The organism is Bacillus sp. UNC437CL72CviS29 (assembly GCF_000482345.1).
Lineage (GTDB): Bacteria > Bacillota > Bacilli > Bacillales > Bacillaceae_G > Bacillus_A > Bacillus_A arachidis.
The window spans coordinates 1-230,686 of record NZ_AXVB01000005.1 but is presented as its reverse complement, the minus strand read 5'-3'; the positions used below and the strand labels follow the sequence as shown (position 1 = coordinate 230,686).

The 230,686-nt window shown below is 33.6% G+C and carries 218 protein-coding genes, 16 pseudogenes, 3 riboswitches and 3 other annotated features (1 of these 240 cut by a window edge); of the genes and pseudogenes, 95 read left to right on the top strand and 139 right to left on the bottom strand.

Annotated features, from left to right (window positions below; genetic code table 11):
- Positions 1-318, top strand: the 3' portion of a protein-coding gene (locus tag M014_RS0106380) for a YhcN/YlaJ family sporulation lipoprotein (protein ID WP_026590973.1). The gene continues 279 nt to the left of window position 1, outside the view; the window shows 318 of its 597 coding nt (coding positions 280-597); its start codon lies beyond the left edge, outside the window; the stop codon is at positions 316-318.
- A gap of 222 nt (positions 319-540) precedes the next feature.
- Here the strand turns inward: M014_RS0106380 and M014_RS0106370 are convergent, their stop codons facing one another.
- A complete protein-coding gene (locus tag M014_RS0106370) occupies positions 541-945 on the bottom strand; it encodes a hypothetical protein (RefSeq protein ID WP_026590972.1) in 405 nt (134 codons plus the stop codon).
- A 232-nt stretch (positions 946-1,177) separates the two neighbouring features.
- Here M014_RS0106370 and M014_RS0106365 point away from each other — a divergent pair, with 232 nt between their 5' ends.
- The 7 genes from M014_RS0106365 (at position 1,178) to M014_RS0106335 (ending at position 7,691) form a co-directional block, all read left to right on the top strand.
- Positions 1,178-2,347, top strand: a complete 1,170-nt coding sequence (locus M014_RS0106365; RefSeq protein WP_026590971.1) for a ParM/StbA family protein — start codon at positions 1,178-1,180, stop codon at positions 2,345-2,347.
- Between the two features lie 11 nt (positions 2,348-2,358).
- On the top strand, positions 2,359-2,694 hold the full coding sequence (locus M014_RS0106360) for a hypothetical protein (protein ID WP_026590970.1): 336 nt from the start codon (positions 2,359-2,361) through the stop codon (positions 2,692-2,694).
- Positions 2,695-3,019: 325 nt separating this feature from the next.
- Positions 3,020-3,868: a HesA/MoeB/ThiF family protein gene (locus M014_RS0106355; protein WP_026590969.1), complete on the top strand. Its 849-nt coding sequence runs from the start codon at positions 3,020-3,022 to the stop codon at positions 3,866-3,868.
- Between the two features lie 12 nt (positions 3,869-3,880).
- Positions 3,881-4,747 (top strand): HesA/MoeB/ThiF family protein, encoded by an 867-nt coding sequence (locus tag M014_RS0106350; RefSeq protein ID WP_026590968.1) that lies wholly within the window; start codon positions 3,881-3,883, stop codon positions 4,745-4,747.
- A 15-nt stretch (positions 4,748-4,762) separates the two neighbouring features.
- Positions 4,763-5,200 carry a DUF441 family protein gene (locus tag M014_RS0106345; RefSeq protein ID WP_026590967.1) on the top strand — a complete coding sequence of 146 codons (438 nt, stop codon included), beginning with the start codon at positions 4,763-4,765 and terminating at the stop codon, positions 5,198-5,200.
- 14 nt (positions 5,201-5,214) lie between these two features.
- Positions 5,215-6,279, top strand: a complete 1,065-nt coding sequence (locus M014_RS0106340) for an alpha/beta fold hydrolase (protein ID WP_026590966.1) — start codon at positions 5,215-5,217, stop codon at positions 6,277-6,279.
- A complete protein-coding gene (locus M014_RS0106335; RefSeq protein WP_026590965.1) occupies positions 6,276-7,691 on the top strand; it encodes a homocitrate synthase/isopropylmalate synthase family protein in 1,416 nt (471 codons plus the stop codon). The genes M014_RS0106340 and M014_RS0106335 overlap by 4 nt, the downstream gene beginning before the upstream one ends.
- Positions 7,692-8,209: 518 nt before the next feature.
- Here M014_RS0106335 and M014_RS0106330 read toward each other — a convergent pair.
- Positions 8,210-9,235 carry a GH25 family lysozyme gene (locus tag M014_RS0106330; protein WP_026590964.1) on the bottom strand — a complete coding sequence of 342 codons (1,026 nt, stop codon included), beginning with the start codon at positions 9,233-9,235 and terminating at the stop codon, positions 8,210-8,212.
- 124 nt (positions 9,236-9,359) lie between these two features.
- On the opposite strand from M014_RS0106330, the pseudogene M014_RS26515 reads away from it, so the two are divergent.
- Positions 9,360-9,902: pseudogene (locus tag M014_RS26515) on the top strand (transposase); the annotation flags it as partial.
- 164 nt (positions 9,903-10,066) lie between these two features.
- Here M014_RS26515 and M014_RS26510 read toward each other — a convergent pair.
- Positions 10,067-11,002 carry an SMP-30/gluconolactonase/LRE family protein gene (locus tag M014_RS26510; protein WP_051588551.1) on the bottom strand — a complete coding sequence of 312 codons (936 nt, stop codon included), beginning with the start codon at positions 11,000-11,002 and terminating at the stop codon, positions 10,067-10,069.
- 128 nt (positions 11,003-11,130) lie between these two features.
- Positions 11,131-11,387: a binding site (T-box leader), on the top strand.
- Positions 11,388-11,472: 85 nt separating this feature from the next.
- Between M014_RS26510 and lysS the strand changes: the two genes are divergently transcribed.
- On the top strand, positions 11,473-13,032 hold the full coding sequence (gene lysS / locus M014_RS0106315; RefSeq protein WP_026590962.1) for a lysine--tRNA ligase: 1,560 nt from the start codon (positions 11,473-11,475) through the stop codon (positions 13,030-13,032).
- Positions 13,033-13,120: 88 nt separating this feature from the next.
- Here the strand turns inward: lysS and M014_RS0106310 are convergent, their stop codons facing one another.
- From M014_RS0106310 to M014_RS0106300, 3 genes are all read right to left on the bottom strand, one after another.
- Positions 13,121-13,726, bottom strand: coding sequence for a response regulator transcription factor (locus tag M014_RS0106310; protein ID WP_026590961.1), 606 nt, complete (start codon positions 13,724-13,726; stop codon positions 13,121-13,123).
- 34 nt (positions 13,727-13,760) lie between these two features.
- A complete protein-coding gene (locus M014_RS0106305) occupies positions 13,761-14,879 on the bottom strand; it encodes a sensor histidine kinase (RefSeq protein WP_026590960.1) in 1,119 nt (372 codons plus the stop codon).
- A gap of 124 nt (positions 14,880-15,003) precedes the next feature.
- The gene (locus M014_RS0106300) at positions 15,004-16,146 is read right to left on the bottom strand and encodes a DUF418 domain-containing protein (protein WP_026590959.1); all 1,143 of its coding nucleotides are present in this window, start codon (positions 16,144-16,146) and stop codon (positions 15,004-15,006) included.
- Between the two features lie 485 nt (positions 16,147-16,631).
- On the opposite strand from M014_RS0106300, the gene M014_RS0106295 reads away from it, so the two are divergent.
- The 12 genes from M014_RS0106295 to M014_RS0106240 all read left to right on the top strand — a co-directional run bounded on the left by M014_RS0106295 (position 16,632) and on the right by M014_RS0106240 (position 30,364).
- A complete protein-coding gene (locus M014_RS0106295) occupies positions 16,632-17,657 on the top strand; it encodes a homoserine dehydrogenase (protein ID WP_026590958.1) in 1,026 nt (341 codons plus the stop codon).
- A gap of 153 nt (positions 17,658-17,810) precedes the next feature.
- Entirely contained in the window at positions 17,811-18,530 is a 720-nt protein-coding gene (locus M014_RS0106290) for an MBL fold metallo-hydrolase (RefSeq protein ID WP_026590957.1), read from the top strand.
- 99 nt (positions 18,531-18,629) lie between these two features.
- Positions 18,630-18,738: riboswitch (TPP riboswitch) on the top strand.
- Positions 18,739-18,868: 130 nt separating this feature from the next.
- Complete coding sequence (tenA, locus tag M014_RS0106285; protein WP_026590956.1) at positions 18,869-19,558, top strand: thiaminase II; 690 nt, start codon at positions 18,869-18,871, stop codon at positions 19,556-19,558.
- 260 nt (positions 19,559-19,818) lie between these two features.
- Positions 19,819-21,351: an alpha/beta hydrolase gene (locus tag M014_RS0106280; protein ID WP_026590955.1), complete on the top strand. Its 1,533-nt coding sequence runs from the start codon at positions 19,819-19,821 to the stop codon at positions 21,349-21,351.
- Between the two features lie 361 nt (positions 21,352-21,712).
- The gene (locus M014_RS0106275; protein WP_026590954.1) at positions 21,713-22,480 is read left to right on the top strand and encodes a DUF3959 family protein; all 768 of its coding nucleotides are present in this window, start codon (positions 21,713-21,715) and stop codon (positions 22,478-22,480) included.
- Between the two features lie 183 nt (positions 22,481-22,663).
- Positions 22,664-22,928, top strand: a binding site (T-box leader).
- Between the two features lie 81 nt (positions 22,929-23,009).
- Positions 23,010-24,200: a tryptophan synthase subunit beta gene (gene trpB / locus M014_RS0106270; RefSeq protein ID WP_026590953.1), complete on the top strand. Its 1,191-nt coding sequence runs from the start codon at positions 23,010-23,012 to the stop codon at positions 24,198-24,200.
- A 256-nt stretch (positions 24,201-24,456) separates the two neighbouring features.
- On the top strand, positions 24,457-24,873 hold the full coding sequence (locus M014_RS0106265) for a DUF3995 domain-containing protein (RefSeq protein WP_026590952.1): 417 nt from the start codon (positions 24,457-24,459) through the stop codon (positions 24,871-24,873).
- Between the two features lie 69 nt (positions 24,874-24,942).
- A complete protein-coding gene (locus tag M014_RS0106260; protein ID WP_026590951.1) occupies positions 24,943-25,974 on the top strand; it encodes a DUF1835 domain-containing protein in 1,032 nt (343 codons plus the stop codon).
- A gap of 363 nt (positions 25,975-26,337) precedes the next feature.
- Positions 26,338-26,754, top strand: coding sequence for a hypothetical protein (locus M014_RS0106255; protein WP_026590950.1), 417 nt, complete (start codon positions 26,338-26,340; stop codon positions 26,752-26,754).
- A 206-nt stretch (positions 26,755-26,960) separates the two neighbouring features.
- Positions 26,961-28,196 (top strand): cytochrome P450 family protein, encoded by a 1,236-nt coding sequence (locus tag M014_RS0106250; RefSeq protein WP_026590949.1) that lies wholly within the window; start codon positions 26,961-26,963, stop codon positions 28,194-28,196.
- A 274-nt stretch (positions 28,197-28,470) separates the two neighbouring features.
- Positions 28,471-29,742 carry an MFS transporter gene (locus tag M014_RS0106245; RefSeq protein WP_026590948.1) on the top strand — a complete coding sequence of 424 codons (1,272 nt, stop codon included), beginning with the start codon at positions 28,471-28,473 and terminating at the stop codon, positions 29,740-29,742.
- A complete protein-coding gene (locus M014_RS0106240; RefSeq protein ID WP_026590947.1) occupies positions 29,732-30,364 on the top strand; it encodes a Vat family streptogramin A O-acetyltransferase in 633 nt (210 codons plus the stop codon). The genes M014_RS0106245 and M014_RS0106240 overlap by 11 nt, the downstream gene beginning before the upstream one ends.
- Before the next feature lie 35 nt (positions 30,365-30,399).
- Here the strand turns inward: M014_RS0106240 and M014_RS0106235 are convergent, their stop codons facing one another.
- Complete coding sequence (locus M014_RS0106235) at positions 30,400-30,816, bottom strand: hypothetical protein (protein WP_026590946.1); 417 nt, start codon at positions 30,814-30,816, stop codon at positions 30,400-30,402.
- 189 nt (positions 30,817-31,005) lie between these two features.
- Here M014_RS0106235 and M014_RS27965 point away from each other — a divergent pair, with 189 nt between their 5' ends.
- Entirely contained in the window at positions 31,006-31,161 is a 156-nt protein-coding gene (locus M014_RS27965) for a DUF1540 domain-containing protein (RefSeq protein ID WP_081810977.1), read from the top strand.
- 97 nt (positions 31,162-31,258) lie between these two features.
- Here M014_RS27965 and M014_RS0106225 read toward each other — a convergent pair whose 3' ends face one another.
- On the bottom strand, positions 31,259-31,756 hold the full coding sequence (locus M014_RS0106225) for a PadR family transcriptional regulator (RefSeq protein WP_026590945.1): 498 nt from the start codon (positions 31,754-31,756) through the stop codon (positions 31,259-31,261).
- 141 nt (positions 31,757-31,897) lie between these two features.
- Here M014_RS0106225 and M014_RS0106220 point away from each other — a divergent pair, with 141 nt between their 5' ends.
- From M014_RS0106220 to M014_RS0106210, 3 genes are all read left to right on the top strand, one after another.
- Positions 31,898-33,109, top strand: coding sequence for a cytochrome P450 (locus tag M014_RS0106220; protein WP_026590944.1), 1,212 nt, complete (start codon positions 31,898-31,900; stop codon positions 33,107-33,109).
- A gap of 338 nt (positions 33,110-33,447) precedes the next feature.
- Positions 33,448-34,308: a Cof-type HAD-IIB family hydrolase gene (locus tag M014_RS0106215; RefSeq protein ID WP_026590943.1), complete on the top strand. Its 861-nt coding sequence runs from the start codon at positions 33,448-33,450 to the stop codon at positions 34,306-34,308.
- A 329-nt stretch (positions 34,309-34,637) separates the two neighbouring features.
- Positions 34,638-36,419 carry a PAS domain-containing sensor histidine kinase gene (locus M014_RS0106210; RefSeq protein ID WP_026590942.1) on the top strand — a complete coding sequence of 594 codons (1,782 nt, stop codon included), beginning with the start codon at positions 34,638-34,640 and terminating at the stop codon, positions 36,417-36,419.
- Positions 36,420-36,492: 73 nt separating this feature from the next.
- Here the strand turns inward: M014_RS0106210 and M014_RS0106205 are convergent, their stop codons facing one another.
- A complete protein-coding gene (locus M014_RS0106205) occupies positions 36,493-37,173 on the bottom strand; it encodes an aspartate/glutamate racemase family protein (RefSeq protein ID WP_026590941.1) in 681 nt (226 codons plus the stop codon).
- Between the two features lie 157 nt (positions 37,174-37,330).
- Positions 37,331-37,446: riboswitch (SAM riboswitch) on the top strand.
- 137 nt (positions 37,447-37,583) lie between these two features.
- Between M014_RS0106205 and M014_RS0106200 the strand changes: the two genes are divergently transcribed.
- The 4 genes from M014_RS0106200 to M014_RS27960 all read left to right on the top strand — a co-directional run bounded on the left by M014_RS0106200 (position 37,584) and on the right by M014_RS27960 (position 40,924).
- Positions 37,584-38,132 carry an ECF-type riboflavin transporter substrate-binding protein gene (locus M014_RS0106200; RefSeq protein ID WP_026590940.1) on the top strand — a complete coding sequence of 183 codons (549 nt, stop codon included), beginning with the start codon at positions 37,584-37,586 and terminating at the stop codon, positions 38,130-38,132.
- 10 nt (positions 38,133-38,142) lie between these two features.
- Entirely contained in the window at positions 38,143-39,843 is a 1,701-nt protein-coding gene (locus M014_RS0106195; RefSeq protein ID WP_026590939.1) for an ABC transporter ATP-binding protein, read from the top strand.
- A complete protein-coding gene (locus M014_RS0106190) occupies positions 39,836-40,663 on the top strand; it encodes an energy-coupling factor transporter transmembrane component T family protein (RefSeq protein ID WP_035414641.1) in 828 nt (275 codons plus the stop codon). Before M014_RS0106195 ends, M014_RS0106190 begins: the two co-directional genes overlap by 8 nt.
- Positions 40,664-40,825: 162 nt before the next feature.
- Positions 40,826-40,924 carry a YjcZ family sporulation protein gene (locus tag M014_RS27960; RefSeq protein ID WP_016115012.1) on the top strand — a complete coding sequence of 33 codons (99 nt, stop codon included), beginning with the start codon at positions 40,826-40,828 and terminating at the stop codon, positions 40,922-40,924.
- Between the two features lie 243 nt (positions 40,925-41,167).
- Here the strand turns inward: M014_RS27960 and M014_RS0106180 are convergent, their stop codons facing one another.
- Entirely contained in the window at positions 41,168-41,479 is a 312-nt protein-coding gene (locus M014_RS0106180; RefSeq protein ID WP_026590937.1) for a hypothetical protein, read from the bottom strand.
- 676 nt (positions 41,480-42,155) lie between these two features.
- Here M014_RS0106180 and M014_RS0106175 point away from each other — a divergent pair.
- Positions 42,156-42,950 (top strand): alpha/beta fold hydrolase, encoded by a 795-nt coding sequence (locus tag M014_RS0106175; protein ID WP_026590936.1) that lies wholly within the window; start codon positions 42,156-42,158, stop codon positions 42,948-42,950.
- A gap of 633 nt (positions 42,951-43,583) precedes the next feature.
- Here the strand turns inward: M014_RS0106175 and M014_RS0106165 are convergent.
- Positions 43,584-44,861: a sensor histidine kinase gene (locus M014_RS0106165; protein WP_026590935.1), complete on the bottom strand. Its 1,278-nt coding sequence runs from the start codon at positions 44,859-44,861 to the stop codon at positions 43,584-43,586.
- A 100-nt stretch (positions 44,862-44,961) separates the two neighbouring features.
- Entirely contained in the window at positions 44,962-45,849 is an 888-nt protein-coding gene (locus M014_RS0106160) for a serine/threonine protein kinase (protein WP_026590934.1), read from the bottom strand.
- Positions 45,850-45,963: 114 nt separating this feature from the next.
- Here M014_RS0106160 and M014_RS0106155 point away from each other — a divergent pair, with 114 nt between their 5' ends.
- The 5 genes from M014_RS0106155 to M014_RS0106135 all read left to right on the top strand — a co-directional run bounded on the left by M014_RS0106155 (position 45,964) and on the right by M014_RS0106135 (position 49,973).
- Positions 45,964-46,482 (top strand): GrpB family protein, encoded by a 519-nt coding sequence (locus M014_RS0106155; RefSeq protein ID WP_026590933.1) that lies wholly within the window; start codon positions 45,964-45,966, stop codon positions 46,480-46,482.
- 140 nt (positions 46,483-46,622) lie between these two features.
- Positions 46,623-47,153: a hypothetical protein gene (locus tag M014_RS0106150; protein ID WP_026590932.1), complete on the top strand. Its 531-nt coding sequence runs from the start codon at positions 46,623-46,625 to the stop codon at positions 47,151-47,153.
- A gap of 12 nt (positions 47,154-47,165) precedes the next feature.
- Positions 47,166-47,840: a response regulator transcription factor gene (locus M014_RS0106145; protein ID WP_026590931.1), complete on the top strand. Its 675-nt coding sequence runs from the start codon at positions 47,166-47,168 to the stop codon at positions 47,838-47,840.
- Entirely contained in the window at positions 47,837-49,264 is a 1,428-nt protein-coding gene (locus M014_RS0106140) for a HAMP domain-containing sensor histidine kinase (RefSeq protein WP_026590930.1), read from the top strand. The genes M014_RS0106145 and M014_RS0106140 overlap by 4 nt, the downstream gene beginning before the upstream one ends.
- 109 nt (positions 49,265-49,373) lie before the next feature.
- Positions 49,374-49,973: an undecaprenyl-diphosphatase gene (locus tag M014_RS0106135; protein ID WP_026590929.1), complete on the top strand. Its 600-nt coding sequence runs from the start codon at positions 49,374-49,376 to the stop codon at positions 49,971-49,973.
- Positions 49,974-50,213: 240 nt separating this feature from the next.
- On the opposite strand, the gene M014_RS0106130 is transcribed toward M014_RS0106135, so the two are convergent.
- Both M014_RS0106130 and M014_RS29550 read right to left on the bottom strand, forming a co-directional pair.
- Positions 50,214-50,546 carry a hypothetical protein gene (locus M014_RS0106130; RefSeq protein ID WP_026590928.1) on the bottom strand — a complete coding sequence of 111 codons (333 nt, stop codon included), beginning with the start codon at positions 50,544-50,546 and terminating at the stop codon, positions 50,214-50,216.
- A gap of 348 nt (positions 50,547-50,894) precedes the next feature.
- Complete coding sequence (locus tag M014_RS29550) at positions 50,895-51,050, bottom strand: hypothetical protein (protein ID WP_170833632.1); 156 nt, start codon at positions 51,048-51,050, stop codon at positions 50,895-50,897.
- A 165-nt stretch (positions 51,051-51,215) separates the two neighbouring features.
- Here M014_RS29550 and M014_RS30305 point away from each other — a divergent pair, with 165 nt between their 5' ends.
- Positions 51,216-51,344 carry a hypothetical protein gene (locus M014_RS30305; protein ID WP_255260056.1) on the top strand — a complete coding sequence of 43 codons (129 nt, stop codon included), beginning with the start codon at positions 51,216-51,218 and terminating at the stop codon, positions 51,342-51,344.
- A gap of 239 nt (positions 51,345-51,583) precedes the next feature.
- Positions 51,584-52,450, top strand: a complete 867-nt coding sequence (speD, locus tag M014_RS0106115) for an adenosylmethionine decarboxylase (RefSeq protein ID WP_026590927.1) — start codon at positions 51,584-51,586, stop codon at positions 52,448-52,450.
- Positions 52,451-52,586: 136 nt separating this feature from the next.
- Here speD and M014_RS0106110 read toward each other — a convergent pair whose 3' ends face one another.
- Complete coding sequence (locus tag M014_RS0106110) at positions 52,587-53,024, bottom strand: cell wall hydrolase (protein WP_026590926.1); 438 nt, start codon at positions 53,022-53,024, stop codon at positions 52,587-52,589.
- Positions 53,025-53,403: 379 nt separating this feature from the next.
- On the opposite strand from M014_RS0106110, the pseudogene M014_RS27955 reads away from it, so the two are divergent.
- The 4 genes and pseudogenes from M014_RS27955 to M014_RS0106100 all read left to right on the top strand — a co-directional run.
- Positions 53,404-53,517 (top strand): annotated as a pseudogene (locus M014_RS27955) (TetR/AcrR family transcriptional regulator); the annotation flags it as partial.
- Between the two features lie 46 nt (positions 53,518-53,563).
- Positions 53,564-54,271 (top strand): DNA alkylation repair protein, encoded by a 708-nt coding sequence (locus tag M014_RS0106105; RefSeq protein ID WP_026590925.1) that lies wholly within the window; start codon positions 53,564-53,566, stop codon positions 54,269-54,271.
- A 63-nt stretch (positions 54,272-54,334) separates the two neighbouring features.
- Positions 54,335-54,493, top strand: a pseudogene (locus M014_RS29950) (IS4 family transposase); the annotation flags it as partial.
- 341 nt (positions 54,494-54,834) lie between these two features.
- Positions 54,835-55,551 carry a YrrS family protein gene (locus M014_RS0106100; RefSeq protein ID WP_026590924.1) on the top strand — a complete coding sequence of 239 codons (717 nt, stop codon included), beginning with the start codon at positions 54,835-54,837 and terminating at the stop codon, positions 55,549-55,551.
- Between the two features lie 96 nt (positions 55,552-55,647).
- Here the strand turns inward: M014_RS0106100 and M014_RS0106095 are convergent, their stop codons facing one another.
- Positions 55,648-56,181 carry a GNAT family N-acetyltransferase gene (locus tag M014_RS0106095; protein WP_026590923.1) on the bottom strand — a complete coding sequence of 178 codons (534 nt, stop codon included), beginning with the start codon at positions 56,179-56,181 and terminating at the stop codon, positions 55,648-55,650.
- A 286-nt stretch (positions 56,182-56,467) separates the two neighbouring features.
- On the opposite strand from M014_RS0106095, the gene M014_RS0106090 reads away from it, so the two are divergent.
- Entirely contained in the window at positions 56,468-56,974 is a 507-nt protein-coding gene (locus tag M014_RS0106090) for a DUF3189 family protein (RefSeq protein WP_026590922.1), read from the top strand.
- Between the two features lie 34 nt (positions 56,975-57,008).
- Here M014_RS0106090 and M014_RS0106085 read toward each other — a convergent pair whose 3' ends face one another.
- A complete protein-coding gene (locus tag M014_RS0106085) occupies positions 57,009-57,719 on the bottom strand; it encodes a hypothetical protein (RefSeq protein WP_170833640.1) in 711 nt (236 codons plus the stop codon).
- Between the two features lie 565 nt (positions 57,720-58,284).
- Between M014_RS0106085 and M014_RS0106075 the strand changes: the two genes are divergently transcribed.
- From M014_RS0106075 to M014_RS0106065, 3 genes are all read left to right on the top strand, one after another.
- Positions 58,285-59,490 carry an MFS transporter gene (locus tag M014_RS0106075; protein WP_026590920.1) on the top strand — a complete coding sequence of 402 codons (1,206 nt, stop codon included), beginning with the start codon at positions 58,285-58,287 and terminating at the stop codon, positions 59,488-59,490.
- A 203-nt stretch (positions 59,491-59,693) separates the two neighbouring features.
- Positions 59,694-60,572, top strand: coding sequence for a glycerophosphodiester phosphodiesterase (locus M014_RS0106070; protein WP_026590919.1), 879 nt, complete (start codon positions 59,694-59,696; stop codon positions 60,570-60,572).
- A 279-nt stretch (positions 60,573-60,851) separates the two neighbouring features.
- Positions 60,852-61,706, top strand: a complete 855-nt coding sequence (locus M014_RS0106065; RefSeq protein ID WP_026590918.1) for an alpha/beta fold hydrolase — start codon at positions 60,852-60,854, stop codon at positions 61,704-61,706.
- A 273-nt stretch (positions 61,707-61,979) separates the two neighbouring features.
- On the opposite strand, the gene M014_RS0106060 is transcribed toward M014_RS0106065, so the two are convergent.
- On the bottom strand, positions 61,980-62,447 hold the full coding sequence (locus tag M014_RS0106060; protein WP_026590917.1) for a DUF2306 domain-containing protein: 468 nt from the start codon (positions 62,445-62,447) through the stop codon (positions 61,980-61,982).
- Between the two features lie 273 nt (positions 62,448-62,720).
- On the opposite strand from M014_RS0106060, the gene M014_RS0106055 reads away from it, so the two are divergent.
- Positions 62,721-63,245, top strand: a complete 525-nt coding sequence (locus M014_RS0106055) for a GrpB family protein (RefSeq protein ID WP_026590916.1) — start codon at positions 62,721-62,723, stop codon at positions 63,243-63,245.
- Positions 63,246-63,509: 264 nt separating this feature from the next.
- On the opposite strand, the gene M014_RS0106050 is transcribed toward M014_RS0106055, so the two are convergent.
- Positions 63,510-64,961, bottom strand: coding sequence for an aminotransferase-like domain-containing protein (locus M014_RS0106050; protein ID WP_026590915.1), 1,452 nt, complete (start codon positions 64,959-64,961; stop codon positions 63,510-63,512).
- A 157-nt stretch (positions 64,962-65,118) separates the two neighbouring features.
- On the opposite strand from M014_RS0106050, the gene M014_RS0106045 reads away from it, so the two are divergent.
- The 15 genes and pseudogenes from M014_RS0106045 (at position 65,119) to M014_RS0105980 (ending at position 76,136) form a co-directional block, all read left to right on the top strand.
- Complete coding sequence (locus M014_RS0106045) at positions 65,119-66,051, top strand: DMT family transporter (protein ID WP_026590914.1); 933 nt, start codon at positions 65,119-65,121, stop codon at positions 66,049-66,051.
- A 156-nt stretch (positions 66,052-66,207) separates the two neighbouring features.
- A complete protein-coding gene (locus tag M014_RS0106040; protein WP_026590913.1) occupies positions 66,208-66,669 on the top strand; it encodes a GNAT family N-acetyltransferase in 462 nt (153 codons plus the stop codon).
- Positions 66,670-66,698: 29 nt separating this feature from the next.
- Positions 66,699-67,031 (top strand): divalent cation tolerance protein CutA, encoded by a 333-nt coding sequence (gene cutA, locus M014_RS0106035; protein ID WP_026590912.1) that lies wholly within the window; start codon positions 66,699-66,701, stop codon positions 67,029-67,031.
- Positions 67,032-67,095: 64 nt separating this feature from the next.
- The gene (locus tag M014_RS0106030; RefSeq protein WP_026590911.1) at positions 67,096-67,542 is read left to right on the top strand and encodes an NUDIX domain-containing protein; all 447 of its coding nucleotides are present in this window, start codon (positions 67,096-67,098) and stop codon (positions 67,540-67,542) included.
- 408 nt (positions 67,543-67,950) lie between these two features.
- On the top strand, positions 67,951-68,262 hold the full coding sequence (locus M014_RS0106025; RefSeq protein WP_035414637.1) for a heterocycloanthracin/sonorensin family bacteriocin: 312 nt from the start codon (positions 67,951-67,953) through the stop codon (positions 68,260-68,262).
- Between the two features lie 222 nt (positions 68,263-68,484).
- Positions 68,485-68,604 (top strand): annotated as a pseudogene (locus M014_RS29945) (GNAT family N-acetyltransferase); the annotation flags it as partial.
- Positions 68,605-68,677: 73 nt separating this feature from the next.
- Positions 68,678-69,089: pseudogene (locus M014_RS26500) on the top strand (NUDIX domain-containing protein).
- A 403-nt stretch (positions 69,090-69,492) separates the two neighbouring features.
- Complete coding sequence (locus M014_RS26495; RefSeq protein ID WP_081810976.1) at positions 69,493-69,714, top strand: heterocycloanthracin/sonorensin family bacteriocin; 222 nt, start codon at positions 69,493-69,495, stop codon at positions 69,712-69,714.
- A gap of 167 nt (positions 69,715-69,881) precedes the next feature.
- The gene (locus tag M014_RS0106010) at positions 69,882-70,904 is read left to right on the top strand and encodes a serine hydrolase domain-containing protein (RefSeq protein WP_026590909.1); all 1,023 of its coding nucleotides are present in this window, start codon (positions 69,882-69,884) and stop codon (positions 70,902-70,904) included.
- Positions 70,905-70,957: 53 nt separating this feature from the next.
- A complete protein-coding gene (locus tag M014_RS29545; RefSeq protein ID WP_026590908.1) occupies positions 70,958-71,101 on the top strand; it encodes a hypothetical protein in 144 nt (47 codons plus the stop codon).
- 304 nt (positions 71,102-71,405) lie between these two features.
- Positions 71,406-72,614, top strand: a complete 1,209-nt coding sequence (locus M014_RS0106000; RefSeq protein WP_026590907.1) for an L-lactate MFS transporter — start codon at positions 71,406-71,408, stop codon at positions 72,612-72,614.
- A gap of 539 nt (positions 72,615-73,153) precedes the next feature.
- A complete protein-coding gene (locus M014_RS0105995) occupies positions 73,154-73,591 on the top strand; it encodes an NUDIX hydrolase (RefSeq protein ID WP_026590906.1) in 438 nt (145 codons plus the stop codon).
- 183 nt (positions 73,592-73,774) lie between these two features.
- Entirely contained in the window at positions 73,775-74,233 is a 459-nt protein-coding gene (locus tag M014_RS0105990; RefSeq protein ID WP_026590905.1) for a hypothetical protein, read from the top strand.
- Between the two features lie 221 nt (positions 74,234-74,454).
- The gene (locus M014_RS0105985) at positions 74,455-74,937 is read left to right on the top strand and encodes a hypothetical protein (RefSeq protein WP_231503909.1); all 483 of its coding nucleotides are present in this window, start codon (positions 74,455-74,457) and stop codon (positions 74,935-74,937) included.
- A gap of 422 nt (positions 74,938-75,359) precedes the next feature.
- Entirely contained in the window at positions 75,360-76,136 is a 777-nt protein-coding gene (locus M014_RS0105980) for a Cof-type HAD-IIB family hydrolase (protein WP_026590903.1), read from the top strand.
- Positions 76,137-76,553: 417 nt separating this feature from the next.
- On the opposite strand, the gene M014_RS0105970 is transcribed toward M014_RS0105980, so the two are convergent.
- Positions 76,554-77,936 (bottom strand): erythromycin esterase family protein, encoded by a 1,383-nt coding sequence (locus M014_RS0105970; RefSeq protein WP_026590902.1) that lies wholly within the window; start codon positions 77,934-77,936, stop codon positions 76,554-76,556.
- 377 nt (positions 77,937-78,313) lie between these two features.
- Between M014_RS0105970 and M014_RS26490 the strand changes: the two genes are divergently transcribed.
- A complete protein-coding gene (locus M014_RS26490) occupies positions 78,314-78,841 on the top strand; it encodes an LAGLIDADG family homing endonuclease (protein ID WP_081810975.1) in 528 nt (175 codons plus the stop codon).
- Between the two features lie 708 nt (positions 78,842-79,549).
- On the opposite strand, the gene M014_RS0105960 is transcribed toward M014_RS26490, so the two are convergent.
- From M014_RS0105960 to M014_RS0105950, 3 genes are all read right to left on the bottom strand, one after another.
- Positions 79,550-80,365 carry a YwqG family protein gene (locus tag M014_RS0105960; RefSeq protein ID WP_026590901.1) on the bottom strand — a complete coding sequence of 272 codons (816 nt, stop codon included), beginning with the start codon at positions 80,363-80,365 and terminating at the stop codon, positions 79,550-79,552.
- Between the two features lie 306 nt (positions 80,366-80,671).
- Positions 80,672-81,064, bottom strand: a complete 393-nt coding sequence (locus M014_RS0105955) for a YxiJ-like family protein (RefSeq protein ID WP_026590900.1) — start codon at positions 81,062-81,064, stop codon at positions 80,672-80,674.
- An 18-nt stretch (positions 81,065-81,082) separates the two neighbouring features.
- Positions 81,083-81,934, bottom strand: coding sequence for a patatin-like phospholipase family protein (locus M014_RS0105950; RefSeq protein ID WP_026590899.1), 852 nt, complete (start codon positions 81,932-81,934; stop codon positions 81,083-81,085).
- 191 nt (positions 81,935-82,125) lie between these two features.
- Here M014_RS0105950 and M014_RS0105945 point away from each other — a divergent pair, with 191 nt between their 5' ends.
- Positions 82,126-82,503 (top strand): PH domain-containing protein, encoded by a 378-nt coding sequence (locus M014_RS0105945; protein WP_026590898.1) that lies wholly within the window; start codon positions 82,126-82,128, stop codon positions 82,501-82,503.
- 138 nt (positions 82,504-82,641) lie between these two features.
- Here M014_RS0105945 and M014_RS0105940 read toward each other — a convergent pair whose 3' ends face one another.
- From M014_RS0105940 to M014_RS0105890, 11 genes are all read right to left on the bottom strand, one after another.
- The gene (locus tag M014_RS0105940; protein WP_081810974.1) at positions 82,642-83,184 is read right to left on the bottom strand and encodes a GNAT family N-acetyltransferase; all 543 of its coding nucleotides are present in this window, start codon (positions 83,182-83,184) and stop codon (positions 82,642-82,644) included.
- Positions 83,124-83,645, bottom strand: a complete 522-nt coding sequence (locus M014_RS0105935) for a YfiT family bacillithiol transferase (RefSeq protein WP_026590896.1) — start codon at positions 83,643-83,645, stop codon at positions 83,124-83,126. Before M014_RS0105935 ends, M014_RS0105940 begins: the two co-directional genes overlap by 61 nt.
- A gap of 32 nt (positions 83,646-83,677) precedes the next feature.
- Positions 83,678-84,187: a GNAT family N-acetyltransferase gene (locus tag M014_RS0105930; RefSeq protein WP_026590895.1), complete on the bottom strand. Its 510-nt coding sequence runs from the start codon at positions 84,185-84,187 to the stop codon at positions 83,678-83,680.
- 90 nt (positions 84,188-84,277) lie between these two features.
- Positions 84,278-85,600 (bottom strand): FAD-dependent monooxygenase, encoded by a 1,323-nt coding sequence (locus tag M014_RS0105925; protein ID WP_026590894.1) that lies wholly within the window; start codon positions 85,598-85,600, stop codon positions 84,278-84,280.
- Positions 85,601-85,873: 273 nt separating this feature from the next.
- Positions 85,874-86,653 carry an undecaprenyl-diphosphate phosphatase gene (locus tag M014_RS0105920; protein ID WP_026590893.1) on the bottom strand — a complete coding sequence of 260 codons (780 nt, stop codon included), beginning with the start codon at positions 86,651-86,653 and terminating at the stop codon, positions 85,874-85,876.
- Between the two features lie 137 nt (positions 86,654-86,790).
- Positions 86,791-87,402: a DUF4352 domain-containing protein gene (locus tag M014_RS0105915; RefSeq protein WP_026590892.1), complete on the bottom strand. Its 612-nt coding sequence runs from the start codon at positions 87,400-87,402 to the stop codon at positions 86,791-86,793.
- Between the two features lie 176 nt (positions 87,403-87,578).
- On the bottom strand, positions 87,579-87,953 hold the full coding sequence (locus M014_RS0105910) for a nucleotide excision repair endonuclease (RefSeq protein WP_026590891.1): 375 nt from the start codon (positions 87,951-87,953) through the stop codon (positions 87,579-87,581).
- A 92-nt stretch (positions 87,954-88,045) separates the two neighbouring features.
- Positions 88,046-88,609: a GNAT family N-acetyltransferase gene (locus M014_RS0105905; RefSeq protein ID WP_026590890.1), complete on the bottom strand. Its 564-nt coding sequence runs from the start codon at positions 88,607-88,609 to the stop codon at positions 88,046-88,048.
- Positions 88,610-88,771: 162 nt separating this feature from the next.
- Positions 88,772-89,887: an NAD(P)/FAD-dependent oxidoreductase gene (locus tag M014_RS0105900; RefSeq protein ID WP_026590889.1), complete on the bottom strand. Its 1,116-nt coding sequence runs from the start codon at positions 89,885-89,887 to the stop codon at positions 88,772-88,774.
- A 93-nt stretch (positions 89,888-89,980) separates the two neighbouring features.
- Positions 89,981-90,631: a YdeI/OmpD-associated family protein gene (locus M014_RS0105895; protein ID WP_026590888.1), complete on the bottom strand. Its 651-nt coding sequence runs from the start codon at positions 90,629-90,631 to the stop codon at positions 89,981-89,983.
- Positions 90,632-90,761: 130 nt separating this feature from the next.
- Entirely contained in the window at positions 90,762-91,553 is a 792-nt protein-coding gene (locus M014_RS0105890) for an arylamine N-acetyltransferase family protein (RefSeq protein ID WP_026590887.1), read from the bottom strand.
- Positions 91,554-92,095: 542 nt separating this feature from the next.
- Between M014_RS0105890 and secY the strand changes: the two genes are divergently transcribed.
- On the top strand, positions 92,096-93,400 hold the full coding sequence (secY, locus tag M014_RS0105885; protein ID WP_026590886.1) for a preprotein translocase subunit SecY: 1,305 nt from the start codon (positions 92,096-92,098) through the stop codon (positions 93,398-93,400).
- A 155-nt stretch (positions 93,401-93,555) separates the two neighbouring features.
- On the opposite strand, the gene M014_RS0105880 is transcribed toward secY, so the two are convergent.
- The 4 genes from M014_RS0105880 to M014_RS0105860 all read right to left on the bottom strand — a co-directional run bounded on the left by M014_RS0105880 (position 93,556) and on the right by M014_RS0105860 (position 96,951).
- Positions 93,556-94,266: a class I SAM-dependent methyltransferase gene (locus M014_RS0105880; RefSeq protein WP_026590885.1), complete on the bottom strand. Its 711-nt coding sequence runs from the start codon at positions 94,264-94,266 to the stop codon at positions 93,556-93,558.
- A gap of 354 nt (positions 94,267-94,620) precedes the next feature.
- Positions 94,621-95,079, bottom strand: coding sequence for a GNAT family N-acetyltransferase (locus M014_RS0105875; protein WP_026590884.1), 459 nt, complete (start codon positions 95,077-95,079; stop codon positions 94,621-94,623).
- A 208-nt stretch (positions 95,080-95,287) separates the two neighbouring features.
- Positions 95,288-95,815 carry a cysteine hydrolase family protein gene (locus M014_RS0105865; RefSeq protein WP_026590883.1) on the bottom strand — a complete coding sequence of 176 codons (528 nt, stop codon included), beginning with the start codon at positions 95,813-95,815 and terminating at the stop codon, positions 95,288-95,290.
- 212 nt (positions 95,816-96,027) lie between these two features.
- A complete protein-coding gene (locus M014_RS0105860; protein WP_026590882.1) occupies positions 96,028-96,951 on the bottom strand; it encodes a DMT family transporter in 924 nt (307 codons plus the stop codon).
- Positions 96,952-97,099: 148 nt separating this feature from the next.
- Here M014_RS0105860 and pdxR point away from each other — a divergent pair, with 148 nt between their 5' ends.
- Entirely contained in the window at positions 97,100-98,536 is a 1,437-nt protein-coding gene (pdxR, locus tag M014_RS0105855) for a MocR-like pyridoxine biosynthesis transcription factor PdxR (RefSeq protein WP_026590881.1), read from the top strand.
- Positions 98,537-98,565: 29 nt separating this feature from the next.
- Here pdxR and M014_RS0105850 read toward each other — a convergent pair whose 3' ends face one another.
- From M014_RS0105850 to M014_RS0105820, 6 genes are all read right to left on the bottom strand, one after another.
- Positions 98,566-99,063 carry a DUF421 domain-containing protein gene (locus tag M014_RS0105850; RefSeq protein WP_026590880.1) on the bottom strand — a complete coding sequence of 166 codons (498 nt, stop codon included), beginning with the start codon at positions 99,061-99,063 and terminating at the stop codon, positions 98,566-98,568.
- 250 nt (positions 99,064-99,313) lie between these two features.
- Positions 99,314-99,868, bottom strand: a complete 555-nt coding sequence (locus M014_RS0105845; protein ID WP_026590879.1) for an undecaprenyl-diphosphatase — start codon at positions 99,866-99,868, stop codon at positions 99,314-99,316.
- 354 nt (positions 99,869-100,222) lie between these two features.
- Complete coding sequence (locus tag M014_RS0105835) at positions 100,223-100,675, bottom strand: CHRD domain-containing protein (RefSeq protein WP_155924320.1); 453 nt, start codon at positions 100,673-100,675, stop codon at positions 100,223-100,225.
- Positions 100,676-100,829: 154 nt separating this feature from the next.
- Positions 100,830-101,708, bottom strand: a complete 879-nt coding sequence (locus M014_RS0105830; RefSeq protein WP_026590877.1) for an SDR family oxidoreductase — start codon at positions 101,706-101,708, stop codon at positions 100,830-100,832.
- A gap of 10 nt (positions 101,709-101,718) precedes the next feature.
- Positions 101,719-102,066: a hypothetical protein gene (locus M014_RS0105825; RefSeq protein ID WP_026590876.1), complete on the bottom strand. Its 348-nt coding sequence runs from the start codon at positions 102,064-102,066 to the stop codon at positions 101,719-101,721.
- Between the two features lie 22 nt (positions 102,067-102,088).
- Positions 102,089-103,462: an aminotransferase-like domain-containing protein gene (locus tag M014_RS0105820; RefSeq protein WP_026590875.1), complete on the bottom strand. Its 1,374-nt coding sequence runs from the start codon at positions 103,460-103,462 to the stop codon at positions 102,089-102,091.
- 121 nt (positions 103,463-103,583) lie between these two features.
- Between M014_RS0105820 and M014_RS30590 the strand changes: the two are divergent.
- Together M014_RS30590 and M014_RS0105815 are read left to right on the top strand one after the other, a co-directional pair.
- Positions 103,584-103,684 (top strand): annotated as a pseudogene (locus tag M014_RS30590) (EamA family transporter); the annotation flags it as partial.
- 180 nt (positions 103,685-103,864) lie between these two features.
- Positions 103,865-105,550 (top strand): M3 family oligoendopeptidase, encoded by a 1,686-nt coding sequence (locus M014_RS0105815; protein ID WP_026590874.1) that lies wholly within the window; start codon positions 103,865-103,867, stop codon positions 105,548-105,550.
- Between the two features lie 622 nt (positions 105,551-106,172).
- Here the strand turns inward: M014_RS0105815 and M014_RS0105805 are convergent.
- The 5 genes and pseudogenes from M014_RS0105805 to M014_RS30585 all read right to left on the bottom strand — a co-directional run.
- Positions 106,173-106,670 carry an SRPBCC family protein gene (locus tag M014_RS0105805; RefSeq protein ID WP_026590873.1) on the bottom strand — a complete coding sequence of 166 codons (498 nt, stop codon included), beginning with the start codon at positions 106,668-106,670 and terminating at the stop codon, positions 106,173-106,175.
- 51 nt (positions 106,671-106,721) lie between these two features.
- Positions 106,722-107,573: a GNAT family N-acetyltransferase gene (locus tag M014_RS0105800; RefSeq protein ID WP_026590872.1), complete on the bottom strand. Its 852-nt coding sequence runs from the start codon at positions 107,571-107,573 to the stop codon at positions 106,722-106,724.
- A gap of 26 nt (positions 107,574-107,599) precedes the next feature.
- Entirely contained in the window at positions 107,600-108,235 is a 636-nt protein-coding gene (locus M014_RS0105795; protein ID WP_026590871.1) for an SDR family oxidoreductase, read from the bottom strand.
- Between the two features lie 46 nt (positions 108,236-108,281).
- The gene (mtnN, locus tag M014_RS0105790; RefSeq protein WP_026590870.1) at positions 108,282-108,989 is read right to left on the bottom strand and encodes a 5'-methylthioadenosine/S-adenosylhomocysteine nucleosidase; all 708 of its coding nucleotides are present in this window, start codon (positions 108,987-108,989) and stop codon (positions 108,282-108,284) included.
- Positions 108,990-109,013: 24 nt separating this feature from the next.
- Positions 109,014-109,145: pseudogene (locus M014_RS30585) on the bottom strand (DUF3885 domain-containing protein); the annotation flags it as partial.
- A gap of 276 nt (positions 109,146-109,421) precedes the next feature.
- Here M014_RS30585 and M014_RS0105775 point away from each other — a divergent pair.
- The gene (locus M014_RS0105775; RefSeq protein WP_026590869.1) at positions 109,422-110,117 is read left to right on the top strand and encodes a response regulator transcription factor; all 696 of its coding nucleotides are present in this window, start codon (positions 109,422-109,424) and stop codon (positions 110,115-110,117) included.
- Positions 110,107-111,264 carry a sensor histidine kinase gene (locus M014_RS0105770; protein ID WP_026590868.1) on the top strand — a complete coding sequence of 386 codons (1,158 nt, stop codon included), beginning with the start codon at positions 110,107-110,109 and terminating at the stop codon, positions 111,262-111,264. The genes M014_RS0105775 and M014_RS0105770 overlap by 11 nt, the downstream gene beginning before the upstream one ends.
- An 82-nt stretch (positions 111,265-111,346) precedes the next feature.
- Here the strand turns inward: M014_RS0105770 and M014_RS26480 are convergent, their stop codons facing one another.
- The 4 genes from M014_RS26480 to M014_RS0105750 form a co-directional block, all read right to left on the bottom strand.
- Complete coding sequence (locus M014_RS26480; protein WP_081810972.1) at positions 111,347-112,744, bottom strand: MFS transporter; 1,398 nt, start codon at positions 112,742-112,744, stop codon at positions 111,347-111,349.
- 12 nt (positions 112,745-112,756) lie between these two features.
- A complete protein-coding gene (locus M014_RS0105760) occupies positions 112,757-113,365 on the bottom strand; it encodes a TetR/AcrR family transcriptional regulator (protein WP_026590867.1) in 609 nt (202 codons plus the stop codon).
- A gap of 109 nt (positions 113,366-113,474) precedes the next feature.
- Positions 113,475-113,732, bottom strand: coding sequence for a hypothetical protein (locus tag M014_RS27935; RefSeq protein WP_081810971.1), 258 nt, complete (start codon positions 113,730-113,732; stop codon positions 113,475-113,477).
- Positions 113,733-113,808: 76 nt separating this feature from the next.
- On the bottom strand, positions 113,809-116,643 hold the full coding sequence (locus M014_RS0105750) for a DEAD/DEAH box helicase (RefSeq protein WP_026590866.1): 2,835 nt from the start codon (positions 116,641-116,643) through the stop codon (positions 113,809-113,811).
- Positions 116,644-116,958: 315 nt separating this feature from the next.
- On the opposite strand from M014_RS0105750, the gene M014_RS0105745 reads away from it, so the two are divergent.
- Positions 116,959-117,420 (top strand): VOC family protein, encoded by a 462-nt coding sequence (locus tag M014_RS0105745; RefSeq protein WP_026590865.1) that lies wholly within the window; start codon positions 116,959-116,961, stop codon positions 117,418-117,420.
- A gap of 468 nt (positions 117,421-117,888) precedes the next feature.
- On the opposite strand, the gene M014_RS0105740 is transcribed toward M014_RS0105745, so the two are convergent.
- The 3 genes and pseudogenes from M014_RS0105740 to M014_RS0105735 form a co-directional block, all read right to left on the bottom strand.
- The gene (locus tag M014_RS0105740; RefSeq protein ID WP_231503907.1) at positions 117,889-118,182 is read right to left on the bottom strand and encodes a hypothetical protein; all 294 of its coding nucleotides are present in this window, start codon (positions 118,180-118,182) and stop codon (positions 117,889-117,891) included.
- A gap of 84 nt (positions 118,183-118,266) precedes the next feature.
- A pseudogene (locus tag M014_RS30430) lies at positions 118,267-118,605 on the bottom strand (DUF3967 domain-containing protein); the annotation flags it as partial.
- Positions 118,606-119,010: 405 nt separating this feature from the next.
- Positions 119,011-119,298 (bottom strand): hypothetical protein, encoded by a 288-nt coding sequence (locus tag M014_RS0105735; protein ID WP_026590863.1) that lies wholly within the window; start codon positions 119,296-119,298, stop codon positions 119,011-119,013.
- A 182-nt stretch (positions 119,299-119,480) separates the two neighbouring features.
- Between M014_RS0105735 and M014_RS0105730 the strand changes: the two genes are divergently transcribed.
- The 3 genes from M014_RS0105730 (at position 119,481) to M014_RS0105720 (ending at position 121,318) form a co-directional block, all read left to right on the top strand.
- Positions 119,481-119,930 carry a GNAT family N-acetyltransferase gene (locus M014_RS0105730; protein ID WP_026590862.1) on the top strand — a complete coding sequence of 150 codons (450 nt, stop codon included), beginning with the start codon at positions 119,481-119,483 and terminating at the stop codon, positions 119,928-119,930.
- A 122-nt stretch (positions 119,931-120,052) separates the two neighbouring features.
- Entirely contained in the window at positions 120,053-120,370 is a 318-nt protein-coding gene (locus tag M014_RS0105725) for a hypothetical protein (RefSeq protein WP_026590861.1), read from the top strand.
- Positions 120,371-121,018: 648 nt separating this feature from the next.
- A complete protein-coding gene (locus M014_RS0105720; RefSeq protein ID WP_026590860.1) occupies positions 121,019-121,318 on the top strand; it encodes a hypothetical protein in 300 nt (99 codons plus the stop codon).
- Positions 121,319-121,580: 262 nt separating this feature from the next.
- Here the strand turns inward: M014_RS0105720 and M014_RS0105715 are convergent, their stop codons facing one another.
- The 3 genes from M014_RS0105715 to M014_RS0105705 all read right to left on the bottom strand — a co-directional run bounded on the left by M014_RS0105715 (position 121,581) and on the right by M014_RS0105705 (position 126,259).
- The gene (locus M014_RS0105715; RefSeq protein WP_026590859.1) at positions 121,581-123,059 is read right to left on the bottom strand and encodes an Lsa family ABC-F type ribosomal protection protein; all 1,479 of its coding nucleotides are present in this window, start codon (positions 123,057-123,059) and stop codon (positions 121,581-121,583) included.
- A gap of 965 nt (positions 123,060-124,024) precedes the next feature.
- On the bottom strand, positions 124,025-124,540 hold the full coding sequence (locus tag M014_RS0105710) for a DinB family protein (protein WP_026590858.1): 516 nt from the start codon (positions 124,538-124,540) through the stop codon (positions 124,025-124,027).
- A gap of 345 nt (positions 124,541-124,885) precedes the next feature.
- A complete protein-coding gene (locus M014_RS0105705; protein ID WP_026590857.1) occupies positions 124,886-126,259 on the bottom strand; it encodes a short-chain fatty acid transporter in 1,374 nt (457 codons plus the stop codon).
- 391 nt (positions 126,260-126,650) lie between these two features.
- Here M014_RS0105705 and M014_RS0105695 point away from each other — a divergent pair, with 391 nt between their 5' ends.
- Positions 126,651-127,664, top strand: coding sequence for a D-alanyl-D-alanine carboxypeptidase family protein (locus M014_RS0105695; protein ID WP_026590856.1), 1,014 nt, complete (start codon positions 126,651-126,653; stop codon positions 127,662-127,664).
- Positions 127,665-127,722: 58 nt separating this feature from the next.
- On the opposite strand, the gene M014_RS0105685 is transcribed toward M014_RS0105695, so the two are convergent.
- The 12 genes and pseudogenes from M014_RS0105685 to M014_RS0105630 form a co-directional block, all read right to left on the bottom strand.
- Positions 127,723-128,496, bottom strand: coding sequence for a glycosyltransferase (locus M014_RS0105685; protein ID WP_026590855.1), 774 nt, complete (start codon positions 128,494-128,496; stop codon positions 127,723-127,725).
- A 636-nt stretch (positions 128,497-129,132) separates the two neighbouring features.
- On the bottom strand, positions 129,133-130,458 hold the full coding sequence (locus M014_RS0105675; RefSeq protein ID WP_026590853.1) for an alpha-glucosidase/alpha-galactosidase: 1,326 nt from the start codon (positions 130,456-130,458) through the stop codon (positions 129,133-129,135).
- A 162-nt stretch (positions 130,459-130,620) separates the two neighbouring features.
- Positions 130,621-132,384 (bottom strand): glycoside hydrolase family 36 protein, encoded by a 1,764-nt coding sequence (locus M014_RS0105670; RefSeq protein WP_026590852.1) that lies wholly within the window; start codon positions 132,382-132,384, stop codon positions 130,621-130,623.
- Positions 132,385-132,421: 37 nt separating this feature from the next.
- A complete protein-coding gene (locus M014_RS0105665; RefSeq protein WP_026590851.1) occupies positions 132,422-133,024 on the bottom strand; it encodes a YesL family protein in 603 nt (200 codons plus the stop codon).
- Positions 133,025-133,072: 48 nt separating this feature from the next.
- Positions 133,073-133,900 (bottom strand): carbohydrate ABC transporter permease, encoded by an 828-nt coding sequence (locus M014_RS0105660; protein WP_026590850.1) that lies wholly within the window; start codon positions 133,898-133,900, stop codon positions 133,073-133,075.
- A gap of 15 nt (positions 133,901-133,915) precedes the next feature.
- Entirely contained in the window at positions 133,916-134,875 is a 960-nt protein-coding gene (locus tag M014_RS0105655; protein ID WP_081810970.1) for a carbohydrate ABC transporter permease, read from the bottom strand.
- Positions 134,876-134,901: 26 nt separating this feature from the next.
- Entirely contained in the window at positions 134,902-136,152 is a 1,251-nt protein-coding gene (locus M014_RS0105650; protein ID WP_026590848.1) for an ABC transporter substrate-binding protein, read from the bottom strand.
- Positions 136,153-136,255: 103 nt separating this feature from the next.
- Complete coding sequence (locus M014_RS0105645) at positions 136,256-137,284, bottom strand: LacI family DNA-binding transcriptional regulator (RefSeq protein WP_026590847.1); 1,029 nt, start codon at positions 137,282-137,284, stop codon at positions 136,256-136,258.
- An 888-nt stretch (positions 137,285-138,172) separates the two neighbouring features.
- Positions 138,173-138,491, bottom strand: a pseudogene (locus M014_RS27920) (DDE-type integrase/transposase/recombinase); the annotation flags it as partial.
- Positions 138,490-139,119, bottom strand: coding sequence for a Type 1 glutamine amidotransferase-like domain-containing protein (locus M014_RS0105640; RefSeq protein ID WP_026590846.1), 630 nt, complete (start codon positions 139,117-139,119; stop codon positions 138,490-138,492). The gene M014_RS0105640 and the pseudogene M014_RS27920, both read right to left, overlap by 2 nt.
- A 90-nt stretch (positions 139,120-139,209) precedes the next feature.
- The gene (locus tag M014_RS26475; RefSeq protein WP_090689374.1) at positions 139,210-139,398 is read right to left on the bottom strand and encodes a hypothetical protein; all 189 of its coding nucleotides are present in this window, start codon (positions 139,396-139,398) and stop codon (positions 139,210-139,212) included.
- 11 nt (positions 139,399-139,409) lie between these two features.
- On the bottom strand, positions 139,410-140,030 hold the full coding sequence (locus M014_RS0105630; RefSeq protein WP_026590845.1) for a flavin reductase family protein: 621 nt from the start codon (positions 140,028-140,030) through the stop codon (positions 139,410-139,412).
- 94 nt (positions 140,031-140,124) lie between these two features.
- Between M014_RS0105630 and M014_RS0105625 the strand changes: the two genes are divergently transcribed.
- Positions 140,125-140,802 carry an ArsR/SmtB family transcription factor gene (locus M014_RS0105625; protein WP_026590844.1) on the top strand — a complete coding sequence of 226 codons (678 nt, stop codon included), beginning with the start codon at positions 140,125-140,127 and terminating at the stop codon, positions 140,800-140,802.
- A gap of 392 nt (positions 140,803-141,194) precedes the next feature.
- On the opposite strand, the gene M014_RS26470 is transcribed toward M014_RS0105625, so the two are convergent.
- From M014_RS26470 to M014_RS0105580, 9 genes are all read right to left on the bottom strand, one after another.
- Complete coding sequence (locus M014_RS26470; protein WP_197030394.1) at positions 141,195-141,599, bottom strand: hypothetical protein; 405 nt, start codon at positions 141,597-141,599, stop codon at positions 141,195-141,197.
- A 167-nt stretch (positions 141,600-141,766) separates the two neighbouring features.
- Entirely contained in the window at positions 141,767-143,707 is a 1,941-nt protein-coding gene (locus M014_RS0105615; RefSeq protein ID WP_026590843.1) for an AMP-binding protein, read from the bottom strand.
- 48 nt (positions 143,708-143,755) lie between these two features.
- Positions 143,756-145,297: an acyl-CoA carboxylase subunit beta gene (locus M014_RS0105610; protein WP_026590842.1), complete on the bottom strand. Its 1,542-nt coding sequence runs from the start codon at positions 145,295-145,297 to the stop codon at positions 143,756-143,758.
- Between the two features lie 2 nt (positions 145,298-145,299).
- Positions 145,300-146,088 (bottom strand): enoyl-CoA hydratase, encoded by a 789-nt coding sequence (locus M014_RS0105605; RefSeq protein WP_026590841.1) that lies wholly within the window; start codon positions 146,086-146,088, stop codon positions 145,300-145,302.
- A 4-nt stretch (positions 146,089-146,092) separates the two neighbouring features.
- Positions 146,093-147,004, bottom strand: a complete 912-nt coding sequence (locus M014_RS0105600) for a hydroxymethylglutaryl-CoA lyase (protein WP_026590840.1) — start codon at positions 147,002-147,004, stop codon at positions 146,093-146,095.
- Positions 147,005-147,026: 22 nt separating this feature from the next.
- Positions 147,027-147,242 carry an acetyl-CoA carboxylase biotin carboxyl carrier protein subunit gene (locus M014_RS0105595; protein WP_026590839.1) on the bottom strand — a complete coding sequence of 72 codons (216 nt, stop codon included), beginning with the start codon at positions 147,240-147,242 and terminating at the stop codon, positions 147,027-147,029.
- 27 nt (positions 147,243-147,269) lie between these two features.
- Entirely contained in the window at positions 147,270-148,607 is a 1,338-nt protein-coding gene (locus M014_RS0105590; protein WP_026590838.1) for an acetyl-CoA carboxylase biotin carboxylase subunit, read from the bottom strand.
- A gap of 15 nt (positions 148,608-148,622) precedes the next feature.
- Complete coding sequence (locus M014_RS0105585) at positions 148,623-149,768, bottom strand: acyl-CoA dehydrogenase (RefSeq protein WP_026590837.1); 1,146 nt, start codon at positions 149,766-149,768, stop codon at positions 148,623-148,625.
- Between the two features lie 216 nt (positions 149,769-149,984).
- Positions 149,985-150,953 (bottom strand): YbgA family protein, encoded by a 969-nt coding sequence (locus M014_RS0105580; RefSeq protein WP_026590836.1) that lies wholly within the window; start codon positions 150,951-150,953, stop codon positions 149,985-149,987.
- A gap of 404 nt (positions 150,954-151,357) precedes the next feature.
- Between M014_RS0105580 and M014_RS30580 the strand changes: the two are divergent.
- A pseudogene (locus tag M014_RS30580) lies at positions 151,358-152,032 on the top strand (pre-toxin TG domain-containing protein); the annotation flags it as partial.
- 408 nt (positions 152,033-152,440) lie between these two features.
- Here M014_RS30580 and M014_RS0105565 read toward each other — a convergent pair.
- The 6 genes and pseudogenes from M014_RS0105565 to M014_RS0105540 all read right to left on the bottom strand — a co-directional run bounded on the left by M014_RS0105565 (position 152,441) and on the right by M014_RS0105540 (position 157,653).
- Entirely contained in the window at positions 152,441-153,097 is a 657-nt protein-coding gene (locus tag M014_RS0105565) for a TetR/AcrR family transcriptional regulator (protein ID WP_026590835.1), read from the bottom strand.
- A 24-nt stretch (positions 153,098-153,121) separates the two neighbouring features.
- Positions 153,122-154,141, bottom strand: a complete 1,020-nt coding sequence (locus tag M014_RS0105560) for an ABC transporter permease (RefSeq protein WP_026590834.1) — start codon at positions 154,139-154,141, stop codon at positions 153,122-153,124.
- Positions 154,138-154,863 (bottom strand): ABC transporter ATP-binding protein, encoded by a 726-nt coding sequence (locus tag M014_RS0105555; RefSeq protein ID WP_026590833.1) that lies wholly within the window; start codon positions 154,861-154,863, stop codon positions 154,138-154,140. The genes M014_RS0105560 and M014_RS0105555 overlap by 4 nt, the downstream gene beginning before the upstream one ends.
- Positions 154,864-155,066: 203 nt before the next feature.
- The gene (locus M014_RS0105550; RefSeq protein WP_026590832.1) at positions 155,067-155,318 is read right to left on the bottom strand and encodes a hypothetical protein; all 252 of its coding nucleotides are present in this window, start codon (positions 155,316-155,318) and stop codon (positions 155,067-155,069) included.
- A 369-nt stretch (positions 155,319-155,687) separates the two neighbouring features.
- A pseudogene (locus M014_RS30575) lies at positions 155,688-155,879 on the bottom strand (metallophosphoesterase); the annotation flags it as partial.
- 307 nt (positions 155,880-156,186) lie between these two features.
- On the bottom strand, positions 156,187-157,653 hold the full coding sequence (locus M014_RS0105540) for an aminoacyl-histidine dipeptidase (protein ID WP_026590831.1): 1,467 nt from the start codon (positions 157,651-157,653) through the stop codon (positions 156,187-156,189).
- 187 nt (positions 157,654-157,840) lie between these two features.
- Here M014_RS0105540 and M014_RS0105535 point away from each other — a divergent pair, with 187 nt between their 5' ends.
- Entirely contained in the window at positions 157,841-158,227 is a 387-nt protein-coding gene (locus tag M014_RS0105535) for a GNAT family N-acetyltransferase (RefSeq protein ID WP_231503905.1), read from the top strand.
- 15 nt (positions 158,228-158,242) lie between these two features.
- Here the strand turns inward: M014_RS0105535 and spoIISB are convergent, their stop codons facing one another.
- The 6 genes from spoIISB to M014_RS0105505 form a co-directional block, all read right to left on the bottom strand.
- Complete coding sequence (gene spoIISB / locus M014_RS0105530) at positions 158,243-158,416, bottom strand: stage II sporulation protein SB (RefSeq protein WP_026590829.1); 174 nt, start codon at positions 158,414-158,416, stop codon at positions 158,243-158,245.
- 76 nt (positions 158,417-158,492) lie between these two features.
- The gene (locus M014_RS0105525; protein WP_026590828.1) at positions 158,493-158,621 is read right to left on the bottom strand and encodes a hypothetical protein; all 129 of its coding nucleotides are present in this window, start codon (positions 158,619-158,621) and stop codon (positions 158,493-158,495) included.
- Positions 158,622-158,742: 121 nt separating this feature from the next.
- Positions 158,743-159,483, bottom strand: a complete 741-nt coding sequence (locus M014_RS0105520) for a type II toxin-antitoxin system SpoIISA family toxin (RefSeq protein ID WP_026590827.1) — start codon at positions 159,481-159,483, stop codon at positions 158,743-158,745.
- A 197-nt stretch (positions 159,484-159,680) separates the two neighbouring features.
- The gene (gene gpmA, locus M014_RS0105515; protein ID WP_026590826.1) at positions 159,681-160,415 is read right to left on the bottom strand and encodes a 2,3-diphosphoglycerate-dependent phosphoglycerate mutase; all 735 of its coding nucleotides are present in this window, start codon (positions 160,413-160,415) and stop codon (positions 159,681-159,683) included.
- A gap of 177 nt (positions 160,416-160,592) precedes the next feature.
- Positions 160,593-161,069, bottom strand: a complete 477-nt coding sequence (locus M014_RS0105510; protein WP_026590825.1) for a MarR family winged helix-turn-helix transcriptional regulator — start codon at positions 161,067-161,069, stop codon at positions 160,593-160,595.
- A 171-nt stretch (positions 161,070-161,240) separates the two neighbouring features.
- Entirely contained in the window at positions 161,241-162,551 is a 1,311-nt protein-coding gene (locus M014_RS0105505) for a DEAD/DEAH box helicase (protein WP_026590824.1), read from the bottom strand.
- A gap of 499 nt (positions 162,552-163,050) precedes the next feature.
- On the opposite strand from M014_RS0105505, the gene M014_RS0105500 reads away from it, so the two are divergent.
- Positions 163,051-163,380: a YkvA family protein gene (locus M014_RS0105500; protein ID WP_026590823.1), complete on the top strand. Its 330-nt coding sequence runs from the start codon at positions 163,051-163,053 to the stop codon at positions 163,378-163,380.
- Positions 163,381-163,418: 38 nt separating this feature from the next.
- Here the strand turns inward: M014_RS0105500 and M014_RS26455 are convergent.
- The 6 genes and pseudogenes from M014_RS26455 to M014_RS0105465 all read right to left on the bottom strand — a co-directional run.
- Positions 163,419-164,354, bottom strand: a pseudogene (locus tag M014_RS26455) (aminotransferase class V-fold PLP-dependent enzyme); the annotation flags it as partial.
- 399 nt (positions 164,355-164,753) lie between these two features.
- Positions 164,754-165,899, bottom strand: coding sequence for a DUF6688 domain-containing protein (locus M014_RS0105485; protein ID WP_231503904.1), 1,146 nt, complete (start codon positions 165,897-165,899; stop codon positions 164,754-164,756).
- A gap of 319 nt (positions 165,900-166,218) precedes the next feature.
- Complete coding sequence (locus M014_RS0105480) at positions 166,219-167,052, bottom strand: DUF3974 domain-containing protein (protein ID WP_026590821.1); 834 nt, start codon at positions 167,050-167,052, stop codon at positions 166,219-166,221.
- 24 nt (positions 167,053-167,076) lie between these two features.
- The gene (locus M014_RS0105475) at positions 167,077-168,186 is read right to left on the bottom strand and encodes a toxic anion resistance protein (protein ID WP_026590820.1); all 1,110 of its coding nucleotides are present in this window, start codon (positions 168,184-168,186) and stop codon (positions 167,077-167,079) included.
- Between the two features lie 214 nt (positions 168,187-168,400).
- Positions 168,401-169,837 (bottom strand): class I adenylate-forming enzyme family protein, encoded by a 1,437-nt coding sequence (locus M014_RS0105470; protein WP_026590819.1) that lies wholly within the window; start codon positions 169,835-169,837, stop codon positions 168,401-168,403.
- A gap of 38 nt (positions 169,838-169,875) precedes the next feature.
- On the bottom strand, positions 169,876-170,457 hold the full coding sequence (locus M014_RS0105465) for an O-methyltransferase (RefSeq protein ID WP_051588548.1): 582 nt from the start codon (positions 170,455-170,457) through the stop codon (positions 169,876-169,878).
- Positions 170,458-170,771: 314 nt separating this feature from the next.
- Here M014_RS0105465 and M014_RS29535 point away from each other — a divergent pair, with 314 nt between their 5' ends.
- Positions 170,772-170,930 carry a hypothetical protein gene (locus tag M014_RS29535; protein ID WP_026590817.1) on the top strand — a complete coding sequence of 53 codons (159 nt, stop codon included), beginning with the start codon at positions 170,772-170,774 and terminating at the stop codon, positions 170,928-170,930.
- A 54-nt stretch (positions 170,931-170,984) separates the two neighbouring features.
- Here the strand turns inward: M014_RS29535 and M014_RS0105455 are convergent, their stop codons facing one another.
- The 5 genes from M014_RS0105455 to M014_RS0105435 form a co-directional block, all read right to left on the bottom strand.
- Complete coding sequence (locus M014_RS0105455; protein WP_026590816.1) at positions 170,985-171,854, bottom strand: sigma-70 family RNA polymerase sigma factor; 870 nt, start codon at positions 171,852-171,854, stop codon at positions 170,985-170,987.
- A gap of 17 nt (positions 171,855-171,871) precedes the next feature.
- Positions 171,872-173,155 (bottom strand): protoporphyrinogen/coproporphyrinogen oxidase, encoded by a 1,284-nt coding sequence (locus M014_RS0105450; RefSeq protein ID WP_026590815.1) that lies wholly within the window; start codon positions 173,153-173,155, stop codon positions 171,872-171,874.
- A 139-nt stretch (positions 173,156-173,294) separates the two neighbouring features.
- Positions 173,295-174,935, bottom strand: coding sequence for a family 14 glycosylhydrolase (locus M014_RS0105445; protein WP_026590814.1), 1,641 nt, complete (start codon positions 174,933-174,935; stop codon positions 173,295-173,297).
- A 234-nt stretch (positions 174,936-175,169) separates the two neighbouring features.
- On the bottom strand, positions 175,170-175,673 hold the full coding sequence (locus tag M014_RS0105440; RefSeq protein ID WP_026590813.1) for a GNAT family N-acetyltransferase: 504 nt from the start codon (positions 175,671-175,673) through the stop codon (positions 175,170-175,172).
- A 242-nt stretch (positions 175,674-175,915) separates the two neighbouring features.
- Positions 175,916-176,224 (bottom strand): luciferase domain-containing protein, encoded by a 309-nt coding sequence (locus M014_RS0105435; RefSeq protein ID WP_026590812.1) that lies wholly within the window; start codon positions 176,222-176,224, stop codon positions 175,916-175,918.
- Between the two features lie 272 nt (positions 176,225-176,496).
- Here M014_RS0105435 and M014_RS0105430 point away from each other — a divergent pair, with 272 nt between their 5' ends.
- Positions 176,497-177,138, top strand: a complete 642-nt coding sequence (locus tag M014_RS0105430) for a cupin domain-containing protein (RefSeq protein ID WP_026590811.1) — start codon at positions 176,497-176,499, stop codon at positions 177,136-177,138.
- Positions 177,139-177,451: 313 nt separating this feature from the next.
- The gene (locus M014_RS29530; RefSeq protein WP_170833629.1) at positions 177,452-177,619 is read left to right on the top strand and encodes a hypothetical protein; all 168 of its coding nucleotides are present in this window, start codon (positions 177,452-177,454) and stop codon (positions 177,617-177,619) included.
- Positions 177,620-177,738: 119 nt separating this feature from the next.
- On the opposite strand, the gene M014_RS0105425 is transcribed toward M014_RS29530, so the two are convergent.
- The 5 genes from M014_RS0105425 to M014_RS0105405 form a co-directional block, all read right to left on the bottom strand.
- Positions 177,739-178,623: a GNAT family N-acetyltransferase gene (locus M014_RS0105425; protein ID WP_026590810.1), complete on the bottom strand. Its 885-nt coding sequence runs from the start codon at positions 178,621-178,623 to the stop codon at positions 177,739-177,741.
- A gap of 442 nt (positions 178,624-179,065) precedes the next feature.
- The gene (locus M014_RS0105420) at positions 179,066-180,262 is read right to left on the bottom strand and encodes an MFS transporter (protein WP_026590809.1); all 1,197 of its coding nucleotides are present in this window, start codon (positions 180,260-180,262) and stop codon (positions 179,066-179,068) included.
- A 149-nt stretch (positions 180,263-180,411) separates the two neighbouring features.
- A complete protein-coding gene (locus tag M014_RS0105415) occupies positions 180,412-180,828 on the bottom strand; it encodes a MarR family winged helix-turn-helix transcriptional regulator (RefSeq protein ID WP_026590808.1) in 417 nt (138 codons plus the stop codon).
- A 158-nt stretch (positions 180,829-180,986) separates the two neighbouring features.
- Positions 180,987-181,592, bottom strand: a complete 606-nt coding sequence (locus M014_RS0105410) for a PRK06770 family protein (RefSeq protein ID WP_026590807.1) — start codon at positions 181,590-181,592, stop codon at positions 180,987-180,989.
- Positions 181,593-182,065: 473 nt separating this feature from the next.
- Positions 182,066-182,968 carry a CPBP family intramembrane glutamic endopeptidase gene (locus M014_RS0105405; protein ID WP_026590806.1) on the bottom strand — a complete coding sequence of 301 codons (903 nt, stop codon included), beginning with the start codon at positions 182,966-182,968 and terminating at the stop codon, positions 182,066-182,068.
- A gap of 445 nt (positions 182,969-183,413) precedes the next feature.
- Here M014_RS0105405 and cspD point away from each other — a divergent pair, with 445 nt between their 5' ends.
- Together cspD and M014_RS0105395 are read left to right on the top strand one after the other, a co-directional pair.
- The gene (cspD, locus tag M014_RS0105400) at positions 183,414-183,617 is read left to right on the top strand and encodes a cold-shock protein CspD (protein ID WP_026590805.1); all 204 of its coding nucleotides are present in this window, start codon (positions 183,414-183,416) and stop codon (positions 183,615-183,617) included.
- Positions 183,618-183,705: 88 nt separating this feature from the next.
- Positions 183,706-183,891: a cold-shock protein gene (locus M014_RS0105395; protein ID WP_000286200.1), complete on the top strand. Its 186-nt coding sequence runs from the start codon at positions 183,706-183,708 to the stop codon at positions 183,889-183,891.
- An 82-nt stretch (positions 183,892-183,973) separates the two neighbouring features.
- Here the strand turns inward: M014_RS0105395 and M014_RS0105390 are convergent, their stop codons facing one another.
- The 5 genes from M014_RS0105390 to M014_RS0105370 form a co-directional block, all read right to left on the bottom strand.
- Positions 183,974-184,528, bottom strand: coding sequence for a GNAT family N-acetyltransferase (locus M014_RS0105390; protein ID WP_026590804.1), 555 nt, complete (start codon positions 184,526-184,528; stop codon positions 183,974-183,976).
- 484 nt (positions 184,529-185,012) lie between these two features.
- Entirely contained in the window at positions 185,013-186,413 is a 1,401-nt protein-coding gene (locus M014_RS0105385) for a protoporphyrinogen oxidase (RefSeq protein ID WP_026590803.1), read from the bottom strand.
- A 351-nt stretch (positions 186,414-186,764) separates the two neighbouring features.
- On the bottom strand, positions 186,765-186,914 hold the full coding sequence (locus M014_RS0105380; RefSeq protein ID WP_026590802.1) for an aspartyl-phosphate phosphatase Spo0E family protein: 150 nt from the start codon (positions 186,912-186,914) through the stop codon (positions 186,765-186,767).
- Positions 186,915-187,182: 268 nt separating this feature from the next.
- On the bottom strand, positions 187,183-187,692 hold the full coding sequence (locus tag M014_RS0105375) for a GNAT family N-acetyltransferase (protein ID WP_026590801.1): 510 nt from the start codon (positions 187,690-187,692) through the stop codon (positions 187,183-187,185).
- 69 nt (positions 187,693-187,761) lie between these two features.
- Complete coding sequence (locus tag M014_RS0105370; protein WP_026590800.1) at positions 187,762-188,013, bottom strand: cold shock domain-containing protein; 252 nt, start codon at positions 188,011-188,013, stop codon at positions 187,762-187,764.
- Between the two features lie 177 nt (positions 188,014-188,190).
- Between M014_RS0105370 and M014_RS0105365 the strand changes: the two genes are divergently transcribed.
- On the top strand, positions 188,191-188,766 hold the full coding sequence (locus M014_RS0105365; protein WP_026590799.1) for a histidine phosphatase family protein: 576 nt from the start codon (positions 188,191-188,193) through the stop codon (positions 188,764-188,766).
- An 83-nt stretch (positions 188,767-188,849) separates the two neighbouring features.
- On the opposite strand, the gene M014_RS0105360 is transcribed toward M014_RS0105365, so the two are convergent.
- The 3 genes and pseudogenes from M014_RS0105360 to M014_RS27900 all read right to left on the bottom strand — a co-directional run.
- Positions 188,850-189,323 carry a GNAT family N-acetyltransferase gene (locus tag M014_RS0105360; RefSeq protein ID WP_051588557.1) on the bottom strand — a complete coding sequence of 158 codons (474 nt, stop codon included), beginning with the start codon at positions 189,321-189,323 and terminating at the stop codon, positions 188,850-188,852.
- Between the two features lie 143 nt (positions 189,324-189,466).
- A pseudogene (locus M014_RS30425) lies at positions 189,467-189,634 on the bottom strand (histidine phosphatase family protein); the annotation flags it as partial.
- 86 nt (positions 189,635-189,720) lie between these two features.
- Positions 189,721-189,867 (bottom strand): annotated as a pseudogene (locus M014_RS27900) (EamA family transporter); the annotation flags it as partial.
- Positions 189,868-190,444: 577 nt separating this feature from the next.
- Here M014_RS27900 and M014_RS26450 point away from each other — a divergent pair.
- The 3 genes from M014_RS26450 to M014_RS0105340 all read left to right on the top strand — a co-directional run bounded on the left by M014_RS26450 (position 190,445) and on the right by M014_RS0105340 (position 194,368).
- On the top strand, positions 190,445-191,701 hold the full coding sequence (locus tag M014_RS26450) for a serine hydrolase domain-containing protein (protein WP_051588547.1): 1,257 nt from the start codon (positions 190,445-190,447) through the stop codon (positions 191,699-191,701).
- Positions 191,702-191,851: 150 nt separating this feature from the next.
- Positions 191,852-192,589 carry a ZIP family metal transporter gene (locus M014_RS0105345; RefSeq protein ID WP_026590797.1) on the top strand — a complete coding sequence of 246 codons (738 nt, stop codon included), beginning with the start codon at positions 191,852-191,854 and terminating at the stop codon, positions 192,587-192,589.
- A 78-nt stretch (positions 192,590-192,667) separates the two neighbouring features.
- Positions 192,668-194,368, top strand: coding sequence for a pyruvate oxidase (locus M014_RS0105340; protein ID WP_026590796.1), 1,701 nt, complete (start codon positions 192,668-192,670; stop codon positions 194,366-194,368).
- A gap of 179 nt (positions 194,369-194,547) precedes the next feature.
- On the opposite strand, the gene M014_RS0105330 is transcribed toward M014_RS0105340, so the two are convergent.
- The 7 genes from M014_RS0105330 to M014_RS26445 all read right to left on the bottom strand — a co-directional run bounded on the left by M014_RS0105330 (position 194,548) and on the right by M014_RS26445 (position 202,857).
- Positions 194,548-196,428, bottom strand: coding sequence for an ABC transporter permease (locus tag M014_RS0105330; RefSeq protein ID WP_026590795.1), 1,881 nt, complete (start codon positions 196,426-196,428; stop codon positions 194,548-194,550).
- A gap of 11 nt (positions 196,429-196,439) precedes the next feature.
- A complete protein-coding gene (locus M014_RS0105325; RefSeq protein WP_026590794.1) occupies positions 196,440-197,207 on the bottom strand; it encodes an ABC transporter ATP-binding protein in 768 nt (255 codons plus the stop codon).
- Positions 197,208-197,498: 291 nt separating this feature from the next.
- Positions 197,499-199,424 carry a threonine--tRNA ligase gene (gene thrS / locus M014_RS0105320; RefSeq protein WP_026590793.1) on the bottom strand — a complete coding sequence of 642 codons (1,926 nt, stop codon included), beginning with the start codon at positions 199,422-199,424 and terminating at the stop codon, positions 197,499-197,501.
- Positions 199,425-199,652: 228 nt separating this feature from the next.
- Positions 199,653-199,880 (bottom strand) — a binding site (T-box leader).
- Positions 199,881-200,011: 131 nt separating this feature from the next.
- Positions 200,012-200,719 (bottom strand): 23S rRNA pseudouridine(2604) synthase RluF, encoded by a 708-nt coding sequence (gene rluF, locus M014_RS0105315; RefSeq protein WP_017149579.1) that lies wholly within the window; start codon positions 200,717-200,719, stop codon positions 200,012-200,014.
- A 283-nt stretch (positions 200,720-201,002) separates the two neighbouring features.
- Positions 201,003-201,623, bottom strand: a complete 621-nt coding sequence (locus M014_RS0105310) for a DUF4937 domain-containing protein (RefSeq protein WP_026590792.1) — start codon at positions 201,621-201,623, stop codon at positions 201,003-201,005.
- A 66-nt stretch (positions 201,624-201,689) separates the two neighbouring features.
- Positions 201,690-202,505, bottom strand: coding sequence for a nucleotidyltransferase (locus tag M014_RS0105305; RefSeq protein WP_026590791.1), 816 nt, complete (start codon positions 202,503-202,505; stop codon positions 201,690-201,692).
- Between the two features lie 169 nt (positions 202,506-202,674).
- Complete coding sequence (locus M014_RS26445; protein ID WP_081810968.1) at positions 202,675-202,857, bottom strand: hypothetical protein; 183 nt, start codon at positions 202,855-202,857, stop codon at positions 202,675-202,677.
- A 266-nt stretch (positions 202,858-203,123) separates the two neighbouring features.
- On the opposite strand from M014_RS26445, the gene M014_RS0105295 reads away from it, so the two are divergent.
- Complete coding sequence (locus M014_RS0105295) at positions 203,124-203,708, top strand: hypothetical protein (RefSeq protein WP_026590790.1); 585 nt, start codon at positions 203,124-203,126, stop codon at positions 203,706-203,708.
- Positions 203,709-203,978: 270 nt separating this feature from the next.
- Positions 203,979-204,101, top strand: a riboswitch (glycine riboswitch).
- Positions 204,102-204,207: 106 nt separating this feature from the next.
- On the top strand, positions 204,208-205,575 hold the full coding sequence (locus tag M014_RS0105290; RefSeq protein WP_026590789.1) for an alanine/glycine:cation symporter family protein: 1,368 nt from the start codon (positions 204,208-204,210) through the stop codon (positions 205,573-205,575).
- Between the two features lie 90 nt (positions 205,576-205,665).
- Here the strand turns inward: M014_RS0105290 and M014_RS0105285 are convergent, their stop codons facing one another.
- Both M014_RS0105285 and M014_RS0105280 read right to left on the bottom strand, forming a co-directional pair.
- Positions 205,666-206,595 carry an MBL fold metallo-hydrolase gene (locus M014_RS0105285; RefSeq protein ID WP_026590788.1) on the bottom strand — a complete coding sequence of 310 codons (930 nt, stop codon included), beginning with the start codon at positions 206,593-206,595 and terminating at the stop codon, positions 205,666-205,668.
- 40 nt (positions 206,596-206,635) lie between these two features.
- Positions 206,636-207,400, bottom strand: coding sequence for a DUF3891 family protein (locus M014_RS0105280; RefSeq protein WP_026590787.1), 765 nt, complete (start codon positions 207,398-207,400; stop codon positions 206,636-206,638).
- A 237-nt stretch (positions 207,401-207,637) separates the two neighbouring features.
- Between M014_RS0105280 and M014_RS0105275 the strand changes: the two genes are divergently transcribed.
- On the top strand, positions 207,638-207,910 hold the full coding sequence (locus M014_RS0105275) for an HU family DNA-binding protein (RefSeq protein ID WP_026590786.1): 273 nt from the start codon (positions 207,638-207,640) through the stop codon (positions 207,908-207,910).
- A gap of 195 nt (positions 207,911-208,105) precedes the next feature.
- On the opposite strand, the pseudogene M014_RS30570 reads toward M014_RS0105275, so the two are convergent.
- A pseudogene (locus M014_RS30570) lies at positions 208,106-208,320 on the bottom strand (hypothetical protein); the annotation flags it as partial.
- Between M014_RS30570 and M014_RS27895 the strand changes: the two are divergent.
- A pseudogene (locus tag M014_RS27895) lies at positions 208,302-208,574 on the top strand (tyrosine-type recombinase/integrase); the annotation flags it as partial. The pseudogenes M014_RS30570 and M014_RS27895 sit on opposite strands and share 19 nt — an antisense overlap.
- Before the next feature lie 59 nt (positions 208,575-208,633).
- Here M014_RS27895 and M014_RS0105270 read toward each other — a convergent pair.
- The 4 genes from M014_RS0105270 to M014_RS0105255 all read right to left on the bottom strand — a co-directional run bounded on the left by M014_RS0105270 (position 208,634) and on the right by M014_RS0105255 (position 213,576).
- On the bottom strand, positions 208,634-211,723 hold the full coding sequence (locus tag M014_RS0105270) for an AAA family ATPase (protein WP_026590785.1): 3,090 nt from the start codon (positions 211,721-211,723) through the stop codon (positions 208,634-208,636).
- Entirely contained in the window at positions 211,720-212,877 is a 1,158-nt protein-coding gene (locus M014_RS0105265; protein ID WP_026590784.1) for an exonuclease SbcCD subunit D, read from the bottom strand. Before M014_RS0105265 ends, M014_RS0105270 begins: the two co-directional genes overlap by 4 nt.
- Positions 212,878-212,898: 21 nt before the next feature.
- Positions 212,899-213,138: a DUF2584 family protein gene (locus M014_RS0105260; RefSeq protein WP_026590783.1), complete on the bottom strand. Its 240-nt coding sequence runs from the start codon at positions 213,136-213,138 to the stop codon at positions 212,899-212,901.
- Between the two features lie 180 nt (positions 213,139-213,318).
- Complete coding sequence (locus tag M014_RS0105255; protein WP_026590782.1) at positions 213,319-213,576, bottom strand: hypothetical protein; 258 nt, start codon at positions 213,574-213,576, stop codon at positions 213,319-213,321.
- Between the two features lie 446 nt (positions 213,577-214,022).
- On the opposite strand from M014_RS0105255, the gene M014_RS0105250 reads away from it, so the two are divergent.
- Both M014_RS0105250 and M014_RS0105245 read left to right on the top strand, forming a co-directional pair.
- Positions 214,023-215,075 (top strand): enoyl-CoA hydratase/isomerase family protein, encoded by a 1,053-nt coding sequence (locus M014_RS0105250; protein WP_026590781.1) that lies wholly within the window; start codon positions 214,023-214,025, stop codon positions 215,073-215,075.
- Positions 215,076-215,275: 200 nt separating this feature from the next.
- Positions 215,276-215,908, top strand: coding sequence for a LysE family translocator (locus M014_RS0105245; protein ID WP_026590780.1), 633 nt, complete (start codon positions 215,276-215,278; stop codon positions 215,906-215,908).
- 80 nt (positions 215,909-215,988) lie between these two features.
- On the opposite strand, the gene M014_RS0105240 is transcribed toward M014_RS0105245, so the two are convergent.
- From M014_RS0105240 to mmgD, 7 genes are all read right to left on the bottom strand, one after another.
- Positions 215,989-217,449 carry a CoA-acylating methylmalonate-semialdehyde dehydrogenase gene (locus tag M014_RS0105240; protein ID WP_026590779.1) on the bottom strand — a complete coding sequence of 487 codons (1,461 nt, stop codon included), beginning with the start codon at positions 217,447-217,449 and terminating at the stop codon, positions 215,989-215,991.
- A gap of 44 nt (positions 217,450-217,493) precedes the next feature.
- Complete coding sequence (locus tag M014_RS0105235; RefSeq protein WP_026590778.1) at positions 217,494-218,384, bottom strand: NAD(P)-dependent oxidoreductase; 891 nt, start codon at positions 218,382-218,384, stop codon at positions 217,494-217,496.
- Between the two features lie 16 nt (positions 218,385-218,400).
- On the bottom strand, positions 218,401-220,110 hold the full coding sequence (locus M014_RS0105230; protein ID WP_026590777.1) for an acyl-CoA dehydrogenase family protein: 1,710 nt from the start codon (positions 220,108-220,110) through the stop codon (positions 218,401-218,403).
- A 140-nt stretch (positions 220,111-220,250) separates the two neighbouring features.
- Positions 220,251-222,011, bottom strand: coding sequence for a sigma-54-dependent Fis family transcriptional regulator (locus tag M014_RS0105225; protein ID WP_026590776.1), 1,761 nt, complete (start codon positions 222,009-222,011; stop codon positions 220,251-220,253).
- 107 nt (positions 222,012-222,118) lie between these two features.
- Positions 222,119-223,027 carry a methylisocitrate lyase gene (gene prpB / locus M014_RS0105220; protein ID WP_026590775.1) on the bottom strand — a complete coding sequence of 303 codons (909 nt, stop codon included), beginning with the start codon at positions 223,025-223,027 and terminating at the stop codon, positions 222,119-222,121.
- A gap of 16 nt (positions 223,028-223,043) precedes the next feature.
- A complete protein-coding gene (prpD, locus tag M014_RS0105215; protein ID WP_026590774.1) occupies positions 223,044-224,480 on the bottom strand; it encodes a 2-methylcitrate dehydratase in 1,437 nt (478 codons plus the stop codon).
- A 98-nt stretch (positions 224,481-224,578) separates the two neighbouring features.
- Positions 224,579-225,697 carry a citrate synthase gene (mmgD, locus tag M014_RS0105210; protein WP_035414621.1) on the bottom strand — a complete coding sequence of 373 codons (1,119 nt, stop codon included), beginning with the start codon at positions 225,695-225,697 and terminating at the stop codon, positions 224,579-224,581.
- 677 nt (positions 225,698-226,374) lie between these two features.
- Here mmgD and M014_RS0105205 point away from each other — a divergent pair.
- On the top strand, positions 226,375-226,653 hold the full coding sequence (locus M014_RS0105205) for a hypothetical protein (RefSeq protein ID WP_026590772.1): 279 nt from the start codon (positions 226,375-226,377) through the stop codon (positions 226,651-226,653).
- 95 nt (positions 226,654-226,748) lie between these two features.
- Here the strand turns inward: M014_RS0105205 and M014_RS0105200 are convergent, their stop codons facing one another.
- Positions 226,749-229,229: a transglycosylase domain-containing protein gene (locus M014_RS0105200; protein ID WP_026590771.1), complete on the bottom strand. Its 2,481-nt coding sequence runs from the start codon at positions 229,227-229,229 to the stop codon at positions 226,749-226,751.
- Positions 229,230-230,174: 945 nt separating this feature from the next.
- Positions 230,175-230,686: RNA-guided endonuclease TnpB family protein (locus M014_RS26440; RefSeq protein WP_155924319.1), on the bottom strand; the 512-nt coding region annotated here is incomplete at its 5' end.

Below are 230,686 nucleotides of genomic sequence, written 5' to 3'. Positions count from 1 at the left end.
GAGTCCATCAAATATTCTGTAGCTGAAAGCTTAAAACATGATCCAAATGGTGCAAATGCAGTTGTTGTGGCTGATATTGATACGTATGAACGATTAAAGCAAATGGGGAATCAAATTAAGCGTGGAAATACTGGCGAAGGAATTCTTGAAGAACTTGCTGCAATTGTTGGACGTGTTATGCCACAAGTACCAAATGATTTGATAGAAAATAAGGAAACAAATCCGATTAAAGCTAATGATAAACAATTACCGAAGGATGAAGAAAATGAATTAAGAAAAGAACAAGAGGATCAATCGAATAATCATCTGAAAAGGTAAGAAACACCCCGTGTTATAGGAACACGGGGTGTTTTTGTTGATTGTTAATATTCAGCTTATTGAAAGCGGAATATATGATGTAATAATATTTAAGAGGGGGATAGTTGCAATTATGAAAAAGAAAATCGTATCTATAGTTTATAGTCATAGTCTTTGCTTAAGCTTAATCGTTGGCTGTGAACAAAAGAAAGAAGAAAAAACGCCTTATCTTTTTATTTACATTTATTGATATCGTTTTGAAACAATAAATTCTACTAGTGGAATAACAATGAATGAAGAACAAAGTGCAATAAATAAAGGGAGATTTTGAATATTATCAAGTGAATATAAGGTCGAAAATCCTTCTGAATAAATCAATAAAATAAACATAATAATGACTAATACAAAATATCCAATTTTGAAACTTTTATATGTAATTTGTTGTCCCATTTCATCTTGACTTTCTTTTGAAACGCCGTTTGGATCGCCCCATGTAATATGATTGATTAAATAACTAAGTATTAAAGAAGCTCCCCAAATCGTCCCTCCTAAAATCGCTCCCTCAGTTATATATTTATATGTACCATGTATGAATAGCCCAAGCAATGATAGTACAGAAATTAGAAAAATAAACTTCTTCTGATTCAATATAGTCCCTCCTTACTCACTAACTGTAAAAAACTCTTTACAAATTAATAATATAAAATTGGTAGAGGATAATGTCAAATACATTTTACACAAAGATGGAATTTATGGTGATTCTTCATATTGTAATTTAGTAATGTATTAGAAGCTAAAAAAGATTTCACTCTAATTTGAATGTAAAAGTTAATGTTCGCATATATTTGGAAGGGATGTCAGATAAAATCAGGGGGTATATATGTCCACACTGTTAAAAGCTGGTGCAGATGCTGGAAATAACGGATTGAAACTAATGGTGAAAGGGCAACAGCCGATTTATATTCCAAGTATTTATTCACTATATATTGGGGAGCCTACAGGTTTATTAGACGAAGAGGATGTACCGATTTCTGAAATTGAAAAACATATTGATGTAACAATTTGTTCCCCATCCCTTATGTTAAACAACGTGCGTTATATTGTGGGGCAGAAAGTGATTAATGATCAGCTAAAAGGAACAGAGATTGAGAAAAAATCTGATAAATCTACAGATGAATTAATGGTATTAACGATTTTATCAGGTTTAGCAATTAGTGCTATGCGTCATAGTCCCAAATTGGATCATATTAATATTCGTTACGATTTATCAGTTGCTCTTCCGATGCAAATTATTACACAAGAAATTGCATCGGAAAACGCTAACCGTTATATGGGAAATCATAAAGTTATTTTTCATTATCCGAACGGAAGAGATGTAACGGTAAATGTCTCCATTGAGTTTTGCAAATGTTTACCTGAAGGTGCATCTGGTACTTGGGGGATTATATACGATGAAGATGGAAATGTCTTAAAACATAAAGTGGAAGGTGAAAAAAGTTCAACGACTGAGATAGATTTCGTTGACAAAACATTATTATCATTTGATATAGGAGCGGGGACAACCGAAGAAGTCGTTTCGTTTGGAGTGAATTTTAGACCGCAATTAAGTAAAGGGCTGTCATACGGTGTGAAAGAAACCTTATTACAAATAATTACGAGATGGAATCGGAAGTATCCAACAAAAACAATAGATAGTATTACAGAGTTCAATCAAATTTATTTATATGAGAAACACCCAAGGCATGCACTATTAGTAGCAGAATCCCAACAAGCACTTCTAGGCTTAGCTGCACGGGTTGCGACAGATATTATTAATAAAATTGATGATATGAAAGATGATCCATATGTATTTATCTATGGTGGAGGCGCGGTTATCATTAAAAATAGTTTGGAACTTATTTTAAAACAAAAAGGCCGTTTAAAAAATGTGATATTTGTAGATAATCCTCTTTTTACAAATGCACGCGGATTACTAGTTTATACATGTTCACCGCGATATAGAGAACATAAACAAAAAGAATTAGGATTTACAAACTTAACAATTAGTTAGCTGGTGTGAGTATGCGGTGTAAGAGGTATAAATGTGGCGATCGGGTAAAAGTATATTTAAATAAATCTGTATCTCCTGAGATGCTAGCTTGGATTAATAAGCAATCTGATATAACGAGATTTTTTTTATATGGCGCCGAGCAATTGTTTAAACAAGTAGGAGATATTGATGTATCTAAAACTTTACCAAGTGATCATGTTTTTTTTACGTATGTTGAACCTACTTCTATGTTTAAAATCGAAGTAAATCCTTTAAGAAACGTAATCAGGAGAAAGAACAAAAATACCGAATGTGTAGAAAATACACCTTGGGAGTCAATTAATGAGTTGGATTGTCCATACTTTTAAAGTAAATCAAAATAGATTGCCCACCACTTTACATATGAAATTAGTGGTGGGCTTTTTTGTTGATTACAGTTTTGAACAATAAGGGGGGTATAGCAACGATCCATTCTTTTGGGGTCACTAAAAATAGCCACAATCTGTTTTAGAAAAGATTGTGGCTATTTTTAATCTAATTTGCAACTTTTAATCGGAATAAGGGGTGAAAATTTTTAATTTTTTTTACAAATAACTCACAAAAGTAACATATTTTTATCTTACTTTATATATAAGGATTATTTGGTAAGTATTATTACTCAAAATAGTTACTACATATAAGGGAGACTACAAAATGGATATGGATTCATATTATTGGGAAATGGTCAAGAAGAATATTGGTGTATATTCTGAACAGGAACAAGAATGTCTTCGAAATAAGAAGGTCATTATTTTTGGATTAGGTGGGGTAGGAGGATATGAAGCAATTCTCTTCTCTCGGATGGGGGTTGGACATATTACTGGTGTTGATCCAGATGAATTTGAAGTCTCTAATATTAACAGACAAATGTTAGCGCTTTCTAGTGTTGTAGGTGAACCAAAAGCAAAAGTTGCAGAACAGGTAGTGAAAGATATACATCCCTATATATCAACAAACTTCTTACAAACAAAAGTAGATGAAGATAATGTAACCGAACTTATAAAAGGGCACGATATTGTAGTAGAAGCTGTTGATGATATGCCTTCAAGAGTTATTATTCATAGAACTGCTAGAGAATTAGGTATACCAAGTGTAGGGATGTCAGGTAGTCCTCCTACAAGAGGGTTTGTTTCTACATTCTTCCCAACAGGAGTTCCTTATGAAGAAGCATTGAATGTATCAATTGTAGGACATAAATTAACAAATCCAGAATTAAGACAACAAGTTGCGGATATAAAGAAAAGTCGTGCTTGGTATTCTGTAGAAAAAGGGGCACCAAAAAAGTGGGCACAAGATTTTTGTGATGGAAAAGTGGGATGGATCATTACACCAATGCGTGCTCATCTATTATCCCTATTTAGTTTTCATGAAGCAATACAAGTATTAACTGGTCGTGAACCTCTAGCTAGAGCCCCTAAAGGAATTGTTATTGATATGGATAGTCATATCCCTGTTCAAGTAAAAGAAGCCCCAAAGGATGGTTGGGATTATAAAACGCTGTAGGAGGAAAATAATATGTTAACCAAAAATAAAGATACGCAAAAGATGTATGAAGAAAGTTTCACGCGAAATATTGGTGTTATTTCTGTAGAAGAGCAAGAAAAATTAAAAAATGCTCGCGTTACTGTAGTTGGAGCAGGGGGGGTAGGAGGAATTACACTCATCCAACTGGCAAGAATGGGCGTAAGTTCTCTACATGTAATTGACCAAGATGTATTTGAAACAAGCAATATCAATCGACAAATGCTAAGTTCTATTAGTAGATTAGGAAAATCTAAAGCAGACGTCGCTTTAGAAGTTTTAAAGGACATTAATCCCTTATTACAAGTAGACGTAACAAAAGAATTTGTTACCGAAGAGAATGCGTTAGAGCTTCTGAAAAATACAGATCTCATTATAGATGCAACTGATAATTTAGTAGCGAGAGTCATTATCCATCGTACAGCCAGGATATTAGGGATTCCTTCTATATGGATTGCAGTTACACCTCCTTTTAGAGGTGGCGTGATGTCTTTAACTCCTGACTCTGTGCCCTATGAAATTGCATTAGGATATCCATCTTATCAGCAAGAGCTAACACCAGAAATGAAAAATATAATTCATGAATTAAAAGATGGACGTGCTCTTCATTCTGTCAAGCATGGTGCGGATGAGAAATGGGCAAATAGTTACGTACAAAAAGATCTTCCATGGACTGTACTGTCTCCTGTTGCAAATATTGTAGGTATTCTAGCAAGCTTTGAAGCATTTAAATTTATAATAAATCGAGAAGATTTAAAACCTGTCATAAGTCCAAATCTAATACAAATTAATCTTTCCAATCAAAATATGGTACATGTATCTGCACCTGAAAATGATAGTTGGGATTATACAACATTATAGATGAGGTAAGAGAATATGCTTCCTTTTTTGTTACTTGGAATTATTGTTATACTTTCTCTGCTTGTAAAGGATTATGTGCTAGCTGGTGTAGCTTGTTTATTAGGCGTTTTACTTGCTGTTGGACAAAGAACTTTATTACATCTTATTCAACAATATTCTTTTCCAATTGGTATTTTCTTTCTCATGCTCTTCCTTTTAGTGCCAATTACATCTGGAAAGATTACAAGTGAAAGCGTAATAAAATTAATTACTTCTCCTATCGGCTTAGGTTCCATTCTAGCAGGTTTTACTGTGTCATACATAGGAGGAAAAGGAGTAGGAGTTTTAACTATGAACCCTACGATTTTGTTAGGTGTCTTAGTAGGGACTCTTGTTGCCGTATTATTTACAAAAGGGTTACCGGCAGGATTAATTATTGCTGCTGGAATAATAGCTATCGTTTCTATGAAATGAAAGGAACATTCTAAATGAAGATAAAATGGACACATATTAGTTTAGTAGGTTTATTTTTGATAATTCTTATGTCGGGTTGCTCTAATAGTACAGAAACTTCTCAAAACGCTCAAACTTCTAAAGTGGTAAAAGAAAAATTAGAAATTCAGCAAGGAGAAGAAAAATTACATTTACTTCATAAAAACTTAAATAATAAAAAACAGTATACATCCGATGAAGTAATCTTATTTTTAGAACCATTTAGTGTACCGACTGCTCAAGCATTTGATGTACCAAAATATTCGTGGATGGATGAGTATGCTAGAAAAGGGTATGATACTTGGGCTATGGATTTCAGAGGGTTTGGTCATTCTTCTCACCCTCAAGAAATGTCAGAACCTCCTTCCAAAAATCGCCCGGTTATTCATTTGAATGATGCGACAAAGGATCTAGAAACAGTCGTAACTTGGATCAAAAAGAAGAGAAATGTGAAAAAAATTCATATCGTTGGATGGTCATATGGAGGCGTTGTTGCTGGTAATTATGCGATAACCCATCCTCAAGACATTAATAAAATCATTCTATACGGATATATGCATGGATTCGAGCTACCTATGATGACAAAACCTCTTGAAAATCCATTACAACCTAATCAATTTAATCCTGAGGCATCAGCCTATCAAATGGTGGACTTTGATAAAGGAATGCATCATTGGCATATGATGATGGGAAATAAAAAAATCGTTACAAATGAAGCGATGGATGCCGTAAAACAAGTATTTATCAATTCGGATCCTATGAGTGAGAAAAACAATCAAATGATCCGTCGACCAGTTGGTCCACTAGAAGATTTATATTCTATTTGGAATAATCGTCCTTTATATGATGTATCTAAGATTACTGCTCCAGTACTTGTCATTTATGGAGAAGATGATCTATTTGCAGATCGAAATATGATGTCAAAATTAACAGGCGCAAAACAAAAAAAAGAAGTTGTCATCCCTGATGCAACACACTGGGCTGTTTATGAAAAAAATCATTCCATCCTATTTGAACAAGTATTAAACTTTATAGAAATGAAAGAAGGAAAAAAGAAATGAACAAGCACATAACAATATTAGATGCAACTTTACGTGAAGGGGAACAACAATGTGGTGTTCGTTTTTCTAAGGAAGACAAAATTACACTACTTCATATGTTGGAAAATTTCGGAGTACCCCTTATTGAGGTTGGACATCCAGGCATTTCTAAAGAAGAAGAAGAAATTTGCAGAGAAGTTGCCGCCTCTGCAAAGCAAGCTGACATATTGATGCATGCTCGTGCGAAAAAAGAAGAAGTTCATGCGGTTTATCGTGCTGGGGCTGATTGGGTAGGAATTTGGGCGTCTATTAATCCTATTTCTTTACAAACAAAGTATACGAATCGATCAAAAGATTACGTTGTAAATCAAGTGAAACAAGCGATTGAAGAGGCTAAATCTTTAGGAATGAAAATCCGATTTACGATTGAAGATGCCTCACGAACCGCATGGGAGGATATCTGCCACCTTGGAGAAGTTGCTTATGAAGCTGGAGCAAATCGAATTAGTTTAGCAGACACTGTAGGAATTTGGGAGCCGAGTCATTGTGCGGAAATCGTGAAAAAGGCTGTTGAGGCATTCCCTTGTGAAATTGAAGTTCATCTTCATAATGATTTAGGGCTAGCAATGGCAAATGCTCTTGCTGCTATTGATGCCGGAGCATCTGTCATTGACGCGACTTTGTGTGGAATAGGTGAACGGGCCGGGATTGTTGATTTACTAAATTTATCAGTATTGTTATCTCAAAAATATAATCAATACTTTCAACTAAAAATGATTCCCGAATTAACTCAATCTCTTCAATTGGCAACGGGTTGTAAGGTAGATCATTGGAGACCGATTATTGGAAAAAATGTATTTACCCATACCGCACCATATCATAAAAAAGCTGTTAAGCAAAATTCTTCTGCCTATGAAGGTGTTCAACCTGAAATGATAGGAAGAGTACGGAGGATGCAACAAAAAAACATAGAAAGAAAAGGACCTCAGCTTTCAAAGTCTTTTCGAATTAGTAAACCATTTGTAAAGGGAGCATCTGAACTTTTATACCATCGCGATGGTCCAGGAGAACGTTGGGTACAGATGGATTATAGAACTGATGAACGTGCTTCATTTTATGTCATACAACGTGTATTTTATGACAACCATATGGATGAGAACTTAGCGGGACATGTAGATACTCACGCACATCATTGTGATAGTGCTTTTATTTTCTGGGGGAATAGAGTAGATGGTACAGGTCTTATATGTGAAGTGGAAATTGAAGAAGAATTACAAATCATTGAGAGTCCTGCATCTGTTTTTATTCCAGCAGGGTTAAAACATAGGTACAAGTACCTTTCAGGTACAGGAACGTATACAAACATTGTACTAGCGCCTAATTATAACTCTAGTTTGTTAGAGGAAAACTCGTCAAAAGCATTCGTATATTGATTAAATATAGGACAGTTTTTTTATCTGTTACTGTTATGATGATGTTTTAGTAAACCATCTGACTGATAAGAATATAAACAGTCTCAATGTTCTTTATGTAAAAAAATAAAAACAGATCGTATTCAATATGTTCTTTGAATGCTATCTGTTTTTTTAATGGCTCCAAAAAGAAAGAATTGTTGCCGTACCCTATTGCTATCAAGTTAAGAAACATATTGTTCTTCAATACGAAAAAATGAGGATACCTCAAAATAATAGCTTGATGGACATGCGGCGATCCCCTAATAAACTATCCTAATAGTCCAGAAAGAATAAACTCTTTATGGGTAATTGAGCATCTTATTAAGGGAGCAAAAAATAATTGGATTTCAAGGTTAGAATCTATTTTTTATGACAGATGAATTATCAAGAGAAAATCTAGAAACTGATATCTTAGCAGAAGAAGGTGTAGAGTAAAAAGGAGAGAGGCAGCTGAGATGCACGTATCTCAGTTGCCCCTAGTAGAGGTTGTCCACTATTTAACAATCGGGACATGCAGAAAGTAATTGATAATCGATATAGCTAGGGTCATAGTAAATGAATTGGTTTCCACCTAAGTTTAGCCATCCATTTTGTTCGTAATATACTTTATAAGCTTCGTTATGATGTAATGTTCGAATCACATTGCCACTCATAGAAGGTTGATCTCGTAAATTTACATTATCGCCTGTAATTGTAGCAATCCCTATATAGTTACAGTAACAAATATAACTAGGATCATAAAAAACAAATTCATTCCCACCTAAGTTTAACCATCCATGTTGTTCGTAAAATACTTTATAGGACTCATTACGATGCAATGTTCCAATGACATTGCCACTCATAGAAGGTTGATCTCGTAAATTCACATTATCACCTGCGATAGTAGCAATTCCTATATAGGAGCTATTAGGTCCATTGTTGTTATTATTTCCGTTATCCAAATCCACATAGGATATATTGCAATCGACATTGCTATTAATGCCTTGTACACTTCCGGTATCTGTGTATTGCCAAATATCACATTCCATTCCTGCCCCTCTTGGATTATAACGTGCAACCCACAATAAAGTATCTTGTAAGCGTGAAACGTTTAGACTATTTTGAAAGAAATATAGATTGCTGTAAACGCCGGTATTTATATACCCTGCATTTTTCAATTCTGTTAAAAATGCATTCACAGCATCTGTTAATGTATCCGGATCTAAATTTGCATCATTAACTTCTACATCGACAAATACAGGTGCAGTTAATGTTACGCTCTGTAAATTTTTAATGAAGAAAGCAGCCTCTTGTCTTGCATCATTAACAGAGATTGCCCGAAAAAAGTGATAAGCTCCTGTAAGGATGCCAACACTATTTGCACCATTGATATTGTATTGAAAGGTTGGATCGACAAAATTGGTGCCTTGCTCAGAACCTTCTGTTACCTTTGCAATCATAAAGTTTACTTGATTTGGATTATTCTTTACTTCGTTCCAATCAATATTTCCCTCATGGTGACTCACATCAATTCCAAATGGCATGATATAACACTCCTAATTTGTTTATTTAATTTTTTGAGGTATTATACTACTTTATATTCTCAGTCTATTAAATTGTTAATGGATGTGTATGGGTACTTATACCTTTTCTACTATTTGGGGTGATGTTTCAGACATGTTGTCCACTGTATATCCTGGTTCCGGTGGAAGTGGAAAAGCGTCTGATGTAAAGATCCAATTAGAATATGATTTATTAAGTGGCCAATTTCTGCATGTTCAGATTGCGCCTGGTAAACAAAACGATGTGAACTATGGAAGAGAAATTCAATCAACAGTAGATTTACAAGATCTATGTATTCGAGATTTAGGCTATTTTAGTTTATCTGATTTTGATGCTATCCAACAAAAGGGAACTTATTATCTTTCAAGATTAAAAATGAATACAAAGCTTTATCAAAAGAATGTAACCGCTATGTATTTTAAAAATGGCGTTTTAAAAAAGAACTCTCAATTTTTCAACATAGCTCTAGAAGAAATCATGCAACAATTACAACCCGGTGAATTATATGAGATTCTACTAGCTTATGTTGGTCGAGATTATAAATTTCCTGTCCGTGTTGTTATTTATAAACTAACGGCCGAATAAAAAGAACAACGCTTTAAAGCTCGAGCCTATAAAGAAAAAAAGAAACGTATTACCTATAGGGAATGAACAAAGAAGTTACAAGAAATTGTACCCTATAAAGGTTATCGTATTTGTTTTGAATTGAATGTACTTTCCATTACACATGATGTTGTATGATAATGATTTTTACTTTTATATGGAGTTCTTTCCATTCCTTATATGTATTCTTAAGTATATTTATCATCATTTCAGTGGGGAAATTTACTTCTATTGTCTGTTACTCGATTCATTTTTTTCTGTGATTTCTTATGATTAAACTGATAAGTAGGACAGCCTTTCACCTGTGTTTTTATTCGGAATACGCCACCAGCATATGGGTACACTTCTAATTGATTTGGATTCATTCTTGTTCGGGCAGTAGTAATGTATAATTCTGTTAAGTTAGATCCTCCAAATGTACATGAAGTTACATTGAGTGCTGGAACTGGCACTGTTAAAATCTTTTCACCAGTCATTGGATTCCATCTTGTGATTTTAGCGCCGCCCCAATGTGCAATCCATAAACAACCTTCTTCATCAATTGTCATACCATCAGGTAATCCTTCGTCATTAGGAATCCTAATGATATCAATTGGGTTACTAATTGTTCCAGTGTGTATATCATAATCAAAACGAGTGACTTTTTTAGTAGGCGTGTCAATGAAGTAAAGATACCGATGGTCAGGTGACCAAGCTAAGCCGTTGGATGTATTTACATTATTTAATTGCTTTTTTACGCTAAAATCAGTATCTAAGAAATATAAAGAACCTGCTGTATTGACTCCATATAAATCGGTAGTGCCCGACCAAAATCGTCCGGCAGGATCACACTTTCCATCATTAAAGCGATTTTCCAGCAGATGAGGTTCTGGGTCATGAATGTGCTTCAGTTCCTCTGTTTCAAGATTAAGAGAATGAAAACCCTGCTTCATTGCTAATATCATCCCACCGGATGTATCTGAAACGACACACCCGATTTGTTGGTCAAATAAAATTTCGCGATTACTATTTGTAGCCGGGTTATATATAAATAACTTTTTTTCGAGAATATCAACCCAGTATAGTAGTTGTTTCTGTTCATCCCAACAAGGGCCTTCTCCTAAACTTGCTCGTGCATCGACAACTAATTCTAATTTTTCTAACAATGTATTTTTCTCCTTTCCAAAAAGCTAACCTATATAAATTCGTTGAAAGGGGGCATACACCCTTTGTCTCAGAAAAATTTGACAATAAAAGTGTAGTAAATTATTATATGTAAAAATAACTTATAACAAAAATAGCAATGAAGAGAAGAGTAGTTAAGAATGATTGCATACAGAGAACTCCGGTAGCTGAGAAGGAGGAGTAAGAATCTTAATGAAAAAAGACTTGGAGCTTCGCAAGGAACTAATTAATTTAGGGATGATGCGGCGGGTTCTCCCGTTATAGAGATAGGGTATAAGCGAATTGAGCCGTACCTGAAGAGATTAATATGGTGACATATTAATAAACTGAGGTGGTACCACGAAGTAAACAACTCTCGTCCTCAAGATGAATAATCTTGGGGGTGGGAGTTTTTTTATTTTGAAAAAGAAGGTAGAAAATAAATATTAAATTTCATAGGGGTGAATTGTACATGCATTGGGCTTATCAAATAGCACATGAACTGATTCGAAAACATCCAAATAAAGAAACATTTGTATGCGCATCTGGAATTAGTCCTTCCGGTTCTGTTCATATAGGTAATTTTCGAGAAATCATTACGACTTACTTTGTTGTAAAAGCACTTCAAGATTTAGGAAAAAAGACACGATTTATATTTTCATGGGATGATTATGACCGGTTTAGAAAAGTTCCGAAAAACATTGATCCATCATTTAAGAAGTATATAGGTATGCCATACTGTGATATTCCAGATCCATATGGTTGTCATAAATCGTATGCAGAGCATTTTGAAAAAGAATTTGAAAAATCGTTGGAGGCTTTTGGAATTGAAGTAGAGTTTATTTATCAACATGAAGAATATAGAACTGGGAGATATAATCAACATATACTACACTCATTAAAAAGAAGAAAAGAAATCTACGATATATTAATGAAATTTAAAACGAGCGAATCGTCCGAAGATGAGCGAGAAACTTTTTATCCAATTACACTATATTGTAAGCAATGCTGCAAAGATTCAACAAAAATAACAAATTTTGATGAAACATTGGAAACAATCCAATATGAATGTGAGTGTGGGAATCGCAATGTATTATCAATAATGCAAACGAGTCATATAAAATTAAATTGGAAAATTGATTGGCCGATGAGATGGATGATGGAAGATGTGATTTTTGAACCAGGAGGTAGAGATCATTCAGCTGAAACAGGTAGTTATAATGTTTCGAAGGAGATAGTTAGAAAAATCTTTCATTATGAGGCACCAGATTATGTTGCCTATGATTTTATCGGAATAAAAGGTGACAATCAAAAAATGTCTAGTTCTGCTGGGAATATAATTACTCCAAGTGAGTTATTGAATGTGTATGTGCCAGAAGTCATTCTATTTATGTTTTCAAAATACAAACCAAATGCTACATTCCATATTGGTATGGATGAGGATGTACTTCGCAATTATACAGAGTATGAAAGGTACACGGAATGTTATCAAAATAAAATGTTAAATAATGAAGATTTATGTGGTGCATTGAAGCTTTCAAGAACGAATACTGAAAAAGCTAGACTACCAAAGTTTAATCAAGTAGCAGGTATCTTACCATTAGTGAATTTTGATAATCAAATTTTACAGGCAGTATTAGCAAAAACGGATGAAGACTATAACTTGATTGACATCATGAAAATAAGTAACCGTGCAAAACACTGGATTCGAAATTTACAGCCTCAAAAAATGATTGAAGTGAACCAAGAGAAAGATTGGGATTTTTACGAATCATTAGAAGACATACAGAAAAAATGGGTCTTGGAAGCTTGTGAAATGGTTCGTACAAATGCAAATAATCCAAATTTAATGGAACATATTTATGCAATTTGTCAGAATGAAAATAAAAAGGTAATGAAAGAGAATCAAAAATTACTTTTTAAAATCATTTATAGACTTGTTCTCAATCAACCGAGTGGTCCGCGAATTCCGCTACTTATACATGTAATTGGCGCAGGAAAGATGGTGTCATTATTAGATTTTCAAGACTAAGTAGAATGGAAAATAAATAGATTACAGTTAAAAAATGAAAGTGGAAAAGGGATGTAATAGCATCCCTTTTTCTACACCGCATCTTACATCATATCCAACCTTTTTCATCAGCAATACGAATGGCTTGAAATCTTGATTCAGCTTCAAGTTTTTGAATGGAGGATGATAAATAATTTCTAACCGTTCCGTTTGTTAAATACAATGTTTTACCGATTTCTCTCGTTGTCATTCCAGTTTTAACCATACGGAGTATTTCTGCTTCACGGTCAGTTAGTGGGTTATCTTCTTTTAAAAACAGCGTAGCAGCTAGATCTGTACTTACTATACGTTCACCATTCATTACTTTATGAATCGCTTCAATAAGAAATTCAATTGGTTCGTCCTTTAGTAAATATGCTTCCACTTTTGCGTCCATCGCTTTTTGTAAGTATCCTGGACGAGCAAAAGTTGTAACAATCATTATTTTACAGGGATGTCCAATAGTTCTTAATTTTTCTGCGATTTCAAGTCCAGTAATGTCGGGGATCTCGATATCGAGAAGACACACATCGGGTCGATGTTTTGTAATAATGTTCCAAGCATCTAGCCCATTTGAAACATCTGCAATCACTTCAATGTCATCTTCTAGTTTTAATAGAGAAACGAGGGCTCCGCGAAGCATCTTTTGATCTTCCGCAATTACGATACGAATCATTTTACTGCCGCCTTTCTTGTATCGTTTTACAAGACTAATTTGATTTTACTAGGTTTGTTGAAATAGGTATCTTTAAAATTATCGTTGTGCCGTTGTTTCTTAATGTATGTATATCTACTGTGCCATGTATCATCTTCATTCGTTCCCGAATTGATTGAACTCCAAATCCAAGTGAATCATGTTGAAAGCCAATCCCATCATCGTGTATTTTTATTTGAAACCATTTTGTATCCATTTTTTGAACGATTGTACAATGGTTTGCTTGGCTATGCCTTAGAATATTTGTAATAGCCTCTCTTATAGAGAGGGCAACCATTGTTTCCGCAACATTTGTCAGCAAAGGTGCGTTTCCGGTTGCATGAATTGTGAATTGGATACTGGCTGTTCGTAATAACTCACGTAGGTGATTTAATTCACTTTCAATTGATATATATTTCATATCAGTAACAAGTTCACGTACTTGTTTTAATGCAAAACGTGATGTGTCTAAAATATCATTTAATTCCTGTTTCGCCTGTGTTGTGTCCTTTTCTATTAATCGTATTGTCAGTTCACTTTTCAGTTTAATCATTGTTAATGTTTGTCCGAGTGTATCATGAAGGTCTCTGGCAATGCGGTGTCTTTCTTCTTCTTGGATATATCTTTCAATTTGAGAGTTTGCGGCGCTTAGCTCTTTTTGTAAAGATTTTGCTTTTTCCCGGACGTGGATGACAAATGGCTGTATAAGTTGAAGAATAAAGACAAGAAGAAAAGAAGTTTTTAATATGGAAAAAGGCTGACCAAAGGTATACCAACTAACTAGAAAAAACATCATTGCGATACCTGCTGTACCGATGCCGATATACAATTTAGATTGGGCTCTTCCTAATAAATTCCCGATGACAAAACCATACAAAAGTAGCCGTGATTCGATGAATATTGCAAGTAGTGCAAATAATACGCAGCTAAATAAACTAGAAAAGAGAAGGCGCCAATCTCTATACCACAATGCGAAGTAAAAAGACAACAAAACGAGCAGTAAAAGAACAATTTTTAAGAATAAGTTAATGGTTGTTTCTGCTCGAATTACATTGTAAATCAAAAGGACAATAAAAATAATATCTAAGTATAAGTACTTTTCAATTTGATCGTGGGGATAAATTTTTTTAAACATTTTACTACCCTCCTACTAAGATGGAATAAGACTTTATAATAAGTTCTATTTCATGGTAAAGTACACAAAATCTTAAAAAGAGCGATTCTTAGTGAGAATGGTGAAATCCCACTAAGAATCATTTTTACTTAATGAAACCAGATGTGTATCTTCGTGCGGCCTCCATTGGACCAAATTTAAATCTTGCTAGCCAAAATGTTGCGAAATACATTTCAAAGAAGCAGATACAAAGCCAAATAAAGACAATCGATAATGAGTTCATTTTCCCGCCAAGGCTAAAGCCCCAACCGTAAAAGAGAATGGAAGAAAGAATATTTTGAAGAACATAACAGCTAAGAGACATTTTCCCTACATTTTCAAGGTGCTGCCATAACCAAAAGTGTTCAAATCTTTCTATCATTTTAGCAATCAATGCAATATACAAAATAGAAAGGAAAGGTGCAAATAAATAGCGAGTTGGTAAATCAAAGATACCGCCTGGAATAAAGATTAACAGATTGAGAGGGACACCAATCATAATGCCGATATTAAGCATTTTTGTACGAATTCTTTTCCCGTTTTCATCAGGGGAGAAGGCGCCAGCGCGCATAAGACGTATTCCTAATAGGAAAAGGACAATATTCATTGGGATAACAAAAATTACTTCTAGTCGATTTGCGATAAAGTTTGTTAGGCGATAATGGATTTGTTCAAACCAAGTTCCATCACTATAAAGGGTTATAATTTCATTAGCGTTACCTAGCGAAATGTTACTTCCTATGAATTTTAAATACATAAATATAGCAAGAATGAAAAGCATAGCAGCCCCGTGAAAGATACCTAACATTTTCATAGCTCGATTAATCCATTTGTCACCAAGTTTAATAATAAAAGCAACAATTATTGCGGTTATGCCGTAACTCATTAAAATATCATATTCCATAACCAAGGTGAAATGAATGAAACCTTCTAATAAAAGTACAAAAGAAGTCCATAGGTAAACGCCAGGCCATGTATTGCCTTTGCGTAAAGATTGTTGGTATTTGAGTTCAAGTCCTATACCAAACATAATTGTTAATAAACCGAGAAGTTTTCCGTTCACAAAAAATAGAACGAGTAGACGAATGAAATCATTAACTGACATCCACCAAATTGCATGATCAAACGTAAAGATATAAGAAACATCCCCTAGATATGCAAAAATCCAAATGTTTGTACCAAGTGTTCCTAATACAGCAAAGCCCCTTAATATATCAAGCAAACGAATTCTTTTGTTGTTATTACTCATTATTTTCCTCTTTTCTTATGATTTTGTCATTATTGTATCTTTAAAAAGGAATATTTTGTATGCACTGGTGTCAGTTAAAGCAAATGACACCTGTCATATAGGAAAAGAAATGAAGTATTAAAATAGTCATGCAATGATTTCTTAAAAATAAGTAAGAAAAAATATGGTAGTATATGTTTACGTAGAGGTTATAAGAAAGAAATGAAAAAATGGTTAAAAAATCGTAACAAGCCTAAGTGCCTGTTCTTCCTCTGAAGAAAATAAACGGCCTACGAACGGCATGGTAATGATTGGGGACGAACAATTTACTTTACCTGTTTTTGAACGTTACAAAGATTTACCAAAATAACTGGATCCATATTTATATTGAAATGTAACAGCTCCTTCAAATTCTTTTGAGGGAGCTTTACTTCGTGAATCACAGCGTACTTTCAGAGTATAATGAAGTTAACTTTAAAAATAGCATAATAGCCTGAGGTGATAATATGAGGATAAATATAGTGATATCTGGATATGGAACTGTTGGAAAAGAGTTTGTAAGATTAGTATTTGAGAAAGCTTCATATATAAAAGAGATGTACAGCATAGAACTTGTTTGTACTGGAGTTATTGGAAGTACAGTCAATCTCTATAACGTCAACGGTTTACATATAAAAGAATTATTAACGTATGGTACAGGTTCTTATGCGTTGGGGAAATATCTCAGCCGCTATCCACTTGATAATAGTGAAAAAATTCCTGTTGGTCATGTATTAATAGAATCAACACCAACTAATTTTCAAACTGGTGAACCTGGAAGAACGTATATCGAAACAGCGATTGAAAACCATATGGATGTAGTAGCTATTTCGAAAGGAGCACTTGTTACCGCGTGGAAAGAAATAAAGGAAAAAGCAACACAAGCAAACGCAAGCATTCGTTACAGTGGGGCAACTGCAGCTGCACTCCCCACGTTAGATATTGGACAATTTAGTTTAGCTGGATGTCAAATTGAGAGTATAGAAGGTATTTTAAATGGGACGACAAATTATATTCTTACAAAGATGTACGAAGAAGATATAACATTTGAGGAAGCATTGTATCAAGCTCAGCAAAAAGGAATCGCTGAAACAAACTCATCATTAGACATAAGTGGAATGGATAGTGCTTGTAAACTCTTATTATTGGCAAATAGTCTGCTGCAAGCAGAGTGTTCATTAAATTCTATATCTATAAAAGGAATAGAGAGCATTACGAAACAAGATATACTGAAAGCAAAAGAACAAGGTAAATCTTTGAAACTAATTGGATCGGTATATAAAGATCATTCAGGAAATCTGAAACTTGAAGTATGCCCGCGTGAAATAGAGAAAGGACATCCATTGGCTTATGTAAATGGAACGGAAAAAGGAATTACTTTTCATACTGATACGATGGGGAAAGTTACTTCAATCGGGGGAGCCTCGAGTCCAAGAGGAGCAGCAGCGGCAGCTCTGAAAGACTTAATTAATTTGTATCGAAAAGATGTGTGATGAAAAAATCTAGTTTTAGATTAAAATACATTGACAAATAAATATTTTTATGTTATTATTAATTATTTAACACTTGATTTAAAAACCTTAGCGTGATACATTTTAGTAAGTAAAATAACTTCACTAATTTATGTACCGAGGGGGACTTGTAATATGAAAATAGAAAACGGTCTAGCTGTGTTGAAATTAAAAATTCAAGAATTCGAATTAAATCCAACATTACTTTGGGATGGAAAAAAAGCTATATTAGTCGATACTGGTATGCCGGGCCAATTAGAAGCGATTTGCGATACGATGATTGGTATTGGAGTGCCTTTTGAACAATTACAAGCAGTGATTTTAACCCATCAAGATATAGACCATATTGGAAGTCTTCCTGAATTACAGCAGAAAGCAGATCATTTTATTGAAGTGTACGCCCATGAATTGGACAAACCTTACATTGAAGGACAGCTGCCCCTTATTAAAGGAGATCCAAATAAAATGAGTGAAGAGAAATGGGCGGCACTTCCAGATGTTGTGCAAGCACTATATAAAAATCCGCCGACAGCTAAAGTAAATTGGACATTAGAAGATGGACAAAGACTACCATTTTTAGAGGGTATCGAAGTGATTCATACTCCAGGACATACTCCAGGACATATCAGTTTATATAGTGAAAAATATAAAACATTAATTGTGGGTGACGCGATGGTATGCGTTGATGGAAACTTAAAAGGACCTGTTTCGCACACAACGCCAGACATGAAAAAAGCTACAGAATCACTTAGAAGATTTTTAGAATTTGATATAGAGACGGTAATTTGTTATCACGGTGGTATTTGTAATTCAAATGTGAAGGAGCAGATTGAGAGATTAGTAGAAGATAGATAACATTTGTGCACTTATATATTATAAGTGTTAAATTTATGAATCATATTTGATAGTATTCCAGAATATGTTATGATAAATATCGAGTTAAATAGTTTATATGTAATCCACTAGGGGTGCCTCTATATAGGCTGAGATCAAAAATATATTTTTGAGACCCTTAGGACCTGATCTGGGTAATACTAGCGTAGGGAAGTGGAAGTGACAGAAGAGGATATTTATTAAAATATTGATGATGTCCAAACCACTTTCTTTACGCGTGTAAAGAAAGTTTTTTTATTTTGTACATCTATTTGAAGTAGGTGCAAGTTTTAATCAAAACGTTTATGGGAGGGTTTATCATGTCATTTTCACAGTTATTACGTAAAGAAGTTAATCCGATTTGGGAAGCAAGTTTTAATCATCCGTTTGTTACAAAACTAGGAGATGGAACATTAGATGTAGCTAGTTTCCGCTATTATGTTCTGCAAGATTCATATTATCTAAGTCATTTCGCAAGAGTCCAATCGTTAGGAGCAGCGAAAGCTATTGAATTAGAAACAACGGCTCGTATGGCACACCATGCACAAAATACATATCAGGCTGAATTATCACTACATGAGAATTTTGCGAAAAAACTAGGTATTACGGCGGAAGAAAAAGAATCATTCGTTCCTGCTCCAACTGCTTATGCATATACATCACATATGTATCGTGCTGCATATGAAGGACATTTAGGGGATATTATCGCAGCAATTTTGCCGTGCTATTGGCTTTATTATGAAATTGGTGAACGTTTAAAAGAATGTCAACCTAAAGAACCGATTTATCAAGAATGGATTTCCGCATATGGCTCTGACTGGTTCCGTACTTTAGTAGAAGAGCAAATTGCTAGATTAGATGCGATTGCGGAAACAGTAACAGAAGCTGATCGTAAGCGAATGAAACAACACTTTGTAATTAGCAGTCAATATGAATATTCATTTTGGGAGATGGCTTACACATTAGAAAAGTGGCCAGTGGAAGAACAAGTAGAAGATGTAGGTGTATAAGGAAAAGATAGATGCAAGGGTATAGAAAATGACTAACTTAGTTTAGTCATTTTTTTGTATGGATTTATCCATGTAATCAATTAATTTTAGTAATTAATTGATTACATATTATAAAAAAATTACATAATAAAAAAGAGGTGGAAGGTAGTTTATATTGAATGTTAGGGAGGAGAGATTATTAATCTCTTTAACACTTTTTATTTCCTTACAATACTAAATGTTGTATTAAAAAAATTTAATTTTGAAAGGAGTCAATAAATATGAGAATGAGAAAACGAATAGGGAATAAGTTTTTACTCGTTAGTACAATTTGTATGATAAGTGTTCCTTTTGTTTCACATGCTGAGGAAGAAATTTCACCTACAAATTTCGCTATTTCTTCAAGTCTATATGAGGGGGGGAATACAGATGTATTGAAAACAAGCTTTTATCCCAATACATATAATAATCCGTTCAACCATCCATTCATCTCAATGTTAAAAGAGTCAAACTCAAATATGAAAGAAATAGACAATGCGGATGATGAAAATCCTGTTATATCTACTACTCTTAAATTTATCCGTTATATGCATACTGAAAATTATAAATCTGCATTTGATTTAACTTCTCGCTCTTTACAGAAGATAATATCTGAAGAATGGCTGGAGAGTTATTGGAAGGGACTCCCGGTACAATTACAAGCAGGTTCTTTTATTGGCATTGGAGAGGTAAAACAAAAAGAGACAAATTCCGTTCATACAAATGTAGAGATTGGATTGGTTTTTGAAAAATTTACTGTGCCTTTACTAATTAAATTAGATCCATCTGGAAAAATAGATGAATTTCAACTTAGTATGTCGTATCGTACTGTTGCAGAGCGACCATCATATAGTAAGTCGGAATCATTTGTTGAAAAAGAAGTAGTAGTCGGAAGTGGCGCGTTTCCATTACCAGGGACATTGTCTGTTCCAAAGGGAGAGGGGCCGTTCCCAGCGGTAATTCTTGTTCAAGGATCTGGAGCAAGCGATCAGGATGAAACTGCGTTTGCTTTAAAACCATTTCGCGATTTAGCTGAAGGTCTTGCTTCGAAGGGAATTGCTGTTCTTCGTTATAATAAAAGAACATATGAACATGGATTGAAGACACAATTTAGTCCTTTTTATACAGTTGATAAAGAGACAACGGATGATGCACTTCTTGCAACTCGTTTTCTTCAAAATGAATCTATGATAGATAAGAATCAAATTTATATTCTTGGCCATAGTCAAGGTGGAATGATGGTTCCAAAAATGATCGAAAAAGACCAAAATCAAAATATTGCTGGAGCAATTGTGATGGGAGGACCCGCTCGTACGATCCAAGATGTTGTTTTGGATCAGCTTGAGTATCTTTTTTCTATTGGAGGAATGAAACCTGAAGAATATAAATTTTACAAATCGCAATTTGAATTATTAAATGATCCTAATTTTTCTAGCAAAAACCCTCCAAAAGATTTTTATTTAGGATCACCAGTATTTTGGGATTCTATCCGTAAAACTAAAGCAGCAGAAATGTCCAAAGAACAAAAGACACCTCTTCTTATTATTCAAGGAGAAAGAGACTATCAAGTTCAATCAAAAATCGAAATTCCTCTTTGGAAAGAACAATTAAAAGAACGAGATAACGTAGATTATCGACTGTATCCGAAGTTAAATCACTTCTTTACAGAAGGTGATGGGGAATTAAGTAGACCGGATGAATATTATAGTCCTGCCAATATCCCTGAGTATGTTATTAATGATATCGCTACTTGGGTGCAAGAAAGATCGAAATAAGAATAGGGACAGTATCATTTAATTACGATTTTCTACATGTAAGATAAAATCATTTTTAAAATACCAACTTTTGGATAGGAAAAGAACAAGAAGTAGTACAAAAGGCTAATTTGAAAATCCCGCTAATTTACAAATAGCGGGATTTGTCATTTCTTTATACAAATCTAGATCTCTATTGTCAAGTATAGCCTTGTTTTTTTGTTTACTTTTTAGTACTAGTAGGATTAAGATGTTTTTTAGGAATGTTATTATTTGCATGCATATACACGATAATTTGGTGGAAGTGAGAAACATGCTAAAAAACAAGAAAATTTGCTTAGTAATATAGAAGAAAGATAGAAAAAAGAAAGGGATGAGAGTTTTGAAGAAACTTGATGTGCTTTTAATGGTACTCAGCTTCCTGTTCCCAATTGCAGGTATTATGAAAAAAATTCCTCTTGAATTGTCATTTTATTTAGGAGGACTGTTGTTTTTCACGAGCTTTGGAAGCTATTATGCAAAACGAATGTATTCACGAATATGTAGTTGGCTCGCTTACACTATATTTATCACATTCTTGCTCTCAATTTGGAACCAATACGTAACAACTAGCTCGTTACTAGCAAACGCAAAAATCGCTGCATGTATTGCGGTAATTCCACTTATACTCCGATTCCGTACCTATGCAATTACTTTAGGATTACTGACATTATGGGGTGGTTTATTGTGGGATATAAAACAAACCCAATCATTAGCTGTTCTTGGACGTGTTCTGAACTTATTAACTTCAGAACGACTGTATCTACTCTTACTAGTAGTCGGATTTATACTTGGTGGGTTGTTTGCCAACATGCTAAAGCGTGGTAGTATCAATGAAAAACAAGAAACAACAAATCTATTCAAACAAAAAAAGAAACGAATTAAACCGAATTTTAAAATTCGCATTCCGAGTTTACCAAGATTGAAGGTGAAGATACCAAAGTTCAGTAGAAAATCTTCTAACCCAAAAGAAACACGTACGTATGAACCAAATCGTGAAGAAAGAGTGCCAATGTATCATACAACGCAAACGGAGCATCAACATCATGAAATAGAAACAACGCAAGGTCAAACAAGAATGGAACGAAGAAGAAATCGTTATAATGCGTAGAGGAGATTCCTAGACAAATATTTAAAAACGCAATGCCCTATTTTATGATGAAAGGGTACTGCGTTTTTTTAATTACGTATATTAGATATTCCTTCTAGATTCTGATGGAAAAAGAGATTGAATTTTCAAATTTTATTGACAAAACATAAACAATCGGATAATATCATATTTAAATTTAAATAATAAAAATCGTTGACTAAGAAAAGTACGTTTAATTGATGCGTTACAGAGAGCTGGAGATGGTGCGATCCAGTACGATAGATTATACTGAATGGGCTTAGGAGAGGTACGCTGAAACGTTAGGAGTATGCGACCCGGGTTCCGCCGTTATAAGGATGAGGATATCGAATTTGTTTTTCCGTATCCAAAAACGAGAGGGTTCTTAGTCTATGTGACAAAGAATCAAAAGAGGTGGCACCACGGTATAATCGTATATATCGCCCTCTACATGCTTTAATGCATGTAGGGGGTTTTTTGCGTTCACACGCTTTTTTTATTCAACAATTAATAACTAAAGGGAGGAAGTAACATGAATTTATTACATGCGGAAAATGGATATTTTGGAAAATTCGGAGGTAGTTTTGTACCAGAACAACTACAAGAGGCTTTAATTCATCTAGAGGATGCATTTAATCAATATAAAGATGATCCAGAGTTTATAAAAGAATATGAATACTATCTCAAAGAATATGTAGGGCGGCCTAATCCACTTTACTATGCAAAGCGTTTGAGTGAAGAAATTGGTGGTGCAAAAATCTATTTGAAAAGAGAAGATCTTAATCATACTGGAGCACATAAAATTAACAATGTATTAGGACAAATTTTACTCGCAAAGAGAATGGGAGCAAAACGTATCATTGCAGAGACTGGAGCGGGACAGCATGGAGTGGCTACAGCTACTGCATGCGCTATGTTCGGAATAGATTGCATGATTTATATGGGAGGAATGGATACAGGACGTCAACAATTAAATGTATTTCGTATGGAATTATTAGGGGCAAAGGTAATTGCTGTACAAGAAGGGGGACGCACTCTGAAAGAAGCAGTAGATGCGGCGCTTGAAGATTACGCTCAAAACTATGAAAGTACATTTTATTTATTAGGTTCTGCACTGGGACCACATCCGTATCCAACAATTGTTCGTCATTTCCAAGCTGTAATTGGAAGAGAAGCAAGAGCACAGCACATTGAAAAAGAACAACGTCTACCTGATTATTTGGTTGCTTGTGTAGGTGGTGGAAGTAATGCGATTGGTTTATTTGCCACATTTTATAATGATAAAGAAGTAAATATGGTAGGTGTTGAACCAGGTGGTAAAGGGATTGAAACAGGTATGCATGCAGCACCACTTACAGCAGGAGAGCCTGGTATTATCCATGGATTTAAGTGTTATATGATGAAAGACGAGAATGGAGAAATTGCAGATGCACACTCCATTGCCGCGGGATTGGACTATCAAGGTGTTGGACCAGAGCATAGTTATTATAAAGAAACAGGTCGTGCAGAATATGTAGCAATTAATGATAACGAAGCGATAGAAGCGTTTCATAAATTGTCTCGTGTAGAAGGTATTATTCCTGCATTAGAAAGTTCCCATGCAGTGGCGTATGCAATGAAATTAGCAGCAACTTTACGAAACGATCAAAGTATTATTGTTAATTTATCGGGACGCGGTGATAAAGATGTACAACAAGTGTTTGAAATGAATAATCGAAAATAAATGTATGTCGAAGGATTTAAAAAGCGATTTTCGGTTCAGTTTTGGGCAGAAAATCGCTTTTCTATGTGTTTTTTTCTTGTGAATTTAGCATACTTACATTTATCCCGCATTAACGAGCATTTGGTTCAACTAATAATTAAGGCCCCTCTCTGATTAAAGTTTCACTTTATTGTACGGTTTTAAAATAGGTTGCTAAGTATTATTTTATTTAATATTCTTAAGTGGGGTAGAGAATACATTGTTGGAGGTGTTAATATTGCTTATTATCATCGCTATATCAGCATGTCTTTTAATGTGTATTAGTATATTGCATGTTTACTGGGCATTTGGCGGAAAATGGGGGATAAATGCAGTGATTCCAACTGAGTCAGGAGAAAAAACTTTCACTCCTGGAATGGGTATGACATTATTAGTTGCGCTCTTATTAAGCATTGCAGCTTTATTTTTACTATGGGAGATAGAAATAATTCCTTCATTTATCCCTCAAATGATCATTCGAAGTGGTTCTTGGATTTGTATGTTGGTGTTTGGATTAAGAGTGGTTGGAGAATTTAATTATTTTGGCATCTTTAAAAAGAAAAAAGATACGTATTTTGCTAAAATGGACAGCATGTTGTTTATTCCACTATGTGCTTTTTTATCTTTTTCATTCTTTTTAGCTATTATTTCATAAAAAAACAAAGAGGTTATTTTATATATGTTACACTAAACATTATAGCATTTTATGAATAGAGGGAAATAAATGATAGAAACAATAGAAAAAATAAAAAAAGTCGTCAATGAAATGCAAGAAGATGAAGCGAAAGAGTTACTTCAAGGTATTTTAGTGCAATTAGATTTGTTAAAAAATAATTACAACGAAGACTCATTTACATATTTAACGAGCATTCCGAACGAATTGATAGATAATAAATTGCATAAGAAAAATATATCCGAGAGCACGCACATTCATATTACTTTTGGGGAATCTAGTGCAGGTTGTTTAAAGTACATGTTAAAGAAAAAGAAATTGCAGCAAGAGTATGTTATTTCATTTTCAGAGTTTTTTTCGATTGGTCCAATCAATCAGCTGGAGACAATCGCTGGACAACATTTGAGACAGCAATGGTTATCGAAAAACTTAAATTTAGAAGATTTATATTTTGAAGAAGAATATTTACCAAAGTTTATTCAATCATTAAAAGAACTACAGTCTATTCCAAGGGATACGCCAATTACGATTTGGAGTGGAGAGAATGCAAATGAACATGTTGGACTATGTTTTGCAATTGTTCATTTGAGAAATAAGAAAAATATTCGAATCATTAATACAGCAGAGGCTCATAAAGAGTTGTTTCAAAAAGAGAATGAAATTTATGGGATTCACGGGACGAGTGCGTTAACGCCCGAGCAGCTAGCAACAATTTATGAGACGTATGAGAATGGTACAGTACTTACTGAAAAATCGCGACAACAATTTGAACAAGAATGGCAGCGGTTTTCTGAAACGAAAAATTTATTACGAATTTGGGAAAATCATAAAGTTTCATCTGTGCAAGAAACTTACTTCGATTCTTTTATCATTGAATGTGCAAAGAACCTGGAGAGAGAAAGAGCAGAAGAACAATTTTATAAATCAGCGAGGCTTATTGGAGAAGTTCTTGGTCAGATAGAACAGTCAGTTGGCGATGTTTTTCTTGAATATCGTTTGCGTACGTTAATTAAACAAGGTGTATTCGAAATGGAAGGGACTTTGGAAGCGATGCGCTATTATAGTGTTCGGTTAAAAAAGTGACAAACATTAGGTGCTGTTTCGAATGTAGTGTAGGTAATGTATACTGGTTAATTAATAGTAAAAAAGTGCTTATGTCATGTCACATAGGCACTTTTTTTGTATACAGAAGTTTTTATATTAGATATCGTATTGACGTTTGAATTTAAAAATCTCTGTGCTTTATAAAAAGTTTAATCAAAGCTCATTTCGACCTCTTTGATTTAAGAGATAAAGTTTTACATCTTTTTTACTTCAAGAAGAGAAGAGTGGTTGATTGAATCCTTAAATCTCTCCGCGTTATTTTGGGCTACATAAATAAGCTACATATAAAAGCAATCCAACATATGTTGGATAAAGTAATAAATCATAGGAGGTGATTTTGTTATGTATAATCAACAAACTTATTTTCCATATGTAGATTATAATCAAACAACATACTATAATCCGCAAATTTCTGGCTATGAAACATCTGATGAAATGAGGGATGTGGAACTTGAGGAATATCGACCTGATGATGCAGAAGATGCACCCACGTCACAACCACCATCTCAAGCTCCTTCTGTACCATCAACGTTCGCTGCTCCTGCACAAAGCGGTAATATAAAATCATGGATGTGTAATTGTTTAGGGAGATGGGGATACTTACGTTTACACCGACCAGGTCCGTTTGGAAGAGATTTATGGTTTTTCCCAACTGAGGTAAGAAGAAATGGAGTATCAGGTTACACATGGCGAGCTGGTCGTCGCCAAAAAGTTAGTTATCGATATCAACAAATTAGTAATTTCATGTGCTTTGCTTAGCAAAAAATAAACTAAGAAAAAAGAATTTTAGCAGGCGAGAGGAAAATACTTTCTTCTTGCCTGCTTTTTTTGAAAATGCCATTATTTAATTGTTTTTCAATATATAAAGTAAGATCATAACAAAAAATTTACAATTTTCTTATTTTTGTTAAGTTATAATTTATATTGAATTGATTTTTACAAATACATGAAAGTGGGGGAGTGCAATGTCTTTAAAAAACAAGGTTGGTAGAAAAATAGAAGATGGTATTCATTTAGCTTCTGCAGATTTTAAAGAAGATGCTTATGAGATTTATAAAGAATCACGTAAATTACAACCTATTTTATTCGTATGTAAGAGTGAATTGTGGACAGAATGGCTTATTACAAGATATGAAGATGCATTACCACTTTTAAAGGATTCTCGCTTGAAAAAAAATCCCGAAAATGTATTTTCTCAAGAGGGGTTAAAACCATTTCATTCTCTTGAGAATAGTGACTATTTAACGAAGCATATGTTAAATTCAGATTCACCTGATCATAGTCGTTTGCGAGCACTTGTTCAAAAAGCGTTTACTCCTAAAATGATTTCACAATTAGATGAACGTATTCAGAATATCGCAGATACTTTATTAGACCGAGTAGAACATACAAATTCTCTGAACCTTGTGAATGATTATGCATTCCCATTACCTATCAATGTAATTAGTGAAATGCTCGGTATTCCAAAAGAAGATCAAGAAAAGTTTAGAGTGTGGTCACATGAGGTAATTGCTTCACCTGAAACGCCAGAAGAAATAAAGGATAATGAAATGAAATTATCTGAATTTATTACATATCTTCAATATTTGGTTGATGTGAAAAGAAAAGAGCCGAAAGAAGACTTAGTTAGTGCATTAATTCAAGCTGAAAGTGAAGGAAGTAAGTTAAGCGCACCAGAGCTTTATTCAATGATTATGTTACTTATTGTAGCCGGGCATGAAACAACTGTGAATCTAATTACAAATACTGTATTAGCTTTACTAGAGAATACAGATCAACTACAGTTATTAAAAGAAAAGCCAGAGTTTATTGATTCAGCAATTGAAGAAGGATTACGTTATTATTCTCCAGTTGAAATTACGACGGCACGTTGGGCATCTGAACCTTTTGTAATTCATGATCAAAAGATTCAAAAGGGGGATATGGTAATCATTTCACTAGCATCAGCAAATCGTGATGAGAATGTCTTTATGAATCCGGACGTATTTGATATTACGAGGGAAAATAACCGCCACATTGCATTTGGACATGGAAGTCATTTTTGTTTAGGAGCACCGCTTGCTCGTTTAGAAGCAAAAATTGCAATTGCTACATTGCTAAAACGTATGCCTAATATACAAATAAAAGGTGAGCGAGAAAAAATTAAGTGGCAGGGGAATTATTTAATGCGATCTTTAGAGGAATTACCATTATCTTTCTAGAATAGGTATTTGTGACATGCATATATTTTAAATTGTTCACATAGAGTATGTATGTGTAATTTTAAATCGAAACGGAAGGGTGAAGACATCCCAATGATCAACTAATTCTATTTTTCAAGAAATCTTCGTTAAAAAACGAAATATTCTTCTGAATAGGATTAGTATGTACATTTTTATATGTAAAAGGGATGTATTTTCGCGCTGCGAATAGACCTGTCTTTTATAATATGATTGTGCTGCCTCCTATTTAGAATGTGGAATAGGAGGCTTTTTTATGTCAATGGATGTAGAAACAAAACAAAAGGCTAGTGTATCTGTAGTATTAAAAAATCGATTTGTGCAAGCAATTATTGCTTCAGCATTATTTCTCCAGATAGGAATTTGGATCCGAAACTTTGCGGTACTGCTGTATGTAATGGATATGACGAATGGTGATGCATTTGCTATTTCAATGATTTCAGTTGCAGAATTTGCACCAATTTTCATTTTTTCATTTATAGGAGGCACATTCGCGGATAGGTGGAAACCAAAAAGAACGATGATTTGGTGCGAAGCTTTAAGTTCTTTATCAGTATTTGCAGTATTGCTTACGCTGATCTTTGGAAGTTGGAAAGTTGTATTTTTCGTCACACTTATCTCTGCAATTCTTTCGCAATTTTCACAGCCTTCAGGTATGAAATTATTTAAACAACATCTATCTACAGAAGAAGTACAGTTGGCTATGTCATTATATCAAACCATTTTTGCGATTTTCATGGTATTAGGTCCTATACTTGGAACGTTTATATTTCAAGCCTTCGGAATTTACACTTCTATTATTGTGACAGGTATTGCTTTTTTATTTGCGGCTTTAGTTTTGTTATTTCTGCCAAAAGATGTTGAAGAACAAGAAGAAAAGAAAAAAATGAGTTTGCTGCAAGAAATGGTGGATGGAATTAAATATGTAAAAGCAAAGAAAGCATTAACATTACTCGGTATTTGTTTTATGGCAGCAGGATTAGGGATTGGGCTGATTCAGCCACTCGGTATTTTTATCGTGACAGAACAATTAGATCTATCAAAAGAAAGCTTACAATGGCTATTAACTGTAAATGGTGCTGGAATGATTATTGGCGGAGCTTTAGCGATGGTATTTGCGAAAAATATTGCGCCGCAAAAGATGTTAATTTTAGGAATGTTAGCACAGGCAATTGGCATCGGTATCATTGGGTTTTCTACAAATTTATGGATCACACTTATCGCTCAGTTTTTCAGTGGTTTAGCTCTTCCTTGTATCCAAATTGGGATAAACACACTTATTATTCAAAATTCGGATACAGACTTTATTGGACGGGTAAATGGAATTTTGAGTCCTTTATTTACAGGTTCAATGGTATTAACGATGAGCATTGCTGGTTCATTAAAAGAAGTATTTTCACTAAGTACAATGTATGAAGGAACAGCATTACTATTTATTATTGGTTCATTATTTATTTTACCAATATATAATTTGAAACCAGTAGTAGGAACTTCAAATGAGGAGGGTGTCGTCCAACATGAATCCTAATCCGAATGTGAAATATCCTATCGAAAGTAACAAGAGTGTTCATTTTATTAAAAATACAATAACAAAACCAAATATTATTGTTGGAGATTATTCTTATTATGATTCGAAAAACGGGGAAACATTTGAAGATCAAGTGCTATATCATTATGAAATTTTTGGAGACCAATTGGTTATGGGGAAATTTTGCTGCATAGCACCCGGTGTTACATTTATAATGAATGGCGCAAATCATAGAATGGATGGATTTTCAGCGTATCCATTTAATATTTTCGGTCATGGATGGGAAAGATTCACACCGGAACTTTCTGACTTACCATTTAAAGGAGATATGGTTATTGGAAATGATGTATGGATTGGTATGGATGCGACAATTATGCCTGGAGTGAAGATAGGGGACGGAGCAATTATTGCTACAAAATCTGTTGTCACTAAAGATATTCCACCGTACACAATTGTCGGTGGCAATCCTGCCGTTGAAATTAAAAAGAGATTTTCAGACGAAATCATAAATGGACTATTAGAAATAAAGTGGTGGCACTTGGATATAAAAATTATTTCTGAAAATATTAATGCGATTGTAAGTGGGGATATGGAAGCGTTGAAAAAATTATTAGACGCTTAAGTGTGAAAAATATGCAAAAAAGGAGGGCTCCATGATTAAAGATGAGTCCTCCTTTTTTCATTCATTTTATCAATTTTATAAACAAAACCACCATCACACCATAAGTCGTAACAAAATGTTTCTGGTTTAGATAGAAGGGTTTGGGAGCGCTCAACCCACCTTAAAATATCTGTATTCGTTGAATTTGCAGCACTTTGTAAGATATTTTGAAGTGATTCTATATTATATGTATTTCCGCTAGTCCGAATAGCATCTCCAACTAATAGATATAAACAATGAAGAAAAAAAACTTGGTTGGGGCAATTTGTATCACTTGCAATATTCAGTATCATTTCCGCGACATTAGTGATATTGCATACCGATAAGTCCCAGTCTTGTTCAGGGAAAATAGCATCTTCGGTATAAGCCCATTCAATAATTTCTTTCGTTGTTGGATTCCACGGATCTTTCATTATGCAATCTCCTTTATCATTTATAAAATAATAAATCAATTATATAACAGAAAAAAAGTTTGAGGAAAATGTTTCTCTTGTCTAATTCTACATGATCATTCTTAAGCGTAGTATCAATACAAATAAAAAATAGAAGTATCATACCTCTCAAATTTGTTAATGATAAAAGAATAAGGAGGTGTGATACTTATGGCACAAGATGTTTTATGTGAAGTAAACAACTGTCAATTTTGGGGTAACGGAAACAAATGTAATGCAGAGGCAATTTATGTAGTGAGCCATAAAGGTAACAAAGCATCTACAACGGAAGAAACTGATTGCAAAACCTTCATTCCTGAAGCTTAAATAATAAGGGGTAACCGCAGGTGGTTGCCCTTTTAATAATTATAGTATTGATAATAAATTTCATTTTCATTCACTGTATTTTCTTTTTTGTAGTTTTCTATATTTTTTTCATGAGAGAAGTAATCCAAGCTAGTTCATGCTCAATGCGTGATTTACTTTGCTGTACGACTTCCGAAATAAAAAGTGATGTTTCAGATAAAGATTGAATAGATGTTAATTGTGTATATAGCACATTTTGACGAGTCGTTAAAACTTCTTTTCGAGCTTCGTAATCCAGCTTCTCAAACAATGCAACACGTACAAGAAATTCAGCATCATTAGAAGCTAGTTTCTCTGGAAACTCTCGCATCATTTCATAAAAGATTTCTTCACCCGTTTGAGTTAAGGCATAAATGTTACGGTTTGGTTTACCTATTTGTTGATGGACCTTTTTTGTAATTGCTCCCATATCTTCAAAACGCCGAAGAGCCGGATAGAGCATGTTATGATTGAGTTCAAAATTTTCTCCAAGACGATTTTGAATGTTTTTCTTTATTTCATAACCATACTTTGGTCCAGAAGTTAATTCTGCGAGTAGTAAAATATCAACATACATATGTATCCCCCCTAATTTTTTCTCAAGTTTTTATCCGTAAATATCTCCTTTATATATGTTAAAATAACATATGTTAGTCTGTACATCTTTGAACTGCCTACCTATTACTTTTTATTTTAATAGAAAAGGGAGGAAAGAACTATGAATTCGCCTGAAAATGTAATTTTGGTTCATGAAATTTCAAAGCTTAAAACAAAAGAAAAGCTGTGGAATCCTTATGAGTGGTATAAGCATATGAGAGAAAATCATCCGGTCTATTATGATGCGGAGCAAGATGTATGGAATGTCTTTTTATATGATGATGTGAACCGTGTTTTATCTGATTATCGCCTATTTTCAAGCAGAAGAGATCGTCGTCAATTTTCCATTCCTCCTTTAGAAACAAGAGTAAATTTAAATTCTTCTGATCCTCCAGAGCATCGAAACATTCGATCAATTGTTTCAAAAGCATTTACCCCAAGAAGTCTTCAGCAGTGGAAACCACGGATACAAGCAATTGCAAATGAACTTGTGCAAGATATGAATCATTTTGATGAAATCGATATTGTAGAGCAGTTTGCTGCACCTCTACCTGTAACTGTTATTTCTGATTTATTAGGTGTTCCAACAACAGACAGAAAACAAATTAAGATGTGGTCAGATATTTTGTTCATGCCATATAGCAAAGAGAAGTTTAGCAATTTAGATACACAGAAAGAAGTCACTTTACATGAATTTAAAGCTTATCTTCTCCCAATTGTTCAAGAGAAACGGTACCATTTGAAAGAAGATATTATTTCAGACCTGATCAGAGCAGAGTATGAAGGAGAAAGATTGACTGACGAGGAAATTGTTACATTTTCATTAGGACTATTAGCCGCGGGGAATGAAACCACTACAAACCTTATTATTAATAGCTTTTATTGCTTTTTAGTAGATGCACCTGGGGTATATAAAGAGTTAGGCGAAAGTCCAGAGCTGATTCCTAAAGCGATAGAAGAGGTACTACGTTATCGTTTCCCAGTTACATTAGCCCGTACTATAACAGAAGATACAACAATATTTGGACCAAAAATGAAAAAAGGACAAATGATTGTTACGTGGATAAGTGCTGCCAACTTAGATGAGAATAAATTTCCGCAAGCAGATCGCTTTGATTTACATCGATCTGGAAATGAAAAACATTTAACATTTGGCAAAGGACCACACTTTTGTTTAGGGGCACCACTCGCTCGTTTAGAAGCTGAAGTTGCATTAACTACGTTTATTAGCAATTTTAAAAAGCTAGAGCTTTCACCATCCTTTCATTTAGCGAACTGTGTATTAGAGAATGAACAAACGTTAAAACAACTTCCTATTCTTTTGAAGGAATAAAGCGTATTAAAAAATGAAAACCCCTATTTTATGTAGGTGTTTTCATTTTTTTAATATGTTTTTTATAATATCTAAGATATTTTCAAACGAATTTAAAAATATCTCTTGACATGAAACGCTTTTCATAAATTATAACTAAGTTGGGTTTGACAAAGTAAATATGGAAACGATACCTGATTTATCTGTTTATCCTACTATTTACGAACAAGAAGCCATCCGATTTCAGTGGAAGGAAATAGAGGAATCAACTGCCCATATAATCCTGATTCGTGAAGGCTACTAATTAGTGGTTTCACTTTATATGAGCATGTTTATTTATAGAAAGTGGTGACGAAACAATGAAATTAATTGCGATTGATTTAGATGGAACTCTTCTTTCAAGAAATAAAATGATTAGTAAAGAAAATGCAGAAGCGATTCAAAAATGTCAGGAGCAGAGGCATGTGATAGCGATTTGTACAGGACGTTCTATTGTCGATATTGAACGACTTTTACTGGAAGCGAATTTACAGTGTCCAATTATTGCAGAAAACGGAGCTCTTATTTATACGAATCAAAAAATGATGAAAAGATATCCAATTCAAAATAAACAAGCCTTTGAAATTGTCGAGTATCTTGAACAAAATCGTATGTATTATCAACTGTATACAGATCGAGGTGTATACGTTCCGGCGTATGGTGAAGAAAGTGTAAATCATGAAATAGAATGGATAAAAAGATCAAATAAAGATATGGATCAGCAAGAGCTTGAGGTCATCGCAGCACTGTATCTTGAACATACAGCATTTCATATCACAGAAAGCTGTAAATCAATATTAGCAGAAGAGATTTATGTGCATAAGCTTTTACCATTTTCCTATAACATAGAGAAATTACAAAAATTAAAAAGGCATTTTCAACATAATACAGAGCTAGCAATTACTGCTTCATATTGGCATAATTTAGAGATTAACCATCGTGACGCTCAAAAGGGTAATGGTTTATATACTTTAGCTGAACATCTTAATATTCCGGTAGAGAATACCGTTGCGATAGGCGATGGTCTTAACGATATTTCAATGATGGAAAAAGCACATATGTCTATCGCGATGGGAAATGCAGTAGACGAAATTAAAAAGATTTGTCACTATGAAACACGATCGAATGAAGAACATGGTGTTGCACATGCTCTTTATCAATATGTCATAGAAAAAAAGTAAAAAAGAATCCACAAAGGATTCTTTTTTACTTTTATTAGGGGTAAGGTATTCTATGAGATTCATAGAAGCCTTATTACAGCTCATTATATAGAATATATTGGTAGTATTGTATATATTTTTAAATTATTTTGTGAATAATTTGTGAATTTTTTAATTCTATTACACGTATGGAAAGGCAGTTATATACCATTTTGAACACTTTTTAATTGAAAAATAAAATTTATTTGAATAATTATGCTCTTGCTATATACCTATGAGAACATTATTCGTATAATGGAGAAGCGTGATTAAAAATTGGTATTAAATTTACATATAGAGGTGGAAAGAGAATGAATGCTCGGCTATTGGAACTCATTGATGTAAACACAATAGAAACCATGGCAGAACAATTTTATAAATTAACAAACATTTCACATCAACTTCTTGATCAAAATATGGCATGTGTTTTTTCATTTGGTATGAATCGAGAAGAAAATAAACAACTTACAAAGATTGAAATTCCGTTTTTTTTACATGAGCAACATCTTGGTTCATTTGTTGCCTGTTCAATAAAAAATGACATTCTTACTTGTCAAAAATACTTCGAAATGCTTTCAAAACTCATTGTAGATAGTGCAATGAATAAACTTCAAAACCAAACAAAAAATATACATTTACTTTCTCAAAAAGAAGAACAGCTACACACAATCTTACAAAATATGCCCATTATGGTTGATGCTCTTGATAAAAATGGAAAATTTATATTATGGAACCGGGAATGTGAGCTCGTAACAGGTTATGCTGCAGAAGAAATCGTTGGGAATCCAAAAGCGCTTGAACTGCTATACCCTGATGAAAGTTATCGCAAGCAAATGCAAAAGAAATTTTCGGTTCGTGGAAAAAGTTTTCGAGATTGGGAAATGAATTTAACATGCAAAAATGGAGAAATAAAAACAATCATGTGGTCAAATATTTCAGAACAGTTCCCAGTACCTGGCTATAGCTATTGGGCAGTTGGAGTTGATATTACTCATCGAAAAGGAATTGAAGAGCAATTAAAGCAACAAACATCTGAACTAGAGCTTATTTTCAAAGCATTACCTGATTTGTGCTTTTTAACCGAGGCTGATGGAACAATTATAGATTATAAAGCCGGTTCGCCAGCTAAGTTTTACGTACCGGCAGAATCTTTTATGGGGAAAAAGTTTTATGAGGTCTTGCCTTCACCCGTTGCACAGCAATTTCGTGAAGCAATTCACCAAGTGCAGCATAAAGAATCAACTGTTATTGTTGAATACCCACTCACACTTAAGGGCAGTATTAGTTTCTTTGAAGCTAGATGTTTACCATTGTTAAAAGATAAGGTCATGATTATTGTCCGTGATATTACGGAACGTAAAAAGACTGAAGAGTTATTGAATAAATCAGATACACTTGCGGCAATTGGACAATTAGCTGCAGGGGTAGCCCATGAAGTCCGAAATCCATTGACTGTGATTAAAGGATTTATTCAATTATTTCAAATTAATCAAGCAGACCAAGATAAATATTTTGAACTTATGCTATCAGAAATTGAAAGAATTGAAGCTATACTTCATGAGTTTTTATCGATTGCAAAAACTGATGTTATTCCAACTGAAAAGAAGAATCTCTGTTTCATATTAAAAAATGTCGTTTCGTTAATCAATACGAAGGCAATCATGACAAATATTCAAATTAATCTTCATATAGAATCAAAAGAATTAATCATTGATTGTTGTGAAAATCAATTAAAACAAGTCTTTATTAATATTTTACAAAACTCAATTGAAGCAATGCCAGATGGAGGAGAAATATCTATTTACGTGAAAAAATCAGAGCGTGAGGAGGTTATTATTAATATAGTTGATGAGGGCTTAGGAATTCCTGAAGAAAGAATAAAAAGACTTGGTGAACCTTTTTATAGTACGAAAGAAAAAGGAACTGGCATTGGGCTAATGCTCAGTTATAAAATTATTGAAAGTCATCAAGGAAGAATTAGCATAATGAGTGAGGTAGGAGTAGGAACATCAGTTACAATTTATTTACCTATGTTTCAAAGTGAGCAGGTTACTTCTCATTCAGCGATGCCATCTATAACAAAGGCTTTGTAATCGAGATTAATTTCCATTGACGGTAAAGAAAAGAGGTCATCTTATCACCCTATAAGATAGCCTCTTTTCTTTGTTATCCAGCGAATTGTACTGCAGTTTTAGCATGTAAAAAAGCAGTATCAAATACAGGAATAGAAAGATCTTTTTGTGAAATGAGTAACGGAATTTCAGTACAACCTAATAAAATTCCTTCTGCACCATTTTCAATAAGTTTTTGAATGATTTGTAAGAAACGTACTTTGGACTGCTTTGAAATAATTCCTTTACTTAATTCATAGAGAATGACATTATGAATGAAATTTCGGTCATCTTCTTTCGGAATCATTGTTTCAATTCCATAATTAGCTAATCTTGTTTTATAAAATTCCTGTTCCATTGTTTGTTTTGTTCCAAGTAAACCAATTCGTTTCACATCGTGTTCAACAATTTCTTCAGCACTTACATCACCAATGTGGAGAAGGGGAATAGAGATTGCTTGTTCTACTTCTTCCGCAAATTGATGTACTGTATTTGAGCACATAAGTATACAATCTGCACCAGAATTCTCTATTTTTTTTGCTACTTGAACGAGTTGTTTTTGCACTTCTTCATATTGTTGATTTTGTAATAAATTCGTCACTTCGCCAAAATCCATGCTATAAAGGACAAGCTTTGCATTTTGATTATACTGAGATAGAGTTAGTGTATTAATATGTTTATAATAAAGAGACGTTGATTCCCAGCTTAATCCACCAATTAATCCGATTATTTTCATGTCAAATCCCTCCCGTAAACATGCTTTATTTAACTTATTATTCCATAATTCCGATAAGAATACAATGTTTTAATTGTTTATTTTTCGAAAAATAAAAATAGTAGGAAAAGTGTTGGGATTAATTTGCGTTAATGCAATAATACAAGTTACAAACGAATACTTATCTAGAGAGGTGGAGGGAACGGCCCGATGAAACCTCAGCAACCCTTATTTACTACAAAATAGGAAGGTGCTAATTCCGCAAAGGACATATTGTCTTTTGAAAGATAAGAGGATCATATATTCATATGCAAATGGCCTCTTATAGCAGAGGTCATTTTTTATTGGGAAGAAAGGAAGTGAAGGCTCATAATTCAATGTTTTTTTACATAGGACTAATAGAAACTCACTAAAATGAGAGGAGAATTCATATGAACAAATTATCTACAAAATTAGTCGTAGCAATTGGAATCGGTTCTGCAATATATGGTGTATTAGGTCTATGGGGATTTTCAATTGCACCAAACACATTTATCAAGCCTGCTTTGGCTATATTAACAATATTTGGTGCGATTTTCGGGCCATTTGCAGGACTTTTGATTGGTCTTATCGGTCATACGGTGACAGATACCATCGCTGGATGGGGAGTATGGTGGGGATGGGTACTTAGCTCAGGTATTATTGGATTTACGATGGGACTTGTACAAAAACGAGCAAGTTTCAGTGTGAAAAATGGAATATTTCGTAATAGAGATATTTCATATTTTGCTATAACAGGTTTAATTGGGATTGTCGTTGCAATGATATTTGCTGGTGCTTTTGATATTATCATTATGGGTGAACCTTTGGATAAAATTGTTATTCAAGTACTTGGTGCAACGATTGCAGATATCCTTGTATTCTTAATTCTAGGTTTACCAATCACACTGGGATTAGCGAAAGCAAATAAAAAACATACACATTTGAAGATTGAAAAGTAGGGAGATTATTATGAAGCCGATTATTTCCTTTGAACAATTTACATTTCAATATAAACAAGTGACAGAACCTACTTTAAAGGATGTTACATTCCGTATTTACCCAGGCGAAAAAGTATTGATTGCCGGTCGAAGTGGATCAGGAAAGTCAACATTGGCCCATTGTATAAATGGGCTTATCCCTTTTTCATATGAGGGATCAAGTACTGGGAACATTTCAATATGTGGTAAGGATCCGCGAAAAGGCAGTATTTTTGAACAAAGCAAGCATGTAGGAACTATTTTACAAGATCAAGATTCTCAGTTTATTGGTTTAACCGTAGGAGAAGATGTTGCTTTTTCATTAGAAAACGATTGTGTAGAACAGGAGAAGATGAAGGCCGTTGTTATGGACTCACTACAGAAAGTACAGATGCATACGTTTCATTCACGAAGCCCACATGAATTATCTGGTGGTCAAAAACAAACTGTTTCTCTTGCAGGACTGTTAACAACACATGCTGACATATTACTATTTGATGAGCCATTAGCAAACTTAGACCCCATGAGTAGTTTGAAAACAGTAGAACTTATACGAAAGGTGCATCAACAATTTAATAAAACAGTTGTTATTATTGAGCATAGAATAGAAGAAATACTAAAGTTAGACCTTGATAAAATCATATTAATAGAAGAAGGAAAAATTGTAGCAATTGATTCGCCAGAAAAAATTTTACAAACAAACATGCTACAAAAAATAGGGTTAAGAGAGCCTGTATATATTGAAGCGTTAAAAAATATAAAAATGAATACTTTAAATGAAGAATTATATCCAATTGAAACGCTAGATCATGAGAAAGTGAATAAAGCGATCAAGCAATGGATGTTACATTCTACTATGTCTAAAAAACAACCTAAAAAAGAAATCTTATGCGAAATAGAAAATATATCATTTTCATATTCGCACAAAGATTTTACATTAAGGGACATATCACTCTCTATACAAAGAGGAGAAATTGTAGCGTTATTAGGCCATAATGGTGCAGGTAAATCTACATTTGCACATACATTAACGGGAATGAACAAAACGAAGAAAGGAGAGATTGTATTTGATAATGAAAATATAAGTTCATGGTCTATCCGAAAGCGTGGAGAAGTGATCTCCTATGTCATGCAAAATCCTAATCACATGATTACACAATCTACTGTTTGGGATGAAGTTGCTTTCTCATTAAAATTAAAGAAAGTTTCTAGCGCAGAAATAAATAAACGAGTGGAAGAGGTATTGCGAATTTGTGGATTATATCCATTTCGAAATTGGCCAATTCAAGCGTTAAGTTACGGACAAAAAAAGAGGCTTACTATTGCATCGGTTTTAACAAGAGATCCGAAGCTTATCATCTTAGACGAGCCAACAGCAGGACAAGATTATTTTCATTATCAACAATTTATGTCCTGTATAAGTCTATTAGCGATACAAGGAATATCATTCATCTTTATTACACATGATATGAACCTAGCTTTAGAATATGCAGACCGTGCAGTTGTCCTCGATAAAGGGAAAATACTTGCTGATGGTACTGTTTCAAATGTATTAACAAATAGCGAAGTATTACAACAATCTAATTTAGGGGAAAGTTCGCTAATAACATTAGTAAAATTGAGTAAAGTCCCTTATCCAGAAGTTTTTGTACAAATGTATATGGAGGCAAAAAGGAGGGGAGATTATGAATAAATCAGATTTATTTTATATAGATAATTATACATATTTTCATCGTATGGACGGCGCAATTAAATTGTTGTTATTTATAATTTGGATGACTCTTACATTTATATTTTTTGATTTTCGTATTTTATTATGCTTGTTTTTCATTGGTTGTTTAGGGTTAGTGATTGCTAAAATCCCTTTTAAAAAAATTGTAATTATATTTAGTGTTATTTTCACATTTAGTATGCTAAATTCATTGATGATTTTATTGATTACACCAACCCATGGATCTGAGTTAACTGGTACAAGTACAGCATTTTTGTATATTGGATATGCTACTATCACGTTTGAAACACTCTTTTATGCTCTTACGCTCTCATTAAAGTATTTTACATTATTACCATTTACACTTATTTTCATATACACAACGCATCCAAGCGAGTTCGCTAGCAGTCTATATAAAATTGGATTACCGTATAAGATTGCCTACGCGATAAATATCGCGCTTCGCTACATACCGAATATACAAGCGGAATACCAATTGATTAAGCACGCTCAAGAAGCAAGAGGTGTACCATTTGAAAGAGGAGAAGCGGATTTTTGGGAACGTATTAAAAACCGGATACTCATCTTTTGGCCACTTGTTACTCACTCTTTAGAGCGAATTGATACTGTTTCAAATGCAATGGATTTACGCGGATTCGGAAAAAAAGAGAAACGAACATGGTATTTTACAACAAAAGCAAAACAAGAGGATTATATAGGATTCATTATCGGCATTATCATTTTAGTATTTGCCATTTACCTAAAGTTTAATATTTTTAAAGGGTTTTGGTATCCACTTTAAGTTTCTCGATGTTATACAGATAAAATTTAGGCACTCGCGAAGTGTCTTTTTAAATTTAGCCAAGACATGCTCAAAAATCATATAAAAACATACTGTATAATACGAACCCGTTAATAAACAATCAATTTATTCATTAGTTTTATACTAAAAGGAGGAGAAAACATGAGTTTCGGTGGTTCTTGTGGTTTTGGTGGAGGTTTTGCATTATTAGTTGTGCTATTTATTTTATTAATTATTGTTGGATGCAGCTGCTGGGGTTGAGGGTATTAAAAACTATCCATTTATTTAATCATTCGTCACAGAATTATGTAATTAGAAAAACTATTAAAGGTACTTTTTAGTATCAATACGAGATTCAATCCGAAAAAGGAGCTATCATGCTCCTTTTTATATTGAAATTTTACCGAAATAACAAAGTGAACCTTCAAAAAAATTGTTGAATTTACATACTTTTTCATTGTAAATATTTGTGATTAAAAGGCGAGTTTTTATTATTCACGATAGTTATTGGTTTTGATTCCCTGGTTTCTTTTGACTGTTAGGCATAATTTCATCGGCAAACTCTACATTTGTCAAATTTACTTTGGATGGAATAAATGTTTTTGTCGTATTTTGAACACCTTGGAATAAACGTTGAATAGGGTTCATCATATTTGAATTACGTGTTGCTACTACACTAAAAACTGTTCCTAATCCTAGTAAAGAGAACCAAATCCAGCTTCTATTGTTATTCCGTCTATTTCTAAATAATTTAAACATTTGCTGAGTTCTTCTTCCAGAATTGAATAGTGACATCAAGAAGTTAAGAGTATTCATTTTTTACCCCCTGTAAAAATAATTAGGAAAAAGAAACACTAAGTTTAATTCCATATGATTTATGTTGCAATATTTTATAGAAATTTATGATGCTAATGTATGCTAATATTTCTTAATTCTTTTTTCCTAAAAACCCTAAGTGTACTTGCAGGCTCCCTCATTCCAAAGGAAAACATGTACAGGTCAATTGGGTTTTTAGGATTTAAAGTTCATTTGTTTACATAATGTTTTTTAATCAATGAGATGAAGTATATTGAAAATGAGTTGAAAAGGAATGATATTCATTTTCTATGTCATTTATAGAACAAAATGCATTGTAATTTATTCTAAATAGTTGCCGGAATAGAAAAAAAGAAGTGCCACATAATAACAGAAATGAGTGAAGAGACACATCGTCAAGTGTACTACACTACACAAGGTTATTTATTGCATAACATATCATCTGTTTTTTAAACTAAATAAAAAGAAAAACTTGAGAAGCGACTAAATTCATTTTTTAAACGAGAATCGGCTTTAACGTTATCAGGAACGTATAACAAAATAATATTGACGCTTATAGCTAACAAATGGAAATACTCATGTACTAAAATGAATTTTAGTATGCATTATTTTTAGAGATATCTTTTTCTAGAAAAAGAGTTGGAAATGATTTTAGATTGTTGAGGTGATTACATATATGCCAATGTTGAATGTGGACGGTAGTAGTCTGTATTATATCGTTAAGGGAAAAGGGGTTCCTATTGTTTTTATTCATCCTCCTGTACTTACTTGTGTGAATTTTGAGTATCAAATAGAGGAATTATCTCGAAATTTTAAGGTGATTGCTTTTGATATTAGAGGGCACGGAAGAAGTCAGTATTCAGAACAACCGATTACCTATCCACTGATTGCTGAAGACATTAGATGTTTGTTGGATCATTTGGAAATTAAGAAAGCATTTGTATGTGGATATTCGACTGGAAGCTCTATCGCATTAGAATTTTTATTGGCTTTTGCTGAAAAAGTGTTAGGGGCTATTCTAATTGGGGGAATGTCAGAAGTGAGGGATGGGTATCTAAAGAATAAGATTTCACTTGGCATGAAACTGGCAAAAGCGGGGGCAGTTTCATTTTTAGCATGGTCTATTTCATGGAGTAACTCAAATACACATAAATTGTTCATACAGATGTTTAAAGAAGCGCGAAAAGGGAATGCCAAAAATATCTGGCAGTATTATCGTTATAGTTTGCATTATAATTGTACGAATCAGCTTAGAAATATTCAGCATCCGGTTTTATTGGTGTATGGTAAGAAGGATAAAGTATTTTATAGTCATGCCAAATTATTGCATGAAAAATTGCCATGTAATGAATTAAAATTCATTGATCACGTAAAGCATCAAATTCCTACAAAAGCAGCGAAGTGCCTAAATGAAATGATTCAGCAGTTTGCTTTTATTCATACTGATATGAATCTTTTTATTTATCCATAAAAAAACATATTGATTTCGAAGTTATATGTGTTTATTGCTCCAAAGATTTAATGAGAAAGGAGCTACCATGCTCCTTTTTATAATTGATATGTTAAAGAGTAGGGATCATTCAAGAGTTATTTTTCCTAAATATGTTGAATTATTTTTGTATACTGGTGATTGATACTGATTGAGTCTTTTGAATGTAAAACCTAATCAGTACATATGTGAGTAGTGATACAACTATGTTAGGTAATAAAAAATGGAGTAAAGAAGGAATATCTACAAGATGGGGATAGTCAAGACCTTTTACAGGGATGAAAAACTGCTATCTTAATGGATCTTTTGGAAAAAATTTGATTGAGCGTGAAATTCCATCCAAAATGAAGTCAAATAGGTAGTAGAGCATCGATTTTATTTTTTGAAAAGCATATGCTTATACAAAGCCAGAGAATGCTGTTGTTAAAAAGATAAGGATTATTGGAACAAAACTTTCAAATAAACCGTAAGAAAACCAGTGATATACACCAAAATAAATTGAGGAAACAGTAAGGCTCATCTGAAAAATGAATCCCTCGAACATTGTATATCCCATCAAAAACCAATATGTCTCCTTTATAGAGTCAAAAATAAAAAGGAGCATAGGAGCCCCTTTTAAATCAACATGTTAGTGTTTTTAGTAATCTCATTACTTTGTGGAAATGTAATCGTTAAAGTGGTTCCTTTATTAACAACACTATTTATATCTAAAGTACCATTCATCGTTTCAATAATTTTCAATGCAACCATCGTACCTAAACCTGTTCCTTTTGTTTTTGTACTAAAATAAGGTTCCCCAAATCGGTTGATTTGCTCTTGTGTCATACCAATTCCACTATCTTTAATGACAATAGTAATTTTGTTTTCACAAACAGATGATTTGACACTTAGTTTTCCGCCGTTTGGCATCGCTTCTATACTGTTCTTTATTAAGTTTAAAAAGCATTGCTGAAAATGTTGTGTATTCCCGGTGATGGAACCTGTTTCTAATTTCTCAGAAACATTTATAGAATTCATATTACATAATGGCATCATCATACTTATTACTCTTTTTAATTCTTGATCTATTACAATGTTATCAATTTTTTGTGATGCCGGCTTAGCAAATGTTAAGTAGTCATCAATGATAACCTGCGCGCGGTTTAGTTCTCCAAGAATATGTTCAATATATTGTTCGCGCGATTCTTGTGATAAATTTGGAGTTTTAAGGAGTTGAGTAAAGCCTTTTACTACGGTAAGAGGATTTCTTACTTCATGTGAAATACTCGCAGCAAGTTGACTCACAATCTCCATCTTCTCCATTTTTACTAGTTTTGACCGCATAATAACGGCATCTCTTAAAACTTCATTTATATACACAACAAATAACATGATAATAGGAGGCAGTATAATAAAATAAGCGATATATAATTTTGTAATTGGGAAATCCGATAAAACTACAGCGATAAAGGTTGTAAGTAAAGCAAGGAAAAAAGGTAAAATCATTGATATAATAAGCTTTTTTCTTCTGCTTAATTGATTGAATTTAGAAGAATAATAGGCAGTAAAAATAAGCATGGTAATATAAACAATAACTGTTAAAAAGTTAACACCGTAAAAAACAAACCGAATCAATAGCATGATAGATAATAAAGCAATTCCAACTGGTAAACCGCCATAAAGTGTACCTATTAAAAATGGGATTTGTCTCAAATCATGAACACAATTTTCATCGATGTATATAGGGAATTTCATGCATAAAATTAATGGTACACTAGTGCAAATAACAATAAGTGTTTTTTTGTATTTTTTGAAAAATATTCTATTATTATATAGAAAGTAAAAAACAAAGACGCTAATTAAAATGTAAAGCAAATTATTTAATACGTTTTGATTGATATATATAAAATCCATCTAGCATGCCTCATTATTGTAGTTTTCGATACTATAAGTTATTATACAGAAAAAACATAACTTCTTCATGTATTAATTATTTTACTACAATGAAGGAGGATTACTTTTTCATACTCATTTTGTTACGCGCAAATTCCCATTCTAAATAAAACTCTTCAACTGATGTATAGCGTTGATTTCTATTTTTGTCTACCGCACGCGATACTACGTCATACAATTCTTTTCCTGCTTCCCATTTAGCGAAAGTGTGATTGCGTCCGCCTCCTAATAACACAAAAGCGGTTGCCCCCATATTAAATACATTTGTTTTCTCATCAATTACTGCGCCAAGCTCGAATTCCTCTGGTGACATAAATCGTGATGATCCCCAAAGTCTTCCCATTGTATTGATATAGGGTTTCTTTTTATATAAGTCGATATCACAAATTTTTATTTTGTTTGTTTTAAAATCATATAAAATACTTCCGTCATAAAAATCTATTGCTACATAGTTTTTTCTTTCAACATGTACATGGAAAGAAAAAATATGATCGAGTGAAGTAAGACGCTCTTCAATTGATAATTGTTTATAGCGATAAAATGGAGAATTTGGATCACTGTAATTTGTTGGTGTTGGAAATGAACAATGTGAATGAAGGCATTCCCCGTTAAACCAATTAAAGATTGCTACATAACCATTCTGCACTTCAAAATGGTCTATCAATTCAACTAAATAGTTATGTTTTAACTCTTCATAAAGTAACATAGCTTGTTTAAGAGTTACTATTGCATCTGCTGGATTACCTGCATAATTCATTGTTTTTGCTCCAGCAAATTTAACAAGCATCTTCTTTCCATTTTTTTCGATACCAAAGCAAATATTCCCTGAATCTTGTTGATCAAAGACTGCAAATATTTTTCCAAGACTGGCAAGCCAATTGAAGTCGTGTTGCTCTTTTAATTGAAAAGTGACATCATTTAAATGAATTGTAATCGGAATTCCGTTCATTTTGCACCTCGTATTCTATATAATTAGATTAAATATTATTATATTCAAGAAAGATAATGAAAAAACCTGTTTTACTTAGTTAGAAGGCTAAGTAATTCAAATGGAAGGTGAAAAATGGATAAACAAATAACCATTGAACCATATAATATAAATTGGCATAAGGAATTTGTAGAAGAGAAAAAGAAATTTGTTGCACTACTAAAAAAAGAAATTATAGCAATCGAACATATTGGAAGTACGTCAATAAAAGGTTTAGATGCTAAACCCATCATTGATATGATGATAGGTGTTAAAAATTTAAATTTGGTTGATCGTTGGATAGAACCATTGCAAACAATAGGATATGAATATGTATTTCATAAGCACTTTCCACAGAGACGTTTTTTTAGAAAAGGGAAATGGAGAGCAGGTACACATCATTTACACGTTTATACATACGGTGGTCAAGAGTGGAAGAACAATTTATTATTTCGTGATTTTATGAGAAATCATGAATGGGCACATATTGAATACAGACAATTAAAACAAGAGCTTGCCATGAAGTATCCATTTGATCGAGTGTCATATACTAATGCCAAAGAACCTTTTATTCAAAAGATCATTGCACTGGCGAAAGAAAATCTATACATATAAAAATTAAGGTGGGAAATTTGATTTTTAGTTCACATAAAGTATTTCTCATCTTATTCTAATCTTTCTTTCATTCTTTTTTCTTTTTTGATTGCTACAATTTGGAATGTAGTGATGTTTTGAAATTGAAAGAGGGATGCAAAATGAAGAAAATGTTCGGAAGTCAAATTTTTCATTTGTTTATAAAAGTTATAGGAGTTTGTGTTATTGCATTTAGTGTTATGGTATATATCGCAAATTTTATGCTAGGAGATCAAATAGAATTAAAAAGTGTAAATAAAACTCTTGGATCTCTTGGTGAATATGGCACGATTGCAGCTATATCGCTTTGGTTTTTACACCATATTTGGTTATTTTTGCACAAAAATAAAATATCCAAATTTAAGTATATGAAAGAGTTATATATGTTAGCAAAGAAATATCATATGTTTATTGGTTATGCTGTATTAGCTGTTGCAACAACACATGGAGTTTATTTTTTTATAAAGGGAAGTCACCACATGATACAGATTTACAGTGGTATATTTACTTTTTGCATTTTAGTATTACTGAGCTCTGTTGGAATTCTTTTGAATAGGAGTAAAAACAGAAATAAATCGGTATTATATCGAAACTTACATCAAATGATTGCGATTTTATTTGGATTAGGATTGATAATTCATTTAATGCTATAGGAGGAATTAAAATTGCATCACATATTAATAATTGAAGATGAAGAAAGTTTAGCTGAATTTTTAGAATTAGAATTAAAATATGAAGGATATGCAGTAGAGGTACAATATGATGGGCGAAAAGGATTGGAAGCAGCCCTAGAGAAGAACTATGATATTATACTTCTTGATTTGATGTTACCGGGACTGAGTGGAATTGAAGTATGTCGTAGACTGCGTGCGACAAAGAATACTCCCATTATTATGTTAACAGCGCGTGATAGTATTATGGATCGCGTTACAGGATTAGATAGCGGTGCTGATGATTACTTACCGAAACCATTTGCAATTGAAGAACTCCTGGCAAGAATACGAGTTATATTTAGACGCGAACAAAAAGAAGAAAGTAAGTCAACACTATTGCTTGCTTTTAAAGATTTACAGTTACATGTAGAATCAAGAACGCTAAGAAAAAATGATGAGATCATTGAATTAACGAACAAAGAATTTGAGTTATTACTCACGTTTATGAAGAATATTAACAGAGTGCTTACACGAGATATACTTTTAGAGCAAGTGTGGGGTTACGATGCGATTGTGGAAACAAATATTGTTGATGTATATGTTCGCTATTTACGAAACAAATTACATGGGATAGATAAGGAGGAGTATATCCAGACTGTTAGAGGAGCTGGGTATGTGATGAGATGATTAAAGATTTTGTACAGCGCATTCGACACCTTCCGATAAAATGGAAACTAACTCTTTGGTCAACCACGTTATTATTTATCTTATTCGCTTTATATAATATTTTACAGTTTATTGTGATTAATCAGTGGTCAGTAGAATATGAAAAGAAACAAATGAACAGGCAAGTAAAAGAAATAGCAGCATATTTTACTGATAAAAAAGAAACACTTTCTAACCAAACGATTGAAAACAGTAAGGACTTTCTTAATAATATGAATGATAAGCATCAGATTATTCGAATTTTAGATAAAGATGGACAACCAGTTGTCTCAGTTTCTCGTGATTTTAATCCGAAGTGGGCTTCTCCTAAAGCGGTTACTCAGCCTGAAACTTATATAAAGAGACACTTAGAAGATAGGATATTAATAGAACGGATGCCAATTCAAACAGTGACATTTAAGGGGACAATTGAGGTTGGAGAAAATTTAGAGGCCTTCGATCACTTGTTAAAAATTATTTTCGTTGTAATGGTTGCAGCTGGTATTGGTGGACTTATACTTAGTTTTTTAGGTGGGAGGATTATTGCTAAACAACTTTTATTAAGTGTTCAGAATATAACTGATACGATGAATCGAATTAAAACAAACGGATTAAAAGAAAGAGTTCCCGTACGAGAAAATAATGATGAACTTGCGAAGTTAGGCTTTCTATTTAATGAACTAATGGATGATGTAGAAAGATCTTTTTTACAACAAAAGCAGTTTGTTGAAGATGCTTCACATGAACTTCGAACACCTCTTACAATTATTCAAGGACATTTATCCATGTTAAACCGTTGGGGAAAGGATGATCCTGTTATTTTACAAAAATCACTTCAATCTAGTTTGAAAGAAGTGGATCGATTGAATAAGTTAGTTTCAGAATTATTAGAGTTATCCAGAACAGAATCGGAGCAAATTCCTGCATCATCAGTCGAGCTTGTACATGTAAATACTGTGTTAAAACAAGTAATCCAAAATTTTGAAGTTCTTCAAACCGAATTTGAATTTGATATACAATTATATGCCGAAGAGGCTTATGCGGCTATACCAGCACCTTACTTAGAGCAAATAATAATTATCATACTAGATAACGCAATTAAATATACCAAAACAAATGATAAATACATTTGTATTCAAACGAATATACAAACTGAAAATATTATCATACGTATTATAGATCATGGCGTCGGAATACCCGAATCAGATTTACCATATGTACTTAATCGTTTTTATAGAGTAGATAAAGCAAGGAGTCGTAAGGAGGGGGGAAATGGCCTAGGGCTTTCCATCGCAAAACGACTTATAGAAAAATATAATGGAAATATTATATTAGAAAGTAAGGAAAAAGAAGGTACATCAGTTACAATTTCGTTTCCTTATGTCGCACATAAAAATGAGAAATAGATGAGAAAAGTTTTAAGGTATTTTCATATTGCTGTTGTATACTGTGTAAAGCGATAAAACTTGTACTTCTTTAAAGTACGAATGTAATGAAAATAAGGAGAGAGCGGGTATGAACTACACAGTATTTCAATGGATTAATAATTTAGCAGGAACCTCAAGCATTTTAGATAAGTTCATGATTATGATTACAAATAGCGCGCTTTATGTGGCAGCTCTTTTTATGCTTATTTTATGGTTTAGTAATGCAAAAAAAGAAATGGCAATTCAAAAACAATATACTGTTGTATATGCTGTTCTTACAGTTGGAGTTTCATTGTTATTAAATGTTTTTATTCATGCAGTATATTATCATGCAAGACCTTTTGTAACTTATCATGTTCATCAATTAGTACCACATGCAGTAGATTCATCATTTGTAAGTGATCATTCTGTACTCTTATTCTCAATAGCATTTACAATGTTATTGAGAGGAGAAAGGTTAAAATATATCGCATTAATTTGGGCAGTACTAGTTGGAGTTTCACGTATTTACGTTGGTGTCCATTATCCAGCAGATATAATTGGTGGAGCATTCCTGTCATTTATAACTTGTGGCATAGTAATGCAAAGTACACGGAAATTAGAGCCATTCATACAAATGGTATTTAGAATCTATGGATCCGTTTCGAAACGAATTCCATTATTATCGAAATATAATCATACACTTTAATCCTAGAAGTCACTAGAAAAGAACCTAATCATAAATGATAGGTTCTTTTTCATGCACATAAATGTTAATTTCACGCACTATATTTAATTAGAAAATAAAGAATCAAATAGGATAGAAAAACATATTGGCTTATTGGGGGGGCGAAAGTATCTGAACCTTATCTTTAGTAATGCATTTTTTGTAAAGCGTTTTCTACGCGAAGTTTAGGATATCTATTATGTACTAATCAACCATGCCGTTTCACGAAATTCCATCCTCTGTATATCTCATCCATCCACTTTCTGATCGCTTTGCTTTAAATTTACCGTAAGATAAAAGTTTCATTGCTGAGCGTATAGCCGTGTAGAAGACTAAGATTCCGATCCATTCATCTTCCATTTTACTAGGATAATGAGTGGACTGGTGAGCATAATAAGCAGCCATGATACAAGGGACTACTTGCTCCGGATCAAGTCCATATGCAGTCGCATCATCGATAATTAATTCAATAATGCTTCGGTTGCTATCTTTAACTTTCTTCTGGATTAACTTTTTTACCGGTTCTGGAACTAACTTTAATATTTCATTTTTCATAACTGTCACCTCATTCTTTAACATGTCCAAATAGCTTGGAAAAGCATTGAACGAATTGTATTAAATTGGGGGATTTTGAATCTTACTTACGCAGGGTGTAAACACAATATAAAATCTTCTGGTATTAATTTTATTACGGTTTCTAGTAGCAAAAATGACTTCTTTCATCTGTAATTGATACTCGAGCATTCATTGTTGATGCAAGAGAGGGATGACCACATAGAATCAGGGGTAACAGTATTCTTGATAGACCAGTAAAAAAGGAATGCCACTTACTTGTTATTTATGACAAACAATATCAATAATTTTTAGAAATGAAAAAGCCCAGGGGAAAATCCAGGGCTTCTTTCATTTGTTCTTCGATCTTTCAGTGCGAAGAACAGCGTCATTCGTTGGAGTATTAGGTACAAAGTTACCGTGGCTGTCGATGCTGTGTGCTTCTTTATCGTATTGCCCGTTGGCAGTACGCTTTTTTGTTGTAAACGGGTTTTGATTGTGTCCCATGATTGTCACCTCCAATAAACGTAGTATGCGCCAACCAGTAAGTGTTTTTTCAAAAAGAAAGTTTACAAAAAGTGGTAAAGTAGTTGTTGATATCAACGAATCATATTGTATTAAATCAGTCCTTTTGTACAAAATAGGTACGAATGTTCATAAGAGGGAGGATCAATGATGACGAATCGAAATGATAATCGAAAACGCAAAAACAAATATCCGAATAACCTAAAAAACGATACTGAATTCTCAAAAGATGTGAATGTTAGAAGTGAAGTAACGAAAAAAGATTTAAATAAATAATGTTTTAATTGAGAGTAATCATATTAAATTACTCTAAATAGCTTTTTTATTCTTTACATGGCTGTTATTCTGAATTTCATTTACCGTATTTTACAATAAGAATAAATTATAACAATACAATAATTACAAGTAATTCTAATGCAAAAAGAAAATGTATGAAAAAATTGTAGAATGGAACTATATTTCATAAAGGATTTCTAAAACATTATTGAGCAGAAAAAAGAATGGGGAATTTTATTATGAAACTAACACCAGAACAACGTATTCAATTGCATGGATTTAATAACCTAACAAAATCATTAAGTTTTAACATGTATGATATTTGCTATACAAAAACAAAAGAAGAACGAGAAGCTTATATAGAATACATAGATGAACAGTATAATGCAGACAGATTAACTAAAATTTTGGAAAATGTCTCAGACATTATAGGAGCACATGTACTGAATATCGCTAAACAGGACTATGTACCACAAGGAGCAAGCGTAACTATATTAGTATCAGAAGGACCAGTGGTAGAAGTACCTACGGAATCATTCACTGAATCTCCTGGACCTCTTCCTGATTCAGTTGTTATGCAGTTAGATAAAAGTCATATCACAGTTCATACGTATCCTGAATATCATCCAGATGAGGGGATCAGCACTTTTAGAGCAGATATTGATGTGGCTACATGCGGTGAAATATCCCCCCTTAAAGCATTAAATTATCTTATTCACTCATTTGATACTGATATTATGACCATTGATTACCGCGTTAGAGGATTTACAAGAGATATAACAGGTAACAAGTTATTTATTGACCACGAAATAAGTTCCATCCAAAATTATATTCCAAATAACGTGAAAAGTCTCTATGACATGATTGATGTCAATGTATATCAAGAGCATATCTTTCACACAAAATGTAAACTGAAAGAATTTGACCTAAACAACTATCTATTTGGCTATACACAAGAGAAGTTACCAGTAAAAGAACGAGAGGAAATTACAAAAAAATTAAAAACAGAAATGGATGAAATATTTTACGGAAAAAACATGAATCATGGATCAATTGAAGAGGATTTGGATGATAACTCGTTTCAGAGGACTACAAATAATTCATAAGCGTATTTAACAATTCATTAGAGAAATACCAATGGAAAAAGCCCTGCTAGTATATGAAACATAGCCAAGGCTTTTTCTTAACTTTTGAAAGGGAGAATGAATTATAAAAAGGGTTTAAAGCCATATCAAATAAGCGTTATTTTCCAGAATATACTTTGGGGCAATCAATGCTCTTTGGTTTGTAGAAACAATGTTCTTTGTATTGCCCAGCTAATGTTTGATCCCACCAAACAGGAGGACAATTTCCTACGGGATTAAAAAACCAAAGAGAATTGGTTGCGGGATGTCCTCTCCAGTACTCTAGGCATTTCCTTGCCAGTTCTTTGTCAGTTTCTCTTGCACGTTGATAAAAATATCCTTTTGTTACAGCTTCGAATGAATAATTTCCACCTTGCTGTTGGTACACCATTTGTTGAATATTTGTAATTCCTTTAAAATCTAGACAATCACACATGACTCTGTTCACACCGACATTTCCAACATCCAACATACCTTGTTGTCCTTCTCCTTCAGCCTCTGCTCTCATTAGACGAGCTAATAAGTCCACATCACTATCTGTATATGCAATTCTCATTTCTGTCCCTCCCTTCTCTTTACAAATATATGTAAAGAGGATAAAAAACACGAATTAAAAAAATGAATTGCATTCCCATAGATAATTTTCTACAAGTAATTTTTATAAAGAATGGGTCTCCATATAATAAAATATGCTTTTATTATCCTGGTAATAGCAATTAAAGAAACTATCAATGTACAGAGTCCGAAGTATTGGAGGTACTCCAATAAGTAATTTCATGCACCGTATTTATAAGAAAAATAAAAAACAAATCAGTTGCTAAATATAGAAAATTTACATAGACCAGAGTGAGAACTAACGTTCATAATTCAAAGATACAAATGAAAGGAGAAAAGTGTTGAATAAAAGACGTTATGACATTGAACAAGAAAAATAAGTGATAGCTGAAAAAGTAACCGAACTATTTTCTTATGCAAAGACTTCTGTTAAAGATATTACGAAGTCCTCTGGTTATAGAAAAGGACATATTTATTACCATTATCAAAATAAAGTTACAATTAGAAGGGTCTTAATATAAAGGAAGGAAGTGCAAAACTATGGATTTCGAAAAAGTTATGCAGGAGCTGGAAGCCCTCGGTAAGGAACGAACGAAAAAAATGTACATATCCAATGGTGCGCAAGAGCCGCTTTTTGGGGTAGCTACAGGTGCTATGAAACCAATCGCAAAGAAATTAAAAATGAATCAACGTTTAGCTGAAGAGCTTTATTCCACAGGTAACTACGATGCAATGTACTTTGCGGGCATTATTGCAAACCCAAAAGCTATGAGTGAGTCGGATTTTGATCGTTGGATGGATGGGGCGTATTTTTATATGCTGTCTGATTTTGTGGTGGCAGTAACTTTATCAGAGTCAGATTTTGCACAAGACGTTGCTGATAAATGGATTGCAAGCGGTGACGAACTGAGAATGTCAGCGGGCTGGAGTTGCTACTGCTGGCTTTTAGGGAATCGCTTAGACAATGAATTTTCCGAAAGTAAGATTTCTAATATGCTTGAAATTGTGAAAAATACGATTCATGATTCGCCAGAACGAACGAAATCCGCTATGAATAATTTTCTATACACCGTGGGGATTTCATATTTGCCGTTACATGAAAAAGCAGTCGAGACCACAAAGGAAATAGGTACAGTAGAAGTAAAACGGGACAAGAAAAAAAGCAGTTTCCTAAATGCTTACGAAAGTATTCATAAAGAAATTGATAGAGGGAGGCTTGGTTTCAAACGTAAATATGTAAGATGTTAAAAATTAGCTTAGTATTGGGGTGTTAATCCAAGAAGGATTGACACTCTTTTTTATGATTTCGAGTGCGCTATTTTATTTCTATAGCGCATATTTTCTCTTTTAGTCTAAATCCAACTAAACAATTCGTCTCAAATCCAAAGTCAATATACTTCTTATTTTTAACGTATACGTATTTTAGATGCTACTATTTTTCAAGTTCCTAATCATTTTACCCCCATTTTTCGTTTTTAAATTCCCAAGTATTTCATAAAAATAAATGAATTGTTAAAGTAATCGAAACTTGTATTAAAAATAGTAGAAATATTCTAGCTTAATATGAATTTTATTGTTGAAATTCTGAATATTAAAATGTAATATAGAAAAGCGTGTGTAATAATGTACGAATTAAAAAATGAATTTACAATAGATGTTTGTGTAAGTGATAAGGGGGAAAATGAGAAAGACTATACATATGGAATTTTAAAGTTTATCAACATCAAAAATATGAAAATAAACTTACTAGAGTCTAAAGTAAAGAAAACAACATACAGGTATACTGTAAAAGTCATATGGAGGTTTCAGGAATGGGAAATGAAAGTAGGTTTCAAGAAAAACAACAAACCCGTCGACAGCGCGGTGTTGTTAATATTGGATTAAGTTTGGTATTACTGACAGTCAGCATGGTATCTTATCAGTTATTTTTTACTGATCAAACAAAAGGAAAAGAGCGTCTAGAAGAAAAGAAGGTAGATCAATTAGCATCTAAAGAAGCGAAAAAAAGTAAATTAGAGGAACAAAACGCAAAACAATCAGAAGAAGACGCATCAAAAGAACAATTAAACAAAGAAGTTGAAAAACAAACATTAGCAGAGCAACAAAATCAAGTGAAAGAAACCTCAAAATTACCGGAAAAAGAAAAGCAGCTTAATGAAAATCAAGTGAAAAAACAAGAAGAACAAAAGAATACAAACATGGAAAAGCAGAAGGTGAATGAAGAGGGAACAACTAAAAACCAAACTGAACAAAATAATCAATGGCAGCCAGTTGGTACAGAACAAGGAACAAAACCTGCCATGCAATTTAAAGAGGGAACGACAGATTGGAATGAGATGAAAAAGGCAATTTCCTCCGCTGTTGATGTTCCTGAATCACAAATCATTTATGATTTTATCGGAAATAATGGAACGAATAAAGCATATGGTAATGTGCGAGATAAGCAAAGCAATAAAAAATATAAAGTATACATTGATTGGGTTGAAAATAAGGGATGGAAGCCCGTATCTGTACAGGCTATAAAATAGTTATACCGACAAATGATCTATCAAAATTCAGTATATAAGACAAAGACTCTCCGATTGGAGAGTCTTTTACATGAGTTCCTATTTTTAATATGTTTGCTATTTGTTGATATGGTTATCTTTTCGTTTATCGAATACAAACAGACTAAGTTCTTCAGCATCATTAGCTAACTGAATTAATTGTTCAAACTGTAATCCTATTTTCTTTAATAGCTTAGCTGAAGCGTGGTTCTCTTGAGTAGTAATCCCCACAATACGATTTAGCCCCAATTTATCTTTTCCATATGCCATCACCGCAGAAGCTGCTTCATAGGCATATCCTTTGGCCCAATACTTGGGAAGAAAGGCGAAGCCAATATCTACATCTTCCAGTGAATCTCTTTTTACTAGACCACAAATTCCAATTGGAACATGATCTTCCTTTCGTTCTACTAAAAAAAGACAGAAACCATATTGCTCATACATACGAACCGTTCCATTCAAAATATAAGCTTTTGCATCTTCTATCGTTCTCACACCGCGATCACCTATAAATTGTAACCAAGAAGGGTCATTCAAAAGCTCAAGGATAAATGATGCATCGTCGGTTGTTTGTAGGCGAAGGATAAGACGTTCTGTTTCAAGGATATTCAAAGAGAATACACCATCCTTTCAGTATTATATTCTATCTAGATATCATAATCGTATTGTAACTTAAAACTCAAGTATATTTCTTCGTGAGGTACACATTATATGTTAATCGTTATACAAACGCTTTTTCTGTACGCCACTTGTTACAGTAATAAGTAGAAGATATTATTTTTGAAAGAAATATATCAAATTAATCAAATAAGTTATAAAATCCCCACATTATTTGATTAGTAAATATTGAAATGGTGATACTAATAAACATTGAACACTTATGATAAGGAATGATACCATGATCTTTATTTACACTGATTTTGGCGGAACGCATACAACCTCACTTGCGGCAGCATATCATTTAAACAAATTACCAACCGATCGAAGACTGACCAAAGAAGAAATTTTAAATGTGGATTATTTCAATAAACTCAAAACTTCTGATATGGGAAAAATAATTTTTCATGGGCGAGACGAGAAAGGGAACCCAGTTTACACAATAGGGCACGGAACATCAAAGTTAGTTGTTCCAGCTATGAAGAATTTAGGAGAAATTCTTCAACATCAATATCAAAACAACGAAAAAATCATTTTTTCAAATACATCTCCAACAGTGCCACTTCCTATGACGTTTGGAGGCTTGTTTTCAAGAAGGTTCCATATTGATTTTATTGGTGTTCCATTACTTGTATGGGGAGCAAAGTTGTGTTGTGACAATATACAACGACTTGTAAGTTATACAAAAGAAGCTGGGAGAATGACAAATGATTCTGTCGTTATTTTAGAAAATGAAGTCTTTAAATGAAAAATGCAGGATATATTGCAATCCTGCATTTTTTCTATATTAATTCAACTTTTTTTCGAATAACAATCTTATCAATGTCCTCTTCTTCATCACCAATATATAAGCCACGTTCTTTTAAATATGTTTCAAAATATAAATCCGCTTCTGCACGTTCATCATAAGGTTTTATAGATAAAACAAAGCCTAATTTATTTTGTTCCTCTAAATGAGAAGTAGAGATATAAGCAGGGGTATTATGACGTAAAAATAGCTCCTTAACAGGAATAATCATATCCTTCATTAATTTTGATAGCATACTCATTTCAAAATCAAAGTTAAAGCGGTCAATGCTAGATAAATCAGCAAATACAACCCCAATAAAGCCTGTATTAAATACCTCTTGAAATTCAGCATCTTGAGAATCGTAAAAATTCTTTTCAATTAAGTAATTTTTAAAATAAGCAACACCATCAGCTTGTTCAAAAGGTTTTGTGGAGAGAACAAAACCGATTTTCTTTTGTTTATGTAAATACACACAAGATATATATGCAGAAATATTATGTTCTTTAAATAGAGAGCTTGTTGCTCCTGCAAGACCATCTAACACATGATGGACAATTTGAAGTTTCTTTCGGGCAAAGTAATAGGATTTTTTTTGTAGTTCCAATGTATCAATAAACACAGAACCGATAAAGCCTGTATTTGAGATAGTCGGTGTATGCTTTTTTCTTCCTCTGCGCTTGTTTTGAGCCATTGTAAAAATCATCCCTTCAAGTACGATTGAAATAAAAAAGAACATTTGTTCGCATATCTATATTTTACTATTTAATCACTACAAAGTAAAGGGATTTTTATCAAAAAACAATAAAAAAGACACCTTTTAAAAGGTGTCTTGAACGTAAGTGGGAAGAGGATTCAACCCATATTATTTGTAATTTATATTATGAAACAGAAACAAGTTCTTCTGCATCGTCTACATCTAAATGACAATCCATTGTACGTACATCTTGATCTTCATGACTTCCGAAATAAATAGTAATTTTCATATGTATCGCTCCTTTATTCTAGGAATACCTAAAATAATTACTAGTAATGTTACTGCCTATTATATACCACTTTTTTCATTTCGACAATCTTATCCAGTTTATATTTTCGTTTTGTAAATATTTAGAATTTTTGTTACGATACATATAATTAAACGTAAGGAGGAATTCGCATGTTAAAAAATTTAAAACGAATCTCAAATGAAGGAAGAGGAGTGAATAGCATTTAAGCTAACTTAGCACTCCTATTTCCGCAAAGAATATAAATATCGGAAAGTAGGAGAAAGTTTGAAAAAATATACGCTGGCAAATCATAATATTTCTATTTTATTTTGGGTTCATTTTTTTGGAACAATTAGTTTTTTACAAGCAGTTATGACGTTGTTTTATGTTGAAAGAGGACTCACTCCTTCCAATATTCTCATTGTATTAATGTGCTGGAGTGGAGCGGTTTTAATTGGAGAAGTACCGGCAGGCGTTTTTGCAGATCGCTTCGGCTTAAAACTCTCGTTTATAACAGGCGCTTGCATCAAAATTATAAGTATCTCTATTTTGTTCTTTGCTGATAATATATGGTTATTTTGTTTATATAGCTTGTTGAATGGTTTATCAGTCACTTTCTTCTCAGGTGCTGACGAAGCCTTAATATATGAATCGTTAAAAGAAACGAATGAACAACATCTTATGGATAAAGCGATGGGAAAAATTCAATCGGCTAGCTTTATTTCAATGATGATTGCTGTTATTTTTGGATCTTATTTTGCGAAAGATTTAAAGGAAGAGCAATTTCTTATTTTAATTACACTCGGGCTTTTTTTTCATTTCGTAGAATTATTTTTAATTTTATTTATAAAAAATCCAGCAGCGGGATTTGAATATATTGAGTCACCGTATTCACAAGTAGTCGAAGGAATACAAGTGATTCGAAAAGCACCTCAATTACTCATCATGTTCTTGAATATATCACTTGTATTTATTTCAGCGAGTGCGGTTTTTGATAACTACGATCAACTACTTTTGAAAAATGCAGGAGTTCCTGTATTTGCAATTGGTATATTATATGCAGTCGCTGCAATAGGCGGATATTTTGCATCCATTTCAATAGGATGGTTAACCAAAAAATTCTCTCGTATATTTTTATTAAATCTTTCAGGTGCATTAGCTGTCTGTGGATTACTATTAGCAGCGTGCTTTGGAAATACGTTATGGGTCGTTTTAGGAGCATTTATTATATTACGATTTGTAAGAGCAATAAGATACCCGATTTATTCACAACTGAGTAATGATATAATTCCATCACATGTACGTGCAACCACAATTTCATTGTTATCAGTGCTCGATTCAGTGCTGGATTTAATTATTTTTGGTACGCTATCTTTACTTGCTGTATATGGGTTACCTGTTATGTTTATTGGATGTGCTATCATTGCACTAATAGGTACTTGCTTACCGATTAAAGGTGTAAAGGAAGTACCTAAAAATATTGAATTGTAACTCATAGTAAATAGACCATGCTTTAGGATAGATTCAATCCTGAAAGCATGGTCTGTTTTTTATAAAAATATTGACTATGCAATTACCCGTTATACAGACTGCATAACTTTGTTACAAAACCTTAATAACAAATTTAAGCCTACTTAAATTTTAACGTGTAATATAGATAAATAGAGTAAAAGACTAGGAGTTAAAATATTACTATGAAAAAACCACTTATCACTACAATTATTTTCCTTTGGATAGGAATAAGCATCGTCATTCTACAGCAAACAAAAGAAAAGAATTACATAAAAGCTAAGAACCAATCAGATAATGTAATAACGATTGCTCATAGAGGGGCATCCGCATATGCTCCAGAACATACAATACCAGCTTACAAATTAGGTCAACAATTTAAAAGCGATTATATAGAAATAGATCTTCAAATGACAAAAGATGGGCACTTAATTGCCATGCATGATGATACATTAAATCGAACAACAAATGGATCAGGACTTGTTAAAGATCATACATTGGAAGAAATAAAAAGACTTGATGCTAGTAGTTTCTTTAACAAAAAACATCCCAATCTAGTAAAAGAAGAATTTCAGGATGTAAAAGTACCAACACTTGCAGAAATTATTGAAACGTTTGGACATGATGCTCGATATTATATCGAAACAAAATCACCAGAAGACTATCCTGGAATGGAAGAAAAACTATTAGAAATACTGAATCAATACAAATTAACTGATCCAAGTATTATAAAGGAAAAAATAATCATCCAATCATTTAGTAAAGAAAGTTTAAAAAGAGTTCATAGTCTAAATTCAAGCATTCCTCTAGTGCAATTATTAACACATAAGGAAGCAACGAGATTAACTAATGAAGACTTTAAGGAGTACAAAACGTATTGTTTGGGCTTGGGCATGAATTATACATCTATGAATGCTACCTATGTTAAAAAAATACAAAAACACGGCTTAGAAATTCACCCATTTACAGTGGATAAAGAGGAAGATATGAAAAAATTGATTGAATGGGGTGTAAACGGCATGTTCACGAATTATCCGGATCGTTTGCAGCACATAAAAAGCTAAAATAAAACATCTTATATTATGATTTGGATGTTTTATTGATCAATATTCATTAGTAATAAAATAGATTAACTACGCTACTAAGACATATTATAATAAATAGTGGGCTAAAGCCTCTTATTCATCTCTTATAAGGAGAGTGTTTAGCATGATTATAAAGTTCAATCGTTTCCGTTAATTTCAGGTACATTTCTATTCGTTCATTTTTCTAAAGTGAATTTTGAGCTGTTTTGATGTACTTTTTTCCAAATAACCAAATTCGAATGAAATGAGGAATGAATTATGAAAGAAAAGATAAATAAAATTAATGGAATTGATATATGCACAGAGAGTTTTGGAGATCCTAATCATCCAGCTACTTTATTGATTATGGGAGCAATGTGTTCAATGGTTTACTGGGATGAAGAGTTTTGCCAAAGATTAGCGGATACAGGGCGATACGTTATTCGATACGATCATCGAGATGTTGGACGTTCCGTTGTCTACGAGCCAGGGAGTTCTCAGTATACTGTAGTAGACATGGCGGATGATGCTGTTGGAGTACTGGATACATACCATATTAATCAAGCGCATATTGTTGGAATGTCCTTGGGAGGTATGATTGCTCAAGTTATCGCAGTAAGACATCCTCAAAGAGTTCTAACAATGACTTTGATTGCATCAAGTATTTATGGGTCTGATGAAAATAATCGAAATTTACCTCCAATGGATGAAAAAATTCTTGCTAATCATGCGAATGGAAGTAAATTGGACTGGACAGATAACGAATCTGTAGTGAATTATTTGGTTAGAGGATCAGCATTACTCTGTGGACCAAAGCATAAATTTGATGAACAAAGAGTTACAAAGCAGGTAACAAAAGAAATAAAAAGAGCAAACAATCTACTCAGTATGTTTAATCATGCACTGCTTAAAGGTGATGATTACTATGAGGGGAAATTAAAAGAAATACATATACCTACTTTGGTTATTCACGGTACCGAAGACACGGCGCTTCCGTATGAACATGGCTTAGCTCTAGCTAATGAAATTCCTAATGCATCGTTACTACCACTAGAGGGAACGGGGCATGAAATTCACTTTGATGATTGGGGTAATATAATTAACGCTATTTCGAAACATACTTCAAGAGTGTAAGTGTAGGAAATTACACAGCTAAAATAGACGATTTAAGGATTTTTCTAATCCGTAGATCGTCTATTTTATTTTAATAATTAATTGACAATGATACAGAAATAGATTTAACATGACGAGTCTAAAGTAAAAAAGAACCCAGTAAAATCTGGATTCTTTTTCTTTCAACTAAAATGATTGCGTCATAATATAAATCATTGAATCTAATTATCGAAGCAGAATATTTACTGCATGATTAATGGTGCTTTTATTATTTTCCAAGAGAGATAGAACTTTTTACTTGTTTGTATGTTTTTTGTATTTTTTTACAACCATTATTGCAAGTGGGGTACCAATCAATGTAGGTAAAAACCAAAACGATAGTTTAGGAAGTAAATTTAATATTGGAATATAGCTCCCGATGTTCACTAAAAGGGCCGTTACAGCACCTATATATGAACCTAGCATACCTCTAATATGATGATGAATCCAATTTTTCCAACGTCTTTTTCTTGCAAGATAACCATAAATAGCAAATGAATAAGAAAAAAGTGCGACATAAAACAAATAAGCAATCTCATTCCAATGTAAAATAGATAATATAATTGCAGTGATGAAAACTACAACGTAAGATGCATGGTAAACTTCACCCCATTCTGTATGAGTTCCTTTTCTCTTTTTTGCAGACATTGCAACCGCCCCTGAAATTAAACATATGGTCCCAAATAGAATATGAATGATTAACAGGATGTGAAAGATATCCAATAAACTTCCTCCTTTGCTACTTTAATATTTTTGGTTTGTTAACGAAGAGATGAAATACATCTTTGGTTCAATTTAATATATTGAAATAAAGGTGCTTCTAGAACATTCTCTATCTTTAATATTTTTCATCATATTTTATTAGCTAATTTAGAATATATATTGTAATTTTAAGTAACTACCTCATGTTTGAGGAGATATTACAGTTCTGAAAAAAAGAGAAAACAGAACCTGCTTTTGCAAAAGTTCTAGGTCTTATTAAGGAGGAACAGACTAATGGCTGAAAAAACAAGAGTAATAGAAATTATGCCTTATAATCCTGAATGGAAAATGGAATTTAAGAAAATCAAAATGATGATTGAAAGTTATATTGGAGATTTGACTTTAAGAATTGAACATGTAGGGAGCACTTCTATTGAAGGATTAGCAGCGAAACCGATTATTGATATTGATGTCATTATAGATAGTTACGATATTTTGCCTGATATTATAAAACGATTAGAAAAAGAAGGTTATCAATATCAAGGAGATCTAGGTGTTGAAGGTCGTGAAGCTTTTCAACGGAATAAAGAAGATCATTTTATGAAATACCATCTCTATGATTGTCCAAAGGACGGGAAAGGTTATTTAGAGCATATCGCTTTACGTGATTATTTATCGTCGAATAAAGCTGCACGTAAAGAATATGAGGAATTGAAATACAAACTAGCTGAAAATTATCGGAAAGATATTGATCGTTATTGTAAGGCGAAAACAGATTTTATAAAAGGAGTTTTGGAGAAAACTCTTTATAAAAACTAGAAAGGAATAAAAATACGAATTGCTACCTGTAATATTTAGAACAAGCAAATAGGCTATTTGTGGAGAGATAAATTAATGCAAATATTCTTGCCTTATAAGAAATTAGAACCATAATGAATGAATAAAAAAATATAAATCCCTATTGGTTGTGTTAACCATCAGTGGGGAACTAAACACCCCGCCAATAGGAGTTTCACTTTATTTCAATAAGAGGATTAATAAATTTATAAAAAAGCCTGTTTCTTAAAGGAACAGGCTTTTTTACTATGAGTTTATCAACTCTCGAACAATTTCGCTTAATTGATAGATTCCTTTTGTTAGATCTTCCACAGATGCATAGGCATACGAAAGTCGAATATGCTGATCAGACTCTTCTCCATAAATACGCCCTAGGTTAAGAAGTATCCCGCTAGATAACGCTTTTGAGTATAGTTTTTTCATTGGAATTTTCGGTTTTATTTTTAACCATATAAAAAAACCACCACTAGGAACATTCCATTCGGCAATATTTTTGCAATACATATCCAATGCTTGAATCATTAGGGTTCTTCGTATCTTTAGTTGCGCTCTCACAAATTCTACATGCTCTTGATACAAACCGCTAGAAAGCCACTTTTCAGCAACTCTTTGTGATAAAGAACTAGAACCATAGTCTGTTTGCATTTTTATATCTGATAATCGTTCAATTACAGGTTCAGGGCCGATAATCCATCCGATTCTTAAACCTGGACTTAGTGTCTTTGATAAACTACCGATATGTAATACATGTCCGTGTTTATCCATTGCCTTTAACGGGAGAGGAGGTGGCTCATCAATCCATAATTCACGGTAAATATCATCTTCAATAACAGGAAGTTGTTCTTTCTCACATACTTTTATAAGTTCTTTTCGCCGAGTTTTTGACATTAAAGTTCCTGTGGGATTATGAAAGCTAGGAATAGAATATAAAACAGTTTTTTCACCATTGTATTTATTCAGTCTAGATAACTCACTTGGTATAACCCCTTGGCAATCCAAGGATACTCCTGATAAATGCATTCCTGCTGATTGGAATACATGAAGCGAATAGAGATAAGATGGTTGTTCAAGTAGAACTGGAGATCCCTTATGTAGCAGACCAACAGCTATCAACTGTAATGCTTGTAAAGCTCCAGAGACGATTAATATGGAAGATGGTGAGACATGAATACCAAATGAACTTACATAATTACTGATGGCTTCACGTAAAGGAAGAAACCCCTTTGGTTCTTCATATCCGAAAGCAGTGAGGTTTTTACAAACTTCTTGCATGACTAATTGCATTGTTTCTAATGGGAAAATATTAGAAGCAAGTTCGCCTTTACTAAGGTGAATGAATTGTTTATTTGATTCTACTGTATTAATTTCTTGAACCATTTCTTTGCTCGGTTTATGCAAACCCGCTTTCACATACTCATTCCAATTAGGCGGTGGATCAGTAGCTAATAGGGTCCATGTATTATTGACCACAATTGTACCCATACCCATTTTCCCTTGGATTAAACCATCTGCAGTTAGCTCCTCTAATGCTGTAATAACCGTACTTCGATTTACATCAAATATCTGTGCCAATTTTCGTTGACTTGGGATTTTACTACCTATCGGCCATTCGCCATTTGTAATCTTTACTTTCATATACTCCATAATCTGTTGGTACTTGGGGGATTGTTTATTCGACTTTGGATTATATGTATTCATAAAAAGCCCCCTTTTTTCTACTAATGAACCGTAAAGTGGTTGGTTTTTTTATTAAAGAACTGGTTGAAGACATTTTATCAACGATTGAATATTATGAAAAGAAATAATTGGAAAAGGAAAAGTGGCTGGCTTTTTCTATATGAAAGGAAGAGATGGTATGAAATATAGTGAATGGAATTTCCGTGTTTTATTCTCACACTGTATTACGATTGTTCTTTGGGGTTCTGCATTTCCTGGAATTCGCGTTGGGCTTGAAGCATATACGCCGGAACATCTTACGTTATTACGTTTATTAATAGCCTCATTTGCTTTAGTTATTTTAGCGGTCATACGTAGAATGCGTCTACCAGAATTAAAAGACATACCGGTAATATTCATTCTAGGCGGTTTAGGTTTTACCGTTTATCACATCACCTTAAATTATGGAGAGAAAAGTGTGAGCGCAGGGCCTGCAAGTTTGATTGTATCAGTTACCCCTATCATAACTGCAGTACTTGCTCTTATATTTTTCCGTGAAAAATTTAAATTATGGGGATGGATAGGAGGAGCAGTTAGTTTTATAGGAGTAGCACTCATATCAATTAGTACTGGAGATGAACTCGGATTCAACACTGGCATACTACTTATACTTATTGCTGCAATTTCAGAAAGTTTATTCTTTGTTTTTCAAAAACCATTCCTCAAAAAATATGGAAGTTTACCGTTTACTGTATATACGATATGGGCAGGGACTGTATTAATGCTAATCTTTTTACCAGGGCTTGGCTCTGAAATAGTAAAAGCTCCTATAGAAGTTACTCTTAGCGCTGTGTATTTAGGTCTTTTTCCAACGGTACTTCCGTATATAGCTTTGGCTTATATAACTTCTCATGCTGGAGCCTCTGAAGCAACGAGCTCACTTTATTTAACACCAGCGTTTGCTTGCTTTATTAGTTGGATATGGTTAGGAGAGGTTCCTACTATGTTATCAATACTTGGTGGTGTCATAACAATATTTGGCGTTGTACTTGCACATATAAAAAACGAAAAAGATCACTACATACGAATTGAAAGAACAAACGATGTAAATAAATCACATTCGATGTTTTAAAATCTATATGAGAAAAAGGAGATTAATGGAATGAAACGAATATAAAAGAAGAATTAAAATTAAAGAAGTTTTTTTCTTACCAATTATTTGTGTTGTTTCAATTCATATAAGGATTTTTCAATAATTTCATAATCCATTATTCCAAAGGAGTTTGATATGGTAAACCTACAATTGAAAGTCGTGACAAGAGAAAATTGGGAAGACGCACTAAAATTACAAGTATCCAAGGAACAAAATCAATTTGTACCGTCTGTAGCTGTATCACTTGCAAAAGTATATATAAAACCAGATGGTGACAACGTAGAATATATACCATTTGCTATATACGATGATGATGTTATGGTTGGGTTTATTATGCATGCCTTCGATAGAAACACAGTGGACATGTATTGGATTAATGGGTTTTTGATTGATGGAAAATATCAAGGAAAGGGATACGGAAAATCTGCTTTTATAGAGATGATTAAATGGGTTACCAATCACTTCTCCCAGTGCAAGGAAATTCGTCTAACTGTTCACAAAGAGAACACTCGAGCAAAAAGGTTATATGAAAGCCTTGGTTTTGTAGACCTTGGTTATGTTTATGATGGAGAGCAAGTATATCGATTGCTTGTTTAACTTTAATTAAAAAAGGTGTGAAACAAAGAATGCAATTTAACGAAGTAAAAATCGAAATATTTATTCCAGAAGAATTTATTGAAGACTTACGAGATGCATTAAATAAAGTCCAGGCTTGTAAAGTGGGGAATTATGATAACTGCATGTCTTATAGCTCAGTTAAAGGGTACTGGAGACCGCTAACTAACTCAGAACCTTATAATGGAGAAATTGGTCAAATATGCGAAGGACAAGAATGTAAGGTGGAAATACGGTGCAAACGAGAAATAGTAAAAGATGCACTTGCGGTTATTCATCGCATTCATCCCTACGAAACACCTATGATTTATATTATTCCACTACTAAATGAGTATTTTGGATAAATGTAATATTCTTTATGAACATAAATACTATAAAGTAGTTACTGCATAAAGAGGGGGAAGCTAATTGAAAACAAAATTTCATTATATTGTAAGAGGAATCATTATAAAAGATAACAAACTTTTAATAGCAAACTACAAAGGGCATCACTCTTTTCTACCAGGTGGTCATGTTGAGTTAGGAGAATCTGCAGAATGCGCATTAATTCGCGAACTGAAAGAAGAAATAGGTATAGATTGTGAAATTAAGCGCTTTTTAGGAGTGATTGAAAACCAGTGGCAAGATAGTGAAATACTTCATTATGAAATTAATCATGTTTTCGAAGTTGATAGTAACGAATTACATAGTGATATAGCACCAATTTCTAAAGAGTCTCACCTGGATTTTAGTTGGATTATTCCTAATAATAAAAATCTAATTGCATATAAAATAATGCCCGACCCCTCTGTTCAAAGATTAATAGAAAAGGTGCAAAAAGAGGAATTATCAAGTTGTTGGCTTAGCAATTTATAAACTAACATGTAAGAGTACTACGTTGTAAAAAAAACATGATATAAGTACCCTTTCTCGAAAAACTAATATACTCTTAGTTCATCTTTTTAAAAATTTAATATCTGTGTTTTTTATGACTAAAAGATATCACGCAAAAAACTACCACGCTTAAGCTATAGAACTAGAAAATGATGACATAAAGCTAAATGTTATTGTTTAAATTCATATTTTATAATTTCCATTTATAAAAATAACCCCATAATAAAAACAACCTAAAAATAGGCATATGAACAAGGTGCATCATCTAGTGATAGGTCATATTTTGTTGGTGTACGTATTGAGCTTAGTTTATAGCGCTATTTCTACTTAGATTTAACGAACAGAAATCTAAGAAAGCATCGATGGGGTTTTAATTTATAAACGGAGGTCATGAAAATGAATGAGTTTCAACAAGAACTACAAGCGTTAAGTCTTAATGATTATCAGTCTGGAAATGTTATGTATTGGGACCAGCAAAACCAATATCCACATTACTATATTGAAGATGATGCTCGTCGCTGTGGCGGTTGTGGTCGTTGCGGTGGTTGCGGTGGTTGCGGTGGCCGTTGCGGTGGATTTCGTTGTGGTGGATTCCGGTGTGTTGGTTGCTTCGGTTGTTTTGGTTGTGGTGGTTGCGGTGGTTGCGGTGGTTGCTCTAATTGTTTTGACGGTTTTAATGGTGTTACCTGGTGGGTCATTTAAATTCGTGACATAAATAAAGATATTTTTGAAAGAAAAGTGTATATACAAGTATGAACTGTAGAGACACTTTTCTTTCATTTTGTGAATTTAACAAATAAAAGAGCATCTTCTATGTTCATCGAAATTAATATTTGACATAGCATTTCATATAGAGATGAATGGTACATTGGATACATATCAAAAAATAGTTTCATGGGTAGAAGAAATAAAGGTACGGAATAAGAGATTCGTCTAACTATACATAAAAAGAACACTCGGGCAAAAAGATTATATGAAAGCTATCGTTTTGTAAATCTTGATCATGTTTATGATGGGGAAGAAGTATATCGTTTACTTGTTTAACTTTAATTAAGAAAATGGATAAAGAGGAGAAACCTAATCGAAAACAAAATTTCATCATATTGTAAGAGGAATCATTATTAAAGATAACAAACTTTTAATAGCAAATTATAAAAGGCATCATTCTTTTCTACCAGGTGGTCATGTAGAATTAGGAAAACCTGCAGAATGCGCATTAATTCGTGAACTGGAAGAAGAGGTAGGGATCGATTGTGAAATTAGGCGCTTTTTTAGGTGTTATTGAAAACGATTGGCAAGATAGTGAGACTCTTCATTATGAAATTAATCATGTTTTCGAGGTTTATAGTAAAGACTTACATAGTGATATAGCGCCGATTTCGAAAGAGTCTCACTTGGCTTTTCATTAGATCATCCTTAGTAATGAAAATTTCATTACATATAAAATAATGCCCGAACCCTCTGTTCAAAGATTAATAGAAAAGATGCAGAAAGATAATGTATCAAATTGTTGGATTAGCAACTTATAAAAAGTTGATAAAGGGTATGGGGTGCTTAAATGTAAATATTACTGTATAAGTACCCAACTTATTCTTTCCACCTCGATTGTACCCCCCCATATCATATTGCGAGATTCCCCCATTAAATTTACAAATGAGAAATTCATGTAAAATTATATTCATTGTCCAATTTCATATTTTGAAAATGTTTATAATAATAAATCCATCATATAAGCTATTTAAAAATAGGCAACCGAACAAGGTACATCACCCAGTAAAAACTCATATTTTGTTGTTGTACGTATTGAAATTAGTTTATAGTTTCTATATTTATCACTGCTTATTACAGAGATTAAACAAGCAAAAAAATATAGAAAAGCACCAATGAATTATGTTAGATGGAAGATTAATTTTATAAACGGGGGTCATAAAAATGAATGAGTTTCAACAAGAACTGCACTCATTGAATTTAAATGATTATCAGTCTGGAAATGTTGTGTACTGGGATAATCAAAACCAATATCCATACTATTATGCACAAGAAGATGCTCGTCGCTGCGGCGGATGCGGACGTTGTGGCGGATGTGGTGGACGTTGCTTCGGTTGTGGCGGATGCTTTGGCTGCTTTAGCTGCTGGAGCTGGTGGTTCATTTAACTTTGTAGCATAAATAAAGTTATTATATGAAAGAAGAGTGTATGTACATGTTCAAATTGTAGAGACACTTTTCTTTCATTTTGTAGAGTAAATAATTTAAAGGGCATTTTCTATTTTTGTCGAATTTAATATCTGATATAGCATTTTATTTAGAGGTGAATGATACATTGAATACATTTCAAAAATTAGTTTCATGGGTAGAAGAAATAAAAGAACAGAATCATAGTACTGCAGCAGCACTTTTTATTATGAAAGATAATGAAGTGGTGCTTGAACATTATAGTGGAAAACATTCTAATACTGAAAACAGTGCACCAATAACAGCTTCTTCACAATTTAATGTCGCTTCGGCTAGAAAGAGCTACTTAGGTCTAGCAGTCGCTTATGCCCTGTATGAAGGGAAAATAAAGAATCTCGATGATTACGCAGCTGATTATTTTAAAGACTATGATAAAGATTTACTTGGTAAAACAACATTAAGACATTTAGTAACCCATTCACACGGTTTAAATGAAAAAGTAGACGGAACCATTTATCGAGAATTTGAACCTGGAAAAGGATGGGCATATAGAGACATTAATGTACGTATGATGACGCACCTTATTAATCAGCTATATAATACAAGTTTTCCAACGCTATTAAAGAAACGTATCTTTATACCTGCAGGTTTTAAAGAAACAGGATGGCGAAAAAAGCATCATGAGAATTTGGTAAAGGTAATAGTAAATCCTCATGAAGAAGCGATATGCAGTACTGGAATATTAGATGATGGAACAGAAAAGAATCTATTCGTTTCTGCTAGAGAATTCGCCTATTGGGGAAATTTACATCTAAATGAAGGGTATTTAAACGGAAAACAAATTGTACCGAAAGAGGTCATTAAAATTGCAACAAGTCTTCAAAGCCCAAAATATGAAAACATGGACCTACCACAAAATGGATGTTTTTGGTTCGTTCAAAACACACCGGCTTTACAAAGTGAACTTGGAGAAAGAGTGCCTAAAGGCTCGTATCAAATATTAGGCATTACAGGACCCACCATTTTAGTTATTCCCGAATATAATGTTGTCGTTGCCAAAATGTATAATAAAAGATATAACTATGGGGGAGACAATTATCTGTATTATTTACGAGAATTTAGCAATTTAGTCGCTGATACATTCTCGAAATCATCTTTTACATACCAGTAAAAATATTTAAATTAGGGTATAACTACTTTTATACAGAAAAGGAGTGAGCCCTTATGAAAAAACAAACAAATAGAACTACAAAACAAAATATCAAAGACACAAGCATAGAGCAAAATGCTATATATAGCGATCCAAAAGATGCAGCAAATATGCAAACTGTTCCACAACCAAAAGATTATGAGGAAATCGAATATTAATTTTTATTTTTATAAGACTTTTTTATGAAAGAAAAATACATCTTAGGCCCTATAAAAATAAGGGCATCATTTGGTACTATATGTATATAAGCATTTGAAAATGTCTTATCTTAACACAGCTTTTTTACAATAAATCCGTATATAATCTAATCAACAAAAAGGCGCTTCTTACTGAAGTGCCTTTTTGTTGACTTTATACAATCACTCTAATTTAATTTCCAGTTTTTAAATTCGTATCTCGTCTTTTAACACGGATATACTAAATTGTGATAAATCATGTCATGATAAGAAAGGGACAGTTCGCATGAAACAAGCATCTATAAACCCATGGCTTATTGTCCTAGGCACAATCATCGTGCAAATTGGGCTGGGAACTATTTATACATGGAGTTTGTTTAATCAACCTTTAGTAAGTAAATTTGGCTGGGAACTTCATACTGTGGCGATAACTTTTTCAATTACCAGCTTTTCTTTATCGTTTTCAACTTTGTTTGCAGGTAAATTACAACAAAAAATGGGACTTCGTAAACTTATTGCAACTGCAGGAATTATTCTTGGTTTTGGATTAATTCTTAGCTCACAAGTCTCTTCATTAGCGTTACTTTATTTACTAGCTGGTGTCGTCGTAGGGTATGCAGATGGAACAGCTTATATCACATCATTATCAAATTTAATTAAATGGTTTCCAAATCGTAAAGGCTTAATTTCTGGTATTTCAGTCTCAGCATATGGAATGGGAAGCTTAATTTTTAAATACGTGAATGGAAAGCTAATTGATACAGTTGGTGTATCGGAAGCTTTTTTATATTGGGGCATAATCGTTTTGATTGTAATACTCGTAGGATCTTTCTTCTTACGTGAGGCTCCTACAAATGAAACAGTATCTGAAACTGTAAGTAGTGATTATTCACCGAAAGAAATGTTACGTACAAAACAAGCTTATTTATTATTTTTTATGTTATTTACATCGTGCATGAGCGGTCTATATTTAATCGGTATGGTAAAAGATATCGGAGTTCAACTCGTAGGACTGAGTGCAGCAACCGCAGCGAATGCCGTTGCAATGATTGCAATCTTTAATACTGCAGGCCGTATTATTCTCGGGACATTGTCGGATAAAATAGGTCGATTAAAAATTGTATCCGCAACTTTTGTCGTAATCGGTTTGTCTGTGTTCACACTCAGTTTTATGAATTTAAACTACGCTATTTATTTTACTTGTGTTGCAAGTGTTGCATTTTGTTTCGGAGGTAATATCACCATATTTCCGGCAATTGTGGGGGATTTCTTCGGTCTAAAAAATCATAGTACAAATTATGGAATCGTATATCAAGGTTTTGGCTTTGGAGCACTCGCGGGGGCATTTATCGGCGCTTTGTTAGGTGGGTTTCAGCCTACTTTTATTACAATCGGTATACTGTGTATTATATCCTTTGTTATTGCTATTTTAATTCGACCACCAAATAAAGAGAAAAAGAAAGAAAAACAAAAGCTATATCAAAAAATAGCTTAAGAAAAGAGCCCTAAATGAATACTAGGGCTCTTTTGAAAAGGAATTAAATTTTTTAATTTCCAGTTATTTTACAAACGATGTAGTTCACACCAAATAATAATAAAAATGATAGAAATAAAATAAGAGTTAGTAAACAACCTCCGATATCTCCATCAAAGTTTGCATCTGCATTTGAAAAATTCCAGTTCTTAACTTTACTGATAATATGCGCTAGAATATAGGACAACACAAAGCAAATTATAAAAGCCAAAGCAAGGTACACTGTAAATTCTCGATGCGATATTGAATCCACTATGTAAAAACCAAATCCCACAAATGTACCTAAAAGTCCTAAAATGAATAACATTTTTAAAAAAAATTTTTATATTAACCCAACATTGACTTAAGAATTGCCCATACGTTCTCCGGTTATGTCGTTTCTTTAAATAAAAACAAATAACATCCTTAATATTCCATATAATAATATTTAAAATTTATTAACAAGGGGATACAACACCTTATATAGAACTGTATATTAGAAATTTACTAAGGAGGTTCTTATGAAAAAAGTTACTGTAACATACGTACTACTTTTTGATGAGTTTCAAGAAAAAGTATTGATGGTTAAAAATACAGGCACAAATGGTTCTTATTTTACTTTACCAGGTGGTGCAGTCGAGTTTGGTGAAACGTTAGAAGAAGCAGCAATTCGTGAAGTAAAAGAAGAAACAGGATTAGATATAGAGGTAGATGGGATTTTTTCAATAAGTGAAGCATTTTTTGAGGAAAAAGGGCACCATGCTATTTTTATTAACTTTGTAGGGAAAATCACAGGTGGAGCAATACACATATCAAGGCCCGAAGAAATCGAGGAAATTAAATGGATGGAGTTACAAACCGCTGAAACATATTTACGACTTCCCGAACATGTGAAAGGTCTGTTACAACGAAAAGTAACTGTACCATATATTTTTAATGGGACAATCATTCACAAATAATACAACTAATATTTTAAGGTGAAACAAATATAAGGGGAAAGATACTTGATAACTAAGAATATCCCATGAAAAGAAATTAGAATAATTGATTCAATACATGGATGAAAAAGGTTTATTAAAAAACAAATCGTTACCATTTAAATTATTATGCACAGAAATAATAAGGGCTTAGGAGAAATAACTATGCGAATATATAACGAAATACTTTCAAACGAAAAACTTGAGGAACTTATACTGAATGAAAGTGGAGAAATACTAGAAAATTTGAATAACAAAGAAATGTTTATTAGTAGTTTCATTGATAATTTTAAAAAAGAATACGGAAATTCGGAATGTAATTACGTCGAGCTATTTGACATTGACAGTCCAGACTATATTAAACTTGAATTAATAGATAACAAAATGTTTGTTACTGCTTCTTTGTTTGCAGGACTATCTATATGGTTGGATAAAAAAGCGTTAGGAAAAGTAACAGCTACTATAGAGGGCGTTTATTCGTTCATAATGCTTGATAAAGACGGCAACATTATTACCTTAGATGAAACGTTACATTTACATAAGAGTTCTTTTGCTATTACAAATTTTAAAGTAGAAAAACTACAAAGCATCGATCAATATTTTGATGACTATACGATTATATAAGTAATAGCTGCTTTACATTATTAGATAATAACGAATATCAAAATACAAACAAATAATACGTAAAAACAAAGAAAAAAGGGGATTATACCGAGCTACTAAAGCGAGTAATTAATGGAGATTGGAAGTCAAATCAAAAAGGTTTTGTTGCTTATACTCCTGAAAATTTTAAAGCCAGTTCTAAAGTCATAGAAAAATTTTCTCATTCCGAAAATAATAAAGATGTGTTTGTACTCGCATTGTATGTTGGTACTGAGGGAGGCTATTGCGGTATATCAATAAATACAGAACATGCATACCGAAAGATAGTTGATAAATGGTATTCTGATGAATCAGAAGAAGAGCTTAATAGCTTAAATGGTGTTCGGTACCATGATTCATCATTTCCGTTTACCTTTTTCAATGAATTAATCACTCCACAATTAGAAGAAATCACAAACGCATACTATTGTATAAATACGGAGCATCCAATACTTGATGTCGAAAGAAAGATAGCATTTCATAAATCGTTTTTTGAAGAGCAGCTAGTTTTAATAGGAATCAATGTAATGAATAGACTTAAAAATACATTTTCGTTGTTGGATACAACAGAAGATTTCTTTGCCTATGTAACTCTACATGATGTTGGTGCTGAAGTTTACGAATTGTTAATTAAAAAAACGGTTCCTTACTCATTGTTCAACAAGCTATTTACAGAAAATAAATAGGACTAACATAAAAATAAAAAAGTCCTTCGAATGGTAATTATTTAAAGAAGGCGATTAAATTAATAGATCATCAATTATTTCCATGATACTTAGTGATTATTATTATGGGGTAGGGGAGATGATACCTTGCTTTCTATCTAAAATACTCAATGAGCCGCATGTATTAGGACATCGGTATATCATTATAAATCATACATTAGTAGAATATGAATGCAAAGATTTTAACAGGTTAGACAACCCGAGTATAACTATATAACACACGTCACTTTAATTCGAAAGAGAATTAATAATCACCATAATGAAATTTAAATAACTTTATAAGCCTTACTAAATACGAAGTGTAATAAAACTTTTTATGTCAAAATCAAACGTCTTTAAGATACTGGATAAAGATGTATTTATATAGCAAGGGAGGTTTAAATATGTACAAGATTGTATTTTTCGATGTCGATGGCACCCTATTAAGTGAATTGAATAGAAGTATACCGTTAAGCACAAAAGAAGCAATTGAGAAATTAGTCGAGAGAGGAATAAAAGTTGTAGTTACAACAGGAAGACCGTACAATTTGTGCCAAGAGTTTAAGACTATGGGCATTGATACATTTATTTCTGCTAATGGTGCACTTATAACATGTAACGAGAAAGTTATACATAAATCAGTACTATCAACAGAAACAGTTCAAGATGTCTCAGCTTTTGCTGAGTTGAACGGACACGGTGTTTCTTATTTTACCAAGCTATTTACGATGAACGGCATGGGTTCCGACGATGAGCGGGTTATGAGAGCATTAAAAGAAACTTTAAACCATACACAATATCCCGAAAAAATGAAATCTCTATCAGAGGAAATTTACTGTATATGTTTGTATGTGGACGACAATGAAGCACAAAAATTTCTAGATAGATTTTCAAAACTTAGATTCGAGCGTTTTCATGGCTACGTAATGAATGTACTTGAAGAAACAGAAGTATCCAAATCAGCTGCGATTAAAAAAGTATTAGAGCATCTCAACTTTTGCAAATCCGAAGCTATTGCTTTCGGTGACGGCGAAAATGATATCGACATGTTGGAGTATGTAGGTTTTGGAATTGCCATGGAAAATGGCGGAGATACATTAAAACAAAAAGCAGACTTTGTTACTAAAAAAGCAAGCGAAGGAGGAATATCTTACGCATTAAAGAAATTTGGTGTCATTTAAACTAGAGTAACATTACAAATTTGTAATGTTTATGTCACTTTCTCCAATAGCACTTAAAAACATCCAACTCATATACTTAAGATAGATTTACAAAAAAGGAGTGTAGGAAAATGCACGAAATAATTGGGGAAGTCGTAGTTGGTCTATGTGAATTCGTTTTTGAGATTTTCGGTTATGGGAATACAGGTAGAGAGAAAAAAGAATAATTCCAATTGATTTGTATGATATATAAGATTCTTAGACACCTATAAAAGGTGTTTTTTCTTATTTACCTTCAGAAGAAGACATATAATCTAATAATTTCATAAAGGGAGAAGATGTTCGTAAAAAACATCAGTATTAGTATGAAACATCATGGTGTTAAAGATGTATAAAAAAACGCACCATCTTATCTCAATAGCGCGTTTAGCTGTGTATTTATTTATACTGAGCAGGTGAAATGTGTTCCAACCATAGAATACCATCATAATGTTGGTTCGGAATCATATATTCAGGAATAAGCCCCCAATATTGTCCTATAGTCTGTGAGTACATCCAAGACGTTTCGGGAATTTTCTTCACATCTTTTAAGTTTACAAAGACTTGTGGATGTTGAGCAGCTTTCAAGATTTCTTCGATGCTATTGGGTTCATGTTTTTTATTCACATTTACAATAGAGTCTTGACTGTCATCGTAACTACTTCCGCTATATGCATACAAACCAACAGAATACATTTGATTTTTCAAGTATTTTGGCAAAAAGTCAATCATATTAGGGTGTTTTTTGGACAGACCCATAGCATACTGGAAACTCAAAAGCATATTATAATTCTGTTTTCTTATATGATAATTATGACCCCACACAATTATTTTTTTGTTTTTATATTGCATGTCACTTAACCATGCTAAATTTTGTCCCATTTCTTTATCCCGAGAGTAAAAAGTGGACTCATTCAATGCTTGTTCATTTTCGTTATATGTTTTTTGTTTTCTTTGTATTTCTTCTTTTACTTCATTTGGAATATGCGTTTTCAGCGTATCAATTCGAGTACTAATCGATTTTTCTAGAAGATTTACATTATAAGATGCTTTAGGTTTTATTTGTTGTAATTCATTCTTATGTTGTTGGATAAATTCTTTTACTCTTTCATATTTACTTAAAAGAGGTTTCTGCATTGTTTGAAACTCTTCATAAGAAGAGACAGAACGATATTTCACAATTTCTTTTTCTGCTTCTACGAGTAGTTTCCCTATTTCAGGATTCAATTTACTAATCCATTCATTTGCAAAAGTTGCAAATGTAGCAGCTGAAGCATTCCACGGGATATTTATATCGAATCCCGTTAAAATAAGGGGTGTTCCTTTTTCTTTTTGCTCTTTTATGTATTGAAATAATTCTTCTACATCTTCTGTATGCCATACTCCATAAATAGCTTTTTTCATAGCTTGCTCAGCTGTTAAATCATCTATGTTTTGATATACAGCATTCGCTTCCGCAAAGCCTGATTCAAACACAAGTACATCATAACCCATTTCCTCATGCAAATATTTAATCATCCGAACCTTTGATTGATTCATTTCTGTGGAACCATGAGTAGATTCACCTAATAAGACAATACGTTTGTCCTGCAAGGTTTGTTTTAAAAATGATAAATCCTCATTAGAGCTAGCAGTTGGTTCCTGTAATTTAACTGCATGTTCACTAACCCATTTCTGCCATTTTTGTTGATCTGTAGGCAGTTCTTCAGCAGATGCTACTGTCGAAAACGTTGTTAGTGCAAATAAAGTAGTTACTAATCCTTTTTTCCATTTCGAACACACACATATCCCTCCTGATTTTTTATAAACTTTATCACCTAAATCTAATCATTTATGATTCATTTAAACAAAATAGGAACATTTTAGGTTTACATATTCATATTAAAGGATGGAATTTATACAAATCAAGAAGAAAAGGGTGATAATTCTATTGAATTTAAAAATTCTATAAATTAAAGGGTGTAAAAAGAACCGACGGAAGATAGCTCGAGGAAACATGCTACATAGCTACCACAAAAATTGAACAAACGTACAGTACAGTACAGGAAGAGCAAATAACAGCAGAAAGAAGGGAAGATACGAAGATCTACAGTGAATAAAAATGTTATCTTAAATAAGGTGCACACTTAATTTATATCAAGTGAAGGGAGCTAATCAAAATGGTTGATCGGAGCAAAAAGAATTCTAAATGTGCACTGGAAAAGGACGAAATGATTAAACTGTATTTAGAAGGGGAAAGTACGTCTAATATCGCAAAATTAGCTAATGTCACAGCTAGATATGTTCGGATGGTTTTAACAGATAACAACGTTAAAAAACGAACACAAGGTAGTTGGAAACGCAAATATAGTTTGAATGAAGATTACTTTAAACATTGGTCTAACAATATGGCGTATATTTTAGGATTCTTCATTGCCGATGGTGTCATTATAAAGGATAATCAATCTGTAAGTATTTCTCAAAAAGAATCCAGCATCTTAGAAGGTATAAAAGTAGAACTCAATTCAGACCAGCCGTTATACCAAAACAAGAATACCGGCGTTTATATGTTGAATCTAAATAGCAAAATAATGAAAAACGATCTAATGAACATACATAGAATTATGCCTTGCAAATCATATGAAAAAATAGTTTTTGTGCACATACTAAAACAAACTCGATCACCAGTACGAATGCTAAACAACTAGTCGTGCATACGTATGCGAAACTAACAGTGACTAAAATGAAAATCCACACTGCGAAAGGAAAGGGTATAAAAAATACTTTTAGTAAGTTTATTACTTTTTCTAGTTAACATAATATAAATTATAGGTAGTTATGAAAATAAAAGGCGTTTCATCTCAAAACCTAAGTAAACTATACTTTTTGAGATGAAACAGGAATTTTTCAAAGAAACTCACTATATATGCTTTTGCTTAATTGTATTAGTCTTTATATAGATTTAAGATCAAATTTGTCACAGCAAATTTATTCTAAAACTTTCTCTGATTAATTATTGATACTGTAACGACTATAACTTAATAAAACGAGCGATTAAATTATTTGTTATTAGCAGTTATTTTGATTCATAAATTCATCGTTAATTTTTTCGTTCTTTATAATACTTAAACATCTTGTTTATTGAATATATATAATTCCGGTGTTTATTCACTTAACCCTTTTGTATACGCTCTGTATTTCCGATATCCATCTAGTTAACATAACATATTTTGGATTACTAAAAAAATCTCCTCTCATTTCAAAAAGGAATCTCTAATAAATGCAATTCACATTTCTTTCGGTGTGACTTTCATCAAAACCCACGCATGCAATATATAATTTCTTAAAATATTTCTTTTCAAGCAAAAACAAAGCCACTCTCTAAATATCTATATAGAAAGTGGCTTCAAATTCCCTTAGCAGCAGTCCCAATTATAAAGTACATTAGTAAAATCTAAATTGATCAAGTCTTCTTTGTTTATAAAGAAATTCGCAACGCCGTAATCTCCCCACATAATACCTAGAGAATCATCTGTATCAATTTGTAGCAGTAAAATATTGTGCTTTTGATATGATTCGTCCCATTCCCTTGGATCGCTTTGTGTAAAGAACGGATATCCACCAATTTTGTGTCCTAGACTCTCAAAAGACTCCTCATACAATTCACCAAACTCTATTTCTTCTTCTTTATCAACGATATCTTCTAAATCAACTGTATCTTTAAAAAATGATTCAAAACGATAATCTCCTATTGTTACAGGTTGATAAGCTTGTTCGAATGATAACTTAGCTGCTTCGGGTATAACAAAATGCTCTAAATCAAGATTATTTAAATAACTAAAATCCGTTACAAGCTGTGCTTCGTCATAATTTACTTCAGAATGATAAATAATCCGAAAGTCTTTTTGTGTTGTTGGATGATCAAAATCAGCACCAACAAGATCATCTTCTCCATTTACAAAAAACTGTAGCAAACCCTTTGTTGGCATAGGTTCGATATGAGGAAGTTCTTCAAAATTTAATTGTGCAAGTAGTACCATCGGCTTTCCGTTTGAATCTTTAGGGTGCTCATGGTTAATTGGTAAATATGGATAACCACCAAATTTGCTTTGAAATAATGTTGTTTCCCCTATCTTACCAGTAATTTTAATATAAGGTTTTACACTTTTTTCTAAAATATCCCTATACTGTTCTAATTGCTTTGGTATTTGTAATTGATATGTATTTGTCATTCTCCATTTCTCCCTTACATGATATATAAAATAAGCCTATCTCGATTATATAACGAGTGGTAGGTTTATGGAAAAACACTAAAATTCTGTTTTCACCCTCATTTTTTGTGCACTTGCAGGATAAATTAAGTGATATTCTAAACCCTTTTTATTAATTGTCCGAACTATTTTTGCTGCTTCTTCAGAATCCTCAATGAGTTCATTTTATTGTTGTAAATAAGCTCAGTTAATCGATCTACAATACAAGAAGGGATTTCAAGTTTATAAATGTTGTATTATTTATGAACAAAAAACACACAAACAAGTTTAGTCCGTGTGTTGGGTCTTTTCATAAGTCAGATAATAAAGTAATAATTTACGTGCTCTTTCATAATACATATAGTCTCTATAAAATATGTAGTAATCTTCAATATGTTTTTCTAAAAAGCGAAATTGTTTAAAGCAATCAAAAAATGATACGCGAAGTAATTTTATTTGCTTAAATGGAATTTTTTCTATCCTTCCATTTAACACATAACTTAATGTTCCTGAGATATTCATCCAATATAAATCCAAATCAGCATTTATACAATCATCCTCAGAAAACATCTTCTTAAAATCTCGATACATGTTACGCGTATCACGATGTGGGAATGGTTTATATAAATGACTATATAGTTTCATTAACTCTTCAAAAATCACCTTTTTTCCTAGTATCAATGGCCCCCCTCAATTTTCTTAGTTATTTATCCATCGTAATAAGTTATCGTACTGTTCTTTTGCATCGTTATACCCTAAGTTATATAAGTTAACGAGTCTTTCTTTATTCCTTTCAATCCCGCTAACAGGAAGCTGCGCACTTGGTTGAATCACAAAAAAATTATCTTTTTGTAATTCCGAAGACATATACATAATTGTTTCATTATAAAAACGATAATGTTCTACTAAAAGCTCAGAGACTTTCGGATATCGTCTATATAAATATTTTGCTATAGACGAAAATTTATTACGATTTTTCTCATATCCTTTTGGCTTCGTCATAATAACAACATTTTTTTGAAATCCATCTTTTTGCGCTTTTCGAACAGGGATTGGATCAATAATCCCTCCGTCTAAAAGCTTTTTACCATCATAGTCCACAGCAGGAGCGATAAATGGTACAGAACTTGATGCACGAATAATTTTCAATATATCATTCCCGTGCTCTTGCTTATTATAATAGACAGCCTCTCCTGCCTCGCAATCTGTTGTGCCGATTACAAACTGCTCATTTGTATTTAAAAAGGTTTGAAAATCAAATGGTACAATTTGATTAGGCACCTCATCGAAAAGAAAATCCATACCAAACAATTCTCGTTTTCGAATTAAATTTCGATAAGATATATACCGATGATCAGACACTAACTCTGTATTTACTTTTTTATTTCTCCCTTTTTGACGGGATAAATAGGTTGCTCCCATACATGCTCCCGCGGATACTCCAACTACATATGGAAAAAATATATCATTTTCCATGAAGTATTCAAGCACGCCTGCTGTATATAATCCTTTCATGCCTCCACCTTCTAATACTAAACCAATATTTTTCATGTATACTCCCTCTGCATTTGTTTCTTAAACTTATAAATACTTATATTTTAGCACAAGATATTATGATGAAGTATCAATAAATTCATTGCATTCTCTTTCAAAAGCTCTTGCTGCATTGTAAGAATCTCTTAGTCTATAACGTGATACAATAAAAGAAACTCATTCCACAGATTACAAAGGAGGAATTTTATATGGGTTTATTTAGTGGTATTTTAGGAAATGCATCTGATACGAGTACAGAAAATGTTGAGCGTGACTTACAAAAAATTATGCTTGATGATGAACAAGTTGAGTATGCATATAAATTGATTCGAGATTTAATTGTATTTACAAATCGACGAATGATTTTAGTAGATAAACAAGGAGTAACTGGTAAGAAAACAGAATATCATTCTATTCCTTATAAAAGCATTACACAATTTAGCATCGAAACAGCAGGACATTTTGATTTAGATGCAGAACTGAAAATTTGGATATCTAGTATGCACGATCCAATCACAAAAGAATTAAAAGGTGATGACAGTATTTTAAACGTCCAAAAAGCTTTAGTAAAATATACAACAAAATAGCCTTTTTGCATTTTTATGCAAAAACAAAAGTTATAACCCCGTATTTTTTGGAACAACATACATTATTTTGTTTTAAAAATACAAAATAACAGGGATAGATGACACAGATTTATTCTGTTTTATCTATCCCTTTAAAAATTATGATACTACTTTTTTATAATAAACAAGTGTTGTATGATCATTCAACTTCTTTTTTACTCCCGTCTGAATGTAACCCATTTTCTCGTATAGATAACAATTACGTTCTTCTTCTAAAATTGTAGCTAATTCCCAACTAGCTGCTTTTGGAAACATCTTTTCTACTAAAACGAATACTTTCTGGGCTACCCCTTTTCCTTGATAATTAGGTAGAATAAACATAGGACTAATCCAGAACTGGGTCGTCGTATGTTTCCAAAATGCACAAATAGCCCCAGCAAGAGTATTATTAACTACTATTTTATAAAATCCTCCATTAGGATTGTTTATTCTCGTAATTACTTTATCAATCGTTTCATTAGCAGGATTCGTTTTATAGTCTTTGTATTTTTCTAATAACGGTTTAAACGCTTGTATTTGAATAGCAAAAATAGATTCTGCATCAAAATTTACTGCCCTTTCTAATGTTACTTCCATAGCACTTACCAACTTAACCGTTCTCGTAAAGAAGTAATATGTGCCGTATGATGACGACCGTGCCATGCATATAATCCAATTGCTACTTCTAGTTTTGTTTCACCTGATTCTGGATGATTAAAAGTTTTTTCAAGATCTGCCTGTTCTAAAGAATTTAATAAATTTACCCATCTTTTATGTAATGAATCTAATAATACAAGAGAAACATCTACAGGTAATTTTGAGTCAGGGAGTTCTGCCCACTTTTCTTCCCTATACGGCTTAATTGTCGGGTTATTTTCTGTAAGAGCTAATTTAAAACGGATGTAACTATTCATATGACTATCAACAATATGATGAACAACTTGCCGTACTGTCCATCCACCCTTTCGATATGGCGTATCTAATTGATCCTTATCTAGATCTCTAATTGCTTTTGTTAATTCTTTAGGAAGATTGGCAATTTCTTGAATCCATTTCTCTACCGTTTCTTCTGTAATATTTCCTTCATGAGTAAACTGTCCAATTGGATAACGTAAGTCCTTCATTGCATTGTTCCCCTTTTGTTTTTAAATTTCTTTTATAGCATTTTAGTTTGTTTCCAAACGTAATGAATGAAATCATTTAACTCTGTAGCTTTTTTATCAATTGCAGTACGTGAAAAGCCGCTTTTTTCTAATACGATTTGTGAAGCAATGTTGGTATTTGTTGTCTTTGCATGAATTTCAGTAATTTGCTCGTTTACTGCTTGATTTTGGAGTAATTGAACGGACTTAGTTGCAATTCCATTTCCGATAAAATCCTTTCCTACACGATAACCAAGATATCCTAATTGTCTATCTTTCTCTATGTCTACTAAGTTTATTCGACCTACAATTGCTTTCTTCTTATTTCGTATGAGATGAAAATAGGAAATGCCTTCTTTTTGTTCCTTTAACAATTCATCATGTTTATATTGAAACGTTTCATAAACATAGTAATCATCCCCACGACTCGGTACCATCTTTTCAAAAAAAGTTCTGTTATAACACTCAAAAACAAATAATTCTTCTGCATCTTGTTTCTTTAATTTTTCTATGTATATTTCCATTTATGAATCATTCCTTTTTAATCGATTAACTATTATTAATTCGCCATTTAATAGTTAATTTCCTACTGCTTGTAGTAAGGTTAACTCCCTCTATTTCTGTCGAGCTGTAAGAATGGCAAACCATACCTTAGGATGAAAAAGATGTAGAGGACTACGAATAAGGTTCATTACCCTAACCAGACGAATATAAATATCTGTATTACTCGCAGAAAGCCGATATACTTTTTTCGTATACCATTGTTGAAATGGTTGGATAAAAGACTTCTCTCCTTTTATTTTAGGGTGACGGAATGCTTCTGTAGTAACCATTTCCCATGGCGTTGCAATCACCTTAGAAATACGTTTGTAAAATTCTCGAGTAAAACCATTCTGCAGCGATGTTCTTTTCTTTAAACTCATTTGTAGCGCGACAGCTTCCATGGCAGCAACAGAAATTCCTTGTCCAAAAACTGGATCAAAGCGACAATGAGCATCTCCAATTACTAAAAACCCTTCTGGCATATTTTTCACTAAATCGAATCGGCGACGAACTTGATAAGGAATCTTTTGTATTTTTATATCTGTAATTGGTTCAGCTTGTTCAAGAAAATGCATAACATCTGGTGCAGGTAACTTCTGAGCAAATGCAAGGAACTCTTCATCTGTTTTTGGTGCATTCTCATTGGCATATCCGCTAAAAGTTACGAAATAACGATTGTCTTCAATAGTTTGAATAAAGGCGCCATAAGGATTTTCAGGAAAGCTAGGAGAAATAAGTAAATTGCACCAATCAGGATTTTTATGTTGTTTTAAACGGAATACCCTAGTTGCGTAAAATAATTGAATCCATACTTTTTCTTCTTTTACCTTTATGCCATATGTTTCTAACCACTCTATATTTTTCGAACCAAATCCGCTTGCATCTACAACGAGATCTGCATGGAGATTTTCTTTATTTCCTGTCTTCATACACTGCACTTTTACTCCAGAGATTTTGTGATGTTGCTGATCTATTATCAATTGTTCAACCATTGTTTCATATTTTGTTGTAATATTATTTACTTCACTCATTCTTTTTTGTATATGCCACTCAAGCATAGGACGACTTTGTTGAACCGCATTCAACTCTCCAATAAATGGTTGTTTCCACAAACCAAAATGATGCCATTTCAAATCTCCAGTAAAATTATTTATGATACCACCATCTTCTTTTAATTGGGTCATAATCGCAGGGAATAATTTCTCAATAGCCTCTTCACCACCCTTTAATAACACATGAGGATGATGGGTTTGAGGTACTCTTTTTCGTGGGCTTTTTTCATTCCACTCTGTGCCCACTTCTAAAATCATTACCTCTTGAAAAAAATCAGACAAAGCTTTTGCTGCTAATTTCCCAGCTATACTTCCACCAATAACGATTGCTTTTCCTAACATTTTCTACCTCCCGAAAGATATTTCCGCTTCTTTTATGATGCTAAAATATAATTTTCCATTTCCTACTTTATTCTCCTAGCATATTAATAGAATCACAAAATAAAAAATCCTGCTATAAATTTACACGACAGGATTTTTTTATCAACATTTATTCATCTTTTCCTTTCATTACAAGTACTAAGTGAGTAAGTTAGGTTAATCTAATCATCTTCACCAGCAAGAGCTAGTTTAATATATGCTTACTGCTTAACTGTATATCTCCAAGGGCTCTCTTTAAAATATGCCAGTGAACTGTAAAGTTAATATTAATATGCCAAGAGCCCAAACATAATAAGCGAACACTTTAAGAGAATGCTGTTTTAAATATTGAATCATCCAAGATACTGCGATATATCCGAAAAATGCCGCGGATAAAGTACCAACAATTAACGATGTACTTGAAATTGTTTCTGCTTTACCTTGAAAAACGTCCACAGACTGTAAGATGATTGCTCCAACAATTGCAGGTGTTGACAATAAGAATGAAAAATACGCTGCAGTTTCACGGTCTAGTTTCCTCCAAAGTGCAGCGACAATTGTCATACCAGAACGAGAGATTGCTGGAAAAATAGCAAATGCTTGAAAGGAGCCAATGATAAAAGCATCTTTATATGTAATGTCATTCATTTTCTTACGTCCATTTTTTTGTTTCTCTGCCATATACAAAAACAAACCTGTCACTAAAAACTCCCATCCGATAGTTATGCCCGTTTTTGAAATCTCTTCAAAGAAATCTTTAAATAGTAGACCGATAATAACGGCCGGGATTGTTCCTACAATGAGTAAAAATGTAAGTTTTGAAAATGGGTTTTTAACCAAATAGATAAACTCTTTTTTATAATAAATAAATACCGCTAGCAGGGTACCAATATGCAGCATCGTGTCTAAAAAAAGCCCAGCTTCATCTAAATGAAACAAATGTCTTCCTAAATACAAGTGACCGGTACTGCTTATAGGTAAAAATTCCGTTAACCCCTGAATAATTCCTAATATAAAAGCTTCCAACCAGTTCATGATTGTCTCCTTTCTTGTTTGCTTGTACCAGTATATGTTTATTTTTACCTGTTATGAAAGAAAGGGAAACGAATTCAAGATGTAAGGACTTTTCCAGACAACAAAAAAGAGGGAAAATCCCCCTCTTAGTATAAACTTTATTTAATTTGTTCTTTATGTTCATGATTAACAAGAACATACCATTTACCTGTGTCAAACTTCTCTTTATTAATCACATAAACTCTATTATCTTTCTTTATTTCCCCAGGTTTTAATTCTGTATTAAGATTAGGAGTTACACCTTTTTCAACTGCATAACTACTAGCTGCCCATACATTCATTTCGTAAGCATTATCATTTTCATCCACTAAATCAACTGATGGCAAAACTGCTAATTTCATCGATTCGTTTGTTATATTTTTCCCTTCAACTTCTATAACAATAAAGACATTTCCATTATCAGCTTCTTGAATCCCTATGCTTTCTTTACCCACCTTATCTCTTTCTACAACCCTTTTCACAGTTACATCAAATTTTGACGTATTAAAAGTTTTGTTTAATGGATATTCTTTTTCTTTTATTGTTGTCTTTGCCTTTGTTTGTTCCTTATTTTTCGAATCTGTATTCTCTTTTGTTTTCATATTCTTTTCTTCTTGCTTAGAAATTGTTTCTTTCGATTCAGAAGAAGTTTTATCTGATGTACTTTCACAGCCAGATAAGTTAAATACTAAAGCTCCACCCAAAATACATGTAGTAAATTTTTTTAACATACTTTTTATCCCCCAATAAACACAATATATAAATTTCCTACTTATCATAGCAAAAAACAATCTTTTGCATTGTTATATTTTGTCGAATAATCAAAGGGGACTCAATGTTTTTTTGTTAAATAAAAAAAACATGACCTTACTATATTACTAAGATCATGTTTTACATTGCTTTTATTTTATTTATAAAATACCTTATCAACATTATACTTCGCTTGAAACTCATTAATAATATATGTTTCGTAAATTTCTCTTTCCATTGGATCTTCTACAATACATGCATCAATGCGGTATACTTCATCACGATTTGCTTTAATTGGTGAAACATTGTCTTCAAAATGCTTTTTAATACGCTGTCTTATTTTACGTGCTTTCCCTACAAAGAGAAGTTCGTCATTAATGTTATAAAACATAAAAATGCCGCCTTTATCTCTTGGGAATAGGTGGAAATCAATGAACCCATGAATTGGAGTGATTCTTGGCTCATCGCCTTTTATTACTTGTTTTCTTTCTGTTATAGAAACATCAACTGCAGGTAAATCAATTTTAATCAAGTTGCTTCACGTCCTCTTTTATTATAAAGGTAAATAATAGCACATGTATGCAAGAAAAGCTATTCGTGTTGAGTAAAAATACCGTTTTTTCACTACCTCCTAAATATTATAGGTATATCATGTATGTATTTTCTCCAAATCATATGATCATACGCCTCGCCCCAATAATCTTTTAACAAAAAGTTAGGCTCTCCAAATCTTTTCTTCCATATTTTTTGTGCGTTAGTATATCCGCTATCCAAACCGAATTCCTTTATGCCTTTACCCAATAAGGTAAGAAAAATCGCATTTAAGAGTAAATTTCCTATGCCGCATCTTTGATAATTCGGGAGTACAAATACAGTCCCCACCTCATTCAAATCTTTTAATGCGTTATCTGTGCAACTATTAATAATTTTACTTGATGGACCAAATTCAATTGTGCCGATAATTTTATTACAACGTTTATCTACAGCTATCAAAAAATATCGATTTTTCCCATTGCTATCAAAGTCACATTTCAAGTACTGCTTTTTCGTTTCAATTTCATTTTCTATGTCATCAGCCAATTCCGATAGACCTTCTCTAGTAAACGTATCGATAATGACTGTTCGAAACAATTGATTTAATTCTTCAAAATCATCGATGATTGGTCTTCTTATCTCAACATAATCCACCGAAAGCAACTCCTTAATCTCCTAAATTTCAAAATTACAATCCATATAGCTTTTCTCCAAAATACTCAAAATTCCCTCTACACATATAAAATTTACTGCGAGCAATGTGGAAACAAACAAAAAAGATTAGGTAGTTATGCCTAATCTTTTTTGTTTTTGTAATTATTCGATTGCTCCTGCTACGTCATAATCATTTAAGTCTAATTCTATCGGTTGTCCTAAAGCAAGTTTCGCAAGCTCAGAACCTAAGTATGGACCTGCTGTTAATCCCGAAGCGCCTAAACCATTCGCAACGAGTATACCTTTAAAATTAGGTAATGGACCAATAACTGGGAGAAAACCTGGTGTAAATGGTCTAAAGCCAACTCTCGTTTCCAGCATTGTACTATTTTCTAATCCTGGTGCCACAGACAATGCCTTATCAAACACTTCATGTAAACCACCTGCTGTAACACGATAATCAAGACCAGTATCATTTTCATGCGTTGCCCCTACAACTACACGGCCATCTTCAAAAGTTAAAATATACTGATCGTTTGGCGGCATCGCAACTGGCCAGTTGTCAGTATTAGTATCCGGCATATGTAAATGAACAATTTGTGCTTTTTGGAAAGTCACAAGAAAATTTATCCCAAGTGGTTTTAGTAATTCGTTTGCCCAAGCTCCTGCAGTGACAATTACTTGATCCGCCGTTAATGTTTCGCCATTTACATAAATTCCTTTAACATAATTATTCTCATGAATTAAAACAGCATCTCCTTTTATAAAGGTAGCACCATGTTTCTTCGCAGCATTTACAAGAGATTGACGAAGAGCTCGTCCATTTACCCGAGCTGCGCCACTTATATGTACAGATCCATATTCCTCTGATAACGGCGGGAATAGTTTTTTTGTTTCCTCTGGCGATAGGCGAGTGATTTCGCCAATTTCAGGAGCACCTTCACGTCGCTTATATGCTCGCTCCTCCATTTGATCTAACTTTTTATCATCCGTATGTAAGCTAATCGCACCCACTCGGTTATAACCTGTATCTGTTTCACCATCTTCTTCTAATTGTTGAATTAAAGAAGTATAGTAATGCGCTCCGCCTTTTGCGATTTTATACCAAGCCTGATTACGCCGCTGTGAAAGCCAAGGACATACAATTCCTGCTGCTGCATCCGTTGCTTGTCCTAAATCCTGGCGATCAACTAGAGTAACGTGAGCTCCTTCTTTAGCGAGATGATAAGCAGTAGACGCTCCTAAAATTCCAGCTCCAACTACAATATACGATTTCATTCAAAACACCTTTTCTTATTCATTCTTTTATATCTTATTATTTAACATTTGTTTCCTAATTTAAAAATATCACGCTCTACTATTAAATTTTCTTTATTTCTTCTTTCTGCGGAATAAATCCATTGATTTATAACCTTGTGAAAGAATTTCAATCATTTGCTGCACACGTTTTTCGCGTGTTTGTTGCTGTTTTGCTGAAAATATATGGCGCGCCCAATCTTTTTGATATCCTGGTGTTAAACCTTGATAAAACTGAAGTTCATTTGGGTGATTAGCTAAAAATGCTTCTACATCTTTAATATTCTCTATATAATCAGAAACACATTGACTGGCAGCAGATGTTTTCTTTGGTTTCTTTTTTTCACGTTTTAAGCCAATAACAGTAAAGACGTCATCCATACTAATCATCCGCGCGAATTTGATATCACTATTACCTACATATCCATCCTCTCCAACTTTCATCGCTGGAAATATTTCATCTCTGTGAATAAAAGTGTCATAACGCGTATTACCTTTTTTCGGATAGGCGAAAAATAAATAGCCTTTTTCGAGTAATAATTGTTTATTAATAATAAGTTGCGTGTGTTTTACCATCTCATCAAGTGTTTCTACAAAAATGAAGATAGCATCATGATCTTTAGATAACTTAATTGCTTGTTCAGCAAATAGGGCATAATCGTTTGGTTGATTCATTACTGCCATATTACTATATTTACTAAGGTTCAATTTATCGATAACTGACATAGTAGACTCCTTTTCTATTCATTGTTACTTTTATCGTACCTATATTACTATAAAAGAGAATGGCCTTGCTGTGCAAATAAACCCTCTATTTCTCATGATGCTTTTACATTAAGATTCATACTACTTCGGTTTACATTTCTATGTTAAATCTATCATGTAAGAGCTTTTCGTAGTGATTCTCTGTAATTACACTTTTACTTTTTTGACCATTTATTACTTGAGTCAAGCTATCTTTCGTCAAAGAGACATATCCAGAATGCGTAAGTTTTACTGCAATTGCCCCCTTATTAAAACTAGAATTCTCATCTTCTATAACTTTTCTTTGAACTTCATTTAAAGTTGTTTCATCAATGGGATCTGTACGAAAGGCGTGACACACCTTCCATTCTATATTTTCTTGTGAGGTGTGCCGCGAGTGAATGTCTCGTCTTTCTAAAATATACGTTCCTTTATCTGTATCTTTTCTTCTAACACGATATTCGCCATTTTTTGAAGTAACAACCTCACCAGTAAACGGTACAAGTGTGAGAGGTACAAATGAAGCAATTCCTACATCAGCTAAATACAACGCGGAATCATAATTTAAAATGATTGTAATATGACTATCTTCAATAGACCATACATTTAAATCACTTTTATAAACTGTGCCTAATGCCAACTGCACATCGAATCCACAATCTTGTAAAAAATAATATAGAATAGAATTCATTTCATAGCAAAGCCCACCTCGTGAACTCATTAATATTTTCTTTTGTAAATTCTCTTTAGAAATTTCTTTCGTATTACCTATTACGATATCTAAATTCTCAAATGGAATTTCATACGCAATTGCGCTCATTATTTTGTTCAAGTCCTCAAATTTCACAGTCTGTTGTTTCTTAAGGTTCAATCTTTCAAAAAACTGATCTTGTAACTCTGTCATATAAAGCACCCCTTCAATATTTAGAGTGAATGTATTATATGCAAATTTTAAAAGTTATGATGAGTATCAACAATGTTCATTTACAATAACTGTACCGGTACAATAGTGCCATACCCATTCGCACATTTAGTGAATATAATTTTTCAAAATCCATTCGTGTCTCTTGTATATAATCCATAAACTTATTTCATAAACCATGCGACCATTATGGATAATTCTCTACTTATGTATAGATAACAATTACAAACTTATGTAATCAACTCTTCATATAACAATTGTAAAGAAGTACCCTTTTTATTCATTTTTCATGCACATCTATGTACATTTTTTGATTTATTAGTTATATTATGGTTATTGAATGATTACGAAAATAAATCTATCGTCTATACAAATACTTGTATTTCTTAAATCCGTGAAAAAACTACAAAATGTACGAAAATCCATTTGTCAAATGAATTTTAAACGGAAGGAGGTTTGTGGTTTATTCATCGGGATATAACAATCAGTTTTATGTAACTGATAAAAATACAGGAGGCGACATGATGTTTCGTACAATTTCAAACTTTATGAGAGTAGCTGAGATAAGAAGGAAAATCCTTTTTACACTTGCGATGTTAATTGTTTTTCGAATTGGCACGTTTATACCAGTTCCTCATACTAACGCAGAGGTATTAAAGGTACAAGATCAAGCCAATGTTTTAGGTATGCTAAATGTATTTGGCGGAGGAGCTTTACAACACTTCTCAATCTTTGCTGTTGGTATCACACCCTATATTACAGCCTCCATTATTGTACAGTTGTTACAGATGGATGTTGTACCTAAATTTACAGAGTGGGCAAAGCAAGGTGAAATGGGCCGTAAAAAATCAGCTCAGTTTACCCGATACTTTACAATCATTCTCGCATTTATTCAAGCCATTGGAATGTCTATTGGCTTTAACAATATAGCAGGCGGGCAACTAATTTCTAATCCAGGATGGACTACTTATTTATTTATCGCTACAGTGCTAACTGCCGGTACTGCATTTTTACTTTGGTTAGGTGAACAAATTACTGCAAACGGCGTAGGAAACGGAATTTCAATGCTTATCTTTGCGGGGCTTGTTGCAGCAATTCCAAACGTGGTAAATCAGATTTATTTACAGCAATTCCAAAATGCTGGCGATCAACTCTTTATGCATATTGTCAAAATCATATTGATTGGATTAGTTATTTTAGCAATCGTTGTCGGTGTTATTTATATCCAACAAGCAGTTCGTAAAATACCTATTCAATATGCAAAGGCTGTTTCAGGTAAGAATCAATATCAAGGAGCAAAAAATACTCATTTACCTTTAAAGGTAAATAGTGCAGGTGTAATCCCTGTTATCTTTGCTTCTGCATTTCTCATGACACCGCGGACAATTGCGCAGCTATTTCCTGACTCTAATGTATCGAAATGGTTAAGCACGAACTTGGACTTCGCGCATCCGATCGGAATGACTCTTTATGTTGGACTCATCATTGCTTTTACATACTTCTATGCATTTATTCAAGTAAACCCTGAACAAATGGCAGAGAACTTGAAAAAGCAAAATGGATATGTTCCAGGTATTCGTCCGGGTAAATCGACAGAGCAATATGTAACAAAAATTTTGTATCGTTTAACATTTATTGGTGCTATTTTCTTAGGCGCTATCTCAATTTTACCACTCGTATTCACAAAGATTGCTACTTTACCACCTTCTGCTCAAATTGGTGGTACAAGCCTACTCATCATTGTTGGGGTAGCGTTAGAAACAATGAAAACGCTAGAAAGTCAGCTTGTAAAACGTCATTACAAAGGATTTATAAAGAAAGTAAACTAATGCTTTGTACATATGAACTAAACATAATGAAACCCTCTCGTTTTATATACGAGAGGGTTTCATTATGTTGCTTAAAAAAAGATTGAGTTATCAGAAAGACTTTGTTTTCTTTTTTGAAAAAAATATTTCTTCCGTTGATATTACTTTATATTCACTTAATTCTTTTTACTCATAAATAAAGCTGTCCACAGTCCAGAAACACCAAAAACTGGGTTTGATTGATTTATTTCCTTCATTCTACGTATTTCTACTTCAGAAAAGTCACTAAAAATGGCTCTAAGTTTTTCAGCTGTAAATCCTAATCCACCTTTAAGACTTTGTAGTTTGTATACTTCCCAATCCGTTATGTCTGCCCCACCTAATTCTCCGCCTTGAACAAAACAAGTGATTGCAAAATAACCACCTGGTTTTAAAGCCTTTTTCACCAAATTTATATAATTCATTCTTCTGTGTGGTGCAATATGATGAAAGCATCCTGAATCGTACACAATATCGTATGTATTCTCTTTGATTTCTAAGTCAAAGATATTGTTATAAATAAAATTTACATTTACATTTTTCTCCTTTGCACGTTCGGTTGCCCATTGAATGGATTTCTGTGATAAATCTACTGCATCAACTAAGCATCCTTTTTCAGCAAAGTAAATTGCATTTCTGCCTGGACCACATCCAAATTCAAGAACTTTTCCTGGACTAAGTAATTTTTTCTCGAAATAATTAACGAGATTCTCATCTGGTTTATTAGTAAAAAAGGGAACTTCTTTTTCACGATTTGAATAAAAACCATCCCAAAATTGAGTTGGTTCACGTAATAATGAATCTAACATATTCAATACATCTTCATAACTACTAATTATTTCTTTCACAGTAACCCCTTCTTTCCAATTAACTCTTACAATCTAATTATATAAGTGATTAGATTGCTTCGTGTTTCATTAGGGTTAACAACACTTTAAATCCAAATAAATTTGAACTCTCTACTTATGCCTATTTATGTTAATTTAACGTGCAGAAAGATACCTAATTTTCTTTTTATATTGCTTTAAAAGTATTTACCTTTCTCTTCCTTAAAATCCATCAAAACAATTAGAAATACCCTTAGAACCAGAATGTAATTCTGTCTTTTCAGAATTATCATTACGATTATTACGACAATATTACAAATAAAGTAGATATACATTCTCATTAAATACAAATATTTCTTCGGTTATTTACATCATTTACATAAATTTCATTTCCATAAACACACTATTTGGATCCTCTATATATTTCGAGAACGGTTTGCTATATTGAAATCCCATACTTGTATACAAACTTCTAGCCGGTTTGAAGACATCCATAGATCCTGTTTCCAAACTCAATCTTTGGTAACCACGTCGCTTTGCTTCCTCAATTATATGCTGAAGAAGTCGCTTGGCAATACCTTTTCTTAAATGCAACGAAGATGTTTTCATTGATTTTATTTCCCCATGTTGACTATTGAGTTCTTTAAGTGCGCAGCATCCAACTAAATCATTACCTTCCCATGCACTCCAAAATGTAATATCTTCTTTCCGCAATCCATCTAAATCTAGAGCATGCCTGCTTTCTGGGGGAGAATGTAGTGCCATGCTTTGTAGATGATCCATCAATAATTTTTCTACTGCAGTACCGGTTAAATCATCTATTTTTATCTCCATAAGACGTCCCCTCCTATTAATATTTTCCTCGTACTTGTTTTAAAACTCAAAAACATACTGACTTTTTTCAATGATGCTTGCACTCTAATTTCAAGAGGAACAATTGCATTCTCTAGCGGTTCTTCTTTAATACCGGGAATCATAACATCTAGTCCCTATTTTATTCAAGTTGTTTAATGGGATTGGAAAAGCTTCATGATTTCTCTCATTACTTATATAAATCAAGCGGCTGTATTTGCACAAAACGGTTATTCCATACAGACTCATGGTGCTCAATAATTTGCTTGGCGTTAAGTTGCTTGCTATTTAACGTACTATGCGCACCCTTTACTAGCAAATTATGTTGATATCCCTTACTATAGGCAATTCGTATAGTCGTATCTAAACAAAATTCAGTTTGAGCACCTACAAAAATTAATTGCTCTATACCTAATTTTTTTAAAGTTTCCTCTAAAGTAGTTTGATAGAAGGCGTCCCATGTGATTTTTTCTATAACAATATCATTACTTTCTCGGTACAACCCTTTATGTAATTCCCAGGCATACTTCCCCTTCGCCATTTCATCTGATGAATTTTGATCTGTATGCTGAATGAAAATTACTGGTATCTCCTTTACTTTTGCCCAGTTAATGACTGTGTTCACATTTTCAAGTAATTGTTCATGCTGATATAAGTGATTTTTTTCTTCTGAAAAAAAGATTTCTTGCAAATCGATAACAATTAATGCTTGTTTCACATGTATCTCTCCTATCCCTTTGTTGAATAATAATTTTTCTCCTTATCACTTTACAACTCCAAAAAGCCCTATCATATACAGGGCATTTTATAAAAACAATATATAATTATAACATATAAAAAGTTCTAACTCTATCTAATAATTTGTTTTTTCTGTCATTTTTAGGCGCATTAAGATAAAATATTCTTTTATTTCACAACCAAAATATAATTTTACATTTCTTTTTTAAATAATCTTCCCTGTTTAAAATACCCTTCAAGTGTAGAGCGATTTGCTAAAAATACACCAATCAAGATGAGACATGCTCCGATTCCCATTAACGGATTAATTGGTTCCCCTAAAAATACGTATCCTGTAATAACAGCAATTAATGGGGATACATACAGCCAAGTTGATGGGAAAACTGGATTTGTTTTCGATAAGAGCCAATAATAGAGTCCATGGCCACCAATTGATCCAATAAATATGAGATACAAAATGGGCCATTGTACACTCCAAGATGTTAGCATAGCTAGATTTGGCTGTTCTGTAAAAATAGAAGTAATCAACAGAAAAACTCCACCGTAAAACATTTGGATTCCGTTAATAAGAAATGGCGATACTTTTGGCAAATCTGAAAGTATTTCTTTTGAACAAATGGAGCCTATTGCATAAAACAATTCCCCTATTAATATAACAAAACAAGCAATACTCCATATAAAAGTGAAATGTTGATGCATACCTATACCTGGTAAGGAAATACAAACAACTCCACTAATCGCTATGATTAGTGCAAGAAGTTGTTCCCTTTGTAATTTTGTTTTATTTCTTTTCACTTGTAATAACAAAATCATCATTGGCCCTGTCGCAGAAAGAATAGCTGCTAATCCAGAAGAAATATACTGTTCTGCCCAGTATAACGTTGCAAATGTCATAAAGGTTAAACAAAAACCAGCGTACATAATTCTTTTTGATAACAAGTATGGCATGACATGTTTCCGTTTTAAGGAAAATATGATAATGAGAATAACGCCTGCCAAAAAGAAACGAATTCCCGCCGAGAATAATGGTGGCGTCCCCGCTTCAATCCCAATTTTAATTGTTAAAAATGTTGTCCCGAAAATGATACAAATTAAAATATAATTAAAAATGACCATTTCATTTCCTCCTTTGTAGTCTTGAAATGAGTATAGAGGAAACAGTGTATAACAGTATATCAAGGCGTATAACAGTTTGATAAATCTATAGTTGCTTCTGCATATGTTTTTGGATTTAATTAAATTAAAAAGAAACTTAGGTGAGCTGATGAAGATTATACTGCGGAAAGAATCTAACATACCATTCTATCAACAAATTTATATGCAAATCGTTGAGCGGATTCAAAGTGGAATGCTATCAAATGGGGATCTTTTACCTTCATTACGCTCTATGGCGGATGATTTACAGATAAGCATATTAACCGTTCGTAAAGCCTATAAAAAGTTAGAAACGAAAGGATATGTATATATTCAGCAAGGAAAAGGTGTGTATATACATAAACCGATAAATCGGAAAAATCAGCCGAAGCCATATGATTGGCAACATAGAAAATCAATCAATGTCATGCGATCTCAATATGTAATGAATCAACATAGAAAGCATTATGATTTTTCACAAGCTATTCTTTATCCTCGGCTTTTACCTAATCCTTTTCTTTCGGGTGAAATGCAAAAAATAATAGCGGACAATCAAATGATATTGGCAACTTATGGATCAGTTCAAGGAGATGAAGAACTTCGAATAGAAATTGCAAGATATTTAAAGGATTATCAAAAACTATCTGTAGCCCCTTCTACTTTATTAATTACAAGTGGTGCTCAGCAAGGAATTGATTTAATTGCTCAAACATTATTAAAACCAGGTGACACAGTTATAATAGAGAGCCCGTGCTATGGTGCCGCAATCGATGTATTTATAAATAAAGGGGTTCAAATCATCCCAATTGAGCTTGATGAACAAGGGATTCGTTCTGATTTAATCGATGAAGTTTGTCAAAAAAAGAAGCCGACTTTAATTTATGTAAATCCTACTTTTCAAAACCCTACAGGTACTGTTATGAGTAAAAGAAGACGAATGGAACTTGTAGAACTAGCGGAGCTATATCATTTCTTTATAATTGAAGATGATTCTTTTGGAGAAATATATTTTGAGGGTGCTAAAATTCCAGCTCCACTTAAAACCTTTGATGCAAACGGGCATGTTATATACTTAAAAGGATTCAGTAAGACATTAGCACCAGGCCTTCGTATTGCAGCATTAGCTGCAGAAGGTCCTATTTTCGAATGGTTATACGCTGTGAAAGCTTCGATGGATATAGGCAGTCCATTATTGACACAAAAAGCACTTCTTCCATTTTTACGAGCAGAAAGAATGAAAAACCATTTAGAAAAATTGCGTACTGCTTTACAAGTAAGACGCGATACAACACTAGAAATATTAACTTTTCAAACAGGAGAAGTTTATTTTCAAAAACCTCTAGGTGGCTTTAATTTATGGGGAGCACTTCCGAATTCAATTGATATTTTTATGCTACTGAAAAAAGCGAATGAAGTGAATGTTTCATTCCTACCAGGAACGGCCTGTATTTTGAATCATGAATCAAACTATAACTATTTACGAATTAGTTACTCCATGTTGAATGAAAAAGACATGTTGATTGGGTTAAAAAGACTTCATAACGTATTACTACATTCCTTAAAATAATAAAAAATAGTTAATATACCCCATATTAACTATTTTTTCAGATTGTATTGATGCAACATCTTTTCTAACATTTCACATGTAACCGGCTGCGCGCCAGCTGTTAATTGATATCCGATGCGACCGTTCGGTTCTGCTGTTGCTTGCTGTAATGTTGTTATATCATGAATTCCCTGTTCTCTTAAATACATAAGTAATTGCTGTTCTGTTATTTTCGTACGTCTCAAATTATTTTTCAAAATTTCTCCATCCTCAACAATAACAATGCTATTACCATTTAAAAATTTTTCTATCCCCCTTGATTTCACTTCTACATAATGAATAACAAGTAAAATGCCTGAAAATATACAAGCTGCAAGGATTGATGGCCCTACTTTCCTACTTAATACCGGCTCTACAATAATACGCGCAATGGAGACAACAATAATAATCTCAGCTCGTGTCATCTGACTAACAGATTTACTTCCGGTTAATTTTAACGCAAGGATACCCGTAACAATTAAAATTATGCTTTCAAAAAAAATATTCATCAACAATCCATTCCTTTAATGGTAATTAATAAATAGCATTACCATTGATCCAGTTCTTTATTGTTCACACAGCACATAAAAACTAAAAACAAGTATATACTAGTCGTGCCTAGTTTTTGGTTATCCTAGTCAATTCCTATTTCTCCTCATCTATTTACTAGGTTGTTTCAAATTTCACAAAAAGAAGTGGATGTTCTCTTTATATCGGGTATAATTTTTGAGAATAGAAAAGGAGAGTTGCTGCTTCTTTTCATTTAAATAATTTTGTAAACGATGAATACATCTTTATAACCCAAGTAATAAAAGATTGAAACGTATATGTATTTTTATCAATAACAATGCTTATTAGACTACCTATAACAGCACTCCCGATTATGTCAAATGGATAATGATGCCCTACCCAAACACGTGAAAAACCTGTCAAAATTGCTAATAACCACATAATAGAGCCCATGCAACGTTCATGAAGTAAAATGGAAGTTGCTACAGCAGAAGCTAAAGCAGTATGTTTACTTGGGAATGAAGAATTATTTTTTGATGGAATAAGCAAACGAATTCGATGAACAATAAAAGGCCGAGGTTTAAAATAAAAAATTTGGATGATACGGTTTATAATTAAAGTGACTCCTGCTGAAATTCCTGCATACAAAATAATTTTTTTGTAGAAATTGTTTCTAAACCACATACATATTAATATGAAAAGGTATAAATATCGAGTCTTCTGTGAGATAAAAATCATTATCGTATCCATAGTAGTTCCTTTTCTAGCAAGACCATTTATCGCTTTAAATAGTATATAATTCATTGCTAATGTTCTCCTTTATGTTCGAAATATATAACTTAACCTAACTAATAAAAAGGAATTTATGACTGGATTACCCCGGGTCAGTTAGTCACGAACAAATTTAAAATGGTCCCCACAAGCTATAAACCATACCTCCAACAAAAAACACTAAACCTAAAACTAACACGATAAAAGCAAGGATCGATTTTTTATTATCTTCCATGAACTTAACCTCCTTTAAAATTGTTGGTCCTGTATACATTTCCCCACATTAAAAACCTTTAGTCATAATTATGTCTAAAGGTTTTTGTCATCATACTTATAAGAAAAAATAGGGGATTATATTCTGCACTAACAATATACAGTTAAGAAATTTTAAAATCTTTTTATCTGTCCTCTAATTTCTCCATTTGGATGTTTTTCCGTATGAACGTTTACATAAGTATTACCAGCACCCATCTTTCTTACGAGATCCAGTAATGATATTCCCTGTAAAGGACCCACAAGATCAGATGCTGTAATCGTTCCTGTTACCACTCCTCTATCTACACTAATTCCTCGTGTAACCGGACCAAATAGAAAAACAACAACTGGACCATTTTCTACTCCCTCTCCTAAATGAATATGAGCAGCAGTCACTCGTTCTATATCATGCACTACCAGTTTGAATGGAAGTATCGTAAAATCATCATTAATTCTAAATTGTGCTATTCCAAAAGCATTTGTACAAACAGAGGGCACTTCCTCCCGGCCTCCTAATTTAGCAATAAAACATTGGGACAATGTGTGATTCACTTCCTTACTTATTTGATGCCATATATTATTCATTAGACAAAAAAATAGCTTGTTCGTTTTAACTATAAAAAGAAGGTGAACATAAAAAAGGAAGCTATTTAATCAGCAAGGATTGTAATAACAAAAAAGAAGACTTAAAAACCGATTTATAAAGGGTTCTTAGCCTTCATTTAATTTTATATAATACTCATTGTTCTTTTAACACATTCTCTTCGAAATATTTTCCCCAATCAGGTTGTTTTCCGTCAATATCTTTAAACCCATATTCCCTCGCCAACTCCCATGAACTAAGCGCTTTCCCTGTTTTATTATGAACGTTTGAATCACTTGCTAAAGCAGCAATTGCTCTTCCTACAAAGAAAGGTGTTTCAGATGCGATAAAGTGAGGATCTTCCTTTACACCTTCTTGCCAATTTTCCTCAGTCACACCAAATAAATCTAACATTGCTTCAGAACGGAGAAAGCCAGGACTTACCGCAACTGCAGTAATACCATGTTTCTCTAAATCTTTTGCCATCGCTTCTGCTAAGTGAATTGTTGAGATTTTCGCTAAGCTATAATATAAATTACCGCGGTACTGATAATCAATCCCATCTGTAATTTCAATAACAAGTCCTTTCTTATTTTTCACCATAAGCGGAACACCATAATAACTTGTCATCATATGTGAATGGACAGCACGTTGTTGCATAAGCAAGCCGTTATGTAAATCATGCTCCCAAAAATCTTTTTCCCATTCAGTAAGCGGATCGCCGCCCCAAACATCATTTACTAAAATATCAAGTTTTCCGTTTTGTTCTTCTTGGATTCTATTAAATAGTGCTTTAATATCTGCTTCTACTGTATGATCCACACGAACGGCAATTCCTTTTCCGCCTTGTTTTGTAACGAGTTCTGCTGTTTCTTCAATTGTTTCCGTTCTTCCCATTGATGATAAATTTCCTTTTGTACTTCTCCCTGTTACATATACAGTCGCTCCGGCTTCACCGAGCATCATCGCTATTCCTCTTCCAGCACCACGTGTTGCTCCTGCAACTACTGCCACTTTTCCTTGTAATGGTTTCATATTATTCTCCTCAATGTTCATTTTCCAATTGAATTAATTTAGGTACATTTTCTCTATCATATTTTTGCGTATAGCTCTCCCCATCTGGAGTAACCAATTGTAAAGTAATCTTACCACAAACACCAGAATAAAAATCAAATTCACCTTGTGAATTTGAAATAGCACGTTCCTTATTTGTAATTGAACCCTCATAAACTTTAACATTTGCTAAAGGCATGTTGTTATGATCTACAACAACGGATTTTATTTGAATAGCAACTGCTATACATTGTTCACTTTTCTTATTATATATCACAATTGCTATCGCTCCGATTCCTACCACCATACATATCAACAAGACTATTACGTTTTTCTTCATACTAAGCCTCCTATATAAAGAATTAGCCTTTCTTAAAATGGAAATCTACACGACTTACTCGTTTCATTTCCTCGATTACTCTATGAATTCCTACCGCGATTTTATCTTCTTTCACATTTGATACATTTAGTTTTAAAAGTGTTTCCTTATGGAAAGAAGACAAATAATTTTTATCAATAGCATCAATAAATATTTGATTTTTTCTTAGGCTTTTAATAAGTGTTTCCTTAGCAATACCTTTATGTAATGATAAGCACGTATGTATTCCTATGTTGTTTTCACCTTTATATGTAAACAAATGTTGATTTTCTTTATAAACTTCTTCTAATGTTTCTGATAGCACTTTAGATCTAGCATAGTAAGATGATTGAATTTTTTGCTTGTGTCGTTCAAACATCCCACTTTTTATGTAAATTTCTAACGCAGCTTGGGAAATCATCGAACTATCAATATCTAATAGCTTTTTATATTTATGAAACAACGCTGCAATAGAAGGAGGAATAACTGCCACACCTACACGTAATCCAGGGAAAACAATCTTTGAATAACTTTTTAGATAGATTACATGTGAAGAATTATCGTAACTATATAGTGGGCCTATCTTCGAATTTTGTTCTAAATCTGCTAAATAATCATCTTCTACTATAAATACATTGTATTTTCTTGCGAGAGAAATAATCTTTTCTTTTTCTTTCTTAGAATATGAAGTGCCAAGTGGATGGTGAAACCTTGGAATTGTATAAAAAAATTTAATTTTTCCCGTTCGGAATATTCTTTCTAGCTCAATTAAATCAATACCTTCAGCAGTACGTTTTATACCAATTACAGGGGTTCGATTTGTTTCTAAATATTCAATGTATAAATGATAACTTGGCTGTTCAATAAGTACTGTTTCATTTTGATTTGGAAAGGGTATAGAAGTTAATATAGCGAGAGCTTGTTGAACTCCCGAAGTAATAAAGATGTTTTCTTCTTTTGTGAAAATTTGATAGTTTACTAATTGTTTTTGCACAACTGTAATTAACGATGGTAACCCTTTGGGTGTACCGTATATAAACAAATGATTCTTATACGTATCAATCGCCTTATTAATACAATGTTGAAAATCTAAATAAGGAAATACATCAGGGTCTGGAGCTGAAGATGCAAAATCAATATTCTCCGTTTCATCTTCCTCATAAATCCCCATTCTCTTCACTACATAATATCCACTTTGAGGTACGGAATAAATAATATGACGCTTCTCTAATTCATGAAGCGCACGTATGATTGTTGCTTTGTTACATCCATATTGCGTCACAAGCGAACGTATAGATGGAAGTTTCTTCCCTTCTTGCATTTCTCCCTTTTGAATTATGTTTTCTAAATCATTTAGTACCTTTAAATATTTATACATGATTACACCTCTTGTTTATTGCGTACCGGTACAGTCTGTATTTGTTCACATTGTAGCATCGACTCAGAAAAATTACCATGTGCATATGGCCGGTAATAAATTGACTATATGAGGTAAAATAATGAAAAATACAACTAAAGTGTATGTAGTTGTATAATTATATATATATTGATTACAGGATTTCAATTTATATTTGTGAAATTAGCTTTAACAGTTACAAGCGGAATATTTCTTATATTAAAGTAGCTAAAATGAATGTCTTTAACAATCTATCTACATTAATTACAATTACTACAGGAGTATTATTCTTGGTGTAGTAAGTATGAACTTCCTGGTTAAAAAGGAATTCGTATAAAAGAAAAGAATACCTCTATTAGTAAATAAAAAAGTGAGGGATATTTCATGCAGCAGGCAATACCTATCAATATTAGTAATATAGATGAATTAATAAAAGAATTGGATATACTAGTAAACGTCTCAATATCTTCTAGTCAAGAACTTGAGAATTGGTTAATACAACAATCACAGACTTTAAATTCTATCAATGAACAATTCATGCAACATTATATTGCCTTTCAACAAAATACGAATAATATAGAAGCAAAAGAAACTTTTGACTTTGATCAAAAACACGTACAGCCTATATTAAAACGTTATAAAAGTCTATTAGATCAAAAATATTATGAATCACCCTACCGTTTACAATTAAATTCTTCTCAGTTTGGATTCTTAGATACAAAGATTAAAAATACGATAGAACTCTTTAACGAAGAAAATATTAGTCTAGAAGTTACTGAAGATGAGTTAATCACAAAATATTTTGAAATCACAGGCAACCTCACTTCTATGTGGAATGGCGAAGAAGTAAACATTTCTGAATTAAGGGTATATCTACAAGACCCAGATCGAAATGTTCGTCAAAAAGCGATGACTGCTATCTCTGAAAAATTTCTATCCGTAGAGAATGAAATTCAGGAAATCTTAAACCAGTTAATTATACTTCGAACAAAAAAAGCTAGGAATGTTGGTTTAACGAATTATCGTGACTACATGTTTAAAAAATACGAGCGTTTTGATTACACTGTCGAGCAATGCAATGCGTTCGCTGAATCTATTCGTAAATACGTTGTGCCGTTGCAAGAAAAAATACATAAGGAACTACAAGGAAAGCTTCAAGTAGATATATTACGCCCGTGGGATATACATGCTGTACCTATAGAGCATAAGCCTTTACAGCCTGTAAAAAGTGAAAATGAATTAATAGAAAAAAGTAAAACAATTTTTGCGAAAATCGATTCGAGTTTTTCAGCTCTTCTAGAAAAAATGCATACCAATCTAGATTTGGAAAGCAGAAAAGGAAAAGCACCAGGTGGATTTTGTGAATATTTACCTTCATCTAAGTTATCGTTTATTTTTATGAATTTAACAACAACACAAGATGATGTTGTTGTTTTCTTACATGAGATGGGTCACTGTATTCATCACGATTTAATGAAAGATATTTTAATACACCAATATCAGCATTTACCAATGGAAACTGCTGAATTAGCGAGTATGACAATGGAACTATTTACAATGGATAAATGGGATGTTTTTTATAGTAATAAAGAAGAACTCAAACAAGCTAAACAAGAGCAATTAACACAAATTATAGAGTATATACCCATTACGCTTATCATCGATCAATTTCAACACTGGTTGTATGAGAATCCAAATCATACCGCTGAAGAAAGAAATGTTAAGTTTTTAGAGCTCTCTACAACATATAATTCAAGCGTAGTAAATATAAATGGGCATGAAAGTTGGATCGTCGCACAATGGTTATCTGTCTTACATATTTTTGAGGTTCCCTTCTATTATATCGAATATGCAATCGCACAAATCGGCGCCTTACAAATGTATAAACAGTATAAAGAAAACCCTCAGCAAACATTGCAAAACTATAAAAAGGCATTATCTTTAGGTAGTTCTAAATCTGTAAAAGAAATATATGAAGCCGCTGGAATCCAATTTGATTTTTCTAGTAAAACAATAAAAGAAGTAATAGATTTTGTAGAAGAGGAATTAAAGTTACTAGAGATACTGTAAATAATTAAGAAAACCTTGTACGGCATTAACTTATCTCTACTAAATAAAAGACTCTAATTTTGAAAAAGTAATTTCAAAATCAGAGTCTTATTTAATCCGTTATATGTTTACATAATAAAATTATAGTGATCTTATTAGCTATGCTAATCCAACTGAATAATTTCAGGTATATTATTTCTATCATATTTCTTTGTAAATATATCTCCATTTTAGGTAATAAATATTAAAGTAATTTTACTACAAACACTGGTCGTAAATTTCAACTCTCCTTTTGAATTTGTAACTGCAAGCTCTTTTTCACTAATAGCCTCTTCATAAACTTTAATATTTGGTAGAGGTTGCTTATCTTGAGATAGTACCACTGAATTTATGTACTTAGCACCTTCTATACACATTAGAGATGGATTCGTATCGTTTTTTTCTTATTATTCCCTTTAATATTTATAATAATGATAACAAAGATACATAGGATAAAGAATATCGGTATACTCTTCGTCAATATTATCCCCCTACTATATTCTCAAACTGCACATTATCCCCTACTCAAATATAAATATTAGCACAATGTTCTTTCTGTCGTATATGCGCTTTTTTAATATGAAATTATTATATAATAATACAATTAATTTACTCTCTCATTTTTGATTTTATCCATTACTAATTCATATCTCTTATACCATCTTTCCCACTCTTCTTTTGGAAACTCCATTTCAGTATCATCTAATACAGAAGAAAAAATTTCTAAGCATACATGCCACCCAGATAAATCTTTTGGTGTATGATCATTTATTTCGTGGATAAACTCTTTTAATATTAATAAACAATTTTCTTGATCTTTATGTATCTCAAATCGAACTCGATCTTCTCCCCATGTGAACTCTAATACAGAATTTATTTGACATCGCAAAATATCAATATTAATAAATTCTCCAGAACCATCCATCATATCAAATTTTATCTTACCTCCTTGTCGCAAATCTTCTATGTAAAGATTCGGCATCCATCTTTTTAGCTTTTCATTTTCTGTTAATACAGCCCAAACTTGCTCTACTGAATAATGTAACGGACGATTAAATTGAGCTACATATCCATTATCTACTTTTTCTATTAAAGCTAACATTGTCATACCTCCATTTAAAATCACAGATTTTCTCTATTTCCACTCTATCGGTTATAATGTATAATACATTTCATACTGAGCCAACGAACTTTTCTCGAATCCACACTTTTTTACAAACCCTTCAAGTAAAGCATTATTAGGGAATCCAATAGAAAGACTGGAAAGCTGTAATTCTTTGCTTACAGTTTGTAATAGACTTGTAGCGACTCTAATTCTTCTATATTTTTTATCAACAAATAATAAACTTATCTTACCATTGTCACCAACACATATACATCCTTTTAAATCATCGTTAATATAAGCTCCATAATACTTATTATTTTCAGTTTTCTCCATATACTCGACATCATTTTGCCAATTTATATGGAAGTTTAACCATTTTTGTATACCGTTTTGAAATTCGCCAAACTTAATTTGCTTTATTTCTATATTTTGAACACTCTTACTTGTCAAAATAGAAGTGTCCCTCAAATTATAGTAAGAGAGATCATATACTTTTTCATACCCTAACTTCGTATAAAATTGAATCGCTCTATCATTACCGACAATGACTTCAAGAAAAAGTTGCTGACATCCATTTTTTATCGCTTTTTCTTTATGAAATTCAAATAATTTATGACTAACGCCAACCCCACGATAGTCCGGATGAACCGCTAATGCGCCACATCGCATTGTTTTTATACTTTCATATTCTTTAATTCCACCAAGTATAACTCCAATTGGTTTATTTTCATCCAACGCTATATAAGAATACTCAAGTTTATTTCCTTCCGGACCGAAGAATCTTTTTATAAAATCTTCTTTTGAAACTTCCATCTTTATGATGTAATCAGAAAAACCATCTCGAAAAGCTTCGTACACGAAATCTATATTCACTTCGCTACATTTTTTATAATGAACCATCGTAACAATTTCATCCACCTTTCCAACTAGTTTGAAATAAATGGGCATTTCCAACTATACATTTCGTCCTGAATTTGCTTTATAACAAACGGCGCAATATCTCCATTTTGAATCTTAATTCCTGGTAAATCTATAAGACTCTCTTTTATTTTACCGGTCCCTTCTCCGTCTACAACAAAAGGTAATCGTACAATAGTCCAACTCACATTACTATCTCGCACTAGTTGTAATTCCTTATATTTATCTTTCATCATACTCGAAAGAAACAAACGAAATAACTTTGCCCCTATTTTATTTAATAAACTTTTAGTATCTTCTTGTACATCCATTGATCCTCCAGAAATAAGAATATATCGCTTGATCCCGTATTCTTTCATTACTTCTAAAATATGATTCGTAACTGTGCTAAATATATATGACTCTTTTTTAGGTTGCCCCACTGCATTAATAACAGCATTGCAACCTTGCAGTAATCGACGTATTGCAGAAATATCGCGAGCATCTCCTTTTACAACTTCCAAATGTTTATGCGATATTTTAAACTTTTGTGGATCTCGTGTGAGAATACGGACAAAGTATCCTTCTAGTAGTGCTTGAGTTATAAGGTATTTACCAGCCTTTCCGTTTGCACCGATAATTGCTACTTTATTTATTATTCTCATGACTAAAGTTAGGCTCCTTTTAAAGGATATAGATTTATACATCGTATTATTGATGAGATGTAGTTAATTCGTAAACGCGTAAAAACGCAATTAAATATTCACATGCTTTCTCACATGCCAACATTTTAAATACTTTTTGTTCTTCCACTGTTTTATCGTTCGCTTGATCTGAAGCTGCTTTCAAACAAAGAAAAGGTTTTTTATTCACATGACACACATACGCAAAAGCTGCTATTTCTTGATCAACAGCTATTGCACCGTAAACAGTATGTAGTAAATATCTCATTTCCGTACTGCGAATACGCTGATCTCCGGATATGAAAGTCCCAAAATGCACTGTATCATAAGCAAGCACTTTTTTTATTTGCCTTACAAGATATTCTGTTGTTTCAATAGGAGCTGCTCTACCAGTATATAAATTGAAACTATCTGTTCCTGTTCCTGCAGCCGTTACATCATGCTGTAATGTGTTAAGTGCAACAACAATATGACCATTTTTTACTTTCTCAGATAAACTTCCACAAATACCTGTCATAAATAACTGTTCAGGCTTAAATTCGCTTATTAATAACTGTACGCAACTAGCACAGCTTACTTTTCCAACGCCAGTAATTACCGATATTACTTCTAAGTCATTTATAGAATGAAAATGAAAGTCCCAAGCTGCTCGTTTTTCTACACGATGACTTGGATGATGCTGATGCAAGTATGTAAGCTCAGGCTCCCATGCTGATACAATTGCAATACGTTTCATTACACTTTTCACTTCCTCCTATTTTCATTTGAATAATTCATCATTACTTTCTCGCTCATAACAGGAAATCAAATCTTTATATTTCTTATATAAATCTCGTATCATTTCTTTATTCTTCGCAATTACCTCACATCCTCTATCATCATAAATAAACATACATTCTAATAAAAAAGTTTTTTATATCTTTTCCCCAATCTTCACTCGATTCTAATGTAGCTAGTTCTTTATGTAACACGTTACTCTCTTCTAACAAAACTTATATTCTATTTATCATAAGTAACAAAGCATCCTCTTATTTTTATTCGTGATGTGTTTTTTAAATCCTTTCAATACGTTACATGAAATTATGTATATAATCTTAACCCCCAAACACATAAATGTTTGTTATTATATTAATGATGATGAAATGTAGAGAGAGGAATTAAATATACGATGGAAAGAAATATTTTAATTATTGATGATGATAAAGAGATTGTAGAATTGCTTGCCGTTTATTTACGAAATGAAGGTTACAACATTTATAAAGCATATGATGGTGAGGAAGCATTACATATGCTCTCAGTTCACCAAGTTGACCTTATGATATTAGATATTATGATGCCAAAACGAAACGGATTGGAAGTCTGCCAGCAAGTTAGAGAAGAAAATACAGTACCCATTCTTATGCTAAGTGCAAAAGCCGAAGATATGGATAAAATTCTAGGTCTTATGACAGGTGCTGATGATTATATGATTAAGCCTTTTAATCCACTTGAATTAATTGCGAGAGTTAAAGCGTTATTGCGCAGATCCTCCTTCCAGTATACTGCCTCGCAAATAAAGGAAGACGGAATTATTCGGATTCGTTCTGCAGAAATACATAAGCATAATCATACTGTGAAAGTGAATGCAGAATATATTAAGCTTACATCTATTGAATTTGATATCCTATACCTACTTGCTAGCAATACTGGGAGAGTATTTAGTTCAGAAGAAATATTTGAACGTGTTTGGAATGAGGATGGTTATGGTTCTAATAAAACTGTAATGGTTCATATTAGCAACTTAAGGGATAAACTTGAAACAAGAACGAATGGTGAAAAACTCATCCATACTGTTTGGGGAGTAGGTTATAAAATTGAAAAATGAAACGTTTGATATATTGAAGGTCATCCCAAAATGGAAAATTGCATTTTGGCTTTTAATATCTATTTTACTTACACCCATTTCAGAGGTTTTCATATCTCGTCTTGTTACAAGTGTAATTGACAGTTCCCTTACATTAACAGCTTTAAGTGAAGAATTTGTTAGAATCGTCGGCTATGAAAAATATCGAGGACTTAAAGAATCTTTTTGGGCTATGATGGTGTCTTATGTATTTTTATTTTCTATTTTCTCCTCCTACGTGTATCTTTTTTATCGTCATGAGAAGAAGTTATACTATGAAGCTTGTATTAAACAAATGATAGAGGAAATTCGTTATATTGCAAATGGAAACTTTAATCATAAAATTTCCGTTTTACAACATAATTACTTAGAAGACTTAGCAAATGGCGTTAATCAAATTGTAGAACAGTTAAAAGTTTCTATTGAAGAAGAACGTCAAACCGAACAAGCAAAAAGTGAACTCATTACAAATGTATCGCATGACTTACGAACACCCTTAACATCCATAGTTGGCTATGTTAATCTCATTCACCATGATAATTATAGGGATGAGGTAGAGTTACGTCATTATATTCAAGTTATTTATGATAAAGTGACTAGATTAAACATGTTAATGAATGACTTGTTTGAGTATACACGTGTTCAAAATAAAGAGTTACAACTAAATACTTTACCTATTGATATAATTGAATTACTTGGTCAACTATCTGTTCAATTTCGTATGCAATTTCAAGAAGCAAATATTGAATGTAGGCCTTCATTTCCATCAGAAAAACTTATGGTTCTCGCTGATGGAGATAAATTAGTACGTGTATTTGAAAACTTAATTATGAATGCGATGACATATGGAAATGAAGGGAAATTTATTGACTTAACAGCGTATCAAGACGGAAACATGATTGCAATCGATATTACAAATTACGGACAACCTATTCCAAGTACAGATTTACCACATATTTTTGAACGCTTCTATCGTGTCGAAAAATCCCGTTCCACATACACGGGAGGGTCAGGGCTTGGTTTGGCCATTGCCAAAAGCATTGTGGAGATTCATAGTGGAACAATTGAGGTATACAGCGATGCTGAAAAAACAACATTTACAGTAAAACTTCTTCCATATAAACAATAAATTCACTTTCTCAAACAAGCATACCTCCGTTCTAAATCTAGGACGGGGGTATGCTTGTTTGAGCTTGATGTAAGATACCTCACTATACTAAAAAATATAACAATAAGATCGTTTGAAAAACTACTGTTATTTTTTTCCATGGCATTATAAATTCCCCACCATGTTCTTCCGTTTTAATTTTAACTTTATATGTATCATCTTTAGTTACTTTAATATTTTTTTCCTCTTTCACATTATTAAATTCTAGTATTGTATTATCATTTGAATCCACAACATAGGCAGTTAATCCTAGAATAAGAAGCAATCCCCCCATATATATGGGGCGAATCCACTCTCCAACGATGATCAACAATGAAGATACAATCATTGCTCCGTAGAAAGTCAAGCTATTAAAAGCCATATAGGTACTACGAGCGTTAGGTGGTGCAAGTTCCCCTATCATCGCCTGTTTAATAGGAACATACATCAGTTCACCAATTGTCCCAATAAACATGGCAATAAAAAGAAATACTACGCTATTTGTAAAAGCAAAAACACTAAAACATATAGAAAAGATCAACATCCCTGTAACTAAAGTCCAGCGATCACTCCGCTTTTTAAATAAGAATAATACAACACTTGATAAGAGAACTACAAGAAGTGTATTCTCAGTTCGGAGAAAACCCAGTATCTTCGTGCCATCAAGCATGAAGTCTATTCCAAACAATGAAGCTGAATGATGGGGTATATCCTTTTCAAGACGAATCCCAATATAGTTTGTTAAAGACTGTTCCAAGGAAAAGATTAAGATCGCTCCGAAAATATAAAACATAAACAGCTTATCTTTTAAAACGATTAAATAGGTTTGAAGCATCTCTATTGATGAAAATTTTTTCTTATAATTAGAAGACTTAGATGAAGGTTCCGGTGTATAGGTTTCTGTGATGAAGAATACGGTCATGAAGACAGATAACAAAGAGATGAGTGAAATCCCAATGAATAACTCAAACAAGTAGTTTTTAAAAAGAAAAGCTCCAATGATTCCTCCAATAGCAGTTGATAAATTCCCCAACCAGTAGCTAATTGTAAATACAAGCTTTCTCGATTCAGAATTAGTAACATCAATGATCATAGCTTGTGCTGCTGGCTGAAACATTCCCCCACAAAACATATTGATGATAAAGAATGCTGCGGAAATATAAGGAAGGTTAAACCAGGGGGAATTACAAAGTGCTATAAACAGATACGAAAGCAATATACCAATTTCAGAATAAATCATTATTTTTCTCCGACCTATTTTGTCTGAGACATGCCCCCCGATAAAGCTTCCAATGACTCCACTAATCACAATTATTATAAGGATAATACCCGTTTCAGTGGCTCCGATTTTCTGAGAAAAATAGATTGCCAGAAAAGGTATAACGGCCATAGAAATCAGGCTGCCTAGAAATTGCATGGCTAGGCGAAGTTTGATGTTGGGATGGATATCCCTCAATTTCATATAAGTCACTCCTTATTTATTCGAGATAGGTCCAAATAATCTCAGGGCTTGTATCGTTATATCCTTCCACATCATGTTTGCATATTCATCAATAAACGTTAAACGCATTCCGTTTAAGATGGATAAGTACGACCTAGCAATTAATGAAGGTGATTCTTCATAAAAGTAACCCAGTCTTTGTCCTGCTTCAATAACTGGATGAATACAGTCTATAAATACATTTACGAAATCGTCTAGTTCTTTAAAAAGTTTTGGAAAACGATCAGGTCTCGCAAGAACCTGCTGAATTAGACGTAGGTATTCACTTCTCATTGAAAAAAGTTGTACATGGCAATCTATCATTTCCCTCACAACTTCAAAAGGTTTACCTTTAAAGTGTTTTTCTATCTCAGTAAAATATGGTCTAATTTCCTCCAATGGCTCTAAAATCGCTGATTCATAAAGTGATTCTTTTGAATCAAAATACGTAAATACAGTACCAAAGCTAACTCCTGCTTCTTTTGCTATTTCGGCAACTTTTGTCTCTGCAAAACCATTCTCACTAAATAATTTAATTGCGGCGTTTAAGATAGTAGATCTTTTTCTTTTCATTTTTTCATCTTTAGTAAGTCCAGGTGCCATTTAGATACCCCTTTCATAATAAATGATTGATTAATCAATCAAATTATATTTCTATTTATTTCCATTGTCAATATAATGCAAGAACTTATTTTCATATTTTTACAATTAGTTATATTCGAACTCCATAAACGAATAAATTTATTTCAAAAGTTGTTTTTAGCTTAGGTCTCTTATTGATCTTCATTTTATTTTCCTTCACTTCCGGTATATCACCAACTGCTTGCTTCTTAATTTCTTGCTCTAATACCCCTTGTTGTTCTAACAATTCCTTTTCCAATCTATCGTGCTCTTCTTTTCGTTTTGTAGCTATTGGGCCTATAACAAAAAGAGCCAAAAATAATGTGATTGTAACAATGAACGTTGTCACTGAATTAAAAACAAAAAAGGAACTGTAAATTTACCATTACAGCTCCTACATCAAACAATTCATGAGATTATCTATTTCATTTTAATTCAACTAACTCTTTTGTTAAATATCGATAAGCAATGTCAAAATACTCTTGTTTCCCCCAACTTTCTGCATTCCCGATCACTACGAATACCTCTTTTGCTCTACTTGCTGCAACATTGAGTAAATTTGGCGTACTAGAAGCCCATTTTAATGGACCTTGTTTTTGATCATCTACCCCTAATACAAAAATAACCATTGGTGCCTCTTTCCCTTGAAAGGTGTGCACGGTCCCAATTTCAATATTTCCATACTCTTTCCCAGGTAGTTTTTGTTGTTTGAGTTGCTTTAATTTTTGAACAACACTTACAAAAGGTGAAATAATATAGCAAGATTTATCTGGGTTATCTTGCGAGAATTTTTTTGCAATTTCAATTGCTTTTTCACCTTGCTCGGGAATAAAGTGATTTCCTGTCCCATATGTTTTCCCACCTATATCTAACCATTGGCTAACATATTGAGGCTTACTTTCTTTACTCTTAGTATCCGTTAATCCGTAGAACATTTTACCTTGATACGTTGTTTCATTACATATTGAAAACATTGGATTTTTACATCTTCTATGAACACGCAGAGGTGACCCTAGCCATGTTTTATTCTGATTTGAGTCAATCATCTCGCCTCCATATCTATTATTAAGATCAGCAAACTCTTGAACACTCACTTCATTTCTAGTTAAACGATAAAAGAAATTATATTGCTCATTTATTCCAGCACTGTCATTTGCAATTAGTTTAAGTTGGTCATCACTTAATGTAACGACAGGAGGAATTTGCAAGGGATCTCCTACAACAACAACATTCCTTGAACGCCAAATCGCACCTATTGCAGATTGGGGAGTAGCTTGGCCTGCTTCATCAATAAACAACCAACCTATATCCTCCGTCTTTAAATCTTTTAAAAACCTTGCAATGGAAGCAAATGTTGAAGAGAGAATTGGAGTGAGTAAAAACACAGTATCAAACATAGCTTGAATGAAATTGTCTCTTTTGGCTTCGTTAATTTGGGAATCAAGATTTCCTTTTTCTTTACCGCCTAAAAAATAGGTTTTTGCTAAAGATAAGTTTTTTTCAATCTTGTCCTGATTTGCAATTAAAAAATCATTATACTCACTCATTAACTTTGCAAAAAGTTTGCTCCGCTCGCAATTCATCTGCTCATCTTTGTTTTCACCGTCGATATTCACAAATTGTTCCTCAGATGTTTGCCATTTCTTTTCATTAACATTATGACAGACATCATTCTCTTCTGCCGTAGCTATCTTTTTCAGCACATTTTGTTCTAATTGTGTAAATGAATATACGTTTTCATGCTCTAAATCACCAACACGCTGTAAATCTTCTGTAATTGTAGTGAAGTATTCCTTTATATTTGCAGTTTTCCCCATTGCCGCAGAAATTTTCCCCCAACATTTTTTCTCTTTGTCGAATCCTAAAAATTGATAACCGTTCTTCAGTAAATCCTTATCCTTTGGTAAATCTACACTTATATTTTCAACTGCAGAATTATTATTAGATGTTACTAAAATACGATATTCCTTAAGTTTAGGGTGAAAGGAATAATAATAATCTTCTTGTCCCTCCGCAAATTGCACTTTTGAGAATACATCTGTGGCTTCTTTTAGAAACTTTACTTTTTCAAATATAATATTTGCAAATACATCTTTTAACAACGTCGTTTTACCTGTTCCCGGTGGCCCATTAACAGAAAAAATAAAGCCATTCTCTTCTTTTGATTTTGCAATAATAAGATTTAAAGCAACCTGCTGCATAAGTCCTAATGGAAATTCCGAGGGCCATCTCGTAATAGGTATTTTTCGTAATACGTTCTTCATTTCACTTATACTTTCATTCTTAAATAAATCCACTCTTTCCCCTGAGTTTTTTAATACCTCCCAGTTACTTAAAGATAAATAGGTTTCTAAAGCTTTACCAACGGAGCTATCTTTAATTTCATATTTTACTTTTTCTAAATCATTTATATAAAAGCTGTTTACGCCTACATGTTCTTTATATGTTAAACGTACATATTTCTCATATTCTTTTTCACTGCAAAACCGAAATACACCATCTTTATCGAAATGTCTCTTTGAAATATATGATTGTAATGTACTTTGAATATTTTTGGTCAGCTCTTCCCAATTTTTAAATCTGATATGTATATAATTAATGTCTTTTTCTAAAGAATCTTGTTCTTTTGACCCGATAAATTCAAGCGTTTTGTCTTTTTTTCCATAATTATCACTTTCAATTACAGATGAAATCGTATTAATTAAATCTGATTCTAGCTCCTTCAGACTCTTACCTGTACGTAGAAAGTACTTCACAATCGGACTAACCACCACACTAGATTCGAGCGGGGTATCAGGGATTAGCTTAAGCATCTGATTTAGTTGAATATGAATCAAAAAACTATTCGGGTCCTTTTGGAAATCAGTAAAACTTGTTTTTTGCTTTGATTCATTCGAGAAATGCCTTAATACTTCATTTTTTGCTACTGGTAAATAAAATAATGATGCATTATTATCTGCAAGATATTTTCCTTTTGCGCTATTTCCTTTTTTTTGAAGAAATATTTGCATATCCTGATGTGGAGTTCCATTAGGATTGACAAAATCCGGTATATGAATATTAGGTTCTTTATGAAAAAAACTTTTAAATGAATGCAAAGTTATAGACTCTTTATCGCAATTCATGAAATTGAAATGCTCTAATTCAATAAAATAGTTAAGTGTTTTTGTTGCCGTCTCTTTATAATTCGTATTCTCTTTATCTGTATCTTTCCTTTTGTTTTGAAAAAAGAACGGTAATATTTTCTTTAACCCTTTCATTATTGGCCCCCTAGCAGCTGGATTTTCCTGAATTATACCAAATTATAATTAAATTATTTAATACAATTCCTTTTCTTTCAATTATTTTGTAACAATAAGCATAAGATGGCCGTTTTGCCCAACTTATGCTTCCCAATATATATCTAGGGTTCCCTATTGAACTCAGCGCGGATAATGAAGAGAACTTTTTTGTTCAACATTAAGGCTACAAAATTGAAAAAACATTTTAAGAAAATACGATATCACTTCTATTTCTAGTTTATTAAAATAGGCTTTATAGTAAGAATTTCTAAAAATATAAAGGAGGGGTATGCTTTGTTTCCAGGTACTTTATATGAAACACATGTTAAAACAAAAAATTTAGAAGTAGCAAAAGAGTTTTATACTAAACTTGGATTATTTCATGCTCGCACTATTGAAGAACGTCGTGTAGCATTCTTTTGGTTTGATAAAGAAAATAAGAAGGAACAAATGCTGGGCGTTTGGGAGGTATCAGAAGAAGCATTCCATACAAGTCACTTTGCATTCAAGGTTAACTATGAAGAAATCATTCATGCAAGAGAATGGCTTCTTAATAAAGGAATAAATCCAAGGGCCGCTTTTGGTCTTGACCCTTCCGAGCCTATGGTTCATACCTGGACACCTACTGCAAATCTTTATTTTTATGATCCTGACGGCAATTCTTTAGAATTTCTGTGTTTACTTCCCGAAAAGAAAAAAGTAAAACAAGAAGTCATGTATTTAAGTGAGTGGGAAAGTTTGGTGAGTGAAGAATAAATTTGATTTTTGACTCAAATCCCGCAAAATAATTTTAAAAGGAACCATAACCTTGCCCAAGTGGCGAAGTTATGGTTTAAATCACAAAGATTCTAGTGAATAAGCTAATCATTTCGAATATCCTACACTGATAATAAGTATTTTTATTTATTGTAAATTTCACGGCCAACTTATATTTCAAGCATGATGGGGATTCTACGTAAATCTAACATAAGCTCTTTTCGAACATGTTCTGCTAAAGCAAGATTTGATATGGATAAAATAAAAATATTAGGTATTGTATTGATATTTTCAAAATGTAATAGGCCATGTATTACGGTAACAAACAGCAAACTGATGATAGAGAATTAGAATTCTTTGACTGAAGAAACCTTCTACATTCAATTGAGTGATAAAATGAAGGTGATTCCCTTTATATGATACTTGTCAATCAATGTTTCAATAAAATACAATCTATCCTAATAAATTTTAAATGATAAATGAAATTTGATCTGGTAAATCAATATTTTTAAAATTCTCCATTCCACAACATTCTTCAACTTGCTTATATACCTTAAAGGCGCACTTGTAAAATAATTGGAAATGTTCTTTAGGCATATCATCAAGTAAAACATAGCCTTCTTCAAAGGTTATTTTATCTTTCAAAATCTTAAAACGCCATCTTTCATACCTTTCTGGGTATTGCTCACAAATATCAATAGTCGGACCAAAACTATAAATCGCATATTCACTATTATCTAATTCTTTTATTATTGTAATCACTGGGTATCTTCCTATTTCAATTCACTCCTTAATTAATCAAAATTCAATTTGTATGAATTACTAGTCTTGCTCAGTTAGTCGTTAGGTTAATTCCTGAAGGAACTCATTTTGTTTTTCAATGATTTCTTTTTGATTTTGAATCATCGTTTGTAGCGTTGAAATCCGGTTCTTTATAGCGCTCAACTTCATGTTGATTCAAAATAGCAACACCTTGATGCCATGATACAATTTACTTTGTGGTATTTTCTAGTGTCATATCTGTGTCATTCTTTAGGTTTATAACCTTACGGAATGCCATTTCTATACTTCCTATGCCCACGCTCGTTTCCTATGAAGCTGTAATCCTATTTTTCTAACACATAATGTAGGTGATTGGATACCTAATTGCTCCACCACGTCACTAGGACTATAAAACGGCTTCATAGCGTTTCGCTCCAAAAATATATTCGCTATAGCAATGATATACCCTATTTCCTAATAATTCACGTATCACTTGTTTTCATTTTTAACTTGCATAATCTTCACTTGGGTAATCTATTTAGTTCGAATTACAGCCCCGAGCTTAGGGACACCTATCAATTTTCAAAGTGGATACTTATTACTTTTCGATAACAAAATCAAAATATTTTTTCATTTATACGAATTTTTGTACTAATACAGGATATTCATAAGCCTAAAAATCCCATCATCTCCACAATGTATAAAATCATGTATATAGGTCGGACAAGTGTAGAAACAAAAAACCAAGTAAACACAATGATTCCAGCCTGTCCTTGCTACCGATAAATTATAAGACGTTATGTTAACCTCACATGTATACGATATACATTAAATAACGATGTAAACTAATGCTGCTATAAGATTTGGTATAGCCATTATTAAAAAACCTTTTGATTGGTCGATACGGCCAATTTTACGCGTTTCCTTTTTTGAAGATAGAGTTCCTTTATTACCTAAAATTAAACTATCAATGAAGTAAGCTAAAGCTAACCCAATGCTAATTAACCCTAAAGTTCCGCATACATAATAAATGTGACGCCACTCCCCACTAAAATAAGCTTCTACAGATACGAAAAGTAATAGAAGTATTCCTGAAATGAGTCCTCTCTTTATCATTATGATCCCTCCTTCAAAAAGATTAAATATCCACATTATACCATATCGGTGCGTGTATATTTTTTAAACAAATTCCGGTAATGAGACGTAATTTCAACTATGAGTGTATAGAGTATACAGAAAGGGATTACTCTTTTCTAACAAGAATAAAGTGTATAGACTTAATTATCGAGGAGGAAAATATGAAAGATTTTGAAGTTAGAGAGATACAAGATATCTTTTATAATGATCTCACTCATTTAGTACAAGAAAGTAAGCAAGATGGCTTTCGTTTTCTTGAAAGGCTAGTTAATGATTATAAGATTGGTATCAACACTTTTGATAAGCCCGGAGAATCCTTATACGGTGTATTTAACAAGAAAAATGTGTTAGTTGGTATTGGAGGACTTAATATAGACTCATCCTTAAAAGGACAAGAGGTTGGACGATTGAGGAGATTCTATATTGCTAAGGATAATCGAAGAAATGGACTGGGAAAACTCCTGTTAAATACCATCATTTGTGTTGCAAGAAGGCATTATAAAATCTTGGTACTTTATACAGACACAGAGCAGGCTGACAAATTCTACATCTCCACGGGTTTCCTAAAAAGTGATACCTACCCCCACGCTACGCGTTATCTAAATTTGTAAAATATGCAAATTCGGACATCTCATAGTAGGTTTGATCTAAAACTTTATCGTTTACTATTCTTTCGCGCCCCGAATAAATAGTATATTCTTAATTATATATTTTATAAAAGGAGGGGATAATTTTGAGAAAAAGGTATCTATTTTTAATAATAGTAATCATTTTAATTTTTTTTGGTGGGTATAAATACAGAGAGCATAAAAATGAACAAAAGGAGCAAGTTATTAAAGATAAAGCTGAAAAAGTAACCATCCAATGTTTTAAAGAACAAGAAAATCTTGATATCACAGTAACAGAGTTTAAATTTACTCCTTCTGATCTAGGTTCAATATTTGTATCGGGACATGTTACTAATGAACCAACTCGCAGAATTTTGGCTGTTGTAAATTATAAGGACAATTACAAAGTAGAAAGTACAGGGCTTGACGAAGAAAAGAAATAATAACCATAGAGCATTCACTTGAAAAGAAAATAAACCTTAACTATGCTTAGTATTTCAAACTCTATTTATTAGATACTATAAATAGAGAAGAAACCTTCAAATAGACCTTTAAATATTTTAAAACTAAAACTCATTATGAACTTGTTCCATATATTAAGTACAAAGCAAAAAGAATCATAATAACGGGTATATACCAAAACAATTACCATATTAGATTTGTTTCTACTAATTGGGACTTTACAAAATCATAAAAAATCAAAAAGAGAGTACTTGTATATAGATATATTGTGTATTCTCTTTTTCCCTGTATGCTACATAACTATTTTCACCTCAAAGCCAACGTTACTAACTGTATCTACCACTTTTTTAATATTATTCTTCTATTAGTATCTACCGTAAATCACTGATATAACTACCCTCCGCCCACTTTTACTTTGGGGCAGAAATGGAGCGGAACACTGCAATTTTATATCAAACTCAAACATTTTTAATCTATTTATTTTAATAATGATATTATTGGGTGTGGAATACAGAGAGAGTTTACAACAGCTCATGATATGAAAAATGCCAAAATTATCTTAAAAAAAGACGGCATGGAAATTTCATTTTAACAGGTTATTCAGTTGACTAATAGGAGGAAAGAAATATATGCTATTTAAAAAAAATCCAGAAGATCCGGTTTATCAGTTCTTAGCAGCAACATTTTATCAAGATACATTTTACGAAGAAGCACTCCAAGAGTTACTTGAAGAAGAAAGTACGGAATATTTACAAGACGCTACTATTTTTCTAACTGAATTTATCCAAAGCGATTATAGTAATACAGAAAAAAATGAATACATACAGTATTCTGCAGATGGAATATATTTTGGCGGGTTAGAAATAACACCATTAGAATGGCTTGAACAAACAGTTAAAACGATAAAACAAACATTAAAAAATACTTAGTAAAAAAAGACCGCCCGTAATAGGCGGTCTTTTTTGCATATCACTTCACATACGCATCACTAGCCGTAATGTAATACGTATTCCCTTTCGAGTTGTGGACTTTATACTGCGGTGAGTTGTTTACGTCAACCTTAGCGTCAATAGTAAATCCGAGTGTTGGTTTGAAATAAAGTTCAATTAAAAGCAATCTCGCTGCCTCTAAGAATTTGATATATGGTCAGCTGTTATTTTAAATAAAGTTTGATCAAAAATTCACCTTGAACTACATAGATATAGTTTTTGTTGCAACTGTTTGTTGGAATGCCTTATCATGCTCAACAATAACCATTGTGGGATTAAATTGTTGAATAAGCTCTTCAATCTGCATACGCGAATAAATATCAATAAAATTTAATGGTTCATCCCATATATATAAATGAGCTTTTTCACATAAACTTTTAGCGATAAGCAGCTTTTTCTTTTGTCCACCAGAATAATGAGATATATCTTTCTCAAATTGAATTCGGTCAAAATCCATCTTACGTAGGATGGATTTAAATAACGACTCATCAATCTCGTGCTCTTCAATAAAGTCCGATAACGATCCCTTCAAATGAGAAGTATCTTGTTGGACATAGGAAATGATGAGCCCTGACCCTAAATTAACTGAGCCTGTATGCTGCGTTGGCTGTCCTAGAATTAGTTTTAGGATACTACTTTTCCCGCTTCCATTCTTTCCATCAAGTACAATTCGGTCACCTTGTTTAACTATGAAGCTAATTGGCTCATTCACTATTTGGTCATCATATTTAACAGACACATCCGCCAAAACAACCAATTCATTTGACTGAAATTTCAATTGTTCTAATTTTAACGACTCAGTTTTCTCCACATTTTTTAGTAATTTTGACTTTTCTTCAATAGCTTTTTGTTGCCTTGATTCAAGGTTCTTCGCTCTCTTCATCATCTTCGCAGCTTTATGTCCTACAAAACCTTTATCTAACTTAGATCCTGAATTCCTTGTTCCATTTTTGGAAGCTTCCACTTGATGAGACCAACCTGCTGAACGCTTTGAAGACTGTTTTAATCTCCCTATGTCTTTTTGTAGACGCTCATTTGTAGCCTCTTCGTGCTCTTGCTGTCTATCAAAATTTAACTTCCAAGAAGAATAGTTACCACTTTGAACTTCAATATTTGCTCTATTTATAGATAAAATATGGTCAACACATCCATCTAAAAAGATTCTGTCATGTGAAATCAAAATAAATCCTTTTTTCTTCCTTAGATAATCAGAGACTATCTTTCGTGCATCAGTATCTAGATGATTTGTTGGCTCATCAATTAATAGAAATTGACCCTCATTCAAAAACAGTGCAGCAAGCAACACCTTTGTTTGTTCTCCATTTGATAATGTTTTAAATGGTCGGTACATGACCTCGGCATCAACATTTAAATAGGATATTTCACGAAGAAATTCCCAATCTTCTGCTTGGGGACAAATTTCTTCAAGGATTTCATGAGTAAACTTGTTCTTATCCGAAACTCGGTAAGGGAAATAATTAAATTCTACCGAAGCAGTGATTTTTCCACTATACTCATAATTCCCTAATAATAAATTAAAGAACGTCGTTTTGCCTCGTCCATTCCTACCAATAAACCCTAGTTTCCAATCCGTATCTATTTGAAAATTTACACCTTCAAAAATGTTATCAAAGCTACCTGGGTATGAAAAAGTTAAGTCTTGGACTTTTATCATTGACATAATAATTCCTCCTTTATATATCGAAACGTTTCATATAAAGTCGGAACATCCATCAATCTTTTAATTCCTCCATATAAGTTTGATGGATATTAACGACTTATATAGAGCATTACATGTGTAACAATAGTCTCTGAATTACTCACTTTTCTCTCTCCTTTATTTGTTAGGTTAAGGTTACAGACTAATGATTATCAACTTACCTATAAGAGAATAAAAAAATCCCCCCAATTTGTGATTGGAAGGATTAGCCTTTCACTTATACTTAATAAGTCCTTATTAATCATTGGAATCATGACAAATAAAGTATGAACTGATTTGTGAAAAATGGATAGACTAACCCTATATTTTGTAGTTTGAAGTTATTAATTTCAAATTAAAATATCGATTAGTTAATCATTATTCATCCATCAGTCCTCTCATTATTCTATTTTTAGAATAACATTCTTTTTTATGGAACGCAATTTCAGAATCATCTTCACATTATCCAATCTCATTTAAATCACCGGATCTCTTCTGCCGATTTTTTAGCGTCTTTCGCAAATTCTATTAAACTGACTGTATTATTTGGTCGCATTTACCAGGTGAATTTCCTGAATATTTATATTACCATTGAATTGTCGAGTCTAAATTTTTTCGGCAGCTACTTGAAGTCCCGCTTCGTCACGGGACTTCTTTCCTTTTTTCATAACTACCTTCTTTTATGGGATCATTTGCATCGTTTCTTCTCTGTATAATCATATTATTATGGGCATTTCAGCAAATATCCCCTAATACATTCCAGAGCTTTTGCTATTAAACAAAAAAGTCGCCTACAAGGACCGTTCTACTTCTCTAGCTCCTCCATTACCATCTCGTCTAATACGCTTTAAATATATTCAATTAAACCATTCGTTTATAAATAAGTTTGATTATTTCTTGATGCTTGTGCCATTAAAGCGCCCGATTGTGAAATTGGCAAAGGCAGTCTAATTATCGAATAGCCCTCTTCCCCTCAAATTTGCGGAAACTGGCTCCATTCCTATTTCACGTGCCCATATAGATAACTGGCCGATATGGTGGATTTCGTGGACAATGATGTGACGTATAATCTCTCCATGTGTACATTCAATGACTCGGCGCCTGATTGGTGCGTCTCTCGAGCTAATCGGTTCTTTATTGAAATCAGTTTCTGAAAGTTTCCGAGAATCCATTTCATTTGTCCAAGATGTCACAAACAGCTTGACTTTCTCGTGGTATTGAGCTGAAAGATTTTTCACTTTTTGTAAGCTAGCATAATCTTCAAACAATGGCTCCTCAGGCACTGGTTCACCTCGCAAACCTAAGATCCACATATATTCCACATCTACAATGTGAAATAGAGTATGTAGGATACTGCCGAACCCACCGACCCGTTTCTTTAATAGTTCTTCATCCGGTATGTCTTCGCACAATGTAAACCAATCATCACGAACTTGCCAGTTATATTGAAACAGTTTCAGCATCACAACAACCTCCGTCTTTTAAATTAACATTTAATATTCACCAAAAGACTTCAAAACCCTTATTTAAATAATAACTCTAAAAAACCTGTTAAAACCCTCTACAAACTAGCCCTTTAATTGAGCATTCTAAATGAATTTAAAGGGGCAAAAGAAAAACCCTATTATACAGGGTTTTATCAAACTTTGTTTTAAATTATCAATCTATGACATTCGAAACTCTCAAAGGTAGTCATCAAAATTGCCTTATTATTATCAACAGAACGATGCCAACGACTACTAATCTATCGAGGAATACTTTTTCCCTTAAAGTGAAGTAGTTCTTTAGCTTGGATATTCCTATGAAAGCTAATATACAAATAACATCAATACACTTGTAACTATCCCGACCCAAATACAGAGAATGAAACAATAGCCCATGATATCTTTAATTTTCAATCCTAGCACTCCTAATAGAGGTAGTGCCCAGAACGGCTGAATTAGATTTGTCCATGCGTCCCCCCAACCTACCGCCATTGCGATAGTAGCTGGATCTACACCTAACTTCAAGCCTGCTGGTACCTGCAGCGGTCCTTGCAAAGCCCATTGTCCCCCGCCAGACGGCGCCAATAAATTCACCAATCCCGCCGACCAATATGTAAATATATCAAATGTATCCTTTGAAGCAATGGACGCCATCCATTCGATGATTGAACTTCCCAATCCTGAACTTCCTAAAACAGCGATAATCCCTGCATAAAACGGAAACTGTAGGATAATTGGCGAAATGGATTGCGCGGATTCTTTAAATCCTTGTGCAAAGTTGCCAAGGGAACCATGTAGTAATAAACCGAGTGACAAGAAAAATAAATTAATGATATTTAAATCTAAGCTGCGACCGTTTATAAATTCATACATACAATACAACGTGCCGATTGCACCTAATACGATTCCGAGAATTGGTGTCCATTCTAATTTTTCCGCAGCAGTTAAATCTTTTTGAGGGGGTTTTACAAAAGAATTTGTATCTGTTTCGTTTGCTTGATACCTGATAATCCCGCTTTTTGGAGCCATAAATACAATAATAATCGGCATTGTGATGAATAGAGCGAAAAAAATAATTAGAGTAGAGTAACTAAAGATTGTTTGTGAGGTAGGAATAATTCCAATCATATCTGCAAGAAAATGATCCTTTGTGGCAATTGTCAAGCCAATAGAGCTGGAAAGGCCTGCACTGTATAAGGCTGTCGGAGCATAAGCAGCTGCTACAAGCAATGGAAAATGTGCATTCGGATTCTTTTTCGCCACTTCCTTCGCAATGATTGCTCCTACAACTACCGCTAATCCCCAATTAATATAGTATGCAATTGCACTGATCAAAAATGTCATCGTATAAGCCTTTTGAGGTGTGTCGGCTAACTTGGCAACAGACTGCAAACCTCTATTAACAAACGGGACGGAAGCTAACGTCATCCCTGTAACCATTAGCAATACCATTTGCATTGTAAAAGTTAAATAAGTCCAAAAACCATCTCCCCAAGATTTTACGATTGCATACGGCTTTGAGGGATTCATCAACAAAGCTACAGTAAAAGTGAATAAAGTGAGCAGCACAGCAATAACAAAGGCGTCCGGTACATATTTCTGAGACCATCTCGAAAACATATTTGCGCACTTTGTAAGCAATGATTCTTTCTTTCCTAGATCTGCATCTGTGTTTTTCTCTAATAGGGAATGCTTCATAAATATTCTCCTTTCCAAATTTTAATAAGGTAAATATGAATAACATTCCACAAAAGAAAATAAATTCCTTTTACACATGCAGATTCTTCTCCCATTTAACTTAAGGAAATTTTTCATCTCTAGCTAGTATTTCTACCGCATAATTTACTTCTATATTTATACTAGAATAATTTATTCCTTATACATTCTTAATACATTCCTGTCCTCCAATGTTAAATCTTCTTTATGTTTAAATGTAAGTCAAATTATATTTTTAGCCCATCATCATCACTATAATTATCCAATCTTAATATTTTCCTTATAATTCTTTAGAAATTCTTTAACTTTTCTTTCCTCCTAGTTAAATATTAATTTTTACACTAGTAATATCGAGATACAAGGAGGATAGCCTATGCAATATTTTAAGAAACTGATGCTTCTTATCTTATCTTTTCTTATTACTGCAATTGTTGTTTTTTATTTTTATTTCTATGTAAATGGACCTTCAATTAAAGCTAAATCAGCTATTTTAATAGATACAACATCAGAAGAAATTGTATATAAAAAAAATGAAGATATCCCTCTTCCCTCAGTAAGTTTATCAAAAATGATGACAGAGTATATTGTGTTAGAACAAATACATAAAGGAAATATCAATTGGGATGATCGTGTAAAAATAAATGATTCTTCCATTCAAACAGAGAGAAAGGATGTTGATATAAATACTGCCGATCAAGTAACGGTTCGTGATCTATTTCATGCAATGGTTCTTACATCTAATAATAGTGCGGCTGTATCTTTAGCAGAACATATTTCAAAAAGTGAGCAAGACTTTACGAATTTAATGAATGAAAAAGCGACACAACTTGGACTTTCTAATAAAACATATTTTGCAAATGCAAGCGGTATTATAGTGAATCAACAAGAAGAATCTAAAATAACAGCTTTAGATGCCTCCAAATTAGCCCAGCATTTACTAACAGATTATCCTATAATATTGGAAATTTCCAAATTAACCTCTTATCAATTCACCTTCAAAGATATACATGTTTTCAATACAAATAAAATGTTGTATTCACTTGATAGCAATGTGAAATTTAAAGGCGTCGATGGTTTACAAACTAGCTTTGCAAATTCTGCTGGATATAGTTTTGCTGGTACAGTGCAACAAGGAAACAAAAGATATATTTCCATTGTAATGGGGGTCAACGGAGAAAATAGCGTGTTTATCGAAACAAAAAAACTATTTACTTATGGTTCCGAGCCTACTCACATTCCATCTCTTCAATCTGTTAAGGATTATGCGCTTTCATGGATCTCGTTATTTCAGTTTAAAAATCTATTTGTACAAACAATAATAATTTTTGTTATTATCATCATTTCGCTATTCCTACATATACGAAAAAAAGATTCAGAGGATTTTTAATTTCAAACCCTCTTTTACATAAAAACCGACTTGCTTTTTCAAGACAAGTCGGTTTATCTTAGTTTTCTTTTTCTTTATCTTTTTCATAATATAACTCATTTGCATACCTTCTATTTGTCCCCTTTAAATATGCAAAAATAATTTGAGGTCTCTTTATTAATGTCCAATCACCATGTTCATCAAATTTTCTACATGAAGTTGTCATATATGCCTTCTTTATCGTATTGAATTTTTTTCCACTCGTCTTACCATGTTTTTTTAAACGCATCGCAAATTCTGCATCTTCAGCCATTAACAAACCTTCGTTAAAACCACCAATTGCATTAAAATCTTTCCTATAACACCAGAACATCCCAACTGATATGAGTCCATATTTAAAAATGAGAGGAAGAATTAATAATACTCCCGATACTATGATTCCTAGTGAAATACGTTCAAACTTTGCTTTAACACCCCCACCTATATATTTTCCAGTCATTAATTGCTTTTCTATTTCACTCAACATATTCTCGCTCATCCAGCTATCTGCATCAATTGTAACAATGATTTCTCCCCTAGCTACTTTTGCACCAGCATTTCTTATTTTAGAAAGGTTTTTGTTTTCATCTTGTACAGTTACGCAATGATATGACTGGGCAATTTCTTCTGTTCGATCACTACAGCGATTTAGTACAACAATAACTTCAACCTTATTTTTATAATTTTTTGATGCAGCCACAATAGAATCCAGACATCTACCAATATACCTTTCTTCATTGTGTGCAGGAATTATAATAGAAAATTTAATGTCTTGTTCACTATCTCCTCCTACAAAACAACTACCTCTATCCATGTCGCATCTCTCCAATACAATTCTTATATTTTGGCAATTCCTTACTATATATACAGATACATTTACTATAGAACAAATTTCTGTATTCACATTGAATTATAATTAAAACCTGCCTACTTTTTCATACAAAAAAACACCGGAATTTAGGATTTATGCCTAACGACTCGGTGCTCCTTTCTTTCTAACAATGATCATTACCTAGAATAATTCAATACAAAACTGGCATTCCTATTCTAAAGAATTCAATTTCTATATTACCCCTTAAGATAAATAGCCTATTATCATGTTGCCTTAGCTTATATAATATCTCTTATTTACTATTTTTTCAAAAAATACGTTAACGGGGGCCTTTACACTTTCGCCGACAAATGAATCCGCAGCAAAATGAATAACTACTTCTACTAATCTAAGTCTTTTCCTGTTCCTTCTGCCTTCACAGCTCGGTGCTATCACCCTAGAGATTACACCCAAGACAGACACAAAAAAGGAGCAAGCCCCTATTACATAAAGATTAATTAGTGGTTTGCTCTCTTTTTTCAAGCATATTCACTCTTGGGTTCTAGTGAACATTTTTTCACCAAAACAGAATAAACCAGTCTGGAACCCAGTCTATTCTGTCGCATTCATTCACGTTATTTAGAATGTCTTCAAAATTTCTGTCCCTTTAAATTGAGGCAGCCAGTCACCATGTGCTTCAATGAGATCATCGCATAATGAGACGATATCATCGATAGACAGTTCTGCCGCAGTATGTGGATCAAGCATTGCGGCCTGATAAATGTGTTCTCTCTTACCTGTTATAGCTGCTTCAATAGTAAGAAGCTGGGTATTGATGTTGGTACGGTTCAGCGCCGCCAGCTGTTCAGGAAGTTCTCCTACATAACAAGGTGTAATTCCGCTCCGATCGACCAGGCACGGAACTTCAACCACAGCTTTTTCCGGAAGGTTACTGATTAAGCCGCCTGTATTCAAGACATTTCCGTGGAGTTTAAATGGTTTATCAGTTTCCATTGCATCAATGATATAAGAAGCATATTCAAGTGTACGTTTATGTGTCAGGTTTTTATTGTTAACAAGGTCTTCACGCATTTTCACCCAGTCCTCAATTTGATTGACACAGCGGCGCGGATATTCATCAAGCGGAATGTTCAACTTATCGATGAGTTTCGGATAGTTCCTTTTAATGAAGTATGGATGATATTCGGCGTTATGCTCGGACGATTCCGTTACGTAATAGCCGAAACGGTTCATCAGTTCCAAACGAACCATATCATCATGTTTTTCTTTTTGCTTTTCAGCCGCACGTTTCTTGATTTCCGGGTACAAGTCTTTCCCATCTCTTGTCACTTCTAAAAGCCAGGCCATATGATTGATTCCGGCAATTTTCCACTGGACATTTTCTGTATCCATTCCGAGCGAACGAAATAAGTACGGAACACAGACCTGAACGCTGTGGCACAATCCGACCGTTTTTACGCCACCGTAACGAATCATTGCCGCCGTTAACGTCGCCATCGGGTTTGTATAGTTTAAAAACCAAGCATCCGGACAAACTTCACGGATATCTTTGGCAAAATCAAGCATCACCGGAATGGTTCGTAATGCGCGAAAAATGCCGCCAATACCGATTGTATCTCCAATTGTCTGGCGAAGCCCATACTTTTTTGGAATTTCGAAGTCGGTCACCGTACAAGGCTCATATCCGCCGACCTGTATAGCATTAATGACGTATTTTGCTCCTCTTAACGCCTCTTTCCGGTCCGTATAAGTCTTGATGTACACGTTGCTACCGGAGCTTTCCTTTAGATTTTGCAGAATGTTCTCAGAATCCTTTAAGCGTTGATGGTCAATATCAAACAGGGCAAACTCGAATCCTTGGATACTAGGTATTAACATGCAGTCACCAAGTACATTTTTGGCAAAAATCGTACTTCCAGCACCTAGAAATGTAATTTTTGACATTTTCATCCTCCTCATGAACCATTTTTATTTATTATTTATTGCAACTAGGATCGGCTTTTTAGAATAAAAATCCGTGAAAAAAATCGTTCCATTGCAGTGTTTCTAAAAACAGTTTGTTCTAGTTGAATACCAGCATTCATTAACATGAAGCCATAATCCGATTTAGGCTTTTCTAAAAATTAGAACTCCAGATTTCTCTGTCTCTATCCTATGTAACCCTTTGAATAGATCGGTTTTATGTTTTCGGATTAAATTGCCAGTACAGCTGTATGTCTCAATTGTTATATTGACAAGATCTTTTTCTAAATCTAGGATGAACTCCTCGTTTAAAGTGCCATTTACAATAATAAATTCCTCGGGAATATTGGTACCAGTCTTAATACAAACATCTGCGTAAATGGCGATTAGTCTGGTTGAGTCATTCATAGTTTCTACTATCGGGTAAAGTAATTCTGGTGCAGTAGGCTTTAAATCACCATTCAATAATACGTCTTGGTATTTTTTCGAAAACCCTAGCCAAAACTTTGCCATTTCAAAATGATCTTTATTTAATTTTTCAAAACGCATGGAAAATTGCGGTACACCAAAAATGACATTGATTAATTGCAGTGCCGCATTTTCAGTCGTATCTTCTGGACTCCACATAATCATATCGGAATGAACAGCAGTGTTTCCTGATAGCAAGCGTAGATCCATAATACCAACACGGTTTGTAATTGCATCATTCGGGCAATCTCCTACCCTGAAAATATTTCCATATTTCCTCATATAAGGTCCGATATATCTTTGTCTGAATTCAACCATAATGGATGGCTTAATTAATTTTAAACTTTCCATAATATCAGTAAATAGACGATCCACCGCTTCCTGTACGGATTCATAATCCCGTTCTGGATCAAATTGAATTGCTTGGCCCTTCGCTCGATTTAAATCAAATAAATCAATAAAATCAAATTTAAATCCGTCTAGATCCCACTCTTTCAGAGCTTTTTCGTAAGTAGATATCAAATATTCCCTGACTTCTGGGTAACGTGGATCCAAAACTCCTGCCTGGAGACTATCATTGAAATATAAAATTTTACTTCGGAAGCGCTCCCACGTCTTTGAATAGATTCCCACAAATGGTACACTATACCACAATAAATATTTCATCCCCAAATCATGTACTCTCTCAACATGTTCCCTCATGCCCACGATTCTTTTAGGAGACACTTCCCAATCTCCACAATAAGCATAACCACGATGATCATCTTCTGTCTGCCAGCCATCGTCAACGATAACAGCCCCACAACCTAACTGTTTCGCAATCTCACATTGTTTCTCGATTTCATCATCAGATATGTCCTGATGAAAGCTATACCATGTCGAATACATAGGAAGCTTCGCAGTTTCTGGAACAAAGGATGGCCCATATCCATCCATTTCCTCATACCACACGGAAATATCTTGGATTGCTTGATAATAAGGAATATCCCTCATATCGACTCGAATCACTCCGTCATAGGATGATCGAACTTTGGATGGCTCTGTAAATAATGTGATTTGCGCTTTCATCGTTCCAGTTTCTTCGTGGACGCCCAAATTAAAATTAACAGTATCCATCGCATTGGAATATGCTACAGCCAGCCTGTTTTGTCCTTCTTGATTATAGAAACAGCCAACCGGGGCTAATACTGTTGCTTTAGAAGAAAAACCTCCATCCCAATCCACACCGAAACTTTTACTACGGGAGGATCCTGGATGCCAATATGATTGAATGTCAACAATTGGGTGATGCCAAACTAAATTAACTTTGGGGAATTGAATGGGTTGTTCTGATCCTATATGGATATGAACAAATAAAACTCCATTTTCTTCTCTTTGGTCAATTTTGACTTTGACACTATCTTCATGAATGGCCTCAATGTTTACCTTTTGTGTGATCATAGCCTCTCCTCCTCTTTTTCTTTTTTAGAATATTGAATTATAGAGCTACACCTTTTAAGCGAGCAAAAATATTTTTTGTAAACAATACGATGACTAGTGCAATACCACTACCACCAAACATGAAAAATAGACCTGGATATATTAAAAAAAGAAGTGACATCAGAATGAGAGTGATGATGATCATGATCGTTTTTATCGGATTTGCTATGCCTATTAATGTGGCATATTTAAAATAATGAAATGTTTTTACTTCAAAATGATTAAATGTCTGAATAATATAGAGTAAATTCACTACATAAAATAAAAGCATTGACAAACTCATAAGGGAAAGAACCCTACTTACCAAGGTGTCATACATTTGAAAAAAATAAAGATCCGTCATAAGTATCGAGCCTATTAAAACGATGACAAAACCCATTTTGTTCGATTTTTTAAAATTAGATTGATAGGAATTCCAAAAAGTTGCTACCATTTTTGTATCCTTTTTGTTGATCAAATCCATTATTAATTGGAACATAGCAACAGTCGATGGGAATAATCCAAACACCCCAAAACCAATCAATGTAAATCCAACCCACAATAAATTAAGAAATAACAATTTCATGATCCATTCTAATAAATGATAAATCCTTGCGATCACGGCCCACTTCCTCCTTTCTGTCTTCCTTGATCAGGTAGGAAATAAACATTATTTGATACCTGTATTTTGAACGCCATCCAGGATAAAGCGCTGTGCTATAAAAAATACTATAATGGGAGGAATACAAATTAATAGAGTCGAAGCCATGATAGAAGTCATATCAACTCCAAACATCCCTTTGAATTGCATGAGTCCCAACGTTAAAGTGTATTTACTTTGATCGTTCAGAAAAATTAATGGTCCTAAATAATCATTCCATGAGCCTAACATTTGAAACACACCGACAACCACCAATACTGGAGCCATTAACGGAATGAATATCCGAGAAAAAATTTGAAAATGGTTCGCCCCGTCTATGATCGCTGCTTCTTCCATTTCTTTAGGAACTCCTAATAAAAATTGGCGAAGTAAAAAAATGAAGTAGGGTGATCCAAAAAAGTTAGGAACAATCAGTGGTTTTAAAGTATTAATCCAGCCCAACTGATTAAATTCCATATATAAGGGAATTGCAGTTACATCCCAGGGAATCATCATTCCTGCTAGTAAAATTAGAAAAAGAATGTCCCTTCCTTTAAAATTGAATCTGGCAAATCCATAAGCTACTAAAGAAGATGATAATAGTTGTCCGATGATGCCTAATCCTGTAACAATCAAAGAATTTTTCAGAAATGTTGTAAAAGGTAAAACAGTCCAGGCTGTATAAAAATTACTAAATTCAAACTGAGACGGAATTAGTTTCGGAGGAAAAACAAATGTCTCAGCAGGGGTTTTTACAGCTGTAATGAACATCCAAAGAAATGGTGCGATAAAAAATAAACAAAAAATAATCAGTATTGTATGTACAATAACCTTCGTTGTTATACTTCTCGTAATCATCATATTCCTCCTTTCCTATTTTTGTTTCTTTTTCATTTCATTTTCATAGTAAACCCAAGTATTAGATGTTCTGAAAACCAGTAATGTCAGAGCCAAAATAATTAAGAACATAAACCAAGCATTTGCGGATGCATAACCCATTTTAAAATACTTGAAAGCATTCTCATAAACATACATCGCATAGAAATACGTCTTTCTTAAAGGTCCTCCACCTGTTAGAACAAGCGCGAGTGTTAACTGTTGAAATGCTGAAATGATGGCAGTAATGACATTAAACAGAATGGTTGGACTAAGCATCGGAAGTGTTATTTTACTGAACTTGTGCCATTTACTTGCACCATCTATATCTGCAGCTTCATATAGGTCTTTCGGTATATTTTTTAAACCGGCTAAGAATATCAGCATCATAGTCCCTTGCCCCCAAATACCTGCAAACACGATGGCAAAAAGTGACCAGGTTGGATCATTTAGCCAGTTTGGTCCATTAATGCCTATTAATGATAGTAGATAGTTTAGTAAACCGTATTCACCGTCGTACATCCATGACCAAATCATTGAAAGGGCTACTCCCGAAACAACCGTAGGAAGATAGAATATCGTTCTATAGCCTGAAAGCCATTTTACTTTTTGATTTAATAATATAGCTAGCAAGAGAGCAATACCGATGTTTAACGGTACTAAAATAGCAGCAAACTTAAAGGTAACTCCTAAAGATTGCCAAAACACTGGATCATTTGTAAACATATCAACATAATTTTTGAAACCAATAAACGTTGGGGTTCCAACAGTAGGCCAATCAAAAAAGCTTATGATAAGAGAAAAAATCAAGGGTCCGAACGTAAAACAGAAGAAACCAATGATCCAAGGAGAAATGAATAGATAGGGAGTAAGGTCTCCCCATCTAATCTTTGATAGAATGGATATAGGTCGTTCGGGAACCGTTTGAGTTATTTTATTTTCAGTTTTTATAATCATAAAATGATCCCCTTCTTTCTCTTAAACTATTTTTTCAATTCAGGCTCTATTAATTTAACCGCTTCATTCAAGGCTTTATCTGCTGAATTTTGCCCTAATAATACACTGCTAATTGCATAATCTAGTTTTTTGTCAACTTCTGTCCATTTGCTTGTAAGTAAAAAGCCTGGAGTATCTGATGATCTTTCAAGCATAGAATAGAATGTACTTAATAACTGATCATTTTTATGACTTTGTTCGGAAACCACACTCTTAAGTACTGGCATATCAGACTTTCTCATTTTTGCTGCTTCTGCTGATACAAAGTATTTGATAAATTTCCAAGCTATGTCTTTTTCTTTAGAGTCTTTGGCCATTGCAATTCCTGCAGAATGGATAACACCCTTTGAAGGTTGTCCATGAAAGGATGGAATTTCTGCAGTTCCAAAATCCATGCCAGCCTTTTTAAATTCTTCTAAAGGCCAAATGCCGTTCTCGATCATAGCTATTTTCCCTGATTTGAAACTATCAGTGACTTTATCAGACACAATAGCACTATTTTCATCAATCATATGTTGAAAGTCTTTAAGGATTTCTTGTGTTTTTGAACTATTCATATATCCATCTACCTTTTTGCCATCAGGACTAATGAAACTACTCCCATTACTCCATACATATTCTTGGAATGCATATGAATTTTTTTTGGAAGAGAGAACAAACCCATATTGTTTCTTTTCAGGATTGGATAACTTTTTCGCTGCATCACTGAACTGCTCCCAAGTCCAACCAGAAGTCGGAAGAGGTACCCCTGCTTCTTGGAAAAGTTTTTTATTGTAGTAAATGACGCGAGTGGTAAAACCAACTGGAAATCCATAGGTAGTATCTTTAAATTTGTGATAGTTTAGAATATTTGTATAAAAATCATCAAAAGTAGTTTTAAAACTACTGTCTTTATTTACGTAGTCATCAAGTGGCTCCAGAGATTTATAGTAATCTGGATAATTCCACATATACATGACATCAGGGGGATTTTTTGCTCCGAAAGAAGCAGCCAGCTTATCCTCAAACCCGTCAGCATATGCTTCAACTTGCACTTTCACTCCTGGATTCGCCTTTTCAAACTTTTTCGCAATATCTTGTTGATATTTGAGACTCTCTCCAGTATCCCATGTAGCAAAGCGTAATACTTTCTCCCCAATTTTACCTTGACTAGAAGATTTCTCACTGTTCGCGCAAGCAGAAAGCACCATTGCAAAAGAAATAGCTAAAATTAATAATAACGATATTCTTTTTTTCAACATAAATCCCCCCTATCATTTTTTGAAGATCAATTTTGTCTTTTGTAAAACAATCTTTAGACCTAACTTTAAGAATGCGTTTTCATTCCTTCTTAAAAATTTTTTAAATCCCCTCACCTCCACAACTTTTTCTAATAATCAAATTAGTCGGAACCACCACTTTTAATGGCAGTGTTCTCCCATCAATACGTTCAACTAGAAGATTTACTGCTACTTTCCCCATCTCCTCGGTATGAACTTTTACAGTGGATAATGGAGGAGTAACAAATTCGCATAATTCAATCCCATCAAATCCAAAGATTGCGATATCATCAGGAACCTTTAATCCTGAATCCGTTAAAGCTTTCAAAGCACCAATGGCCATAGGGTCACTTCCAATGAAAAAGGCGGTAGGGAGATTCCCTGAATGGATCGCTTCCTCCATTAGCGTTAAGCCATCTTTCGTTGCCCATTTTCCAATATAAGTATATTCCGGGTTATATAATCCCTGTTCCGTTAGCATTTTTTCATATGTTCTTTTTCGTACATCTTGAATCTCTAATTTTCCAGATAATCCACCAATGGTATATGATTGACCACCAATATAACCGATTTTTTTGTGTCCTAAATCCAATAAGTATTGAATAACCTTTTCAGTAGCTTTTTCACAATCTATCACCACTGAATCATATAGTTGTTCGTCAGGAGATACATCGACAAACACTAAATGTTGTACTTGCTTTACTTGATTTTCCACCTCTTCTTGACCTATGACTCCTACTACTATTAATCCATCCAATCCTTCTAGATCCTTTTTATTGAAAGGAGGTCTCAACACTTTCGATAGTTCAATTCCCAATTCAATCATCCTCTTTTCAATTCCATTACGAATGGCCAAAAAATATGGATCATCAAATTCCGATTCCTGAGAAAGATACATCAAAAGCCCAATTTTCCCGTACTGCTTAGGATTGGTAATTTTTTTTTCTATATTTCGTTGCTTTTTAGGTATGTAATCTAACTCTTCTGCAGCCTGAAGGATTTTTTTCCGAGTCTCTTCTGTAACGGATAAAGTTTGGTCTTCATTTAACACTCTTGATACAGTCGTTTTTGATATCTGTGCCTTTTTGGCAATTTCATTTAATGTTACCAATATGATTACCTCTTTTTCTATTTTTAGTAAATAAAAATTAATAATTTACTGAATTTTTACTTAAATATAATATATCAGAGGTAAAAAATAAGCGCAATATTAATTTTCATAATTTTCAATTTAATTTCCCGCCACTATTCACCCATATTGAAATTCAAGGATCCGAAGATTTTAATAACTATTAACATTCACTCATTTTTTATTACGATAAAAAGAGCGAAAAAAGTCCAGTGAATAAATCAATTAATTCAGTAAACTAAAAAAATAAATCCCAAAAATAAAAATTTACTGAAGAAACATTCAGCCTCTTCAACTGTAATTGCATTAATCTCATTGCTATTGGGGTAGCGAGTGCCATCAAAGGAGTTAATAAAAATAATGAGTTTTGAGGGTAACACGGGTACGATGTGGCTTCATCCTCGGGTCTAATTGGTATGGAATTACAAGGAGTAATGGCCATATTCACCGTTAATTTAAAAAGAATCGTAAAACTTTTTGGGTTCATTTCATTCCTTCCAGAATTATGGATTGAAAGTCGGCTTTTCTATTTAATATAAAAATTTTTCATTGGTGATTTTTGGTTACCTAATTATATTAGATTGTGAAAGGATGTCCAAAATTCCGACCCATTTTCAATGTAAACGTCAAGTAACTCCAAAATATAACAATAAAAGTTGATTTTGGAGTTATTTTTTGTTTGCTTCACTTTTTTGGTACTTTGCAACTAGATGGTAAATCCATTGATCACGGCAAGACTTTATCAATTTCCTCTTTATTGTTTTAATCGATGTTAGGAAGTGTTTCAAACAAATAACGAAGATAATGATAGGGACTTAGATACTACAGCAACTGTTTGAACAACATCAAAAACATCTGATCAATTTGATAGTTCTTATCTACTGTTATCACACGAGGTTTAGAAACGTACGAAAAGGCCAAGGCTTTCTTGAAAAAGCACTTGGCTGCTTGTTTATCTCTTGATTTAATTAGATAAAAATCAATGGTATTCTGTTCTGAATCAACGGAACGATATAAATATAGTGCATTTTTACTTTAATATAGGTTTCATCAACTCTCCATGAATCATTTGCTGTTTTAGATGCTGTCGTACTTTCTCTTTTAATTGAAATCCATATTGATGAACTCAGCGCATAATCTTTGTATGATTAATTGATAATCCTCTTACCTCCATCATTTTCACCAGATTAGATTTTTATTATATTTCCAATCAATTTAATACTTTCTCCATCAATAACTATCCCGCCACCATCTTTACAAGCATAAATTGTCCTATTTTTCAACTTGGAATAATCCCTTACTAAATCTAAATATTTTTCACTCTGTTCCTCACTCCAATGAGGCAGAAAATCAAAATCTACAAAACCTAAAGAGCTTCTATCCTCTAGTCCTATTATATCTTCGTCTACAAATTGAGCTGTATCAATACTGTTAGTTGTTATTATACTGCCTGCACTAACCCCAATCAAAACCCCACCATTTTCCACATAATATTTTAATGGCTGCATTAAATTTCTTTTTCTTAGGGAATTTAAAAAGCGGAATGTATTTCCACCCGAAAGATGTATTGCATCATAATTAAATATGTCATTAATCTTTCTTTCATCGTATTCTTTATCTAAATCAAAATATTCTACATTACTAATTCCTAATTCTCTATAGTATTTAACTACATAATTAAAATACTTTCCTGTTACATCTGAAGATGATCGAAGATATGCTATTGAAGGATTTTCTTTATTTAATAATCTTAAAAGTTCATAATCCAATTTTCTATCTTCTTGCACTTGATCACTATATAGTACTATTTTTCTCACTAAAATCCCCCTATTTTCTAGTTCGTAAATACTTGTTTTCAGTTAATTAAGCCTAGTGTTTATCACTGACACCTATAAAAAGAACTGCAATTATGTATTAATATCACCTTTCATCATTACTTTTTCAGAAGTATATTGTCTTACATGTTCATAAGCAAGTTCAATTGCGTGTTCTTTTGAATCTATAAGAGATAGATTACGTGTTAATGGATTCCAATATTCATATCCCTCATCTTCTGTCCATCGAAAAACTTCAATTGTATATAATTTGTCATTCAAAATACATACAACTAACTTTCAGCTCGATAATTCTTCCCAAGCTCTTCTCCTATCGAAAAATAGTGCCTAAAGTTATAAAATAATGGACTCCATTTTTGCGGATCAATATGGTTTTCCCCTAGTATTATCTCTTCATGCGCATGTACATGAACAACCTCGGTTTCAACAATTGCAAAGAAAGGATCATATTCTGGAATCCTAATTTGTTTTACGATTGTTTCAATTTGTAATGGGCATTCTTTAATACGTTGTGGTTTTACAAATTTTGAATCTAGCGGAGTCAAGCCAGCTAGTGCAAATTTATCTTTTTGATAGGTATATCCCATTTCTTGTTTGTAAACTGGGACATGTTCTAATCCTGTATAAGGTGCGATTTTTTCCACTTGTTTCCACTGCGATGAAGAAGGTAAATTAATAACACATTCTCTATTCCTTTCAAGATTTTCAATCGATTTACCTCCCAAACCAATACCTAAAATTACATAGTTTCCTAAAGCCCATGAAGAAGACATTGGACTAATATTTGTTGTTCCATCCTCATCTAATGTCGATAATAAATAAATTGGCATTCCATAGTATAAAATCTTTGGTTTTATTTCTTTACATAACAGTTTCTCTGTTTTAGCATTCATACTATCACTCCTAAATTCGATATTTATTTGTATTGTAAAACACAAATAATTCCATTATCATCGAAATATGGATGTAAAATAAGGAGTGATGCAAATGAATGTAAACGCAGCAAAAATAGCTTCTCTTATTAGTGATACATCACGAGCAACCATCTTAATTCAACTTTTGGATGGTCGTCCACACCCAGCTACTGAATTAGCACATGCCGCAAAAATCAAACCACAAACAGCTAGCTTTCATCTTCAAAAACTATATGAAGCAGAAATTATAGATGTTGAAAAACATGGAAGACACCGTTATTACAAAATAACCAATCATACAATAGCAGAATCTCTAGAAAAAATACTATATTTAGCTCCCCCAGAACCAATTCAATCCTTAAAGCAATCGAAAGAGACTAGAGAAATTCAATATGCCAGAACTTGCTATGACCATTTAGCTGGGAAATTAGGTGTTGAAATTACAAATTCACTTTTGAATAACAACATATTAGTTAAGGAAAATTTACAATTTGAGGTGACTAAAGAGGGACAATTATTTTTCAAAGAATTTGGTATTGACTTGGATTCATTATACAGGAAAAGACGAGCATTCTCAAAATGTTGCTTAGATTGGACTGAAAGACAACACCATATAGCAGGAGCCTTAGGAAAAGCTATATTAGAAAGAATGTTAGAACAAAATTGGGTAACAAAAGCCCCGAAAACGAGAGCTATACATGTAACACATTTAGGAGAACAACAAATATTGCGTACATTTCTTATAAAATGAATTTTTTATTACAAAAATCAATTCTCCTATATACAGAAGAAAACTCGCTTCCTTATACCACAAAGCTTGCGAGTTTTACTTCTTACCAGTAATCATAAATAATAGAATCTAATGTGATTACGGTAAACGTGCTAGGAGCTAGAGCTGTCGTAGAATTCATTAAAATAATGAACTCTATTTGATACTATATGTAAAAGGATGAAAAGCGTTTGTACAATTAGAAGAGTCCTAAAAAGCCCAATGTGGTATCTACTCATTGGTTAGCTCCCCTGTATAAATTCGATATTTTCTCATTACTATTAATTTTTTACACATATAAGTTTACCTACTAAATTATGAGAATCACAAATAAGAAGCCATTCGCTTTTGAAAATAGCTTCTTTTAAAGAAAACTAGTTATTCTTTTTTACAATGTTAAGAAGCTCTGCATGTATTTCAGAAGCAATTTCTGGTTCTTGTTCACTAACTGCAATAATCTCACAAAGAGATACTGTGCTGCGTGTAGTACGACCGGTTCTTATGGTAACAGTATCACAATTTACAGATTCAACAACACCAACAATTTCAATTGTAGTTCCTCTTAAAATCAAAGTAACTAAATTAAAACTATCTCTTAGTTCTCTTAACTTACGGAAAATACCAGTTGTACAGCAACAATCACATTTTTCATTATGATCTTTTTTGCACTCTTTAAATTTCTTCAAGCAATCATCATTATCATCCCTGCATTTAGAATGCTTTTTGTGATCCCAGCATTTAGAATGGGTTTTTTCAAACCATTCATCACGACAACCCATAATTTCCACTCCTTTATTCTTTTACTACACAATATGAAAAAAGGATGAAAATGATAAAGACAAAAACATAGGAGGTAGAAAAATAAACGGTTATCCAATAGAAAAGAATATAGAATATCCAAAAATAAATAACGAACTCTTATAAAAAAGAGTTCGTTATTTATTTTTTATACTTGCTCAGATTGTAACCCCTGAATATATGATACAACTTCTGGATTCACTAACGAAGATAAATCTCCCAACTCTTTCCCTAAGTATGCTGCTTTAATTACCCGTCTCATTACTTTAGCATTTCGTGTTTTCGGCAAGTCCTCTACAACATGAATATCTTTTGGACATAACGCCTTTCCGATATGAGAGTTTACTAAATTCAATAATTCTTTTTTTAGTTCAGATGTAAATTTTATTCCTTCTTGTAAAACAACAAAGCAATGGCAGACTTCCCCTTTCACCTCATCTGGTACACCAATTGCGGCAGCTTCTATTACATTAGGATGTTTTACAAGAATTGATTCATATTCAGCTGGTCCAATGCGTTTTCCTGCAATATTTAATGTATCATCGGAACGTCCTGTAATGATATATTGTTCACCGTCATAGATTACCCAATCACCGTGTACCCACTTATTATCAAAGCGCGACCAATATGTATTAACGTAGCGCTCGTCATCTTCCCAGAAGCTTTTCGTCATTCCAACCCATGGTTTTTCTAAACACAATTCGCCAACTTCATCAAGAATCGGATTGCCTTGTTCATCTAATACAACAGCTGCCATTCCAGGTAATGATGCATTAAAACTAATCGGCGCAATTGGTTTAACTAACACGTTTCCAAAGATTCCACCAGAAATTTCGGTTCCACCTGAATAGTTACAAATTGGTACCTTTCCTTTTCCAACTGTTTCAAAAAGCCACATCCAAGGATCAGGATTCCACGGTTCACCTGTTGATGCAAATACCTCTAAACTTTCCAGAGAGTGTTTCTTTACATATTCATCACCTTTTGCCATCAATGCTCGAATTAATGTTGGAGAAATTCCAAGATGTGTAATTTGATATCGATCGACAGTTTCCCATAATCGATCTGCTTCTGGATAGTCCGGAACACCTTCATACATGACCATTGTTGCCCCATTAATAAGGGAACCAAATAATAAAAATGGTCCCATCATCCAGCCCATATCAGTTACCCATAACACACGATCACCTTGCTTAATATTCATACCAAATCCTGCATCAAATGCTGATTTCAAAGGGAATCCAGCGTGCGTATGTACCGTTCCTTTTGGCTTACCAGTCGTTCCGGATGTATATATGAGCATAAGCGGATCATCGCTTTTCATTTCTTCAGCATGTGTAAATGGCTTTTCCTTTTCAAGAATACTCCAGGAAAGATCATAATTGTGAGGTGTAAAATTATTTCCGGCATGACGGACAATCACAACTTTCTCAACAGTCGGACAATGTTCACACGCTTTATCCACCTCATCTTTTAATGAAACGATTTTACCGCGGCGTGAGAATCCATCAGCTGTAATAATCATTTTGGATCCTGCTGCTTGTACACGCGTCATAACTGCATCAGCTGCAAATCCAGAAAAAATCGGAGAAATAATTGCACCGATTTTCATTACTGCTAACATAGCAACAACTGTTTCTGGAATCATCGGCATGTAAATTGTTACACGATCACCTTTTTCAATGCCCATATGCTTCAAACCATTCGCAACGCGGCTTACCCAGCTATCAAGTTCTTCATATGTAAATGTTTTTGTTGTTCCATTTTCACCTTCATACATGAGGGCAGGTTGTTTTTTTGTTTCTTCATCTGCAAGCCAACGAGATAAGGCAGATTCAACTACATTGCACGTTCCCCCTGTATACCACTGTGCAAACGGTGTACCGTTTGCTAAATCTAACACTTCTGTATACGGCCTCATCCATTGATAGCCAACTGCACGTTCTGCTTCTCCCCAAAACCATGCAGTTTCTTCAATTGACTTGTTATAAAATGCTTCATAATCGTCATAACCCAGCGATTTCATCCATCCGTGTAAACGCGTTTTCTCTTTATATTCTTCTGTTGGAAACCATACCGCTTGTTTCACTGTTTTCCCCTCCTCATATTTCGAATAAGAAAGCCCTTAATAGGGCTTTTATACTGGATAAACTGGATGTTTCCGATCTGTAAATACTTGATATTTACTCATATACATTTCAAAGCGTTTCTTTAATTCTTCACGTAAATCATTCGGATGAACAATACCATCTATCACCATTTCTGATGCTAGTCGATAAATATCAATATCTTGTTTATATTCTTCACGTTTTTCTGCAATAAAACTTGCACGCTCTTCTTCTGGTAGCGCTGCAATTTTATTCGCGTATACAGCATTGACAGCAGCTTCAGGGCCCATTACAGCAATAGAAGCCGTCGGCAACGCAAGGCAGCAATCCGGCTCGAAAGCTGGGCCTGCCATTGCATATAAACCAGCACCATATGCTTTACGAACAATAATTGAAATTTTCGGTACTGTCGCTTCACTCATTGCAGAAATCATTTTCGCACCGTGACGAATAATACCAGCTCTCTCCACTTTTGTTCCAATCATAAATCCAGGCACATCGGCAAGGAATAATAATGGAATATGATATGCGTCACATAAGTTAATAAACTTTGCTGCTTTATCAGCAGAATCGTGGAATAATACGCCACCTTTCATACGCGGCTGATTTGCAACAATACCAACAGGTTTCCCATCGATTCGTCCTAATCCTGTAATGAGTTCTTGCGCAAATAACTTTTTCACTTCAAAGAAAGAACCTTCATCGATAATACGGTTAATAAGATCTTTCATATTAAAAGGAGCATTTTGATTTTCTGGGATGATTTGTTCTAACGTTTTTTCGAACTGCTTTGGTTCTTGAGGCTTAGTCGCAGGAGCATTTTCTTGATAGTTACTTGGAAAATATGAAATATATTGTCTTGCCTGAGCAATTGCATCTTCTTCTGTTTTACATAACACATCTCCGCATCCTGATACGGAACAATGCATACGAGCACCGCCCATTTCCTCTAATGTTACTTTTTCACCAATAACCATTTCAGCCATGCGCGGTGAACCTAAGTACATGGATGCATTTCCTTCCACCATCATAACAACGTCACAAAAAGCAGGAATATAAGCACCACCAGCTGCTGAAGGACCAAATAATAAACAAATTTGCGGTACCTTACCCGACAGCTTCACCTGGTTATAAAAAATACGTCCTGCACCGCGGCGGCCTGGGAACATTTCAACTTGATCCGTAATACGAGCACCGGCAGAATCAACTAGATAAAACAGTGGTACACGTAACTTTTCAGCTGTTTCCTGGATACGTAAAATCTTTTCAACTGTACGAGAACCCCAAGATCCAGCTTTCACTGTTGAATCATTCGCCATCACACATACAGTTCGTCCGTGTATTTTACCAGTAGCGGTTACAACCCCATCTGCCGGTAAACCTGACTGCTCGCAATTTGCAAAGAGAGCGTCTTCTACATACTCGCCATTATCAAATAGAAGAGCTAAACGATCCCGAACAAAGATTTTTCCTTTTTCTTTATTTTGCTCATGATATTTCGGAGCTCCGCCTTGTTTAATTGTTTCAACACGTTCTGCAAACGAATTAGATTGTTGTTTTTGTTCTAGCACATTTACTCCCCCTTATACATCGGCTTACGTTTTTCCTTAAATGCCTGTAGTCCTTCTAATCGATCTTTCGTATGAATCACACCTTCATACGCCAGCTTTTCCATTTGTAGTCCAGTGTGCAAATCCACTTGTAAACCATTTGAAATTGCCTCTTTTGCTAATCGAACAGCAATTGGGCCATTACTAGCAATACGTTCTGCAATTTCAATTGCTTTTTCTTCTAGTAAGTTTGTTGGTACAACAAATTCTACCATTCCGTATTCCTTCGCTTCATTTGCTGAAATACGTCTTGCTGTATAAATTAATTCTTTTGCTCTACCAATACCAATTAGTCTTGGTAATCGTTGCGTACCACCGGCTCCTGGAATAATAGCTAGAGATGTTTCAGTAAGTCCAAGACTTGCTGTTTCTGCTGCAATTCTAAAATCACACGCTAAACTTAATTCAGTACCACCACCAAGTGCAATTCCATTTATTGCAGCAATAACTGGTTGTGATAATTGTTCAACCATATCCATTGTGGAACGAATCATTCCGACTGCATGACGTACTTGTTCCTCATTCATATTGGCACGTTCTTTTAAATCCGCTCCGGCACAAAATGCCTTTTCGCCCGCTCCTGTTAAAATGACAACACGAACATCAGCTTCTTCATTAATATGAGTGAGTGTAGATTGCAACTCTTCCAATAGTGCAAGAGATAACGAATTTGCTTGTCGTTCACGATTTAATGTTATTTTTACAATATGCGGTGTTATATAATTCACTGAAATATTTTGCAATTGTAACATTTTATCACCTACTTATTGTTTTATGTTGCAATGCTTTATACACATGACTTGGCAATTGAATGTTTAACTTACTTTGAATAAATTGGCTAGCTTTTAATAATTTTTCTTCATTTATATTGGTTTGTACCCCCATTTGATGGAGCATATGTACTAGATCATCCGTTGCAACATTTCCTGAGGCTCCTGGTGCATAAGGACAACCACCGAGACCACCACAAGAACTATCAAATGTCGTAACACCGTATGCCAATGACTGAACGACATTTGCAAGCGCCATCCCGTACGTATTATGAAAATGCATTGCGAATTGAGAAGAATCATATTTTTTAAGTAAATGTTCTAATACATACTCTACTTGCAATGGATTTGCTACACCAATCGTATCCCCAAGTGAGATTTCATAAATGCCATATGAGAAGAGTTGATTACATAACTCATCTACAGCATCAATGCTTACATCTCCTTCATAAGGGCAACCAAATACAGTAGAAACGTAACCTCTTACTCTTTTACCTGCAAATTGTGCCTGCTTTGTAATATCTTTTATAACAGATAATGCTTCTTTAATAGACTTATTGATATTGCTTTTATTATGTGATTCACTTGCTGATAAAAAAACATTCACCTCATCTACATTTTGCAAAAGAGCTCGTTCCAAACCATTTTGATTTGGAACAAGCGCAGCATATGTAACGTCTGGTTTCTGCTTTAACTCTGAAAACACATCACTTGCATCAGCTAAAGCAGGAACCCATTTTGGGTGAACGAACGAGGAAACTTCAATATACGATACTCCAGCTTCTGAAAGTAATTGAATCCATTTCACTTTATCTTTTGTGCCAACAATTTTCTTCTCATTTTGCAAACCATCACGTGGTCCAACTTCTTTAATGACAGCAAAAGTAGGTAGCTTCAATACATTTCACCCCTTCTTCTCCCTATTCAATCTCTATTAATACATCTCCTTCATTAACAAAATCGCCCTCTTGCACATTAATTTTCATGACTGTACCGGCTTCTTCTGAAACGATTGGAATTTCCATTTTCATAGATTCCAAAATGACGACATCCTGTTCTTCTTCTACTGTATCTCCTACTCCCACAACAATCTTCCAAACATTACCTGCCATCGATGCATACACTTTTGTCATCATTTTTTCCCCCTTTAATATTCATAAACCTTATTTTTTTACAAGTTGTTTTGTTACAAAACCTGTTGTATAAATTCCACTTTGGAATACTTCATCTTCTAATACTTGCAGTAGCATTGGTGTATTCGTCTTAATGCCTTCCACTTTCAGTTCTTGAAGTGCATTCTGTAGTTTTTCAATTGCCTCTTGACGTGTTTCACCATGAGCAATTACTTTTGCAATCATTGGATCGTAGAACGGTGTGATTGTCACGTTATTTTCTAAAAAGTGATCAATGCGCACTTTTTCTGGTAACGTTAGGTCCGTAATCTTCCCAGGTGATGGGAAAAATGTTTTTGGATCCTCCGCATAAATACGCGCTTCAATGGCATGACCACTACGATTTATATCGTCCTGCGTAAAGGAAAGCTTTTCACCAGATGCAATAAGTAATTGCTGTTCAACAAGATCTAGACCGGTAATTTCTTCGGTAACGGGATGCTCTACTTGTAATCTCGTATTCATCTCTAAGAAATAAAAGTTTTTCTCGTCATCTACAAGAAATTCAACAGTACCTGCATTTATATAGCCAAGAGCTTTTGCTGCTTGTACAGCAACTTCTCCCATTTCTTTACGAGTCGCTTCATCTAAAAATGGAGATGGTGCTTCCTCAATCACTTTTTGATTTCGGCGTTGTACTGAACATTCACGTTCCCATAAATACACTGTATTTCCATGAGTATCAGCTAGAAGCTGAATTTCGATATGATGCGCGTCTGCAATATAACGCTCTAAATACATTTCACCATTACCGAAAAAGTTTTGCGCACGCGTTTTATTACTCTCAAATGCCTTGGTGAGCGTTTGCTCAGTTTCCATCAACTGCATTCCAATGCCTCCGCCGCCCGCGGATGCCTTCAGCATTAATGGATAACCAATTTGTTTTGCAATTTCAATCGCTTCCTCAGCAGTCTCAATATTTGTTGTGATTCCTGGTACAACAGGAACATTTGCTTCTTGCATTGCCAGACGCGATTCGATTTTACTACCCATCTTAGCAATAATTTCTTCAGAAGGGCCGATAAATACAAGTCCTTCTTCTTTACAACGAATCGCGAGGGATGGATTTTCTGATAATAATCCATAACCTGGATGAATCGCTTCAGCATTTGTTTTCTTCGCAATGTCTATAATTTTTTCGAGATTTAAATAACTCTCTTGGACACGCGGACCACCAACTAAATAAGCCTCATTTGCTAGTTTGACATGAAGTGCATTTTCATCCGCCTCTGAATAAATAGCAACTGTACGTATTCCAAGTTTTTGACAAGTTTTAATGATACGAACTGCAATTTCACCACGATTAGCAATTAAGATTTTTTGAAACATAGTGAACCCTCCCTTTTATCTACATCCTAAATGTCTTGCAATTACGAGACGTTGAATTTCAGAAGTTCCTTCACCAATTTCTAAAAGTTTTGCATCGCGAATATGACGTTCAACTTCATATTCACGCATATAACCATATCCACCGTGAATTTGCACGGCTTGATTCGCAATACGACTAGCTGCTTCAGATGCAAAAAGTTTTGCCATAGCTGCTTCTTTACCGAAAGGTTTATCATGATCTTTTAACCAAGCTGCTTTATGTACTAAATTACGCGCTAATTCCACCTCAGTAGCCATATCTGCCAGTTTAAATTGAATCGCTTGGAAATTAGAAATCGTTTTTCCAAATTGCTGACGCTCTTTGGCATATTGAAGTGCACGCTCAAAAGCAGATTGTGCAATCCCTACAGCTAATGCCGCAATGGAAATACGACCTCCATCAAGTGTATATAAAAATTGCTTAAATCCTTTATTCACATCACCAAGAATATTCTCTTTCGGTACACGAACGCTATCAAGTACGATTTCGCAAGTATTAGAAGCGCGAACCCCCATCTTATCGTATGGACTTGAAATCGTTAAACCTTCACTTGTTGTCGGTACAATAAATGCAGAAATACGTTTTTTACCATTTTCCTCAACACCGTTGACAGCGGTTACAATAATTGTATTTGCATACTCCGCATTCGTAATCCAGCACTTTTCACCACTAATTACGTATTCATCACCATCTAAAAATGCTTTTGTTTGTGTGCCACCTGCATCAGATCCAGCGTTCGGTTCTGTTAAACCAAAAGCACCTAATGTTTTTCCAGATGCCATCGGGATTAAATACTTTTGTTTTTGTTCTTCTGTACCAAAGTAATAAATCGGAGAGGCACCTAATGAAATTGTTGCAGCATAACTTAAGCCTGTACCGCCACAAGCACGTCCAATTTCTTCAACAGCTAATGCGTACGATACAGTATCGCCGCCAGAACCTCCATACTCTTCTGGGAATGGGATTCCTAACAAACCTAGTTCGCCCATTTTTTGAAACGTTTCGTATGGAAACTCAGCTGTTTTATCATAATACACAGCTTTTGGTGCGATTTCCTTTTCAGCAAAGTCACGTACCATTTCTTTAATCATTTGTTTTTCGCGAGTTAGAGTAAATTCCATTCCGCCACACACCCCTTATCGAATATTGAGTTTCGACAGCGTGCGAGTCTGTACTACAAACATTGCTTTTTAAAAGATAAGGATAGTAGTTAGATAATTGTTATAATTCTGTCATAATTTAATTTTAAAACAGATTCTGTACTCATGCACAAAAAAATTCCTACATTGTTCTACAACAACATAGGAATAATGGTGTCGAATTATGTGGTTTTTTCTTTAATAATCTCTTCCTTTTCCTGAATCTGAGATTTCTACTAATACTTCAGGGTACGGTTCAAAATATGTTTGTCGTAATAAATAATTTTCTTCGAATCGAATCGCCCATGATTTTAAGATTGCAAGCAAACTGCTAAGTGGAATTTTCTTTTCAGCATACTTGTGAAGTAATCCTAAAAAATGCTCTTTTTCTTGTTTCTTTAACTTCATTTTAAAGTATCCCAAAATATGCGCACATACATTTATATTCGATGTATAGCGCGGTGTGCGCATTAACAATTCATGCAAAGTCTTCTCATAATTTTCAAAAACAACTTCAACCTTTTCCTTTTTGGGATTCGCGATAATACGCCCTAATTCTTTCTGTTTCACTTGATTATATGCCATAAATAAATATTTATTATCAGACTGAAAATGTATGAGATCTTTCAAGTTTCTATTATGTTTTAATATTTTAAAATTAGCGATTGTAAACAGCCTAGTAAAGAAATGTTCACGGATAATAAAATTCGACAATCTACCTTCTTCCTCTATTGCAATATGCGAAAATTCTTTTAATACAGCGCTACCAAACAAACCAGCACCCTTCTCTTTTACTGGTGATTTTTCATATCCTGTATAAATTTTCACATCTCTAGTTCCACAACTTGGAGAACGATTCTTTAAAATAAAACCATCAACATCTGGTAAAGAACCTAAAAATTGATTAGAAAAACTTTTCATTTTTTCTGTTACATCTTCTTTAGTTGAAGGTTGTACAAGTTTGTGGATTCCTTCATCTTCAATAATCCGAATCGTTTCACGAGGGATTCCTAATCCAATCTCTACTTCAGGACATACCGGAATAAATGTAACAAATGGTTGTAAATTTCGAATTGTAACATCTGAAATCATTTCTCCATTATAACGACAAGCATCAAATTCTAGGCATTTACTTACAACAACTGTTGGTTTTGCAAATTGTCGCATTTTATTACCCCCACGGCGTTAATTCGTATAATATAAATTGGACTACGATGAGTATTCTAAGCAAAGTTAGTTTGTATTTTCTCTTTTTATTATGACTAAATATGAGTGACATATCAGCGATAATTAATATCTATTTCATATAAGTGTTAGCAAGTTCATTTGCAAACTTGTTAGCACTTTTTTTATATTTCTTCTATTATAATCTCCTCCCCTTCTTTACCTCTACGCTATATCAGATTAATTCTTGTTTCCTTGTTCAGAACTACGAGAAACACATTTTACACAAACTGTATTTTTCGGAGGAGAATTTAACCATTTATTGTTATAACTAAAACAATATTTTTCCAGGGGTGTTCCTATGAAGAACAGTAAGATAATGGACATACATACTAGGCACTCCCCTTCCTTGTCAATTTCAATCACAGGTAGCTTCAACGGATGTAATCGAACAAGAAATATTAGAACAAATTCAAGAAATTGACCGAATGAAAACAAGTATGGAAACAGTCAATCAAGCTATGCCAATCCCGGGTATGGACGCTATGGCGGATCTTTTTACTGTCATGAGGCAAAAATTGCAAGAAAAGTTAGATCATCTGTATCAATTCAATCAGACCTCTAGCAATAACTATAGTACAGCAATTCAATTAGCAGCTAGCATTGCGACGGGTCTAGCGGAAGTCCAAAGCGGAAAAGGCTTTAGTCCGGCAAGTGGCACATTTAGTACGCAAGGGTTGAACATGGAGTGGACGGCATCTATTCAAAAAATTACAGAAGATAGAGCTCACCAATCCGAGACTCTTGAAGGTGACAATCTAGTTGAAAGTGAGACAGTAGATTATACGTCTTCTTCTGAAGAAAATGGCGATGATTTAAAGAAAGCAGCCAGGGATTTAACGGGTGAACTTTCGGGTGAATATGATGTAAGGTGTGTTATAGAAGGTGTGGACCCTGACACGGGAGAAAAACTTTCATGGTGGAAACGTGGTGGGCAGGTGTCATGGTTTTTGCAGGCCTTACACCCGTTGGTAAAGGAATCTTTAATGGTTTACGAACAGCAATCCGTAATAGAGATATAAAAGATGTAGCAATCTTAAGTTCAAAACAAATCGAGCGTTTAATTAAACAAGATAAAATAACGACATCTCATTGAAAAAACCTTGCTCTAAAGTGGACTAAAAGAGACAATGAGTATTTGATAAAAGGTGAAATACCAAAAGACTATTTCAAAATTCCTGAATAAGAAGGTGCAAATATGAAATTATACTTTAAAGATACTGAAATAGGCGAAATCACAGATGTTTTTGTAGAAACACTATGTATGGAACAATACATTTAAATGATAATAGTAAACCATTTCAGGAATATTTTCATGAAATGGTAGATGAGGATAGTACATTTGATTTTGAAAGTAAAAACACGGTTAACTGTATCTTGGGATAGTCAATGTTTGCAAATATGAAAATCAAAACCCACAAACGTTGTTATCACAACGTTCGTGGTGTTAGTCCATACAATATAAATTGAATTGTATTTTCAATCTCTACTTCATCGTCCCATTTTTCTTCAGGTAATAATAAAAATCGAGTTAAAATTAACCCCATTATAGAAGATAAAGTAAAGCGCACAATTGAAGGTGTAGGCATTTCAATAATTTGCCCTTGTTCTTGAAAATGTAAAATTAGTTTTTTAAACCGGGAAAAAAGTTCTTTTTCCACTAATTGTTGTATTTCATTTTTTAATTCTGGCTGGAATGGTACTTCTTGCATTAAAATTTTTAGCATTGGAAAATGTTTTTTAGCAAATTCAAATCGATTTCGTATTGCTATTCTTAAAAACTCTTCATACGTTTCATACGTATTCTCCAGTATTTCTTTTGCAAAAGCTTGTACAAAAAATGGTGCAGCGAACTTTGTTAATGTGGGCATTACAACCGCTAAAAGTAAATCTTTTTTCGTTTTATAGTAGCGGAAAATCGTTCCCTCCGCTACACCAGCACGCTTTGCAATCTCACTTGTTGAAGTGGATGCATACCCTTTTTCTCCAAACATATCAACCGCTGCTTCTAATATACGCATTTGTCGTTCATTACGCTTATCTGTATCTGTAGCAGCAATTAACTCCTCTAACCAATCTTTTTTCATGCATCATGCCCCTTTTAATAAAATTTATATTCTACGATGTTTCCTCAAAGCAAATATATTCCCTATTGTAAATAGTAGTGCAAAAAGAAATAATACACAAAGGTCTCCCGCAATTTCAGCAAATCCTTGATTACGAATCATCACTTGTCTCATCGCATCAGCACCATATGTGAGCGGAAATAACTTTCCAAGCATTTGTAGCCACTTATTCATTGATTCCATTGGAAATAAACCTGAAAAGAAAATTTGCGGTACGATGACCAGTGGGATAAACTGAATCATTTGAAATTCGTTATTGGCGTATGCCGATAAAAAAGTACCTAATGTTAACGCTGTTAGTGAAAGCATACATGTAATGAGTAATGTAAGCCACAGTGATCCTGCTACATATAAATCAAGAATATAGACAGAGAAACTTACAATGATAACAGACTGTAAAAACGCAAAAATACCAAATCCAATTATATAACCAACAACAATTTCCCAGCGGCGCACTGGAGTAGATAATAATCTTTCCAACGTCCCACTTAAACGTTCTCGTACAAAGGAAACTCCTGATAAAATAAAAACAAAGAAGAATGTAAAAAAGCCAATTAATACCGGTCCGAGTCCATCAAACATCGTGAAATCTGCGGAACCATGTAAAAAATCAATTTCTGGTTTCATACCAGGCATATCATTTTTTTCTGTGGCCTTTTGTAATGTCTGTAGCACGGCACGATTTTTTGAAGAATCACTACCTTCTAGCAACACATTCACTTTTCCATCTTTTAAAGTGATAATGGCATCTACTTGTTGATTTTTCAACTTAGAATACGCTTTATCTTTATTATACTCATAGATGGTAGCATCTTGCTTTTTCATTGATTCCACTATAGGTGCTGGAGCATCTATTAATGCAATATGAGGAGTATAATCCTTTTGTGTAAACACAAGCGATAATAACCAAAGGAGTAACATTGGCGCTCCGAACATCATTGCCAACGATCGTTTATCCCGGAAAAATTGCCGAATAATCCGAATAATTACACCACCAATTCTCATGATTCAACCGCTCCTTCCAATAGAAAGACATCTTCAATCCGTCCTGATGAAGTTCGATCTTTTAAATCATTTGGGGTTCCTGTTGCAATTAGCTTCCCATCTCTAATTAATCCAAGACGTTCACAAAATTCAGCTTCGTCCATAATATGTGTTGTCACAATAATCGTTGTTCCTTGTCCTTTGAGTTCATGAAATTTTTCCCAAATAGATTTACGAAGAACTGGATCAATTCCAACCGTTGGCTCATCTAAAATTAAAAGCCTTGGTTCATGTAAAAGTGCCATCGCTAGAGATAACCGTTTCTTCATCCCACCTGAAAAGTGTTGCACTTGTTTTTTAGCATGCTCTGATAATTCAACTAATGTAAAAACTTCTTCAATTCTCTCTTTCTTACGTTTACCTTTCAATCCATACATTGTTGCGATAAAATCTGCATTCTCATAAGCAGATAACTCTTCATACAGTGCATCAGCCTGTGCCATATAGCCTATTTGCTTCATACCGTTTAAATTAGGCATTTTCGTTCCTAAAGCTGTTACTTCACCTGTCGTCGATTCACTAATACCAGCAATCATTTTGATAAGTGTTGTTTTGCCAGAACCTGAAGGGCCTACTAAACCAAAAATTTCTGTTTCTGCTACAGATAGTGAAATATTATGCAAAACTTCTTTTTTTCCAAAACGCTTTGATACATCTTGCAAAATAACAGAAGGTTGTTGCAATAAAATCTCCCCCTTTTATAAAATGAGTGAGTACTCACTTTGATTATACGCTTGAATTATTATATGTCAAATTTCTTTTATGAGTATTATTTTTTTTCAATCTAAACTTCTAACAACTAAGTTTGTTATAGAAAATGAATCAGAGTCGACAGTAGAATATATTTTCTCACTGTCGACTCTGATTCATTTCAAATGATTACAAATTAAGTCTTTAAATTTAAATATTTTCTAATTCTAGCAACATCTAAAGAATATTCAATAATTAGTTGTTGTATAGGTAAAATAACTTTTTCTGGATACAAATGTGCATATTTTAAAGTTTCCGTATATTTTTCTAGCCTTTTTTCCAAATACTTTATTATTTGCTCAGGATGATTCACTAATAAACTTTGACTATAATAATGAATTTGCTCCTCAATTGCAGTGTATTCCTCAATTTCAAATTCTTTATACATGTGTACACCCCTTTATAATATTTTTTATATGCACAAGTCATAAACATCTTTATCCGAACGAAAACTGATTATTTTAATTATTTAAACTATAACAAAGAAAGGACGTCAAAATTTGTTAGTTTATGTAGCGTTGAAAAAATTTAACAAAACTGTAATGGATACTTGTACTTTATAGAGAATTTCAATCTTTCATGTAAATTTCCCCATCATCAATACTATTTTCTATCAAAAGAGTATTGGTGAATAGATAACAGTAATTTCATCGAAAACAAATAAAAAAGTCGTACAAATTAATTAAACTGTACGACTACAATCTCCGGTCTATTAAAAACCCTTTGAGGAATGATGCTATTCCCTAAACCGCTACTTTTTTACTTTCTCAATTAAAACTTTCTGATTTTCTCCAAATTTTTTGCTATGTAAATCCGACAACTGGACCATTTTAAACCCTTTAAAATTAGCAGGTATTTTACTTGATGTTGCCAATACTTTTCCTATACTTAATACATTATTTTATAGATATGAAAATGCACTAACTCCTACTACTAATATACTTATAATGAATAACCTTTTATATCTTTTTTCATATTTCCCTTCCTTATAAAGGTGCAATCAGTATGTATTTTTTAGCATTCCTTTTCAAATCGTATTATTAGTATTTTATTATATAACTTATCTTGATAGAATAGATAATATAATGTTTTATTTTCTTTTCAATACAGTACATGAAATTATCACCTTCTTAATTCCCTTGCCAGCTAAATTTGCAAATACTGACATCACCTATTCACCCTATCCGTGTGAGAAATCCTATAAATACATCAAAAAACTGCCTAAGAAAATCTTAGACAGTTCGATTCATTCATATTTATATTAAAGATTTTGTTTCTCTCATTACATCAATGAAGTATCCCCAGTTATTAATAACAGAAGAAATACTAATATGTTCATCCGGCGTATGAACGTTGAAAATATCTGGTCCAAATGAAATTGCATCTAATTCAGGCATTTTTTGAACAAATACACTGCATTCGATACCAGCGTGTACTGCGAAGATTTCAACATCTTTATTATATTTTTCTTTATGCACTTTTTCAAACAAATCACGAATCGATGAATTTGGATTATATGGCCATTCTGGATACTCTGATTCCTTCTCAAACTTTGCTCCGACCAATTCTGCAATATGCTTAATTTCATTCGTAATATGCTGCTTTAGACTACTTACTGAACTTCTTACTTCGTTTCGTAATTTAATTTCATTATGTAATGTTTCAATAACTCCTAAATTTGTTGAGCTTTCTACAAGCCCTTTAATATCCATACTCATACTTTGAATACCATTTGGAATTAAGAATAAAGAAGATATAAGCTGTTTTTGTGTTTCTTTCGCAAATACTTTTTCTACTTTTTCTTCTAATTTCGTAAGAGACACATGTACATCGGGATCAATAGCACGTAGCTCTTCTTGTAAAATGCGTGTCCAATCTGCAACTTTCTCTTCTGCCTTATGTACATCATTTGCAGATAATAAAATTGTTGCTACACTTTCACGTGGAATTGCATTTGTTTTTAATCCACCATGGATTTCACTCATGTTAAATTGGATCTCATTCGATAAATCATGCAATACTCGTCCTAAAACTTTGTTTGCATTACCGCGTTGCTTATCAATTTCCATACCCGAATGGCCGCCTTTTAGCCCTCCAACATATAAACGATATGCAGCTAAATCAGCAGATATTTCTTCCCAAACAACAGAAATTGTTTCAACTGCTTTTGCTCCTCCTGCACTGCTCACTAGTAATTTATGATCTTCTTCAGAATCAATATTAATAAATATTTTTCCATCAAAGTGCTTTGGATCAACAGCAAAAGCTCCGCCCATTGTTGTCTCTTCTTCTGTTGTAATCACAACTTCTAGTGCTGGATGATCGATATCTGTTGAATCTAAAAGCGCTAATGCATATGCAACTGCAATTCCATTATCCGCACCTAAAGTCGTTTGATTTGCATACAACATGTCGCCAACAATTCGTAACTCGATTGGGTCCTTTTCAAAATCATGAACTGTTGCCTGATTCTTCTCACAAACCATATCCATATGACCTTGGATAATAATTGCTGGAACATTTTCATACCCTTTAGTTGCTGGCTTTTTAATAATTACGTTTAAAGCTTCATCTTGTACAACTTCTAAATTACGATCTTTTGCAAATTTCACTAAGTAATCACTAATTTCTTTTTCATTTCCAGATCCTCTTGGAACCTTTGAAATTTCTGCAAAATGATAAAATACAGGGTGCTTTGTTAATTGTTCTAAAGTAGAATACATTGTAAAGCTCCTCTCAAATAAATCTTTGAATTTTAAATTATTCTTTTCTTTATCATTATACCACGCTTCATCATTTTACTTTTTATGAAAGATGTAAACCTATCGATCCTATTTAACAAAACTATCCTACACTTTTTTCACAGAATATTGTTATAATTTTTATAATACATAAAAAAGGAGAATGTATATGTATTTTACAGACAACCTCCCTGATCCTGAACATATTTTCGATTTATACGATTCCGTCGGTTGGAATGACTTTTTAAAGCTTTCAAAAGAGCGATTGCATCATGCTCTAACTCAAAGTACTTTTGTTATAAGTGTTTATGATAACGATCAATTAATTGCGACAGGGCGTATCATTTCAGATGGGGTAATTAACGCTTACCTATGTGGATTAGTCGTTCATCCATCCTACCAAAATCAAGGGATTGGAAAAGGTATAGTGCAAAAATTAATAGTGAAATGCCAAAAACGGAATCTGCATTTACAATTAATTTGCACAGAAGAAAATATTCCATATTATAAGAAACTGGATTTTGAGGAATTCGGAGTAGGAATGAAGAAGAAATAAAAAAAGAAAATGCTTTTATACATTTTCTTTCAATTTTTTCCTTTGTATATATGATGCATCATGATTCATGAGCTTTTCTAATCGATTAATATTTTCTGTTAATGCACCTTTTACAAGAGAGAAATCTGTATTTGGTGCTTCTTTTTTTTCCTTAAAAAAAGAAAGTTTTTGTTGTTTCATTTCTTGCATTTTTTCCTCCCCCTTTTATAAAAGAGATACAACCTTTCTCTCTTAATTATATCTCAAATATAAACCAGACGCACTTTTATCCGTTTCTTTTTAATTCTTCTTCTAAACTTTCTACTTGCTGCATTGTATCTCCTTTTATTAAAGAGAAATCTGTTGTATCCTCAGTTTCTTCTTTGAAAAATTCATTACTATATTCTTTTTCCACTACAATCACCTCTACCTGCTAGTGTTGGGATGATTGTCCAAATTTATTCAATTATGTTTCATTTTCACGAACTTTGTCTATATTTATGTATGAAAGAAGGACAGAAACTTTTGCTTCTGTCCTATTTACTAAAATAACTATGATGAATCGTTAAATTATATACATTTTCAAAATCCCGATCTTGAAGATTGTTCTTTTGACCATCAATAACAATACAAACATCTTTTACTATTTTCGCTGGTATAATACCAACATTTTCAACCTGCACTGCTTTTTGTGCATTTAACTGCTCTATATGTTCTAAAGGTACTGTAATACTAAATTGAGAGCGGATACCACGGAAATTTGTATTTAATTCATTGGCTGTCACAAATACAACGATTTTTGCTCCAATTTTTTCACCATACGTATCAAGAAATACATTTAAGCTTTTTGCATACTCTGTTTCAGTTTGCCACTCCATTGTCCCAAATGCCACTGGGTTTACATTTTGAATAATTGTTGTGTAAATTTCACCTCGTGCTTTCGAAGCAATTAATGATCGTTTAATAGATTGAACGGTCTTTCCAATATCACTAAATTTCGCCCCCCATATTTCCGAAATGTTTGGAGTTAAAATAAACGCAATATCAACAAATATGACCATTGCAACGAACATTAAAATGTTTTTCCAGAGGGTTAAATCAATTCCTTTCACCATGAAATAAATTGTAACTGATGTAATAAAAACACCATACCATGTTTTTCGAATCAGCTGTTTTTTCTCTTCGTACAACTCTTCATTTTTCCAATAAAAGAAAATAAGAAATAAAAAAACTAGTACAAGAAAAAACAAACCAATTCGAATGTTAGAGACTGTCAATTACATCACCCTCCATTCAAAAACTTCTCACGATATCATTACATGCTCAACCCTCTCTCATTATGACAAAAGACATGGACAACCTTCTAAAATAAGCTATACTGCATATACATGAGAAGAAAGCCACGTCTTTTATAATGAATCTACATTTTACATGTAGACAAGCATGCATTTCAAACTTTCACAAATATTTTTTATCAAGATATATGCTTTGGAATTACACCTTTAGGTACTGCACCGTCCATACTTAAATAATAATGACGAATGGGTTGTAAATTGTCATCTAATTCATATACGAGTGGTATACTCGTTGGAATATTCAATGACACAACACCATCATTCGATAAATCATCTAAATATTTCACAAGAGCACGAATCGTATTCCCATGAGAGGAGATTATGACCCTTTGTCCTGATTGTAACATCGGTGCAATTTCCTTATGCCAAAATTCCAGTACTCTTTGTTCTGTATCTTCTAGACATTCTGTAAGCGGGAATTCGCCTTTTTTCAAAAATTTATATCTTGGATCATCAGCTTCATACCTTGGATCATCTTCAGTAAGAGCTGGTGGTCTTACATCCGTACTTCTTCTCCATATTTGAACTTGCTCATCACCATATTTCTTTGCTGTCTCATCCTTATTTAACCCTTGCAATGCTCCGTAATGTCTTTCATTTAACTTCCATGATTTATGTACAGGAACCCATGCAAGGTCCATTTCATGCAGAATAATCCACAACGTTCGAATTGCCCGTTTCAAAACAGACGTATATGCAACATCAAACGTATATCCATTGTTTCTTAATATTGCACCTGCTTCCCTTGCTTCGGTTAATCCATTTTTCGATAAATCTACATCTGTCCATCCTGTAAATCTATTTTCAAGATTCCATAAACTTTGTCCGTGACGAATGAGTACAAGTTTTATCATAATAATTCCCCTTTCGGAAATAACTATTTACATTTTGTAATGTGTACACGTAATAAAGTATCTGGTAATGTGAATTTTTTATCCATTTATTCTATGATTCATCCCTAGTTGTCAACATTCATGGATAAAATTGTTTTTTCAAACTCTAAAAACAGACGAATAATTTATTTACTCATTTTAATCAACTGGCTCTTCACGCTTAGATAACCATGCATCAAAACCTAAACGATTATTTGCTAGTTCAGTCATAACTTGATGCCAATTTTCTTCACATGTTTCACCAAATTTCGAAAAAATCCTTCCCATTTGTTTTCTTTGCACATCACTCAGTTTTTTTTCTAACTCTGCTCCTTTTTGCGTTAGGACAAGCTGTTTCACACGACGATCATGTTCTGCTTCATTACTTTCGATAAGCCCCTTTTCAAGAAGCTGACGAAGTGGTCCATGAAGAGCTTGTTTACTTATTTCTAACAGAGATAACAATTCATTTATACTGAGCCCTGGAAAACGAGCAATAAAAAATAAAATTCGGTGATGCACCCGCTGTATACCATATTCTTTTATAATTTCATCTGGTTTTTCTGTAAATGTTTTATATGCAAAATAAAACAATGCAAGTGCTTGATTCATTTGTTCTTCTTTATGTTGTGTCATCTACTGTCCCCCTATATGTAAATTATACCACAATTTATTTCAGAAATATTAACACACCTGCTTTGACTTAATAAGGGGTATTCCAGGTGAACTTACTAGTAGTGCTATGAATAAAAAAGTCGTTTCCTTCTTTAAAAGAAAACGACTTTTGTTCTTAACACGTACTCTATATTAACGACCTCGTCTTTGCTGTCCTTGCTTTATACTACTTTTCTTCTTACTTGGTTTATGAAATGATCGCTGTTTTGAATTTTTCGATTCTCCGTGGTTATCTTTTTGACGATATTGACCTGTTTTCATTGGCTTTTTCATTTGTTGCTTTTGTTTTGTTTCATTCACTTCATTTTTTTGTTTAGCAGGCTGTTCGATTACTTGTCTTTGTAGTGTTGCACCAATACCTTTTTCAATTTCTTTTAAATACATTTCATCTTTTGGTGCAACGAATGTAATTGCAAGGCCCGATCCACCAGCACGTCCAGTTCTTCCAATTCGGTGAATGTAACTTTCTACATCTTCTGGAATATCGTAGTTAAATACATGTGTTACACCCTCTACATCCAATCCACGTGCTGCTACATCTGTTGCAATTAAATATTGAATTTTCGCATCACGGAAACTCTTCATCACTCGTTCACGTTTTCCTTGAGATAAATCACCATGAAGTTCATCGCAATTATAACCGTAGCCTTTTAAATCAGCATATAACTTACTCGCTCTACGCTTTGTACGGCAAAAAATAACTGCTAAAAACGGCTGATCACGGTCCATCACATAACGTAGCGTATCTTGCTTTGCACGATCTGTCGTTTCAATCACACGTTGTTTAATATTATTCACCGTTACTTCTTCACTTTGAATTCGAATCATTTCAGGTTCTTTCATATAGCGCTTCGCAAGCTTTTTAATATCTTTTGGCATCGTCGCTGAAAATAACATCGTTTGTTTACTCTCAGGTGTCTCATCTAAAATATCTTCTATATCGTATAAAAATCCGAAATGAAGCATTTGATCCGCTTCATCTAACACAACCATAGAAACATTGGATAATACAATCGTTTCACGGCGTAAATGATCTAATAAACGTCCGGGTGTTGCTACAACAATATGTGTACTTCCTTTTAACTTTCTCATTTGCTGTGCTACATCTTGACCGCCATATATCGCAAGAACATTAATATCTTCTTTATGAACAAGCATCTTTTCAATTTCAGTTGTAATTTGCAGTGCTAATTCTCTAGTTGGCGCAACAATTAAAGCTTGTACATCACTTGACGTAGGATCGATTTTTTCTAAAATTGGCAAGACAAATGCAAGTGTCTTACCTGTACCAGTTTTTGCTTGCCCAATTATATCTTTTCCAGCCGTAACGACCGGGATTGCTTGCTCTTGAATTGGCGTTGCTTCAGCTATCCCGTTTTCACGTAGTGTTTGATTTAACGTCTCACTAATTCCTAATTCTAAAAAGGTTTTCAAACAGATCACTTCTTTTCCTTATTTTTCACATTAAGGTTTCATTGTACCACTTGTTACAGCAAATATGAAAAATAAAATAATTCTTAGATCCTTTTTCATGTGCGCTATGTATTAATTGAAGAAATTCTTTCTGTTCCTTTTTTAACATTGGTAATAATGCCTTATTGGAAACAACCAAATAACTTTCTTAATTCTTCGATTATTCTAAATAAAACTTATGTATCTTATACCTTCATTTAACTTTACAATATGACACTTTAGCTTCGAGTCAGTCCTGGGATAAAATTATATACTATCTGCTATTACCTCAAACAAAAGCCACATGTTTTCTCCTCCTATCTTCTTTTTTATTCTTATAAAAATGAGCAATAAGAATAAAACGATAAAAAGGATGATTTTGTCGATTGTTTGTCTATCCTTTTAAAAAATCTATATTTTTACGTGTTTTTACATAATGTTAAATATACATTTACAATATGAACGAAAAAATAAAATGAGGAGTGAGAATATGGAGAAGCAGAAACTATGGAAAAAACTAAAAAAAGGTGCAACCAAGTTAGGTAAGTCCGGTGTGTATGAGAGCATTATTTTATATTACACCTTAAAAAAGAACGGATTGCCTTTTAAAGCTAAAATGATTATATTAGTTGCACTCTCTTATTACGTTTGGGCAATAGATTTCATTCCAGATTTAGCAGCTATTATCGGGATTGGTCTGTTAGATGATGTTATCGCAATTGCCTGGGCACATAAATATATCATGGCACATACAAATGCAGAAATTCGAGAAAAGGGAAAAGTGAAAATGGAATCCTTATTTGATTCAGCACATACATAATACATGAAAAAAAACTCGCCCTTCATAACCGTCTTTCACTATACATTCACTCGTTTCACATGCATCCGTAAACAATCCAACATTCTTTTCATTTCACGTTCTTTATACTGATTTAAACAAGCAATTTGGATCCAATTATTTTGTTGTAAATAGGATGATTCATAATGGATAATAAATCCTTACAAAGCTAATGAATCTCCTATTTCCTTAGAAGAAAGTTTTTTATCCACTGCAACTGTAAGAATGATAGATGAAGCATGCTCTTCTGAAGATACAAGTTGTAATCCCATATTAGTAACAGCTTCTTCAATAAAAGCATATGTTTGATATATCTTCTTATACTCGGTTTCATCTTCAAATTTCTTTAGCGCTTCTTGTAATGCATATATTAAATTCCAAGATTGAGAATACGGTACACTCCCGTTTTCCTCATACATTCCTATGTCCATGTAGGTAGGTAATGTTTCATTTGCATTCACAATATGATTGTAAAATACAAAAGATAATCCCGTGTATGCTCCAATCGCTTTTCCGCTAACTCCGCTAGCAAAATACACATCTTCTAGAGAGGGTTGTATTGCTCCAATAGAACTAATACAATCTACACATAATTTAATACCGTACTTTTTACTAATTCCAATTAACTCTTCTAAATTATTTAGCATACCAGTGGATGTTTCGTGATGAACAAACCATAACCATTCATACTCTTGATGTTTCACTAATTTCTCTATTTCATTGTATAAAAATGGTCTCCCAATTTCTATTTCATATGTATCAAACGATAAGTTTACTCGAATCACCTGCTTGATTAAACGATTCCCAAACTCACCATTTGTTAAAATGAATCCACGTCTCTTTAATAACTTTAGCTGCAAAGCGATTGAATCATTTGCTAATGTCCCTGTCCCAAGCATGATTTGCAAATGCTTAGCTTTTGTCATTTGCAATAGTCGTTTTTTCACATTCTCCATCGCAGCTTAAACCTCAAATCTGTTGAAATATCGGCTTTGCAGCTGCATCATATGATATTTCAACAAATTGGCAGGTAAAAGAAAATGCAAGCAAATCCATTCACTTATATATTGGACAAGCTGCATACAAAATTAACAATAATTCCGTTCCCGCTTAGTCGAATCCTGAAGAATAGTCAAGACGAATTGCATAAAATCCTCAAACAAATAAAAGGTAGTTATGTAGATAAAACAGCTACCTCTTGAGAGACTTATATGTATGTAGTAACTACGGTGGATTAGTTGCACAATGAAAGTACCCCTTCTAGTAAAACCGCTGTTAAAGCTAAGTAATAATAAAAAATCCCCCACTCCATCTTGTAGGGGATTATATCTTGCATATGTTTTAAAAAGAAAGTGCTATTTTCTTAGTTCACTATACTGAATGTGGATTCTATTTTCAGGATTTTCATCTACTGTATACAATACGAGTAAGAAAAACCATTCTAACGGCTTCATTATTATGTAAATGAGATCGGCTGACCACTTTGTGTTGATATGTTTGCTAATTGGATAACCATATTTATCGTAAAAATTCCGAATTACTTTATGACATTTTGGGGCACATTCCTCAATAACGTTTTCAAAAGCATTTGCGATTAATAACTGCCGATTTACAGTAATTCTTTCTCCATGCCTAATACCAGCTCTAAGCGGTTTAACAATTTTCTTATGTCCTTTAACCGAAACTGTACACAGGTAATGTCCATCACCAGAAAGTATTTCAGGACTAGGTGCAGCGATTTTTGAATAATTAAAACTACTCGTTTCTAAAAACACTCGAATAAAACTATCTGGTCTTTGTCCAAAAAGCACTAATATAAATTGAACAATCAATAAAATAGGAAATAAACTAATCATCCAAATTCTCGACATCTTTTCATATCCAAAAGAAATACGATATAAAAACTTCATAAATTTGTTTTCCTGTTTATAATCTCTATTCTGCCTACATTGAATCAAATAGCTCAAGGAATCTTTTAATTTAGATATAAATAATAAACTGATTGAAAGAGCACTAACTTGAATAAACAAAACGGAAATATATCTTAATCTTAGAAATTCTGCATAAACAGTCCTACCCGTATGTGTTATATAAACCACTGTAAACACAACATTTAAGATTAATAACGAACTATAAACAATATACATAACAGGCGAAAGCTTTTCTATATCTGAACTTAATTTCCAATATGAAAAACCTCCTAAAATAAACAAAAATACGACAATGAAAATATGATCTGGGGCTAAAGAAGCATATTGATCTTGCATAACACCATTATATTCATATTTGTGCAAAGGCTGTCCTGCTTGTACGTCCCTTAGATTTCCCATTATACCTAACCATAATATAAAATAGCTTATACTAATAGATATAAATTCCCAATTCTTAATTTGTAATACATTTACGGTAATCTCTCTTTCTTGTAGAAAACTTTTCCAAATCCTTTCAATTGGGATAATAAGTAATAACAATACGAGAAAAATAAAAATAATAATTAACACAATAGGCTGATCTCCTTATTTTGATCTATTTTTCACAAGAGATATTTACTATTTTTTAAATTAGCGTTTTTTCAAAGCGATCTTTCTCTTTTTTATCGTTCTCCTCAAAATGATTTTTCATTTTAAGTCCCTCATTTTATCTGATTCATAGGCTACCATACTAAATGTGCAACTTATAACCACTTTCCACTTAGCATTCTAAAATCTCAATATAACATTGTATATTTTACCATTTTATAATCCGAAAATATACAATATCCCCCTTAAATGTATATTAAAACCAAAAGCCTCTTGAGTAAATTACTCAAGAGGCTTTCCTTTACTTATTCTTAAATTTCTCCTTCGCCGCTCTCATCTTCACATTCAAATCATGATCAATAGAGTCCCGAATATCTCGTTCTACCGCTTCCATTTCTTTTTGAAAGTTTTGTAAGTAAACTTGCAATTCTTCTTCTTTTTCAGGACGTTGTGATGGCGGCAGCTGTGTTACTAATGACAACATAGCGATTAAGTCTTTCATTAAGAATGTTTCCAGTTTGTGTTGTTGTTCAAACATACGTTGTTCTTGATAGTAAGGAAGTGCATTTAAGACCGAAATCGTAATCTCATCAACCATTCTTTGTAATGAAGGATTAACAGATCGTTTATACACCTGAATAGTATTTAATGCATCCGGATAACGGTCGTAAAAATACAATTTATAAAACGATAGATCCGTTGGCTTAGATGATTGTTGTGCTTCTTGCCGTAAGAAATCCTTTACTTTCACTGCAGTTATATCAATATCTTCATTTGTAACTTTTTTCGTTGTTTTTGCCATTACATGTACTTTTTTCTGTTTATCTTTCGGTAACATAGAGAAAACTTGTTCTCTTGTACGTTGATCTGCCGCACAAAAAAGTGTGTTAAATGCTTTTTGTTCTTTTTTTCCTTCTGTACGAATCCAGCGATAAAACAGAGGATGCTGCGTAAATTCTTGTAAAAATGGTGTTGATTTATTTGATAATTTTTCAATTGATTCGTGTGCCCGCTTATACGGTTTCGTCCAGGATAAGTAAAATTTCCGACCGAAGTAAACGAGTAAAACAACAACTGTAAACCCTAGCAAAAGCAAAATTCCACCTATCATTAAAACAAATTCGAAGAAACCCATCTTTTCACCTCCTCTAATGACCTTTTATTTCTTTGGACGCTGAATGAGCTTCTGCTTCATTTCATCATTAAATGTATCAAGTTCAATAACAAACTTCTTACTTGATTCGATAATGCGTTCTGATGATTTCTCAGATGCTTCAATAGCTGCAAATACATTTTGGAATGATTCGCGCAGCTTATCCATGCTGATTGCTGGATTTTCAAGCAACTTCGTCGTTTCTTCTGTGTTTTGTTTTAAAGCTTGTGAGTTACTTAATACCATTGATTCGATTGCTTCATTCGTCGCATTAACCGCATCGATTGTTTTACGTTGGTTCGTTAGTGCTAGCTGAATCGCTGCTGAAACAGTAACTACGTTTTGCGTCATTGTAATTGCATTACGAATTGCCTCTGTTAACTTTTCGTTATTTTTCTTAATGATGTCTACTGATGCGATAGATTGTAACAATACACTTTTTGCTTGCTGCATGTTGCGTGTACGTACAAGAATTTTTTCTAACGCATCATTGATTAATGGAATATCCTTTTGACGATCTGGATTTTGCTTTTCTGCTTCAAGCATACTAGCAAGTTTTCTGCCAAGATATACTTGCTTATCCAATGCATGGATTTTATCATGTGATTGCTCTTTTAGCATTTCTAAACCAACCGTGTCTTCTTGGAGATTGTCACGTCCAATAAGCAATGATCTTATAATTTCTTCAATTTGTTTATCTATAGATTGATATTTATGAACATACGTTTCAAGTGGATTTTTCTTAAAAACTTTAAACATAAATTTCTTCATACCCGACGCTTTTAATGAATTAGGATCAAGTTCTGATACGACTTTACGCAGTTCTAGCAATGTATTCGGAATCTCTTCATTCTTCCCGTTCATCATTGCAGTCACAGGACGTTTTAATGCTGATAATGTTTGACCTGCTGCTTGCTGCTCTTTATCTCCTAAATCTCCGAGCTGGGATAACACTTTTGAAAGGTCAGTATTTTGTTCACTATTTAACTTTTTCACATATAAATCAGCTTCTTTATTCAGTTCAACAAGTTCTTCATCTTTAATAACTGTATCAACAACTACTTGCATATTATCTTTCGCTACTGATACAGGTTCTTTTTTCTCTAATTCAGTCAACAAAATCGCTCCTTTATTTATATGTGCGAATTTATTTGCACTATATTTCATCTAAGATATCGTATACCACATGTATGATATTTGTTTGAAATCGATTTTTAATAAACTCCTGCTTATGCAGTCATTCCCTGTTTCTTACCATAAGTATACCTGTTTCGTGCATTATTTTCCTCAGACTTAAGACCTAGAATGCTACGTGCTAAAGGCGGATTCTTCACATATTACCCGGTTTATTGTTTAGTAATTCCGCTTTCAATTTTATTTTGTCTACCTTCCCATTCGGCTTCTTAGGTAATTGTGATAATATAGTCCAATTTCTTGGTTGCTTATATGATATTAATTTCTGACGACACTCTCGTTGAATAGCTAATAATGTTTGAGAAGGTTCCTTTACAATAATAGCGTGTATGACTTCTCCACGATTATCATCTTTTTCTGCAAACACTATAGCTTCTATAACACCAGTAAGTCCCTTCAATACCTCTTCTATTTCACCAGCATACACAAAGCTCCCAGCAGCTTTTATAACGTCTCGGTCTCTACCTATTAAAACAATTTTTCCATCTTTTCTTTGAAAACCAATATCATGTGATGTTACCCAATCTTCTATGAAAGTAGCTTTTGTTTGCTCTTCATTTTCAATATATCCTTCAAAAGCCTGACCAGATCGAACAAATAATTTCCCGAAATTTTCTTTATCAGTTATTATTCGTTCTTTCTTCTCATTAAAGAAAGCAATCTCCACATCGGGGAATGGTACTCCGACTGTTTCAGGTGCCGTTCTTGCATCTTCTGGTGTTAATAATGAGGCATACCCCATTTCTGATGATCCGTAATACTCATACAAAAATGATTTAGAAAAACATTCCTCAAATTTTTTTCTTTGTATAGGCGATAATTTTGTCCCAACTGAAATCATACACCTCGGAATCATTTCCTGTACACTTTGTTTTTGCTTTGCATAACGAGTTAAAGGTTCAATTAAAGCTGGTGTAATAGAAGCACATGAGCCTTTCGCTTTGAAAAATGCCTCTGGTGTGAAATTAGATAATAAAATAATCTCAGCTCCTGTAGCTAATGCATGAAGTGCTGGGTATAGCTGAGCTGAATAAGATAAATGTAATGGAACTACTATGCGATCACTTTCAGTTAACGAAAACGCCTTACTCCATCCTTTAAAGCTACTAGTCCATGATCGATGACTTTTAACAAAACCTTTCGGTGTGCCCGTTGAACCTGAAGTATAGCCAAAGAAGTATAACTCTTCCTTACTATTCACATGTCTAAAAGGAAATGAGATGGTATTATGCTCCATTGTTTGACATACATTCCCTTTAGATGTGATAATCCAATTAGGCTCCGTTCTACTTACAATTGTTTTCCATTCCATTTCTGTAACGTCTGGATGAACTGGCAGTATAATTCCACCAATTTCTGAAACTGCAAGGGCATCTTGAATCCATTCCATACAATTGTCTAACTTTATAATAAAAATATGCCCTGGTGCCGCTCCTTCTTGCATAAGCACTGATACACGATTTGAAACATTCTGCGCCAACTCTTTATAAGTCCAACTATTATGTTGTTCCGAAAGTGCAACGCAGTCAGGATTTTTTTGTGCCTGCTCATAAAAATAAGAATGTATATGCATTTTTTATTGAATCCCCTTGTTTGTTATGGCTATATTTTTTACTTTTTTCGTGCTACAAACGCTCCTTTTTGAAAACCTAGCAATACTGTTTCAAACGTATCATCTTCTTCAATCATCTGAATACATTCCGCTAACTCTTCTGCATGGGAAGTTGCATTATCGATTACCAGAAATCCCTTAGGTTCTAATATTCGCTTTATATTTTCCCACCACCACATATATTGAGTACGCTCTGAATCTAGGAAAATAAAGTCAAACGAACACTCTACTTGTGTATCTAGAAACGCCCCCGCTTCCTGATTATGAATATCAATCTGATATCTAAGATTTGCCTTTTCAAAATTCATAAGTGCCTCTGCAACTCGTCCTGAAGAAAGTTCAACAGTTGTAACATTTCCTTTCGTTTCTTTAGCCGCATTTGCCAGCCATAATGTTGAATATCCATTTGAAGTACCAATTTCTAAAATTCTTTGAGCACCGCACCCTTTTATTAAAATAGATAAAAATTGTCCCATTTCACGAGAAATATTTCTTAATTTTTCTTCTCGTTTCTCTTTTTTACTATCGTGCTCTTTTCCGTATTTTTCAAGCTCTAACAACAATAATTCTAATGAATTCATACAATCTATCTCCTTTCCAACAAATTTAATGATAAAAAATTGATGAGAAAGTTGATTATGTTTGTCTACCTTTCATTATATGCTAAACGAATAGGTTTTTCCTGTTATAAGACAAAGAATTGAATTTTTTTGTAGCGTATTGTTTCGTTTTTTGGTAAAGTTAATTTCTACGTGTAATTATTCCATTCACATTATTTTACAATCAAAATGCAATTATAAAATCATTTTTAATCGGTATTTCAAATTAAAAAAGCGCCCTTTTCGGACGCATTTTCTTTTGTTTATAACTGTATGTAAGAAAGGATGCTTTGAACATGAACGTGATTAATTTAGACGCTGCTAGAAAACGTAAACAGCACAAAAAGCGAATGATAACTATACCGATTATTAAACGTATTTACGAAGAGGACGGAGAAATTAAGTTCGAGATATTAGGCGAAAAGGATGTTCCTCTTGAAATGTTAGAGAAGTAATTTACATGATTTTAAATCGAAGACGCATCTCTATTGAGATGCGTCTTTTTCATTCTATACATTCTCATTTAAATGCATAAGCTTATCGGGATTCATCATCATATAAATAGATGCTATTTTCTCTTCTTGAAACTCAAACGAAAGCACATACGTAGCGCGATTATTTATATTTACAATAATACCAGGTGTACCATTTACCATTCTAAATGCAATGGAATGTTCTTCTGGTAACGTTTTGATAACTCCTAAGAATAAGCGCACAATCCTTTCAGATGTGTAAATTGGTTTAAGAGCTGTTGTAACCTTCCCTCCACCATCTGATTTGAATATCGCATCTGTTTTTAACACTTCTAGCATTGCCTTTACGTCTCCTCGCTGCAAAGATGCGACAAATCGTTCCACATATGCAGCCATCTGCTTTATACTTAATTTTGAAGCTTTCGATTTATCTACAATGCCCTTTCTAGCACGATGAAAGATTTGCCGACAATTTGCATTGTTTTTATCAACAATTGATGCAATTTCATCATAATCGTAACCAAAAACTTCTCGTAATATAAACACTGCCCGTTCAATTTCAGATAACTGTTGTAAAAGCAAAAGATACGCTGTAGAAATAGATTCCTTCATTATATATGTCATGGAAGGATCATCATTTTCTTCAACGAGTGGTTCAGGTAACCACATGCCAACATAAACATTTCGTTTATGAGCTGCTGAACGTAATTTATCGATGGCGCGGTTCGTAACCATCTTACATAAATACGCTTTTATATTATCAACAGACTCTAGCTCTTCTATTTGATCTAATGAAAGAAATGTATCATGAACAATATCTTCAGCGTCCATAACACTCCCGAGCATACGATAGGCTAAAGAAAACAATAAAGGCTTATATGCTTGATACAATTGCTCCAGTTCCAAACTCACATGACCCTCTTTCAATTTGTGATTTTACTTTGTTCTAAAATTTGTAGTGCTGCTCGTTTACCACTAGAAACTGCAGCGTCAGCTAATAATTCATCATGGCCAGCCCAATCTCCTGCAATATATATCCCTGGCATTTCAGGAACAGCAGGCCCTGGATTTTCAGTACGACCAATATGAGGGAAATCATATACAACTGTTACTTTAGGCAAATATTGCTTTTCAACTAACTCCTGTTGCCACTTCGGGTGTAATAAATCCATTGTATGTTCTAACAAAACTTTATCGTCATTAAAGTTACTAGCTTGTAATGCAGGATTGTGATATTTTATCAATCCCACTACTACCGTTCCATCATCACTTAACTTAGCGGCTCTTGATTGATTCGTAAAAAATACAGGTTGATCTAATCCTAAAGCAAATTGATATGATGGATTGGGTAACCTTCTTAAACCAAGATCTAACGAAGCTGCTGTAACTGGCATAGACTGTTCTTTCCATATTTGTAGTGCAGTATCTTTTGCTCCCTTTATAATTTTACAAGCTTCTTTTGGTGGTATAGTAACAACAACAGTAGGAGCTTCAAAGAGTTCCTCACCAGAACAACGAATTCTTTGAATATGACCACAGTGCTCAATTTCAACTACATTTTTACTCGCTATAAAATGAACGCCAGCATTTGTAGCTTCGTCTCTTAGCTTTGTTATGATCGTCTCCCATCCACCATCGACATAAAAAACCCCTTCTTTCATTGATCGTTGTATTTGTTTTAGTACAGAAGATGCTAACTGTAATGTAGGAGCATATGTGTAAGTCGATGTTCGGCATAATGCATAAAACATATTTCTTACCATTGGATCTTTAATTTCTTTTTCTACCCATACACTCAAACTCATTTTAGGAATTGTCTTCAAATCAAATTTCCCTAACTTTAACATCAAATGGAAAAATTGTATTTTTGCAGACCATGAAAATAATGGTGTAGCTAAGATTGACCGAAAATCTGTCGGTATTGTATACACATCATTTTTCCATATACCATGTGCACTAGTAGAAGGTATTCCTCCTAGAATGTTGATTCCGAGTTCCTTAAAAGTTGATAGTGCTTCTCCACCGCGATATAAAGCGTGCGCCCCAAGATTCATAAGAACGCCGTTTTTATTCGTTGTTATTGCTCTTCCGCCAAAGCGACTCGATTTCTCTAATACAACAACTTTTTTACCTTCCCTTGCTAAATAAATCGAAGCTGTCAATCCAGCAAGTCCCCCGCCTATAATTGCCACATTAAAGTTCTGCATATAAATTTCCTCCATATTGTTTTACACACAAGACGGATGAAGGAAGTTGAATGTGACATTTTTTAAGATTTATTTTTCCTTCAAAAACAAAAAGATCCTTTATTTCATATTAAAGGATCTTTTTGTTTACATAATGTAATCACCATAAACTTACATAATTGGTAGTCATCAGGGGGACTGGATTCCAACTTTGTTGCATTGTTTGCCATGATTTGACCGTTCCATCTTTACTTTTAATGAACGCTTTAAATTCTATATTTCTTTCAGCTGGCAACACAACATTTCCTCTCCAATCATTACTACGAGAATCATAATATAATTGAATTGGATACTGTTTCGTGTCCCAACTTCCTAATTCCGCACGATTCCCCGTAATATATACAGTATCTCCTATTGTTGTAGGAGCATTTTTTACTACAATCGTTTGCATAACAGGTGTCACACCTAATAAATTCTTAAATTTTCCCATTAGTGAATTATTATACATTACATCTTGATAACGAAGTAAAGTAAATCCAGCAAAATTATAATTAAAAGCCATTTCTGCAACTCGTTTATACTCCTCTTCATTTCCGATGCTTAAAGCATTTTCACCATTTAATACAATTCCCTTTTGATTAGCTAATGTTGCAATATCTTGTACTAATGTTCTAGGCATTGAATATTCCGGATAATTACCTTTATCTGTCATTTCTAGACAAGTAAATGTTACATCTAACTTTGCGCTTTTGAAAGCATCGAGTAAATGGCTGTAATTATTATACCCTGCCGGCTTTTCTGCTCCGTGAGGCATAACCGGATTATTATATTGCCAATGTACTCCTGCAATCTTTGCACCGATTGGTACTTGAAAACTTGGATCAAAAGCATTGTGTGCCAATTCACCAATTAATTTTGCATGACTTTCTAAAACACCTTGATACCATTCTAAATAATCTTTTCCATATGAAGAATTATATCCATTCTTTAGAAACAGTTCCCCATCACTTGGTGGTAAAATTTCTGAAACAGAAGTAAGTTTTGTACTCCACGCTTTGTTCACTTCATTTAAGGAACCATATTTATTTAATACCCAGGAACGGAATTTTGATTTTGCAAATTCTGTATATGCTTGAAACTTTCCACGTGATGGATAACCGCTTCCATCAGCAGATGTGTAGGAAGGATATCTCAGTTCTCCAGCTGGTCCACCAGACAAATATATTTTTGTGATTACATCTTTATACGGTTTCATAGCTGCTGCGAATGCCGTATATAGTTCACCATATTCCTTTTGAATTACATCTGAAGCAAGTGGATTCAATGTTTCTTTATTAACGGTTCCGGTTTCAGATTTAAAGTAAAGACTATCATCATTTTTTTGATTCCAAACCCATGAAGGAATTGGTACGTTGCAATCATCCCCAACATTTCCACCGCACTGATGTGTAGAAATAATCGGAATCATTTTCATACCTGCATTTCTTACCGATTGAGCAAAACGCTGTACGTATGAAAAATCAAATTGCTGATCCCCGTTCTTTTCCATGTCTCCCCACCAAAAATCAACGGTAATAGCAGAAAAGCCATTCTGTTTTGCCCATCTTAGATCATTTTCAAATGTCTCCCAGTTTGTTACTTCTGGAATCTTTTTTAACGGGGCCATTACATATGCTTTGTAGTCCGGATTCATTCCTTTTCCATTTACAGCCGCAAAACTAATTTGCGGAATTAATAATGATACAAATAACATCCCGATAGACAAAATAACAATACAAAGATATTGAAACTGATTTTTCATCGACATTCTCCTCTTTAAATTACATTTTTATGTATCCGTTTTCATTATAAAACAAAATACGCAATCGATTGCATGAAATTATGCATAATATTAAATGAAATGAAAATAAACAAGCTAGATTAATTAACTTGTTTATTTTCAAATCCAACTGCATATTTTCTACTTTCACATACAAATTTAATCTCTTATTATACTGACCTTATTACACTATTATTATAATATTTCACTCAAATATCAAGAAATCCTTTTACCAAGAATGATTAAATCCCTTTCTATTCCATCTAATTCTGCAACGTTAGGCAAATGCGCCCATTTTTCAAAATCAAAACAAGAAAATAACTGAAGACTAGCTTTATTATGAGCAAATATGAATGCTAATAATGTTTTAATCTTGAGTTTCGGACAAGTATCTAACACTTTTTGTATGATATATTTACCTATCCCCCTACCTCTATGCATTTGATGAATGTATACACTTATTTCAGCTGTTCCATTATAAGCAGGTCGACCGTAAAAGGATTGAAAACTAACCCATCCGCATATCTCACCTTGCGATTCTATTACCCATAAAGGTCTAAAAGAAGGTGAATGTTCATGAAACCATTGTTCCTTGCTCGTAACAGTAACAGGTTCTGTATCAGCAGTTACCATTCTGCTTGAAATAGTTGAATTGTATATATCCACTATACTAGATAAATCACTAATTTTTGCATCTCTAATCTTAATATCTTCTTTCATAAACACCTCATACTCCTTAGTCAACATTCTACTTTTTCATATATTAACTGAATTCGTACATACAATTCAAAAAAGTTTTGTAATTCATCTAATATTTTTTCTATTTCCTTAAATATGTACGTTTCACATCTATTCTTACTTTGTAAAAGCAAAAAATAATCAGAATTTCTCAGCGATTTACAAAATAACTAGGTATTTATACCTAGTTATTTTGTAAATGAAGTACCAACTTCAACTTTTCTCTAATTTTTTACGAATCTATCATACTGCATCCGAAAAAGTTCAATGACAAACGGCAGATCCTCTACGCTTTTTATATGATAACTAATCCATCCTGATTCAGGTAATACATGATGTGGACTTACTAATCCTTGATTTACTAATTCATCCCGTTTTGGTTTTGGAAATGGAAGGTCTGCTAATTTGTCACCATGAAGATGACCTAACTCTTTCTTTTTATAATTGAATTCAATTCCCCCAAAGCGATGTGGCTTTTCAGAAACACCCTCCCAGCTCAGTACTTCTTTTCTAATCATTTCACTATATGACATAATCATTCACTCCTTTATCATTTGGATGTAAGAATACAATACCTTTTTTCTTTAAGCGTTACATCACTCAAGGGTATCAATGTATTTACGAAAATAGTTTGATTTTTACAAGGTAAATAAAGCCTATGCTTTTTCAAAAAACATCATTTATTCATTCTAAATCTATTCTTTATATACAAATAGGAAAATCAATACTGCACACTAAAATAACTAGACTCATATCCTAATCCATGTATTTAACCCTATTTCAAAAGAGAAAGGTAGGAAAACCAATGACTTCCAATATAGATTACACTTCTCCCTCTGTCCGTTTTACTCATGATTTAAGTACAAGTAATTTTTTTAAAAAAGATGCGCAAAATTATATAAATGTACTAGGGATTAAACAATTAAATACATTAGACAATACATCTTTATTAGATATTTTTTTAAGCACTGGTAATGTCGTTGAGCCACATGTACATCAAAATGCTGCTGAACTTGTTTACTGTATTTCTGGAGCAGCTATTGTATCCATACTTAACCCATTTACAAATCAACTTCTTAATCTTCCTATTAAACCAGGTCAAGTGGCTAACGTACCCCAAGGTTGGTGGCATTATGAAATTGCCTCTGTAGATCATACACATTTATTAGCAATTTTTAACGCTCCTACACCAGAAGTTATATTTGGTTCAGATATTTTAAGACTGACACCATCAACTGTAATGGCTCATACCTATTGTCTCGATGAACAGGAGTGGAAGAAAGCGGTATCCCCTATTCAATCAACTACCGTAATTGGGCCTCCGACAAACTGCACTCAAAATCGAAATACTTTGTACAATACAACACATCAAAATCCCCCCTATTCCGAACAGCCACCTTCATACTACCAACAACAGTTTCCATTTCATCCATATTGGGGGTATTAATAGGAGAAGTTAGCATTGAAGTGTATTTATATATCAACAGCGCAAATATATTCTTTATCTAGTAAATCAGAGTTTAAGTACCTTTCACTTAAGATCCTATAAAAATTATATTGCACTTTACTTCGGTTAATAAGCTGAAAAATGAGTTCTAAAAAGATGTTTACTTACTCTGTAAGCATCCTTTTTGTTCTTCAAAATCTTGTATGTACGAATCCTCTCATATTTTCATTATATTCATTACCTTAAACTACAGTAACGATGAATAGAGTTTTCACATATACTATCTATATATCAAACTGGAGGTGATGGTATCATGAATAAAGAGTACGATTCTAACAATTATTCTTCTAACAAAGATTCTTCTAATAATAAAGATATCCGCACTTCATCTTCACAATCTTCCAATTATCAATCATCACAAAGCCTATATCGCCAAGGGTATGTAAAGAAAAAAGGATGTAATTGCGGTAAAAACAAATAGAATTTTCGTTTTATCTAGCATTAAATTTACTGTTTACACATCAAAAAAGAGCATCCATAACAGATGCTCCTTTTTATAAAAATAAGTAACTAGTTATTAATTATAGATTAAGATTCTATTTAAAATTCTGTTAAAATTGGAAACTTATATCGATTCAAATCAAACTTTTCACTGTCGCGAATCATTAAATACTTTTCAGACTGAAACTCTTTGCACGCTACCTCTTCAATACCTAATTCATCAGGATAAAAGTAAAATTCAATCTCTGTAAATGGTTCAGTTATTTCGGCACATACATCATCTAAAATCGGAATAATTTGTGCAAAAACACCAAATAATTTTAACACTTGATCTTTCACTTCAAATACAATAAGTGCGTCCAGTTTCTCTGAATAATATAGTTTTTCATTCCATTTCACATCGTACATATTAAAATAAAAAGAAGACTGATAGTTTAATGGTGAAAATTCCATCGAAAGCTGTTGAGCGTTTTGTATTATTTCTTTTATAAGTTGCATATCTTCTTCATTATAAAAATCTAATTTTCGAAGTGAAGATGAACGAGATTGAACTTTATCATATAATAACGTCATCAGATGTTGTTGTACAACTCGAAAACCAAATGGTTCATATAGTTCCGGTTTCTCTGTAAATAACATTGCACATTCATATTGTTTATCTATTTCTTGTAATACTTTACCAAGAAGCTGCTTCATTAAACCTCTTCTCCTATATTTTGGATGTGTCATGACAGATTGAATACCAGCTGCATAAATCTGCTCTCCTTTTATAAACATTGGTAACGCAAACATCGACACATTTGCAATTACTTGCCCTTCTTGTAAATAAGAAAAAGGTTTGTATGTAGCATCCCAAAATCCATTGGATTCAAAGTTTTGCAACGTTTGAACAGGAATATGAAACACCTCTTCAAATAATTGAAACAACAATTCCTTTTTCGGTTCTTCCATCAAAAAGTTTTCAGAAAGAATAAGATTCCCCATATTGTTCCTCCATAAGTTCATTCCTATTAATGTAATCGTTTTCTATTGTGTTTAAATCAAAGAAGTTCACTTCTAACTCAACATATTATCACAAAATATACCAAAATAAGTCAAGAGTTTCAATATAACTTTAAGGACAAATCCGCTCCTTTTTCCCTCTTTATAATCTATCTAAATCCTATCAAATGAATATTTTTTATTCTTGATGTTTTTTGCTCCATAGAATCTTTGTTCCTAGATAACAATGTTTTTCTAGTTGCCAAATTAGACTTTTTTGAATAGTTATCACCTGCTCATCTTCCCTGTTTTTCTCTATATCTTAAAGACGATTACAAATAGCCAGATACATAAAAAGATGGTGAGTTGATTTTCCTTTACGCAAGAAATCAACTCACCTTGTTCATTTGAGAATATGTTTAAGTTGATAGGTATACTTTCCCTTTTACATGATTCTTTCCTTTTTATTAGACATAGTCTTTTCCCTAACAAGAAAATAAATCATCGGCAAAACAAGTAAACTAGCAATTGCGCAAATAATCCCTAAAGTAACAAATGGAAACCCTTTACTCAAGGTAAACGATGAAACACTCGAAGCGATCGTCATTCCAATATACATTGCAGAACTATTCAACGCCATAATTGTCCCTCTAATTGCTGGACTTAATTCAGAAATCAAAGCTGTTAGTGATGCTTGACCAAATCCAATGAATAGGCTCCAAACCATATGTGCCATAATCGCGATTTTGATATTATCAATATAGAGTGAAAATGTAATTACACTAACTGAAGCGATAACACCCGCAATGGAAACCACTATTTTTTTCCCTATTTTATCTGCTAATTTCCCTCCAACTATATTACCAATTACACTCCCTAAACCAGCAAAGAATATTACAATTCCAATCTGTCCAACTGTAAATCCAAAATTTCTTTCATAATACACACCTATGTATGAGAACATACCATGTAAGCCAACAGTCCATAAAAGTGTTGCTGATAACGCAAAGAAAATAGAAAAATTCGTGAATATCACTTTATATGATTTCATCATTGCTTTCTGTGCAGAAACTGATAATTGATTTTTCGGTACCTCTTTTTCTAACAATTGACTTGCAATTATCGTAACAAGCAAAGTCAGTAATCCAATGATATAAAATGTCCATTGCCAGTTTCCTACCTCAGATAAAAACGCACCGATAGGCACGCCTAATACCGTTGATCCAATCATCGCTCCCATAATCATTCCCATCGCTTTTCCGCGAGACTCGTATGGTACTTTATCTCCTACTAGTGCAAATACACTTGGCATGATCATCGCACCTGATAAACCAGTCAATCCACGGAACAATAAGAGTATTTCAAAACGATTCATAAGCCCAGTACAAAATGTAGTGATTGAAAAAATAATTAGCCCTATAACAATCAAATGCTTTCTCCCTACTTTATCAGACAATGGTCCAAAAAATGGAGCCGCTATCCCATAGCACAGTGCATAGGCTGTAATTAAAAGCCCTCCTTTTTCAGCAGGCATTCCTGTTGTCTGTGAAATCACAGGCAATAATGGTGAAACGATTAAACCATCTAAACCAATAAAAAACGCAATAACCGCTAAAATACACAACATTGATTTTCCTTTCATCTTTTTCCTCCACTTTTATTTCATATATGAAATAAATTACTAAAATTGTCCTTTCACCTCAAACTTTATATATATTTTTATTTCATATATGAATGATTTATATAAAGAAAAATGTAACAGAAGATGTTACACTTTTTCTTATACCGTAATTATACTAAATGGTGCTTCCATTTTAATAATAGTTCTTGCAGCTTTCGTTCTTCTTCATCAGTAAAGCAACTGCAATTTTCTTGTAAAAATTTTGCATACTTCCCATCGACTTGCTCTCTAGTTGTTTCTCCCTTTTCAGTTAAATAAACAAGTGTTTCCCGTTGATCATTTGGATTTTTTTCCGTTGCAACATATCCATCCCTCTTCATTCTTTGAATTAGGGTGGTCATATTGCTTGGAACACATCCCATGTTTTCAATCAACTTCGACATCGATACCTTTCCGGATTTCGCAAGTACTTGTATTACACCAAATTGGACATAACTTATATCATACTCTTCTATCGCCTTATCCAAATTTTTTTGCAATTGATGATAAACATCTCGAATACTTCCGTATAATTCCCTTTTTTTCATATCCATTTGAAAAAGCCTTTCTTTTTTATTTCATATATGAATCTTATTCTCATATATTTCATATGTCAAATAAAACAACCTTGCCTTGGTATATTTCTCCACCAAGACAAGGTCTGAACAATCTAATATTTTCAATATAATTATGTATATTTTACAAGTTATTTTTCCCCTTGTTCCCCACCCGCTATTAACGTACTTCCTGAAAATGTCTCTTTTTTCATGAAGACTTTATTAATCAAATCTTTCTGCTCATCCTGTGACATTATCCCCTTACCTTCACCAAGGTTACCGCTTTGTAATTTCCAAATCGTATTATGATCAGCATCAACTTTCTCGTATTTTCCTTGCTTCCATCTTTCTAAAATACCTATATATGCACTTTTTTGATTCATATTTCCACTCTTAACAATCTCAATTAAACTTTCAATTCGTTCTTGTGTTATAAAAATATAACCCCATTTTTGATCTGCTTTTACTTTTTGATGTGCCATTTCATGTAATGCAGTCTGTACTTTTTCATCAGTCCACTTAAAGTCTTTATTAAAATCACTATTCGGCAATGAATAATTCCCATTTTCTAAAATTTTCGCATTCTCTGTTTTTACTTTACTATCAGCTAATACTTCCACTGCTGGAGCTGCAATTGATGTTTTTTTAGCGGTTGGCTTACTATTATTGAGATAGTACAAGATTCCATAAGTTAGTGCCACGCCAATTACTGCCATCCCAGCAATTATCCCTAGTATTTTTAATAGTGTTTTCATTGAACACATTCCCCCCTCAACATTCCATCACTCATTTTCCTTCTAGTGATTTCATTTTTTAAATGTACTCGTTATAAATGATTCATTGAAGATGTTTTTTCATAAAAATTCTCCCCAAAAGTATTATTTTATCAGTTCATCCCCTATGTTTCCTTTTATTGTATTTCTATTCCATTTCATATTGCAAGATTATTCTACAAAAAGAATTAAATTTTCTAAAATTTCAATTATTTTTCACGCACTCTATCTCTTTTCAGCAAAATACGATTAGCTTTATCCTACCTATATTTAAAATCAATTGAATTAGAAAAGCATTTTTATTTTAAATCCATTTAAATATATGATAGGCGATGCTATTACAAATTTGGACCAAGGACATATGGATTTTTGACAATTATTACACTATGTTCGCTCAATAAAAAACCAAACAATCCGATCACGGCTTCGATACTTGCGGTGAATTTTCACCCTCATCACAAACTATCCATATTATGCTGTTTCGATCGTCTGCCCCACAGTTGTTTCCATAATACTATTGAGGCAACCGCAAGCATAATTGTTGTAATTACACTTCCTTCAATTCCAAAAGTTCCTCCATGTAACGATTCTGGTCCTCTTGTTGTTGATTTAAACAAAGGTGTAGAGTATATTGTTGTACCACTTACCGCAAAACCATATATATTATATTGAGCCCAGTTCCATATAGAATGCCAAGCGCATATTCCCCAAAGGCTATTCTCTTTTAATACATAGAACGCTGCAAATACACCAACTAATATGATATTTGATATAGAAAGAATTGTTATGCCTGGATTTAACAGATGGAGAAATCCAAAGAGAAATGATGTAATAACAATCCCAATCCATATCCGACTTCTAACTGAAATAACTGGAAATAACCAACCGCGTACAACAATTTCTTCTGCGGCACCTTGTACCAAAAACGCGATTAAAGAACCTAATATTCCTAATATGAATGTACTTGAAATCTGTTGCACATGTAAGGTAACAGAACCACTTAAAACTAAAATTAAAACTGGTATTGTTATAAATATAAAACCAATGAAAGCTCCACGTAAATATTTTTTCAAAGCATTATCTTTCCAAAAACCAATTGATGAAAATCGACGTTTTTCCACAAAACGAACCCATAAAAATACAATTAAAATCGCTCCACCAAATGTCAATAACATCCTTACATTATCATAAATCCCCTTCATAAATGTCGTTTCTGCTTTCGGTAAAAATAATATAAATACCATAAACAATTCGCCAAGAGTCAAAAATACAACCGATAATATTACTGCTAAAATTGGATGTACTTTCTTTCGCCCTTCCTTGGCTGCTTTAATTGTTTTAAATCGACTATTATTCAAAACTACTCCTCCCTCCACCACTTACAAACACTTCCTATTTTACATTAAATTTACTATATTCAATAAAAAGAAGGCAACAAGAAATACCATTCCTAATCATCTGAGGCACTTTATACTAGGCATACTACATTGAAAAGACCTATTTTTATACCTAATTAATAAAGAACTTAAAAACATAAAATACAATCCAATCACTGTACCAGTAGCGTGATTGAAGCACCTCCCTTACTCCACTTACTTCCAGCACTTGCTATTTCTCACCATTTGTTGTAAGATAGGTCTTAAGGTCAAATTTATAGACGTTTCACTTTGCATATTATCAAGCATCTATTAAGGATAATACGTATTCATAATTGATTTTTGATAATATGTGAATTTTTATTTTCATTGAAATAAGACCGATCATATTGTAATTTATTTTTCTTATTTTTAGGAGGCTCTTACCATGACATTAACAGGTAAAGTAAAATGGTTTAACAGCGAAAAAGGTTTCGGTTTCATCGAAGTTGCAGACGGTAACGATGTATTCGTTCACTTCTCTGCTATCACTGGCGAAGGTTTCAAATCTCTTGACGAAGGTCAAGAAGTTAGCTTCGAAGTTGAAGAAGGCAACCGTGGACCTCAAGCTAAAAACGTTGTAAAGCTATAATTTAAACAATAAAAAGGTTGTTACCATCGCACGGTTAACAACCTTTTTAATATATAATTAAAAATTTTTACATAAAAGGAGTGGTCACATGTATCGCAATCGAAAGAACGATGTAGCCGAAGTACCACCAGAACAAACCCCTGTTTGGGAATGCGAATCAGAGGATTGTTTAGGATGGATGAGAAAGAACTTTTCATTTGAAGAAGAGCCAAAATGCCCTTTATGTAAAAGTAACATGAAAAGCGGAGAACGTTTATTGCCTAAATTAGGTTAATGGTTTCATATCCCTCTTATCTTTGGATGAGAGGGATTTTTATTATTCCTTTCCATAACTAATGCGAAAAAAACCATGCATATTATATATCATGGTTCCTTTCCAAATCCGTTCGTATTATAGAATAGATACACGCATCATGTTGTTTTTCTCCTTGTTGAATATATCCGCGCAGTATTCCTTCTTTCTGAAATCCTATTTTGGATAGCATCTTACATGAGATGACATTTTCAGGATATGTAATTGCTCCAATTCTAAATAAATCTAATTCCTGAAAACTATAAGTAATGATTTTTCTAGCAGCTTCTGATGCGTAGCCCTTTCCCCAATGAGAAGGATGTAAATCATATCCAATCTCAGAACGTTTACTCCAAAGTTGTAAATTATTCAATCCAATTGTACCAATTAGCGTACCTGTTTCTTTCAATACAATTCCCCAGCGAATTGCACGTTTTTCAAAATAATTTTTTGAAAAAGACTCAATCATACGTGAAGCCTGTCCAAATTCTGTAAAAGAATTCATTCCATAATAACGCGTTACTTCTTCAAGCGAAAAGATTTCATATATTTTTTGACAATAAGATTGATCAATTTCAACTAAACGTAATCGTTCTGTTTCTAAAACAGGAAATGTCATTAAAACCCTCCTCTTCTTTCTACTCGTTTATTATATCAGAAAAATCTTCTCTTACTGGAAAATTCACCATAAATAAAAAAACCTGTTTTCAAAATACATGAATCAGGCTCCTTAATGATTTTCTTAATTTATTCGGTTTATACACAATATTTCATTCGTTTTAAACCTAACACAATAATAATCAGAATTTTTATCTTTCAGACATTTTAACATAATTGAATTTTGCTTACAAATAAAAATATTATATAAATATTTCAAACTATCCATTTCCCTTTTTGATGATTTTTCTGTCTTCATGCTATAGGTATTTGATTTAAAAAATGATTTAGACTATTAAAAAATAGTTACAGACAGTGAAACTACACGTGCAGACACTCTAATCAAAGTTAAATAGTAAACGATATGTACAATTTTTAGTAACAACAGACAAAATCCCCTTTCTTTTACTAGAAGGGGATTTTGTCAAAAAATATTAAAGGTTACATTACTCAGTACGGTTATTCAATGCGTTCATAATCTTCTCTGCTGTTTTCTTTCCATTTCCTATACAAGCTCCAATACCTACGCCATAGTATGAAGCCCCAGCTAGATACATATTTGGAAAAGCAGCTGATAATTTCTTATTTAAAGATTGAACTGCGTGATTATGTTCTAAATGATAATTTGGCATTAAATCTTTCCAGCCCGTAACTTCAACAGTTTGCGGCTTCCCTTGAATCCCAAGGCTTTTCTCAATGTCAGATAAAGCAACTTGGACCAATTCTTCCTTACTTTTTTGTTTCATTTTTTCATAAGCAGGATTGGAACTTTTATAAAACATTCTTACCAATAATTTTTGTTTATCTGATGTATGCTTCCATTTCCTACTCGTCCATGTACATGCATCACAATGTAAATCACTATTTTCTGAAACAATGAAACCCGTACCATCTGCAGGTAATTGTTCGTCAGGTATTTCAAACCCTAAATAAATGCTAATAAGAGAGGAATTTTTCAGCTTATTGAAATCATCATCTAATTCATTAGAACTTAATACTGTTTGTGCAACATCATGTGGAGCAGCTAAAACAACGTAATCCGCTTTTATTGTCTCTTGATTCAAAAAAGAAACTTCATATCCGTCGTCGACTCTTTTTACATTCGTCGTTGTTACTCCTTTTCGTATGTCTGTCCCAGTCAATTTTTCTTCTAAACGATTAATAATCGTAGAAAGACCCTTTTTAAAAGATAAAAACTTCTTATTCCCAGCAGCCTGAAATTGTTTTTTATTTACTTCAAACCCTTTCATAATACTGCCATATGTATTTTTGTAATCAAGTAAATATGGTAATGTAGATGCCATTGTAAGCTCGTTCAATTTACCGGAATAGACTCCCGAAAGAACTGGAGAAATTTGTTTCTCAACCAACTCTTTCCCTAAAAAACTTTCTAAAAATACAGCAAGTGAGGTATCTTTCGTAAAACCTTTGTTCTTTGTAATAAAGTCTTTCAGTGCAATGATTTTGCCTTTCGTTGAAACTAACGTACTACTAAATAGCGACTCTACACTCATTGGTATACCAAATACTGTGTCAGCAGGAATCGGATGTAACATATCATTTGAGTAAATATAAGAAATACCCGTTTCGTTGTATACCAATTCCTCTTCCAAATGCAACTCTTTTACAAAGGGCAAAACATTTTCATTTCGAGCAACGATTGAATCAGCCCCTGCTTCTATAATAAAATCTTTTTCTTTCACACTGTGAATTTTCCCGCCTAAATATTCATTTTTTTCTACAAGGATTAATTCTAAATCTATATTGTAATCCTTTTTTAGTTTTTCTAAGTAATACATCGTAGAAAGACCTGTAATCCCTCCACCTATGACAACAACTGTTTTCATACTTGCTGCGCTCCTAACCGATACGATAATAAATTCCTTTATTATTATAACCAAAAATTCACTTTCTCGACTAGCAGCTAATAAAGTTCTTAAAATGTACATATTATTTCCACATATACTTTTAACATGTCTAACATTTAATTGTTTAAATATTGAAATTTTCTTTATTTTAATATTTATAGTTGTCTAGGGAATCAATTCATAAGGAATTGTTAAAAGATACTCACCTTTTTTCAAGTGTTATCCATACGAGAAAATGAATGTAATTCTATATTCTTTGTGTATTATGAGGTTCAGAACGTTGATGTTATATTACGAAAAATGGCATTCACTACAAATTATAATAGCTTCTTATTTTAATAACATTATATAGTTAATTAATTTATCTAGTTCTTGACTTACTGTAAGTACTTCTTCATGTTGAAATCCATAATTAGATACTAGCGTAAATAGTTCTTCTTTTTTCATTTCAATGATTTGCTCTAAGTTCCTCAGCTCCATATCGTATTTAATCGCTCCAATTTAAAATGTATGTACTCTAGTATAGAGTATTCACATAATAAGTAAAAGCTTCATTTTCAATTCAATATGACATCTTAAAAACAAATGAGTGGAACTATATACTATGTCAAAATAAAAATTACACTTCATCGCACAACCAACATATCCTACTTAACAATCTCACCGCAACAAAAAAGCATGACCATCTTATATCATGCTTTATGTCCTTTATACATCTTTTTGTAAATTCCTTGTAATTATCCAATCTTTACGTATGTGCAATTAAACCATTTGGCCGAAAACGACTCATCATGAGTTCATCAATGAACTTACCGTGAGATTTTAAACTCCCCTTTTTTATACCTTCATCTTTAAACCCAAACTTTTCATATAGTGCTTTTGCACCAGGATTTATTTCCAAAACACCAAGTTCTACTCTCTCTAGCATTAACCAATTATCTGCAAGATCCAGCATTTTTGTTAATAAAGCTTTTCCAATACCTTTATTATGATATCCACTGTCTACACCGATAAATAAATCTCCCGAATGTGACCTTCTTCCTTGTCCTTGCGTTAAACCAACAAATCCTACTACTTGCCCGTCATATTCTGCAACAAATTCAAATTGATTCGGCGCTAAATTTCGAATTCTATTTTCCATCGCATCTATTCGCATACTAGGTAAGAAAACCATATAAGGTAAAACATCATTTTGGATGCATATACGATGAATTGCTTTAGCATCTTGTATCTCTACTGCACGAATTATAACTTCCATCTTATTCTCCCCTTCCAATCCATACAGTAAAGATTCTTTATAATACAAAAAAATCCTACTTGAACATGGTTAATTTGATAGAATTACAACATTTCTAGCAGTTTTTGATTGTTCATTTAACTTTGGCATTTCAATTAAATGAAATGAAACTCTCTGCCCTTGTAAAAGGTATCTAAAACCATCTGGAAACCTGCTTGAATCAGGTGCGATTGAGCTAAAGTGTACAAAAGCGTGACTATCCTCTTTTCCATCTATTAAAATACTCCCATAGCCTTCATCTTGTTTAAACCATTCCACAATACCTTCGCATTTTTCTTTCATCTGTATCTCCCTTCATTTTCTAAAATCTAGGCTAAAAAATAAGGAAACATCCTGTAAAAAGAAAACGCTACTCCTTCCGCTCTCACATGTCCATATTTATTTACAATCTGTTGAACTTTTTTTCAGAATTATTATATAATTACCAAGGTAAATCTATTATTGTAAGGGGGATACAAAATGACAACACTAGGAATCATTCGGCACGGCAGCACACACTGGAATAAAGAAGGGAGAGCTCAAGGTAATTCAAATATCCCACTTGATCAAGACGGACTCTCTGATGCTTATAAACTAGCAGAACGTTTAGCTACAGAAAATTGGGATTTAATCTATTCTAGTGATTTACTAAGAGCAAAGCAAACTGCCGAACCAATAGGAAAAAGCATTAAAAATATAGAAATCCATTTAGACCCTAGACTTCGTGAAGTGGGTGGTGGAGAAATCGAAGGAACAACTGAAGAAGAGCGAATTTCGAAATGGGGAAAGAGCTGGAGAGAACTCGATTTAGGAATTGAAAGTGCTGACAGTGTTAAAGCGAGAGCTTTACCGTTTATTGAAGACATTACATATAAACACCCTAACAAAAACATCTTAATCGTTAGTCATGGCTCATACATTAAGCATCTTCTTAAAGAATTAGTGCCTCATTTGAGCACGACAGATTCTCCAAAAAATACATCCATAACTAAAATTAAAAAGCTAGAAAATGGCTGGGATTCAGAATTATATAATTGCACGGTGCATTTAGATTAAATGTTTAATATTTAAAAAAGAAGACTTTAGCAACAGGTCTTCTTTTTTATTTTCTAGTTGCTTACTAAATATGATGCCAATTATTATACAGTACTTAAATCTTTTCCCATTATAACATAAGGAACATCATCTTTACTTGGATGAAATGGTTCCATTATATTACTCCATTCTAGTTTCTCATATAACGAACGAGCATGATTGTTACTTACCTGTGTCGTCAAAACACTAGTTTTATTGCATATTCCATCTAATAAATTATTATGTAATGCAGTTCCCACTCCTTTTTTCCGATAATCGGAATGGACCGCTAATTCAACAAATTCAAAACAATCATGTAACCATCGATCCACCTGTTTCGAACTTAATGCTTCCCTTAACAAATGATTGTAGTACTGCCCTTCTAAAGATTCATATCCATAAACAAAACCGATAATTTCATTCTCATCACTTATAGCTACTATACCCTTGAAATTTTCATAATCTATATGTCTTGTAATTCTTTCTACCATTTCATCAAAATCTTTTCCTTCATGCACCATGCAGTACAGTTTGGACATGTTTATAATTAGAGTTTCATCTTTCTGTATTGGTACTATATTCACCACAAATCCCCTCCTAATAAAAAAGCATAGTAATTATTTATGTTTATAAATAATTACAAAATAAAGAATATTAAAATGAAATATTTTATCTAGAATTCTCTTTCTTGTGATGAGGAAAATACATAATCAAACTTTATATTTTTAAGCCTATCTCTTAAATACTCTGCTTGCTCTATGCCATATTCATTTAATGGCAACCCTAGCCTCCCTTGAAGTCTTCATTCTTTCCTCATATCTGTTTGTCCATGTCTAATCACATAAATCATTTCTAGACTCTCCCCTTGATTTATTTTTATAATCTTAACATTTTTCAGTAATCAATAACAACAATAGACCATAATCCTATGATTCGTTATTTCTTTGGTTGTAATAGAAATAACGTTAGACCAATTAAGATAAGTACAATACCTATACCTTGTTGTAAAGAAATAGTCTCATCCAAAATGTAATATGCAAGGATACAAGTTCCGATTGTTTCTCCTAATATACCTATGGAAAGAAATCGATTTTTTTCTTTGATTTATTCAACTAAAACATCTATTTGTTTAATAAAAATGAGGCCAACACTTTCTTATTTCATCATCTTTTTACCGATATACTTTCTTTTAAGTAAACTTCTATTAAAAGCATAATAGAAGTGATTTTAATAATGATTCACTCTCAGTAACAAAGAGTTTGGCATTTCAATATGAAAATGTGTTAGCTTTAATTTCTATGTCGAGTTTACCATTTTTATCAACTGATTTTATCGTTATTACAGTGTTCCCAGAATCCCCCTTTTAACCTAAACCTTTTCTCATTTTGTGTCTCACATTCTGAACGATTTCAAAAGTAACTGTTACTACAAGAGCTGTAAACCTACATAAACAAGGTGCGTTTTTTATTAATTACAAAAAGATGTGTTACTTTGCATGGTTACTCTTTTCCCTTCTCTCCACAACTGAATATATATTCTATCTTTAATATCAATCTCCTTTCCTTCACTAAACAAAAAGGATTTACATATTTTAGTGGAGTATTAATATACATAACAATATTTTAAAATATTATAATTTAAACACTAAGGGGATACAACGATGGAACAAACCATTCATATTGACGGTTTCGTCAAACCTGGATTTGAAAAAGTTAAACATGCATTTATAGAGAATTTTACAAACCGTGAAGAATTAGGAGCTGCTTGCTGCATCTATTATAACGATGAGTGCGTTGTTGATCTATGGGGCGGATATCGTGACCATCATACAAAAAAACGCTGGCAAGAAGATACAGCAATTCTCATTTTTTCTGCAACAAAGGGATTTGCTAGTCTTGCATTGGCCTTAGCGCATTCAAAAGGTTATATCGATTACGAAGAGAAAGTATCTACTTATTGGAACGAATTCGGAGTAAATGGAAAAGAAAACATCACAGTCCGGCAGTTGCTTGGACACCAAGCTGGGTTATGTTGTATTAACAAATTACCATTATATACACTTGGTGATTTTGATACGAAGCACGTTGCTCCTTATTTAGAAACCATGAAACCAGCTTGGGAACCCGGCACAAGACATGGCTACCATACATGGACAATCGGTTGGTATATAAGTGAATTAATTCGTCATGTAGATCCAAAAGGAAGAAATTTGACTCAATTTTTTAGTGAAGAGATTGCACAGCCTTTACAAGCAGAAATGTATATTGGTATACCCACTTCACTGCCAAATGAACGTATAGCGACTATTAAGGGAATCCAATCTATCTTTGACATATTTAAAAGCTTTAGCTCTTTCCCAAAAAGCTTACTATGGGCTTTTTTGAATCCAAAATCCTTAGCAAAGCGTAGCATGGTGGATCCAAAAGGATTACTTGCACATGATAACTTCAACAAAAGAGAATTACGAGAAATAGAATTTCCATCTGGAAATGGCATCGGTGTAGTGCGTGATATGGCAAAAATCTATAGTGAATTTGCTAATGGTGGCCCCATATTAGGTTTAAGCCCATATACTTTAAGTGAACTATCGAAACCACCTGTACAAACGAACGGTTGTTGGCGTGATGTTGTACAAACCGTAGACACCGCTTTTACATTAGGCTTTTTCAAACCGTTAGAAACAGGCTCTCACTATGGAAATTCCTCATGTTTTGGACATCCAGGTGCGGGTGGCTCTTTATGTTTCGCAGATCCAATCAATCGAGTTGGTTTTTCTTATGCAATGACACGCGTTGGTATGCAAATGTTTGATGACCCACGAGAAACTTCTATTCGAAAGGCATTTTATGACACCATTTCACAATCCCAAAAATCACCCAATGCCTTATTGACAGTGATATCAGATGTTACTAAATAGATTGATCTTAAAGAAATTTAACCTTTTATTACATACATCATCATTACCAGATTTAAGTTATATAAAAAATTACTTCCAAATAAGTTGGACTAATCTCTTCTTTCACACAGTAAGCTGAAAATGAAGGCTAGAAAAATGGAGTGTGATTATATGGAGCGACTATGGTTTCCAATGATCGTTACATTTTTTTCGTTTGGTGGATTACTATTAGGTGGCGCAGTTGGACTTGTCACACGTCAACTTATCGAAGAAAAAATGCATCGTTTATACGCGCTATGTGGAGGCATTTTATTTGGGTTATTATCGCTAGAAATCATTCCAGAAACTTTTTCAAGCTATGAAATCATTGGCCCCACGCTCGGCATTACCATTGGTATATTACTTATGAGTTTACTTGATAATTATTGCCATCACCCTATCATACATAAAAAAGACCAGCAAGCATGGCAAACTTTTTTATTTCTCTCCTTCGCTATTTTTATTCACAATATGCCGAGTGGTATTGCATTAGGAGCTGCTTTTACAAATCATGACGAAACTGCAATTCCGTTCTTATTTGCGATTGTCACACACCATATTCCAGAAGGATTAGCTTTAATCATTCCTTTTCTATTTACACAGCATAAATATATTTCATTTCTATTAACAATCTTGTTATTATCGATTATCCTCGGTACTGGTACAATCTTTGGGGTGATGATGCACGGGAAAGCACTTCACTTACAAGGGCTGATAATGGGGAGTGCAATCGGTTCTTTAGGTTATGTCACAATACATGAGATGTTATGGAAGGCTAAGAAACACCTTTCTCCTCTCCCCTTCCTTTCTTGGTCTATTAGTGGATTTTTACTCATAACCGTTTTTATTCTTTTCGCTGACCATCATTAAAATAAGGATTCATTTCTTGTATATTTTACCTATTTATCCAAAACATAATAGTATCTCAATGCATAAGGAGGATTTATTATGTTTCGTAAAACAGCCGGTGAAGCACTTGTTGATTTACTTATCGATTGGGGCGTTGACCACATTTACGGCATGCCTGGGGATTCAATCAATTCTATTATTGAACCGCTTCGAAAGAAACAAGACAAAATCAAATTCATTCAAGTTCGTCATGAAGAAGCTGGTGCTTTAGCAGCCGCTTCCTATGCAAAATTAACAGGTAAACTCGGCGTTTGTATGGCAATTGCTGGTCCTGGAGCGATCCATTTATTAAATGGATTATATGATGCAAAACTAGATCAAGTGCCAGTTCTCGCAATTACAGGGCAAGTTGAATCTGATTTACTCGGAACAGGATTTTTCCAAGAGGTAAACTTAGAAAGAATGTTTGATGATGTCGCTGTCTATAATCAACGAATTATGTCAGCTGAACAACTCCCTGCCGTTGTAAACCAAGCGATTCGGATGGCATATACAAAGAAAGGTGTATCTGTTCTTACTATTCCAGATGATGTTCCGAAGTTTGAAGTGGAAGCTGGGGCACGTATAACAAGTTCTTCTTTTACATTGCCCGAACTCTTTCCGCAAGAAGAGGATCTAAAATTGGCAAAACTTGCATTAAATGACGCAAAAAAACCTGTTATTTTAGCTGGAAAAGGGGCAAAACATGCGAAGGAATCTTTACTTACATTTGCAGAACATATTGGTGCCCCTATTGTTTTAACACTACCAGCAAAAGGAATTATTCCTGATGAACATCCTCTCTGTATAGGCGGACTAGGATTAATTGGGACAAAACCGTCTTACGAAGCAATGAAGAATGCGGATACATTAATCATGGTCGGAACTTCTTACCCTTTCACTGGCTTTTTACCCGAAAAAGCAAAGACGCTTCATATTGATACAGATCCTACACAAATCGGAAAGCGTTATGCGACAGACATCGGATTAGCTGGTGATGCAGATAAAACATTGAGATGGTTTTTAGAAAATGTGGAGAAGCATAACGATCATTCATTCCTAGAGCATCATCAAGAATTGATGAAAAAATGGGAAGAAAAATTGCATAACCAAGAAGAGGATTCTTCCACTCCAATCAAACCACAAAGAGTTATGCATGCCTTGCAACATGTTGCTCATGATGATGCCATTTTATCAGTTGATGTTGGGAATGTCACAGTATGGGCTGCCCGTCATTTTCGGATGACGAACCAACAATTCATCATCTCAAGTTGGCTTGCTACACTCGGATGTGGTCTACCTGGCGCAATTGCTGGGCAACTTGCCTATCCAGATAAACAAGTCTTTGCAATTTGTGGTGACGGTGGATTTGGAATGACGATGAATGATTTTGTCACTGCAGTAAAATATAAGTTACCAATTATTGTTGTTGTCTTAAACAACAATAAAATCGCTATGATTAAGTTTGAGCAAGAAGTAATGGGAAATGTTGAATTTGGTACAGACTTAACAAATCCTAATTTTGCAAAATATGCAGAAATATGTGGCGGAGTTGGATACCGAGTAGAACATATTGATGAATTACTTCCTGCCTTTGAAAATGCTGTTAAGCAAAATAAGCCTTGTATTATTGATGTAGTAGTAGACGTAAATGAAGCACCAATGCCTGCAAAAATTACATTCGGACAAGCAGCTGGATATACGAAACACATGCTAAAAGAGTTGTTCGAAGAAGGAAAAATTGATTTACCACCTTTATAAAATCAAAAAAGATAGATGAGAACAGATTATTCTCATCTATCTTTTTTATCTAGATACTTCTTGTTGAAAAGAAAAATCTTTTCTTCCACCTTGTACTTGTTCTTGCACTTTGATGAAAAAACGCGCTTATCCTTCATAAGCGCGTTTTTCACTTTTCCAGTAAATCACCTCATTTAGCATTATTTTGAAACTTGTTCTTTTGGCAAAACCATTCCTTTATACAGTTGCACCGTTATCCAGTAATAGACAACATAAATAATAAGAAAAATCCCAATCGGCATCCAAACTTTTACAAATGGATCAACTAAGAAGAGACGGAACAAGTTAAGCCCTACTAAAACATGTGCAATACCAATGATAGCTGGGAAAATAAAGAGATATGAAATCTCTTTATAGATGCTACGTGATAACATACTACGTCGTACTCCAATTTTCCGAAGCATTTCGTAACGACGTACATCGCGAGAAGCTCCTGTTAATATTTTAAACATGAGAGAGCTCGCCATCATTGCTAAGAATGCAATTCCAAGGAAGAATCCCATGAACATCGTACCGCTCATAAAACTATTCATAAATTGGTAAGTTGTCATTTTTGTATATAATTCTATTTTTTTGCCTGTTTCTTTTTCTACTAACTCTTTTTGTCGTTGATCGATATCCATTAATAAAGGTTTATATTTTTGTAAATCATCTACTTGTACTAGTGTGACACTATGTTCTGTTCCTTGAATATTTTTATATTGATTGTCATCTGCAATTCGTACAGGTTTTCCATTAAATTGATTATGCGTAACTTGAATTTCTCTTACAATCGCATCTTCCCAATCTCTTGGAATACGCGGGAGATTAGGCGAAGCGTCAGGTGCTTCCATAGATGTATATAATGATTCAGTTAAAGGTTCCTTTACGCGTTTACGTACAGGCTCTTTTACATTTTTAGTATCTTGATGATCAGAAATGAGCGGTGGTTTTGCAGTTAAATCGTCTCGTAAATAATAAACTGCTTCCCCGTCTACTTTATATTTATAAGTCCGCTGCTCTACAATGTTCATTTCCTTTAATGCAGCTTTATCTTTTTCATTCTGATCGTGAATTGTCACATCATAGACTCGAGAAAAATCCGTCATAATACCAACATTTTTTTGAAATGCCATTCCAGCTGTCATCGCCCCTGCACCAAGTGCAATTAGCATCGCTACAGTTCCAAGCACCCGTGATAGACTGTTGATCCGGAAACGAAGCTGAGCGTATGTAAAGCTATTTAAACCTGTTTCATTTCGATTTTTGTTACTTTTTAATCGTGTCACAAACAATGGTAGCAATGAACTAAAAATAAAATATGTCCCTATTGTTGTAGCACCCGTTGCTAGTATAAAACCTATTTCACGTAACTTGTCTATATGAAGGATAGAATAGTATCCAGTTCCTAACAGCAGTACTCCCATTACAGTAAAAATGATAACACGGCGCTTACTCTTTTCTATTTCATCTTGTGTTTCATCTTCACGAAGTAACTCAAGTTCAGTTTTGCGCAATAAACGTACACTATTGATAACTCCAGTAATAATAAATAAGACCAAGAAAAATCCACATGTAACAAGAACTGCAGGCATATAAAATGGCGCATAGCCTTTTGCCGAAATCTCTAAACCATTCATTAAAAAATTTCCTGCTGCACTTGCTAGCAATATTCCTACAATAATTCCGATAATAATGCTGATAATTCCCATGCCGAATGTTTCGATAAATAATAACTGAGCTACTTTTTTCTTCTTCGCACCGAGCATCATATACATACCAAGCTCTTTCCTGCGCAATGTAAGTAAAAAGGAATTCGCATATACGATATAAAAGACCGTAATGAAGGAAAGTAAGACCGCACCGACCCAAAATACAAGGCGAATACTACTAATCATACTATTATCTTTTGTAAATTGACTGTTGATTGCCATCGTTTGGAACATGTAGAAAATACTTATACTAATGACAAGACCAACAAGTAAAACTAGATAGTCCTTTAGCATTTTTTTCATACTATGACGTGATAATTTCAATAACATGATCTCACCTCCTACTTGGATTCAGCCGCTGAGCCCATATGAGCAAGCACACCCAAAATATCTTGATAAAAATCCTCACGTGTTCCTTGGCGTTTCAATTCTTTATAAAGTAGTCCATCTTGAATAAACAGAATCCGCTGACAATAACTTGCACTAAATGCATCATGCGTTACCATTAATATACTTACTCCATGATTTTCATGTAAATCTTGCATCGCTTCTAGCAAACTTTTTGCATTTTTGCTATCAAGTGCACCTGTTGGTTCATCCGCTAATACAATAGCTGGATTATGTACTAAAGCCCGCGCCGCAGCTGTTCTCTGTTTTTGTCCACCAGAAACAGCTGATGGATACTTTGTTAAAATCTCCACAATATCCAGTTTCTTTGCAACCTCATTTACTTTCCCGCTTACCTCACTTGAAGGCACTCCTTGTAATGAAAGTGGCAAAGCAATATTCTCATAAATCGAGAGATTTTCAAGCAAATTAAAATCTTGGAAAATGAATCCTAGTTTTTGAGAACGAAAATCTGATAAAGCGTTCCCCTTCATTGAAGTAATATCTGTGCCTGCTATTGTCACACTTCCTCCTGTTGCATAATCAAGTGTACTAATTACATTAAGTAATGTTGTTTTCCCAGATCCAGAAGGACCCATAATCCCAACAAATTCCCCTTCTTGTATCGTGAGTGATACCCCTCTTAATGCTTTTGACTGGCTTTCATTTCTTTTACCATATGTTTTCTCCACACTTTCTACTGTCACTACATTTGTTGCCATTCCTATCACTCCATCCCATTTTGTATATCATTACTTTGCCATACACTTCTTAGATTTCTCCTACATAAATTCTTAATATTTCTTAAATTTTCTATCCTCTATAACGAAATTGATAAGCCCCCTTATTTCTTAATATTCTCACTTTTATTTGCAATTTTCCTGCGATTTATCTTACATTCACCTTACATTTTTGTAAGGTAGATTTTGAATAAGTAAGCGAAAACAACTATTAATAATTTGCTTATCGTAATAAAAAATCACACCACTTTTAATAAGCGGTGTGATTTTTTATTATTGAGAACATTTATTATAAATTTCATTCTGTACGTTTTCCATAAATTCAGTTAGTGATACAACTTCTGATTTTTCTTCTCCGTATTTACGCACATTTACCGATCCATTCTCCACTTCTTTATCCCCTATAACAAGAACATATGGTACCTTTTGAATCTGAGCTTCCCGTATTTTATACCCTAATTTTTCACTACGAATATCTCGTTTAACTCGAATACCTGCCTGTTTGAGCTTTTCTTCCATTTCTTTTGTATATTGATCATGAGCTAAAGTAGAAACAGGAATTACGTTTACTTGAACTGGAGCTAACCACGCCGGGAATGCTCCCCCAAAATGTTCAATTAATATTCCTAAGAATCGATCAAAAGAGCCTAATACAGCACGGTGGATAACAACTGGTCTTCTTTTCTCATTTCTCTCATCAATATAATTCAAATCAAATTTCTCTGGCATTTGGAAATCAAGTTGAACTGTTCCACATTGATGGCTTCTTTGTAAAGCATCCTTAATATGAAAATCAATTTTCGGTCCGTAAAATGCTCCATCTCCTTCATTTACTCTATAATTATAATTCAATGATTTCAGCACATTCTCGAGAGACGATTCAGCTTGGTCCCATAGCTCATCATCCCCCATTGAATCTTCAGGTCTTGTTGAAAGCTCAACTTCATATTCAAAACCAAATGTTCTGTAGACATAGTCAATTTGTTTTAACACTGACTTTATTTCACTTTCTATTTGTTCAGGTGTCACAAATAAATGTGCATCATCCTGACAGAATGTACGAACTCTTAGTAGCCCATTCAACGCACCGCTGAATTCGTGGCGATGTACTTGACCAAATTCACACATTCGGATTGGTAAATCACGATAGGAATGTAATTTATTTTTAAAAATAAGCATGTGTCCAGGGCAATTCATCGGTTTTAATGCAAAGCTTTTGTGGTCTACTTCTGAAAAATACATATTATCTTTATAATGATCCCAGTGCCCCGATTCTTCCCATAATCCTTGATTCATCATAATAGGAGTGCGCACTTCTTGATAATCGTATTTTTGTTGTATTTCTCTTAAAAAGGACTCTAATTCATTTCGAATAATTTGTCCTTTCGGTAAATAGAAGGGCATTCCTGGTGCTTCTTCCGAGAACATAAATAACTCAAGTTCATTTCCTAGCTTGCGATGATTTCTCTTTGCTGCTTCTTCTAAAAACCGCAAATAGTTTTCTAATTCTTTTTGAGAAGAAAACGCAACGCCATATATACGCTGAAGTACTTGATTATTACTATCTCCTCGCCAATATGCACCTGAAACATGAGTTAATTGAAATGCTTTCAAGTAACCAGTTGACGGCAAATGCGGGCCACGGCATAAATCAACAAATTCTCCTTGTTTATAAATTGTTACAAGTTCATTTTCAGGGATTGCTTCTAAAAGCTCTAACTTTAAGTGATCATTTATATCTTGAAAAACTTTTTTCGCTTCCTTCCTAGTAATTTCAACTCGTTCCATCTTCAAGTTTTCATTTATAATATTTTGCATTTCATTTTCAATTTTAGGTAAGTCTTCAACACCTATACTACCTGGAAGATCCATATCATAATAAAAACCATTTTCAATAACAGGTCCTACACCAAGTTTTACATCGCCATATATTCTTTTTACAGCCTGCGCTAATATATGTGCAGCAGTATGTCTCGCAACTTCTACTCCTTCATCTGAATCCATAGTTATAATTTGAATTTCTGCATCCTGTTCGATATTTCGACGTAAGTCAAATAATTGATCATTCACCTTTCCGGCTACTGCTTTCTTTTTTAAACTCGAACTAATTGAGTCTGCAATCTCTTCTAGCGTAATTCCTTTTACAAATTCTTTGGCACTACCATCTGGAAAAATAATCTTAATCATCTGTTCTCTCATTTTCATCGCTCCATTTCATAAATAAAAAAGCACACTCATCCCTAATAATAGGGACGAGCGTGCTTTTTACCTTAAGTCCATTAGTGCAGCTCTAAGGTGGTAAGTTATTTTCCTGCGTTAGGAAGTTCTCAGCATTCCTTCCTTCTCTGTACAACCGTTTAAAATAACTCGTGTCCTTTTCTTCGCTTATTATAAAATTAAAAATAAAAAAGCATACTCATCCCTAATAATAGGGACGAATATGCTTATATTCGTGGTTCCACCCAGATTCCCATCATACTAAACATACAATGGCTTCTTTTGCGGTAACGTCGCTTACACGGCACTAGATACTTTCATTTTCCCTAGTGCAGCTCTAAGGTGGTAAGTTATTTTCCTGCGTTAGGAAGTTCTCAGCATTCCTTCCTTCTCTGTATAACCGTTAAAAATAACTCGTGTCCTCTTCTTTGCTTTTGCAATACATCCATTTATTGTTATTTACTATATCCTATTCATTTTATTTTTGCAAGTGTCAAAAAACATTTTTTGCTCAATAAAAAAAGGAAACCAAAAACAAATTTCATGTTTTTTGATTTCCCCTACCCTTTTTACCAATCTTGCGGTTCGTAGTTTAAATCTGCAAATAATCTTTTTTTCTCTTTCTTCGTTAAATCTCTCCATTGTCCAACAGGTAAATTATTCAACTGGATATTCATAATTCGCGTACGTTTTAATGTGTAAACTTGATAACCTAAAGCCTCACACATACGACGAATTTGGCGATTCAATCCTTGTGTTAAAATAATTTGGAATTCATATTTTGATAACTGTGTTATTTCACAAGGAAGTGTTTTTGTTCCTAAAATTTTAACACCCGCTGCCATTTGTTTTAAAAATTCAGGCGTAATCGGCTTATCTACTGAAACAATATATTCTTTTTCATGTTTATTTTCAGCACGTAAAATTTCATTAATAATATCGCCATCATTCGTTAACAAAATTAAACCGTCTGAATCTTTATCAAGACGTCCAACGTGATTAATTCGTAAAGGATGATTTACTAAATCGATAATGTTACCTTTAACTGCCTTTTCACTTGTACATGTAATACCTACTGGTTTATTTAAAGCGATATACACATGGTCTCGAGCAATTCGAAGCTGCTCTCCATTTACTCGCACGTCATCACCTGGTTGTACTTGGTCACCTATTTTTGCAACCTTTCCGTTAATAATTACTCTTCTTTCATTAATTAACTTATCTGCTCCACGTCTAGATGCTTTTCCAGATTCACTAATAAATTTATTAATACGCAAGTTAGGCACATCCTTTTCTCTAAAAAATTCAAGCTCACACTGCTTCTACCGTACAATCACAAAAGGGTAAGCCTCCTAATATAACTTAAATATATTAACATGAAAGGGTATCTGACGTCTTCTATAAATTTCATGTTTAAAAGAATTCATCTCATTGAACGAGATACCAATCATACATTCATTCACTGCACACCTTCTACTTTTAAAACTAACAATTCATACAACAATAACTATTAAAAGCATTTATCCTAGATATAACATCATTTATTTACTTTTTTCATAATTAATATACAGACCATTCTTCTATACACGCAACTTGCTTTCCATTTATACTTTCAACATCCATAGTTACATTAGCTAACGCATATAATCTAGGGAAAATTTCTTTCACATAACGGTGATGTGACATTTCATTTTCCCAAAAAGAAAGAACGACATAGCGATTGGAGTTTTTAAGAGATCTTCCCACAACACCACCTAACATTCCTTCTGATTTTTCCATTCCTTTATTCCAAATTGTTTCTTGTATATGTAAAAAGTTCTCTTCCCTGCCTCTTTTCACATCACAAACTGCTACCCTGACAAATAGATTTTTTACAAGTGCATTCGTAAATGAAGTAGCTTTCATATCAAATAACGTTTGAAATAACTCTATTTTACAAGATAAATACGTATCCTTTTGATTGCTATTATGAAAAATTGGATCATGCATTTCATTCATAAATTTTTGATATGTATCCATGTTTCCCCATACAGTAAATATACAGGCCTCATCTTCATTCCAGCCCCCGAACTGTCCATAAAATCCCTCTAGATTTTGTAAACCTCCCCATTTCTCTTGCGCCTCTGAAAATAAACCCTTTTTCTCTTTTTCAACCTGACAAAATATCATTTTTAATAACATGCTGCTCCCCCTTACTATAACTAAAAAATGGCACTATTTGTTTACATAATAAAATTATGTTTTGTTTCATTCACTATTATTTAAATAATAATTCGCTTCTTTTATCATCCAACTCCCAAAGTTATCTAAATATGCTGTAATTTCCATTATGTCGTCTATAGGATTAACTGCATATTGTAGCGCTTTCCTCATATTTTGTTCTTGTTCTGGAAAATGCTTATTAAACAACTCATACGCTGGATAAAGGTCTCTAGAATAAAGTCCTTCTTTATCAATTGTTAATGCTAATCCTGCTCTAACTATGATTTTCATAATCCAGCTGCAACAATCTATTATATCCTCCCTACCTTTATTATGAATTAGCTCTTCACGCGCTTGTTCAATTTGTATCTGTAAATATTTCAGGTGTTCATGAGCTAATTCTTGACTTACTTTATATTTAGGTAGCTGTGATCTTATATCTTCACCGAATATACATACTCCATGTGTTTGAATCATAAAACTTATAAATGAAAAACGACTGGAATGTAACACTTCTTCTACTTCATAAAAACTTAATTCCACCCCAGATATACAACCAAATTTTCGAAGCAATTGTTGCTCTATATTTTCACTCCATTCCAAGTCTATTGTTCTCGGATCTTTTCGAACGAATATAATTGTGTCTATATCTGCAATCCCCTCTATTCCAATCCCTCTTGGAACAGACCCTCTAATGTAAATGCTATGCAAATCATCCTGTAACGATTGAAAACACGCATTCTTTACTTCTTGTATTACCTCCAGAAAAACTGGTTGAATATTATTGATATGTGAATCATTTATAATGTATCCTTTGTCATCTACGGGACAAAAACGACCTATTTTCTTAATAATTGACAATCAATCAGCTCATTTCTATATAAAGTGTTATATACAAATTAATTATAAAACAAAAGATTCGGAATAAAAACAAAAAGGAACCTTACCATGGTATGCTTATAATATATTTACTAAATAACTCAATAAAAGGAGTATATTGATAATGAAACTCACATTCTCAGTAACTGATTCAACCTTTCCTATCTCCTTTTTGAAATACTACAGTATGCCCATCTTCTCCAAGGTTCTCCCACCCCTTCGCGTTTGAAATAGGCATTAGACTTATATATTGATAATCTGCTTGATTGTCATCTTCAATATGAATAGCTGACATAGGAACTGGAAAATCTTCAATCTTTGATTCTTTCGTCATGAATATTAGCGCCAATAGCCCCCTAAAACTAATACCATAATTATATTAGAGTATATTTCCCATCTCTTTTTCTCCATCGAAAACCTCATCCTTATATGTTATTAAAAGTAATATCATTTAATATTTTATTCTTACTGTATAATCCCATTATTATTTATTTCTCCAGTCCCTTCCTTTTTTCGACAAAATACAACAACTTCTACCTATGTAACTTGTTATTATAGATTAATACAGCTTATGTTTTTCATATTAGGAGGAAATACCAAATGAAAAAATCGTTCTATAAAAAATGGTGCCTTTGTCTTTTTAGCACACTGATAATTGCCAGCATTGGGGTCATTATTTTTTCGAACTACACGAAGGAGAAAAAAATTCAAACTGTTAAAGAACCTGTCGATAAAAAAATCTATCAACAAGAATTAAAATCCCCAATTGATTTACTTACTACAAACTATGATAATATCGTGGAGCATGATTGGTTACCGACATGGACTGAACTAAATTCAAATCCAGGTAACATAAATACAGCTGATTTACTAGATAAAATGAATAGTATAGCAAACCAGTTCAACGAGATCTCTAAAAAAACGGAGATCTTTAAAGTTGAAGAGAAAATAAAAGATCCTGCAATAAAGCAGAAAATAGAGCATTTTAAAACTGCGTTTACAGCAGCTTCAAATTGTATGGAAAATGCTGCATTATCTGTTACGCAAGGCTTAAACAATGAGAAACCTTTAAAAGATAGTCTAGAAAATGCTACGCAATCTTTAGGTCTTGCTGATCAAAATATTGTCATAGCTTTATCTACATTAGCTGAAGTAGAAGGTAAATTAGGGATAACAAAAAAATAAATTAACTACACCATTCCCTTCCATTTTGAGAAATAAAATTTTTGTTTAAAATTATTTTCCAATAAAAAATGATTGCAATTCATTTATACGGAACCTATAATGTTGTTTATTGATTATGTAAAAATCATTTCATATCAATATGTTTAAGCTTCTAATCACATAATTCGGATGAACCATTCAGGAGAAGATCAATTGATCTACCGACGGGGCAAAAAGTTGATGACTCAGCTTTGAAACTCTCAGGTCTTGGTTACAAGTAGAACTGCATGGGGACGAATCTCTGGAGAGACTCCCTCTCGCCTATCATATAGTGCGGAGGAAACAGAGCACCGAAGGAGCAAATCCGCTTGTATTAGCGGATAATCTCTCAGGTAAAAGGACAGAGACAAGAGAAAGAAAACGCCGATTTGCATCGGTTTATTTTTCTATTCCTTGTTTCTCCAGAGACCATTTCATTTATGTGAAGTGGTTTTTTATTTTTTCTAAAAGGAGAATAAAGATGGAGACAGTAAGTAAAGTATTAGAACAAATCAATCACTACGTATGGGGATTACCGACCTTATTCCTCCTAGTCGGAACTGGAATCATTCTCACAGTGCGTCTAAAAGGGTTACAGTTTAGCAAACTATTATACGCTCACAAACTAGCATTTCGAAAATCAGAAGATACATCTTCTTCCGGAGATATTAGTCATTTCCAAGCGCTCATGACAGCGATGGCCGCTACCATCGGAATGGGAAATATAGCTGGGGTCGCAACTGCTGTTACAATTGGTGGACCTGGGGCAATATTTTGGATGTGGATTACTGCATTGTTCGGTATGGCCACGAAATATGCAGAAGCGATCCTCGCGGTAAAATATCGTGTAAATAATGAAAACGGCGAATATTCCGGCGGTCCGATGTATTACTTAGAACGTGGGTTAGGGAAAAAATGGCTAGCTATTTTATTTGCTATTTTCGGAACAACCGCTTCTTTTGGAATCGGAAATATGGTCCAATCGAATTCTGTTGCAGAAGCTATGAGAATAAACTTTTCATTCCCTCCTGCTTTAACTGGTATATTAATGGCTTTCTTAATTGCGATTGTTATTTTAGGTGGCGTGAAAAAAATCGGGAAAGTCACTGGATTTTTCGTTCCACTTAAAGCTTTCTTTTATGTCATTTCAGGTCTTATAATCGTTTTTTATCACTTTGATCAAGTTCCAGAAGCATTTTCACTTATTTTTTCTGGTGCATTTCAAGGCACTGCAGCTGCTGGTGGTTTTATCGGGGCTACGGTTGCTTCCGCTATTCAAATCGGGATGGCACGCGGAGTGTTTGCCAATGAAGCAGGTTTAGGAAGTGCGCCAATTGCTGCAGCTGCTGCAAAAACAGATTCACCTGCTAAACAAGCGCTTGTGTCAATGACAGGAACTTTTCTTGATACATTTATTGTTTGCACAATTACTGGTTTAGTATTAATTACAACGGGTGCCTGGAAATCCGGAAAAACTGGTGTTGAAGCGACAACACTTGCTTTCCAATCTGTATTTGGCAATGCTGGTAGCGTGATTCTTGGTATTGCAATCATTTTATTCGCCTACTCCACTATTTTAGGATGGTCTTATTATGGTGAAAAATGTGTAGCCTATTTATTCGGACAAGGTGCTGTACAATACTATAAAGTCATCTTCATTGTAATGATTGCAATTGGTGCCAACTTAAAACTCGGAATCGTGTGGACATTCGCTGATATTGCAAATGGACTTATGGCTATTCCAAACTTAGTTGGCCTAATTGGATTAAGTGGTGTTGTGGTAGCAGAAACAAATCGATTTTTACAAGCCGAAAAGCTCAAAGCATCAAATGAAAAAATTGTAAGTTAATAAAACTTAGAAACAAAGGGTACCCCATATAAAAATGGAGTACCCTTTACTTATATCACTCTTATATAATTTCTTATACAGTACTATTTTTCACATAATTGGTGATGTCATTAATTTTTTCAAATACTTTAAGTTTGATGTAAAAACCTCAGGCGCATACCAATTTATATAAGCACTCGGACATTTGACCTCATCAATATTTGTATTCTCGCTGACTAATAACGTTAATTCTTCTATATACTCTATTACTTTTCTCAAGTCTGGTTTTACACCCACAGTGCCATGTCCTGGTACTACCTTATTAATTTCAAATTCCTCAATCAATTCTAACATACGCTTCCATTCTTGAAGATTAGATTCTTCAAAAAAGGTAGGATGTGACTTCACAAATAATAAATCTCCCATAAAACAAATTTTTTCTTTAGGTAAGTAAAGAATCGTATCACAAACGGAATGCCCTCCGCCTAACGTAATCAATTTTGCAGTTCTTTTCGAACCGTGTATAGTAAATTCATTTTGGAAAGAACATTGGGGTAATACAAGTTGTAGTGTAGGTAATGAAATGGCTAACTGATTTAAGAATGAAATCTGTTTTCGTAAGCCTACATCATTTGTTTGAGTGAATTGATCTTGTAGGGATTGTAAATATATATGTAAACCTTCTATGTCTTGTTTCTGTTTATCAATTCTGGAAGAATGAATTTTTTCCATTTGCTCGTATGTTGTATGACTAGATATGATAGTACAATTTTCAAAAATCTGATTCCCACGAATATGGTCTCCGTGCCAATGACTATTAATAACCCATGATATAGGTTGGCCAGTTATTTCTTCTGCTATCTTTTTTAAATCCGCTGCAGCTTGTTGTGTATTAAATGTATCAAAAATAATAGCTTGATCCCCCATATCAATAAAACCAGCATTTGCTAAGGAACCTCCTCCTTCTTTTGCGATTGCCGCGTAAATACCATCTTCTAATTTCTCAACCATAAAATGCTCGCTACTGCATTCATTGTACATTTCTTTCCCCTCTTTTCCTTATTTTTATATAACTACATGCTTATCTCACAAAATATAATTCTAGTTTCTTAGGTTTTGCTTCTTTATCCGCTTTAACAATACCAATTTCCTTTATTATATTTTTTTGTATAGATTTATATCTTACATGTGCCTTAAATTCTGATTCAAAAGGAAACGGCGTAATTCGAATCTTTTTTTTATCTATCCATTCAGCTGTTAACGGTTTATTTGTAATAGTGTTAAAAATTTCAGTGCCTTCAAATCCTTCTTTAAATAAATCAATTTCTTCTTTTTTCGTTACACCAGGTTCATTCATACAAGCATATAAAGATAACTCATCGCAAAACTTCAAAAGTTTATAATGCTTATCAAACATAGCATGTTGTTTTTTTGTTAGCGTTTTCAAAAATTTCTTTTGACGATCCAATTCCTGTTTATAAAACTCTATCATTTCCTGATCGTCTTGGTTAAGAGGGAATGATATAAAATGCTTACTACATAGTATAGCACCGTACGGATTTGTATTTTCAATCTCATTTAGCCCTAATGTATAAAAAACAAACCTTAGCGAACTCGGACAATCCATAAACGTATAAGGTGTATTTTTAGCATCATTCCAAAATGGTGTTTTATCTAAGCCGATCCACCCTCTATCATGTTCATAAATCGCATTCATACACTCTTTTAAATATGTCTTATCTTCAAATGCATCTTTTCTAAAATTTCTTGCAAATTCTCCCGCCAAAAATCCATGTTCATGCTGCCGAATTAATATGATTTCGTCTAACTTTGTACGAATAATCATAATTAAATTCCCCCTCTCTTCTATTTTATATATCTGATTTATTATAATCTATATGAATTCGCCTATTTTAAGGAACAATTAATATAAATTCACTCATATCTTGCAGGGATTCTGCCTCTTTCACCGAAATTAAGATAACAGTGTAATCCAAGCAACTTTTACTTTTCACAAATCTTTCTACATTCTTTTACTCATCATCGAAATAGACCTAGACAAAAAATAATATGGGGTGAAAAAATGAACAAAACTGAATTAATTAAAAATGTAGCTCAAACTGCCGATATTTCACAAAAGGAAGCTTCAGTAGCTGTTCAATCTGTATTTGATACAATTACGAATGCTTTACAAACTGGTGACAAAGTACAACTTATTGGTTTTGGAACATTTGAGGTACGCGAGAGAGCTGCACGTACAGGTCGCAATCCTCAAACGGGTGAAGAAATCCAAATCGCAGCTGGAAAAGTACCGGCATTTAAAGCAGGGAAAGAATTAAAGGAAGCTGTAAAATGAAACAATAATAGACCAGTCCTTTAATAGGCTGGTCTATTATTATCTTTTAATCGGTAAATTTCTCCTCAAAAAACCTAAACACTAAACATCCTAATTTGAAATGAATCTTTTATACTCTATTTTTATTTCTAGTCTATAAAGATTCCTCCATACTTGTACGTACGAAATAACACCGATAAATCGTCCTGATTTTTATAAATCAATCAATGCATCGCCTGCTTTTGTTAATGACTATTCATCTAGTGAGCCAGACCCTTCATCGATGAACATTGTTTCAATAGAAATGCCACCTTCATAAGATTGGATGACATCTGCCATACCAAATGCTAGACAAAGTGATGCGTTAAACCAGACAATGTTTTTACGTCACGTGTTTGGCCAGTGTATGCATCGTATACGGAAACCGTTAGATTCTCGTAGCATACGGAGATTGTTCTACAATGTAACTGAAAAACTTGGGCTACCTAGAATACGATTTCATGATTTACGACATACTCACGCTACGTTGTTGATACAACAAAACGTTAATGTAAAATTAATTTCAGAACGACTAGGTCACGCTGATATAGGTACGACATTAAATACGTACAGTCACGTACTTCCTGATATGCAACGTTCTGTAGCTGAAAAGCTCGACGAAGTATTCGAAAAGTGTGACCGCTAGTGTGACTTGGGACTAAAATAACGTTCAAAATGCTGGGTAAATTAGAAGGGTTCAGGGTATTACTTCACCACAAACCTAGTCTGACTACAACCATCCTTCTGTTTTGTTACTTCAAGTACTGCCGGCATTGCATTCTTCAACTCTTGTACGTGCGAAATAACACCGATAAATCGTCCTGATTTTTGTAAATCAATCAATGCATCGACTGCTTTTGTTAATGACTCTTCATCTAGTGAGCCAAACCCTTCATCGATGAACATTGTTTCAATAGAAATGCCGCCTTCATAAGATTGAATGACATCTGCCATACCAAGTGCTAGACAAAGTGATGCGTTAAATTTCTCTCCACCAGACAATGTTTTTACGTCACGTGTTTGGCCAGTGTATGCATCGTATACATCTAATCCTAGTCCACTTTGACGATTTCTTTTTTCAACTCGTTCACTCCGTTTTAAATAGAATTGTCCATTTGATAGTTTACGAAGTCTTTCGTTAGCAATTTGAACAATTTGTTCTAGATACTCAATTAAAATGTAACGTTCAAAAGAAATACGGCTTTCATTATCCCCTTTCATAACCTCATATAAATCAACAAGCTCTTGAAAAGCTTTTTCCTCTTCATGAATTTGTTCGTCGATTCGTTTAATGTTTTCATATAGATCAGAAATATATGCAACTGCACTTTGAGTACGTTGGCGTTTTTCTTTTGTAATATCGAGCTGAATTTCTAGTTCCTTCATTTGTTCTTCTAGAACTGTAATATCCACCCATTCTTTTCCCTCTAATTCATTTGCTAATTCTTCAATTTGTTTCGCTAATACTTCAAGTGATGAATAGTATTTTTGAATTCGATCTTGCAGATGTTTCATTTCTACATCTGTTAATTTCGCTGCTTTATAACCTTGTTGATCGATAAATTCACCTTTTTCAAGCTCTTTCGTAAATCGTACAAAAGTCTCTTCTCTCTTCTCTTTTGCACTGTTCACTTGTTTTACAACCCCATCATGCTCAGCTTGCACACGTATATTTTCATTTTGCCAATGTTGATACGCTTCTTGAACTTTTTTCCATTCCTCTTCCATAAAACGGAGTGTGCTTGCAGCTTGATCAAATTGCTGCTTCCACGCTTCTAATGTTTGTAAGTCCTCAGGAATTTTCTGCTGATCATGTTCATAGAACGTACGAAGTTGCATACACTCCATCTCAGTACCGTGCTGCATCACTTCAACTTCACGCTTTTGTTTCTGTAATTCTTCTAATTTTTCTTCAAACTTTTTCAGACTTTGTGCTAGTTGTTTGCGCTTTTCTTCACTTTCTTTTAATGAGTTTACATCAGCTGCTAGTTGTTTTCCTTGTTGCACCAATGCACGATAGGTTTCAACTAATTTTTCTGAGCGATATCCACGCTTCGCGACTTCTTCTATCACTTGTTCATATTGTAGGCGATAGAAATTCCATTTTTCTTCTAATTGAATGTGCAATTTTTCGGCAGCATTCTTATTTTCTCGCAGCTCATTTAACTGTTTTTCATCAATGGAATCTCCTTGCTCTGTAGCTTTCTTTGGGTGAGCCGTGCTACCACATACTGGGCAAGATTCTCCTTCATAAAGATGAAGTGCTAATACCCCAGCTTGTTCGTTTAACCAGCGACTTTCCATATCTTCATAGGCTTTAACTGCTAATTCCAGCCTTTGATAGGCAGTATCTTTTTCTTGTTCATATTTTTGTTTTTCTTGCCAAACGTCATATGCTTGCTTTAAGACTTTTGCATCTTCTCGCATATTTGTTAGTTCTTCCACTTTTTCTACATACTGCTCAAGTGCTACTTCTAACTGTTGCAGTTCTCCAGCTATTTGCTGTTTTTGAGAATTTTGCTCTTCTAGTTGCTTCTCAAACTTATAAAGACCAGCTTTCAATTTCTCACTCTGAAGTTCTGCCTTTTGTAATTTTGATTTTTTCTCTGCTAATGAAGCAATGATTGGCTGTAATTCTTCCAATCTTTGTACGTTCTTCTTACCTTCTTCACGTGCAGATTCCTTCCCTTTTAACTCTTCATATTTTGCATGAGCCAGTTCAAACGCCTTAACTGTTTGTTCTTTCTTTACAGATATTTGTTTCAGCAATCGTTCCGTATTTTGTTCGGTTTGCATCGCTTCTTCATACCATTGTTCAAATGGTAATAATCGTTTTGCTTGTTCTGCACGTTTAAATCGTTGCTCCTCTATTTCTATTTGCGCACGATTTTCTTGTAAGTTTGTTTGTTGTTCTTGTTTCATCTGTAAATCTTTTAATTTTTCGTTAACAGATTTCGCTGCATGAAAACGATCTTCTACAACTTTTAATTGTTGCGTTTGTGCTACTTGTTGCATTTGTAATTGTTCAACTTCCGCTTCATAACAACTTGTTTCTTGTTCAAGCGCTTCAACTACTTGGTGCGTATTGACATGTTCTTGCTGCACTAGTGTCTCTAATACCGAACCGTCTCGAACTGGTAACTTAAAAACATTTCGGAAGTATAGTTCTTTTTCTTTTTGTTTTTCTTGCAAAATGTCTTTCCACTGTTTCCGCTTTTGATCTAATAGTTCACGCATTAATTTATAACGATCTGTTTTAAAAATACGGCGTAATATCTCTTCTTTATTTTCCGTTTCAGATGTTAATAGTTTTCGGAACTCCCCTTGCGGAAGCATGACAATTTGACTAAATTGATGTTTGCTTAGTCCGATTAGCTCCTCGACCTTTTTGTTCACGTCTGTTACATGAAAACGGTCTACACATGGAGCCTTCTCATCATCTATTACTTCAAATAATTCAACAGCATGCCCAGTAATTGTTTTATTCCCTTGTTTTTTATGACCAAGCTGCCTTTTAATTTCATATTGTTTACCTTTCAATTGAAAGGTTAATTCTACACTCGTATATACATTGTCATCAGCAAATTGGCTGCGAAGCATACTTGTATCACTGCGTTCTTCTCCGCTCGCTTCTCCATATAACACATAACAAATCGCATCAAATATCGTCGTTTTTCCCGCACCCGTATTTCCTGAAATGGCAAAAATACGATGATCACCAAGATCACTAAAATCGATAACTTCTCGCTGTTTATATGGACCAAACGCTGTCATAATAAGCTGAAGTGGTCTCATCCTCGTTCACCTTCCCGTTCCTGCACTGTTTGTAATACTTCTAAGAAAAGACGCTCTTTCTCTTCTGATAAATTTGAGCCCTTCATTTCTTTATAAAAGGCTTTTAAAAGAGATAAATCATCTGTTTTATGTCTAGATACGGTCATTTCATTTGATTCTGTAAGTTCCCGCCTTTGTATAGAACGTTCAACATGCATTGCATTTGGATATACAGAACGAATTTTCTCCATCGGTTGCAATACAGGATTTTCATCTAATAGTTTAACGAAAACATAATCTTCGCTGGTCGGATGTTTTAATAAATCATCTATTTTCGCTTCTACTGTTCGCATTTGGCGACGAGGGGTAAATAAGCGTTTCTCTATTGTTGTTTGTCCTGTTTCATCTAATTCAACAATGTAATATCCTTTCTTATGACGCTCTTCAGAAATGGAATATGCAAGGGGTGAACCTGAATAGCGAATTGTTTCATTACGGACAAAATGCGCTTGATGTAAATGACCAAGCGCCGTGTAATGAAACTTGTCAAAATAGTGGCTATTTACGTATTCAGCACCACCAATAGAAAGCGGCCGCTCTGCATCACTCGTGTTGTCTTCTGCTTCACCTGAAGAAGTAACAAATGCATGTCCTACAAATACGTGTCTTGCTTCTTGATCCATTGTTTCCGAAAGTTCATTCATAAAAATACGCATCGCATCATCATGTGAACGAATATCTTCATTTTTCATAACGTGTCTTACAATACTTGGATCAGCATACGGAACTAAATGAAAATGTACCTCTCCATACGCATCCTTTAAAACAACTGGTTCATAAGGGAATCGGAATTGTCCCACAATATGCAATCCTTGTTTCTTCATTAAACTACTGCCAAAATGGATACGATCTGGACTATCATGATTCCCTGCTACTGCAATTACTGGCGTTTGTAAATCAATCACTATTTTTTGTAATACATCATTTAATAAGTCTACTGCTTCTGTCGGAGGAATTGCTCGGTCGTATAAATCACCTGCAATAATTACGGCATCTGGTTTTTCTTCTTCCACAGCTTGAACGAACTGCTCTAAAACAATTTGTTGATCTTCGGTCATATATACACCGTGAACAAGTTTTCCTAAATGCCAATCCGCTGTATGAAATAACTTCATCTTTCCCTTCCTTTCTCTCTTTTAATTTACTGATTGTAATGAAACAAGTTGATAGTTCAGTGTTGTCTTTTCATTTTCCCACTCTATTTTTTGAACAATTGCACTACCGATTTTTTCTTGATCAGATTTATATAAAGGTAACATTTCATCCAAAGCAAATAAATGATAACCATCTAAAGTTAATTGAAATATATTTTCTTCTATATGTAATCTCATTTCTTTTTCATTTGAAATAATCTTTGTATGCATCTCAAATTTCATATAAGTACAGCCCCTTTTCTTGTTCTCTATACTTTAATAGTATAGCGGCTATTCACGATTGACAAGTGAATACATGATGTAGAATTTATTTTGCTTTTTTAATGTTTTATGTATTTTTCACTATAATACAGTATGTGAAATTATTTTTTTACAAAAATAAAAATGCCCTTTCAGGCATTCTTATTTTTGTAAATAATCTTTCATTATATAGTACAATATAGTGATTAATATAATCGCTATAAAAAATGAAAATAAGGCCACGATATACCCATCTCTATTTAACACAAAACAGAGTGAAATAGAGATTATAAAAACGGGAAATACGAGACGTACTTTATCTTTAATTTCTTCTGTCGTATCTGTGCGATGAAAATACTGTGTAATTCCTAACATGAGAGAAGACAAAATAATAACCGATACTAGTAAAGGCCCTGGCATTCCGATCTCCCCTTTCCCTACTCCCTATTATATACAAACTCCCTCTTTGTTAAAAGTAAGACCATTCGCTGAATACAACAAAAGGAAGTTGCTATCCCCAATTACTTATGTTCATTTAAATTAAACATGGTAAATATAATATTCCCTTCATTATCAAGTTGCAAACAATATCATTTACATTGGAAACAACTGATGTTGTACTATTCATTTTCGTATGTTGAAATCCTGCAAATATAACTCGTCAAAATATGCACCATTCTAAAAGTATCTAGTTCACTGTCTTAATGCCCATTTGTTTAGACAGTTAGACACTTTATCGCTACTACTTCTTCTTAATTAAAGATACCAAAATTGGCACACTACTTGCATTTTAGATAAATTATAAAGGACATTTTAGCTTGTATCGAGAAATAAGAATGAGAAGATATATAAGAGGAGGATTCGAAATGACCGAAAATGTTTTATTTTCTATTAGTGAAAACGGTGTTGCAACGATTACTTTAAACCGTCCAAAAGCACTTAACTCTATATCTTATGACATGTTAAAACCAATTGGACAAAAGCTCAAAGAATGGGAGAAAGATGACCACATTGCCATTATCGTCTTAAAAGGGGCTGGTACAAAAGGGTTTTGTGCTGGCGGCGATATTAAAACATTATATGAAGCACGTTCAAATGAAGTTGCATTACAACATGCCGAACAGTTCTTTGAAGAAGAATATGAAATAGATACTTATATATATCATTACCCAAAACCAATTGTCGCTTGTTTAGATGGAATTGTAATGGGCGGTGGTGTCGGCCTTACGAATGGTGCTACACATAGAATTGTGACAGAACGTACAAAATGGGCAATGCCTGAGATGAATATTGGTTTCTTCCCAGATGTTGGAGCTGCTTACTTCTTAAATAAAGCACCTGGACAAACTGGTCGTTATGTCGCGTTAACAGCATCTGTCTTAAAAGCTGCTGATGTATTATATATAAATGCTGCTGATTATTATATGACATCTGATTCATTACCTGCTCTCCTTACAGAACTTGAAAATGTTAACTGGAACCAGCAAGATGTACATACTACTTTAAAAGAAATCATTCATAAATTTGCAACCACCCCTAATATAGAAAGTGAACTGGCTTCTTTATTAGAAGGAATTAATACACATTTTTCATTCCAAACAATTGAAGAAATCGTCCATTCATTAGAAAATGCTAGCAATACCTTTACTTTAAAAACGAAAGAAACATTACTATCAAAATCTCCATTTTCATTAAAAGTAACATTAAAACAACTTATTGATGGCAAGGGAAAATCGGTAGAAGAATGCTTTGCGACAGACCTCGTGCTCGCTAAAAATTTCATGAGACACGAAGATTTCTTTGAAGGAGTACGCTCCGTCGTAGTAGACAAAGACCAAAACCCACAATATAAATATAAACAATTAAGTGATGTCTCAGATGAAGATGTAAATCGATTCTTTAATCTTCTCAATGCATAAGTAAAAGGCTAGGTGAAAACAGCTCATTTGCTGTTCCATCTAGCCTTTTCCGATATTTATATTTCCCACATTTTACACCTCTTTGAATAAATTTATTAAATACGCTTTAACATAATTAATTTTTATTTAACATACAACTTTAATTGTGTTACACTTATTTTGATTGAATTTTCAAAACATACAAACAGAAAGGTGGAGTGATGGTGGCGAACTATCTTCTTTTTATTATTATGTCAATTTGTCTTATTATTTTACCGGGACCTGACACCGCAATGGCTACGAAAAACACCCTTACTTCAGGAAAAATGGGAGGAGTAAAAACAGTTTTCGGTACATGTATCGCTCTTTTAATTCATACGTTAGCTGCTGTAATTGGACTTTCCGCTATTATTGTTAAATCGGCTTTCTTATTTTCTATTTTTAAATATGTCGGTGCTATTTATCTCGTCTATTTAGGTATTAAAGCACTGTTATCTTTAAAAGACAAAAACAGCATAGATACGAATGAACTACCTATGAAACATGCCGATGAAAACAGTTCCTGTTTTCGCCAAGGGTTTCTAACCAATCTTTTAAATCCAAAAATCGCTGTATTCTTTTTAACTTTTTTACCGCAATTTTTAAGTCCTGACTATAATACACTCGTTCAATTTCTAATCATGGGTCTTACCTATCTTGTTTTAACCGTAATATGGTTTGCCTTTTATATCTTCTTAATTGATAAAATTAGTGTTTTTATGAAAAAACCAGCTACCCAAAGATATATCCAAGGAATTACTGGCATTGTCTTAATTGGATTTGGTATCAAGTTAGCTTTCGAAAAGAATAGTTAACAATTAAAAATACACCACTTTCTAACGAGTGGTGTATTTTTCGTACAAGTAACAATGTACATGTGTATTTTATTCAACTATTAAAACCAGCGTTCTGTCACAACTTTTTTACGTGTATAAAATTGTACACCATCTGTTCCATTTGTTCCAAGATCACCATAGAAGGACGCTTTATTTCCCGCAAATGCGAAGAATGCCATTGGAGCTGGAACATTAACATTTACGCCAATCATTCCTGCATCGATATTATCACGGAATGTTTGTGCATGTTTGCCACTTGATGTATAAATAACCGCACCATTTGCAAATTTTGATTGGTTTGTCAGTTTAATTCCTTCTTCCAAATCTTTTACTCTCACAATACTTAATACTGGAGCAAAGATTTCATCTTGCCAAATTTTCATATCTTGATTTACGCCATCAAAGATTGTCGCTCCAACAAAATATCCTTCGCCGGCTTCTTCATTAATTTTACGACCATCTACTAGTAAAGTAGCTCCATCTGCTACACCGCTATTAATATAGCCTAGTACACGCTCTTTATGAGATTCGCGAATTAATGGCCCTACATAATTCTCTTCGTGGAAACCATCACCAACTTTTAGTTTACGTGTTTCTGACACAAGAACATCAATGAATTCATCAGCAATTTCATCCACAACTGCTACAACCGAGCATGCCATGCAGCGTTCTCCACTGCTCGCGAACGCTGAACCAATCACACCCTGTACCGTTTTTTCAAGGTTGCAATCTGGCATAACAATCGCATGATTTTTCGCTCCTGCAAGTGCTTGTACTCGTTTTCCATATTTTGTTCCTGTTTCGTATACATAACGTGCAACTGGCTCTGATCCAACAAATGAAACAGCTTGAATATCTTTATTCTCTAAAATGCTATTTACAACATCTTTCCCACCCTGTACTAAGTTTAAAACCCCTTTTGGAAAGCCTGCTTCGTAGAATAATTCTACAAGTCTCTCAGCTAAAAGTGGCGTTCTTTCCGATGTTTTTAATACAAATGTATTACCACAAGCAATTGCTAATGGGAACATCCATAATGGAATCATCATCGGGAAGTTAAACGGTGTAATACCTGCAACAACTCCAATTGGATAGCGCCAAATTGAACCATCAATTCCCCCTGCAATATTCGGAAGTGCTTGACCCATCATTAAATTTGGTGTTGATGTTGCAAGTTCTACAGCTTCAATACCACGCTGCACCTCACCAGTTGCATCTTTTAATGTTTTACCATTTTCTAATGTAATAATTTTTGCAAGCTCTTCTTTGTTTTCTTGTAAAAGCTGTAAATATTTATATAGCTGTCTTGAACGATTTGGAACCGGCACTTTTGACCATGTTTCGTAAGCAACTTTTGCAGCTTCAACAGCTCGATCTACATCTTCTTTTGGTGAAAGCGGAACATACGCAATTATTTTTCCAGTTGCAGGATTCGGAACAGCTTCAACCTCTGTACCAGTAGATTCTACCCATTCACCATTAATATGATTTTTCACTCTTTTAATTTCTGTTGTAATCATTGTATTCGCTCCTTTTTATTTTTTATATTTGCTAGGATCCATTACTATTTATCACTAGAGATTAATTGCTCACTTACCTTCTGATATAAAGCAGCCATGTCTTTTTCACCATATCCCGCTTTATCAGCTTCATCATACAAATTCAGAAGCATTTCGCTTACAGGTAAGTGAAGTTCACTTTCTTTCGCTAAATCAACCGCAAATCCTAAATCTTTCTTTAGTAAATTCACAGTGAATCCTGGCTCATAGTTCTCTGGTGCAATAAAGCTTTTATAATTACGTTCATAAATTCTACTTTGTCCATAGCTAACATTTAAGATATCAAACATTTTATCTAAATCCATATTGTTTTTCTTCGCTAATGTCAAAGCTTCACTAACACCCGCTGTGTAAAAACCGATTAGTAAGTTATTAATCAATTTTACAGTTGTGCCACTGTCAATTTGTTCACTCACATGAAAAATATTTGCTCCTAATACTTCCATCACCGATAACCCTTTTTCATATACTTCTTTTGATCCACCGACCATAAAAGTTAATGTGCGATTTTCCGCTCCAATCACTCCACCACTAACCGGCGCTGCTAAGAAATCTACTTTTTTATCATTCGCAGCATCTGCCAATCTTTTATTTAGTTGCGGTGCTACTGTACTTGTATCAACTAGCACAATATTCGAATGACTATTTACGATTAATCCTTCTTCGCCGAAATAAACAGCTTCAACAGCTCGCGGTGATGGTAAACTTGTAAAAATCAAATCACATGTTTCTGCCAATTTTGCAATTGATAAGCCAATGATTCCTCCTTCTTTCTCAAAAGAAGCTTCAGCATCTTTATTTAAATCAACGCCATATACCGTATAATTTGATTTAACTAAATTTTTAGACATCGGAAGACCCATATTACCTAAACCAATAAAACCAATCTTTTTCATACTACTCTCCTCCTATTTAAACAATATATTTCCCACGATTTATAATCGCTTTTGCGATTTCTCTCTTTTTCGTAAATACGTTCGTATATAGAGGCACTGACAGTTGACCAATTTCATCTAGAATAGCGTTTCTATTCTGCTCTTCTTGCACTGCTGCAGAAAGAAGAACTATTGCTGCTGATTCTACTTTGCGATACCCTTCTTCACAAAGAACATCTGTTACAAGCTGTTTTGTACGTTCTTTTTCTTCACCATTTTTACTTACCGCTTTCTTCGTACGTAAAAATGCTGATTCCATTACATATACATCTTTCAACATGTCTGCTAATACGCGTGAATATTCTTGCTCTTGTTCAATTTTTATTTCAGGAGTTTTAGATAGCGTTTTCAAAGATTGTTTCAATAATTGTTTTGATAATAAAATATAACGATGATTTCGTTCTACATTCTCAAACGTACCTTCATCTACTTGATCTCCTAGTTGCTTTGTTTGTTTCATTAGCATTTTTGCAACTGTTAAACGATTAATTTCATTCGTTCCTTCAAATATACGGCTAATTCTAGCATCACGATATAATCGTTCTACTTCATATTCTTGCATATAACCGTAACCACCGTGAATTTGTACTGCTTCATCCACAATATTCCCAAGCGTTTCTGAAGCATTTACTTTGTTGATTGCGCATTCCATTGCAAATTGAGACATTTTCTGCATAATGCTTTCATCATTCTCATAAATCGCTTCATCAATTACACCTGCTGTTCGGTAAGCCGCGCTCTCTGCACCGTATGTAGCAATAATCATATTCGCAATTTTCTCTTGGATCATCGTAAAATCAACTAATTCTGTCTGAAACTGTTTTCTTTCTTTTCCGTATTGAACAGATAGGCCAATTGCTTGCTTCGCTGTTCCAATATTTCCGAAAGCAAGTTTCAATCTAGCGAAATTGAGAATATTAAGAGCTACGTGGTGTCCCTTTCCAACTTCTCCCAATACATTTTCTACTGGAATTACAACATCCTCTAAAATGAGTGTCGCAGTTGAAGATCCTTTAATCCCCATCTTCTTTTCTTCTAGGCCAATCGAAACACCTTCACATGTTCTTTCGACAATAAATGCTGTCATACCTTTATTTGTCTTCGCAAAAACAACATATACATCAGCCATATGAGCATTAGTAATCCACTGCTTTTCACCGTTTAATTTCCATGCCGTTCCCTCTTCATTTAAGACAGCACTTGTTTTTGCACTTAACGCATCAGATCCAGCGTTTGGCTCTGTTAGCGCATACGCTCCAACCCATTCTCCCGATGCGATTTTTGGTAAGTATTTTTCCTTTTGCTCTTTTGTTCCATAGTATATATATGGCAACGTTCCTACTCCAGCATGAATATTAAAGGAAACGCTAAAAGCCCCTGCATATCCCATCTTCTCTGCTACCAGCCCAGAAACTGCCTTTCCTAATTCGAATCCTCCATATTCTTCTGGAACTTCTATACTTAACAATCCAAGTTCGCCAGCCTTTTCAAACAATCTGCGAGAAACTTGATAATTGTGTTGCTCGATATTTTCAATTTCAGGAACAATTTCCTGTTTAACAAATTGTTCTGTTGTTTTTGCAATCAAATCTTCATCACCTGAAAAATCCTCAGGTGTAAAAAAGGAAGTATTAAGCTCCTTATTCAGCGAAAAAAATTCGTCCCATTGCAACTTTGTTTTCTCCATCTGTATCCCCCTATCATTTCGGTCTTCATTTTATTTATATGCAAAATCTATGCCAAACTAAAAACTTGATAGAACATGGGCAAAATGAAAAGAAAACGTAAAACTGTCTAGACAGTTTTACATCATTTATAACAAGTTGTTTAGATTTTGAATCGTGACAATTTGTTATATAAGGTCGCCCTAGAAATTCCTAATAATGCTGCTGCTTTTGACTTATTTCCTTTTGCTTCTTTTAAAACGCGTTCAATTAGCCCTCGTTCTTCCTCTTCACGTACCACTTTCATCGCTTCTTGTTTTGCTGGTAAAGACTGAATCATAGGTACTAATTTTTTCTGCTCCATATCCCGATAATAGAATTCTTCTGGCAAATCTTTAGCTCGTATATGCGTATCATCCGATAGTGCAAATAATCTTTCTAACACATTGATCAGTTCCCTAACATTACCTGGCCAATTGTAATGGAACATTAGGCGCAATACTTCTTTATCAATTGTTTTTTCTTCAGTTCCATACATGTGACATAATTTTTGTAAATGTTCTTCAACAATAAGCGGGATATCTTGTTTTCGAAAGCGGAGCGGCGGAATATGGATCGGAATAACATGAAGACGATGGTATAAGTCCTCTCTAAATGTACCCTCTCTCACCATTTGTTTTAAATCTTTATTTGTCGCTGCAATTAGCCTAAAATCAACAGGAATTGGATGTGTGCCACCTATTTTTTCTATTTCTCTTTCCTGTAAAACACGTAATATTTTTACCTGCGTTAATAAAGACATGTCACCAATCTCATCTAAGAATAACGTTCCATGATTCGCAAGTTCAAACTTCCCTGCCTTTCCATTCTTTTTCGCACCTGTAAATGCACCTTCCGCATAGCCAAACAATTCAGACTCTAGTAAATTATCAGGAATAGCAGCACAGTTTACACTGATAAATGGACCGTTTTGGGTTATACCTGCATCATGTATAGCACGCGCAAATTGCTCTTTACCAACACCACTTTCACCAGTAATTAATACGGAGGCCTTCGACTGCGCTGCTTTTCGAGCCATTTTTTTCGTTTCAGAAATCGTCTGACTTTCTCCAAGAATATCTTCGAATCGAATTTGCTTCTTCTTCGGTTTAGAAAATGACGGTTTGACAGCACGATCTTTTTGATCAAATCTCTCTAGTATTTTATAAATATCTGAAATTCCTTCATGAATAAGCATGCCTACAGCACCGATTACTCGTCCGTTCTTCCAAATTGGCATCCGGTGTACAACTAGGTTTTGCCCTTGCAAACGATGTACTTGATTTCTTTCTGGTACTCCTGTTTTTAATACAACTGGAAGGCGTGTATTCTCAATAATATTTTCAGCACACTGTCCAATTGCTTCGTCTTTCGTTACGCCAACGAACCGGCTATACGTATCATTAAACATTTGAATAACGCCGTTTTCGTCTACAATCGCTATACCTTCATATGCCGTATCAAACGAGAGCCGTAACCATTCAATTACACGCTCTGCATCTTCTAATTTCTCTTTTATAAATTTCTGAAAAGCAAAAATCTCTCTTTGATCTATAACCCCTTCTAACATTCCATTTTTTTCATTTATCACATAAAATGGCAGGTGCTGAACCCCTTCCATTTGTTTTTTTCTCGTTCCCTTATGGAAGGAATCATCTATAATCATATGAACTGAAGTACTCACATCATTTTCTTCCTTCATCCACTGAACACAGTCTACTAATTTCGCTATACCAACCATTCTTTTCCCCTCTAGTACAGGCAGTTCATCAGTTTTTGATGCGACAAGTAGATCGATTGCCTCTGCAATCGTATTACTCATTTTCACAAATTGACAATCTTTATTCAGCCATCTTCCTACAGAGTAATCTTCTATAAAGTTCATATGTTTCCACCTCTTTTGCAAGCAATTAGGAAATAGGAAAAGGCGATGAGTCTCCACATCAAGCAGTTGTTTTTGCCAAAGATGTAATCATCATCGCCTTTTTTGTTTTATTGATCCTCAGATAAAACTGTTTTAGCAATACCGTTATCTAATTCCTCAAAATCATGATACGAAATTGTCTCATACAATTCACTTCTCGTTTGCATGTTAGATAGTCCTTCTTTTTGTGAGCCTGTTTCTTTAATAAGCGTAAATACACGCTCATATGCTTTTGCAGCAACACGAAGTGATGTAACTGGATAAATGACCATTTGGAAGCCCATATTTGCAAATTCTTCTGCACTATAATATGGCGTTTTTCCAAATTCAGTCATGTTTGCAAGTAAAGGAACATTTACTTTGCTGTTAAATAAGCGGAATTCCTCTTCAGATTGAAGCGCCTCTGGGAAAATAGCATCTGCGCCTGCTTCTACATAAGCAATCGCTCTTTCGATTGCTGCATCCAATCCTTCTACGCCGCGAGCATCTGTACGTGCCACAATAACAAGTGTTGGCGCTACTTCTTTAATCGCTTTAATCTTTTGCACTAATTCTTCAGTGGAAACAAGTTTTTTCCCGTTTAAATGTCCACATTTCTTTGGTAATTGTTGATCTTCAATTTGAACAGCAGCTACATTTGCTTCTACCATTTCTACAGCAGTTCGCGCTACATTTAACACGCCACCAAATCCTGTATCAATATCAACAAGAAGCGGCAAATCAGTTGCTCTAACAAGATCTCTTGCTCTTTCAGCTACTTCAGTAGACGTTACAATACCTAAATCCGGTAAACCCTTACTTGCTGTATAAGCAGCTCCTGATAAATAAAGAGCTGAAAATCCAGTATTTTTCGCAACAAGAGCGGCCATCGCATCATGCGCACCAGGGATTTGTAAAATTTCAGGTGCTTCTACTAAAGCTCGGAATCGATTAGCAAGCTCTTCTTGTGTCGACTGTTTATTTACAACCCAAGCCATTCATATTCCCCCTATTTTATATTAAGAAAAGATCTACGAATTCATTTACATTCATATTTTCTAATTTTTCTTCATTCAGACACGCTTCATGAATTTTTTCTTGTTGTTTACTTGAATAATGTACAGCCATATTTGCAGAGAACTTTTGAACAACTTTTGGAATTGCTTCATCTCTACGGAAACGATGACCTAATGGATATTCACACTCTACGTTTTCTGTTACTGTGCCATCTTTAAAATGAACTTGAACAGCGTTGGCGATTGAGCGCTTGTTCGGATCAAGGTAATCTAAACTGTATTGTTTATTTTCAACAACAACCATCTTATTTCTTAATTCATCTACACGAGGATCAAAAGCTGCTTCATCTTCATAGTCATCCGCAACGATATCACCTTTTAATAAACCAATTGCAGTAATGTATTGTAAGCAATGATCGCGGTCAGCTGGATTATTTAACGGACCTTCTTTATCGATAATACGAACTGCTGATTCATGTGTCGTAATTGTAATACGATCAATTTCTTCTAATCGTTCTTTCACTTCTGGATGTAATTTTACTGCGCACTCTGCAGCCGTTTGAGCATGGAATTCTGCTGGGTATGATACTTTAAACAATACATTTTCCATTACATAAGAATCTAAAGGTCTTGCTAATTTTAGTTCTTGTTTATTAAATAATACATCTTGGAATCCCCATCCTGGCGCAGATAATGCTGTTGGGTAACCCATCTCACCTTTTAATGCAGTAAGTGCAAGATGAACACCACGGCTTGTTGCATCTCCAGCTGCCCAAGATTTACGAGAACCTGTATTTGGAGCATGACGGTATGTACGAAGACTAGAGTTATCAATCCAAGCATGAGACAATGCGTTGAAGATTTCTTCACGTGTACCACCAAGCATTTTTGTAACAACTGCTGTTGTTGCTACTTTTACGTACAATACATGGTCAAGACCAACGCGGTTTAAACTATTCTCTAGCGCGAGTACACCTTGAATTTCATGTGCTTTAATCATCATTTCAAGTACATCTCTTACTTTTAATGGTTCTTTTCCTTCAGAAATACGTACGCGGCTTATATAATCTGCAACAGCTAAAATGCCACCTAGGTTATCTGATGGATGTCCCCATTCTGCTGCAAGCCATGTATCGTTGTAGTCTAGCCAACGAATCATACATCCAATATTAAAAGCGCCTTTTACTGGATCGAGTACAAATGAAGTTCCTGGTACACGTGTACCATTTGGCACAACTGTTCCTGGTACAACTGGCCCTAGTAATTTCGTACACTCTGGATATTGTAATGCTAAAATTCCACATCCAAGCGTATCAAGTAACACATAGCGTGCAGTACTGAATGCTTCTGAACTCGTCACCTCTTTGTTTAATACATAATCCGTAATCTCTTCTAAAATTGCATCTTTTTGTTTAATTTCATTTGTTTTAATCACGCTATTCTTTCCTTTCTGTCGAAAATTCGTTATTATTAAGAATGGGTGTCGATCAAACACCCACCTGGCGGGCGGCCTTAACAACTCCCCAGTTGTTTTTATTTGCTAAGCACATGTCGCTCGCCGATATAATTTACACGTGGGCGGAACAAGCGATTATTTGTATGCTGCTCAATCACATGCGCACATAGGCCAACTGTTCTAGAACTGAAAAAGATTGGTGTATATAGTTGAATTGGAATACCTAACATCCAATAAACTGGAGCTGCATAATAATCTAGATTCGGATAAATCCCTTTTTCTTTCTCCATAATCTTTTCTCCAGCTTCACACATTTCATATAATGTATAATCGCCTTTTACATCACATAACTGTTTTAAAGCTTCTTTCATCATTAAAGCTCTTGGATCTATCTTCTTCATGTAAACGCGATGTCCAAATCCCATGATTTTTTCTTTGTTATGCAGCTTTTTTTGCAGTAACTCTTCAAATTTCTCAACATTTCCTGCTTCTAACAGCATATACATAACAGCTTCATTCGCTCCGCCATGTAAGCTTCCTTTTAAAGAGGCAACTGCACCTGTTAAAGCACCGTATAGATCCGATTGTGTAGATGCGATAACGCGTGCTGTAAATGTAGAGTTCGGCATTTCATGTTCACTATATAAAACAAGGGAGCGGTCGAAGATTTTCTCTTCAAGCTCAGTTGGTTTTTTACCAGTTAACATGTAGAAGAAATTCGCACTATAGGATAACTCCTGAAGTGGCTCAATTGGCTCTTCATTATTTAAAATATGATAACTGTTCGCAACAATATTTGGCACTTTGCTCAGCAGTTTATAACCACGGGCTTTGTTTACTTCTAGCGAACGATTTTCAATATCATTATCGTAACCAGCAAGTGCAGATACGCCTGTACGTAACCCATCCATCGGATGCGTTTCTTTTGGCAATGCTTTTAAAACATTAAATACACCTTCTGGCACTTCATATTCTTCCTTCAATTTCTTTTCAATCGTCTTCTTTTCATCCTCATTTGGTAGATGTTCTTCTAGTAGAAGGTGCACAATGTCTAAATACCCTTTTGTCTTTGATAATTCAATTAAGTCATATCCTTGAATAACAATTTCACCTTTGACTGTGTCAAGAAACGAAATTTTCGTCTCCGCTGCGACTATACCATCTAATCCCGGGGAAAATTTTTCTTCAGCTTTCATTATCATTTCCTCCAATCCTAATAGATCTTCGTGCACATAACTGTAAGCCTTTACAATATCGTGAAACTACATTTCTATTTCAATGTATCAGAGTTTTTAGAACATTTCAATTTATTTTATAATGATAAGTTTCCTATACTTTTCCTACTGTAACAAAACTGTTTTTTAAGAATAATGTTGAAGTTTTTCACTAAAAGATTTCATAAATTTCTTTTTTCTTTTGAACCGAAATATATTAATTTTAAATAAACTCTTATATAAATCTAGTAAAATAAACCATTTATTTTCATATGTCTATTGTCTTTTTTAAACACAGAAAAAAGCGAGTTGTATCAATCACCAACTCGCCTACACATATTTTATATACTGATATTAATACAATATAATTTTGATATAAAAATTTTTTATTTTTAATAAAGTTATTATTTTACATCATTAAATTCAATTTCATCCATTTCCAAATGATATACAACTAAATCGAAATCTTGAAAATACCAAATAGCATTCCTATCGATGAAAAATTCACTACCTGTGATAGATTAATTTAGTCTTACGACTTTGTGCCTAATTCTAAAACATAGGCCTTACTTATTACACTTAATCGTTCCTAAATACGCACCTTTACAACAACTAAAAGAATATACTGTGGTATCACGCACTTTAGGGGTGATTCTTTTATGTATCTATTTCCTTCAAGAATTACTGTTGCAGCTCCTGTGTCTCCTTCTGTTCATCTAGCTCCCGTTCATGCAGCAGCTTCTGATATCGGAATTGAACTTCCTGCAGCTTGGCAGCAATATCCACCTGCTGAAACACCTTCTTTTTGGTATCATGGAGCTCCTCCTAGTAGCCTTGGTCATACTTATCCAGTCACTTCTTCATATGCTGGACCGCAAATTTTTTATCATTTTCCATCTATTTACTTCCAAAACTTTCACGGCACTTTTAATATTTAAAAAGCATGTAAAAACCCCTAAGTTACCAATGAATACGGTATCTTAGGGGTTTTTATTACACTTTTATTCAAAATGAATTTTAACGAGCATTCGATTTATTGACCATCATTTTGATTTGCACTTGTCTCGCCTTGACTATTTCCAGTGCTCGGTGGATTTGTACTCACTTGTCCGTCACCATTTCCGTTTCCATTACTTGGTGGTGTCGTCCCACCTTGGTTATTTCCGTTTCCATTACTTGGTGGTGTCGTTCCACCTTGGTTATTTCCGCTTCCATTACTTGGTGGTGTCGTTCCACCTTGGTTATTTCCGCTTCCATTACTTGGTGGTGTCGCTCCACCTTGGTTATTTCCGCTTCCATTACTTGGTGGTGTCGTTCCACCTTGGTTATTTCCATCCCCACTACTTGGCGGAATGGTGTTACCTTGGCCATTCTGATCATTGTTCTCATTTTCTTCATTTTGTTTTTGCTCTTGTTTCTTTTTCTCTTCCTCTATTTGTTGTTTCTGCTGCTCATCATTTTTCTTCTGTCCGCCTGAATTTGAATTTGAGTTTGACGTGCTCGGATTTGGAGAAGAATCTCGTTTTGCACCTTTCACACGTAATTCATCACCTTCTTGAACAACACTACTTGGCATCTTAAAATGTGACGTGTTTGTTCCGAACTTGCTCATCATCTCTTTAAAAATCTGCTGTGCAATTTTCGTATTTTTACTACTTATATAATCTTCAGGACCATTTTTCATATATCCAGTCCACACTGCCATTGTATATTGCGGCGTATAACCAGCAAACCAACTATCGCGTGTCGCACTATCTGGTAGACCATATTTTGCTATATCACCGGATGAAAAGTTAGTTGTTCCTGTTTTACCTGCAACATCTAAAGAACTTACATTTGCTGCTGTACCTGTGCCAGAACGAACAACAGAACGTAGCATATCCGTTACCATATACGCTGTATAATCTTCCATGACACGTTTTGATTTTGATTCAAAACTTTTTGATTTCCCATCAGGATAAACTACTTTTTTAACAAAATGCGGTTTCGTATATTTACCATCATTACCAAATGCCGCATATGCTCCTGCGATTTCAGTTGGTGACGCCTCGTTGGTTCCAATTGCATCTGCCTCAACTGCCGATTTTTCAAATGGAATACCCAAATTTTCTGCAAAACTTTGCGATTTACTTAAACCAACTTCTTTTGCTGTTTTAATTGCAGGTATATTACGTGATTGTTTAAGCGCCTCACGCATTGTCATCATACCCTTATATGTTCTATCAGCATTTCGAACCTCTTGTCCTGTTGAATATTTATATGGTGAATCATCAAGCTGGTGGTAAGTTGGCCATTTTAAATATTCAATTGCTGGACCATAGTCAAAGATTGGCTTCATTGTTGAACCCACTGAACGATCTAGTTCAATTGCCATATTACGCCCTTTAAATGTCGCTTTATTTTCACCACGTCCACTACCTATAGCACGAACTTCACCTGTCTTCGTGTCCATAAACGTAAACGCACCTTGGAATTGATCATTCGGATAGCTAATAACCTTTTCATTTAAAAGCTTCTCTGCATATTTCTGAGCTTCTTGATCTAATGTTGTGTAAATAGATAATCCATCAGATCCAATATTTGCATCTGGTAATTCATTCTCTACTTCTTTCACAACAGCGTCTATAAATGCTGGATACGGCATTTCTGTAATTTCTTTAGGTGGAAGGAGTCCTTCAGTTACAGGAACCTTTGATGCTTCTTCCATTTCTTTCTTTGAAATGTAGCCATGACGATTCATTAAATGTAATACAACATTTCGACGCTCTGTTGCTCTCGCTACATTTTGCGGTTTTGTTGGGTCATATATACTTGGACCTTTTGGCAATCCTGCAAGCATCGCAACCTCTGGTAAAGTTAAGTCTTTTAACTCTTTTCCATAATAGTTTTCAGCTGCTGTTGCAATACCATAAGAACGATTTCCTAAGTTAATCTTATTTAAATACATTTCTAATATTTCATGTTTCGAATATTGTTGCTCTAACTTATGAGCTAAATATATCTCTTGCACCTTTCGTTTAGGCGTTTTATCCATAGATAAGAAATAGTTTTTAATAACCTGTTGTGTAATTGTACTACCACCTTGCGAGCCATAGTTCCCAGTTAGGCTGACTAAAATCGCACGCGAAGTACCCTTGAAATCAACTCCATTATGATCATAAAAACGTGCATCTTCTGTAGCTAAAAATGCATCTTCTACTAATTTAGGTACTTGCTCATACGTAATATTTGTTCGTTTTTCTTTTCCATATTCATATATCAGGTTTTTATCTTTATCATAGATTTTTGCTGATTGCGCATTAACAAGCTTTGATTTTTCAAGTTTAGGGGCATCCTTAATCATAACGAAAAAAGTTGTTACTCCCCCAATGAGCGCTACGATTCCAAGTATTAAGCATCCGATTAAAAATTTACGAAAAAACGATGTTTTACCTTTCGTTTTTTCTTTATGAGCACTTGGTTGCTTCTTTTGTACTTGTCTTCGCTCCTCTCGAGAACGATAATTTTCTGACATGTTACTTTCTCCTGCCTTTCAATTCTTCCGTTGATTTACGCGAAAATAAAACCAACATATTGATTTCACCTCAACAAATAAGCTTAATTTTTAAAAAGTTGTCACTCCAAAACAGGCTCCAAAAACAATATTCATTATTCCCTTAATTTTCGCCCTCTCAACTAATTAGCCGAGTTGAAATAACCACTTTCTCTCTGTCTCTCTAATAATACTTGCATATAACACATAGAATAGAAGAGATTAACTTTCAAATTACTTATTTGCATAAGTTAATTAGAAAATCCTAAACAACAAAATATATGACCTTGTATAAATAATATACTTTTTTTTCATTTGGTCAAACCTCTCTATTGAAATAACTATTACTAGCAGATTAATAGTGAAATAAAAATATCACAACAATATGAATTTCATGTGAACTCACAACAAACTAAGATATTACAAAAAATGGTATTCAGTCGATATTACCATCCTTCATAGAAATACCCACAATATGTTTGTCCATTATTTCTCTCCTCCTTTTGTCATATCGTATATAAATATATAGACCGATACTTCTAGAATGAATTGTATATAAGAGAAATCAATCAAAACAAGCGTTTGTTTTACTGGTTCTATCTAACAATTTATCAATTAGTAAATCAAAACAACTTACTACTATACTTATAGTAGTAAGTATATATACTAAATATTAGTAATATTCAATACAAATATTATCAATTAACTATATAACACAACTATGTTACATTAATATCACGGTTACTATTATCGTTAAATCCTTGCTCCCTTCAAGGATTTAACATACTCTCCTAATCTAATATGTATCATAGAAAAAAGAATCTGTAACAGATTCTTTTTTCTATGATACACCGTTAAGTACACGACCACTTAAACGACCATAACAGGAAAGCAGAAAAACACACTATAATACCTCCATGATTCTTTTCAATTTCTACAACAGTTCCCCCCACTTAACAGTCTAACAAACTGTTTGAAGTGGGGGATTCCTACGGTTAGAATCCTTAAGGCCTCTTTTCTCAAATTTTGTCCTGCGTTGACATCTCTATCATGATGCATACCACAAGAAAGACACTTCCATTCACGCAACTCTAGCTCTTTCACGTCTTTGTTTTTGTTGCCACAATGCGAACAAAGTTGAGAACTGGCGAATGTTTTGGATACCACGACAACTTGTTTTCCATACCACTCTGCCTTATACACAAGCATCGCTCTGAATTGTGACCAAGATACTTCTTGAATCGCTTTCGCGAGCTTGTGATTCTGTAACATATTGGATACTTGCAAATCTTCTATCCCAATCACATCGTGGTTTTTGATGATCATCGTAGATAGTTTTTGTAAGTAATCAGTTCTTGCATTTGTGATTCGTTCATGTATACAAGCCACTTTGATTCGCTGTTTATGCCAGTTCGCTCCACCTTTTGTACGACGAGACA

Bases quoted from the DNA above. Each gene is read 5' to 3' on its own strand.
- M014_RS0105415 (WP_026590808.1), bottom strand. From the start codon at position 180,828: ATGAAAAAAAGGGAATTATACGGAAGTATTCGAGATGTTTATCATCAA.
- M014_RS0106045 (WP_026590914.1), top strand. From the start codon at position 65,119: ATGAAATATAGTGAATGGAATTTCCGTGTTTTATTCTCACACTGTATT.
- M014_RS0105660 (WP_026590850.1), bottom strand. From the start codon at position 133,900: ATGATTACGAGAAGTATAACAACGAAGGTTATTGTACATACAATACTG.
- M014_RS0105935 (WP_026590896.1), bottom strand. From the start codon at position 83,645: ATGAAGGACTTACGTTATCCAATTGGACAGTTTACTCATGAAGGAAAT.
- M014_RS0105675 (WP_026590853.1), bottom strand. From the start codon at position 130,458: ATGTCAAAAATTACATTTCTAGGTGCTGGAAGTACGATTTTTGCCAAA.
- M014_RS0106000 (WP_026590907.1), top strand. From the start codon at position 71,406: ATGAAACAAGCATCTATAAACCCATGGCTTATTGTCCTAGGCACAATC.
- M014_RS0105605 (WP_026590841.1), bottom strand. From the start codon at position 146,088: ATGTTACAATTGCAAAATATTTCAGTGAATTATATAACACCGCATATT.
- M014_RS0105420 (WP_026590809.1), bottom strand. From the start codon at position 180,262: ATGAAAGGAAAATCAATGTTGTGTATTTTAGCGGTTATTGCGTTTTTT.
- M014_RS0106200 (WP_026590940.1), top strand. From the start codon at position 37,584: ATGAACAAATTATCTACAAAATTAGTCGTAGCAATTGGAATCGGTTCT.
- M014_RS0105850 (WP_026590880.1), bottom strand. From the start codon at position 99,063: ATGAATATTTTTTTTGAAAGCATAATTTTAATTGTTACGGGTATCCTT.
- M014_RS0105245 (WP_026590780.1), top strand. From the start codon at position 215,276: ATGGTGGCGAACTATCTTCTTTTTATTATTATGTCAATTTGTCTTATT.
- M014_RS0105830 (WP_026590877.1), bottom strand. From the start codon at position 101,708: ATGAAACCATTACAAGGAAAAGTGGCAGTAGTTGCAGGAGCAACACGT.
- M014_RS0106290 (WP_026590957.1), top strand. From the start codon at position 17,811: ATGAAAATAGAAAACGGTCTAGCTGTGTTGAAATTAAAAATTCAAGAA.
- M014_RS0105380 (WP_026590802.1), bottom strand. From the start codon at position 186,914: ATGGAGCTGAGGAACTTAGAGCAAATCATTGAAATGAAAAAAGAAGAA.
- M014_RS0105845 (WP_026590879.1), bottom strand. From the start codon at position 99,868: ATGAATTATATACTATTTAAAGCGATAAATGGTCTTGCTAGAAAAGGA.
- M014_RS0106280 (WP_026590955.1), top strand. From the start codon at position 19,819: ATGAGAATGAGAAAACGAATAGGGAATAAGTTTTTACTCGTTAGTACA.
- M014_RS0106220 (WP_026590944.1), top strand. From the start codon at position 31,898: ATGAATTCGCCTGAAAATGTAATTTTGGTTCATGAAATTTCAAAGCTT.
- M014_RS0105760 (WP_026590867.1), bottom strand. From the start codon at position 113,365: ATGGCACCTGGACTTACTAAAGATGAAAAAATGAAAAGAAAAAGATCT.
- M014_RS0105250 (WP_026590781.1), top strand. From the start codon at position 214,023: ATGACCGAAAATGTTTTATTTTCTATTAGTGAAAACGGTGTTGCAACG.
- M014_RS0105270 (WP_026590785.1), bottom strand. From the start codon at position 211,723: ATGAGACCACTTCAGCTTATTATGACAGCGTTTGGTCCATATAAACAG.
- M014_RS0106130 (WP_026590928.1), bottom strand. From the start codon at position 50,546: ATGAAAAATGAAATATTAAAGTTAGTTCCAGAACCGGTAAAAAAGTTA.
- cutA (WP_026590912.1), top strand. From the start codon at position 66,699: ATGCAATTTAACGAAGTAAAAATCGAAATATTTATTCCAGAAGAATTT.
- M014_RS0105425 (WP_026590810.1), bottom strand. From the start codon at position 178,623: ATGGGGAATCTTATTCTTTCTGAAAACTTTTTGATGGAAGAACCGAAA.
- M014_RS0105200 (WP_026590771.1), bottom strand. From the start codon at position 229,229: ATGTCAGAAAATTATCGTTCTCGAGAGGAGCGAAGACAAGTACAAAAG.
- M014_RS0106340 (WP_026590966.1), top strand. From the start codon at position 5,215: ATGAAGATAAAATGGACACATATTAGTTTAGTAGGTTTATTTTTGATA.
- M014_RS0106180 (WP_026590937.1), bottom strand. From the start codon at position 41,479: ATGAATACTCTTAACTTCTTGATGTCACTATTCAATTCTGGAAGAAGA.
- M014_RS26495 (WP_081810976.1), top strand. From the start codon at position 69,493: ATGAATGAGTTTCAACAAGAACTGCACTCATTGAATTTAAATGATTAT.
- M014_RS0105950 (WP_026590899.1), bottom strand. From the start codon at position 81,934: ATGAAAAATATTGGTTTAGTATTAGAAGGTGGAGGCATGAAAGGATTA.
- M014_RS0105225 (WP_026590776.1), bottom strand. From the start codon at position 222,011: ATGAACTTTATAGAAGATTACTCTGTAGGAAGATGGCTGAATAAAGAT.
- M014_RS0106105 (WP_026590925.1), top strand. From the start codon at position 53,564: ATGGATTTCGAAAAAGTTATGCAGGAGCTGGAAGCCCTCGGTAAGGAA.
- M014_RS27965 (WP_081810977.1), top strand. From the start codon at position 31,006: ATGGCACAAGATGTTTTATGTGAAGTAAACAACTGTCAATTTTGGGGT.
- secY (WP_026590886.1), top strand. From the start codon at position 92,096: ATGTTTCGTACAATTTCAAACTTTATGAGAGTAGCTGAGATAAGAAGG.
- M014_RS0106310 (WP_026590961.1), bottom strand. From the start codon at position 13,726: ATGATTCGTATCGTAATTGCGGAAGATCAAAAGATGCTTCGCGGAGCC.
- M014_RS0106360 (WP_026590970.1), top strand. From the start codon at position 2,359: ATGCGGTGTAAGAGGTATAAATGTGGCGATCGGGTAAAAGTATATTTA.
- M014_RS0106155 (WP_026590933.1), top strand. From the start codon at position 45,964: ATGGATAAACAAATAACCATTGAACCATATAATATAAATTGGCATAAG.
- M014_RS0106235 (WP_026590946.1), bottom strand. From the start codon at position 30,816: ATGAAAGATCCGTGGAATCCAACAACGAAAGAAATTATTGAATGGGCT.
- M014_RS0105435 (WP_026590812.1), bottom strand. From the start codon at position 176,224: ATGTCATATAGTGAAATGATTAGAAAAGAAGTACTGAGCTGGGAGGGT.
- M014_RS0106205 (WP_026590941.1), bottom strand. From the start codon at position 37,173: ATGAAAATAATCGGATTAATTGGTGGATTAAGCTGGGAATCAACGTCT.
- M014_RS0106135 (WP_026590929.1), top strand. From the start codon at position 49,374: ATGAACTACACAGTATTTCAATGGATTAATAATTTAGCAGGAACCTCA.
- M014_RS0105330 (WP_026590795.1), bottom strand. From the start codon at position 196,428: ATGTTATTGAAATTATCACGTCATAGTATGAAAAAAATGCTAAAGGAC.
- M014_RS0105695 (WP_026590856.1), top strand. From the start codon at position 126,651: ATGCAATATTTTAAGAAACTGATGCTTCTTATCTTATCTTTTCTTATT.
- M014_RS0105440 (WP_026590813.1), bottom strand. From the start codon at position 175,673: ATGAAAGAAGATATTAAGATTAGAGATGCAAAAATTAGTGATTTATCT.
- M014_RS0105235 (WP_026590778.1), bottom strand. From the start codon at position 218,384: ATGAAAAAGATTGGTTTTATTGGTTTAGGTAATATGGGTCTTCCGATG.
- M014_RS0105205 (WP_026590772.1), top strand. From the start codon at position 226,375: ATGTATCTATTTCCTTCAAGAATTACTGTTGCAGCTCCTGTGTCTCCT.
- M014_RS26450 (WP_051588547.1), top strand. From the start codon at position 190,445: ATGGAACAAACCATTCATATTGACGGTTTCGTCAAACCTGGATTTGAA.
- M014_RS0105825 (WP_026590876.1), bottom strand. From the start codon at position 102,066: ATGAAGAAAAACGTAATAGTCTTGTTGATATGTATGGTGGTAGGAATC.
- M014_RS0106190 (WP_035414641.1), top strand. From the start codon at position 39,836: ATGAATAAATCAGATTTATTTTATATAGATAATTATACATATTTTCAT.
- M014_RS29550 (WP_170833632.1), bottom strand. From the start codon at position 51,050: ATGGGACACAATCAAAACCCGTTTACAACAAAAAAGCGTACTGCCAAC.
- M014_RS0105815 (WP_026590874.1), top strand. From the start codon at position 103,865: ATGCAGCAGGCAATACCTATCAATATTAGTAATATAGATGAATTAATA.
- gpmA (WP_026590826.1), bottom strand. From the start codon at position 160,415: ATGATAAAACTTGTACTCATTCGTCACGGACAAAGTTTATGGAATCTT.
- M014_RS0106355 (WP_026590969.1), top strand. From the start codon at position 3,020: ATGGATATGGATTCATATTATTGGGAAATGGTCAAGAAGAATATTGGT.
- M014_RS0106085 (WP_170833640.1), bottom strand. From the start codon at position 57,719: ATGATTTTTACAATGGCTCAAAACAAGCGCAGAGGAAGAAAAAAGCAT.
- M014_RS0105925 (WP_026590894.1), bottom strand. From the start codon at position 85,600: ATGTTAGGAAAAGCAATCGTTATTGGTGGAAGTATAGCTGGGAAATTA.
- M014_RS0105805 (WP_026590873.1), bottom strand. From the start codon at position 106,670: ATGTTAGCTTTAATAGAAAAAGTAGATAATGGATATGTAGCTCAATTT.
- M014_RS0105750 (WP_026590866.1), bottom strand. From the start codon at position 116,643: ATGAAAGGGTTAAAGAAAATATTACCGTTCTTTTTTCAAAACAAAAGG.
- M014_RS0105500 (WP_026590823.1), top strand. From the start codon at position 163,051: ATGGAGAAGCAGAAACTATGGAAAAAACTAAAAAAAGGTGCAACCAAG.
- M014_RS0105310 (WP_026590792.1), bottom strand. From the start codon at position 201,623: ATGTTATTAAAAATGATATTTTGTCAGGTTGAAAAAGAGAAAAAGGGT.
- M014_RS0105730 (WP_026590862.1), top strand. From the start codon at position 119,481: ATGAAAGATTTTGAAGTTAGAGAGATACAAGATATCTTTTATAATGAT.
- M014_RS30305 (WP_255260056.1), top strand. From the start codon at position 51,216: ATGATGACGAATCGAAATGATAATCGAAAACGCAAAAACAAATATCCG.
- M014_RS0106330 (WP_026590964.1), bottom strand. From the start codon at position 9,235: ATGCCATTTGGAATTGATGTGAGTCACCATGAGGGAAATATTGATTGG.
- M014_RS0105360 (WP_051588557.1), bottom strand. From the start codon at position 189,323: ATGTCCAAACTGTACTGCATGGTGCATGAAGGAAAAGATTTTGATGAA.
- M014_RS0105670 (WP_026590852.1), bottom strand. From the start codon at position 132,384: ATGATCACACAAAAGGTAAACATTGAGGCCATTCATGAAGATAGTGTC.
- M014_RS0105705 (WP_026590857.1), bottom strand. From the start codon at position 126,259: ATGAAGCATTCCCTATTAGAGAAAAACACAGATGCAGATCTAGGAAAG.
- M014_RS26445 (WP_081810968.1), bottom strand. From the start codon at position 202,857: ATGACGAAAGAATCAAAGATTGAAGATTTTCCAGTTCCTATGTCAGCT.
- M014_RS0106295 (WP_026590958.1), top strand. From the start codon at position 16,632: ATGAGGATAAATATAGTGATATCTGGATATGGAACTGTTGGAAAAGAG.
- M014_RS0106150 (WP_026590932.1), top strand. From the start codon at position 46,623: ATGAAGAAAATGTTCGGAAGTCAAATTTTTCATTTGTTTATAAAAGTT.
- prpB (WP_026590775.1), bottom strand. From the start codon at position 223,027: ATGGCTTGGGTTGTAAATAAACAGTCGACACAAGAAGAGCTTGCTAAT.
- M014_RS0105345 (WP_026590797.1), top strand. From the start codon at position 191,852: ATGGAGCGACTATGGTTTCCAATGATCGTTACATTTTTTTCGTTTGGT.
- M014_RS0105655 (WP_081810970.1), bottom strand. From the start codon at position 134,875: ATGATTATAAAAACTGAAAATAAAATAACTCAAACGGTTCCCGAACGA.
- M014_RS0106090 (WP_026590922.1), top strand. From the start codon at position 56,468: ATGATCTTTATTTACACTGATTTTGGCGGAACGCATACAACCTCACTT.
- M014_RS0106305 (WP_026590960.1), bottom strand. From the start codon at position 14,879: ATGTTTAAAAAAATTTATCCCCACGATCAAATTGAAAAGTACTTATAC.
- M014_RS0106365 (WP_026590971.1), top strand. From the start codon at position 1,178: ATGTCCACACTGTTAAAAGCTGGTGCAGATGCTGGAAATAACGGATTG.
- M014_RS0105960 (WP_026590901.1), bottom strand. From the start codon at position 80,365: ATGACAAATACATATCAATTACAAATACCAAAGCAATTAGAACAGTAT.
- M014_RS0106175 (WP_026590936.1), top strand. From the start codon at position 42,156: ATGCCAATGTTGAATGTGGACGGTAGTAGTCTGTATTATATCGTTAAG.
- M014_RS0105630 (WP_026590845.1), bottom strand. From the start codon at position 140,030: ATGAATGCTAAAACAGAGAAACTGTTATGTAAAGAAATAAAACCAAAG.
- M014_RS29530 (WP_170833629.1), top strand. From the start codon at position 177,452: ATGAATAAAGAGTACGATTCTAACAATTATTCTTCTAACAAAGATTCT.
- M014_RS0105535 (WP_231503905.1), top strand. From the start codon at position 157,841: ATGTATTTTACAGACAACCTCCCTGATCCTGAACATATTTTCGATTTA.
- M014_RS0106040 (WP_026590913.1), top strand. From the start codon at position 66,208: ATGGTAAACCTACAATTGAAAGTCGTGACAAGAGAAAATTGGGAAGAC.
- M014_RS0105890 (WP_026590887.1), bottom strand. From the start codon at position 91,553: ATGACAGAGTTACAAGATCAGTTTTTTGAAAGATTGAACCTTAAGAAA.
- thrS (WP_026590793.1), bottom strand. From the start codon at position 199,424: ATGAGAGAACAGATGATTAAGATTATTTTTCCAGATGGTAGTGCCAAA.
- M014_RS0105860 (WP_026590882.1), bottom strand. From the start codon at position 96,951: ATGGTCATTTTTAATTATATTTTAATTTGTATCATTTTCGGGACAACA.
- M014_RS26470 (WP_197030394.1), bottom strand. From the start codon at position 141,599: ATGGGTTGTCGTGATGAATGGTTTGAAAAAACCCATTCTAAATGCTGG.
- M014_RS0105540 (WP_026590831.1), bottom strand. From the start codon at position 157,653: ATGTATTCTACTTTAGAACAATTAACAAAGCACCCTGTATTTTATCAT.
- M014_RS0105260 (WP_026590783.1), bottom strand. From the start codon at position 213,138: ATGAAATTTGAGATGCATACAAAGATTATTTCAAATGAAAAAGAAATG.
- M014_RS0105340 (WP_026590796.1), top strand. From the start codon at position 192,668: ATGTTTCGTAAAACAGCCGGTGAAGCACTTGTTGATTTACTTATCGAT.
- spoIISB (WP_026590829.1), bottom strand. From the start codon at position 158,416: ATGCAAGAAATGAAACAACAAAAACTTTCTTTTTTTAAGGAAAAAAAA.
- M014_RS0106245 (WP_026590948.1), top strand. From the start codon at position 28,471: ATGTCAATGGATGTAGAAACAAAACAAAAGGCTAGTGTATCTGTAGTA.
- M014_RS0105920 (WP_026590893.1), bottom strand. From the start codon at position 86,653: ATGAACTGGTTGGAAGCTTTTATATTAGGAATTATTCAGGGGTTAACG.
- M014_RS0106195 (WP_026590939.1), top strand. From the start codon at position 38,143: ATGAAGCCGATTATTTCCTTTGAACAATTTACATTTCAATATAAACAA.
- cspD (WP_026590805.1), top strand. From the start codon at position 183,414: ATGACATTAACAGGTAAAGTAAAATGGTTTAACAGCGAAAAAGGTTTC.
- lysS (WP_026590962.1), top strand. From the start codon at position 11,473: ATGCATTGGGCTTATCAAATAGCACATGAACTGATTCGAAAACATCCA.
- M014_RS0105580 (WP_026590836.1), bottom strand. From the start codon at position 150,953: ATGCGACAATTTGCAAAACCAACAGTTGTTGTAAGTAAATGCCTAGAA.
- M014_RS0105510 (WP_026590825.1), bottom strand. From the start codon at position 161,069: ATGACACAACATAAAGAAGAACAAATGAATCAAGCACTTGCATTGTTT.
- M014_RS0105465 (WP_051588548.1), bottom strand. From the start codon at position 170,457: ATGAATTCATTAGAATTATTGTTGTTAGAGCTTGAAAAATACGGAAAA.
- M014_RS0105900 (WP_026590889.1), bottom strand. From the start codon at position 89,887: ATGAAATCGTATATTGTAGTTGGAGCTGGAATTTTAGGAGCGTCTACT.
- M014_RS0105595 (WP_026590839.1), bottom strand. From the start codon at position 147,242: ATGATGACAAAAGTGTATGCATCGATGGCAGGTAATGTTTGGAAGATT.
- pdxR (WP_026590881.1), top strand. From the start codon at position 97,100: ATGAAGATTATACTGCGGAAAGAATCTAACATACCATTCTATCAACAA.
- M014_RS0105365 (WP_026590799.1), top strand. From the start codon at position 188,191: ATGACAACACTAGGAATCATTCGGCACGGCAGCACACACTGGAATAAA.
- trpB (WP_026590953.1), top strand. From the start codon at position 23,010: ATGAATTTATTACATGCGGAAAATGGATATTTTGGAAAATTCGGAGGT.
- M014_RS0105325 (WP_026590794.1), bottom strand. From the start codon at position 197,207: ATGGCAACAAATGTAGTGACAGTAGAAAGTGTGGAGAAAACATATGGT.
- M014_RS0106225 (WP_026590945.1), bottom strand. From the start codon at position 31,756: ATGTATGTTGATATTTTACTACTCGCAGAATTAACTTCTGGACCAAAG.
- M014_RS0106210 (WP_026590942.1), top strand. From the start codon at position 34,638: ATGAATGCTCGGCTATTGGAACTCATTGATGTAAACACAATAGAAACC.
- M014_RS0105470 (WP_026590819.1), bottom strand. From the start codon at position 169,837: ATGCATATACATTCTTATTTTTATGAGCAGGCACAAAAAAATCCTGAC.
- M014_RS0105940 (WP_081810974.1), bottom strand. From the start codon at position 83,184: ATGGCACGGTCGTCATCATACGGCACATATTACTTCTTTACGAGAACG.
- M014_RS0106110 (WP_026590926.1), bottom strand. From the start codon at position 53,024: ATGAGAATTGCATATACAGATAGTGATGTGGACTTATTAGCTCGTCTA.
- M014_RS0106350 (WP_026590968.1), top strand. From the start codon at position 3,881: ATGTTAACCAAAAATAAAGATACGCAAAAGATGTATGAAGAAAGTTTC.
- M014_RS0105375 (WP_026590801.1), bottom strand. From the start codon at position 187,692: ATGGAAGTTATAATTCGTGCAGTAGAGATACAAGATGCTAAAGCAATT.
- M014_RS29535 (WP_026590817.1), top strand. From the start codon at position 170,772: ATGAACGTGATTAATTTAGACGCTGCTAGAAAACGTAAACAGCACAAA.
- M014_RS0105835 (WP_155924320.1), bottom strand. From the start codon at position 100,675: ATGAATAATATATGGCATCAAATAAGTAAGGAAGTGAATCACACATTG.
- M014_RS0105230 (WP_026590777.1), bottom strand. From the start codon at position 220,110: ATGGAGAAAACAAAGTTGCAATGGGACGAATTTTTTTCGCTGAATAAG.
- M014_RS0105240 (WP_026590779.1), bottom strand. From the start codon at position 217,449: ATGATTACAACAGAAATTAAAAGAGTGAAAAATCATATTAATGGTGAA.
- M014_RS0106055 (WP_026590916.1), top strand. From the start codon at position 62,721: ATGGCTGAAAAAACAAGAGTAATAGAAATTATGCCTTATAATCCTGAA.
- M014_RS0105390 (WP_026590804.1), bottom strand. From the start codon at position 184,528: ATGACATTTCCTGTTTTAGAAACAGAACGATTACGTTTAGTTGAAATT.
- M014_RS0105395 (WP_000286200.1), top strand. From the start codon at position 183,706: ATGTATCGCAATCGAAAGAACGATGTAGCCGAAGTACCACCAGAACAA.
- M014_RS26490 (WP_081810975.1), top strand. From the start codon at position 78,314: ATGGTTGATCGGAGCAAAAAGAATTCTAAATGTGCACTGGAAAAGGAC.
- M014_RS0105820 (WP_026590875.1), bottom strand. From the start codon at position 103,462: ATGTATAAATATTTAAAGGTACTAAATGATTTAGAAAACATAATTCAA.
- M014_RS0106335 (WP_026590965.1), top strand. From the start codon at position 6,276: ATGAACAAGCACATAACAATATTAGATGCAACTTTACGTGAAGGGGAA.
- M014_RS0105930 (WP_026590895.1), bottom strand. From the start codon at position 84,187: ATGGAAATATACATAGAAAAATTAAAGAAACAAGATGCAGAAGAATTA.
- M014_RS0105995 (WP_026590906.1), top strand. From the start codon at position 73,154: ATGAAAAAAGTTACTGTAACATACGTACTACTTTTTGATGAGTTTCAA.
- M014_RS0105585 (WP_026590837.1), bottom strand. From the start codon at position 149,768: ATGGAATTTACTCTAACTCGCGAAAAACAAATGATTAAAGAAATGGTA.
- M014_RS0105980 (WP_026590903.1), top strand. From the start codon at position 75,360: ATGTACAAGATTGTATTTTTCGATGTCGATGGCACCCTATTAAGTGAA.
- M014_RS0106250 (WP_026590949.1), top strand. From the start codon at position 26,961: ATGTCTTTAAAAAACAAGGTTGGTAGAAAAATAGAAGATGGTATTCAT.
- M014_RS0105560 (WP_026590834.1), bottom strand. From the start codon at position 154,141: ATGAGAATTGGTGGTGTAATTATTCGGATTATTCGGCAATTTTTCCGG.
- M014_RS29545 (WP_026590908.1), top strand. From the start codon at position 70,958: ATGAAAAAACAAACAAATAGAACTACAAAACAAAATATCAAAGACACA.
- M014_RS0105480 (WP_026590821.1), bottom strand. From the start codon at position 167,052: ATGGGTTTCTTCGAATTTGTTTTAATGATAGGTGGAATTTTGCTTTTG.
- M014_RS0106260 (WP_026590951.1), top strand. From the start codon at position 24,943: ATGATAGAAACAATAGAAAAAATAAAAAAAGTCGTCAATGAAATGCAA.
- mtnN (WP_026590870.1), bottom strand. From the start codon at position 108,989: ATGAAACGTATTGCAATTGTATCAGCATGGGAGCCTGAGCTTACATAC.
- M014_RS0105280 (WP_026590787.1), bottom strand. From the start codon at position 207,400: ATGATTATTCGTACAAAGTTAGACGAAATCATATTAATTCGGCAGCAT.
- M014_RS0106160 (WP_026590934.1), bottom strand. From the start codon at position 45,849: ATGAACGGAATTCCGATTACAATTCATTTAAATGATGTCACTTTTCAA.
- M014_RS0105915 (WP_026590892.1), bottom strand. From the start codon at position 87,402: ATGTTAAAAAAATTTACTACATGTATTTTGGGTGGAGCTTTAGTATTT.
- M014_RS0105385 (WP_026590803.1), bottom strand. From the start codon at position 186,413: ATGAAAACAGTTGTTGTCATAGGTGGAGGGATTACAGGTCTTTCTACG.
- M014_RS0105895 (WP_026590888.1), bottom strand. From the start codon at position 90,631: ATGTCAGTTATCGATAAATTGAACCTTAGTAAATATAGTAATATGGCA.
- M014_RS0105625 (WP_026590844.1), top strand. From the start codon at position 140,125: ATGAATGTAAACGCAGCAAAAATAGCTTCTCTTATTAGTGATACATCA.
- speD (WP_026590927.1), top strand. From the start codon at position 51,584: ATGAAACTAACACCAGAACAACGTATTCAATTGCATGGATTTAATAAC.
- M014_RS0105775 (WP_026590869.1), top strand. From the start codon at position 109,422: ATGGAAAGAAATATTTTAATTATTGATGATGATAAAGAGATTGTAGAA.
- M014_RS0105800 (WP_026590872.1), bottom strand. From the start codon at position 107,573: ATGGTTCATTATAAAAAATGTAGCGAAGTGAATATAGATTTCGTGTAC.
- M014_RS0106070 (WP_026590919.1), top strand. From the start codon at position 59,694: ATGAAAAAACCACTTATCACTACAATTATTTTCCTTTGGATAGGAATA.
- M014_RS0105255 (WP_026590782.1), bottom strand. From the start codon at position 213,576: ATGCCAGGGCCTTTACTAGTATCGGTTATTATTTTGTCTTCTCTCATG.
- M014_RS0106345 (WP_026590967.1), top strand. From the start codon at position 4,763: ATGCTTCCTTTTTTGTTACTTGGAATTATTGTTATACTTTCTCTGCTT.
- M014_RS0105735 (WP_026590863.1), bottom strand. From the start codon at position 119,298: ATGATAAAGAGAGGACTCATTTCAGGAATACTTCTATTACTTTTCGTA.
- M014_RS0105265 (WP_026590784.1), bottom strand. From the start codon at position 212,877: ATGAAGTTATTTCATACAGCGGATTGGCATTTAGGAAAACTTGTTCAC.
- M014_RS0106300 (WP_026590959.1), bottom strand. From the start codon at position 16,146: ATGAGTAATAACAACAAAAGAATTCGTTTGCTTGATATATTAAGGGGC.
- M014_RS0105720 (WP_026590860.1), top strand. From the start codon at position 121,019: ATGCTATTTAAAAAAAATCCAGAAGATCCGGTTTATCAGTTCTTAGCA.
- M014_RS0105875 (WP_026590884.1), bottom strand. From the start codon at position 95,079: ATGGAGATAAAAATAGATGATTTAACCGGTACTGCAGTAGAAAAATTA.
- M014_RS0106255 (WP_026590950.1), top strand. From the start codon at position 26,338: ATGTATAATCAACAAACTTATTTTCCATATGTAGATTATAATCAAACA.
- M014_RS0106215 (WP_026590943.1), top strand. From the start codon at position 33,448: ATGAAATTAATTGCGATTGATTTAGATGGAACTCTTCTTTCAAGAAAT.
- M014_RS0105715 (WP_026590859.1), bottom strand. From the start codon at position 123,059: ATGTCAATGATAAAAGTCCAAGACTTAACTTTTTCATACCCAGGTAGC.
- M014_RS0105295 (WP_026590790.1), top strand. From the start codon at position 203,124: ATGAAAAAATCGTTCTATAAAAAATGGTGCCTTTGTCTTTTTAGCACA.
- M014_RS0105685 (WP_026590855.1), bottom strand. From the start codon at position 128,496: ATGGATAGAGGTAGTTGTTTTGTAGGAGGAGATAGTGAACAAGACATT.
- M014_RS0105430 (WP_026590811.1), top strand. From the start codon at position 176,497: ATGACTTCCAATATAGATTACACTTCTCCCTCTGTCCGTTTTACTCAT.
- M014_RS0106050 (WP_026590915.1), bottom strand. From the start codon at position 64,961: ATGAATACATATAATCCAAAGTCGAATAAACAATCCCCCAAGTACCAA.
- M014_RS0105410 (WP_026590807.1), bottom strand. From the start codon at position 181,592: ATGAAAACACTATTAAAAATACTAGGGATAATTGCTGGGATGGCAGTA.
- M014_RS0106165 (WP_026590935.1), bottom strand. From the start codon at position 44,861: ATGGATTTTATATATATCAATCAAAACGTATTAAATAATTTGCTTTAC.
- M014_RS0105565 (WP_026590835.1), bottom strand. From the start codon at position 153,097: ATGAAAAAAGATTGGTTAGAGGAGTTAATTGCTGCTACAGATACAGAT.
- M014_RS0106100 (WP_026590924.1), top strand. From the start codon at position 54,835: ATGGGAAATGAAAGTAGGTTTCAAGAAAAACAACAAACCCGTCGACAG.
- M014_RS0105445 (WP_026590814.1), bottom strand. From the start codon at position 174,935: ATGAAAAATCAGTTTCAATATCTTTGTATTGTTATTTTGTCTATCGGG.
- M014_RS0105285 (WP_026590788.1), bottom strand. From the start codon at position 206,595: ATGTACAATGAATGCAGTAGCGAGCATTTTATGGTTGAGAAATTAGAA.
- mmgD (WP_035414621.1), bottom strand. From the start codon at position 225,697: ATGAAAGCTGAAGAAAAATTTTCCCCGGGATTAGATGGTATAGTCGCA.
- M014_RS0106065 (WP_026590918.1), top strand. From the start codon at position 60,852: ATGAAAGAAAAGATAAATAAAATTAATGGAATTGATATATGCACAGAG.
- M014_RS27960 (WP_016115012.1), top strand. From the start codon at position 40,826: ATGAGTTTCGGTGGTTCTTGTGGTTTTGGTGGAGGTTTTGCATTATTA.
- M014_RS0105945 (WP_026590898.1), top strand. From the start codon at position 82,126: ATGGGTTTATTTAGTGGTATTTTAGGAAATGCATCTGATACGAGTACA.
- M014_RS0105275 (WP_026590786.1), top strand. From the start codon at position 207,638: ATGAACAAAACTGAATTAATTAAAAATGTAGCTCAAACTGCCGATATT.
- M014_RS0105450 (WP_026590815.1), bottom strand. From the start codon at position 173,155: ATGCAGAACTTTAATGTGGCAATTATAGGCGGGGGACTTGCTGGATTG.
- M014_RS0105710 (WP_026590858.1), bottom strand. From the start codon at position 124,540: ATGCTGAAACTGTTTCAATATAACTGGCAAGTTCGTGATGATTGGTTT.
- M014_RS0105990 (WP_026590905.1), top strand. From the start codon at position 73,775: ATGCGAATATATAACGAAATACTTTCAAACGAAAAACTTGAGGAACTT.
- M014_RS0105290 (WP_026590789.1), top strand. From the start codon at position 204,208: ATGGAGACAGTAAGTAAAGTATTAGAACAAATCAATCACTACGTATGG.
- M014_RS0105370 (WP_026590800.1), bottom strand. From the start codon at position 188,013: ATGAAAGAAAAATGCGAAGGTATTGTGGAATGGTTTAAACAAGATGAA.
- M014_RS26480 (WP_081810972.1), bottom strand. From the start codon at position 112,744: ATGAAATTGAGGGATATCCATCCCAACATCAAACTTCGCCTAGCCATG.
- M014_RS0105590 (WP_026590838.1), bottom strand. From the start codon at position 148,607: ATGTTTCAAAAAATCTTAATTGCTAATCGTGGTGAAATTGCAGTTCGT.
- M014_RS0105550 (WP_026590832.1), bottom strand. From the start codon at position 155,318: ATGTATAAAGAATTTGAAATTGAGGAATACACTGCAATTGAGGAGCAA.
- M014_RS0106140 (WP_026590930.1), top strand. From the start codon at position 47,837: ATGATTAAAGATTTTGTACAGCGCATTCGACACCTTCCGATAAAATGG.
- M014_RS0105795 (WP_026590871.1), bottom strand. From the start codon at position 108,235: ATGAGAATAATAAATAAAGTAGCAATTATCGGTGCAAACGGAAAGGCT.
- M014_RS0106025 (WP_035414637.1), top strand. From the start codon at position 67,951: ATGAAAATGAATGAGTTTCAACAAGAACTACAAGCGTTAAGTCTTAAT.
- M014_RS0106240 (WP_026590947.1), top strand. From the start codon at position 29,732: ATGAATCCTAATCCGAATGTGAAATATCCTATCGAAAGTAACAAGAGT.
- tenA (WP_026590956.1), top strand. From the start codon at position 18,869: ATGTCATTTTCACAGTTATTACGTAAAGAAGTTAATCCGATTTGGGAA.